General features: G+C 71.1%; 194 protein-coding genes and 2 pseudogenes (2 of these 196 only partly in view). 81 read left to right on the top strand and 115 right to left on the bottom strand.

Annotated features, from left to right (window positions below):
• Positions 1–628, top strand: partial view of a DUF2306 domain-containing protein gene (locus CLT74_RS05485; protein WP_486582019.1) — the 3' portion only. The gene continues 134 nt to the left of window position 1, outside the view; 628 of the gene's 762 nt are visible here — the last part of the coding sequence; its start codon lies off the left edge, out of view; it ends in the stop codon at positions 626–628.
• The gene (locus CLT74_RS05480; protein WP_099845567.1) at positions 625–1,401 is read left to right on the top strand and encodes an NAD(P)H-binding protein; all 777 of its coding nucleotides are present in this window, start codon (positions 625–627) and stop codon (positions 1,399–1,401) included. The genes CLT74_RS05485 and CLT74_RS05480 overlap by 4 nt, the downstream gene beginning before the upstream one ends.
• Before the next feature lie 17 nt (positions 1,402–1,418).
• On the opposite strand, the gene CLT74_RS05475 is transcribed toward CLT74_RS05480, so the two are convergent.
• The 7 genes from CLT74_RS05475 to CLT74_RS05445 all read right to left on the bottom strand — a co-directional run bounded on the left by CLT74_RS05475 (position 1,419) and on the right by CLT74_RS05445 (position 8,577).
• Complete coding sequence (locus CLT74_RS05475; RefSeq protein ID WP_486582018.1) at positions 1,419–2,495, bottom strand: pectate lyase family protein; 1,077 nt, start codon at positions 2,493–2,495, stop codon at positions 1,419–1,421.
• Positions 2,492–3,574, bottom strand: a complete 1,083-nt coding sequence (locus CLT74_RS05470; RefSeq protein ID WP_099845566.1) for a hypothetical protein — start codon at positions 3,572–3,574, stop codon at positions 2,492–2,494. The genes CLT74_RS05475 and CLT74_RS05470 overlap by 4 nt, the downstream gene beginning before the upstream one ends.
• The gene (locus tag CLT74_RS05465; protein ID WP_199172118.1) at positions 3,574–5,229 is read right to left on the bottom strand and encodes a hypothetical protein; all 1,656 of its coding nucleotides are present in this window, start codon (positions 5,227–5,229) and stop codon (positions 3,574–3,576) included. The genes CLT74_RS05470 and CLT74_RS05465 overlap by 1 nt, the downstream gene beginning before the upstream one ends.
• 186 nt (positions 5,230–5,415) lie before the next feature.
• On the bottom strand, positions 5,416–5,694 hold the full coding sequence (locus CLT74_RS05460) for a hypothetical protein (protein ID WP_143697078.1): 279 nt from the start codon (positions 5,692–5,694) through the stop codon (positions 5,416–5,418).
• A 20-nt stretch (positions 5,695–5,714) separates the two neighbouring features.
• Positions 5,715–6,821, bottom strand: coding sequence for a putative manganese transporter (locus CLT74_RS05455; RefSeq protein WP_099845563.1), 1,107 nt, complete (start codon positions 6,819–6,821; stop codon positions 5,715–5,717).
• Between the two features lie 69 nt (positions 6,822–6,890).
• Complete coding sequence (locus CLT74_RS05450) at positions 6,891–7,760, bottom strand: manganese catalase (protein ID WP_099845562.1); 870 nt, start codon at positions 7,758–7,760, stop codon at positions 6,891–6,893.
• An 85-nt stretch (positions 7,761–7,845) separates the two neighbouring features.
• Entirely contained in the window at positions 7,846–8,577 is a 732-nt protein-coding gene (locus tag CLT74_RS05445) for a sensor histidine kinase (RefSeq protein WP_099845561.1), read from the bottom strand.
• Between the two features lie 65 nt (positions 8,578–8,642).
• Here CLT74_RS05445 and CLT74_RS05440 point away from each other — a divergent pair, with 65 nt between their 5' ends.
• Both CLT74_RS05440 and CLT74_RS05435 read left to right on the top strand, forming a co-directional pair.
• Positions 8,643–9,284 (top strand): response regulator transcription factor, encoded by a 642-nt coding sequence (locus CLT74_RS05440; RefSeq protein WP_099845560.1) that lies wholly within the window; start codon positions 8,643–8,645, stop codon positions 9,282–9,284.
• 92 nt (positions 9,285–9,376) lie between these two features.
• Positions 9,377–10,612 (top strand): cytochrome P450, encoded by a 1,236-nt coding sequence (locus CLT74_RS05435; RefSeq protein WP_099845559.1) that lies wholly within the window; start codon positions 9,377–9,379, stop codon positions 10,610–10,612.
• Positions 10,613–10,707: 95 nt separating this feature from the next.
• Here CLT74_RS05435 and CLT74_RS05430 read toward each other — a convergent pair whose 3' ends face one another.
• From CLT74_RS05430 to CLT74_RS05395, 7 genes are all read right to left on the bottom strand, one after another.
• A complete protein-coding gene (locus tag CLT74_RS05430; protein WP_099845558.1) occupies positions 10,708–11,154 on the bottom strand; it encodes a MerR family transcriptional regulator in 447 nt (148 codons plus the stop codon).
• A complete protein-coding gene (locus tag CLT74_RS05425) occupies positions 11,154–12,653 on the bottom strand; it encodes a SulP family inorganic anion transporter (protein ID WP_099845557.1) in 1,500 nt (499 codons plus the stop codon). The genes CLT74_RS05430 and CLT74_RS05425 overlap by 1 nt, the downstream gene beginning before the upstream one ends.
• A gap of 268 nt (positions 12,654–12,921) precedes the next feature.
• Entirely contained in the window at positions 12,922–15,294 is a 2,373-nt protein-coding gene (locus tag CLT74_RS05420) for an excinuclease ABC subunit UvrA (RefSeq protein WP_199172321.1), read from the bottom strand.
• 2 nt (positions 15,295–15,296) lie between these two features.
• Entirely contained in the window at positions 15,297–15,707 is a 411-nt protein-coding gene (locus CLT74_RS05415; RefSeq protein ID WP_099851365.1) for a VOC family protein, read from the bottom strand.
• 5 nt (positions 15,708–15,712) lie between these two features.
• Entirely contained in the window at positions 15,713–16,192 is a 480-nt protein-coding gene (locus CLT74_RS05410) for a helix-turn-helix transcriptional regulator (protein ID WP_099845555.1), read from the bottom strand.
• A 260-nt stretch (positions 16,193–16,452) separates the two neighbouring features.
• Entirely contained in the window at positions 16,453–17,115 is a 663-nt protein-coding gene (locus CLT74_RS05400; protein WP_099845553.1) for a response regulator transcription factor, read from the bottom strand.
• Complete coding sequence (locus CLT74_RS05395; protein WP_099845552.1) at positions 17,112–18,248, bottom strand: histidine kinase; 1,137 nt, start codon at positions 18,246–18,248, stop codon at positions 17,112–17,114. Before CLT74_RS05395 ends, CLT74_RS05400 begins: the two co-directional genes overlap by 4 nt.
• A gap of 227 nt (positions 18,249–18,475) precedes the next feature.
• Here CLT74_RS05395 and CLT74_RS05390 point away from each other — a divergent pair, with 227 nt between their 5' ends.
• Positions 18,476–18,892, top strand: coding sequence for a DUF6223 family protein (locus CLT74_RS05390; RefSeq protein ID WP_486582015.1), 417 nt, complete (start codon positions 18,476–18,478; stop codon positions 18,890–18,892).
• Here the strand turns inward: CLT74_RS05390 and CLT74_RS05385 are convergent.
• The 6 genes from CLT74_RS05385 to CLT74_RS05360 all read right to left on the bottom strand — a co-directional run bounded on the left by CLT74_RS05385 (position 18,814) and on the right by CLT74_RS05360 (position 25,336).
• On the bottom strand, positions 18,814–19,851 hold the full coding sequence (locus CLT74_RS05385) for a cation diffusion facilitator family transporter (protein ID WP_099845551.1): 1,038 nt from the start codon (positions 19,849–19,851) through the stop codon (positions 18,814–18,816). The two genes, CLT74_RS05390 and CLT74_RS05385, sit on opposite strands and share 79 nt — an antisense overlap.
• The gene (locus CLT74_RS05380; protein ID WP_158240214.1) at positions 19,848–20,564 is read right to left on the bottom strand and encodes a transporter substrate-binding domain-containing protein; all 717 of its coding nucleotides are present in this window, start codon (positions 20,562–20,564) and stop codon (positions 19,848–19,850) included. Before CLT74_RS05380 ends, CLT74_RS05385 begins: the two co-directional genes overlap by 4 nt.
• A 131-nt stretch (positions 20,565–20,695) precedes the next feature.
• Positions 20,696–21,334 (bottom strand): DUF305 domain-containing protein, encoded by a 639-nt coding sequence (locus tag CLT74_RS05375; RefSeq protein WP_099845549.1) that lies wholly within the window; start codon positions 21,332–21,334, stop codon positions 20,696–20,698.
• Positions 21,335–21,405: 71 nt separating this feature from the next.
• Positions 21,406–22,299, bottom strand: coding sequence for a DUF1996 domain-containing protein (locus CLT74_RS05370; protein ID WP_099845548.1), 894 nt, complete (start codon positions 22,297–22,299; stop codon positions 21,406–21,408).
• 274 nt (positions 22,300–22,573) lie between these two features.
• The gene (locus tag CLT74_RS05365; RefSeq protein ID WP_099845547.1) at positions 22,574–23,608 is read right to left on the bottom strand and encodes a glycoside hydrolase family 11 protein; all 1,035 of its coding nucleotides are present in this window, start codon (positions 23,606–23,608) and stop codon (positions 22,574–22,576) included.
• 546 nt (positions 23,609–24,154) lie between these two features.
• The gene (locus CLT74_RS05360) at positions 24,155–25,336 is read right to left on the bottom strand and encodes a helix-turn-helix domain-containing protein (RefSeq protein ID WP_486582013.1); all 1,182 of its coding nucleotides are present in this window, start codon (positions 25,334–25,336) and stop codon (positions 24,155–24,157) included.
• Between the two features lie 149 nt (positions 25,337–25,485).
• On the opposite strand from CLT74_RS05360, the gene CLT74_RS05355 reads away from it, so the two are divergent.
• The 3 genes from CLT74_RS05355 to CLT74_RS05345 all read left to right on the top strand — a co-directional run bounded on the left by CLT74_RS05355 (position 25,486) and on the right by CLT74_RS05345 (position 31,354).
• Complete coding sequence (locus tag CLT74_RS05355; protein ID WP_099851359.1) at positions 25,486–27,792, top strand: aminotransferase class III-fold pyridoxal phosphate-dependent enzyme; 2,307 nt, start codon at positions 25,486–25,488, stop codon at positions 27,790–27,792.
• A gap of 4 nt (positions 27,793–27,796) precedes the next feature.
• Complete coding sequence (locus tag CLT74_RS05350) at positions 27,797–29,389, top strand: xylulokinase (RefSeq protein ID WP_099845546.1); 1,593 nt, start codon at positions 27,797–27,799, stop codon at positions 29,387–29,389.
• Between the two features lie 276 nt (positions 29,390–29,665).
• Positions 29,666–31,354 carry a hypothetical protein gene (locus tag CLT74_RS05345; protein WP_486582011.1) on the top strand — a complete coding sequence of 563 codons (1,689 nt, stop codon included), beginning with the start codon at positions 29,666–29,668 and terminating at the stop codon, positions 31,352–31,354.
• Between the two features lie 33 nt (positions 31,355–31,387).
• On the opposite strand, the gene CLT74_RS05340 is transcribed toward CLT74_RS05345, so the two are convergent.
• The 6 genes and pseudogenes from CLT74_RS05340 to argS form a co-directional block, all read right to left on the bottom strand.
• Entirely contained in the window at positions 31,388–32,866 is a 1,479-nt protein-coding gene (locus tag CLT74_RS05340; protein ID WP_099845544.1) for a cation:proton antiporter domain-containing protein, read from the bottom strand.
• 49 nt (positions 32,867–32,915) lie between these two features.
• Positions 32,916–33,143 carry a cation:proton antiporter regulatory subunit gene (locus CLT74_RS05335; protein WP_099845543.1) on the bottom strand — a complete coding sequence of 76 codons (228 nt, stop codon included), beginning with the start codon at positions 33,141–33,143 and terminating at the stop codon, positions 32,916–32,918.
• Positions 33,144–33,259: 116 nt separating this feature from the next.
• On the bottom strand, positions 33,260–34,393 hold the full coding sequence (locus CLT74_RS05330; protein ID WP_486582010.1) for a cupin domain-containing protein: 1,134 nt from the start codon (positions 34,391–34,393) through the stop codon (positions 33,260–33,262).
• 353 nt (positions 34,394–34,746) lie between these two features.
• Complete coding sequence (locus tag CLT74_RS05325; protein WP_099845542.1) at positions 34,747–36,201, bottom strand: glycoside hydrolase family 43 protein; 1,455 nt, start codon at positions 36,199–36,201, stop codon at positions 34,747–34,749.
• 207 nt (positions 36,202–36,408) lie between these two features.
• The gene (locus CLT74_RS05320; protein ID WP_143697076.1) at positions 36,409–37,056 is read right to left on the bottom strand and encodes a DUF6624 domain-containing protein; all 648 of its coding nucleotides are present in this window, start codon (positions 37,054–37,056) and stop codon (positions 36,409–36,411) included.
• 197 nt (positions 37,057–37,253) lie between these two features.
• A pseudogene (gene argS / locus CLT74_RS05315) lies at positions 37,254–38,932 on the bottom strand (arginine--tRNA ligase).
• Between the two features lie 461 nt (positions 38,933–39,393).
• Here argS and CLT74_RS05310 point away from each other — a divergent pair.
• The gene (locus tag CLT74_RS05310; protein WP_099845540.1) at positions 39,394–40,860 is read left to right on the top strand and encodes a hypothetical protein; all 1,467 of its coding nucleotides are present in this window, start codon (positions 39,394–39,396) and stop codon (positions 40,858–40,860) included.
• A gap of 40 nt (positions 40,861–40,900) precedes the next feature.
• On the opposite strand, the gene CLT74_RS05305 is transcribed toward CLT74_RS05310, so the two are convergent.
• Positions 40,901–41,398, bottom strand: a complete 498-nt coding sequence (locus CLT74_RS05305; RefSeq protein ID WP_486582009.1) for a VOC family protein — start codon at positions 41,396–41,398, stop codon at positions 40,901–40,903.
• A gap of 43 nt (positions 41,399–41,441) precedes the next feature.
• Positions 41,442–41,891 (bottom strand): MarR family winged helix-turn-helix transcriptional regulator, encoded by a 450-nt coding sequence (locus tag CLT74_RS05300; protein WP_099845539.1) that lies wholly within the window; start codon positions 41,889–41,891, stop codon positions 41,442–41,444.
• A 57-nt stretch (positions 41,892–41,948) separates the two neighbouring features.
• Here CLT74_RS05300 and CLT74_RS05295 point away from each other — a divergent pair, with 57 nt between their 5' ends.
• Both CLT74_RS05295 and CLT74_RS05290 read left to right on the top strand, forming a co-directional pair.
• Complete coding sequence (locus tag CLT74_RS05295; RefSeq protein ID WP_099845538.1) at positions 41,949–43,067, top strand: bifunctional NAD(P)H-dependent oxidoreductase/GNAT family N-acetyltransferase; 1,119 nt, start codon at positions 41,949–41,951, stop codon at positions 43,065–43,067.
• A 9-nt stretch (positions 43,068–43,076) separates the two neighbouring features.
• Positions 43,077–44,021, top strand: coding sequence for an FAD-dependent oxidoreductase (locus tag CLT74_RS05290; RefSeq protein ID WP_099845537.1), 945 nt, complete (start codon positions 43,077–43,079; stop codon positions 44,019–44,021).
• A gap of 57 nt (positions 44,022–44,078) precedes the next feature.
• Here CLT74_RS05290 and CLT74_RS05285 read toward each other — a convergent pair whose 3' ends face one another.
• The gene (locus CLT74_RS05285) at positions 44,079–45,248 is read right to left on the bottom strand and encodes a sensor histidine kinase (protein WP_099845536.1); all 1,170 of its coding nucleotides are present in this window, start codon (positions 45,246–45,248) and stop codon (positions 44,079–44,081) included.
• Positions 45,245–45,901: a response regulator transcription factor gene (locus CLT74_RS05280; RefSeq protein ID WP_199172117.1), complete on the bottom strand. Its 657-nt coding sequence runs from the start codon at positions 45,899–45,901 to the stop codon at positions 45,245–45,247. Before CLT74_RS05280 ends, CLT74_RS05285 begins: the two co-directional genes overlap by 4 nt.
• Before the next feature lie 128 nt (positions 45,902–46,029).
• On the opposite strand from CLT74_RS05280, the gene CLT74_RS05275 reads away from it, so the two are divergent.
• Genes CLT74_RS05275 through CLT74_RS05260 form a run of 4 tightly spaced genes read left to right on the top strand, consistent with a single transcriptional unit; the run spans position 46,030 to position 49,565 of the window.
• On the top strand, positions 46,030–46,572 hold the full coding sequence (locus CLT74_RS05275; RefSeq protein ID WP_199172116.1) for a hypothetical protein: 543 nt from the start codon (positions 46,030–46,032) through the stop codon (positions 46,570–46,572).
• Positions 46,569–47,645, top strand: a complete 1,077-nt coding sequence (locus tag CLT74_RS05270; protein ID WP_099845534.1) for a peptidoglycan-binding domain-containing protein — start codon at positions 46,569–46,571, stop codon at positions 47,643–47,645. Before CLT74_RS05275 ends, CLT74_RS05270 begins: the two co-directional genes overlap by 4 nt.
• Positions 47,642–48,337, top strand: a complete 696-nt coding sequence (locus CLT74_RS05265) for an ABC transporter ATP-binding protein (RefSeq protein WP_099845533.1) — start codon at positions 47,642–47,644, stop codon at positions 48,335–48,337. Before CLT74_RS05270 ends, CLT74_RS05265 begins: the two co-directional genes overlap by 4 nt.
• A gap of 52 nt (positions 48,338–48,389) precedes the next feature.
• Positions 48,390–49,565, top strand: a complete 1,176-nt coding sequence (locus CLT74_RS05260) for an ABC transporter permease (RefSeq protein ID WP_099851351.1) — start codon at positions 48,390–48,392, stop codon at positions 49,563–49,565.
• A gap of 112 nt (positions 49,566–49,677) precedes the next feature.
• Here CLT74_RS05260 and CLT74_RS05255 read toward each other — a convergent pair whose 3' ends face one another.
• From CLT74_RS05255 to CLT74_RS05245, 3 genes are all read right to left on the bottom strand, one after another.
• Positions 49,678–52,491, bottom strand: a complete 2,814-nt coding sequence (locus tag CLT74_RS05255) for a helix-turn-helix transcriptional regulator (protein WP_099845532.1) — start codon at positions 52,489–52,491, stop codon at positions 49,678–49,680.
• Between the two features lie 103 nt (positions 52,492–52,594).
• Positions 52,595–53,017: an OsmC family protein gene (locus CLT74_RS05250; protein WP_099845531.1), complete on the bottom strand. Its 423-nt coding sequence runs from the start codon at positions 53,015–53,017 to the stop codon at positions 52,595–52,597.
• Positions 53,018–53,221: 204 nt separating this feature from the next.
• The gene (locus CLT74_RS05245; RefSeq protein ID WP_099845530.1) at positions 53,222–53,860 is read right to left on the bottom strand and encodes a nitroreductase family protein; all 639 of its coding nucleotides are present in this window, start codon (positions 53,858–53,860) and stop codon (positions 53,222–53,224) included.
• 99 nt (positions 53,861–53,959) lie between these two features.
• Here CLT74_RS05245 and CLT74_RS05240 point away from each other — a divergent pair, with 99 nt between their 5' ends.
• From CLT74_RS05240 to CLT74_RS05225, 4 genes are all read left to right on the top strand, one after another.
• Entirely contained in the window at positions 53,960–54,295 is a 336-nt protein-coding gene (locus CLT74_RS05240; protein WP_239093047.1) for a PadR family transcriptional regulator, read from the top strand.
• Between the two features lie 71 nt (positions 54,296–54,366).
• Positions 54,367–54,939, top strand: a complete 573-nt coding sequence (locus CLT74_RS05235) for a hypothetical protein (protein WP_099845529.1) — start codon at positions 54,367–54,369, stop codon at positions 54,937–54,939.
• An 86-nt stretch (positions 54,940–55,025) separates the two neighbouring features.
• Entirely contained in the window at positions 55,026–55,148 is a 123-nt protein-coding gene (locus CLT74_RS31145; RefSeq protein WP_486582006.1) for a hypothetical protein, read from the top strand.
• Between the two features lie 58 nt (positions 55,149–55,206).
• A complete protein-coding gene (locus CLT74_RS05225) occupies positions 55,207–56,337 on the top strand; it encodes a sensor histidine kinase (RefSeq protein WP_099851345.1) in 1,131 nt (376 codons plus the stop codon).
• Between the two features lie 56 nt (positions 56,338–56,393).
• Here CLT74_RS05225 and CLT74_RS05220 read toward each other — a convergent pair whose 3' ends face one another.
• Positions 56,394–57,473: a PaaX family transcriptional regulator C-terminal domain-containing protein gene (locus CLT74_RS05220; protein ID WP_099845527.1), complete on the bottom strand. Its 1,080-nt coding sequence runs from the start codon at positions 57,471–57,473 to the stop codon at positions 56,394–56,396.
• A gap of 284 nt (positions 57,474–57,757) precedes the next feature.
• On the opposite strand from CLT74_RS05220, the gene CLT74_RS05215 reads away from it, so the two are divergent.
• Positions 57,758–59,116: an extracellular catalytic domain type 1 short-chain-length polyhydroxyalkanoate depolymerase gene (locus tag CLT74_RS05215; RefSeq protein WP_099845526.1), complete on the top strand. Its 1,359-nt coding sequence runs from the start codon at positions 57,758–57,760 to the stop codon at positions 59,114–59,116.
• A gap of 110 nt (positions 59,117–59,226) precedes the next feature.
• Here the strand turns inward: CLT74_RS05215 and CLT74_RS05210 are convergent, their stop codons facing one another.
• Entirely contained in the window at positions 59,227–59,913 is a 687-nt protein-coding gene (locus tag CLT74_RS05210) for a TetR family transcriptional regulator (protein ID WP_099845525.1), read from the bottom strand.
• 210 nt (positions 59,914–60,123) lie between these two features.
• Between CLT74_RS05210 and CLT74_RS05205 the strand changes: the two genes are divergently transcribed.
• Positions 60,124–61,527, top strand: a complete 1,404-nt coding sequence (locus CLT74_RS05205) for an MFS transporter (RefSeq protein ID WP_199172115.1) — start codon at positions 60,124–60,126, stop codon at positions 61,525–61,527.
• Between the two features lie 339 nt (positions 61,528–61,866).
• Positions 61,867–62,706, top strand: a complete 840-nt coding sequence (locus tag CLT74_RS05200; protein ID WP_099851341.1) for a helix-turn-helix domain-containing protein — start codon at positions 61,867–61,869, stop codon at positions 62,704–62,706.
• A gap of 78 nt (positions 62,707–62,784) precedes the next feature.
• Here the strand turns inward: CLT74_RS05200 and asnB are convergent, their stop codons facing one another.
• From asnB to CLT74_RS05145, 11 genes are all read right to left on the bottom strand, one after another.
• Positions 62,785–64,626: an asparagine synthase (glutamine-hydrolyzing) gene (gene asnB, locus CLT74_RS05195; RefSeq protein ID WP_099845524.1), complete on the bottom strand. Its 1,842-nt coding sequence runs from the start codon at positions 64,624–64,626 to the stop codon at positions 62,785–62,787.
• A gap of 47 nt (positions 64,627–64,673) precedes the next feature.
• Positions 64,674–65,462 carry an alpha/beta fold hydrolase gene (locus CLT74_RS05190; protein WP_199172113.1) on the bottom strand — a complete coding sequence of 263 codons (789 nt, stop codon included), beginning with the start codon at positions 65,460–65,462 and terminating at the stop codon, positions 64,674–64,676.
• Positions 65,463–65,471: 9 nt separating this feature from the next.
• On the bottom strand, positions 65,472–67,187 hold the full coding sequence (locus CLT74_RS05185) for an ABC transporter ATP-binding protein (RefSeq protein ID WP_099845522.1): 1,716 nt from the start codon (positions 67,185–67,187) through the stop codon (positions 65,472–65,474).
• Complete coding sequence (locus tag CLT74_RS05180) at positions 67,184–68,899, bottom strand: ABC transporter ATP-binding protein (protein ID WP_486582005.1); 1,716 nt, start codon at positions 68,897–68,899, stop codon at positions 67,184–67,186. Before CLT74_RS05180 ends, CLT74_RS05185 begins: the two co-directional genes overlap by 4 nt.
• A gap of 193 nt (positions 68,900–69,092) precedes the next feature.
• Positions 69,093–70,196: a Gfo/Idh/MocA family oxidoreductase gene (locus CLT74_RS05175; RefSeq protein ID WP_199172111.1), complete on the bottom strand. Its 1,104-nt coding sequence runs from the start codon at positions 70,194–70,196 to the stop codon at positions 69,093–69,095.
• Between the two features lie 20 nt (positions 70,197–70,216).
• Positions 70,217–74,548, bottom strand: coding sequence for a non-ribosomal peptide synthetase (locus CLT74_RS05170; protein WP_099845520.1), 4,332 nt, complete (start codon positions 74,546–74,548; stop codon positions 70,217–70,219).
• On the bottom strand, positions 74,545–79,113 hold the full coding sequence (locus CLT74_RS05165) for a non-ribosomal peptide synthetase (protein ID WP_099845519.1): 4,569 nt from the start codon (positions 79,111–79,113) through the stop codon (positions 74,545–74,547). The genes CLT74_RS05170 and CLT74_RS05165 overlap by 4 nt, the downstream gene beginning before the upstream one ends.
• 224 nt (positions 79,114–79,337) lie before the next feature.
• Positions 79,338–80,201 (bottom strand): alpha/beta hydrolase, encoded by an 864-nt coding sequence (locus CLT74_RS05160; protein ID WP_099845518.1) that lies wholly within the window; start codon positions 80,199–80,201, stop codon positions 79,338–79,340.
• 90 nt (positions 80,202–80,291) lie between these two features.
• Complete coding sequence (locus CLT74_RS05155) at positions 80,292–81,899, bottom strand: tryptophan halogenase family protein (RefSeq protein WP_099845517.1); 1,608 nt, start codon at positions 81,897–81,899, stop codon at positions 80,292–80,294.
• Between the two features lie 56 nt (positions 81,900–81,955).
• A complete protein-coding gene (locus tag CLT74_RS05150) occupies positions 81,956–82,684 on the bottom strand; it encodes a tryptophan 2,3-dioxygenase family protein (protein WP_099845516.1) in 729 nt (242 codons plus the stop codon).
• A 41-nt stretch (positions 82,685–82,725) separates the two neighbouring features.
• Positions 82,726–84,351 carry an AMP-binding protein gene (locus tag CLT74_RS05145; RefSeq protein WP_099845515.1) on the bottom strand — a complete coding sequence of 542 codons (1,626 nt, stop codon included), beginning with the start codon at positions 84,349–84,351 and terminating at the stop codon, positions 82,726–82,728.
• A gap of 122 nt (positions 84,352–84,473) precedes the next feature.
• Between CLT74_RS05145 and CLT74_RS05140 the strand changes: the two genes are divergently transcribed.
• The 5 genes from CLT74_RS05140 (at position 84,474) to CLT74_RS05120 (ending at position 88,504) form a co-directional block, all read left to right on the top strand.
• The gene (locus CLT74_RS05140; RefSeq protein ID WP_158240213.1) at positions 84,474–85,241 is read left to right on the top strand and encodes an alpha/beta fold hydrolase; all 768 of its coding nucleotides are present in this window, start codon (positions 84,474–84,476) and stop codon (positions 85,239–85,241) included.
• Complete coding sequence (locus tag CLT74_RS05135; protein WP_099845513.1) at positions 85,238–85,984, top strand: SDR family oxidoreductase; 747 nt, start codon at positions 85,238–85,240, stop codon at positions 85,982–85,984. Before CLT74_RS05140 ends, CLT74_RS05135 begins: the two co-directional genes overlap by 4 nt.
• Before the next feature lie 49 nt (positions 85,985–86,033).
• Positions 86,034–87,290 (top strand): pyridoxal phosphate-dependent aminotransferase, encoded by a 1,257-nt coding sequence (locus tag CLT74_RS05130; protein ID WP_099845512.1) that lies wholly within the window; start codon positions 86,034–86,036, stop codon positions 87,288–87,290.
• A gap of 90 nt (positions 87,291–87,380) precedes the next feature.
• Positions 87,381–87,950 carry a flavin reductase family protein gene (locus CLT74_RS05125; RefSeq protein ID WP_099845511.1) on the top strand — a complete coding sequence of 190 codons (570 nt, stop codon included), beginning with the start codon at positions 87,381–87,383 and terminating at the stop codon, positions 87,948–87,950.
• Between the two features lie 20 nt (positions 87,951–87,970).
• Complete coding sequence (locus tag CLT74_RS05120) at positions 87,971–88,504, top strand: winged helix-turn-helix transcriptional regulator (protein WP_099845510.1); 534 nt, start codon at positions 87,971–87,973, stop codon at positions 88,502–88,504.
• A gap of 8 nt (positions 88,505–88,512) precedes the next feature.
• Here CLT74_RS05120 and CLT74_RS05115 read toward each other — a convergent pair whose 3' ends face one another.
• Positions 88,513–90,477 carry a multicopper oxidase family protein gene (locus CLT74_RS05115; RefSeq protein WP_099845509.1) on the bottom strand — a complete coding sequence of 655 codons (1,965 nt, stop codon included), beginning with the start codon at positions 90,475–90,477 and terminating at the stop codon, positions 88,513–88,515.
• On the bottom strand, positions 90,474–90,893 hold the full coding sequence (locus CLT74_RS05110) for a DUF6220 domain-containing protein (protein ID WP_099845508.1): 420 nt from the start codon (positions 90,891–90,893) through the stop codon (positions 90,474–90,476). Before CLT74_RS05110 ends, CLT74_RS05115 begins: the two co-directional genes overlap by 4 nt.
• Positions 90,894–91,045: 152 nt before the next feature.
• Here CLT74_RS05110 and CLT74_RS05105 point away from each other — a divergent pair, with 152 nt between their 5' ends.
• From CLT74_RS05105 to CLT74_RS05090, 4 genes are all read left to right on the top strand, one after another.
• The gene (locus CLT74_RS05105; RefSeq protein ID WP_486582002.1) at positions 91,046–92,278 is read left to right on the top strand and encodes a sensor histidine kinase; all 1,233 of its coding nucleotides are present in this window, start codon (positions 91,046–91,048) and stop codon (positions 92,276–92,278) included.
• A 5-nt stretch (positions 92,279–92,283) separates the two neighbouring features.
• Positions 92,284–92,955: a response regulator transcription factor gene (locus CLT74_RS05100; protein ID WP_099845507.1), complete on the top strand. Its 672-nt coding sequence runs from the start codon at positions 92,284–92,286 to the stop codon at positions 92,953–92,955.
• A 77-nt stretch (positions 92,956–93,032) separates the two neighbouring features.
• Complete coding sequence (locus CLT74_RS05095) at positions 93,033–94,247, top strand: cytochrome P450 (protein ID WP_099845506.1); 1,215 nt, start codon at positions 93,033–93,035, stop codon at positions 94,245–94,247.
• Entirely contained in the window at positions 94,166–95,821 is a 1,656-nt protein-coding gene (locus CLT74_RS05090) for a flavin-containing monooxygenase (RefSeq protein ID WP_486582001.1), read from the top strand. The genes CLT74_RS05095 and CLT74_RS05090 overlap by 82 nt, the downstream gene beginning before the upstream one ends.
• Positions 95,822–95,871: 50 nt before the next feature.
• Here CLT74_RS05090 and CLT74_RS05085 read toward each other — a convergent pair whose 3' ends face one another.
• From CLT74_RS05085 to CLT74_RS05005, 17 genes are all read right to left on the bottom strand, one after another.
• Positions 95,872–97,686 carry a non-ribosomal peptide synthetase gene (locus tag CLT74_RS05085; RefSeq protein WP_099845504.1) on the bottom strand — a complete coding sequence of 605 codons (1,815 nt, stop codon included), beginning with the start codon at positions 97,684–97,686 and terminating at the stop codon, positions 95,872–95,874.
• Positions 97,687–97,866: 180 nt separating this feature from the next.
• Positions 97,867–98,436, bottom strand: coding sequence for a helix-turn-helix domain-containing protein (locus tag CLT74_RS05080; RefSeq protein WP_158240212.1), 570 nt, complete (start codon positions 98,434–98,436; stop codon positions 97,867–97,869).
• Between the two features lie 66 nt (positions 98,437–98,502).
• Entirely contained in the window at positions 98,503–99,615 is a 1,113-nt protein-coding gene (locus tag CLT74_RS05075) for a cation:proton antiporter domain-containing protein (RefSeq protein WP_099845502.1), read from the bottom strand.
• The gene (locus tag CLT74_RS05070; protein ID WP_099845501.1) at positions 99,615–99,911 is read right to left on the bottom strand and encodes a hypothetical protein; all 297 of its coding nucleotides are present in this window, start codon (positions 99,909–99,911) and stop codon (positions 99,615–99,617) included. The genes CLT74_RS05075 and CLT74_RS05070 overlap by 1 nt, the downstream gene beginning before the upstream one ends.
• Complete coding sequence (locus tag CLT74_RS05065) at positions 99,908–100,171, bottom strand: MbtH family NRPS accessory protein (protein ID WP_099845500.1); 264 nt, start codon at positions 100,169–100,171, stop codon at positions 99,908–99,910. The genes CLT74_RS05070 and CLT74_RS05065 overlap by 4 nt, the downstream gene beginning before the upstream one ends.
• Before the next feature lie 117 nt (positions 100,172–100,288).
• Entirely contained in the window at positions 100,289–101,986 is a 1,698-nt protein-coding gene (locus CLT74_RS05060; protein ID WP_099845499.1) for a fatty acyl-AMP ligase, read from the bottom strand.
• A gap of 208 nt (positions 101,987–102,194) precedes the next feature.
• Positions 102,195–102,761 (bottom strand): 4'-phosphopantetheinyl transferase superfamily protein, encoded by a 567-nt coding sequence (locus CLT74_RS05055; protein ID WP_099845498.1) that lies wholly within the window; start codon positions 102,759–102,761, stop codon positions 102,195–102,197.
• Between the two features lie 9 nt (positions 102,762–102,770).
• Complete coding sequence (locus CLT74_RS05050; protein WP_099845497.1) at positions 102,771–103,025, bottom strand: phosphopantetheine-binding protein; 255 nt, start codon at positions 103,023–103,025, stop codon at positions 102,771–102,773.
• Positions 103,026–103,613: 588 nt separating this feature from the next.
• On the bottom strand, positions 103,614–104,213 hold the full coding sequence (locus tag CLT74_RS05045) for a GNAT family N-acetyltransferase (protein WP_099845496.1): 600 nt from the start codon (positions 104,211–104,213) through the stop codon (positions 103,614–103,616).
• A 30-nt stretch (positions 104,214–104,243) separates the two neighbouring features.
• Positions 104,244–106,925: an aminotransferase class III-fold pyridoxal phosphate-dependent enzyme gene (locus tag CLT74_RS05040; protein ID WP_099845495.1), complete on the bottom strand. Its 2,682-nt coding sequence runs from the start codon at positions 106,923–106,925 to the stop codon at positions 104,244–104,246.
• Positions 106,922–107,182 (bottom strand): acyl carrier protein, encoded by a 261-nt coding sequence (locus CLT74_RS05035; protein WP_099845494.1) that lies wholly within the window; start codon positions 107,180–107,182, stop codon positions 106,922–106,924. The genes CLT74_RS05040 and CLT74_RS05035 overlap by 4 nt, the downstream gene beginning before the upstream one ends.
• 14 nt (positions 107,183–107,196) lie before the next feature.
• Positions 107,197–108,150, bottom strand: a complete 954-nt coding sequence (locus CLT74_RS05030) for an alpha/beta fold hydrolase (protein WP_158240211.1) — start codon at positions 108,148–108,150, stop codon at positions 107,197–107,199.
• 10 nt (positions 108,151–108,160) lie between these two features.
• On the bottom strand, positions 108,161–109,141 hold the full coding sequence (locus CLT74_RS05025) for a nitronate monooxygenase (protein ID WP_099845492.1): 981 nt from the start codon (positions 109,139–109,141) through the stop codon (positions 108,161–108,163).
• Entirely contained in the window at positions 109,141–109,968 is an 828-nt protein-coding gene (locus tag CLT74_RS05020; protein WP_099845491.1) for a hypothetical protein, read from the bottom strand. The genes CLT74_RS05025 and CLT74_RS05020 overlap by 1 nt, the downstream gene beginning before the upstream one ends.
• On the bottom strand, positions 109,965–110,213 hold the full coding sequence (locus tag CLT74_RS05015) for a phosphopantetheine-binding protein (RefSeq protein ID WP_199172110.1): 249 nt from the start codon (positions 110,211–110,213) through the stop codon (positions 109,965–109,967). Before CLT74_RS05015 ends, CLT74_RS05020 begins: the two co-directional genes overlap by 4 nt.
• On the bottom strand, positions 110,210–111,088 hold the full coding sequence (locus CLT74_RS05010) for a diiron oxygenase (RefSeq protein ID WP_099845490.1): 879 nt from the start codon (positions 111,086–111,088) through the stop codon (positions 110,210–110,212). Before CLT74_RS05010 ends, CLT74_RS05015 begins: the two co-directional genes overlap by 4 nt.
• A 41-nt stretch (positions 111,089–111,129) precedes the next feature.
• On the bottom strand, positions 111,130–112,101 hold the full coding sequence (locus CLT74_RS05005; protein ID WP_143697073.1) for a hypothetical protein: 972 nt from the start codon (positions 112,099–112,101) through the stop codon (positions 111,130–111,132).
• 775 nt (positions 112,102–112,876) lie between these two features.
• Here CLT74_RS05005 and CLT74_RS05000 point away from each other — a divergent pair.
• Complete coding sequence (locus tag CLT74_RS05000) at positions 112,877–113,827, top strand: alpha/beta hydrolase (protein ID WP_158240210.1); 951 nt, start codon at positions 112,877–112,879, stop codon at positions 113,825–113,827.
• 40 nt (positions 113,828–113,867) lie between these two features.
• On the opposite strand, the gene CLT74_RS04995 is transcribed toward CLT74_RS05000, so the two are convergent.
• From CLT74_RS04995 to CLT74_RS04970, 5 genes are all read right to left on the bottom strand, one after another.
• Positions 113,868–115,580 (bottom strand): fatty acyl-AMP ligase, encoded by a 1,713-nt coding sequence (locus CLT74_RS04995; RefSeq protein ID WP_486581999.1) that lies wholly within the window; start codon positions 115,578–115,580, stop codon positions 113,868–113,870.
• 289 nt (positions 115,581–115,869) lie between these two features.
• On the bottom strand, positions 115,870–116,475 hold the full coding sequence (locus CLT74_RS04990) for a response regulator transcription factor (protein ID WP_099845486.1): 606 nt from the start codon (positions 116,473–116,475) through the stop codon (positions 115,870–115,872).
• A gap of 384 nt (positions 116,476–116,859) precedes the next feature.
• The gene (locus tag CLT74_RS04985; protein WP_099845485.1) at positions 116,860–117,252 is read right to left on the bottom strand and encodes an MmcQ/YjbR family DNA-binding protein; all 393 of its coding nucleotides are present in this window, start codon (positions 117,250–117,252) and stop codon (positions 116,860–116,862) included.
• 251 nt (positions 117,253–117,503) lie between these two features.
• Positions 117,504–117,827 (bottom strand): plasmid stabilization protein, encoded by a 324-nt coding sequence (locus tag CLT74_RS04975; RefSeq protein WP_099845483.1) that lies wholly within the window; start codon positions 117,825–117,827, stop codon positions 117,504–117,506.
• Positions 117,828–117,975: 148 nt separating this feature from the next.
• Complete coding sequence (locus tag CLT74_RS04970; RefSeq protein ID WP_099845482.1) at positions 117,976–118,896, bottom strand: hypothetical protein; 921 nt, start codon at positions 118,894–118,896, stop codon at positions 117,976–117,978.
• A 190-nt stretch (positions 118,897–119,086) separates the two neighbouring features.
• Here CLT74_RS04970 and CLT74_RS04965 point away from each other — a divergent pair, with 190 nt between their 5' ends.
• Positions 119,087–119,320 carry a hypothetical protein gene (locus tag CLT74_RS04965; protein ID WP_099845481.1) on the top strand — a complete coding sequence of 78 codons (234 nt, stop codon included), beginning with the start codon at positions 119,087–119,089 and terminating at the stop codon, positions 119,318–119,320.
• 189 nt (positions 119,321–119,509) lie between these two features.
• Positions 119,510–120,949: a cellulase family glycosylhydrolase gene (locus tag CLT74_RS04960; RefSeq protein ID WP_099845480.1), complete on the top strand. Its 1,440-nt coding sequence runs from the start codon at positions 119,510–119,512 to the stop codon at positions 120,947–120,949.
• Between the two features lie 73 nt (positions 120,950–121,022).
• On the opposite strand, the gene CLT74_RS04955 is transcribed toward CLT74_RS04960, so the two are convergent.
• Positions 121,023–122,471: a glucose-6-phosphate dehydrogenase gene (locus CLT74_RS04955; RefSeq protein ID WP_099845479.1), complete on the bottom strand. Its 1,449-nt coding sequence runs from the start codon at positions 122,469–122,471 to the stop codon at positions 121,023–121,025.
• A 208-nt stretch (positions 122,472–122,679) separates the two neighbouring features.
• Here CLT74_RS04955 and pgi point away from each other — a divergent pair, with 208 nt between their 5' ends.
• The 9 genes from pgi (at position 122,680) to CLT74_RS04910 (ending at position 131,518) form a co-directional block, all read left to right on the top strand.
• Positions 122,680–124,314: a glucose-6-phosphate isomerase gene (pgi, locus tag CLT74_RS04950; RefSeq protein WP_099851333.1), complete on the top strand. Its 1,635-nt coding sequence runs from the start codon at positions 122,680–122,682 to the stop codon at positions 124,312–124,314.
• 153 nt (positions 124,315–124,467) lie between these two features.
• Positions 124,468–125,070, top strand: a complete 603-nt coding sequence (locus CLT74_RS04945; RefSeq protein WP_099845478.1) for an MOSC domain-containing protein — start codon at positions 124,468–124,470, stop codon at positions 125,068–125,070.
• Between the two features lie 168 nt (positions 125,071–125,238).
• Positions 125,239–126,291, top strand: coding sequence for an AAA family ATPase (locus CLT74_RS04940; protein ID WP_099845477.1), 1,053 nt, complete (start codon positions 125,239–125,241; stop codon positions 126,289–126,291).
• The gene (locus tag CLT74_RS04935) at positions 126,288–127,271 is read left to right on the top strand and encodes a DUF58 domain-containing protein (RefSeq protein WP_099845476.1); all 984 of its coding nucleotides are present in this window, start codon (positions 126,288–126,290) and stop codon (positions 127,269–127,271) included. Before CLT74_RS04940 ends, CLT74_RS04935 begins: the two co-directional genes overlap by 4 nt.
• Entirely contained in the window at positions 127,268–128,218 is a 951-nt protein-coding gene (locus tag CLT74_RS04930) for a VWA domain-containing protein (RefSeq protein WP_099845475.1), read from the top strand. The genes CLT74_RS04935 and CLT74_RS04930 overlap by 4 nt, the downstream gene beginning before the upstream one ends.
• 37 nt (positions 128,219–128,255) lie before the next feature.
• Positions 128,256–129,173, top strand: a complete 918-nt coding sequence (locus CLT74_RS04925; RefSeq protein WP_099845474.1) for a trypsin-like peptidase domain-containing protein — start codon at positions 128,256–128,258, stop codon at positions 129,171–129,173.
• 7 nt (positions 129,174–129,180) lie between these two features.
• Positions 129,181–129,876, top strand: a complete 696-nt coding sequence (locus CLT74_RS04920; protein ID WP_099845473.1) for a response regulator transcription factor — start codon at positions 129,181–129,183, stop codon at positions 129,874–129,876.
• Entirely contained in the window at positions 129,873–131,078 is a 1,206-nt protein-coding gene (locus tag CLT74_RS04915; RefSeq protein ID WP_099845472.1) for a sensor histidine kinase, read from the top strand. The genes CLT74_RS04920 and CLT74_RS04915 overlap by 4 nt, the downstream gene beginning before the upstream one ends.
• Before the next feature lie 140 nt (positions 131,079–131,218).
• Positions 131,219–131,518, top strand: a complete 300-nt coding sequence (locus tag CLT74_RS04910) for a BON domain-containing protein (RefSeq protein WP_099851331.1) — start codon at positions 131,219–131,221, stop codon at positions 131,516–131,518.
• Positions 131,519–131,664: 146 nt separating this feature from the next.
• Here the strand turns inward: CLT74_RS04910 and CLT74_RS04905 are convergent, their stop codons facing one another.
• Positions 131,665–132,240 carry an STAS domain-containing protein gene (locus CLT74_RS04905; protein WP_099845471.1) on the bottom strand — a complete coding sequence of 192 codons (576 nt, stop codon included), beginning with the start codon at positions 132,238–132,240 and terminating at the stop codon, positions 131,665–131,667.
• A gap of 213 nt (positions 132,241–132,453) precedes the next feature.
• On the opposite strand from CLT74_RS04905, the gene CLT74_RS04900 reads away from it, so the two are divergent.
• Positions 132,454–133,560, top strand: coding sequence for an L-dopachrome tautomerase-related protein (locus CLT74_RS04900; RefSeq protein ID WP_099845470.1), 1,107 nt, complete (start codon positions 132,454–132,456; stop codon positions 133,558–133,560).
• Between the two features lie 104 nt (positions 133,561–133,664).
• A complete protein-coding gene (locus CLT74_RS30695; RefSeq protein ID WP_199172109.1) occupies positions 133,665–133,835 on the top strand; it encodes a hypothetical protein in 171 nt (56 codons plus the stop codon).
• Between the two features lie 5 nt (positions 133,836–133,840).
• On the opposite strand, the gene CLT74_RS04890 is transcribed toward CLT74_RS30695, so the two are convergent.
• Positions 133,841–135,478, bottom strand: coding sequence for a glycosyltransferase 87 family protein (locus tag CLT74_RS04890; RefSeq protein WP_158240209.1), 1,638 nt, complete (start codon positions 135,476–135,478; stop codon positions 133,841–133,843).
• A gap of 195 nt (positions 135,479–135,673) precedes the next feature.
• On the opposite strand from CLT74_RS04890, the gene CLT74_RS04885 reads away from it, so the two are divergent.
• The 3 genes from CLT74_RS04885 to manD all read left to right on the top strand — a co-directional run bounded on the left by CLT74_RS04885 (position 135,674) and on the right by manD (position 140,179).
• Complete coding sequence (locus CLT74_RS04885) at positions 135,674–137,020, top strand: extracellular catalytic domain type 1 short-chain-length polyhydroxyalkanoate depolymerase (protein WP_099845467.1); 1,347 nt, start codon at positions 135,674–135,676, stop codon at positions 137,018–137,020.
• Between the two features lie 205 nt (positions 137,021–137,225).
• On the top strand, positions 137,226–138,833 hold the full coding sequence (locus CLT74_RS04880) for an RICIN domain-containing protein (protein WP_099845466.1): 1,608 nt from the start codon (positions 137,226–137,228) through the stop codon (positions 138,831–138,833).
• Positions 138,834–138,970: 137 nt separating this feature from the next.
• Entirely contained in the window at positions 138,971–140,179 is a 1,209-nt protein-coding gene (gene manD, locus CLT74_RS04875; RefSeq protein WP_099845465.1) for a D-mannonate dehydratase ManD, read from the top strand.
• Between the two features lie 55 nt (positions 140,180–140,234).
• On the opposite strand, the gene CLT74_RS04870 is transcribed toward manD, so the two are convergent.
• The 3 genes from CLT74_RS04870 to CLT74_RS04860 all read right to left on the bottom strand — a co-directional run bounded on the left by CLT74_RS04870 (position 140,235) and on the right by CLT74_RS04860 (position 144,039).
• The gene (locus CLT74_RS04870; RefSeq protein ID WP_099845464.1) at positions 140,235–141,677 is read right to left on the bottom strand and encodes a glycoside hydrolase family 10 protein; all 1,443 of its coding nucleotides are present in this window, start codon (positions 141,675–141,677) and stop codon (positions 140,235–140,237) included.
• Positions 141,678–141,940: 263 nt separating this feature from the next.
• Entirely contained in the window at positions 141,941–142,987 is a 1,047-nt protein-coding gene (locus CLT74_RS04865) for an acetylxylan esterase (protein WP_099845463.1), read from the bottom strand.
• 20 nt (positions 142,988–143,007) lie between these two features.
• Positions 143,008–144,039, bottom strand: a complete 1,032-nt coding sequence (locus tag CLT74_RS04860) for a LacI family DNA-binding transcriptional regulator (protein WP_099845462.1) — start codon at positions 144,037–144,039, stop codon at positions 143,008–143,010.
• A gap of 296 nt (positions 144,040–144,335) precedes the next feature.
• On the opposite strand from CLT74_RS04860, the gene CLT74_RS04855 reads away from it, so the two are divergent.
• The 5 genes from CLT74_RS04855 (at position 144,336) to CLT74_RS04835 (ending at position 151,132) form a co-directional block, all read left to right on the top strand.
• Positions 144,336–146,735 (top strand): beta-xylosidase/alpha-l-arabinosidase, encoded by a 2,400-nt coding sequence (locus CLT74_RS04855; protein ID WP_099845461.1) that lies wholly within the window; start codon positions 144,336–144,338, stop codon positions 146,733–146,735.
• A complete protein-coding gene (locus CLT74_RS04850; protein ID WP_486581995.1) occupies positions 146,732–147,712 on the top strand; it encodes an ABC transporter permease in 981 nt (326 codons plus the stop codon). The genes CLT74_RS04855 and CLT74_RS04850 overlap by 4 nt, the downstream gene beginning before the upstream one ends.
• Positions 147,709–148,641 carry a carbohydrate ABC transporter permease gene (locus CLT74_RS04845; RefSeq protein ID WP_486581994.1) on the top strand — a complete coding sequence of 311 codons (933 nt, stop codon included), beginning with the start codon at positions 147,709–147,711 and terminating at the stop codon, positions 148,639–148,641. Before CLT74_RS04850 ends, CLT74_RS04845 begins: the two co-directional genes overlap by 4 nt.
• Positions 148,642–148,686: 45 nt before the next feature.
• Entirely contained in the window at positions 148,687–150,324 is a 1,638-nt protein-coding gene (locus CLT74_RS04840) for an ABC transporter substrate-binding protein (protein ID WP_099845459.1), read from the top strand.
• A 124-nt stretch (positions 150,325–150,448) separates the two neighbouring features.
• Positions 150,449–151,132 (top strand): DUF624 domain-containing protein, encoded by a 684-nt coding sequence (locus CLT74_RS04835; protein WP_099851326.1) that lies wholly within the window; start codon positions 150,449–150,451, stop codon positions 151,130–151,132.
• Between the two features lie 29 nt (positions 151,133–151,161).
• Here the strand turns inward: CLT74_RS04835 and CLT74_RS04830 are convergent, their stop codons facing one another.
• Positions 151,162–151,704: an AAC(3) family N-acetyltransferase gene (locus tag CLT74_RS04830; protein WP_486581993.1), complete on the bottom strand. Its 543-nt coding sequence runs from the start codon at positions 151,702–151,704 to the stop codon at positions 151,162–151,164.
• Between the two features lie 155 nt (positions 151,705–151,859).
• The gene (locus CLT74_RS04825) at positions 151,860–152,309 is read right to left on the bottom strand and encodes a MarR family transcriptional regulator (RefSeq protein ID WP_099845457.1); all 450 of its coding nucleotides are present in this window, start codon (positions 152,307–152,309) and stop codon (positions 151,860–151,862) included.
• Positions 152,310–152,399: 90 nt separating this feature from the next.
• On the opposite strand from CLT74_RS04825, the gene CLT74_RS04820 reads away from it, so the two are divergent.
• Positions 152,400–153,149 (top strand): SDR family NAD(P)-dependent oxidoreductase, encoded by a 750-nt coding sequence (locus CLT74_RS04820; RefSeq protein ID WP_486581992.1) that lies wholly within the window; start codon positions 152,400–152,402, stop codon positions 153,147–153,149.
• 99 nt (positions 153,150–153,248) lie between these two features.
• Positions 153,249–153,707, top strand: a complete 459-nt coding sequence (locus CLT74_RS04815) for a twin-arginine translocation pathway signal protein (RefSeq protein ID WP_099845456.1) — start codon at positions 153,249–153,251, stop codon at positions 153,705–153,707.
• A gap of 28 nt (positions 153,708–153,735) precedes the next feature.
• Here CLT74_RS04815 and CLT74_RS04810 read toward each other — a convergent pair whose 3' ends face one another.
• Both CLT74_RS04810 and CLT74_RS04805 read right to left on the bottom strand, forming a co-directional pair.
• Positions 153,736–154,326: a TIGR03086 family metal-binding protein gene (locus tag CLT74_RS04810; protein ID WP_099845455.1), complete on the bottom strand. Its 591-nt coding sequence runs from the start codon at positions 154,324–154,326 to the stop codon at positions 153,736–153,738.
• A 73-nt stretch (positions 154,327–154,399) separates the two neighbouring features.
• Positions 154,400–155,284: an AraC family transcriptional regulator gene (locus CLT74_RS04805; RefSeq protein WP_099851320.1), complete on the bottom strand. Its 885-nt coding sequence runs from the start codon at positions 155,282–155,284 to the stop codon at positions 154,400–154,402.
• A gap of 140 nt (positions 155,285–155,424) precedes the next feature.
• Here CLT74_RS04805 and CLT74_RS04800 point away from each other — a divergent pair, with 140 nt between their 5' ends.
• Positions 155,425–156,075: a class I SAM-dependent methyltransferase gene (locus CLT74_RS04800; RefSeq protein WP_099845454.1), complete on the top strand. Its 651-nt coding sequence runs from the start codon at positions 155,425–155,427 to the stop codon at positions 156,073–156,075.
• 39 nt (positions 156,076–156,114) lie between these two features.
• Here the strand turns inward: CLT74_RS04800 and CLT74_RS04795 are convergent, their stop codons facing one another.
• Together CLT74_RS04795 and CLT74_RS04790 are read right to left on the bottom strand one after the other, a co-directional pair.
• Positions 156,115–158,172 (bottom strand): alpha-glucuronidase, encoded by a 2,058-nt coding sequence (locus CLT74_RS04795; RefSeq protein WP_099845453.1) that lies wholly within the window; start codon positions 158,170–158,172, stop codon positions 156,115–156,117.
• 125 nt (positions 158,173–158,297) lie between these two features.
• A complete protein-coding gene (locus CLT74_RS04790; RefSeq protein ID WP_099845452.1) occupies positions 158,298–159,167 on the bottom strand; it encodes an AraC family transcriptional regulator in 870 nt (289 codons plus the stop codon).
• Positions 159,168–159,331: 164 nt separating this feature from the next.
• Between CLT74_RS04790 and CLT74_RS04785 the strand changes: the two genes are divergently transcribed.
• Entirely contained in the window at positions 159,332–159,736 is a 405-nt protein-coding gene (locus tag CLT74_RS04785) for a DUF2267 domain-containing protein (protein WP_099845451.1), read from the top strand.
• 15 nt (positions 159,737–159,751) lie between these two features.
• Here CLT74_RS04785 and CLT74_RS04780 read toward each other — a convergent pair whose 3' ends face one another.
• The 3 genes from CLT74_RS04780 to CLT74_RS04770 are packed head-to-tail and all read right to left on the bottom strand — an operon-like array spanning position 159,752 to position 164,035.
• Positions 159,752–160,174, bottom strand: a complete 423-nt coding sequence (locus CLT74_RS04780; RefSeq protein WP_099845450.1) for a roadblock/LC7 domain-containing protein — start codon at positions 160,172–160,174, stop codon at positions 159,752–159,754.
• A gap of 49 nt (positions 160,175–160,223) precedes the next feature.
• Positions 160,224–162,740 (bottom strand): helix-turn-helix domain-containing protein, encoded by a 2,517-nt coding sequence (locus CLT74_RS04775; RefSeq protein WP_199172108.1) that lies wholly within the window; start codon positions 162,738–162,740, stop codon positions 160,224–160,226.
• 5 nt (positions 162,741–162,745) lie between these two features.
• On the bottom strand, positions 162,746–164,035 hold the full coding sequence (locus CLT74_RS04770) for an Hsp70 family protein (protein ID WP_158240208.1): 1,290 nt from the start codon (positions 164,033–164,035) through the stop codon (positions 162,746–162,748).
• A gap of 295 nt (positions 164,036–164,330) precedes the next feature.
• On the opposite strand from CLT74_RS04770, the gene CLT74_RS04765 reads away from it, so the two are divergent.
• The 3 genes from CLT74_RS04765 to CLT74_RS04755 all read left to right on the top strand — a co-directional run bounded on the left by CLT74_RS04765 (position 164,331) and on the right by CLT74_RS04755 (position 168,619).
• Positions 164,331–165,224: an IniB N-terminal domain-containing protein gene (locus CLT74_RS04765; RefSeq protein WP_143697072.1), complete on the top strand. Its 894-nt coding sequence runs from the start codon at positions 164,331–164,333 to the stop codon at positions 165,222–165,224.
• A 96-nt stretch (positions 165,225–165,320) separates the two neighbouring features.
• Positions 165,321–167,165: a dynamin family protein gene (locus CLT74_RS04760; RefSeq protein ID WP_099845447.1), complete on the top strand. Its 1,845-nt coding sequence runs from the start codon at positions 165,321–165,323 to the stop codon at positions 167,163–167,165.
• On the top strand, positions 167,162–168,619 hold the full coding sequence (locus CLT74_RS04755) for a hypothetical protein (protein ID WP_099845446.1): 1,458 nt from the start codon (positions 167,162–167,164) through the stop codon (positions 168,617–168,619). Before CLT74_RS04760 ends, CLT74_RS04755 begins: the two co-directional genes overlap by 4 nt.
• A 12-nt stretch (positions 168,620–168,631) precedes the next feature.
• Here CLT74_RS04755 and CLT74_RS04750 read toward each other — a convergent pair whose 3' ends face one another.
• On the bottom strand, positions 168,632–169,873 hold the full coding sequence (locus tag CLT74_RS04750) for a YncE family protein (protein WP_486581990.1): 1,242 nt from the start codon (positions 169,871–169,873) through the stop codon (positions 168,632–168,634).
• A gap of 80 nt (positions 169,874–169,953) precedes the next feature.
• Between CLT74_RS04750 and CLT74_RS04745 the strand changes: the two genes are divergently transcribed.
• The 5 genes from CLT74_RS04745 (at position 169,954) to CLT74_RS04720 (ending at position 175,144) form a co-directional block, all read left to right on the top strand.
• Positions 169,954–170,529 (top strand): RNA polymerase sigma factor, encoded by a 576-nt coding sequence (locus tag CLT74_RS04745; RefSeq protein ID WP_486581989.1) that lies wholly within the window; start codon positions 169,954–169,956, stop codon positions 170,527–170,529.
• Positions 170,522–171,253 (top strand): hypothetical protein, encoded by a 732-nt coding sequence (locus tag CLT74_RS30395; protein WP_158240207.1) that lies wholly within the window; start codon positions 170,522–170,524, stop codon positions 171,251–171,253. Before CLT74_RS04745 ends, CLT74_RS30395 begins: the two co-directional genes overlap by 8 nt.
• A 681-nt stretch (positions 171,254–171,934) precedes the next feature.
• On the top strand, positions 171,935–173,233 hold the full coding sequence (locus CLT74_RS04730) for an extracellular solute-binding protein (RefSeq protein WP_099845442.1): 1,299 nt from the start codon (positions 171,935–171,937) through the stop codon (positions 173,231–173,233).
• Between the two features lie 10 nt (positions 173,234–173,243).
• The gene (locus CLT74_RS04725; RefSeq protein WP_099845441.1) at positions 173,244–174,266 is read left to right on the top strand and encodes a carbohydrate ABC transporter permease; all 1,023 of its coding nucleotides are present in this window, start codon (positions 173,244–173,246) and stop codon (positions 174,264–174,266) included.
• 62 nt (positions 174,267–174,328) lie between these two features.
• The gene (locus tag CLT74_RS04720) at positions 174,329–175,144 is read left to right on the top strand and encodes a carbohydrate ABC transporter permease (RefSeq protein ID WP_486581987.1); all 816 of its coding nucleotides are present in this window, start codon (positions 174,329–174,331) and stop codon (positions 175,142–175,144) included.
• Between the two features lie 123 nt (positions 175,145–175,267).
• Here CLT74_RS04720 and CLT74_RS04715 read toward each other — a convergent pair whose 3' ends face one another.
• Both CLT74_RS04715 and CLT74_RS04710 read right to left on the bottom strand, forming a co-directional pair.
• On the bottom strand, positions 175,268–175,780 hold the full coding sequence (locus CLT74_RS04715; RefSeq protein WP_099845439.1) for a hypothetical protein: 513 nt from the start codon (positions 175,778–175,780) through the stop codon (positions 175,268–175,270).
• A gap of 153 nt (positions 175,781–175,933) precedes the next feature.
• Positions 175,934–176,599 (bottom strand): TOPRIM nucleotidyl transferase/hydrolase domain-containing protein, encoded by a 666-nt coding sequence (locus tag CLT74_RS04710; RefSeq protein WP_486581985.1) that lies wholly within the window; start codon positions 176,597–176,599, stop codon positions 175,934–175,936.
• 168 nt (positions 176,600–176,767) lie between these two features.
• On the opposite strand from CLT74_RS04710, the gene rph reads away from it, so the two are divergent.
• Both rph and CLT74_RS04700 read left to right on the top strand, forming a co-directional pair.
• Positions 176,768–179,431 (top strand): phosphoenolpyruvate synthase, encoded by a 2,664-nt coding sequence (gene rph / locus CLT74_RS04705; protein WP_486581984.1) that lies wholly within the window; start codon positions 176,768–176,770, stop codon positions 179,429–179,431.
• 50 nt (positions 179,432–179,481) lie between these two features.
• Entirely contained in the window at positions 179,482–179,961 is a 480-nt protein-coding gene (locus CLT74_RS04700; RefSeq protein ID WP_199172107.1) for a DinB family protein, read from the top strand.
• A 19-nt stretch (positions 179,962–179,980) separates the two neighbouring features.
• Here the strand turns inward: CLT74_RS04700 and CLT74_RS04695 are convergent, their stop codons facing one another.
• Complete coding sequence (locus CLT74_RS04695) at positions 179,981–180,187, bottom strand: hypothetical protein (protein WP_099845437.1); 207 nt, start codon at positions 180,185–180,187, stop codon at positions 179,981–179,983.
• A 225-nt stretch (positions 180,188–180,412) separates the two neighbouring features.
• Between CLT74_RS04695 and CLT74_RS04690 the strand changes: the two genes are divergently transcribed.
• Positions 180,413–182,506, top strand: a complete 2,094-nt coding sequence (locus CLT74_RS04690) for a glycoside hydrolase (RefSeq protein ID WP_099845436.1) — start codon at positions 180,413–180,415, stop codon at positions 182,504–182,506.
• Between the two features lie 286 nt (positions 182,507–182,792).
• Here CLT74_RS04690 and CLT74_RS04685 read toward each other — a convergent pair whose 3' ends face one another.
• Positions 182,793–183,689, bottom strand: a complete 897-nt coding sequence (locus CLT74_RS04685; protein ID WP_099845435.1) for an alpha/beta hydrolase — start codon at positions 183,687–183,689, stop codon at positions 182,793–182,795.
• A 143-nt stretch (positions 183,690–183,832) separates the two neighbouring features.
• On the opposite strand from CLT74_RS04685, the gene CLT74_RS04680 reads away from it, so the two are divergent.
• Positions 183,833–187,171 (top strand): BTAD domain-containing putative transcriptional regulator, encoded by a 3,339-nt coding sequence (locus tag CLT74_RS04680; protein WP_099845434.1) that lies wholly within the window; start codon positions 183,833–183,835, stop codon positions 187,169–187,171.
• Positions 187,172–187,177: 6 nt separating this feature from the next.
• Here CLT74_RS04680 and CLT74_RS04675 read toward each other — a convergent pair whose 3' ends face one another.
• Positions 187,178–187,669, bottom strand: coding sequence for a molybdenum cofactor biosysynthesis protein (locus tag CLT74_RS04675; protein WP_099845433.1), 492 nt, complete (start codon positions 187,667–187,669; stop codon positions 187,178–187,180).
• 238 nt (positions 187,670–187,907) lie between these two features.
• Between CLT74_RS04675 and CLT74_RS04670 the strand changes: the two genes are divergently transcribed.
• Positions 187,908–188,771, top strand: a complete 864-nt coding sequence (locus tag CLT74_RS04670; protein ID WP_239093374.1) for an alpha/beta fold hydrolase — start codon at positions 187,908–187,910, stop codon at positions 188,769–188,771.
• A gap of 13 nt (positions 188,772–188,784) precedes the next feature.
• On the opposite strand, the gene fxsT is transcribed toward CLT74_RS04670, so the two are convergent.
• The 14 genes from fxsT to CLT74_RS31140 all read right to left on the bottom strand — a co-directional run bounded on the left by fxsT (position 188,785) and on the right by CLT74_RS31140 (position 206,100).
• Positions 188,785–192,711, bottom strand: a complete 3,927-nt coding sequence (fxsT, locus tag CLT74_RS04665; protein WP_099845431.1) for an FxSxx-COOH system tetratricopeptide repeat protein — start codon at positions 192,709–192,711, stop codon at positions 188,785–188,787.
• 6 nt (positions 192,712–192,717) lie between these two features.
• Positions 192,718–193,848: a hypothetical protein gene (locus CLT74_RS04660; RefSeq protein ID WP_143697070.1), complete on the bottom strand. Its 1,131-nt coding sequence runs from the start codon at positions 193,846–193,848 to the stop codon at positions 192,718–192,720.
• Positions 193,849–193,950: 102 nt separating this feature from the next.
• The gene (locus CLT74_RS04655) at positions 193,951–194,757 is read right to left on the bottom strand and encodes an AAC(3) family N-acetyltransferase (RefSeq protein WP_486581983.1); all 807 of its coding nucleotides are present in this window, start codon (positions 194,755–194,757) and stop codon (positions 193,951–193,953) included.
• Positions 194,754–197,105 (bottom strand): FxsB family cyclophane-forming radical SAM/SPASM peptide maturase, encoded by a 2,352-nt coding sequence (locus CLT74_RS04650; protein WP_486581982.1) that lies wholly within the window; start codon positions 197,103–197,105, stop codon positions 194,754–194,756. The genes CLT74_RS04655 and CLT74_RS04650 overlap by 4 nt, the downstream gene beginning before the upstream one ends.
• Positions 197,106–197,117: 12 nt before the next feature.
• Complete coding sequence (locus tag CLT74_RS30390; protein WP_158240206.1) at positions 197,118–197,294, bottom strand: hypothetical protein; 177 nt, start codon at positions 197,292–197,294, stop codon at positions 197,118–197,120.
• A 213-nt stretch (positions 197,295–197,507) separates the two neighbouring features.
• Positions 197,508–200,951, bottom strand: coding sequence for a tetratricopeptide repeat protein (locus CLT74_RS04645; RefSeq protein ID WP_099845429.1), 3,444 nt, complete (start codon positions 200,949–200,951; stop codon positions 197,508–197,510).
• Positions 200,948–201,268, bottom strand: a complete 321-nt coding sequence (locus CLT74_RS04640) for a CU044_2847 family protein (RefSeq protein ID WP_143697069.1) — start codon at positions 201,266–201,268, stop codon at positions 200,948–200,950. The genes CLT74_RS04645 and CLT74_RS04640 overlap by 4 nt, the downstream gene beginning before the upstream one ends.
• Before the next feature lie 83 nt (positions 201,269–201,351).
• Positions 201,352–202,089, bottom strand: coding sequence for an ABC transporter permease (locus tag CLT74_RS04635; protein ID WP_099845427.1), 738 nt, complete (start codon positions 202,087–202,089; stop codon positions 201,352–201,354).
• A 10-nt stretch (positions 202,090–202,099) separates the two neighbouring features.
• Entirely contained in the window at positions 202,100–202,999 is a 900-nt protein-coding gene (locus tag CLT74_RS04630) for an ABC transporter ATP-binding protein (protein ID WP_099845426.1), read from the bottom strand.
• Positions 202,996–203,307 carry a transcriptional regulator gene (locus CLT74_RS04625; protein ID WP_099845425.1) on the bottom strand — a complete coding sequence of 104 codons (312 nt, stop codon included), beginning with the start codon at positions 203,305–203,307 and terminating at the stop codon, positions 202,996–202,998. Before CLT74_RS04625 ends, CLT74_RS04630 begins: the two co-directional genes overlap by 4 nt.
• The gene (locus CLT74_RS04620) at positions 203,304–203,942 is read right to left on the bottom strand and encodes a transporter (RefSeq protein ID WP_099845424.1); all 639 of its coding nucleotides are present in this window, start codon (positions 203,940–203,942) and stop codon (positions 203,304–203,306) included. Before CLT74_RS04620 ends, CLT74_RS04625 begins: the two co-directional genes overlap by 4 nt.
• 96 nt (positions 203,943–204,038) lie before the next feature.
• Entirely contained in the window at positions 204,039–204,812 is a 774-nt protein-coding gene (locus CLT74_RS04615; RefSeq protein ID WP_099851299.1) for a cellulose binding domain-containing protein, read from the bottom strand.
• Between the two features lie 285 nt (positions 204,813–205,097).
• Entirely contained in the window at positions 205,098–205,616 is a 519-nt protein-coding gene (locus CLT74_RS04610) for a DinB family protein (protein ID WP_486581981.1), read from the bottom strand.
• A 76-nt stretch (positions 205,617–205,692) separates the two neighbouring features.
• Complete coding sequence (locus tag CLT74_RS31140) at positions 205,693–206,100, bottom strand: hypothetical protein (RefSeq protein WP_486581980.1); 408 nt, start codon at positions 206,098–206,100, stop codon at positions 205,693–205,695.
• Positions 206,101–206,298: 198 nt separating this feature from the next.
• Between CLT74_RS31140 and CLT74_RS04600 the strand changes: the two genes are divergently transcribed.
• Positions 206,299–207,642, top strand: a complete 1,344-nt coding sequence (locus CLT74_RS04600) for a glycoside hydrolase family 18 protein (RefSeq protein WP_099845422.1) — start codon at positions 206,299–206,301, stop codon at positions 207,640–207,642.
• Positions 207,643–207,694: 52 nt separating this feature from the next.
• On the opposite strand, the gene CLT74_RS04595 is transcribed toward CLT74_RS04600, so the two are convergent.
• Positions 207,695–208,339 (bottom strand): response regulator transcription factor, encoded by a 645-nt coding sequence (locus CLT74_RS04595; protein WP_099845421.1) that lies wholly within the window; start codon positions 208,337–208,339, stop codon positions 207,695–207,697.
• Positions 208,336–209,439 (bottom strand): histidine kinase, encoded by a 1,104-nt coding sequence (locus CLT74_RS04590; RefSeq protein ID WP_099851293.1) that lies wholly within the window; start codon positions 209,437–209,439, stop codon positions 208,336–208,338. Before CLT74_RS04590 ends, CLT74_RS04595 begins: the two co-directional genes overlap by 4 nt.
• Positions 209,440–209,550: 111 nt before the next feature.
• Here CLT74_RS04590 and CLT74_RS04585 point away from each other — a divergent pair, with 111 nt between their 5' ends.
• Together CLT74_RS04585 and CLT74_RS04580 are read left to right on the top strand one after the other, a co-directional pair.
• Positions 209,551–210,291, top strand: coding sequence for an ABC transporter ATP-binding protein (locus CLT74_RS04585; RefSeq protein ID WP_099845420.1), 741 nt, complete (start codon positions 209,551–209,553; stop codon positions 210,289–210,291).
• On the top strand, positions 210,288–211,055 hold the full coding sequence (locus CLT74_RS04580) for an ABC transporter permease (RefSeq protein ID WP_099845419.1): 768 nt from the start codon (positions 210,288–210,290) through the stop codon (positions 211,053–211,055). Before CLT74_RS04585 ends, CLT74_RS04580 begins: the two co-directional genes overlap by 4 nt.
• 64 nt (positions 211,056–211,119) lie before the next feature.
• Here the strand turns inward: CLT74_RS04580 and CLT74_RS04575 are convergent, their stop codons facing one another.
• The gene (locus CLT74_RS04575) at positions 211,120–212,196 is read right to left on the bottom strand and encodes a PIN domain-containing protein (RefSeq protein ID WP_099845418.1); all 1,077 of its coding nucleotides are present in this window, start codon (positions 212,194–212,196) and stop codon (positions 211,120–211,122) included.
• A gap of 95 nt (positions 212,197–212,291) precedes the next feature.
• On the opposite strand from CLT74_RS04575, the gene CLT74_RS04570 reads away from it, so the two are divergent.
• Positions 212,292–212,876 carry a nucleosidase gene (locus CLT74_RS04570; protein ID WP_099845417.1) on the top strand — a complete coding sequence of 195 codons (585 nt, stop codon included), beginning with the start codon at positions 212,292–212,294 and terminating at the stop codon, positions 212,874–212,876.
• A gap of 5 nt (positions 212,877–212,881) precedes the next feature.
• On the opposite strand, the gene CLT74_RS04565 is transcribed toward CLT74_RS04570, so the two are convergent.
• The 4 genes and pseudogenes from CLT74_RS04565 to CLT74_RS31135 all read right to left on the bottom strand — a co-directional run.
• Positions 212,882–214,537, bottom strand: a complete 1,656-nt coding sequence (locus tag CLT74_RS04565; RefSeq protein ID WP_099845416.1) for an ABC transporter permease — start codon at positions 214,535–214,537, stop codon at positions 212,882–212,884.
• Positions 214,537–215,451 (bottom strand): ABC transporter ATP-binding protein, encoded by a 915-nt coding sequence (locus CLT74_RS04560; protein WP_099845415.1) that lies wholly within the window; start codon positions 215,449–215,451, stop codon positions 214,537–214,539. The genes CLT74_RS04565 and CLT74_RS04560 overlap by 1 nt, the downstream gene beginning before the upstream one ends.
• Positions 215,452–215,594: 143 nt before the next feature.
• Positions 215,595–216,077 (bottom strand): hypothetical protein, encoded by a 483-nt coding sequence (locus CLT74_RS04555; RefSeq protein WP_486582696.1) that lies wholly within the window; start codon positions 216,075–216,077, stop codon positions 215,595–215,597.
• A gap of 33 nt (positions 216,078–216,110) precedes the next feature.
• Positions 216,111–216,296, bottom strand: a pseudogene (locus tag CLT74_RS31135) (TetR/AcrR family transcriptional regulator); the annotation flags it as partial.
• Between the two features lie 79 nt (positions 216,297–216,375).
• On the opposite strand from CLT74_RS31135, the gene CLT74_RS04550 reads away from it, so the two are divergent.
• Positions 216,376–216,906, top strand: a complete 531-nt coding sequence (locus tag CLT74_RS04550; RefSeq protein WP_099845413.1) for a GNAT family N-acetyltransferase — start codon at positions 216,376–216,378, stop codon at positions 216,904–216,906.
• A gap of 7 nt (positions 216,907–216,913) precedes the next feature.
• Here CLT74_RS04550 and abc-f read toward each other — a convergent pair whose 3' ends face one another.
• Together abc-f and CLT74_RS04540 are read right to left on the bottom strand one after the other, a co-directional pair.
• Entirely contained in the window at positions 216,914–218,551 is a 1,638-nt protein-coding gene (abc-f, locus tag CLT74_RS04545; RefSeq protein ID WP_099845412.1) for a ribosomal protection-like ABC-F family protein, read from the bottom strand.
• Between the two features lie 277 nt (positions 218,552–218,828).
• Entirely contained in the window at positions 218,829–220,100 is a 1,272-nt protein-coding gene (locus tag CLT74_RS04540) for an amino acid permease (protein WP_099845411.1), read from the bottom strand.
• Between the two features lie 70 nt (positions 220,101–220,170).
• On the opposite strand from CLT74_RS04540, the gene CLT74_RS04535 reads away from it, so the two are divergent.
• The 5 genes from CLT74_RS04535 to CLT74_RS04515 all read left to right on the top strand — a co-directional run bounded on the left by CLT74_RS04535 (position 220,171) and on the right by CLT74_RS04515 (position 228,265).
• The gene (locus CLT74_RS04535) at positions 220,171–221,184 is read left to right on the top strand and encodes a helix-turn-helix domain-containing protein (protein WP_099845410.1); all 1,014 of its coding nucleotides are present in this window, start codon (positions 220,171–220,173) and stop codon (positions 221,182–221,184) included.
• Between the two features lie 179 nt (positions 221,185–221,363).
• Positions 221,364–224,732, top strand: coding sequence for an endo-1,4-beta-xylanase (locus CLT74_RS04530; RefSeq protein ID WP_099845409.1), 3,369 nt, complete (start codon positions 221,364–221,366; stop codon positions 224,730–224,732).
• 266 nt (positions 224,733–224,998) lie between these two features.
• Entirely contained in the window at positions 224,999–225,706 is a 708-nt protein-coding gene (locus CLT74_RS04525) for a YcnI family protein (RefSeq protein WP_199172106.1), read from the top strand.
• A gap of 19 nt (positions 225,707–225,725) precedes the next feature.
• On the top strand, positions 225,726–227,645 hold the full coding sequence (locus tag CLT74_RS04520; RefSeq protein WP_099845408.1) for a copper resistance protein CopC: 1,920 nt from the start codon (positions 225,726–225,728) through the stop codon (positions 227,643–227,645).
• Positions 227,642–228,265 (top strand): DUF1775 domain-containing protein, encoded by a 624-nt coding sequence (locus tag CLT74_RS04515; protein WP_158240204.1) that lies wholly within the window; start codon positions 227,642–227,644, stop codon positions 228,263–228,265. The genes CLT74_RS04520 and CLT74_RS04515 overlap by 4 nt, the downstream gene beginning before the upstream one ends.
• Before the next feature lie 52 nt (positions 228,266–228,317).
• Here the strand turns inward: CLT74_RS04515 and CLT74_RS04510 are convergent, their stop codons facing one another.
• A complete protein-coding gene (locus tag CLT74_RS04510) occupies positions 228,318–229,337 on the bottom strand; it encodes a hypothetical protein (RefSeq protein WP_199172105.1) in 1,020 nt (339 codons plus the stop codon).
• 371 nt (positions 229,338–229,708) lie between these two features.
• Here CLT74_RS04510 and CLT74_RS04505 point away from each other — a divergent pair, with 371 nt between their 5' ends.
• A protein-coding gene (locus CLT74_RS04505) for a LacI family DNA-binding transcriptional regulator (RefSeq protein ID WP_486581979.1) crosses the window boundary here: on the top strand, positions 229,709–230,686 show its 5' portion. The gene runs 33 nt beyond the window's last position; only the first 978 of its 1,011 coding nucleotides appear in the window; the start codon lies at positions 229,709–229,711; the stop codon falls past the right edge of the window.

The raw sequence follows: 230,686 nt of genomic DNA, 5'->3' as shown, positions 1-230,686 counted from the left end.
GATCGCCTCACCCCCGCTACCGCTGGTGGCCCACATCGTCGCGGTGACCGTGTTCAGCGTCCTCGGCGCCTTCCAGTTCACGCCCCGGTCGCGTCGGCCGCACCGTGGTTGGCACCGGATCGCCGGTCGGGTGCTGATTCCCTTCGGGCTGCTCACCGCGGTGAGTGGCCTGTGGCTGACCGTCGTCCCGGCCCGGGGGCCGCTCGACAGTGACACGTTGGTCGCCGTCCGCGTGGTGGTAAGCGTCGCGATGGCCGGCTCGCTCGTCCTCGGCTTCGCGGCGGTCCGCCGACGCGACTTCACCCGCCACCGGGCCTGGATGATCCGTGGCTACGCCATCGGGATGGGCGCGGGCACCCAGTTCTTCACCCAGATGGCCTGGCTCGCCGCCGTCGGCCCGCTCACGACAGCGGGCCGGACCGGCACCATGACCGCGGCCTGGCTGATCAACGTGGTACTCGCGGAATGGATCATCAGGCGACGCGGCGGGACCGCCGGCACCCGTCCGGCGGGGCGGGGCCACCGCGCGCGAGTCGACGCGGCTCCGGCTCGGGCCCGTCGGACGGTGTCACGATCGGCGGCCGGGCGGGGTCGAAGACCCGTACCCATCCGAACGGAGACGCCATGAACGACGCACCGACGAACGCTCCTGTCCTGGTCACCGGCGGCACCGGCACGCTCGGCCGGCACGTCCTGCCCCGCCTGCGCACGGCGGGCCGACAGCTGCGAGTGCTCAGCCGGACGATCCACCGGAGTGCCGACGGTGTCGAGTACGTCCTGGGTGACCTGCTCCGGGACGAGGGCCTCGCGCCGGCCCTCGACGGTGTCCACACGGTGCTGCACCTGGCGGGCGGCCCGAAAGGCGACGATCGGGCGGCCGTCAACCTGGTGCGGGCCGCCGCCCGGGCCGGGGTGCGGCACCTCGTTTACATCTCGGTCGTCGGTGCCGGCCGGGTCCCGATCGGCTACTTCGAGGCCAAGCACGGCGCGGAGCGGGCGGTAAGCGAATCCGGCGTGCCATGGACGACACTGCGGGCCGCGCAGTTCCACGACCTGGTCTTCACCGTCGTGCAGAAGCTGGGTGCGCTGCCGATCGTGCCCGACCCGAAGGTGATCCGCTTCCAGCCGGTCGACTCCCGCGACGTCGCCGACAGACTTGTCGACCTGGTCCAGGGCGTCCCGTCCGGCCTCGTGCCGGAGATCGCGGGTCCACGGCTCTACACCATGGCCGACCTGGTTCGTAGCTACCTCGCCGCCCGGGGTCGCAGGCGGCCTTTCCTGCCGGTGCCGGTGCCCGGGGCGGCCGGCCGGGCGTACCGCGACGGTGCCAATCTCAGCGTCGACGGCGCCACCGTCGCCACCCGGAGTTGGGAGGAGTTTCTCGCCGAGAAGCTCCGCTGATCGGGCGCCGGGAGGGGCTACCGGTATCCAGCCGGTTGGCGGGCAGCGACCTCCGCCTGGTCATGGTGCTGCGCGCCGGCCGCCGTCGGGTCCGCCCGCAGATCGACGCGGATCGCCTCCAGGATCACCCCGGACGCCTGCTCGACCACGATCGGCGACCGCGAGCGCTGCGGGTCACCGGTGCCGGCCGTGGCGAGCGGCAGCGGCACGAAGGTGCAGTCACGCACCACCACGTCCCGGTATTCGAGCACCCGGACCGAGTGGTCGATCTCGCTGCGCCCCCAGCCGGCTATCCGGACCGCGTACAACGGACCGTTCCAGCCCACGTGGGCACCGGAGACGCGGATACGCGCGCCGACCGGATTGTCGCCGCCGGAGTGGAACCGGTCGGTGTTGTCGCCCGGCAGCAGGCGGAACCCGATCTCGACATCGGACAGGTGGACCCGGTCCACCACCACGTCGTGCACGGAGCTGAGGTAGAAGCCCTCGAAGGCGTCGGACACGCGCAGATCGCGGATGCTGAGGTGGTGCGGATGGTAGGAGGGTCCGACGATCGAGTCGACCCCGTCGCCGACCGCGCCCCAGTGCACGGCGATGCCTGTGCAACCGCCGACTATCGACACGTCGCTGATGGTGATGTCGCGTACCGCGCCCATGACGGCGACGCAGTTGGCGGCGCGCTCGTCGCGGCGCTCGACCTCGACGCGCCGGATCTGGACCTCCTCGATCCACTCCGTCTCGGCCGGGTAGAGGTAGTTGCCGATGGTGATGGCGGTGCCCCGGTCGCCGCCGTGCTCGCCCGGCGCGCACGGCGGTGGGCGGAAGCCGATGTCCTGGATCGTCACCCGGGAACCCAGCACATGGACGATGGGTTCGCCGTGCGGTGAGGACGAGGTGAGCCACGTCGTCACCGGACCGTCCCCGGGCGGCGCGCCGCGCAGCGTCCAGCCCGGGCCGAGCACCACTCCCCGGTCCAGCGTGAAGGTGCCGGCCGGCAGCCGCACCGTGCCGCCCGTCGCGGTCGTCAGCAGCTGTTCCAGCGCCTGCCGGTTGGCGGTCGGATCGTCGGTGAGCGTCAGGTCGTGGTCGGTCACCGTTGGCACTCCAGCTCGATCACCTGACAGACGGTCTCGGCGACCCGCCGCCGTACCGGCGTGTCGCGCTCGCCGAGGCCGACCAGCACCGGGCCGGGGCCCGTACGCTCGACCACCACGTCGAGGGTTTCCTCGGTCCGGGTGCTGGCGCTCACCCGGCAGGCGGTGCCGTCGACCAGGTGCACGGCCTGGACGGCCAGCCGGTCCGGATGCGGCGGCCGGGTGAACGGCGACGCCTCGAACAGCGCGTATCCCGCCCCACGCTGGGCCACCCGGAACGCCTTGAGCACGGTCTGTCCCCGCTGGCGGCGCAGCCACTTCTGGCTCGGCTGGCGTACCGCGGCCGGTGGGGCCGTCGCGGCGGAGATCCGCAGTCGGCACCGCACGGTGCTGTCGGTGGCGTTGACCACGATGAACCTCGACCGAGCGTGGCCCTGGCCGCGACCGCGCGCTCCGACCAGCCCGCCGGCACTGACCAGGCCGGCCAGTTGTGCGGCGGCACCGGCGAGCCGAGTGGCACCGTCGCGCTGTCCGACCTCCCCGATCGCGACGACTTCGACCTGGTTGACCCGCACACCTGTCGCCGCCAACGGGCTGAGCGCCGTCGACGCCCAGGGCGGCAGCGTGCCGTCCACCACCTCGATGATCAGGAGGCCGTCGTCGCCCACCTCGTCGGCCCGCAGGTCGAACTCCACCCAGGCGTGGGCCTCCACCATCCGCAGCCGCCCTCGCTGGCGGCTGAGCAGTGCGGCGGCCCGGTCCGAGCCCTGGGCCCGGACCATCACCAGGCGCGGCAGTTCACGCATCCCCCGGGCCGGTGCCGCCGCCCGCGACCAGGCGGTCTGGGAGGCGCCGTCGACGTGCAGGTCGACCCGGACGCGGACCGGTCGGCCGTCGGTGCGTACCTTGAGCACGACCGCCCCGGACGCGCCCTGGACCCGACCCAGGATCGCGACGCCACGGGCCATCTGGTCGGCGAGCAACACCTCCGGGTCGCCACCGGAGGCGAACATCGCGGGCAGTTCCCGGGCCGGTACCGGCTCGTCGAACTCGGTGGCGAACCACGTGCCGATCGCCACTACCGGACACCTCCCGGCACCTGGAGGTCGGTGCGGGTCAGCACCGGCTCCCGGCGGGTCCACATGCGCTCGACGGCCTCGAAGACCGGGTCGGCGTCGCTCTCGATGTGCCGGAACGAGGTCCGCACCGCGCGCAGCAGGTAGTCGGCGGGCCAGACCTCCCAGTGCGGCACCTGGGGGGTGAACAGGTCCGTGGCGCTGCGGTAGAACCACAACCACAGTCGGGCGCGCTCGACCTGCTCGGCCGAGATGATCTCCTCGCCGTTGAGCATGGCGCTGATCGCGGCGTCGAGGGCCTTCCAGTAGGTCTCCGGGTCGTTGACCACCGTGGACAGGCCGCACTCGCTCCACTCGGACCAGCCGGCCTGGATCACCGGGATGCCGTACGCCGGCAGTTCGTTGCTGACGCTGCCGCGAACGGTCACGCCGAGGTCGACGAGGCTCCACAGCCCGTTCTTGCTCAGATCCTTGCTGGGCTGGAACACCATGTGCCGGTGTCGGGCGTACCGCCGGGCGACCGAGTCGAAGAAGTCGGTGCTGTCGTAGCGGAACTGGCTCGGATGGTCCTGGAACAGCCACTGCACCTCGGTGGCGGTGCTGGCGAACTGGGCGGTCTCCGCGAACCAGTCGGCGAGGGTGGGAAAGGACTGGTGGTTCGTGCCCGGCGCGTCGGACACGGCGTGGTTGAACACCGCCACCACCGGGCGAGCCGGGTCGAACCCCAGGCGGGCCGCGAAGTGCGTACGCAGCCGGGCTCGCTCCCCGCTGTTGGTGATGTCGACGGAGGCGCTGGCACCACCCCGCCACCAGCTGGGCCGACCCAGGTTGACCTTCGACCGCCAGGCGACGAGTTCGGCGTTGCGTCGCACCTCGTTGCGCCGCGACCACACCCGCTTGTCGAAGAAGGCACCGATCTGGTGGGTGAGTTCGCCACGGAAGGTGTGTTCACCTGTGTCGTTCTCGGGGAACAGCGCGTACGCCTTGAGACACCCGGTCTGCTGGGTGTGCACGACGGGCACCCCGGCCCGCCGGGCGGAGTCCACCGCGAGCCCCCAGTGGTCGTAGTCGACGTGACTGGTGACCAGCGCAACCACCGAGCCACTGCCGAGCAGGGCGTCGTAGGCCGAGGAGATGGCCCGGGCCAGCGCCTGCCGTCGCCGGTAACGCGGATCGGTGGTGGGGTTCTCCGGCGGCCGGGGCCGCTTGGTCACCCGACAGTAGGTGGCGCTGACGAACTCGGCGAGGGTCTCCTCGCTTATCGACGCGCCGGGGGCCAGCGGCCGTCCGAACAGCTCCACCGGCACGGCATCCGGCGTGCCGGAGTTGGCCGGGCCCTCGACGAGCCGGTACAGGTCGATGACCTGGCTCGCGCCGTAGGCCGCCGCCATCCGCTCGACAAGCTTCACGTCGAACTCGGTCCACAGCGCGTCGTGCCACATCTGCTCCACGCCGGTCACCACGACCAACTGAGCGGGGACGATCCGGCGGATCGCGTTGGCTACCGCAAGATTGCGCATCGCCACCCTGATGTCCTGGTGGAACACCTCGACGACGAGGTAGTTCTGGGACGGCGTGGGCCCCAGGTTCTTGCGCCAGTACACATCAGCGGAATCGAGGAAGGCCTCGAACTCCTTCTTGTCAGCTCCGAGCCACACCCGAAGAACCGCCTTCCCCCGCATACACGTCTGAGCGCTGTGTCCGAATTCGTGGGCGCACCGTGGAACCTGCCGGCAGACCCGGGCACGACTCACGGAGACCGCAAGGTACCGGCGCCGGAAGGAATCCAGGTTGACGTCGCATGGACAACAGATGGCCGGGACGGCAGCAGGAATGAACCTTCCTCAGGCTGACGCGCGGGGTCTCCGGGTGCCGCTGCCCGTCGACCGTGCGCGCCAGCGCCCGGCGTCCGCACCCGGCCCTGGGCGCAGCAGCTCACGCAGCAGGCTGCCGCCACCGGTCAGCCCCACGGCGACGGGGATCGCCACACTGATCAGCAGCAGGGCCGCGACCGACCAGCCGGGCAGCCCGACGGCCAACGCGACCAGACTCAGGCCGCTGAACACGACCACCTTCCGCCGGGCCCGCGACAGCAGCACCCGGTCCGAGGGAAAGATCGACATGTGCTGCTCCTTTGGCCGGTTCACAGGAACACCAGCAGCACCCCGCCGACGACCGCCGCGGGGATGGTGGTGATGAGGGTCGCCACGACCGCCGACTGTCGGCGCAGTGCGGCGAGTGGGATCAGGGCGTCTCCGTCCTGGCTTATCGCGTTGGCGACCAGGGTCGGCAGCGGTAGCCCGCCACTGACGTAGAGGCCGGTGAAGACGATCTGCAGGGCACAGCCGGGGACCAGGCCGATCGCGGCGCCGACGAGCACGCCGACCAGGCCGGTCAGGACGAGCTGCGAACCGTCGAAGCCGGTGGTGGTGCTCAGTACCTGCCAGCCGAGATAGGCCACCGCCACCCAGACCGTGACGAACGACGCCTCGTGGGCGCTGTGCCGCATGGTCGCAGCCATCGTGCTGGCATGTGCGGTCTCCAGGCTGTCGTCGGCCAGCCGCCCGCGCCCGGCGGCGAAGATGAGTGCCGCGACCACGGTGCCGAGGACGCCGAGCGCCAGGTACGGGTCAACCCCACCGATCACGGTCAACGCCGCCGGGTCGACGAGCTGGAACACCACGGGTACGGACACGGCGAAGGCCGGCGTGGTCAGTCCCCAGAACGCGGTCGACGCGGGCATCCGGGGCAGCAGTCCGCCGAACAGCCGACGGGACGGGGCGAGATCAGGTCCGGCGTCGGCGGCGAGGCTCACCGGCCTGGTGACGGGCACCGGCCGCCGTCGGGCGGCGGACCGGGCCGGGTCGATGCCGAGGGCGTCCACGGCGTACCCGGTGGCGAGGCCGACGACGAACAGCAGCGCGTGCAGTTGGAGCGCGAAGAGCGGGTTCCAGGCCAGCACCACCCACGACGAATCGCCCATGGTCGCGACGAGCGCCCCCACCACGGTGCCGAAGGAGACCTTGCCGCGCGCGTACAGGGGCATGAGGATGATCGCGCCGCCGCAGCCCGGAGTGACCCCCAGCAACGCGCCGACCAGGGGACCCACCCGGCGGCGGCGGGTCAACCCGTCGGTGACCCGGTCCCCGTATCGCCAGCGCAGCCAGCCGAACAGCGCCACCATCACGGCGACGTACACACCCACCTGCATGAACGCGTCCGCGAGCGGGCGGAGCACGAGTTCGGTCACGGCACACCTCCTCAGGGCGGGCTGACGCCCGCCGGACCACCGGTGGGTGGGCGGCCCGGCGGAGCGACGTCAGCTGATCTTGCTCTTGACCGTGTTGACCACGCCCTGCGCCATGCCGGGGTTCGTCCCGTACAGGCGCGGGTCCCCCGGCGGCAGGACGGGTTCGGGCGCGTGGGCGCGTGGGCTGTGGTCGTAGCGGAACTCGCCCTTGCCGTCCGGTGTCGGCCCGGAGGCCCAGCGTCCCTGCGCGGCGTCCTGACCGGGCGAGAAGTCGAGGTAGGTGTAGCTGAACTGCTCGGTGAAGTCCGGCGAGTCGGGGAAGGCGTCCGGCACCGGCATCTCCTCCAGGCCGTCCTCCTTGAGCTGCTCGATGGCGGCCATCCACATGTTCTGGTGCATGGTGTCGCGGGCCAGCAGGAAGCGGAGCATCTGCTTCACGCCGGGATCGTCGGTCATGTTGAACAGGCGCGACACCTGGAGCCGGCCCTGAGCCTCAGCGGTGACGTTGAGCTGGAAGTCGGCCATCAGGTTGCCGCTCGCGGTGACGAAGTTGCCGTTCCAGGGCACCCCGACGCTGTCCACCGGCATCGCCCCGCCACCGCCGTGGATGAAGTGTGCCGGGTTGGAGCCGCCGTAGATCGCCCCGACCATCGGGTTGTCCTCGGCCGCCTCCTGCAACGACAACGGCGCATTGTCCAACAGCCGGGTGATCATGGTGGCGATCATCTCGACGTGGCCCATCTCCTCGGTGCCGACGTCGAGCAGCAGATCCTTGTACTTGCCGGGCAGCCGGCAGTTCCAGCCCTGGAAGAGGTACTGGTTGGCGACCGTCATCTCGCCCCACTTGCCGCCCAGGATCTCCTGGAGCCGGCGGGCGAAGGCGGCGTCGGGGCCGTCCGGCTTGGCTTCGAACTGCAGGTCCTTGATATGGGTGAACACGGGCCCCTCCTCGATGCGACGAGCTGTCACCGAGGTCACTTCCCGCATTGCCGGCCCGTCCGGGCCAACCGGTGGCCCGGACGGGTCAACCTGTGTGGCGTGCCGGGAGCAGCAGCTCCACCGCCACCCCGTCGGGCCGCAGCCGGTGCAGGCGCATCCGGCCGCCGTCGGCGGCGACGAGTTCCCTGACGATCCACAGCCCCAGGCCGGACATGCCGGTGGCCGGGGCGGGCCGGCGCAGCGCCTCGACCAGGCCGTCCGCCACGCGTCCCTCGTCCAGGACGCTGATGCTCAACGCGGCCCCACGGCGCACCGCGCGGATGCCCACCCGCCCGGCGGCCGGTCCGTGTCGCAGCGCATTCTCGACCAGGTTGCCCAACATCTGCCGGGTACGACCGGGCGGCACCGCACACCGCGCGGCCTCCCGGGTGACCCGCACGCGCCGCCGCTCGACCGGTACGAGCATCGCGACGGCGGGCAGTATCTCCGCCAGCGGCACCGCCCGCTCGGCGGGCCCGGAGACCAGGGTCAGGGCACCCACCCTCGTCGCCGCCTCGGTGAGCAGAGCCTGCAGGTGCGCCGCCTGGTCGCGGGCGAGCACTGAGATCGCCCGACGATCCTCGCCGGTCAACGGTCTCGCGTCGTCGGCGAGGGCCCGGGTCAGGGAGGTCAACGTCGTGACCGGGGTACGGAGTTCGTGACAGAGCACCCGCAGCAGCAGGTCGGCGGAGCCGGCCGCCGCCGGGGCACCGGCAGCGGAAGCCTCGGTGCGACGTAGCGCCCGCAGCAGTCGTCCGATCCGGTACGGTCCGCGCATTCGTCCCCACTCCCCCGACGTGGCACCGGCCGCATGATCGGTACCCGCTCGGGAAGGGAACAGGCATGTCCGAGTCGCCGGCTATCCGGGTGGCCGTCGTCGACGACCATCCGCTGTTCGCCCGTGGACTCGAACTGCTGCTGCCGGCGGCCACCGCAGGGCGGGTACGGGTGGTGGGTTCCACCGCTGACGCGGCTGCGGCTGCCTCCCTGATGTGCCGGTGTCTGCCGGACGTGGCCCTTGTCGACCTGCACATGCCCGCTCCCGGCGGCACCCGCGCCGTGGCGGCCATCCGCCGCACCACCCCCCGGGTACGGGTGGTGGCGATGTCCGGTGACGGCGATCCGACGCCGGCGTTGGAGGCGCTGCGGGCCGGTGCCGAGGCGTTCCTGCCCAAGAGCGCCGAGCCGGATGCGCTGCTGCCGCCACTGCTTGCGGTTCTCGACGGGTGGGCGGTGTTGCCGGCGCAGCTGCTGCGCGACCTGCTGCACTCCGGTCCGGCCGTCCGGGTCGATCTCGACCCCGACGAACGCGCCCTGCTCCGGTCGATCGCCACCGGCCGCAGCACCCTGGCCATCGCCGACCAGCTGCACGTCTCGGAACGCACCGTGAAACGGATGACCGCCGCGCTGCTGCGCAAACTGCGGGTCACCACCCGCGCCGAGGCCGCGGCGCTCGCCGGGCACGCGGGCCTGCTGGGCGACTGACCTGTCGCACCGCCCGGTGGACGGGCGTCCGGCGCCACCGCCGCTGCCGCTCGCCGGTGGTTTGGTGGGTCACCTGATGGGCACCACTCAGCATGCCCAATCTGATCAGCCGCCTGGACAACACTCTCCCGCTGGCCGTCCGCGGTTACGCCTGGCTGCCCAACCGGCTGCGGCGTAATGAGTCGGACGTGCTGCGTACCCGGCTGCTCGGGCAACGGGCGATCGCCCTGCGCGGGCCGGAGGCCGCTGAGTGGTTCTACGACGAGCGGCACGTACGGCGGCACGGTGCGATCCCGGAGCCGATCCGCGGCACCCTGTTCGGGCGCGGTGCCGTGCACACCCTCGACGGCGAGGCGCACCGGGTACGCAAGGCGATGTTCATGGCGCTGTTGAACGGCGGTGGAGTCGACGACCTGGTGTCGCGGGCCGAAGGAGCCTGGGACGAGGCGGTCTCCTCGTGGGCGGGGCGACGGGTGGTCCTCTTCGACGAGGCCGCCCGGGTGCTGACCCGCGCGGTCTGCGACTGGACGGGCATCCCGGTCCGACGCGACGAGGTGCCGGCGCTCGCCGCCGACCTGGTGGCCGCGGTGGACGGGTTCGCGACGGCCGGACCACGACACTGGCGAGCGCGTCGGGCCCGGGGACGTCGCGAGCGGTGGATCGCCGACCTGGTGCAGCGGGTGCGCGTCGGTAGCGCCGAGGTTCCGTCCGGCTCGGCGGTGACCGCGGTCGCCGAACACCGGGACGCCGACGGTCGACCGCTCGACGCGCGGACCGCCGCCGTCGAACTACTCAACATCATCCGGCCGACGGTGGCGGTGGCCTGGTTCCTGACGTTCGCCGGCCACGCTCTGCACCGCTGGCCGACCCAGCGGGACCGGTTGCGCGCCGACGACCCGGCCTTCGCCCGGGCGTTCGCCCACGAGATCCGCCGGTTCTACCCGTTCGCACCCTTCGTCGGTGGCCTCGCCGTGGCCGACCTCGCCTGGGGCGGCGTACCGATCCCGAAGGGGGCGATGGTGCTGCTCGACCTGTACGGCCAGAACCACGACGCCCGGCTCTGGCCCGAGCCGTACCGCTTCGACCCGGACCGGTTCGTCGGCCGTGAGGTCGGACCCTTCGACCTGATCCCGCAGGGCGGCGGCGATCCTCGCACCGGGCACCGCTGCCCCGGCGAAGCCATCACCGTGGCCCTGCTCCAGTCGCTCGCCGTCCGACTCGCGCGGCTGGACTATGCGGTGCCGGAACAGGACCTCACCATCCCGCTGCACCGCATTCCGACCCGCCTGCGCAGCGGCCTGGTCATCGAGACGTCTCACGCCTCGTGAAGGGTGCCGCCGATGCGGCCGGAACGGCGCACGGCACCGGTTCCGCGCCACTCCGGCCCGTGCGGGGCGGTGCGCTTCCCGGCGGATCGGGCCGGTCAGTCCCGGGGCCTGTGCTTGTCCATCCGCTGCCGGAGGGTGTCGGCGAAGCCTTCGGCGGTGGCCAGTTGCTCGCGGAGCGCGTCGACCCGCGTGGTGGCGAGGGTGTGGAACATGGCGAGCCGGTCGAGCAAAGCGGCACGTTCGTCACTGTGGGCGGCGGGCAACGCGTCGAGGATGCCAAGCAGATCGCGCATCTCGCCGAGGGTGAACCCGAGAGGTTTCATCCGTTTGACCACCCCGAGGCGGTCCAGATCGGGTTCGGTGTAGAGGCGGAAGCCGCCGTCGGTGCGGGCCGACGGGACGATGAGCCCGACCTGTTCGTAGTGACGGATGGTGCGGATGCTCAGGCCGACCCGCTCGGCGGCCTCACCGATCTGCATGAGTCGGCCCGGTGCCGGGCCGCTGGCGTGTCGCGGCTCGGCGGCGCGTCCGGTGAGGGGCATCAGTGGCCTGCGCTGAGGGTGCCGGCGAGGCTGCCGTGGATGGCGGCGCTGGGCTTGTTCAGCTCGATGATCTCGACGGTCTTGCCCCGCGCCGCGTACTTGGTGGTGACGGCGTCCAGGGCAGCGACGGAGGAGGCGTCCCAGACATGCGCGCGACTCATGTCGATGATCACCCTGTCGGGGTCGCCGGTGTAGTCGAACTGGTAGACGAGGTCGTTGCTGGAGGCGAAGAACAACTCGCCGTGTACGGAGTAGATGCGGGTACCGCCGTCGGGGTCGAGCACGCTCGTGACCTCGACGAGGTGGGCGACCCGGCGGGCGAAGATGACCATGGCGGTGAGTACGCCGGCGACGACGCCGATGGCGAGGTTGTGGGTGGCCAGGGTGGTGGCGACGGTGGTGACCATGACGAGGGTCTCGCCCAGTGGCATCCGCCTGAGGGTGGCGGGGGCCACGGAGTGCCAGTCGAAGGTGGAAACCGCAACGATCATCATGACGGCGACGAGGGCGGCCATCGGGATCACCGCGACGACGTCGCCGAGCGCCACGACGAGGATGAGCAGGAACACACCGGCCAGGAACGTCGACAGTCGGGTCCGGGCGCCGGACGCCTTCACGTTGATCATCGTTTGGCCGATCATGGCGCAGCCGCCCATGCCGCCGAAGAAGCCGGTGACGATGTTGGCTACCCCCTGACCCCAGGACTCGCGGGTCTTGTTGGAGTGGGTGTCGGTGATGTCGTCGACCAGTTTGGCAGTCATCAACGATTCCATCAGCCCGACCAGCGCGATACCGACGGCGTAGGGGGCGATCAGCGCCAGGGTGTCCATCGTCCAGGGGATCTGCGGCAGGCCGAGGGTGGGCAGGCTGTTGGGCAGTTCACCCTGGTCACCGACGGTCGGCACGGCTACCGCGGCGACCACCGTGATCACGGTGAGCACGACGATCGCGACCAGCGGCGCCGGGACGGCCCGGGTGAGTCGAGGCAGCCCGACCATGATCACCAGGGCGAGGGCGACGAGCGGGTAGACCAGCCACGGCACCCCGAGCAGGTACGGCACCTGCGCCGCGAAGATCAGAATCGCCAGGGCGTTGACGAACCCGACCATCACGCTGCGCGGGATGAACCGCATCAACTTCGCCACCCCGAGGGCGGCCAGCAGCACCTGGATAGCCCCGCCCAGGATCACCGCCGCGATCAGATAGTCCAGGCCGTGCTCCTTGGCCAGCGGCGCGACGACCAGGGCGATCGCGCCGGTCGCCGCGCTGATCATCGCCGGCCGGCCACCGCAGATCGAGATGACCACGGCCATGGTGAACGAGGCGAACAATCCGACCCGCGGATCGACCCCGGCCAGGATCGAGAAGCTGATCGCCTCCGGGATCAACGCCAGGGCCACGACCAGCCCGGCGAGGACCTCGGTCCGGAACACCTTCGGCGACAACCAGGACGGGCGGGACAGACGCGGCCGGACGACCGCGGACAGCATCGAAGACATACAGCCGTTCCGCTCAGGTGCACGCGCCCGGCGCACACACGATGCCGCTCCCGCAGGGGGACCGGCGTGACCTGCACATATCAGTATCGATCGGATGCTTCCAGGCATCGTCGCCCGGAAGAGGACCACTCGAGAGGAGAACCGCGAGGGGCCGTAGCCACACCTCGACGACCAGCACGAAACCTACCCTCCGGCGAGGGTAGGTTTCACCCCACGGTGATGATGATCACCGTGGGGTGACGGCAACGCGGTCGGTGGGCGAGTGGGCTCAGCCGCCGACGTACGCGGCGAGGTGCTCGCCGGTGAGGGTGGACCGGGCGGCGACCAGATCGGCGGGGGTGCCCTCGAAGACGATCCGGCCGCCGTCGTGGCCGGCGCCCGGCCCCAGGTCGATGATCCAGTCGGCGTGCGCCATGACCGCCTGGTGGTGTTCGATCACGATCACCGACTTGCCGGAGTCGACGAGCCTGTCGAGCAGGCCGAGCAGGTGCTCGACGTCGGCGAGGTGCAACCCGGTGGTCGGCTCGTCGAGCACGTAGACGCCGGTCTGCTCGGCCATGTGGGTGGCCAGTTTGAGCCGCTGCCGTTCGCCGCCGGAGAGCGTGGTGAGCGGCTGGCCGAGGCTGAGGTAGCCGAGCCCGACGTCGGCGAGCCGGGTGAGGATGCGGTGCGCGGCCGGGGTACGCGCCTCGCCGGCACCGAAGAACTCCGCCGCCTCGCTGACCGGCATCGCGAGCACCTCGGCGATGTTCCGACCGCCGAGGTGGTATTCCAGGACGGATGCCTGGAACCGTTTGCCCTCGCACTCCTCGCACACGGTGGCGACGCCGGCCATCATCGCCAGGTCCGTGTAGATGACGCCGGCGCCATTGCAGTTGGGGCACGCGCCCTCCGAGTTGGCGCTGAACAGCGCCGGCTTCACCCCGTTGGTCTTCGCGAATGCCTTGCGGATCGGGTCGAGCAGGCCGGTGTACGTCGCCGGGTTGCTCCGCCGGGAGCCGCGGATCGCGCCCTGGTCGATCGAGACGACGCCGGCGCCGGGCGGGATCGACCCGTGCACCAGCGAACTCTTACCTGAACCGGCGACGCCGGTCACCACGACCAGCACGCCGAGCGGGATGTCGACGTCGACGTCGCGCAGGTTGTGCGTCGCAGCCTTACGGATCGGCAACTGTCCGGTGGGGGTACGCACCGACTTCTTGAGCGCGGCCCGGTCGTCGAGGTGCCGGCCGGTGAGCGTACCGCTGGCCCGCAGCCCCTCGACGGTGCCCTCGAAACAGACGGTGCCGCCGGCCGTGCCGGCCCCGGGGCCGAGGTCGACGACATGGTCGGCGATGGCTATCGTCTCCGGCTTGTGCTCCACGACCAGCACGGTGTTGCCCTTGTCCCGCAGCCGCAGCAGCAGGCGGTTCATCTGCTGGATGTCGTGGGGGTGCAGCCCGATCGTGGGTTCGTCGAAGACGTACGTGACGTCGGTGAGCGACGAGCCGAGGTGGCGGATCATCTTGGTGCGTTGCGCCTCGCCGCCGGAGAGCGTCCCGGACGGCCGGTCCAGGCTGAGGTAGCCGAGCCCGATCTCGACGAAGGAGTCGAGGGTGTGCTGCAACGAGGCCAGCAGCGGCGCCACGGAGGGTTCGCGTAGCCCGCGCACCCATTCGGCGAGGTCGCTGATCTGCATCGCGCAGGCGTCGGCGATGTTGACACCCTTGATCTTCGACGAGCGGGCCGCCTCGCTCAGCCGGGTGCCGCCGCAGTCGGGGCAGACGGTGAAGGTGACCGCCCGCTCCACGAAGGCACGGATGTGCGGCTGCATCGCCTCGACGTCCTTGGACAGGAACGACTTCTGGATCTGCGGGATGAGCCCCGCGTACGTCAGGTTGATCCCGTCGACCTTGATCTTGGTCGGCTCCTTGTGGAGCAGGTCGTGCAGCTCCTTCTTGGTGTACCTGCGGATCGGCTTGTCCGGGTCGAAGAAGCCGCTGCCCCGGTAGATCCGGCCGTACCACCCGTCCATGCTGTAACCGGGGACCGTGATCGCGCCCTCGTTGAGCGACTTGCTGTCGTCGTACAACGCGGTCAGGTCGATGTCGGTCACCCGCCCGGTGCCCTCGCAGCGTGGGCACATGCCACCGGTGATGCTGAAGCTGCGCCGCTCCTTCGTGGTGGTGCCGCCACGTTCGATTGTCACCGCGCCGGCACCGCTGATCGAGGCCACGTTGAAGGAGAACGCCTGGGGTGAGCCGATGTGCGGCTGACCGAGCCGGCTGAACAGGATCCGCAGCATGGCGTTGGCGTCGGTGGCGGTGCCGACGGTGGAGCGCGGGTTCGCGGCCATCCGCTCCTGGTCGACGATGATCGCGGTGGTGAGCCCGTCGAGGACGTCGACCTCCGGCCGGGCCAGGGTGGGCATGAAGCCCTGGATGAACGCGCTGTACGTCTCGTTGATCAGCCGCTGCGACTCCGCCGCGATGGTGCTGAACACCAGCGAGCTCTTACCCGAACCGGAGACGCCGGTGAAGACCGTCAGCCGGCGCTTCGGTAGCTCGACTGTGACGTCCTTGAGGTTGTTCTCGCGGGCACCCTGCACCCGGATCAGATCGTGGCTGTCGGCGGCGGTCGCCGCGGCCGACCTGTCGTCCATGCTCATCGCACTTCCTGGATACGGATCATGTTGCCGGCGGCGTCCCGGACGGCACAGTCGCGGATCCCGTACGGCTGGTCGGTCGGCTCCTGCACGATCTCGGTGTCACTGGCCTGCAACCGCTCGAAAACGCTGTCGAGGTCGGGCGTGGCCAGCAGGATCGAGGCGTAGGTGCCCTTGGCCATCATCTCGGTGATGGTACGGCGCTCCTCCTCGGTCACGCCGGGGTCGGCGGCCGGCGGATGCAGCACGATCGAGGTGCCGGGCTGACCGGGCGGGCCGACGGTGATCCAGCGCATGCCCTGGAAGCCGACGTCGTTGCGGACCTCGAAACCGAGCAGATCGCGGTAGAAGGCCAGGGCGGCGTCCGGGTCGTTGTGCGGCAGGAAGCTGGCGTGAATGGTGATGTTCATGCCGGTCACGCTAACTGCGACGCGAGGGCCGCTGCTTCTCGATTCCTGACCGGTCTGGTCACCTGTTTCACCACGCAGGAGGGCATCCCCTTCGTCGCGCGGGCCGCGTCGCGCCGGTAGACGCTCGGCGGTACGCCGACGAGTTCGGCGAAGCGGGTGCTGAAGGTGCCGAGTGACGAGCAACCGACCGCGAAACAGACATCCGTGACGCTGAGGTCGCCACGGCGCAGCAGCGCCATGGCGCGTTCGATGCGCCGGGTCATCAGATAGCCGTACGGGGACTCGCCGTAGGCCAGCCGGAACTGACGGCTCAGGTGCCCGGCTGACATGTTGACCCCACGGGCGAGGGCCTCGACGTCGAGCGGCTTGGCGTACTCCCGGTCGATACGGTCGCGCACCCGGCGCAGCCGGGCGAGGTCGCCGAGGCGCTGTTCGGTGGTCGATCTGCTGGTCACCTGAGCGATCGTGCCACGCCGGTCCGACATCCGGCGAGCCCACCGCCTACGCGGCGCGCCGGTGGTGACGGTCCCGGTCGACGCCGCTGGGCCGTCGACCGACCTGGTACGCGACGGGCCTCGCCGGCCGGGCGTCAGCGGGGCCACCGCGTTCATCGGCTTCTCTACAACCTGGAGCGGAACCGTCGTCCGTGCGTGATGTGTCCGGGAGGCCAGCCTTGACGATGAGCTGCTCCAGCCCTGACCGACCGGTGCCGGCTGGTGTCCGCGCGACCCGTACCGCGTCGAGGTCAGCGCTCCCGGGGGGCCACCAGGCCGGACTCGTAGGCGATGACCACGAGTTGGGCCCGGTCGCGGACATGCAGTTTGGTCATCGCCCGGTTGATGTGGGTCTTGGCGGTCAGTGGGCTGATCACCATGCGTTCGGCGATCTGGTCGTTGGACAGGCCCCGAGCGAGGAGGACGACAGTCTCCCGTTCGCGGTTGGTCAGCTCCGCCAGTCGCGTACCGGTCCGCGTCCGCGGCGGCTCGGTGACGTACCTGTCGATCAGCTTGCGGGTGATCGACGGCGCGAGCAGGGCGTCCCCGCGCGCGGCCACCCGGACGGCGTGCACGAGATCCACCGGCTCGATGTCCTTGACCAGGAACCCGGCCGCGCCGGCGCGCAGCGCGTGGAACACGTGTTCGTCGAGACCGTAGTTGGTCAGGATGACCACGTGCACGCCGGTCAGGGTCGGATCCGCGGCGATCTGCCGGGTCGCCTCGATGCCGTCCAGCACCGGCATCTGGATGTCCACGAGCGCGATGTCGGGCAGGTGTTCCCTGGCCAGGATCAGCGCCTGCTGGCCGTCGGCGGCCTCGGCCACCACCTCGATGTCGTCCTCGATGTCGAGCAACGCGCGGAACCCGCTGCGCAGCAGCGGTTGGTCGTCGACCAGCAGGACGCGGATCATGCGGTCACGCCCACCGGCAGCTCGGCGTGGACGCTGAACCCGCCCTCGTCGCGTGCCTCCGCCCGCAGCAGCCCACCGAGGGCGACGACGCGTTCGCGCATCCCGAGCAGTCCGACGCCGGGTGCCGCAGCGCCGCCCGGCACGGCACCGCCGTCGTCGTCGACCCGGATCGCGAGGGTGTCCGGCAGGTAGTCGATCCGGACCGAGGCCGTGGTGGCGGAGGCGTGGCGGGCAATGTTGGTGAGCGACTCCTGCACGATGCGGTAGGCGGTCCGGTCCACGGCGACCGGGACGTCGGGCCGTTCTCCGTCGATCGTCAACGTCGCGTCCAAGCCGGCCATCCGGGCCCGCCGTACCAGGTCCGGGAGCTGGTCGAGCCCGGGCGAGGTGGCGGTGCCGTCGGCACGCAGCGTCTCCAGGGTCGCGCGCAGTTCCCGGGTCGCCTCGCGGCTGGCCTCCCGGATGGCCAGGAGCGCCTCCGGCACGCGCTCACCGCGACGGCTGGCCAGGTGTACGGCGACCTCGGCCTGCACCTTGATGATCGAGATCTGGTGGGTGAGGCTGTCGTGCAGTTCCCGCGCGATGTGCAGCCGCTCCTCGTCGGCGCGGCGCAGTGCCGTCTCCTCCCGGGTGCGCTCGGCCTCCTCCGCACGCCGCTCGGCCTGCCGGAGCGCCTCACCCGCGGCACCAGCGGCAACCAGCCAGGCCACTTCGAGGGCGTCACGGCCCCGGGCGAGCGCCTCGCCGACGGGTAGTCCCGGTGGTAGAACCAGGGCCGCGAGCGGAAGGGAGACAAGCATCGCGACGGCCGCCACGACCGTGACCACGCGGTGTCCCGCGCGTACGGCCGCGTAGACCGCAAACAGGAACGCGACGGCGGGCACCTCTATGCCGGCCGCCTGGTGGCCCACCGCGCACACCCCGGTGACGATCAGCACCGCGACCGGAGTTCGTCGACGCGCCGCCAACACCAGGCCGCCGGTCACCAGCCAGGCGTGACCGAACAGGTCCTCCCCGGTGGCGGGGCGTGTTGCGGACAGTCCGGCGATCAGTAGCGACACTGTCACGCCAACCGCGATCGCCCAGTCCCTGACCGCAGCGCGTCTGAGGATCCGCCCGCACCGCTCACTCATGCGCGCACCTTAACCAGCCGGCACGGCCGCGCGACTCCTGCTCACGGACGACTGGCCGGCTACCACGCACGCGGTAGTGGGGCGGCGGCTACGGCACCAGGTGGCAGCCGGTCACGCCGGCTGCGGCAGCCGCAAGTGCCTACGCCGGCCGGATGACCGTCGGTACGCCCGCCGACATGATCGGTGACGTCGGATCCACGACCAGACACACCACAGAGGAGACAGACATGACGTCCGTCAAGCTCGTGCTCGACGCCCTCGTGGCCGTCCCGTCCGGGACGGTCGGAATCACCGCACCGGTGACCACGTACATCGCCGCCGACCCGGCCGCCGCCCAAGGTGTGGGCATGAGCGCCGGCCGGATCGGATCGACAGTGGCCGCCCTGCTGGCACTCGCGGGGGTGGTCGTCGGCGTACGTGCGCTCGTCTCGGGTCGCTTTCGCACCGGCCGGGCCCGGGCAGGCTTGACCGCCCTGGCTGCGGGGGCGGGCGGGATGGCCCTCGGCGGTCTGGTCGTGCTCACCTCGGACAGCGGCATCGGCACCGGCAACGGACGGGGCGGCGGCTACGTGGCGCTGGCGGTCGGGCTGATCGCGGTGGTCGTCGGCGGGTTCGTGCTGGCCCGCTCCCGGTCTGCTGGCTGAGTGGCCGCCGCTGGTTCGATACGGCTGACGGGTGCGACGACGAGATCGTGCATACGCCAGTCGAATTCCCGGGCGAAGGCGCCGAGGTCTTCCAGACGCTCGACCAGACGGTCGGTGTCGGCGACGGGTACGACCAGCAGTTCTCCGACGAACACGTGGCCCTCCTCGCGTAACCGCAGCCAGGCGTCGGCGACCCAGTCGTGGTCGCGTACGGCGGCGAGCAGGCGGGCGTGCAGTGGGTGCGGTCGCCGACCGTCCACCACCTGGGGCCGGTCGTCCATCAGATTGGTGACCGCACTGCGCGACGTTCGGATGCCGTCGCGGACGATGTCGCCGCCGATGACCAGGGCGGCGACCGCGTCGGCCCACCAGAGACCGGCGCCGATGCCGAGGATGCCGAGGATCGCCGCTCCGGCGGTCAGCCAGTCGGCCCGGTTCATCTCCGCATCTGCGAAGAGGACCTTGTCGTGCAGTTGCCGGGCGATGCGTAGCTTGGCCCGGCCGAGCAGGATCGCCGGCACCATGGTGGCCACCAGCACGGCAATCATCAGCCAGCCCAACCACACCCGCTCACCGAACACCTCGATCATCCCGATCGGCGGGCGTTCCCGGGCGAGCAGCCTGGCCAGGGAGTCGTAGACGACGAATCCACCGAGGCCGAGCAGCGCCACCGCCCCGGCCAGGAAGGCCACGCTCACCGAGCGGTGGTATCCGTACGGGAAGCGTTCGTTGGGTGCGCGGTTGCGAAAGCGGGCGGCGATGAGAAACGCAGCCGGTGGCACCAGGCCGAGCATGTCCTCGATCCAGGCCGCCTTCATCGCCTGCGACTGGCCGAGGACGAGCGCCAGCGCGGTGATCGCCACGACGAAGAACCCGATCGTCCACCACTCCAGATGGACCGCCCGCCGATGCAGCTCGGCCTTGTCCGGTGGCAGCTCGAAGCGGTCGTACACCCTCATGGCGTCACCTGCTCGCGCTCGGCGTCGGCGAGCAGCGCTTCGACCTCGGCGTGGGACAGAGCCAGCAGGAACCGCTCCACCTCGACCTGCCAACCGTTTTCTCCGGGCGGCACCGCCCACACGTGATCGTGCTTGGCGAGTGCGTGGCCGGTCTCCCGCAGCCCCAGCTCAGCCAGGCGCCACTGGCCGACCACCACGGGCAGATCTTCCCGCCCGGTCACCCGCGGCACCGGCACCGGTACCGCGTCTGCACCCCGCAGCGTCGCGACCTCCACGGTGCCGGCGGGTACCGCCACCCTGGTTCCCGCCAGTTCCTTCGGCGCGGGTACGCCGGGCGGCACGGCCACGACAGTACGCATGGTCACGTACGGGCTGGTCAGCGAAGCCTGCTCGGTCCAGGGCGCCGCCGCGTCCAGTCCGCCGATCACCACGTCGAGCACCCGGTCCTTCAGCGCCGCCATCAGCGTTGACTCCGAGCCCGGGTACCACTCCACCCGGGCATCCAGCCGTGCCGCCAGGTGCTGGATCAGGCGCGCCTCTGCGCCGGTGACCGCCCCGTTGTCGGCGACCCGGGTCCACGGTGGTGCCTCGGTCACCCCGACGCGTAAGACCCCGCCGTGGACGTCCTGCGCCGTGGTGCCGGCGTCCCGGGGCCAGCGACAGCCCGTCAGCAGCAGGAGTACGACACCGACCAGCGCCACGGCTCGTCGCATCGGGCCTCCTTCCCTGATTTCCGGGCACCTCATACCCACCCAGGTGCCGGTACCCAACCTGGGTGTCCGGATCTGGTCACGACAGTTCCGACCGGGTCGCGGCTCACCGCGAGAGATCGCCGATCCGGCGGTTACGCAGGGCCCGGAGAAGCGTCTATGGCCCGGTCCAGGTGGTCGAGCCGGGCGAGGTCGGCGGCGCCGGCCCGGACCACGGCCGCGGCCAGCGCGGTGGTTGCCGGGTCGAACCCGCCCCTCTGCTCGGCGGTGGCGATCCGCACCGACTGCGTCAGATGCGCCCGCAGGTGCCCGGCGACCAGGTGGTGAAACGCCCGCCCGGTGGCCGAGCGCAGCGCTGTCAGTTCCTCGTCGGTGACCATCCCGGGCATGTCGTGGCCCTCGTGCGGGTTGACCACGGGCGCGCCGGAGTCGGCCAACAGCCGCCGGGACCGGGTCAGGTGGGTACGTTCACTTGTCTCGATCCGGGTGGCGAGCCGCCGCCAGGCCGGGTCGGTGGTCCGGCTCGGCACCAGGTCGAGCATCGGCAGCAGCCGTTCGGCCATGGCCACCGACAGTTGGAGCCAGGCGATGTCGGTGGCGCTGAACTGTCCGGTCGTACCGGGAAGAACTGCGGCGGGCGACGCGCCGGCCGGTGATGCGAGGGTTGGCGGCGGCCCGGTGCGCAGCGGCGCTGGTCGCGCGGCGGGTGGTGTTCCGGTGGCGCACCCGGCGAGCAGCAGTGCGGCGAGCAGCGCGGCGAGTCGAGGTCGCACGCGGCCTCCTTCGCGTCCGCCCGGCGGCGGGCCGGCACGACCGGGCCCGCCGCCGGGCGACACCTGTCGACTCAGAGCGGCCTGCCGTCGTGCCCGCACTTGATGACCGGACGGATGCAGTCGCGGACCCGGCGCGCCAGATCCTCCACCGGCCAGGCGTTGAAGAAGTCGCCGTGCATCGTGTAGCCGGGCCCGGAGGCGAGCCGGAACCGCGACGGGTCACCGTTGACCGGGTACCGCAGCACCTGCCGCAGCTTCGGCACCGGCACCGGGTGGCTGGCCGGGCAGGCCTGGTTCACCGGGTACGCCAGGTGACTCTTGTGGTCCGGCGAGTCGAGATCCCGGCCGTTCCAGCACTGCGGGAAGTCCAGGTAGGACTCCAGCATCGTGCCGGCCGGACAGTTGACGAAGTCCTTCGACGGCGGCACGTGCCCGGCATGCAGGCAGGACCAGCGGGCGATGCTGTCGCCCGGTCCGGCGGCCCGGGCGTTGCCGGCGACGAGCCGCAGCCCCAGCGGGAACGGCTGGGTCTGCGCGACGACGTCTGCGCGTACTCCTTCGCCCAGGTAGTAGAAGGTCGCGATGGAGGGCTCCACCGGGACGTTGTCGCGGTAGAGGGTCGGCACCCAGTAGGACGAGACGTCCACCCGTGGGTTGCAGGTGGTGGAGGATCGGACCAGGTCGGGCAGCGTGGTGTGGGCGTTTGTCACAGTGCTGCCGAAGAAGCTGTGCATGTGCGAGGCGCCGGGCAGGCCGGGGAAGATGATCGGGTCGTCGGGGAGCCGGTGACTGTACGTGCAGTCGGCGGGGAACTCCGCCACCCGAATGGCGTTGGTCCCCGGGGCGGCGTCGGCCCGTGCGGTGGTGGACACCACGTAGCTGCCGAGCAGCATGAGCAGGGCGCCGATCGCCGTGGCGAGGCGCAGTCGGGTACGGCTGGTGGGCAGGGATGCGGCCCTGTGCATCTCGGGACTCCTGTCGGGACGGGTCAGGGACACGTCCGGTGCCGCGCCGAAGACATCGGAGCTTCCCTGGCCAGACTGGTGGTGGCCGATCGAGCGATTGCGAGAGAGCGCTCTCACACACCAGCGTCACCTCGACGTCGATGCTTGTCAATACATGCCGCAGTTGGCGGAAAATGACGACCCGTGTCACCGGCCCGACGGGCGGTGCCGACACCTGGGAAAACAGCGGTGGGGTGCCGGCGAGTCGCCGGCACCCCACCCTTGTTCACCCCGGTCAGCCGGTGGAGCAGGTCGCGGTGGGTGTGGTGTTGTTGCCGTTCTTCCAGAGCGTGATGCCGAAGTTGTTGCCGTTGCCGTTCGGACGTGCGGTAAGCGTTCCACTGCTGCCGCTGACCGAGGCGTTCCAGCTGTTCTGCAGGCTCTGGCCGCCGTTGGTGCGGATGGTGACGGTCCAGTTGTTGCTGCCACTGACCGAGAAGGTCGTGTTGAACCTGTCGTTCCAGTCCTCGGCGCGCTGCACGCTGACCGAGCAGCCGTTGTTACCGGGCGGCGGGGTGGTCGGGTTGCCCGGGTTGCCCGGGTCGGAGCTGCCGCCCTCCCGGAGGGTGATGTCCGAGCTTCCCTGGCTCTGGTAACCCTCGGTCGCCATGATCTGGTAGTAGTGGTTGCCGAGGTTCAGACCAACACGGGCCCACGCGTCGAAGTGGTTGGCGGTGGTGATGGTGCCGCTGCTGCGCTTCTGCTGCCGGACGCTCCAGTACTGGTAGAACGTCTGGGTGCCGTCGATCGAGGGCTGGTTGACCCGCTGGCTGCGCAGGATGTCGTAGGTGCCACCGTCGGTGGTCACGCTGCCCAGCCGGGTGGCGCCGCTGCTCGGGTTGTAGCTGCCGAAGTTCTCGACGATGTAGTACTCCACGAGCGGGTTGCGGGTCCAGCCGTACAGCGCGAGGTAGCTGTTGTTGTTGCCCGGGTTGTAGCTGCCCGAGTAGCTGATCGTGCGGCGGGTGCCAGGGTTCCAGCCCTTACCGCCGACCCAGTTGTTGGTGCTCCTGCTCCACGAACTGGTGTAGCGACCGTTCTCGCGCAACACCATGCAGGCGTCGCCGCTGTCCTTCCAGAACGAGAAGAAGAACCCGTTGTGGGTGCCTTCCGTGTTCGAACAGACCTGCCGGTCGGCCTCGGCGTGGGCGGGGCTCGCCGAGATCGCGACGGTGCCGGTGCTGATCAGCGCCACGGCGCAGGCCGCACCGATGAGCGACCTGAGGCGTCCACGCCTGCGACTTCGTGGTGGGACGGGGACGTTGTTCATGCTTCCTCCTCATGACGGCTGGCCGGTGGCCAGCAGTGCGCTACGAACCGGCGGTCTCGGTGGCCGGGCGGCCACCATCGACTGTCGACGTCGTACCGGGTGGTGGTCTGCCGGTCGTCCTGCACGTGACCGGCGGAGTAGGTAGCGACAATCGACGATCATCTAATTCGTCGATGGCCAACAGTATTGGCTCGACGTCGCCGACCAGTCAACAACTTCCGGAAATATTCCCGAAACCTTCCCTCGGCCACCCGTCAGCGGGAAGTCACCCGTTGACCCTGGTCAGTAACGGCACGCTAGCCGGATGGTGCCGCGTAGCAGGTCGGCGGCCTACGCCAACACCGGACAGCTGTCAACCGGAAGTTCCAGCGACCTTCCGGATGCTCACCGGCCGAGGACCCCGTCCATGCTGGTGACCAGGGCTGCGGCGGCCGGCATCCGGGCACGGATTCGTCGCCTCGTGGCACACCGCAGGCGTGGACCCGCTCCGCGCACCGACCGGACGAGGATTCCCCACCTGCGCCGTGGCGACGCCTGTGACATCCGTCAGCCGTTGCCGGGATCGACGGCGAGCTGGCCGGTCAGCACCACCAGCAGCTCGAAGCGGGCGGCCGGGTCGTCCAGGTCGTCGCCGTACAGCTCACGCAGCCGCTTGAGGCGGTAGCTGACCGTCTGTGGATGCACGAACAGCTCGGTGGAGACCTCGGCGCGCGATCCCCAGTGCCGAAGCCAGGCGTGCAGCGTCGTCAGCAGGTTCTCCCGCTGGGCCGGGCGTAGCTGCGCCAGCGGCGCGAGACGACGGGCGGTGAGCACCGCCAACGCCCGCTGCTCGCCGCGCAGGGTCAGCGCGACCAGGTGGTCGTCGACGAAGACCGGGTCGGGAGCGGGGCCGACCAGAGCGGCGGCCAGCTCGGCGAGCCGGACGGCGGCGGGCACCTGGGGCCAGCCGAGTTCCGGGCCGACCACCGCCCGACGTCCGGCCAGCGCCGCGGCCAGCGGGGCGCGGGCCGCCCGGGGACCGGACCGCAGCAGCAGCACGGCGTCCCGACCACGCTCGATCACCAGCCCGTCCGGACCGTACCGGAACCGCACGTCGCGGGCCTGGTCCAGCGGCAGCAGTACGGGCACCACCGCGTCCAGGTCGGTCCAACCGATCCGGGCCGCCGCCGACTCGACCGCGCTGGGCAGACCGTCGCCGCGAAGCAGCAGCTCGGCGAGGTGTCGACGGCGGTCGCCCTCCCCGGCCTGCTCGCGCAGTTGCAGGGCGTACCCGTCGGTGCTCGCGGCGGCGAGTTCCGCGACGTACGCGCTCACCGCGTCGGAGAGGTCGATCAGCTCCTCCGGGTCGACCGGGCGCAGCCGGGCCAGTGACTGCGACGCCGTCCGCAGCAGCAGCCGGGCCGCCGTCCGCAGCGCGGCCAGCAGTGCCTCCGGCCCCCGGTCCTCCCGCGCCTCGGCGGCACCCAACCCGACGAAGACCTCCCGGGACCGGGGTGGCAGCGCCGGTTCTCCGGTGCCGATGAGGTCGAGGAAGCGGTCGAGCGCCACCTGCACGGCGGTGCGTACGTCCCGGGTGAACTTGTCGTCGGCGATGCCGGCGAAGGCGGGGGTGGCCTCGGTGACGGCGACCGCGACGGCGGCCACGGTGGCCGGCAGGTGCGGGCGCATCGCGGCGGCCAGATCGGCGGGCAGGTGTCGCCAGGGCGTCGCGGAGACGGGCGCGCTCACCCGGCGATTTTGTCATGGCGGGATAAGAAAGGGAGAGATTCTCACTGCCGAGGGGACGGTGATTCGGTCGGAGCACCCGCGCGACGATGGAGCCCACCGGCGACCGGGCCGTACGGGCGCGGCGGCCGACGAACCACCGGAGGAACGCCGTGCAGCACCGACTGTCCCGTCAGCACGTCGTCGACATGTGCCGCACCATGCTCGCCCGTGGCTACCTCAAGGCCACCGAGGGCAACGTGTCGGTCCGGGTGCCCGGCCACCGGCTGTACGCGGTCACCCCGAGCAACTACGACTACGACCGGATGCGGGTCGAGGACATCTGCATCGTGGACTTCGACGGCAAGCACGTGCCCGACGGCTCCGGAACCGACCTCAAGCCGTCCATCGAGTGCGGGATGCACGCCAACATCTACCGCGAGCGGCCGGACGTCAACGCGATCGTGCACACCCACCAGCCGTACGCCTCGGCGCTGGCCTTCCTGCGCAAACCGATCCCGGCCCTCACCGACGAGCAGGTGCGCTTCCTGGGCCGGGAGGTGGCGATCATCGACTACGCCCCGTCGGGCACCGGGTTCCTGGCCCGCAACGTGCAGAAGAAGGTGGCCAGCGGGGACAACGCCTTCATCATCGCCAACCACGGGGTGGTCGCCGTCGGCACCGACCCCGATCGGGCGGTGTTCAACATGGCGCTGTTGGAGAAGGTGTCCATCGCCTACCTGCTGGCGCTGACAAGCGAGGCGGGCAAGGTCCACACCATTCCCACAGCGATCCGGGAGATCGCCTTCAGCAAGCTGCGGGCCGACGAGAAGCGGATCGCCGCGCAGCTCACCGAGGCGGTCGAGCCGCTGCGGGTACCCGCCGACGAGGCGCTGCCGAGCGCCGACGCGGCAGCCGCCGAGGTCGCCGCCGCCCGGACCACCAGCACCACGTCGGGAGCGGCGGCGAGCGCGGCGGGCAGCGGGACCGTCGACGACGAGGCGGGCAGCGCTGTCGGCGTCGAGTCGGCGCGGCTCGGTTACGCGATAAGCGAGTACCCGGACGTCGACGATGTGATGCGGCGGCTGAAGGCACTTACCGCCCAGCCGCTACGCGGGCTGCGCCACGACGCGATGCTCGACGTGCTGAACTACTTCGACACCAGGTGCCGGGCCAGTAAGGAGATCACCGAACGGGCCAAGCGGCGCATCCCGGGCGGGGTGCAGCACAACCTCGCGTTCAACTATCCGTTCCCGCTCGCGGTCGACAAGGCCGACGGCGCGTACCTGGTGGACCGGGACGGCAACACGTACATCGACTTCCTCCAGGCCGGCGGGCCGACGATCCTGGGCAGCAACTACGGCCCGGTCAACGAGCGGGTCGCCGAGGTGGTCCGGGACTCCGGCCCGGTGACCGGCCTGTTCCACGAGTACGAACTGAAGCTCGCCGAGATCATCCACCGGTTCATGCCGCACGTGGAGATGTACCGGTCGCTGGGGTCGGGCACCGAGGCGGTGATGGCCGCCGTGCGCGGCGCCCGCGCCTTCACCGGCAGGAAGATGGTGATCAAGGTCGGTGGCGCCTACCACGGCTGGTCCGACACGATGGTGTACGGACTGCGGGTGCCCGGCACCTACCGGATGAACGCCAAGGGCATCCCCTTCGGGGCCACGGCCCGCACCCGGGAGGCGTTCCCGCACGACCTCGGGCAGCTCAAGCGCAAGCTGATCGAGAACCGGCTGCGCGGTGGCACGGCGGCGGTGGTGGTCGAGCCGGTCGGCCCGGAGTCCGGCACCCGGCCGGCGCCGCGCGACTTCAACGCCCGGGTCCGTGAGTTGTGCGACGAGTTCGGCGCGCTGCTGATCTTCGACGAGGTGGTCACCGGTTTCCGACTCGGGCTGGGCGGCGCCGCCGGTTACTTCGGTGTCACCCCCGACCTGACCGTGCTGGGCAAGGCGGTCTCCGGCGGCTACCCGATGGCCGGCGGTGTCGGCGGGCGGGCCGACGTGATGGCGGTCTTCGGTTCCGGGCTCGACGGCAGGAGCGGCGCGCACATCCAGGTCGGCGGCACCCTGTCGGCCAACCCGCTGTCCTGCGCGGCCGGCTACTTCGCCATCGAGGAGATGGCCCGCACCAACGCCCCGGTGATCGCCGGCCGGGCCGGCGACCGGCTGACCCGGGGGCTGCAACGGCTCATCGACTCCTACGGCCTGCCGTACGTCGCGTACAACCAGGGGTCCATCGTGCACCTGGAGTGCAGTGGCGTGATGCTGTTGGACATGCGCAACCCGGTGAAGCTGCTCAAGGAGAACAAGGCCCGCAAGCGGCTGATGGAGCAGATGGGCGCGGCCTACACCGCGCACGGCATCGTCACCCTGGCCGGCTCGCGGATGTACACGTCGATGGCCGACACCGACGAGGTCATCGACGACGCGCTCGCCCGGTTCGACCGGGTCTTCGCGCTCGTCGAAGGGGTCTGAGCCGGTGGCCGCCGGTCCGCCGCAGGTCTTCGCGATCGACCTGGGCACGTCGGGCCTGAAGGCCGCGCTGGTGGCCGCCGACGGCACCATCACCGGCTGGGCCGAGCGGCCGGTCCCGCTGCGGGTGCTGCCCGGCGGCGGCGCCGAGCAGGACCCGCTCGCCTGGTGGACGGCGCTCGGGCAGGTCGCCGCCGACCTGGGGCGGGACCATCCGGAGCAGATGCGGGCCGTCCAGGCGGTGTGCGCCTCCACCCAGGGCGAGGGGACCATCGCGGTGGACACCCACGGTGAACCGCTCACGCCGTGCATCAGCTGGCTCGACATGCGTGGCGCGCCGCACCTGCGACGACAGTTCGGCGGGTTTCCCGCGTACCAGGGGATGTCGGTGCGCCGGATCGCCCGCTGGCTGCGGCTGACCGGCGGCATGCCCTCCCCGACCGGCAAGGATCCCGCCGCCCACATGCTGTTCGTCCGCGACACCATGCCGCAGGTGTACGCGCGCACCGCGACGTTCCTCAACGTGCTCGACTGGATCAACCTGAGGCTGACCGGACGTACGGTGGCCACCGTCGACTCGATTCTGACCTCGTGGGTGACCGACAACCGGCGTCCCGGCGGCATCCGCTACTCCCCCGCCCTGGTCGCCGACTGCGGCGTCGAGGCGGACAAGCTGCCGCCGATCGTCGCCTGCACCGAGGTGATCGGCACGCTGACGCCGGCCGCCGCCGCGCACCTGGGGCTGCCGACGACGGTACGGGTGGTCGCCGGGGCGATCGACAACACCGCAGCGGCGATCGGGGCCGGCACCACCGGCGACAACGAGCCGCACCTGTACGTCGGAACCTCGTCCTGGATCGCCGCCCACGTGCCCCGGAAGAAGACAGACGTCGCCGCCGGCATCGCCTCGGTGCCCTGTGCGATCGGCGACCGCTATCTGATGACCGCCCTCCAGGCCACTGCCGGCGCCAACCTCACCTGGCTGCGGGACAAGATCGTGGAGTACGACGACCCGCTGCTCGGCGCCGGACAGCTCAGCCGCGACGAGGGTACGATCTTCGACGCCTTCGACACGATCATCCCGACGGTGCCGCCGGGTGCCAACGGTGTGCTCTACACCCCCTGGCTGTACGGCGAACGCGCCCCGGTGGACGACGCGAACCTGCGCGCCGGGTTCTTCAACATCTCCCTCGACACCAACCGCTCGGATCTGCTGCGGGCGGTTTTCGAGGGCGTCGCGTTCAACACCCGGTGGCTGCTCGGCGCGGTGAACCGGTTCCTCGGCGCGCCGGTCACCTCGATGGCCATCACCGGCGGCGGCGCGCTGTCGGACTCGTGGTGTCAGATCTTCGCCGACGTGCTCGGCGTCGAGATCCGCCGCGACGCCCACCCGCTCGCGGTCAACGCCAGGGGTGCGGGCTGGATCGGCGGGGTCGGCACCGGGCAGCTCACCTTCGCCGACATCCCGGGGCTGATGCGTACCGACCGGGTCTTCGTGCCGACGCCCGCCCACCGGGCCACCTACGACGAGATCTTCGACGTCTACCGGGAACTGCACCAGCGGCTCGCCCCGGTCTACCGCCGTCTCAACCGCAGCTGATCTGCCGAATCGACCACCAACCGTTTCCCATCAATCGGGAGCCGGGGCTGAGACGCCCGCCTGAAAGTTTCGGTAGCCATCGATCATGGCTTTTATCCTCCGATCGATGCGACGCTATGACGTCGGCTTCGGCCATCGACAGGAGGATACGTGCAGGCAATACGTCGGAGGCTCCTCGGAGCCCCGTCCGCTGACCGCGAGCAGGCTGATCCGGACCAGTCCGAATCGCCGCCCCAGTCCCGATCTGGACAAGAGCGGTCGGCGGGGGCCTTTCGAGTGGCGTCGCGCCTGCTGCGGCACGAATGGACGTTTGCGGCAATCGCCGGCCTGGCGTTTGCCGTTCTGCTCACCTGGCCGACGCTCAAGCAGCCGTGGACGACCATCCCCGGCGACATCGGCGATCCCCCGTTGCAGGCGTGGCAGGTCGCCTGGGCCGGGCATGCCCTCGCCACCGACCCACTCAACCTCTGGCACTCGAACACGTTCTTCCCGAATCTGTACACGTACGCCTACACCGACGTGGTGCTCGGCTATGCGCCGGCCGGTCTGCTCGGCCACGGTGTGGCGGCGGCCATCTTCCGCTACAACCTCCTCTACGTCCTGGCCCACGCACTCGCCTTCGTCGGGGCGTACGCCCTGGTGCGCCAGCTCGGGGGTATCCGGACGGCGGCGGCCGTGGCGGGCGTCGCCTGGGCCTTCGCGCCGTGGCGGCTCGCGCACAGCGGCCATCTGAACATCCTCTCCATCGGCGGCGTCGCACTGTGCCTGGCCATGCTGGCTCGCGGGCACGGCTGGTCGCTGCGGGACGGTCACCGACCGGCGCTGCACCGCCCCGGATGGGTCGTGGCCGGGTGGTTGGTCGCCGCCTGGCAGGTGACCCTCGGCCTGGCGATCGGCCTGCCGCTTGCGTACTTCCTGGCCGGCACCGTGCTTGTGGTCCTCGTGGCGGTGGGCTGGACCCGCTGGCGGACCGGCACCTGGGCGTTGAGTCGCCGGGTGGTGCTGGCCAACCTTCTCGGCGGGGCCGTCTTCAGTGGCGTGTGCATCTGGTTGGGGACCGCCTTCCTGCGGGTGGTGGAGCTGCACCCGGAGGCGCGCCGCGACCTGTCCTGGACGGAGATGTTCTCCCCACCCCTGCGGGGATACTTCGTCGCGCCCGCGGACTCGTGGCTGTGGGGCGAGCACTTCGCGGCCGCCCGCGCCCAGTTGTCCTGGCCGCCGGAGATGGCGCTGCTGCCCGGTGTCACGTTGATCGTGCTGGCCGTGGCCGGGCTGAGCTACTCGACGTTCCGGGTTCGTCACCGCGTCCTGCTCGGGCTCGGCGTGCTGGTCTCCGGCGCGCTCGGGCTGGGCAGCAACCTCGTCGGTCAGGGCGATCCGGGATACCTGACCCTGTCGCGGCTGCTGCCCGGATGGGACGCGCTACGAACCCCGGGGCGGCTGATGGTGTGGACGAGCCTGCTGCTCGCCATTCTGGCAGCAGGAGCGATAAGTGAGTTCGGCCGGAATCGCCCCAAGCTCGGGTGGCCGAAGTCGGTGAGCGCGGTCGCGCTCCTGCTGCCCCTGCTGCTGGTCACGGTCGAGGGCGTCAACCGGACACCGCACCCCACCGTGCCGACCGCCCCGCCGGCGCTGCGGGCGGCGACCGAGCCGATGCTGGTCCTGCCCAGCAACGGGGTGGCCGAATCCGACATCATGCTCTGGTCCACCGACGGATTCCCCCGCGTCGCCAACGGTTCCGTCACCTTCCTGCCGGCCGCTCAACAACAGATCCGCGCGGTCACCACGACCTTCCCCGATCCGGGCAGCATCGCATTTCTCCGGCAGGTCGGCATCCGGTCGGTGGTCGTCCTGCCGGATCGGCTCGCCGGTACGCCCTGGGACGGCCTGCCCACCCGACCTGTCGACGGCCTCGGCATCACCCGGGAGGAGATAGCCGGCGCGTTGGTGTACCGCCTCGGCTGAGACGACACGGGCGTCGTCCACGGACGACGCCCGTCACTCCCCGGGGGCACCCATCGGCTCGCGCACCAGGGCACCGTCGATGTAGCAGTAACGCCAGTCCTCGCCCTCCTCCAGCGACCGGATCAGCGGATGGCCGGTCTGCCGGTAGTGCTCCTCCGCGTGGTTGTTCACCGAGTCGCTGCAACAGCCCACCGCGCCGCAGGTCAGACACATCCGCAGCTGCACCCAGTCGTCGCCGCTCTCCAGGCACTGCGGGCACGCCTCGGCGTCGGACTCGGTGATGTTGATCCGGTCGAGGTGGGTGCAGGCGGTGCTGATGGTCTCCTCGCGCACGTACCGCCAACTGGAGTGCAGCAACCGGTCCGGGATGATCCGGGCCAGGTAGCGCGAGTTCGCCGCGAACAGCGGGCTCGCCACGGCCAGGATCAGCACGTACAGGGCGATGAACGGGCCGAGTCGCCCGTCCAGGCCGGCGGCGATGGCGAGGGTGCCCAGGATCAGCGAGAACTCGCCCCGGCCCAGCACGGTCAGGCCGACGTTCGCGGCGCCGCGTTGGTTGAGCCCGAACAGCCGGCCGACGATCAGGCCGGCCGACACGTTCATCACGACCGTCATCAGGACGGCCAGCAGCACCGGCAGCGCCACCGAGCCGAAGTCGCCCACGTCGATGCTCAGCCCGAACACCAGGAAGAAGACCGCCGCGAAGACGTCACGCAGTGGCAGCACCAGACGCTCGACCCGCTCCCGAATGGGGGTACGGGCCACCACCAGACCGATCATCAGTGCGCCGATCGCGTCGGAGACCCCGATCTCGGCCGACACACCGGCGACCAGCACGACCAGCCCGACCATCAGGACTGCCAGCAGTTCGTCCTCGTTGCTGTCGATCACCTTGCCGACCAGACGGGCACCGAAGCGGGCGACGGCGAAGAGCACCACCAGGTAGGCGAAGCTCAGGCCGATGCGCAGCACCAGTTCCCCGGCGGATCCGGCACCCGACAGCAGCGGTGACAGCAGCGCCAGGTACAGCGCGAGGAAGAGGTCCTCGATCACGATGATGCCGAGGATGACGGGCGTCTCCGCGTTCGCCAGTCGACGCAGCTCGATCAGCAGCTTGGTCACGATCGCCGACGAGGAGATGCCGAGCGCTCCGGCGATCACGAACGCCTCGTAGCCGCCCCAGCCCAGGGCGAGGCCGAAGAGCAGGCCGGCGCCGACGTTGAGGCCGATGTACGCGCCGGCGGCGACGAAGAGCCGTTTGCCGCCGCCGACCACCTGGTCGACCGGGAACTCGACGCCCAGGTGGAACAGGAGCAGCACCAGGCCGAGCGAGGCGAGCAGGCTCAGGTCCTCGGGATGGGCGATCAGCACCGGACCGGGGGTGCCGGGCCCGAGCAGGATGCCCGCGAGCATGAAGAACGGCACGGTGGGCAGGTTGATGCGACGACCCGCACGGGCCAGCAGACCCGCGATCAGGACGAGGGCCCCGAAGCCCACGAGGTCAGCGTGCACGGTGAGGACTCCTGGAGCGGACTGAACGACGACGCACGGGTCGGGACGACTACTCGGAGAAGTACGTGCCGGCCAGCAGGGCGCCCACCTTACGCGCCTGTTCCTCCGACATCTCGATCACGGCCACCGGGTCGTCCTGTCCGGAGGCGAAGACGTACAGGTCGCGGTTGCCGTCCCGGCGTACCACCACGGAGATCCGCTGGGTGTTGCTGCCCAGGTCTACGTCGTACCGCTTGCCGATTCCCGGCAGTTCCTGCACATATATCCCTTTGCCCATGGCCCCTCCCGCTACCCGGTCCGCGATCTCTGCGCAATGGTACGAGCCGGCCGGCGTCGTGCGGCTCGTGCCGTGTCCAGGAACGTTGGCGGCCGTGAACGTTTCTGGACACCGCACTAGATCACCACCTGCTTGTGCTGCGGCAGGGCGTCGATCAGGGACCGGGACACGTTTATGGTGTCCGAGACGACCTCGTGCGGGGTGTTGGCCATCCACTGCATGACCGAGATGTCCTCGAACCGGGGGTGGCGGAACATCTCCAGGAAGACAAGCGGCTCGTCGCCGGTGTTCTCGATGTAGTGCCCGTACGCGAATGGCACGTAGCCGACGTCGCCGGCCTGGAAGTCGAAGGTACGCGCGGCCGCCGAGGCGGCGAAGACGCCCATCCGTCCCCGCCCGGAGATGTAGTACTGCCACTCGTCGGTGGTCGGGTGCCAGTGCAACTCCCGCATCCCGCCCGGTTCGACCTCGACAAGGGCGGCTGCGGTGGTGGTCGAGGCGGCGAAGTTTGTCGAGTCGGCGATGCGTACGGTGCCGCCACGGAAGTGCTGCGGGGTCTGGGCGAGCAGCCGGTGCTTGAAGCTGCGCGGCACGTCCCCGGTCGGGCTGACCACGCGGTCCGTCGACAGCGGCGGCGGTACCGCCCCGGCGAAGATGTACTTCTCCCGTTGGGCCAGGTCGTCCAGCTGTTCCATGGACCAGCCGAAGTTCTTCGCCAGCACCGGTTTCGGCACGTGCGCGAAGAAATCGCTGAGCAGGAAGGTGTTGTTCTCCGAGAAGGTGCCGTCGTTGAAGACCAGCAGGAACTGCGCACCGTCCTGCAACGCCTGGATGTGGTGCGGGATGCCCTGCGGGAAGAACCACAGGTCGCCAGCCTGGACATCCTCGATGAAGTTGCGCCCCTCGTGATCGACGGCGCTGATCCGGGCGCTGCCGCTGAGCATGTACGCCCACTCCGACTCCTGGTGCCAGTGGATCTCCCGGTACGCGCCGGGTTCCAGGCCGAACTGCACGCCGGCCAGCTGGGTGGCCACCGGCAGGTCCCGCATGGTGACCTCGCGGGTCCAGCCGCCCTTCTCCACCCGGGTGTGTGCCTGTGAGAAGGAGAACTTGAGGTTCGGCACCAGCCGACTGTCCGTGGTGGGCGGCACCAGCAGGTCAGGATTCTGCCGCTCCAGCTCCACGTCGCGTCCGGCGAGCGGGGCTGCCCCCTGGTCACCGCGTCGTGGTTCGGGGTCCCTGTTCGCCACCTGCCAACTCCTCACCTGCTCCAGACGGTCTCCGCACGGCACCGCGCGCCGGGACGTTCGGCGCGCTGCCGAAGCTCGCCGCCGCGCCATCCGTCGCCGGGTCCGCCGCCGTGACGGGTGCGTCCGTGATCGCGCCGGCCGGGCGGCGGCAGCCCGGAATGCCCGGGACGTTGCCTCGCAAACGGCGACGGCGTCCACGATCCGGCCGCCAACGCGCCACGTCGTCGCGGCGGACGGGTCCAGACGGCCGATCAGCAGCCCCGGCACCCCTGGAGGATCGGTTTGTCCGATTCAGCCGAACGCGGGTCGCGCCTGCACACCGCAAGGCGCGACCCGGTGCGGTGCGGTCCTGGCTACGAGGTCAGTCGGAAGGTGGCGTCGTTGCGTGCCTGCGCGTCGTTTACCGGATCGAGCCGCAGCTGGTAGTTGTAGTGCCGGATGTACCTGTCGGGATAGTTGTACGACCGGAACGACGACCAGGACGAGTTGCCGAGCCCGGCGACCTGCCGGAAGGTGGCGTCGGCGGCGAAGACCGAGCTGCCGTCGTTGGCCGCCAGCACGAAGTCGAAGCCGTAGTGCCGCAGGTAGTGGCCGGGGTAGTTGACCGATTCGATCGACACACCGGCCGCGTCGGCCAGCCCGGGCACCACCCGGAACTGGGCGTCCTGGGCCGGGCTGACATTCGAATCGATACGGACGTCGTAGTTGGCGTGCCGCACGTACCGGTCCTGATGGGTGTACGCCTGGATCCGGTTGACCGGGGTGGTGGCACCCCAGCGTCCCAGTACCGCGCTCTCCTCGGCGGCGGTCAGGTTCAGGATCGAGCCGTGCCGTTTGCGGCTGGCACCCAGCTGGTAGTCCGTCCTGGTCCGGAAGTTCGCGACACTGCCCAGATTGTTGGAGGTGACAGGCAGGTAGCCCCGCCCGGTGGCGTACTGGTCGAGCCAGAGTGCCCACTCGTTACGTCCGTTGAACTGCATCCACATCGGACCTTCGACGACGTTGCCGCCGCCGGTGCCGTTGGAGATGCCGAGGTGCGAGAGGTTGCCCAGCGTCGTCCACGAGCCGAGGATCGAGTTGCTGGCCTCGATGGTGATGTGCCCGTCGGCCGATGCCCGGTAGTAGCGGTATCCGCCGACGGAGCCGGGCACCTCGACGATCTGGGTGTCGATGATGCCCTGGCCGCCGCCGGGCCGTTCGATGTAGAGCTGCGGCGCGGTGAAGCTGCGGAAGTCGCTGGTCCGGACGTACCAGATGCGGTGCTTGGTCACGCCGTCGCGCAGGGAGTTCGTCGCCCAGTAGACGACGTAGTCACCTGTCGCCTGGTTGTAGATGGCCTCCGGCGCCCAGGCGTTGCCGGCGCCGGGGATACCGGCCGCGACGTTGAGCAGCCAGGGAGCGGACCAGTTCACCAGGTCACGGGACTCCCACACGACAAGCGACGTGCTGCCCCGGTTCGCCGCGTCATTCCACGAGGTGCCACTGGCGATCCGCAGATCGGTGGCGACGATCCAGTACCGGTCTCCCGTGGGCGACCGGAGGAGGGACGGATCGCGTACCCCACGGGTGCCGATCGTGGACAGCAGCACCGGCGCGCCGTTGTTCAGATCCCGCCAGCTCAACCCGTCCCGGCTGTGGGCGAGGTAGACCTGCTCGCCGGTGGCCGACTCACCGGTGAAGTGCGCCATCAGGTAGCCGGTGAACGGGTCGAGCGCGGCGGCGGCGGCACGCGGTGCCTGGGCCGCCGGCAGCAACAGCAGACACAGGGCGGCGAGCAGGGCGCTCGCCCTGGTCAGGACTCTGGACATGCGACTCTCCGTCCGTCCGGCCCGGCCGACGTTAGCGCTAACATTCCCGCGCCGGGGCGGCCCTGGTCACTGTTTCGGGGGTGTTACGCAGTCTCCGCTTCGAATCGACAACCGTCAAGACGGTGATCGGCACCGGCGCCCGCCCACAGGCGACCATCACCCGGGATCACCGAACCTCGGCGCCCCTCCACCCCATCGCCGGGTCTGTCAGTCGAGCGGCTGGTCGTCCGCCTCGTCGCAGATCGCCGCCATCTCGCTCAGGTAGGCGGCCAGCGGTGCCAGACCCGCCGACGCTCGTCGCGTGTCGACACCTGCCTCGTCCCGGATCGGGGTGGCGGGCACCGGCCCGTCCGTACCGCATCGCATCTGCGTCCCGTACGCCTGCGGCTCGCCCTTGGCGACGGCTACCCGATCCTCGAGATACGCGAGGTTGCCGGGTGACGCCTGACCGCCCGCGACGGCCGCGCGCAGCAGGTCGAGCGCCTCCTGCTGAAAGGCGGGATCGAGGTCAGCGTGCTGGGCGATCACCCAGGCCGCGTTCTCGCCGTCCTTGCCGACAAGGTCGAAGGTCGGCCACCCGTACTCTCGGATGATCTCCTTCAATCGGGCGGTGCGCTGCTCGGCGGTGTCGGCCTGGGGGCGACCGTTCAGCTCGGCCTGGTCACGTTCGAGCATCCCGACCAGTTCGTCGTGCAGCCCCCTGTCGAAGCTGACGGCCGGCTGGGAGGTCGTGGGCAGCGACTGGCTCGGCGGCACCGGCGCCCCGGACGGCTCGGTGGAGCGAGGCGAGGAGGAGCAGCTCATCAGTGCGGTAAGGACGATAAGCGGCAACAACACTCGTCGTAGGACTCTCATGAGCACCCCCGTCGCCGACGTGTGGTTCCGACGCCGGCACCCTACCCAAGCCGACGTGCGCGCTGTTGCCCCCGCAGCCCGCGCTGGACCAGCCCCACACCCCAGCGTTGATCAAGAAGTTTTCGCTCGGCGGGCGCGTGCCGGCGACGAAAACTTCTTGATCAACGGGGCGGGCGGGTCGGCGAGCACTCCGGCGGTTACAGGTGGTTGGGGGCGGCGATGCCGAGGAGGTGCAGGCCGGTGCGGAGGGTGTCGCCGGTGAGGCGGCACAGGGCTAGGCGATTGGCGCGCTGCGCTCCGGTGGCGCGCAGCACCGGGCAGTGCTCGTAGAACGCGGTGAAGGTCTGCGCCAGCCGGTACAGGTAACCGCAGAGGCGGTGCGGCTCGTAGGCGGCGACCACCTCGGCGAGGGCGTCGGCGAACGCGTCAAGGTCGAGGATCAGCGCCCGCTCCGCCGGTTCCAGGGTGCCGGTCGGATCGACTGTCACGTCGGCGCCGTCGGCGCGGGCCAGGATGGAGCGGACGCGGGCGTGCGCGTACTGGAGGTAGACGCCTGTGTTGCCGGCCAGCGCCAGCATCCGCCGTGGCTCGTAGGTGTAGTCGCGGGTCCGGTTGGTGGACAGGTCGGCGTACTTCACCGCGCCGATGCCGACCTGCCGCGCCCGCTCGTCCAGGGCGGCCCCGGTCAGCCCGGGATTCCTCGCCGCGACCACGTCGCGGGCGTGATCGACCGCCTCGGTGAGCAGGTCGACAAGGCGGACGGTGTCTCCGGCCCGGGTCTTGAACGGCCGCCCGTCCGGGCCGAGGACGGTACCGAAGGCGACGTGGACGGCGGGCACGGCCGACGGCAGCCACCCGGCCCGCCGCGCGGTGTCGAAGACCATCCGGAAGTGCAGGGCCTGCCGGGCGTCGACCACGTACAGCAGCCGGTCGGCGTGCAGCTCCACGACGCGCTGCCGCAGCGCGGCCAGGTCGGTCGCGGCGTAGCCGAAACCGCCGTCACGCTTGCGTACGATGAGTGGCGTCGGCTCGCCGTCGGGGCCGCGCAGGTCGTCGAAGAAGACGCAGAGCGCGCCGTCGCTCGTCACCGCGACCTCACGCCGCTCAAGCTCGTCGGCGACCTCGGGCAGCGCGGCGTTGTAGGCGCTCTCCCCCACCGCGTCGGCGGCTGTCAACCGCACGTCGAGCCGGTCGTAGACGTCGGTGAAGTAGCGGGTCGACTCGGCGACGATGTCCCGCCAGGCGGCCACCGTGCCGGGGTCGCCGGCCTGCAACGCCACCACCCGCCGCCGGGCCCGGTCGGCGAACGCGGGGTCGGCGTCGAACTCCGCCCGTGCCCGCCGGTAGAGCGAGGCCAGCCGTCCCATGGTGCCGCCGTCGCCGGGCAGCGACGGATCGGGGTGCTCGACCTGGTGCTGGATGAGCATGCCGAACTGGGTTCCCCAGTCACCGATGTGGTTGCGCCGCACCACTGTGCCGCCGAGGTGTTCCAGGATCCGGACCAGCGCGTCGCCGATGATCGTGGAGCGCAGGTGCCCGACGTGCATCTCCTTGGCGATGTTCGGCTGCGAGTAGTCGATCACGGTGATGACGCCAGCCTCGGGGTACCGACACCGAGCCGGTCGTCGCCCATCCGGTCGGCGAGCTGATCCAGCAGCGCCCGGTCGGTCAGGTCGATGTTGACGAAGCCCGGGCCGGCCACATCCGCACTGGCCACCTGACCGTCGTCGGGTAGGCCGGCGACCAGCTCCGCCGCGACCTCCCGTGGGTTGCGGCGCAGCGTCCGCGCGGCCGCCAGCGCGCCGTCGGCCTGGAAGTCGGCGTGTTCTGAGCGCCGGATCTGCGGTGCCAGGTCCGCCATTCCCAGGCGGGCCATCGCGGCGGTGACGGAGTCGGACAACGACGAGGCCAGCGAGGGCACGGTCACGGGAACTCCCTGGGATGGGATGAACGGGATCGTCACGAGGCGTGCCGGCCGCACGGCAGGTGCGGGTACGGCGGAAGGAACGCGCGGGAGAGCCGGACGACTATCGTCGTCGCAGGCGCGAGCGGCGGACGGTGCCCAGCACCCGGTCCATCTCCACCGCCTCGAACGCCGGGCCGCGATCCGAGCGCGGCCAGATTCCGGAAGTGTACGCGCCGTCCGGCATGGACGCGGACCGGGTCCACGGATCCGTGGCGGCGAGAGGGCTCGTCGCCGTCGCGCGGTGGGGAAAACCCTGATTCCCTCGCGGCCGGTGCTGCCTAGGGTCGATCGCATGGGCCGTCCCTGACGCGCGCTGGTCCGATCGGCCGGCGCGGAGGGTGGTGCCCGATCCGATCCGACGAGGAGTCCCGGTGCGCAAGGTTGTCTCGGCTGTCCTCACCGTGGTTCTCGCGCTTACCGCTACGGGTTGCGTCGGCGGGTCGCCTGGCGATCCGGGCGTCGACGAGGACCCGTACAGCGAGTCCGCGCTGCGCTACGGCATGGCACCGGTGCCCCACCCCGACCTGACGTACCAGCCCGACGTGGTCCTCGTCGGCGGCGGCGGGCGCTCGGTCCGGTCGGTCACCGCCGACGGCTTGACCTGGCGGCTCGACGGCGACGCGCCGCGCGCCGACGACCTGGCACCCGGGAAGGTCATGTTCGTCACCGGCCGTGGCGTCGGCCGGGTGCTCGACGTGCAGCGCGACGGCGGCGACCTGCTCGTCACGATCGGCCCGGTCACCGTCACCGACGTGATCCGCGACGGCACCCTCGAACAACGCGGCATCGCCATCGAGAACCCGGTGGTCTACCAGGCCGGTGAACCGATCTGGGCGATGCCCGAAGAGGAGGCCGACGCCCTGGGCGCCACGCCGACCGGCCGCGCCGGCCGAACCGGGCCGCTCCGGCTCGCCCCGCCGCCGCCGCGACCGAACCAGCCGCCACCGAGCCGTGGCGGTGGCGAGGTCAGGACTGTCGTGGCCAACTTCTCCACGGGCGTCAGCCTCAACGATGGCGCGGAGGTCAGCTTCCACTACCACCGCAACGGTACGAAGTTGTCCGGGCGGGCCGCGCTGACCTTCGCCAGGCCGGAGGCGGACTTCCACCTGAAGATCAACGGCGGGTCGGTGACCCGGGCGGAGCTCTCGATAAGCGGCGGCTTCGGCATCCGCTACTCGTTCGAGGCCGGTCTCCGGGACGGGCAGAACATCCGGGCGGTGCTGCCCATCCCGGTGGACTTCAGCATCCCGATGGGCACCGTGCTCGGCGTGCCGCTGGCGCTGACGCTCAGCCAGACGGTGAAGGTCACCACCGCCTTCGGCGCGAAGGTGGGCACCATCAAGGGCAAGGGTGAGTTCTCCCTCGCCGGCTCGCTCGGCTACGGCTACGCCAACGGCACGTTCGGGCCGCAGGTCAGCAAGAACTTCAAGCGCAAGGAGAGCCTGATCAACTCCTTGCGTGGCGTCCCGGTCGGGGTGATGGGCCTGCTCATCGAGCATCAGGTCCGCTTCGACGTCGGGTTCAGCGCGTTCGTGCTCAAGGCCGGCCTGTTCTTCGAGGTGTCCACCGCCTACGGGACGACGATCGGGTCGGCGCTGGGCGCGCCGCTGGCGGTCTGTCGGGGCGTGGGTATCGGCGTCCGGGCCTCGTACGGTGTGGGTTACACGATCCTGGCCCCGGTGGTGAACGTGATCAACAAGTTCCTCAGCCTGATCAATGTCAAGCCGATCGACCCGTCCGGCAAGCTGGGGCCGCCACCGTACGTCATCCACAGCGACGAGGAGATCATCCCGCCCGGCACCAAACTCTGCGGCACTCCGAAGCCGTCCGCAGGCTGACCTCGGCACACCGGGGGGTCGCCGGCCCCGACGTCCGCGATCACCGGTCCGCGTCGTCGCCCGAGGGTGCGGATCCGGTCGCCTCGGTGCCGAATCCGTCGAGGGTGGCACGCTCGTCGAGGGTACGCAGTTCCTGGAAGACGGTGATGTGCAGACCGGCCGGGGCGTCGAGGCGGGCGTTCACCGACTGCCACGGCGTGGTGGTGGGTGGGGCCACCTGCTCGGCGCCCGCGGCCACCAGCCGGTCGGTGGTCGTCGCGGTGTCGTCCACCTCGAAGGCGACCCGGATGCGCGGGGCGACCTGACGCCCCACCTCGACCTCGTCGATCATGCGCTTCTGCGCCGGATTGGCAATCTCCAGCGTGGCCCGCCCGGCGTCCAGGATCACCACCTGGGCGTCGTCCGCGCCGGAGAACGCGGCCTGCTCCGGCAGCCCGAGCACGTCGCGATAGAACCGCACCGCCGCGTCATAGTCGTCGGCCTGCACCACGAGCCGCAACTGGCGGACCGTCGACGTGGACTCCTCGGATGAACTCACAACTGCCACTCCCCTACGTCTGTTCAGTGGGTGCGCGCCGCGCTCAGTCGGGCAGGTCGGCGATCCGGGTCGAGAGCTCGCGCAGCATGGTGAGCTCGTCGGCACTGACGTGCTCCAGGAAGCGGGAGCGCACCGAGACGACGTGGTGCGGGGCTGCCTGTTCGAGGACGCCGAAGCCGTCGTCGGTCAGCCGCAGGAGACAGCCACGGGCGTCCTGCGGATCCGGGTCCTTGTCGATGAGCCCGCGTACCTGCATCCGTGCGGCGTGGTGGGACAGGCGACTGCGCGACCACTCCATCTTCGCGGCCAGCTCGCGGAGCGGCCACCGTCGGTCGGGTTTCTCCGACAGGGCGCTCAGCACCTCGTAGTCCGCGGCGGACAGTCCGGAGTCGCGCGCCAGGTCGCGGCCGATCCGGGCGGGTAGTGCGATGAGCAGCCGCCGGAAGGCACGCCACGCCTGCTCCTCGTCCGCACTCAGCCAGGCGGTGTCCATGACCGCCACCCTACCCTTTGTTGACACGTCATTGAAAATCCCCGTAGGGTCGATGACATGTCATCAAATAGCCCGGGCGACCTCCGGGTCCTCGTCATCATCGCCAGCACCCGACCCGGCCGGCTCGGACCCGCCATCGCCGACTGGTTCGTACGGACGGTCCGGCCGGACGCCGGGTCCGACGCGATCACTGTCGACGTCGCCGATCTGGCCGACATCGCGCTGCCGTTGCTCGACGAACCCGAGCATCCCGCGAGTGGCAGCTACCGGCACGAGCACACCCGCAGGTGGAGCCGCACCGTGGCCGCCGCCGACGCCTTCGTGGTGGTGACACCCGAGTACAACTTCGGCATGCCGGCGGTTCTGAAGAACGCCCTCGACTTCCTCTATCACGAGTGGGCGTGGAAGCCGGTTGCCTTTGTCAGCTACGGCAACACCTCGGCCGGCACCCGGTCGGTGCAGATGGCGAAGCAGGTCGTCACGACACTGCGGATGATGCCCATCGGCGCCACTGTCGCCCTGCGCATCGCGGACAACATCCACGAGGATCGGGTGACCGGGTCCGCCGCGCTCGACGGTGCCGCCCGGGCAGTGCTGGGCGAGCTGAGCCGGGTGGCCCGCGCGCTGCGTCCGTTGCGCGCCGGAACGGACCCGACGGCCGTCGACGGGCCGATTCCCGGCCTCACCCTCCGCGAAGCCCGGTCCGGCGACCTGGCGGAGCTGCTCGTCCTGCAACGGTGCTGCTGGGTCCAGGAGGCAATCGTCAACGACACCCTCGACCTGGCGCCGCTGCGGGAGACCCTCGGCGACCTGACGGCGTCGCTGACGACCTGGCGGTGGTGGTGCGTACGCCGCGACGGCCGCCTCGTCGCCGCGGTACGCGCCCGGGCACACGAGCGGGCCTGGCTGATCGGTCGCCTGATGGTGGCGCCCGACCAGGCGGGCAACGGCGTCGGCTCGTGGCTGCTGGCGTACGCCGAGGGACAGGCACCCGCGGAGGCCACGCACTGCGCGCTCTTCACCGGCCACCGCAGCATCCGCAACATCGGCCTGTACGAGCGCGCCGGCTACACCCTGGTCACGACCGCCGACACCCCGCCCGACAGCGTCCGCCTCGCCAAGCCCCGCCCCGCCCAGGCGACAAGCGCTGTCCACCACGGTGCCGGTGTGGTGTGATCTCCAGGCATGAGGGTCAGGGTGGTCGGTGCCGGCGTCGTCGGTCTGACCAGCGCGCTGCGCCTGACCCGCGACGGCCATCAGGTCGACGTGGTCGCCGCCCGGTTGGGCGACGACACGACGTCGGCGATCGCCGCGGCGCTCTGGTACCCGTACCGGGCCTTTCCGACGACTGACGTGACCCGCTGGTCGGCGTTCACCTACACGACCCTGCGTGGGCTGGCCGCCGATCCCCGTACCGGCGTCCGGATGCGCCTGGGGCGGGAGCTGTTCCGTGGGCCCGCCGCCGACCCGTGGTGGCGGGACGCGGTTCCTGAACTCACCCGGGTCACCGCCGAACGGCTGCCGACCGGCTACGTCGACGGGTTCGAGCTGACCGTCCCGGTGGCCGACATGGCGGTGCATCTGCCCTGGCTGCTCGGTGAGTTGGCCGCCGCCGGGGTGGCGCTTGGCAGCCAGCGGCTCGACGACCTGGCCGACGCCTTCGTGGGTGTGGACGTGGTGGTCAACTGCACCGGGCTCGGCTCCCGGGAACTGGTCGGGGACGCCCGCCTCACCCCGGTGCGGGGACAGGTGGTCGTCGTGGCCCAGTTCGGTCTGCGGGAGTGGCTGCTCGACCAGTCCGATCCACGGCAGCTGCGCTACGTCGTGCCCAGGGGTGACACGGTGCTGCTCGGCGGCACCGCCGACGACGGCGACGAGGATCTGACCGTTCGGTCGGACACGGCCAGCGGCATCCTCACCCGCTGCGCCGACCTCGTACCCGCGCTGCGCGGCGCGCGCGTCCTCGGCCACCGGGTCGGCCTGCGACCCGGTCGCCCGACCGTGCGGCTGGAGACCGAGATCACCGATCGTGGTCCGGTGGTGCACTGCTACGGCCACGGCGGTGCCGGGGTGACGCTCGCCTACGGCTGCGCCGAGGACGTCGCCGGCCTGGTGTCCGAGCTGCCCTGAGCGACCACCCCCGCCAGCCGACCCGGCCGCCGCACCGCAACGGCGCGACCGGCGGTGTCACCGGGACGGCGTGGACGGCGGCAGCGTCACCGTGACGGTCAGGCCCCCGGCGGAGCGTGGTTCGGCATCGGCGGTGCCGCCGTGCGCCCGGGCCACCGCCCGCACGATCGACAGCCCGAGCCCGAAGCCCCTGGTGCCGGCTACCCGCTCCCGGCTGAGCCGCCGGAACGGCTGGAACATCGTCTCCACGTCGTAGCTCGGGACCACCGGACCGGTGTTGACCACGACAAGCGTGGCACGTCCGGCCACCTCGGCGGTCCGCACCCGTACCCAGCCGTCCACCGTCACATTGTGCCGCAACGCGTTCTCCACCAGGTTGAAGGTGAGCCGCTCCAGCAGCACCGGGTCGCCCACGGTGCGGGCCGGCGCGAACGACCGGTGCACCTGAACCCCTGGATACACCGGTGCCACCTGGTCGACCACGTGGGCGGCGATCTCGGCGAGGTCTACCGCCGCCCGCTCGGTCACCTCGCTCTCCGAGTCGGCGAGGGTGAGCAGGCCGTCGATCAGCCGCTCATGCCGTTCGTTCACCGACAGCAACGCCTCGCCGAGCCGACGTACCTCGGCCGGGGCGTCCGGCCGGCTGACCGCCAGCTCGACAAGCGCCCGGTTCAGCGCCAGCGGCGTACGCAGCTCGTGGGAGGCGTTCGCCACGAACCGTCGTTGCCCGTCGAAGGACCGGTCGAGCCGCTCCAGCATCTGGTCGAACGTGTCGGCCAGCTCCCGTACCTCGTCGCGGGGGCCGGTCAACGCGATCCGTTCGTGCAGACCACGTCCGGCGGAGTCGGCCCCGGCGATCCGGCGGGCCGTCCCGGTGATCTGGTGCAGCGGTTGCAGCGTCCGGCCGGCGATGAGCCAACCGATCGCGACCGCCGCCGCCGAGACCACCACCAACGCGATGCCCCCCTGGGTGAGCAGCGACTCCAGGGCGTTGCGCCGGGCCTCGGTCTGCACGTCCTGGATCAGCATGCGGATCTTGTCGAGGTCCTCCATCGACGTCGGAATCCGGGCGACAACTGTGGCACGCTCCGGCAGCTCGGCGCGCATCGGTTGCGCCAGCCGCTGATCCACGAGCACGTACGTGACGCCGAGCAGGACGATGCCGGCGAGCATCAGCAGACCCCCGTAGACAAGGGTGAGGCGGGCCCGCAGAGTCAGTCGCTTCACCGGATCGCGTACCCCGCGCCCGGCACGGTCTCGATCACCGGAGGGTCGCCCAGCTTGCGCCGCAGCTTCATCACGGTCACCCGGACCACGTTCGTGAACGGGTCGATGTGCTCGTCCCACGCCCGTTCCAGCAACTCCTCCGCGGAGACCACCGCCCCGTCGGCCCGCAGCAGCTCGGCCAGCACCGCGAACTCCTTGCGCGACAGCGGCACGTACCGACCGTCGCGGTACACCTCACGGCGGCCCGGGTCCACCGCGATGCCCGCCCGGCGCAGCGTGGGCGGCGCGGCGGGCCGGGCTCGGCGGGTCAGCGCGTGCACCCGGGCGGCCAGCTCCACGAACGCGAACGGTTTCACCAGATAATCGTCGGCGCCGAGGGCGAGACCGGCCACCCGGTCACGCACCGCGGCGGCCGCGGTGAGCATCAGCACCCGGGTGTCGCCCCCGGAGTCGACGATCGCCCGGCACACCTCGTCGCCGTGCACCACCGGCAGGTCCCGGTCGAGCACCACCACCGCGTACTCGTTGACCCCGAGCCGTTCCAGGGCGGCGTCACCGTCGTACGCGACGTCGACCGCGAACGCCTCCCGCCGCAACCACTCCGCGATGGCATCGGCCAACACGTCCTCATCCTCGACCACCAGCACTCGCACCGGTCCATGGTGCCGCGACCGGGGATAACGCCGCCGTAAACGTGATCGGTTATGCCCGCGATACGCCCAGTCGCGTGCACTGTCCGGTGTCCGGCGACCGCCGCCGGACACCGGAAAGGACACCGACGATGCGACGGAGCACAGGCACGCTTCCCGTGCTGCTGATCCTGATCCTGGTCCTGGCCGGCTGCGCCGGCCAGGCCGACGACCGGGCCGGGGTGGCCACGGCCGGCGGTGCCGGCGCGACCGCCTCCGCCTCCGCCTCGGCGACCGGCGCCGACGGCAGCGACGCAGAGCGACGGCTGGAGTTCGCCAGATGCATGCGGGACAACGGGGTGGAGATGCCCGACCCGGAGGCCGGCAACGGGCCGATGTTCCGGTTCGACGGCGACGTCGACCCGAAGCAGGTCGAGGCCGGCATGGAGAAGTGCCGCCACCTGTTGCCCAACGGCGGGCAGGCGGCGCAGCTCGATGCCGAGCAGCTCGAACAGATGCGGGTGATGGCCCGGTGCATGCGCGAGAACGGGGTGCCGGACTTCCCGGACCCGGCAGCGGACGGCCGGATTCAGATCCAGCGCGACGCCCTGGCGATCGATCCGAACGATCCGGCTTTCCGCTCCGCCTTCGAGGCGTGCCGTCAGCACGCCCCGCAGTTCGGGGGCGGCCGGTGACCCGCCGTACCCGCCTGCCCGCCGCCGGTGGGGCGGCGCTGGTCCTCGTCGCCGGGGTCGGCGTGGCCGCGGCGGTCGGTTTCGGTGGCGGCACCGGAGACGACGCCGCCGAGGCCCGCCCGGGAGCGCCCGGCAACGCCACGGTCACCCGGCAGACCCTCGCCGACGGCGAGACCGTCGACGGCGAACTGGGGTACGGGCCCAGCCGGACCGCGACCAGCCGGCTGCCCGGCACGCTCACCGCACTGCCGGACACCGGGGCGCGGGTGACCCGGGGGAAGTCCCTGTACGCCCTCGACAACGATCCGGTGGTCCTGCTGTACGGGCGGCTGCCCGCGTACCGGACGCTGCAACCCGGCGTCGAGGGTGCCGACGTCAGACAGCTGGAACGGAACCTGGCGGCGCTGGGCTACTCCGGCTTCACCGTCGACGACGCGTACACCTGGGCCACCGCCGACGCGGTCCGGGCCTGGCAGGACGACCTCGGCCTGTCGGAGACCGGCCACGTCGAACTGGGCCGCGTCGTGTTCGCCGACGGTGCCGTCCGGGTGGAAGGTCACCAACTGGACGTGGGCGCGGCCGTCCAGGCGGGGCAGGCGGTGCTGACCTACACCGGCACCCGCCGGCTGGTCACCACCGAACTCGACGTCGACGACAAGCGTCTCGCCGACCGTGGCACGGCGGTGCAGGTGACCCTGCCCGACGGCCGGCGGGTGGCCGGGAAGGTCGACACGGTCGAGACGGTGATCCGCAACGGTTCGGCGGACGCCGGTGGCGACACCAGCGCCGAGACGAAGATCGAGGTGACGGTCGCTGTCGACGACCAGAAGGCGCTTGCCGAGTTCGACAGGGCGTCCGCCGAGATCACCTTCACCGTCAGCGAGCGTGCGGACGTGCTGACCGTGCCGGTGGCGGCGCTGCTGGCGCTTGCCGAGGGGGGCTACGGCCTGGAGGTTCTCGACGACGGGAGCAGCCGGATCGTCGCGGTGACCACCGGGCTGTTCGCCGACGGTCGGGTCGAGGTGAGCGGCGACGGAATCGCCGAGGGCACCACCGTCGGGATGCCCCGGTGAGCGGGGACGTGGTCGTGCTCGATCAGGTCGGCAAGCGGTACGCCGGTGACGTGGTCGCGCTCGCCGACGTCTCGCTGCGCATCGGGTACGGCGAACTGGTGGCCATCGTCGGCCCGTCCGGCTCGGGCAAGTCGACGATGCTCAACGTCATCGGCACGCTGGACCAGCCGACCTCGGGCACTGTGGTGATCGACGGTCACGACGTGGCGCGGCTGTCCGACCGACGGCTCTCCGCGCTGCGGGCCACCCGGATCGGCTTCGTGTTCCAGCAGTTCCACCTGGCCCCCGGCGTACCTGTGGTGGACAACGTGGCGGACGGGCTGCTCTATGCCGGCGTACCCCGGCGGGAGCGGCGGCGGCGTGCGGAGGCCGCGCTGGACCGCGTGGGTCTCGGGCATCGGCTCGGTCACCGGCCACACCAGCTCTCCGGCGGCGAACGGCAGCGGGTCGCGGTGGCCCGGGCGGTCGTCGGCGAGCCCGCCGTGCTGCTCGCCGACGAGCCGACCGGCAACCTCGACACCGGCTCCGGGGCGGCCGTCCTCGACCTGCTGTACGAACTGCACCGGGCCGGGACGACGGTTGTCGTGATCACCCACGACCGGGAGATCGCCGAGGCGCTGCCCCGGCAGGTGCGGATGCGCGACGGGCGGATCCGTCCGGACTCGCGGCTCGCGTCGAGCGGGGTGAGCTGACGTGGCCGTGACGTTCGACGACCGGCCGACAAACCAGCTCGCCCCGGCCCGGATGCCCGCCGCCGACGTGCTGCGGGTGGGCGGGGTCGGGCTCCGGACCCGCCCGCTGCGGGCGTTCCTCTCCGCGCTGGGCATCGCCATCGGCATCGCCGCCATGATCGCCGTGGTCGGCATCTCGTCGTCCTCGCGTGCCGAGCTGGATCGCACCCTGGCCGCGCTCGGCACCAACCTGCTCACCGTGTCACCGGGCCGGACCCTGTTCGGCACCGACGCCCAACTGCCCGACGAGTCGGTGACGATGATCAGCCGGATCGGTCCGGTGACCCAGGTGGCGGCCACCGGTCAGGTCGACGACGCGCGGGTCTACCGCACCGACCGCATCCCCGAGGCGGAGACCGGCGGCGTCGCGGTGCGGGCGACGCAGCTCGGGCTCCTGGACACCGTCGGCGCCCAGGTGACAAGCGGCACCTGGCTCAACGAGGCCACCGCCCGGTACCCGGCGGTGGTCCTCGGCGCGACCACCGCCGAACGGCTCGGGCTCGGTGCCGCCGGCCCGGACGTGCGGGTGTGGCTCGGCGGTCGCTGGTTCACCGTGGTGGGCATCCTCGCTCCGGCACCGCTGGCGCCGGAGCTGGACAGCTCGGCCCTGGTCGGCTGGGCGGTCGCCGCGAGCCAGCTGGGCTTCGACGGTCACCCGACGACCGTCTACACCCGGGCCGAGGCCGATCAGGTCGAGGCGGTCCGCGCGGTGCTCGGGTCGACCGCCAACCCGCAGGCACCCAACGAGGTGGACGTCTCCCGTCCCTCGGACGCGCTGGCCGCCGCCCAGGCGACCGACGAGACGTTCACCGCGTTGCTGCTCGGGCTGGGCGCGGTGGCCCTGCTCGTCGGTGGCGTCGGGGTGGCCAACACCATGGTCATCTCGGTACTGGAACGGCGGGCGGAGATCGGACTACGCCGCTCGCTCGGTGCCACCCGGGGTCAGGTCCGCACCCAGTTTCTCGCCGAGTCGCTGCTGCTGTCGGCCCTCGGCGGAGCTGGCGGAGTGCTGCTGGGCATCCTGGTCACCGCCGGATACGCGCTCTCTCAGGGCTGGCCCACAGTCGTACCGGCGTGGGCGACGAGCGGCGGTGTGCTCGCGACGCTGCTCATCGGCGGTCTGGCCGGGTTGTACCCGGCCGTCCGGGCGTCCCGTCTCTCGCCCACCGAGGCCCTGGCGACGACCTGAGCCGGTCGAGCACGGAGCGCCGCCACACCCCAGTCGACGCCGCGCGGCATCCGGGTCGGTTCCCGGGTGCCCCGCGGCGTCACCGCCCCGGGCCCGACGTAGGCCCGAGGGCTCAGGCGGGTGGCCCGTTGCCGCGGACGCCCCCGGTGAGCCGGGCGGCCATCGCGGTACGGGAGCGGACCTGGAGCTTGGCGAAGACCCGGTTCAGGTGGGACTCGACGGTCCGTGGGCTGAGATACAGGCGCGCGGCGATCTCCTTGTTGCTCAGGCCGGTTGTCGCCAGGCCGGCGATCTCCTGCTCCCGCGCGGTGAGAACGGTGTCGCCGGCCGGTCGTTCGACACGTGTCGGCCCGGCGGCACGGTGCCCGGCGAGCACGGCTGCGGCCCACTCGGCACCGCAGGCCCGGTAGCCGATCTCGGCGTGGTCGAGCGCCGTGGTTGCGGAACCATGCCGTCCCGCGCCGAGGTGGGCGGCACCGGCGAGGTGGCGGGACAGCGCCTCCTCCAGCGGCGTTCCGGCCGCCGCGAAGCTGGCCGCCGCGCTCTCCGCCAGCGCCGTCGCGCGGTCCGGCCCCACCATCCGGTACGCGGTGAACGCCCTGGCGAGCCGGGCCAGGCCGATCTCGTACACCAGACCGGCGGCCGTTGCCTGCCGTTCCGCCCGCTCACCGACCTCGGTGGCCCTGGCGAGGTCACCGGTGCCCACGGCGGCGACGACCGCGACCACGTCCCGCGCCACCAGCACCGGTGGATGCCTCGACGGTGGGGTCGCCGGATCGGTGAGCAGGTCGGCACAGCCGGTCCAGTCGGCCGCGAGCGCCCTGGCCAGGGCCAGCTCCACCCGGTTGATCCGCCACCAGGCCCGGGACCGTGGTGCCCCGGCCACCGGGTCGGACCCGCCGCTGCCCGGGCCGACGGCGGGTCCGGCCGTGGCCAGGGCCGCCGCCGGGCCGGCCGTCCAGAGCACCGGACGCAGGCGCACCGCCGCCGCCATCGCACCCATCTCGGTACTGCCGACCCGCTCGGCGGCTGCTCGCGCCTGTTCCGCGGCCTGCACGGCACGGCTCAACCGGCCAGCGCGGGTGTGCGCCAGGGACTCCATGACGAGCAGGTACGGCGAGGCGCTGCTCGGTCCGAGGCCGTCCAGGATCCGTCTGGCCCGGGTGAGATGTCGGTGGGCGTCGGCGACGTTGCCCAACTGGATCTCCACGAGCGCCAGCGGCGAGATGATCTCGACGTACGGCCGCAGGTCCGCGTCGTTCGTGGCGTCCACCGCGACCACTGCGGCGGCGAGCTGGTCGCGCGCTGACCTGGCGCTGCCGAGGTACAGGGTGGTGAGCGCCCGCAACGTCCGCGCCGCCGCCACGAGCACCGACCGGCGGTCGTCCAGCAGCTCAAGTGCCCGCTGCGCATGGTGCACCGCCGAGGTCGGCTCCTCCCGGAAGGCATCCACAGCCGCCAGCTCCACGTGCAGTTTCGCCTCCTCGACCGGGTCGAGCCCGCCCCGGCCGAGCTGCGCGCCGAGCGTCGCGGCCGCCTCGGCGAAGTCGCCGAGCTGCCGGGCCACCGCCACACTGAACGTCTCGGCCCGCGTCTGAACCGGTCCCCCGGCCCGGCGCAGCCGCTGGAGCACCTCGCGGCTGCGGGCCAGCTCGCCACTGCGGCCGAGGGCCCGGGCGTACCACATCGCCACCTCGGCGCGCCGCTGGTCGCGCGGACCGGCGTCGGGCATGATCCGCAGCGCGGTGCCGAGCCAGCGGGCCGCCTCGGCGGGGGCCTCGTGCGCGAACGCGATGCCCGCGTCGACAAGCGTCGCCACGGCTGTCTCGTCGCCGTGTCGGGCGGACCGCTCGGTGTGGTGGGCCACCAGCCGTCGGGAGGCCCGCCGGCCACGCAGGTAGCCGGCGGTGCGGGTGTGCGCCTCGAAGCGCCAGGCGGCACCGGTCAACGCGTACGCCGAGGCCCGCATCAGCGGATGCCGGTACCGCAGTCGACCACCGTCGGCGTTGAGCAGCCCCAACCGTCCGAGCTGGTCGACCGCCGCGGTGACCACGGGCATCGGCAGGCCGGCGACGTGCCCGACGAGGTCCATCGTGGTGTGGTCGCCGACCACCGCGGCGATGTGGGCCACCCGCTGCACCGGCGGCGGCTGGGCGGTGATCTCGGCGGCCAGTCCGGCCAGCACGGACCGTCGCGATCCGGCGAGACAGTCGGCGTCGACCGGGTCGCGCCGCCGGGCCAGTGTCGCCAGCGCGTCCAGTTCGTCGTCGGGCAGCCGGGACAGCGCCTGGATGTACAACGGATTGCCGAGACTGGCCCGCAGGATCAGCTCCCGACGGCGGCGTGGCACGTCGGCCAGCAGCACGTCGAGACTGGCCTCGTCCAATGGTGAGAGGTCGATGAGGGTGGCCGCCGCGCCGAGCCGGGTGATGGCGTTCACCAACCTCGCCGGCGGGCAGGCGCTGCGGAACGCCACCGCGAGCAGCATCGGCACCGGCGGTGGTTTGCCGATCAGATGCTCGGTCAGCTCCAGCGACGCCGAGTCCGCCCAGTGCACGTCGTCGAGCAGCAGCGCGACGCCGGCTTCCGGCGCCTCGGCGAGCATCCGCCGCACCACCGCCGGCATCGACGGCTGCCCCGGGCCGCTGCCGACCGGCTCCACCATCTCGGCGTAGAGCCCGAACGGCACCCCCTGCTCGTACTGGGTGGACCGACCGACGCGGACCAGCAGGCCCGCGTCGGCGGCCCGTCGGGCCAGCTCGCGGAGGATCCGCGTCTTGCCGAGGCCCGCCTCGCCGCACACCTCCACCGCCACGGACCGTCCGCTGAGCACTGTCGTCACCGCTCTGTCCAGCGACTCCAGCTCGGCTTCCCGGCCCACCAGCACCGGATCGTGCCCGAATCCCACCTCTCGGCTGGCCGTCATCTCGCCTCCCCACGGGGAGTGTCACAGCGACAGCCATCGGTGACCATCAACTATCGGCCCGATCGTGCTCGGCGGCGTCGGTGTCCCGCCGGCCGTCGCCGGTTCACTCGATGTCGACCTCGATCTGCGGCGTGCTGAGCAGCGTGTTGTGCACCGTGCAGTGACTGGCCACGGCCCGCAACGCGGGCCACCTGTCCGCTGGCAGGTCCGTCGGCGGCCGTACGGTGATCCGGATGGCGGCGACCCGGGCCGGTCGGTCGGTGGCCATCTCGAACGACGCGGTCACCGTCAGCCCGGCGCGGTCGTGCCCGTGCCGGCTGAGGTAACGCCCGGCGTAGTACGCGACGCAGGAGGCGAGCGAGGCGGCGAACAACTCCGTGGGGCTGGGCGCGGTGTCGGCACCGCCCGCGTCGACCGGCTGGTCGGCGAGCAGCAGGTGATCGCGGACCCTGATCTCGTACGCTTCGCCGGCACGGAACCGCACGTCGATCGGGTCCAGGCCGATTCCGGCGTTCCTGGATGTCATGGCCCCTCCTCGCGCTACGTCGTCTCCCCTCCATCCCAGTCCCGGGCGGGCACGGGTGGCAGGGCCGTTGGACCTGCTGGCCGCCTCCCTTCCGACCCGGCCTGCTCCGAGCCCGGCCCGCCGACGGCGCGTACGGTCCTCAGCCGTGCCGTTCTCACCGCGTGACCCGGTGCCGGGATGCCGGTACGTCAGCGTGCCGGTGCGTCACGTGGTGCCGAACTGGCCACGGTGGATGACCGAGCTGGCGTCGCGGCGACGCGCGGCGACGGCGGGGTTCTGCGGTGGCAGGTCGTCGGCCCGGTAACCGACACAGATACCGCCGATCGGTGCGTACTCGTCGGGGATGCCGAACTCGGCTTTGAATGCGGCCGTGTGCGCCGGAACGTCGACCTCCGGCCGGGAGTCCTCACCGGTTACCGGCATGATGCCGAAGAAGCAGGCGTCCAGGCCTTCGTCGACGGCCGTGAGCAGCATCATCAGCGCCGCCATACCGGTGTCGACGTACCAGTAGGGTGCCGGCCAGCGGGCCTCGGACCGATCGGCCCAGCCCTTGTCGGCCTCGGCGTACCGGGCGAGGTAGGCCGCCTTGTGCGCGAGCGGTACGACCACGAGCGGCGCGTTCTGCATCGTGGGGGTCTGCGCGACACGGGTCGGCACGAACGGCCAGAATCTGGCGCGGTCATCCGGCTCGGTGAGGGCGAGGAAGGCCCAGCCCTGCGAGAAGCCGGCCGACGGCGCCCGGAGCGCGCTGGCCAGAATCGTCTCGATGACCTCGGGGCTGAGTGGCCGGTCGGCGTAGTGCCGAACCATTCGACGGCGACGGATAACCTCTGCGAACTGCATGCGGGTGATCCTGCCACCGGGGCCGACCCGCCACCACGTCCCGCCGCTGCCGCAGCCATACCCATGGATTTACTCTACCTAGCTTGGTAGATTACGAGCATGCCCCACGAGGTACGGATGACCCTGCCGACCCAGCTCGTGCTACGTACCCTCCTGGACCGCCCCCACCAGGAGTTCTACGGGTTGGAGCTGTGCGCCGCGGCGGGTCTGGCGAGCGGCACCCTGCATCCGATCCTGGCCCGCCTCGAACGTCTCGGCTGGTTGCGGTCACGGTGGGAGGACCTCGATCCGCACGAGGCGGGCCGGCCCCGGCGTCGCTACTACTCACTGACTCCCGACGGCGCCGAGAAGGCCCGCGTCGCACTCGCCCGGGTCTCCTCCTCGGTGGAACGCCTGCGGACCCTGCGTCCGGGGCTGTCCGGAGGGACGGCGTGAACGGGGCACGCCCGGACCGGCCGCGCCCCGCACCGACGGCATGGACGTCGGGCCCGGGAGGGCACCCCGCCATGTCGGAGGCGAGCGACGACGTACTGCGCCGGGTGCTGGTCGGGCTCCGCGATACCGGTCCGGAGGGGATCCTCCTCCCCCGGCACGCATCGGTCACCGCGCCGCTGCCGCGACGGATCCCGGGCGACAATCCGATGCGACTGCCCGCATGGGCCGGGCAGTGGGCGCCGATGCCCGTCACCCGCGACGCGGCCTCGGTCGCCGCGAACGCCCACTACTACTTCCGGGGCTACCGGGCCGGCGCGGCGGTGGCCGTCCAGCGGCTCGATCCGGGCGTCGCGGTGCTGCCCAGCCCGATCGCGGCGGCCACCGTCGGATCGACCAGACGGTCGTCGCGGGCACGTACGCGACGCGCCGCGATGCGGCTGGTCGACGTCGTCCTGCGCGTCATTCCCGAGGTGGAACGGCCGCGCTACGGCGAGGAATTCCGCGCCGAGCTGGCGGAACTTCGCGGGCTGCACCAGCTCGCCTACGCCGCCCGGCTGCTGATCGCCGCACCGGCGCTGCGGCGCAGCCTGAGCGGCGATCCGCTGCGGGAGAACGGGGGCCGTCGGTGGCCGTTCCGCGACTGAGCGCTCTTGCCGCCGGCGGCGGAGTGTTCTCCGTCCTCGCCCTGGCAGGTTGGCCCGCGGTCGTCGTGCTTCTGGCGGCGGCGGCCATGACCACGGCCCTCCTCGGCTGGGTGGTGAACGACCGGGAACGGCCGGAGCGGCTCGCGCTGATCATCCGGGCCATCCGTCAGCAGCCCGCCCGGACCGGCCGGTCCCGGTCGCTGCGCTGACCCGCCCGGCACCATCTGCCGCTGGTGGTCGGTGTCGCGCCGCCCGTACGATCGGGTGGTGCGTGAGCTGCTGCGATCGTGGTGGCACGAGCCACGCCCGGCCGGGCCGCCACGCGGCCGGCGGGACTGGACGCTTGTCGCCCTGTTCACGGCGACCGCCCTGCTGGAGGGGCTCGTACGGTCGGACCTGCCGGCACCGACGCTCGTGCCGGTCCTGATCGGAGTCGGCCTCGCACCGGTGCTGCTCTGGCGACGGACCAGGCCATTGCTGATGGCCGCGGTCGCCTTTCCGGTCTGTGCCGCCGGTGAGGTCGTGGTGGGCGGCGACCTCGGCCTGCACACGCTGGCCTTCCTGCTGATCCTGGTGTTCTCGTTGTCGCGGTGGGGCTCGGGGCGCGAGGCCGTGTTCGGAGCCGCGGTCGTCGCCGGGAAGATCACGCTGTCGGCGGTGGTCGGTCACCTCGAACCGGGCGACGCGCTGGCCGGGGCCGGGGTGGTGTCGGCCGCGCTGGCCCTCGGAGCCGCGCTGCGCTACCGGGCGCGCGCCCGCCAACGCGAGTTCGAGCAGGTGAAGCTCCTGGAGCGCGAACGACTCGCCCGCGATCTGCACGACACCGTCGCCCATCACGTCTCCGCGATGGCGATCCGGGCCCAGGCCGGGCTGGCGGTGCTCGACACGCAGCCAGGCGCAGCCGCCGACGCGCTACGGATCATCGAGGCCGAGGCGAGCCGGGCCCTCGTCGAGATGCGCGCGATGGTCCGGGTGTTGCGCCGCGACGAGCCGGCCGACCGGACACCGGCCCCGCGCATCGCCGACCTCGAACAACTGGCCAGCCGCTCCGCTCACGGCCCGCCGGTCGAGGTGGAACTCGTCGGCGACCTCGACGGGTTGCCGGCCCCGGTGGCCACCGCGATCTACCGCCTGGCACAGGAGTCGGTCACCAACGCGCGTCGGCACGCGCGGCACGCGACGCGGATCACGGTGCGGGTCGCCGGTGACGGCGAGTCGGTGCGGTTGCGGGTGAGCGACGACGGAGAGGGGCCGGGTGCACGCGGGTTCGGACCCACCGGCTTCGGGCTGATCGGCATGCGGGAGCGGGCCGAGCTGCTGGGCGGCTCGGTGGACGCCGGGCCGGACCTGGACCGCGGCTGGACCGTCACCGCGACCCTGCCGCGTACGGCGGCCTGAACCGCCTCACCGGACGGCGGCCGACCGTCACCTCCGGGCCGGCCGCGCCCCGCTGGTCACTGACTCCGGGTCAGGTCGGCCTCGGCCGCAGCGCGGGCAACCAGCTCGTCGCAGGGGGCGGCCGGTGCCGGGCTGCGCCACTCGGCGGCCGGCGCGGGCTCAGCCGGGATCGCGGAGGCGGCACCGCGTACCCCGGCGATCAGGTCGGCTGTGGTGTGGGCGCGGATGCCGAGCGGCGGACTGTCGGTGAACCGCCCGACGACCGCTCGGACGTGCTGCTCGGCGGGTTGCGCGAGCCCGTCGTACACGGCCGCGAACAGTTCCCGGGCCGGCTGCCGGAGCCAGCCGGCCGGCAGCAGCTCCAGCGGCAGTTGCGGATCGAGGGTGGGAAATCGACGGAAGGTGTCCATCACCTCGGTACGCGCTCGAACCGCCGCGGCGCCGTCGACCTGCCCGGATCTGACCAGGGGCAGCAGCGACGTCCAGCTCTCCAGGAACGCCTCGTAGTGCCCGGTGATGGCATCGATGTCCCAGGCCTCGATGGGGGCACGATCACTCGTCGAACCCAGCGCGCTCTGCCGGCCACGGAAGACGGTGACGGTGCCGAGGGTCAACTGTTCGAGCTGCGCCCGCGCCTGCGGCGTCAGTTCGTACGGTGAGATCCACAGACCGTCGTACAGCGGTGCGTACCCCAGCCAGCGGAGTTGGCTGCGCAGTGCCCGGCGTTGCGCGCTGCGATCCTGTGGCAGCGAGAAGGCCACGATCGTCCAGCACCCGTCCCACGGCGCCGCCGCGGTGGCGGAGGTGAGGATCCAGTTGCCGCCGGTGGAGAGGTTGGCGGCGGCGGCACGGCTGAGCCGGTACGAACTGCGACGGCCGTGCCGGCTGCCTTCCAGCACACCACGACGGGCCAGCCGGCTGATCGCGGTCCGGGCACCGGCGGTGGTCACCCCGGACTCGGTGAGCAGCGCGACGATCGCGGCGGAGGGCAGCGCGGCACGGGTCCGCAGGGTGTAGTCCGCCAGCAGCGTCATGGCGAAGCCCTGGGGCGAGTTGCCCACCTGTCGTCGGGGCATCCGGAGCGAGTTGCCCCCGTCGTCGGAATAGATCTCCTCGATGTGGAACGGGCTAGTCACGGGCGCTCCGGACTCGACTCGGGGACGGGATATCGACTGTAGATGGACGCCGATGAGCCGGTCCGCCGGCCAGGCCGGTACGGGGCGCACAGTTGATCGAGATACGTCGATTGACACTTCCTGGGCCCAGGAGAACAATATCTGCTACACGACGCCACACGGAGCCGGGCAGGGCAAGCCAGACGTGGTGGACGCGCCGTGGTCACTGCGGGGAGTTGGGCGTACCCGCGAGCACAACGCGCAGACCAAACCCAGCCTGAAACAGGCGTTCGAAGGAGTCGTCCGTGAGAATCAGAAGGAAACTACTGCTCGGCTTGGCCGTGTCGCTTGTCGCGGCCGGCCTGGTGGTCCCCACGTTCAGTCCCGCGTACGCGGCCTCGCTGACCGAGGTGACCAGCTTCGGTGACAACCCTGGCCGGATGCGCATGCACATCTACGTGCCGGACAACCGCCCGGCCCGGCCGGCGACGGTGGTGGCCATGCACGGCTGCGGCGGATCGGGCCCCGGCTTCTACTCCGGAAGCGAGTTCGCCAGCCAGGCCGACCGGTACGGCTTCATCGTGATCTACCCGTCGGCGACCCAGCAGGCCGGTTTCGGCAACTGCTTCGACGTCTGGTCGGACGCCGCCAAGCGCCGCGGCGGCGGCAGCGACCCGGTCTCGATCATGTCGATGATCCGGTACGCGCAGCAGCAGCACAACGCCGACCCGGAGCGGGTCTACGCCACGGGCAGTTCCTCCGGCGGCATGATGACCAACCACATGCTGGCCCTCTACCCGGACGTCTTCAAGGCCGGCGCCGCGTTCATGGGGGTGCCGTTCAACTGCTTCGCCAACGCGGCGGACTACCCGCCCGGCAGCAGCCAGTGCACCGGCGGCAACATGAACCGTACCCCGCAGCAGTGGGGTGACGCGGTCCGCCAGGCCTACCCCGGCTACTCCGGTCCGCGGCCACGGGTGCAGCTGTGGCACGGCACCAACGACACGCTCGTGCCGTTCTCACTGCTCCAGGAGACCGTCGAGCAGTGGACGAACGTGTTCGGGCTCAGCCAGACGCCCACCTCGACCGACACGCCGCAGGCCAACTGGAACCGTCGCAGGTTCGCCGACACCAGCGGCACCGTGCAGGTCGAGGCGTACAGCATCCAGGGCGCCGGGCACAGCCTGCCCTCCGGCGGCATGGCCGCGTCCGCCGTTCAGTTCTTCGGCCTGACCAACCCGAACCCGACCACCCCGCCGCCGAACCCCACCACCCCGCCGCCGAACCCGACCACGCCGCCGCCCAACCCCACCACCCCGCCGCCGACCACCCCGCCGCCGGGCTCCGGCGCCTGCCGGGTGGCCGTCGCGATAAACGCGTGGAACAACGGCCTCACCGAGAACCTCACCATCACCAACACCGGCAGCAGCGCGATCAACGGCTGGTCGCTGGTGTTCACCCTGCCCAGCGGCCAGACCATCACCGGCGGCTGGAATGCCACCTACTCCCCCACCTCGGGGCAGGTGACGGCCAGGAACGTCTCGTACAACGCGAGCATCCCGCCCAACGGATCACTGACGATCGGCTTCCAGGCGACCCACACCGGTAACACCGCCAGGCCCGGCTCGTTCGCCCTCAACGGGGCGGCCTGCACGGTCGCCTGACACCGTCGGTACTCCGGGGACGGCGCGTTCGCGCACCTCCCCGGAGTACCTGCCGGTGGTGTGCCGCGTCGCCGGCCCGGTTCCGCCCCCTCCGGCCCGGCCCGCCGCGCCTACGCCTTGGTGTTGACGCCCTGCGCGAGCAGGCCGTCGACGAGGGCGCGGAGGCCGTCGACGTAGGTGTCACGCGGGGCCAGCACCGCCCAGCGGTCACCGAGCGCGGCGAGGTGCGGCAGCTTCTCGGCGTCGATGTTGCCGAAGAACGCGCCGTGGTGGGCGACCGCGGCACCGTCGCCCCGGCGGGCGGTGTGCGAGCGGACGAGGATCTCCCCGACCGTGTAGTACCAGATGCTGCGGAAGACGTAGACCGCGTGGTCGGGGGTGCAGCCGTAGTCGATCGCGCCGGCCACGACAGCCTCGACCAGCCCCAGGGGCGAATCGCCGAGCCGGGCGATGAATCCGTCGGTGGTGAGGACCTCGGCGGCCCAGGGCCACGCCGCCAGCGCGTCGTGGATCGTGGCCGCCGCGGCGATGATGCGTTCCTGCGGCTCCTCCGGCAGCCCGGGATGGGACACCTGCTCCCCGTACTCGTTGATCAACAGGAACAGCAGGTCCTCCTTGTCCTGTACGTGGTGGTACAGGGTCGTCGCCCCTACGCCGATCTCAGCGGCCAGCTTGCGGATGGTGAGCCTCTCCCACCCGTTTCGGTCGATGAGGCCACGCGCGGCGGCCAGGATCTGGGCGCGCGATGTCGTCGGCGGTCTGCCTGCTTTGAGCCGGGGCGCATTGACTTGGGGCACAGCCCCATCATGCCCCCTCCGCCAACCGGCGTGCTTCGAGGTGACGCGCTAGACAGCGGCCCAGCGCCGATGTTAATTTCAGAACGCGTTCGAAAACTCGGGCGCTACCTCGCTACGACAGAGGACCGGTTTGCGGTGACCAACAAGGCATTACTCAACGGACAATCAGCAATCGATCGGGGTGCCCGGCCAGGGCTCACCCTTGCCGCAGTGGCCGTCGTGCAGTTCATGGTGTCGCTGGACCTGTCGGTCGTGAACCTCGGCCTCCCGGAGATCGCCCAGAGCCTCGGCTTCAGCGAACTGGGCCTGACCTGGGTGATCCACGCCTACGCCCTGGCCTTCGGCGGGCTGCTCCTGCTCGGCGGCAAGATCGCCGACCGGTACGGCCACAAGCGGATCCTGCTCATCGGGCTCGTCGTGTTCGGTATCGCCTCCCTCGCGGGTGGCTTCGCCGACGTACCCGGTCAGCTGGTGGCCGCCCGCGTCGCGCAGGGCGTCGGCGCCGCGCTGCTGGCCCCCGCCGCGCTGGCGCTGCTGACGGCGACGTTCCCCAGCGGCAAGGCCCGGGTCAAGGCGTTCGGCGTGTGGGCCGCGATGAACGCCGCGGGCGGCGCTCTCGGCGTGCTGATCGGCGGCGTGCTCACCGAGTACGCGGGCTGGGAGTGGGTGATGTGGGTCAGCGCCCCGATGGCCGCGGTCGCGGCGGTCCTGGCCTGGCGTGGCATCGCCCGGGATCTGCCGGTCGCGCCCGACGGCCGCCCGGACGTGCTGGGTGCGCTCCTGGCCACCGGCGGCATGACGCTGCTGGTGCTCGGCATCGTCCGCACGGACCGGTACGCGTGGAGTTCGATGGTCACCCTCAGCACCCTGGGGGCGGCGGTCCTGCTGCTCGCCGCGTTCGTCTACGTCGAGCGGACCACCACTCGCGACCCGCTGGTCCGGGTCGGCCTGCTGGCCAACCGCTCGGTCGCCGGCGCCAACACGTACAACCTCATCTTCGGCGCCACCATGGCGTCGGCCTTCTACTTCATCTCGCTCTACCTGCAGCGGGTGCTCGGCACCAGTCCGGCGGAGACCGGGTTGAAGTTCCTGCCGTTGGCGATCGGCGTGGTCGTCGGCTCCGTCATCGCGATCAAGCTGGGCTACAAGGTCCCCGCCCGGACTCTCATGATCACGGGCGCGCTGGTGAGCGCCGTCGGGTTCGCCGGATTCGGGCTGATCAGTGCCGACGGCTCGTTCGTCGCCGACGTCCTCGGCCCGTCGGTGATCGCCAGTGTCGGCTTCGGGCTCTGCCTCGGGCCGATGGTCTCCACCGCCACGCACGGCGTCGCGCAACACGAGACCGGCACGGCGTCCAGCCTGTTGAACAGCTCCCGCCAGCTCGGTGCCGCGCTCGGCCTCGCCGCGCTCAGCACCGCCGCCTTCGAATACTCCGGCAAGGAGGGCACGCCCAGCGCACTCAGCGACGGGTACGCCTTCGCCCTGACGCTCGGCGCCGGACTCTGGGTCGTCGCCGCCGTCATCGCGCTTGTCGTGCTGCCCCGGGTCAACCCGGCGATGCAGGCCGAACAGGACGATCGCGAGCTGGTCGACGTACCGGAGAAGGCGGTCTGACCGGCGCTCGGTAACCAGGTGGCAACCGCGCATCGCGATGTCGGTCGACACGCCGCGACGAGGGTCCCGTCACCGCCTTCGGCGGACCCTCGGTCAGTCAGCCACGCGGCACTGCGTCGACGGCCGGTACGTCATGAGCGGCTCACTCGGTGACGACCGGGGTCGGCTCGCGACGAAACATGTGTCGCGCGCCGACCCCGGTCGGACAACACACCGTCGCCGGACTCGCGTGCCCGCACACGGTCGTCCCACCGGCCCCGGAAGTCCGGCCCGGGCCCGGTCCCGCGACCCGGCGGCCGCCCCGCACTGTGGAGCGTGCCGCAGCTGAAGGATGGGAAGATGCCCACAGACGGACCCCGCAGGCGGGGCGCCGGCCGACCACCGCGCCTGTCCCTGGAAGCGATCATCGAAACGGCCACCCGGATCCTGCAGGACGAAGGACTCGAAAGACTGTCGATGCGACGCCTGGCGCACGAACTGGGCAGCGCCCCGATGGCGCTCTACCACCACGTACGCGACCGGGACGACCTGCTGGTGCGGGTGATGGAGTCGCAGGCGCGGACAATCGCCCGGCCCGATCTCCCCGCCGAGCCCCGCGAACGGCTCATCACCGCTTCGGTCCTGCTCTACGACCTGCTCGCCGAACGTCCCTGGACAGTCGAGGTGCTGGCCAGCGACAACCTGATCGGTCCCTCGGCACTCTGGATCGTCGAGGAGATGCTGGACGCGGCGGTCGACTACGGTCACTCCACCGACGACGCACACCTCGTCTACCGCACCATCTGGTACTACATCGTGGGGAACCTGCTGATCCGAGGGACCGACGCTCGCCGCCGCGCCCGGGACGGGACGGCGCACCGGGACGAGGTCGCCGCCGACCTGACGACAGTCACCCATCCACGGCTGGCGTCGATCGCCGACCGGTGGGCCGAACTCAACGCCCGGGAGACCCACGAACAGGCGCTGACGGCGATCGTCGACGGCCTGCTGCCCGCCCGCTTCGCCACGAAGTCCCAGCGCACCGCGGCGGGAACCGCCCCCGCGGTCACCAGGAAGAGACCCGACCAGCAGGGCAACGTCGATCCGAGCCGGCTGGACCTGTTCGTCTCGTTGTGCATCCCGCCCTACGGATCTGCTGCCGAGTTCAGCGTGAGCTGGTACCCCGCCCTGCGGACCTGACGGGGCTGGTGCGCCGCCGGTCACCACGTCGACGTACCCCGGCCAGACGGACGGCCGGGGTACGTCGACGACAGGGCGTCAGAGCCGAAGCTGGGGCGAGTGCAGGTCCAACCAGGTGTGCAGGTCGAGCACCCGCTCCAGGCCGCCACGCATCGCCACCGGCATCCGCGACGGATCCTGCGCCACGGCCTGCTGGGCCCAGTTCCGGTCGATCACCGCGAACACCTTCGCCTCCCGGTCCGCCACCAGCTCCTTCACCTGCTGCTGGAGGATGCCCGCGTACGCGGGGTTCTGCGTCGACGGGTAAGGGCTCTTGACCCGCTCCACCACGGATCGGGGCAGTACGGGGGCGGCGGCCTGACGCAGCAGGCTCTTCTCCCGGCCGTCGGACACCTTCATCGACCACGGCGTGTTGTAGACGTACTCGACGAGCCGGTGGTCGCAGAACGGCACCCGCACCTCGAGCCCGACCGCCATCGACAGCCGGTCCTTGCGGTCGAGCAGGGACCGGACGAACCGGGTCAGGTGCAGGTGGCAGGTGATCCGCATGCGCCGCTCCGCCGCGGACTCCCCGTCCAGGTGCTCCACCTCGGCGAGCGCCGACGCGTACTGGTCCGCCGTGTAGGTGCCGACGTCGAGCCGTTCGCGCAGTCCCGGCTCGATGTGGTCGGTACGTCCCGGCAGGGTCAGCGGCGGAATGACTGTCATCCAGGGGAAGGTGCCGGCGTTCAACGCCGCCTCGTGGTGGAACCACGGGTAGCCGGCGAACACCTCGTCCGCCGCCTCCCCGGACAGCGCCACAGTGGAGTGTTGCCGGATCGCCTTGAACAGCAGGTACAGCGACAGGTCGAGATCGCCGAAGCCGTTCGGGATGTCGCGGGCGGCCACCGCCGCGCGCCGCACCGCGGGATCGGACAGGTCGGCGGGGTCGAGCACCACGTCCCGGTGGGCCGACCCGACGTGGGCCACGACGTCGCGCACGAACGGTGCGTCCGGGGTGTCGCGCATCTCGTCGGGTACGAAGTTGTCCTCCTGGCCGACGAAGTCCACCGAGAAGCTGCGTACCTGCTCGCCCCGCATGCCGAGCCGCTGCGCGGCGATGGAGGTGATCGCGCTGGAGTCCAGGCCGCCGGAGAGCAGGACGCACTGCGGCACATCGGAGATCAGCTGGTGGTCGATCACGTCGGTGAGCAGGTCACGCACCCGGGCCACGGTGTCGTCGAGGCTGTCGGTGTGCTCGACGGCCCGCAGTCGCCAGTACACCCGCTGCCTGATCCCGGCGCGGTCCACGGTGACCAGGGCACCGGGCAGCACCTCGTGCATGCCCTTCCACAGCGCCCAACCGGGTGCCTTCGTCTGGGCGAACAGCTCACGTAGCCCGTCGGTGTCCACCACCTTGGGCGCCAACGGGTTCGCCAGGATCGCCTTGGGCTCGGAGCCGAACAGGACGCCGTCCGGCGTCGGGTAGTAGAAGAGCGGCTTGATGCCCATGCGGTCGCGTACCAGGACCAGCTTCTGGTCGCGCTCGTCCCAGACCGCGAAGGCGTACATGCCCTCCAGGTGGTCCACCACGCTCTCCGACCACTGCAGGTACCCGCGCAGCACGACCTCGGTGTCGCTCTCGGTCCGGAAGGTGTGTCCGAGCGCGGTGAGCCGTTCGCGCAGCTCCCGGAAGTTGTAGACCTCCCCGGAGTACACCAGGGCCACCTCGCCCGCCGGCGTACCCACGCTCATCGGCTGCACACCGCCCGGCAGGTCGATGACGGCGAGGCGCCGGTGCCCCAGCGCGGCGTGGGTACGCACGAACACCCCGCGGTCATCCGGCCCCCGACAGGCCATGGTCTCCGTCATCGCGTCGAGTGTCGGCCCCTGGCGCACCAAATCAGCGTCGAACGACACCCACCCGGCAATACCACACATCTCATCCCCATTTCACTCGTGTCGTGCGCGATGCTCGTCGGTGCGGGTCAAGGGGTCGACGGCCACGGCACCGCCGACGTGGCGGACATCGCGCGGGCGCGTGCCGTGAGGAGCTCGACCACCGCGTCGCGGTGCTCGTCCAGGTAGAAGTGCCCGCCGGCGAAGACGCGGCACTCGTACGCGCCGTCCGTGGCGTCGCGCCAGCCCGCTGCCTCGCCGGCGGTGACCTCCGGATCGCGGTCGCCGTGCAGCACGGTGACCGGTGCCCGTAGCCGCACTCCGGGCAGCGGCCGGTAGGTTTCGCTGAGCCGGTAGTCGGACCGGATGACCGGTAGAAACGCCTGGATGAGCACCGGGTTGTCGAGGATGTCCAGGTTGGTGGCCTCGGTGCGGCGCAACTCCTCGATCAGCTCGTCGTCGCTGCCGAGGTGCACCTGGCCCGGGCGGGCCAGGTGCGGCGCGGGATGCCCGGACACCACGAGCGCCACCGGCGGGTCGCCCGCCGCCGTCAGACGGCGGGCGATCTCGTACGCGACGACCGCGCCCATGCTGTGCCCGAACAGGACTGTGGGTGTCGGCGGCCCCTCCAGCGGCAGGTCCGCCGCCACCGCGTCGACCAGCTCCCGCATGTCCGTGGGGGCCGGCTCGGCGAACCGGTCCTCCCGACCCGGGTACTGCACGGCGAGGAACTCGATGTCCCAGGGCGCCGACGTGGTCCACGGCCGGTAGTAGCTCGCGCTGCCCCCGCCGTGCGGAAACAGCACCACTCGGGCTCGGGCGTAGGGCCGGGGAGCGAGCCTGCGGAACGCCCCCGGGGACAGCTCATCGGCCGGCATCGTGGCGACTCACTCGCTCACGCCGGACGCCGTGGACAGGCTCCAGAAGTCAGCGTAGCGACCGCCGCTACGGAGCAGCTCGTCATGGCTGCCCTCCTCGACGAACCGGCCGTCGTCGACGAAGACGACCCGGTCGGCGCGTTGGACGGTCCGCATCCGGTGCGCGACCATGACCACCGTCCGGCCCGCCATCAGGCGTTCGATGCCGTCGTGGACGGCCGCCTCGTTGACCGGGTCGAGCGCCGAGGTCACCTCGTCGAGCAGCACGATCGGCGCGTCCTTCAACAGTGCCCGGGCGATCGAGACCCGCTGCCGCTCACCGCCGGACAGGGACGCGCCCCCCTCGCCGACGTTCGCGGCCCAGCCACCGGGCAGCCGCTCGACGACCTCGTCCAGGCGCGCGGCAGTCGCCGCCGCCCGTACCTCGGCCTCGCTGGCGTCGGGGCGACCGAGCCGCACGTTCTCCTCGATCGTGCCGTCGAACAGGTAGACGTCCTGGAAGACGATGGCGATCTGGGACATCAGCACACCCGTGTCGATCTGACGCACATCGACACCGCCCACCCGCACCGCTCCGGCCTCCACGTCGTAGAACCGGGCGATCAACTGCAACAGGGTGCTCTTGCCCGCGCCGGACGGACCGACGACCGCCAGCCGCTGCCCCTGTGGCACCGACAGCGACACGCCGTCGAACACCGTCCGGTCGCCGTGCCGGAACGTGACCGCGTCGAACTCCAGGTCGAACCGCTGCGGTTGGACGGGTTGGGCCGCCTCGGGCAGCGGCTCGGTGCGCAGCACCCTGTCGAGTCGGTCCAGCTCGGCGCGGGCGGTGCGCAGCTTGCCTCCGATGTCGGACAGGGACAGCAGCGGATCCGCGCTTCGGGCGGCGAGCACCAGAATCGCCAGGATCTCCGCGGCCCCGATGTCGCCACCGAGCGCCAGGTAGGTCCCCAGGACCAGCACCGTGGTGAAGACGGCCTGCACGATGACCGTCAGACCGACCGCGCCGGGCAGCACCGACATCGTCTGCCGGCGGGAGGCCCGCTCGACCCCCTGGAGCGCGTCGTCGAGCAGGCTGAAACGCTCGCCGCTACGGCCACCGGCCCGCAGCACCGGCTGGGCCTGCAGGTACTCGATGACCCGAGCGCTCGCCTCGTTGTTGCGGGCGGCGTTGTCGGCGTCGTTGGCGGCCATCAACCGGGCGGTCCACAGCTGGGTAAGCACCACGAGCGGGGCCGCCACCAGCGCGGCCAGCCCCAGCTGCCAGTTGAACACAGTTATCACGGCCACGATCGTCAACGGCGTCACGCAGGCGGAGATGAACGGCCCGAGCAGGTGCGCCGACACCCCCATCGCCGCGAGCAGACCGCGACTGGCCATCACGGAGACCTCACCCACCCGGGCGGCGTTGTACCAGCCGATGGGCAGCCGGGCCAGGTGCTCGCCGAGGCCGTGGTACATGCCCCGCAGCATCGTGGTCCCGACCCGCATGCCGGACAGGTCACTGGCGTAGCGCAGGACCGCGTAGACCGCGACGCCGACCCCGAACGCGATGAGCCACGGCCAGGCGTCCGACGGTGTGCTCCCGAACAGTGCCCGCAGCACGGGCACCAGCAGCGCGTAGAGCAGACCTTCCAGCACTGCGGTCACCGTCATCAGGGCGACCGTGCGGCGCATCGGCTTGGCGTACTCGTCGCCGAGCACCCGCAACAACATTCTGATCATCGGGAAAGGTCTCCTTGCAGTACACCACCGCGGGCTTCACTGTCGTCGGCGACCGCCGACTGCTGGGTCCGCCAGAACGCGGCGAACTTTCCGTCCTGGGCGAGCAGGTCGGTCGGCCTGCCCTGCTCGACGACCATCCCGTCCTCGAGCATCACGACAAGGTCGGCGTCGGCGATGGTCTCCAGGCGGTGCGCGATGACCAGGACGGTCCGGTCGCGCAGTGTCGACAGGGTCTGCCGTACCGCCTGATCGGTCTGCGGATCGGCGAAGGCGGTCGCCTCGTCCAGCACCAGGACGGGCGTGTCGGCGGCCAGCGCACGGGCGATGGCGATGCGTTGCGCCTCACCACCGGAGAGCTTGACCTCCTCGCCGATCACCGTGTCGTAGCCGCGGGGCAGCGCGAGGACGCGGTCGTGGATGTGCGCCAGTCGGGCCGCGCGCGTCACCTCGTCGGGGTTCGCGTCTGGGACCGCAAGTGCGATGTTGTCCGCGACCGACGCGCGCAGCAGACGGACGTCCTGCAGGACGAAGGAGACTCGGCGGTAGAGCTCCCGGCTGTCGATGTCGCGCAGGTCGACGCCGCCGAGGCGCACCGACCCGGCCGTCGGGTCGAAGAACCGGGGCAGCAGTTGCACGAGCGTGGACTTTCCGCTGCCGGACGGCCCGACCACCGCGGTGAGCGTGCCCGGTTCCAGCACTAGGTCGATCCCCCGCAGCACCTCGGGGCCGTCGTCGTCGTAGCTGAACCGGACGTCGCGCAGCTCCACCCGGTTGTCCTGCGGGGCGGCCGGGCGCGCGGGCTGGGGCAGCGCACCCACCCCGAGGACCTCACGGATGCGGCCCACCGCACGGCCGGCGGCCTGCATGTCGTCGAAGCCGTGGCCGAGGGCCGCGACCGGAGCGGTGAGGCCCAACCCGAGCAGCAGGAAGGGCAGCAGGTCCACCGGGGGCATGTCGCCGGAGGTGATCCGCACCGTGCCGCCGATCAGCACCACCAGCAGCACGAAGGGCGGCGACAGCGCCAGTTGCATGCCAGCGGCGACCGCGGAGACACCCCGCACCCAGCGGGTGAAGATGTCGACGAAGTCGTCGGCGGCGGTGAGGAACTTGCGGTGGGCGCGTTCGGAGCCGCCGAACGCCTTGACCACCGCGATGCCCTGCACGAACTCCACGACTGAGGAGGCGATGCGGCCCATCGCCGCGTCGAAGTCCTCCTGCGCGCGGTTACGCGCCGGAGTCATCAGCAGCGGGACGTGCGCGATGGCCAGCACCACGGGGATCAGGGTGATCAGGGTGAGCCGCCAGTCGATGGTCAGCAGGTAGACAAGGGACACGAGCGGCACCACGAAGGCGGAAACCAGCTCGCCGGGAGCGTGGGCGATGAAGGGGTGCACGGCGGCGACGTCGTCACCGACCACCTTCGCCAGCTCACCGCTGCGACGCCGGGAGAGCCAGCCGATGGGCGCCTGGCCGAGGCTGCGGGCCAGTTCCCGACGCAGCGAAAGCTGCACCTTGCCGTCGAGCACGTGACCGAGACCCGACGACGCGCCGGTGAACACCAGACGCACGAACAGACCGATCGCGCCGAGGATCACGGCGGTCCATACGCGGTTAGAATCGACCGGGCCGGGCGACAGCAGCGCGCGCCCCAGCTCGATCACCGCGAACAGCGGCGCCAGCCCCGCGACGGCGCCGATGACCTGAAGGACCACGACGACCACGAAACTCGGGGCGTGAGGACGCAGCAACGGCCCCGTGCTCACCGGCTGCCGTGCCGTGGGAGTGCCTCCCGATGACGGCGTGGACTGCTCTCCTGCCTCAACGGAGTGGGTCGCACTCATCGCTCTCCCGTCCCTATTTTCAAACATGTTCGAGAATTACTGTACCCCGAACCCATCCGCCGAGCTACCGTGAACCGGCAGGCCGCGAATGAACAGCTTGTGGCGCTGGGAACAGGTCGGTGACCACCAGCGGATCTCCCGGATCCGGGGTGGCGACCTCGGGATAGCCGAGGGTCTCGGTCAGCTCCTTCCAGGCGGTGGCGACGGCCAGGTGGCGCTGGCCGCCGCGCAGCGGGTCGACTTTCGCGTCGATCCGTTCGCGCAGGTCGTCGAGGGCGGTCAGCACCCCGTCCCCCCACAGCTCACGCACCACGCCCGACCAGGAGGGTGTCAGCGGTGCGCCCACGTAGTCAGCGGTGGGTCCCAGGACGTCCGACCACCGCGTGTCGGCGGCCGCCGCACCCGCGAGGAAGACGCCCGCCGGATCCGCCGGCGTACGCAGCACCGGGCTCCAGAGCACCGGGCCGTGGGTGTTGGCCAACAACAGGTTGCCCGCGTCGGTGCCGACGGTGATCCGGTGCAACAGCAGACTCGTACTGTCGTCGCCCGCCTGCATCCGGTTCTCCACCCGCAGCGTCAGCGGTACGCCGGCAACCTGCCCGTCCACGCTGGTCAGCGGCCGGCCGGCCCGGTCGCCGACGGCCGACAACGACCATGGCCGCAGCCCGTCGAAGACCTCGGCGAGGATGTCGAGCAGGTCGAAGCAGACCTGCACGGCGCAGACCGCGTCGACGAAGACCGGCCGGCGTAACCGGACCAGCGTGCGGGCGGCCGAGATGAACTGCCGGACCGGCTCCACATGCGGATAGAAGGTGTTGACCACGTACTGGGTGCCGGCGCGGCGCGCGGCCCGCAGGCAGTCCGCCAGCTCCGCCGGGTGCACCGGATGCTCCTGCAACACGTGGATGCCCCGGCCGAGCAGCGCCGTGGCCAGCTCGACGCCCGGCCCGCCACCGACCGCTGTCGACACCACCACACAGGCCGCGTCGATGTCGTCGGGCAGCTCGGCCACGGTGGAGTACAGCGGAACCCCGTACTCCTTCGCCAGCGCCACCGACCGGGTGCTGCCCCGGGCCAGGATGCCGGCGAGCTCGAACCGTTCCGGGGCGCGGGCGATGGCCGACAGGTAGACCTGGCCGAACCGGGTACCGCAGACGACGACCCGCATCGGGCGTGACCGGCCACTGATCATCGGTCCGCCGCCGTCGCCGCCGCCGCGATCACCGTCGCCACGTTCGGCGGTCGGAGACAACTGAAGTGGTCACCTGGGATGTCGATGACCGTCAGCTCACCGAGACAGATCTCCGGCCAGAAGCGGGCCGCCTCGACGCCGGACCCGGGCAGCAGGTCCCGGGTCGCCATGGGACGAACAAGGGTGATGTCTCCGGCGTAGGGCTCGGGCTGGTGCCCGGCAACCGCCTGAAGGGTCCGCACGAACACGGCATGGGCCGCCGCGACCCGCGCTGGTCCGCCCCAGGCCGGGTCGCCGTCGGCGACCGCCTGATGCAGCCGCGGGTGTCGCTCGGTGGTGGCGCCCTCCCCGAGGGCACGGAACCGCTCGGCCACCACGGTCAGCCGCTCGTCACCTGTCAGTCGCCCGAGCGCACCCGCCGGCACCACCCCCGGCGAGTCCGCCAGCACCGTCGTGATCGCCCGGTCCACGGCCGCCTCGTCGGCGGGCCAGCCGAATGCCGCCGGGTCGACGCCGGTAGCGCGCGCGAAGGCGTGGTCCAGCACGAGCCCGTCCTCCACCCGGTACGGGACGCGGTGTCCGGACACGACGGTCAGCCGCACCGTCGCCCCGGCCTCGCTCAGCGCCCTGGCGACCTCCAGGGCGATCGAGGCACCGAGGCAGTAGCCGATCAGTTCGACGTCGTCGAACCCGGCGGCCCGTACCTCACCGGCGTAGCGTACGGCCAGGTCCTCGACGAGCGTGGCCTGGTCGACATCGGCGATCGCGCCGTCGTCGGCCAGGGCGAGCCCGAACACCGGCCCGCCCGAGCCGAGCCCGGTGGACAACGCCCGCAGCCCGGTCAGCGTGCCCGTGCCGTCGTGCACGAGCAGCCGTACCGGCCCCCGGGCGGCACCGCCGAGCGGGACAAGTGGTGAGAGTCGAGCCGGCTCGGCCACCACGGGTTCCGGCGCGGCGCCCGCTGCCAGCCGCCCGGCCAGACCCGCGACAGTCGGCTCGTCGAGCAGGGCACGCAGCAGTACGTCGAAGGGGAACCGGGCGGCCTCGGGCAGCTGTTCGCGCAGTTGCCCGACGAACCGCGCGGCCAGCAGTGAGTTGCCGCCCGCGTCGAAGAAGCCCAGTTCCCGACCTGGTGGCTGACCGCCGAGCACGTGGTGCCACAGCTGGGCGATGCGCTGCTCGACGCCCGCCCGTGGCGGCTCGGCACGCCCATCGGGCGCGGCGGTCGGGATGGGGGCGGACTCCAGCAGCCGCCTGCGGTCGACCTTCCCGTTCGCGGTCAGCGGCAGCGCCTCCACCACGCGTACCCGGGCCGGGACCATGTACGCGGGCAGCCGGTCGGCGACCCAGGCGACGACGTCGGCGGGATCGACGGTGCCGGACGGTCGCTGCGGCACCACGAACGCGACGAGGGCGCGTTCGAGCACGTCGTCGCCGGCCGCCAGGACCACGCAGGTACTGACCGCCGGGTGCTCGCCGAGCACCGCCTCGATCTCGCCGAGTTCTATCCGGTGGCCCCGGATCTTGACCTGCTGGTCGGCCCGGCCGAGGAACTCGATCTCACCGTTGGGCAGATACCGGCCCAGGTCCCCGGTGCGGTACAGCCGCTCCCCCGTCACCGGGTGGCGGATGAACCGCTCGGCGGTGCGCACCGGGTCGTTGAGGTAACCGTCGGCCAGCCCGACACCCGCGATGAACAACTCGCCGGCGACCAGGTCGGGCCGGTCGCGCAGCGCCGCGTCGAGCACGTGGAACCGTTGGTTGGCCAACGGCAGGCCGTACGGGATGCTGCGCCAGTGCGGTTCGACAGTGCGGATGCGGTGGTAGTTCGACCAGATCGCCGCCTCCGTCGCCCCACCGAGGCTGACCAGTTCGGCGTTGGGTAGCTGCCGGGCGGCATGGCCGGGCAGCGACAGCGGGATCCAGTCTCCGGACAGCAGGGCCAACCGCAGGCGCGACAGGTCGGCGGGTTCCACGTCCAGGTAGTGCAGCAGCATCTGCAACTGCGCGGGGACCGAGTTCCACAGCGTGACTCCGTGCGCGGCCACCATCGCCGCCCAGTGCGACGGGTCACCACGACGCGCCGGATCGGGCAGCACCAGCGCGGCACCTCGGGCGGGCGGGCCGAACAGGTCGTAGACGGACAGGTCGAAGCTCAACGCGGCGAGGCCGAGCACCCGGTCGGAGCCGGTGACACCGAAGCGTTCGTTGATGTCGTGCACCGTGTTGGCGGCGGCCCGGTGGCTGATCATCACGCCCTTGGGGGTTCCGGTCGAACCCGAGGTGTGCATGACGTAGGCGAGCCCGGTCTGCGCCGGCCGGGGGCCGTCGGGCGGTTCCCCCACCGGCGACGGCGGCGCGTCCGTCACGTCGACGCCGGTGACCCCGGCGGGGAGCGTACCGGACGGCAGGCCCGCGACGACCGCGAACCGGGCCCCGCTGTCGATGAGGATGCGGTCCCGGCGGACGGCGGGTTGACCGAGGTCCACAGGTACGTACACACCACCGGCCAGGAGCACGCCGAGCACGCCCACGACCTGTTCCCGCGACTTGTCGACGAGGACGCCGACGAGGTCACCCGGCCGGCATCCCGCGCCGCGCAGTCGATCGGCGACCCCGTGGGCGCGGGCCAGCCAGTCCCCGTAGGTCATCGACCCGACGGCGTCGATGACGGCCACCTGGTCCGGATGCTCGCGGGCGTAGGCGACGAGCGGTTCGTGCAGTAGGCAGTCCGGCACCGGCCCGTCTGTCGCGTTCGCGGCGGCGCGGCGGGCGCGCTGAGCGCTCGGCAGCGGCTGCGGGTCGACAGCCGCCCACGCCGCGTCATCGGCGGCCAACTCGTGCAGCAGGTGCCCGAACGCGGTGAACATGTCGTCCACGAGATGGTCGGGGAAGACCCCCTCCCGGACGTCCCAGTTCATGTCCAGCCCGCCGAACTGGTCGCCCACCTGGCAGTCGATCCACACCTGCGGGGTCTGGCTGATCCCGTACGCCGGCCTGGGTTTCCGGCCGGCCACCGACGGCTCGCCGCCGCCGACGCCGATGGCGCCGGTGAAGACCACCGGCAGCACCGCCGCCGCGTCCCGGCCGCGACGGCGGGCGAGCTCGCGCAGCACCTCCACGCCGCTGAACAGCCGGTGGTCGAGGTCGTCGAAGACCCGCTCACCGAGGGCGCGAGCCCGATCGGCGAAGCTCGTCCGCTCCGGACGTTCCACCGCCAGCACGCTCAGCGAGGTGAAGTCACCGAGCAGGTGGTCGACGTGGGGGTGCAACGGCATCCGGTTGAGTACCGGCAGCCCGACGCAGAACCGGTCGTTGCCGCTCCAGCGACCGATCGTCTCGGTGTAGGCGGCGAGCACGGCGTTGGCGGGGGTGACGCCGTGTTCGGCGGCGCGGGCTTTCAGCGACCGCCACACCTGGTCGTCGACGGTGGCCGTGAGGCGACGGAACCGAGCCGGCGTGGTGACCGGATCCTGGTCGTCGCGCAGCGGGAGCGCCGGGGCACCGGGCAACTGGTCGACGCGCTCCAGCCAGTACGCCCGGTCCCGGCCGTACCGCTCGGTGTCCCGCAGCCGGCGCTCGGCCAGCACGTAGTCGCGGAAGGTGGCCTCCACCGGGGGCAGGACGCAGTCCGGCTGCCGGTAACGGCTGTCGAGTTCGACAAGTACCCGTTGCAGACTGAGCCAGTCCAACGCCATGAAGTCGACGGAGACGTGCAGCACGCTACGGTCGGCGGTCAGGGTGAGGTGCAGCTCGTACATCGGCCGTTCGCCGGTGGGATGCACCCGGTGGGACAGGTCGTCGCGCACCCCGGCGATCGCCTCCCGCACCACGTCGGCGGACGCCCTGCGCAGGTCGGTCACCGTGATGCCGGTACGCGGTGGCGCGGGCAGCACGCGTTGGGAGCCGTCCTCCTGGATGACCGTCCGCAGGGCGTCGTGACGGCGGACCAGGCCGTCCCACGCCTGCCGCATCCGCTCCGGGTCGATTTCCGCCGGGTACTCGAACTCCTGGTAGAGGTGACAGGAGACGCCACCGTAGGCGAAGGCCGGGTTGCGTCCGAACAGGTAGGCCGACTGGATGTCGGTGAGCGGGAAGGGGGCGTCGCGCTCCTCCGGCTGGTCGACCCAGACCGGGTCGGACTCCTGGCTGGCACTGCCTGTGGTGTCGGACATGCTGGCCAGCAGCTCGGCCTTGCTGCCGCGCAGCCGGGCCAGGAGTTCGTCGGTCATGCTGCCACGGGGAGCGCGGAAGCGCAGCTGCTGGCCCTCCCGCCAGACCTGGATGCCGGCGCTGGCGAACTCGTCGAGCAGGTCGCTGGCGTTCACACGGCACCCTCTTCGAAGTCCTCGGCGGTGTCCCAACCGGCGGGCCTCGGCTCGCCCGTCGCGTCCCGCAGCTCGTCGATGAGCACGCTCAACCCGGCGACCGTGGCCAACCGCATGACGTCCCGCATCGGCAGGTCGACGCCCCACACGCCGCGTACCTCGGCGACGAAGCGGGTGGCGAGCAGGCTGTCGCCGCCGAGCCGGAAGAAGTTCTCGTCGCGGCCCACCGCGTCCAGGCCGAGCAGCTTGGCCCACCGCTCGGCGACGAACGCCTCGGTGCCGCCTCTGGGCGGGGCGCCCACATCGCGTGGTCGGTCGACCGCCTGTTCGAGAATCGTCTGGATGCGTCGCCGGTCCACCTTGCCGTTGGCGCTGAGCGGCAGCGCGGGGAGCACGGCGACATGGGCCGGCACCATGTGCTCGGGCAGCCGGTCCTCGGCCCACCGGCGCAGCCCGTCCGGGTCGACCCCGGCCGCCGTCGTGGGTCGGTCCGCGGTCAGCAGGATCTCGCCGGTGGCCTCGGTGCGCAGCACCCGTACCTCGCCCAGCCCCGCCGCGAGCAACGCCCGCGTCCAGCGGTCGGGACCGTGCAGCCAGCCGGCTCGCCCGGCGTCGTCGAGCCGGCCCGCGCGGGCCTCCAGCGGCAGGGCGCTCACCAGCGCCAGCGGCGTCGGGTGGGCGCGTTCGAGCAGGTACAGCCGGCCGCCGGCGGCGAGCAGCAGCCCCATCGTCGCCACTGCGGTCTCCGGGTCGGGCATTCGGTGCAGCACGTTGTTCGCCACCACGGCGTCGAAGGCGTGCACGTGCGGCGCGGCCAGCGCGTCCGTACCCTGCACCGCCACCCGGACGCGGTGGCCGTGTTCCCGCAGCAGCGTCTCGGCCTTGGCCAACGTCGGCCGCGCGGCCCCGAGCAGCGTGTACTCGACCGGGGCCCTGGACAGCGCCGCCAACAGCCGGGCCGCGCCGCGACCGCTGTCGCTCTGCCACTCGGCCACGGCCGGCGGTGCGGTGCCGCCACGCTCCCGCAGGTCGTCCGCGACGGCGGCGAGACACTCGGCGGTGGCCGGCATCAGGTCGTTGAGCGCCTCCGGGGCGAGCACCGGGTCGTCCAGCAGCGCGGTGGCGTCGGCGTCACCGGACAGGATGGCCGTGTAGAGCGGCGCGGCCCACTCCAGGGTGGCCGAGACGGCCGCCAGCCGGGTGCCGACGGTGCTCTGCCGGACCCGCTTGGCCCAGCTCGCGTCCGTGACCTCAGCCCACCTCGGTCCGGGCGCGTACCCGCCGGCCGGACCGGACAGCACGTCGCGGCGCGCCAGGTAGTCGAGCCAGACGTCCACGACCGGCCGTTGCGGGGCGCAGACGGTGAACGGTGTGCTCCCGGGCTCGACCAGCGGTGCGACGACCTCGGCCAGCAGCACCTCCACCAGCTGATGTTCGAGCAGCAGCGGGTCGTCCCCGGTCGCCGGGTCGGCCAACGGCGGCAGGAACTCGTCGCCCGGCCGGCCGGCGGCGGGCTCGACGACCGGAAGGTCGGCGTCCGACGTCGACGAGCGCTCCACCACCGCGGCGACCACCTCGCGGCGACCGTCGGTGACGACGACGGCGACGGCCTGAGCGACAGTGGGGTACGCCTGCAGGCAGGACTCGATCTCGCCCAGCTCGACCCGGAAACCGTTGATCTTGACCTGGTGGTCGAGACGACCGAGGAACTCCAGGTTGCCGTCGGGCCAGTAGCGCCCCAGGTCGCCGGTGCGGTACCAGCGTTCGCCGGCCACCAGCGGGAAGCGGGCCGCGCTCAGGTCGGCATCGCCCCGGTAGCCCAGCGCCACCCCCGCGCCGCCGATCCACAGCTCGCCGGGCACCCAGTCGGGGCAGTCCCGGCCGCGACTGTCCACCACGCGGAACTTCTGGTTCCGCAGCGGCGTGCCGTACGGGATCGACCGCCATCCGGCGGGCACCTCGACGACCTCGAACGAGTTCGACCAGATCGCCGCCTCGGTGGCGCCGCCGAGTGAGATGAACCGGCACCGTCCGTCGGTCGCCGCGGCCAGCCGGCCGGGCAGGTCCAGCCCGATCCAGTCGCCGGAGAGCAGAGCGAGGCGCATCGTGCCGGGAAGCTGGCCGTCGTCGGCGGCGGTGAGCAGCATGTCCAGCAGGGCGGGAACGGTGTTCCAGACCGTCACCGCGTGCCGGCGGCACAGCGAAAGCCACTCGGTGGCGTCGCGCCGACCCGACTCCGGCACCAGCACCGCGGCACCGCCCACCGCGAGCAGCCCGAAGATGTCCCACACCGAGAGGTCGAAATCCAACGCGGACACCGCCAGCACGCGGTCGGCCGGACCGATGTCGAACCGTTCGTTGACGTCCTCGACGGTGTTGACCGCCGCGCGATGGGTGAGCTCGACACCCTTGGGCAGGCCGGTCGAGCCCGACGTGAAGATCACGTACGCGGGGTCGGCGGGGTCGGCGGAGACCGGGGCGGCAAGCGGCTCGGCCTGCTCGGCGGCCTCGATGGTGAGGACCTCGGCGGCCACCCCGGTCGGGCTCAACAGGCCGCTGCCGTCGAGGACGACCCGGGCGCCGCTGAGTTCGAGGATCCGGGCGCGTCGCTCGGCGGGCTGGTCCACCCCGATCGGGACGTACGCCGCGCCGGCGGCGAGCACGCCGAGCACCGCCACGATCTGCGGTACGCCCTTCGGGGCCAGCACGGCCACGTACGAACCACGACCCACACCGCGTCCGGCCAGCGCCCCGGCGACACGCAGGGCGCGCGCGGCGAGTTCGTCGTGCGACAGCGACTCCTGCTCGCCCCAGAGCAACGCGGGTCGCCCGGCCCGCTCGCCCGCCTGGGCGAAGAACCGCGTGTGCAGGAGATTGTCGGTCATCGCGCGGGTGGACGAGTTGACCGCCGCGCGTGTGCGCCGCGTCGCCGTGGGCAGGTCGATCTCCCGCGCCGCGCTCGTCCACGCACCGGCCAGCAGGCCGCGGACCAGCGTCTCGTACGCGGCGAGCATCGCGTCCAGCATGCCGTCGGGAAAGAGCGCCTCGACGGCGTCCCACACCAGGCGTACGGTGCCGTCGCTGGTGCGGTAGATCTGGTGGTCGAGCCAGATCTGCGGGGTCTGGGAGATCATCCACGTCGGCTCACCGAAGCGGGCCGCGAACTCCTCGGGGATCAGCGGAGCCGACAGGTCCACGGAGAACACCACGGGCGCGGTACGGGGCGACTCCGGGTCGGCGCGGGTGAACTCCCGCAGCACGTCGACGCCGGTGTAGGCGGCGTACCCGATGTCCTCGTGCATCTGCTTCTGTACCGTGCGCGCGCGGTCGGCGAAGCTGTCGCCGGAGAGGTCGACCTCCAGCAGCACCAGACCGGAGAAGTCGCCCACCAGGCGGGGCATCTCGGGATGCACGTCCAGGTCGCGGTCGAACAGCGGGAGGCTGAGCAGGAAGTGCTCGTCCCCGCTCCAGCGACTCAGCACCGTGGCGTAGGCGGTGGCCAGCACCGCCGCGGGCGTCAGACCCGCCTCGCCGGCCCGGCGTTCCAGGGCCTGCCACTCGGGCACCGTGAGGTCGAAGAAGCGACGGGCGAAGCGCTGGACGGTGACCGCCTCCGGATCGACCGCCAGGGGCAGCTTCGGGCCGCCGGGCAGCGTCGGCAGCCGCCGCTGCCAGTACGGACGGGCCCGCTCCCGCTCGGCGGCCCGGGTACCGGCCTGCTCGGCGAGGTACCGGCCGAAGGTGTAACCGACCTCGCCGAGGGCCTCCGGATCGTCGTAGAGAACGACCAGGTCGGCGAGCATCACCCGGAAGCTGGCCAGGTCCACGGCCAGCAGGTCGATGTTGAAGTGCAGCCGGTCCACCCCACCGGGCAGCCGGGTGAGCAGCACGTCGACCACCTCGCCGCGACCGACCTCCAGGATGCGGTGGGAGAGCCGGTCGCGCAGCTCCAGCGCGGCGGTCGCCGCCTCGTCGGCGGGTCGGCCGCGGAAGTCGTGCACGGTCAGCCCGGGCCAGGGGGACTCCGACAGGATCTGCTGGGTGGCGTCGTCGTCGAACCGGGCCCGCAGCATCGGGTGACGCGCCAGCAGGGCCCGGACAGCCCGTTCGAGTCGCTGCGCGTCCACACCTGTCGAGTCGAACTCGAGGTAGTTGTGGCAGCCGACGCCGCCGAGCGCGTGGTCGCCCGAGCGACCGAACAGGTATGCCTGCTGCACCGGAGTCAGCGGGAAGGCCCGATCCGGATCGTGCCGGTCGACGTCAACGTCGACGTCGACGGCCGGCCGCGTGGGTGCCGTGGACCCGGTCGGAGTCACGCCGGTGCCGACCAGCCCGACCCACGCGGACAGTCGCGGGTCGGCGGCCAGCTCGGTGAACGTCACCTCGGCGCCCGCGCCGTTGAGCCGGCTGGTCAGTCGCATCAGGTGCAGGGACTGCAGGCCCAGTTCGAACAGGTTGCTGTCGTCGTCCGCTGTGGTCAGCTCCATGCCGAGCAGGTCGGACACCGCAGCGCGCAGGCCGTCCCGATCCGTCCCGGTGCCGCAGTCGGTGTTCTCCGATAACATTCTCAAGCTCCCTTGCGCGCTATCGACTCCGCTGCGGAATGTTCGGTTCCAAATACGTCGACGGGCGGGGCGCGAGATTGATGTCAGGCAAACTGGCGACATCAGCGCCGGTGCCTGTCCCCGACCCTAACAGCAGCCCGCAGCACCGAGCAATCTGTCGCCGCCCGATGGGTGGCTGTGAATATCGTGGACAATGCCGTGAAAATTACACATCGGTTGTCGGACTACTCGTCGAGCCCTATCAGTGCGGTAAGGGAATCACCCAGCAGCGTTCCGGGGACGCCGAGATCGAAAGCCAGATCGAAGTGGTTGCGCGACGGCACGACGAGGTCGACCACGCGGCTGCCGCAGGCTCGGACGGCCTCGACGAACTCCACCTGCTGCCGGCCGAACTCGTCGGTCTCGTTCTCGCCCCGCGCGACGACAAGCGGTGGCAGCACCGCCGGCAGCCGGCGCATCGGGCTGCAGTCGCGCGCGGTCTCCGGATCCAGCCCGAGCGCCTGGTTGACATATGTCCGGCGGACCGGCTCCAGGTCGTAAACGCCGCTGAGCAGGACCGCGCCCGCCACCGCCCGATCGGGACGGTCGCCTTCCCGCGGCCCGCCGGACGTGTCGAGCAGCGCCATGACGGCCAGGTGCGCGCCCGCGGAGCACCCGCTCAGGTAGATCGACCGGGGGCTCGCCGGCAACTGACAGGCGTTCCGGCAGATCCAGCGAACTCCCTCGGCGACCATGTCGACGATCTCCGGCAGCCCGTACGCGGGCGCCAGGCCGTAACCTAGCGCCGCGACGGAGATGCCGCGCGGCACCAGGTCCAGGGCCATGAAGGACGATTCGAGTCGGCTCAGCTCCTGCCAGTACCCACCGTGGATGAACACCACTAACGGGCCGTCCGGCCGGGCAGCGGGGAAATAGTCGAGCAATTGCTCGGGTCGTGGTCCGTAGCGTACGCCCGAATGCACGTCGAGCCGGTCCCGCGCCTGTGCGCTACGTTCGGCGTACTCGCGAAGGAAAACGTTTATGTCGGCGACGCGGGAACTCGGCGAGTACTGAATGTCCAGGGCTCGTTGGTCGTACGTCAGATACACGTCACTTCGCTTCCGGTGCCGAAACGGTCGCCGCGGGGTCCGTTCCGTCTCCCCGGCGGCCGGCCGCCGGGGAGACGGAACGGACGACTGTCACGCGTTGGCGCGCATCGCGGCGAAGTACTGGTTCTGGGTGGGCAGTTCCTGCACCAACTTCTCGGCCTTGAGCCGGATGCGCTCGAACTCCGCGAGCGCCGCCCGCTCGTCGGCCAGCTCGACGGCGGGCGAGTGCCGCACGTCGATTCCGCCCGTGCCCAGCAGGATGCAGTTGTACGAGTACGGCGGCAGACCGTGGTAGTGCGGGTAGATCGACTCCGAGTCCGGCACCTTGTGCTGCCATATCTCGATCCGCTCCGCGAGCGCGTCGGGGATCACCCGGGTCTTGGTGTCCTTCCAGTACTGGTTGTCGACCCGCTTCGCACCCCGGTAGTGCAGGCAGAGGAACTCGCGTACGCCGTCCATGACGTGGGTGACGGACCTGTTGTACTGCTCGCGCAGCAGGTCGTCGCCGCGCCCGGACGGGAAGTACTTGACCATCTGTTCGATGGCGTGGTGGATGAAGAAGATGCCCGTCGACTCCAGTGGCTCGACGAAGCCGCTGGACAGGCCGACCGCGACGCAGTTCTTCACCCATGACCGCCGGCTGCGGCCGATACGCATCCGGATGTGGTTCGCGGACACGTCGGCCGCCTCGGGGCCGACGAACTCGCGCAGCACCCGCTCGGCCTCCTCCGGGGTCGCGTAGTCGCTGGCGTAGACGTAGCCGGTGCCGATCCGACTGATCAGCGGGATCGTCCAGATCCACCCGGCGTCCTGCGCGGTCGCGGTCGTGCACGGCCGCAGCGGCTTGCTGTCCATGTCCAGCGGCACCTGGAGCGCGACAGCGCTGTCGTTGGGCAGGGTGTCCTGGTAGGACACGAACGGTTCGTCGAGGGCCTTGTTCAGCAGCAGCGCCCGGAAGCCGGTGCAGTCGACGAACAGATCACCGGCGATCTCGCCGTGCTCGGCGGTACGCACGTGCGAGATGAACCCCTGATCGTCGAGCGCCACGTCGACGACGTTGTCGACGACGTGCTTGACGCCGCGCTGGGTGGAGTACCCGGTCAGGAACTTCGCCAGCAGGTGCGCCTCGAAGTGGTACGCGTAGGGGATCTGCGCGCCCTGGTACTCCGCGATCGTCGACCGGGCGGACGTCTCGTCGTGGGTCTGCTCGACGAAGCCCTGGTCGACCAGGCTGCCGTCGAGATACCGGGGCGAACGCTCGGCATCGCACAGCGACGCCATGACGAAGCAGTCCTTGTCGAACCGCGACGTCGTCGGGTAGCGCAGCCACCAGTCGCTGAGCGGGAACCCGTCGACCGAGGCCATCTGCTCGAACGGGTGGTAGAAGTGGTGGCCCGGCTCGCGCCAGTTCTCGAACCGGACGGCGAGCTTGTACGTGGCGTTACAGGCGGGCATCCACTCGGACTCCTCCAACCGCAGGAACTCGAAGAAGTGCCGGATGTCGCTGAAGGTGGCCTCGCCGACCCCGATCGTGCCGACGGTGGCCGATTCGACGACCGTCACGTCGACCCGTTTACCGAAGGCGGCCGCCAGGTACGACGCTGTCATCCAGCCGGCCGTCCCGCCACCGACGATGACGACTCGCTGTGTCCTGCCGGGGTCGCGCGTGTTCTTGGCGGCGGCACCACTGACAGTCATTGCGGATCCTCCTTGTACCCGATAACCCGGGACTCGACGAATGTGTCTGCTTCGGCTCAGTTCTGGTGGACCCCGCCACCGACCACGGGCGCGAAGACGTCCGGGAACAACGTCCGCTCGGTCGACCGCCACAGGTAGGCGGCCCCGGCCGAGCCGGCCGTGCCGCGTCCCTCGCCGATGAACTGCTCGGCCAGCTGGGCGTGCCGGGCACGCCACGACCGCACCGCGTCGTCGAAGGCCGCCAGCGCGTCGCGGACCCGCTCGACCGGGGCCAGGTCACCGTCGGCCCGGGCACGGTCGCGGTACTCGACGAAGGCGGACGACAGCGACTGCTCCTCGCAGCGGGTGACGAGCCGGGCCCGCTCCCCCGCGGTGAACCCGGGGGTGTTGAGGAATCGCGGGTCCCGGGCTCCGCACAGGAACTCGATCTCCCGATACTGGGCGGACTGGAAGCCGCTCGACGAGCCGAGGGTCGCCCGGATCTCGTCGAACGACTCGGGTGCCAACGTGCTCAGGACGTCGAAGTGTCCGCTGAGCACCCGCATCGCCGCCGGCAGTCGCCCGATGTGGTCGGTGGCGACGTCCGCCTCATCGCGGTTCAGCGCGTCCCGGGCGGACTCGACGTGCCGGAGGATGACCGCGAACCACAACTCGCACGCCTGGTGGGCGGCGAAGAACAGGGTGCGGTCCGGCTCGTCGCGTACGCAGGCGATCTCGAGCAGCTCGTCCAGTCTGAGAATCTCCCCGTACGCGCGGTCGCGCCGGATGTCCGTCGGATTGGTCATCGGTGGGAAGGCCCTCCTCAGCAAGGTGCCCGGACGGTGGCTCAGCGGTGCTGGAGCTCACGCCGCCCCGCGCGCAGGGCACTCTTGTCGATCTTGCCCACGGGCGTACGCGGCAGGTCCGGCACGACGACCAGCTCGTCGGGCAGCTTGTACGGCGCCAACCCACGGTCGCGGATGTGCTCCCGGATCGCGCGCAGCGTCGGCGGCGTCCCCGCCCCCTCCGCTTCGGCGGTGAGCACCACGAACACGCAGATGCGTTCGTCGATGGCGTCATCCGGGATGCCGACGACAGCGGCGTCCCGGACCGACGGATACGTCAACACGTGGCCCTCCACCTCCTCGGCGGAGACCTTCTCGCCGAAGTGGTGGATGATGTCCTTGAGCCTGCCCTCGATGACGATGCGCCCGTCCTCGGTGAGCTTGGCCAGGTCGCCGGTGCGGTAGAACCCGTCGGCGGTGAACGCCCGCCGGTTGTGCTCCGGCGCGGCGAAGTAACCCCGGATCGTGTACGGGCCACGGGTGAGCAACTCGCCGGTCACCCCGGCCGGAAGCTCGCGGTCCTCAGGGTCGACGATCTTCACCTCGTCGTCCGGGCAGATCGGCGTGCCCTCGGTGGTGTAGACGACCTCCAGCGGATCATCGAGGCGCGTGTGGGTGATCAGCCCCTCGCCGATGCCGTAGACGTTCATGAGGCGGCACCGCAGGCCCGAGCTGACCCGTTGGGCCGCGGTCGGACCGAACTTCGAGCTGCCCACCTGGAGGGTCATGCCGCTCATGTCGACAGGCATGCTCTGCGCCGCCTCGGTCCACAGCAGCGCGAGTGCCGGCACCAGAGCGGTGTGGGTGACGCCCTCCCGACCGATCAACGGGAAGACGTGGTCCGGGCTCGGGTTGGCGGCCAGGACCGCCTTTCCGCCGACGAGCAACGCACCCAACACGCCGGGACAACCGAGCGCGGCGTTGTGCGGTACGGGGTTGGCGGCGAGGTAGACGCTCTCCGCGCCGAATCCGGTCACTTCTGCGCAGGCGAAGATGTTGTAGGCGTAGTCGTCATGGGTGCGGGGGATCAACTTCGGCACCCCCGTGGTACCGCCGGAGAGCAGCAGCAGTGCGATCTCCGCCGCGTCGACCGGCGGCAGTTGCCGCGGCTCGGACCTGGCCAGCTCGGCCAGCGAGGTGAACTCGCCGCTGTCGCCGGCGATCACGACGTGCCGCACGCTCGGCACGTCGGCGCGGAGCTGGCGGGCCAGCGCCCGGTGGTCGAACCCCTGGAAGCGGTCCGGTCCGAGGTAGGCCACCGCGTCCGAGGCGCGGGCCAGGTGGGTGATCTCGTCGCGGCGGTGGCCGGGCAGGGCCAGCACCGGAATCGCGCCGATGCTGAAAACCGCCAACAGGACTGACAGGAATTCGTTCACGTTGGGCAGGTGCAGGACCAGACGGTCGCGGCTGCCGATGCCGAGATCGAGCAGACCTGCGGCGATCCGGTCGGCCTCGCCCGCCAGTTCCGCGTAGGTGACGCGGCGGGTGGCGTCCACCGCGGCCACCTTGTCCGGATGACGCCGGACGCTGTCGTCGAAGAGCTGCCGAAGGGAGGAACCTCGCCAGTAACCGGCACGTCGGTAACGCTCGGCGACGTCGGGCGGCCAGGGCACGAACCCGTCCAGCATCTGGTGTCCTCCTTCGGTGCGGCGGTACCAGATTCCGGTAGCAGCCCAACGGCCGCGTCGCACCCGACAGAGCCTTGACAGATTGTCCGGATGATCGAGCGGACTCGGTGACGCTCGATGTCGTGAGCCGAACACGGAGATCCGACCGGAGGTGGGTCCGGACGCTCACCAGCGTCGACGATCCCACCGCAGGACTGGTCTGCTTCCCGCACTCCGGAGGCACGGCGGCGGTCTACCGCCCCTGGTCCGCTGCGCTGCCCGCCGATGTCGCGCTGTACGCCGTGCAGTACCCGGGCCACGCCGACCGGTTGGCCGAGGATCCCGCCGCCAGCATCGCCGAGATGGCGACCCAGGTGGCCGCGGAGCTGCTCGCACTGCCGCCCACCCGGTACGCGCTGTTCGGGCACAGCCTGGGCGCGCTCGTCGCCTACGAGACGGCGCGGGTGCTGCGGGACCACGGCGAACCCGTGCGGCACCTGTTCGTCTCCGGCGCGGCCGGGCCCTGGCTGGCCGGCGGCGGAACCACCCACCAACTCGACGACGAGGACCTGTGGTCGGCCGTGGCGAAGCTCGGCGGGATCGAGCCGGACATCGCCGACGAGCCCGAACTACGTGACCTGCTGCTGCCCGTGCTCCGATCGGACATCACCGTGCACGAGACCTACCGACCCGCGCCGGACGCCGCCCCGCTGGACTGCCCCGTGCGTGGCTACCACAACACCGACGACCCGCTCGTCGACGCCGACCAGGTGGCCGGGTGGGCCGGCGTCAGCAACGCCGCGTTCAGCATGCGTGCCTGGCCGGGCGGCCACCTCCAGTTGCTCGCCCACCCGGACGAGCTGGTCGCCGACATCGTGGCGACCCTGACGGCAGGCGGTGTGCGGCGGTGACCCTCGACGGCAGGTCGGTCGTGGTCACCGGCGCCGGCACCGGTATCGGCCTGGGAATCACCGAGTGCCTGGTGAAGTCGGGGGCCAAGGTGACGATCGTCGGCCGCCGCGAACATCAGTTACGGGCGCTGGCCGACCGGTACCCGTTCGCCGTGGCGGTGGTGGCCGCGGACGTCCGGGCACCGGACACCGCCGAGCGGGTCGTCACGGTCGCCGCCGAGACCTTCGGCGGTCTCGACGCGGTGGTCAACAACGCGGGCCTGGCCCGGTTCGGTCCGATCGAGACACTCGATCCGGCACACCTCGACGAGATGTTCGCGGTGAACGTCCGTGCGCCCGCCGACCTGATCCGGTGCGCGGCGCCGCTGCTGCGGGCAAGCAGGGGCAGCATCGTCAACGTCTCCTCGGTCGGCGGCGTCCTGTCGATGCCCGGACGGGCCTACTACGGCGCGACCAAGGCGGCGCTGAACAGCCTCACCCGGTCCCTGGCCCGCGAACTCGCACCGGACGTACGGGTGAACGCCATTCTGCCGGGGCCGGTGGACACACCGTTGTGGACCGGAACCGGGCTGGACGACACCGGCATCGAGCGGCTCCGGACCGACCTGGTCGCGTCGACCCCGATGGGGCGTTTCGGAGACCCCGCCGAGATCGGCCAGTGGGTCTGCACGCTACTCGACCCGGCGCTGTCGGGCTGGGTCACCGGCGCACTGATACCGGTCGACGGCGGTCGCACGGCATGAGAGCCGCCCAGTCAGGTACCAACCTTCACGAAACAGAGGTGGTCAGAGCGTGAGCCCCGAAATCTCGTCCGCTGCCAGCTTCATCCCCTCGTCGTGTCTGCACACCATCTTCCGTGCCGCGCAGGAAGCCGAGCGGCGCACCGGCGCCGAGGTGGTGAAGTTGCACGTCGGCGACCCGTACTTCCACCCGGCGCAGAACGTCGCCGACGCCTTCGTCGCCGCGGTCCGCCGTGGCGACACCAAGTACACGGGCCCGGACGGACTGCCCGAGCTGCGCGAGGCGGCGGTGGAGAAGCTGCGGACGGACAACGGGGTGGACACGGTCATTGACCGGGTCCTCGTCACCCCGGGCTCGTGTGAGGGACTCGCCGCCCTGCTGCAGACCCTCAGCGAGCCCGGCGCCGAGATCCTCCTGCCGGAGCTGCACTGGCCGGTCCACCTGCAACAGAGTCTGCTCGCCGGGTTGCGGCCGGTGTTCTACCCGCTCGGGCCCGGTTTCCGACCCGAGGTCGAGCGGATCGCGGCCGTCGCCGGCCCCCGGACCAGGGTGTTGCTGATCAATTCGCCCGCCAATCCCACAGGTGTGGTGCTGACCCCCGACGAGATCAGCGCCCTGCTCGACCTGGCCCGTACCCGGGGCTGGCACGTGGTCAGCGACGAGGCGTACGAGCACTTCTGCTACGAGCGCGAACACCTCTCCGTCGCTTCCCTGGAGCGCGACGTGCCGGTCGACGAGCGCATCGTGCACAGCGTCTTCAGCTTCTCCAAGAGCTTCGCGATGACCGGCTACCGGCTCGGATACGTCGTGTTGGCGAACGACCGGGCCGCCGACGTCATGCGGGTGGTCCAGGAGGCCAACATCATCGGTACCAACACCCCGGTGCAGCACGCCGGGGTCGCCGCGCTGGCCAGCCGGTCCGATGCCGCCGCCACCAACCGGAAGCTGGTGCAGCGTAACCGGGACGTGGCCCTGCCACCGCTGGTCAAGGCCGGGCTACTGCACGAACTGCCCGCCGGGGGCTGGTACGCGATGCTCGACGTGGCCAGCACCGGGCTGGACGCCGAGACGTTCGCGCTGCGGCTGCTGGAGCGCAAGGGTGTCGCCGTGGTCGCCGGCAACGGCTTCGCCATGCGGCCCCAGCTCGACGACCGGGGCCACATCCGTGCCCATGACTACGCGCCATGGGCACGGCATCTGGTCCGGGTCGCGTTCTGCGTGGATCCCGGCTGGTTGGAGACCGGGGTGCGCAGGATCCTGGAGTTCGTCGACGAGTGCGGCGGCGCGGGTCACCGGTCCGCGGGATGAGCTGGAGACCTGCCGTCGGGCCAGCGGCGCCTCGGCAGGTACGGCAGCCCGGGAGGTCCCTGTGCGTTCGAGCGAGGAGGAGGGCACACCATGCCGGAGCCCGTGACAGGCATCGTCGCGCCGCCACTTGTCGACCCGGCGCAGTTCCGTTCCCTCATGGCCGCCCACCCCGCCGGGGTCGCCATCGTCACGACCGCGGCGCGGGACGGCGTGCCATGGGGGATGACCTGTTCGTCGGTGTGCAGCGTCGCGCTCCAGCCGCCGACGCTGCTGGTGTGCCTACGCGCCGCGAGTCCGACACTGGCGGCCCTGCTCGACGTGTCCGCCTTCGCGGTGAACCTGCTGCGCGACCACGCCGAGCCGGTCGCGCAGCTGTTCGCCTCCGGCGCACCTGACCGCTTCGAGAAGGTCGGGTGGGTCCCGGATCCGGAGTCCGGGATGCCGCACCTGGTCGACGACGCCCACACGGCCGCGGACTGCCGCGTCAGCAAGGCCCTGCCCGTCGGGGACCACGTCGTGGTCTTCGGGACGGTGCTGCGGGTCCGCACCCACGCGGTCGCCCCGGTCAGCCCGCTGCTGTACGGCATGCGGCGGTACTGGTCGCTGGCCGTCACTCCGGCGTCCGGACCCGACGGGCCGGACCCGGACGGCCGAAGGTGAACGAGACACCTGGAGTGCAGATGAGCAGTGTCAACACCGGCGCCCAGCACGGCGCGCCTCGTCCGTCCGGCCCGAAGGCCCGGATCCCCGACTGCCCGTTGGGGCGCACCGTGGAGGTCGTGGGCGCCTGGTGGACGTTGGAGATCCTGCACGAGATCTTCAACGGCCACACCCGGTTCGGGGCCATCCAGCACAACCTCGGAACGCCCACCGAGCTGCTGCTGGAGCGCCTCGGTGACCTTGGCGGCAGAGGTCTGGTCGAGCTGGCGGTCGAGGCCCCGGGGCCCGACGGCCGGGAGTACCGGCTGACGCCCCTGGGTCGGTCGCTTCGCCCGCTGCTGCTGGTCATCGCGTCGTGGGGCAACCATCGGCTCGCCCCGCGGGACCGCAGCGTCATCCTGGTCGACACCGAGACCGGCGTGGAGGTCGACCCGGTCGTGGTGGACCGGCGGACGGGCCGGCGAATCGACACCGAGACCGTGGTGTTCGCCCGGGGTCCGAAGGCCAGCGAGATGGTCACCGCGCGGTACCCGAGGATCATGCTTACCCCCTGAGTATGTGGTCAGGACGGGTGGCGGTGCCCCGCCGCGTGTGCGCCGTGAAACGGCGTGCTGACGCCGTCGTACCGCAGGCGCAGCATCATGCCCTGATCGGCGTGTGGCAGGTTGTGGCAGTGGTTCATCCAGATGCCCGGGTTGTTGGCCTGGAAGACGACCTCCCACACCTCGCCCGGGCGCACGTCGAACGTGTCCATCCAGAGCGGACTGCCCGAGGAGGGCTGACCGTCGCGGGACAGGATCAGCACCGGATGTCCGTGCAGGTGCCAGGGATGGGTCTCCAGACTGCGGTTGACCACTGTGAACCGGACGACGTCGCCCTCGGCGACGAGCTGGTCCGGAATCGACGGGTGGCCGCGCCCGTTGACCGTCTGCGCGAACGCGGGGCGTCCGTCGACCATGGCCAGCCCTCGGTCGAGCACGAGGGTGAAGTGCCGGTCCGCGGACGCGGTGCGCAGCGGTACGGGGGTCGAGGTCCCGTAGGTGAGCAGGTCGAGTTCCGGCCATCCGGCGGTGTCCTGCGTGGCCGCCTCGCCGTCGGGTGCGTCCGGACGGGGTCGCAACCACACCGCGACCACACCGTCGACGAACAGCGCCACGGCGGTCTCCGGCATGACGAACACCAGGTCGCGCCGCCCACCCGCGGCGACCCGTACCGCCGTCCGGCTGGTCTCGCCGGGGCCCTGAAGGTCACGCCCGTCCACCGCGACCACCCGGTACGCGGCACCCGCCAGCGCGAAGCGACGCGGGTCGGAGTCGGTGTTGACCAGGCGCAACCGGACCGTTGAGCCCGCCGCCGCGACATGCTCGACACCCGCGACCGCCGCGCCGCCGCTGAAGGTGTGCACCGGGACGACCACGTCCAGATCCGCGGGGTCGGGATCCGTGCGGGGAGCCACGACGAGCACCCCGTAGAGACCGCGGCGCACGCCGACATGGGAGGCGTGGTGGGTGTGATACCAGTACGTCCCGACCTGGTCGGCGCGGAACCGGTAGAGGAACGCGTCGCCCGGTGCCACCGCCGGCTGGCTGAGGCCCGGCACCCCGTCCTCCCCGCACGGCACGTCGTAGCCGTGCCAGTGCATTGTCACGCCCCCGTCGATGTCCTTATTGACGAGTCGCACCTCGACGAGGTCACCCTGGGTGGCGGTGAGCTGGGGACCGGGCGCCGCACCGTCGAAGGTCCAGGCGTCGACGTCCTGCCCGGACGGCAGCCGCACGGCAGCCTTGCGGGCGGTCACCCCGTACGCGCGTCGCACGCCGCCCGGCGCGGGGGTGTCCGGCCCGCGCAGGTCGGCCACCGACACGGTGGGGCGGCGGCTGGGACCGGGACCGCCGCCCACGGTGTGGCCGGGGGCGGCGGAGAGCACCGACAGGCTCGCGCCGGTGCCGGTCGCACCGATCGCGACCACGCCACCGGCGACGCCGAGGAAGCCACGGCGGGACAGGCTCGGCCCCGCGGTCGGGGCCTCCTCCCCCACGACGTCCACCTGCGGCGCCGGGAGCGACCGCGCGGTCAGCAGCACGGCCGCCACCACCACGCCTACCGCGATCAACGCCGTCGGCAGGGTCAGCGGATAGCCGACGAGGTAGGTGACCACGAAGCCGGCCAACGCGGCGTACCCGGCGGCGAACAGCGCGACGGTGCCGGCCCGCTCCCGGCCGGGCCGCCGGGGTGCTCCGGTGGCCCGCGCGCGCAGCGGCGGCCCGGCGATCACCACGGCGACCAGCGCGGCCGTCGCGAGCAGCGGCATGCCGAGCAGCGCCTTCTCCTGGACGAACCACCAGCCCCGCCCGGCCAACATCGCCACTGACCCGGCCTTGGCGAGGGTGAGTACCAGCCCCGCGACGAGCAGCACCAGGCCAGCCCTCGCGCGGCCCAGCGCCGCGGTCACCCCGGCGGCGAGCCACGCGGCGGCGCCGAGCAACGCCGAGGCATGGTCCAGGACGGTCAGTGCCGCAGTGGTCATGACCGGGTCGCGTGGCTGAGCTCGGTGCGCTGCCAGGCGATCTGGCGAGCCTCCCGCACCACCCAGATGGTGATCCCGAAGATGATCAGCCCGTTGACAGCGTGCACGCCGAAGATGTAGTGACCCGTCTCGGAGCCCTCGCCGAAGGACCTGGCAACCTCCCGGATCAGCGACTGGATGAGCACCAGTCCGGCGACCAGGGCCGTCCTGCCGATGACCCGGCCGGGCATTCGGGCGAGCGCGGAGACGACCGCGAGCAACGCGGAGAAGAAGAGGATCAGATACCCGAGGACGCGGTGGGGGGAGAACGCTTCCTCGATCGGCGCGGAGTCGAACGCCCCACTGGCAGCGAGATAGAACTGTGCGACCTCGGCGAGTAGCAACAGTGACGCCAGGCCCGCGAAGAGCTTCTTCATGCACAGATCATGGTGTTCGGTCCACCTGTCGCGCATGGGGCGAGACGTGGCACCGGGTACGCGGATCCGCGTACCCGGAGACGGGCCGGATACGTCGCAGGGCGTAGTCGGGCACGCATCGGAGAGTGTGCCCGATGTCGTACGATCGCGGCATGAATCTGCTGGCGATGCCGGAACGACTGCGTGCCTGGCTCGCCCGGCGGCCGGCCTGGTTCGCCGACGTCCTGCTGGCGCTCTTCGTCACCGTCGTCCAGGTGCAGAGCGTCAGCGACTACGGTGCCGTCCTTCCCGAGCCGGTCGCCCGACCCGCCTCGGACTTCGGCTACGCCGGCTACCTCCTGGTGCTGCTGAGCGGCCTGGTCATCGTCTTCCGTCGCCGGTGGCCGGTCGCCGTGTTCGCGGTCACCGGCGTGGCAAGCCTCGTCTACTTCGGTCTCGGGTTCCCCGACCGGCTGGCCTGCCTCGGGCTGTTCGTCGCCCTGTACACCCTCGCCGCCTACGGCGACGGACGCCGGTTCCTGCTGATCGCGGGTACGGGCACCGCGGTGCTGTCCGTCGGATGGTTGATCGCCGGGGCTGACATCCAGCCGAGGGAAGCAGTGGCCTGGGTGCTCCTGCGGATCGGCGCCTCGGTCATCAGCATCACGCTCGGTGAGTCCGTACGATCCCGCAGGGTCATCGCCGCCGACGCGCAGCGGCGGGCCGAGATGGCCGAGCGGGCCCGCGAGGAGGAGACCCGGGCTCGGGTCGACGCCGAACGGCTGCGGATCGCCCGCGAGGTCCACGACACCGTCGCGCACGCCATCGCCATCATCAACGTGCAGGCCAGCGTCACCGCGCACGTACTCGACAAGCGGCCCGCTCAGGCCCGCGACGCGTTGCGGGCCATCGAGCAGACCAGCTCACGGGCGCTGCACGAGATGCGTGCGGTGCTCGGGGTGCTGCGCGAGGACGACGGTCGTGAACCCCACCCGGGTCTCGACCAGATCCCGGCGCTCGCCAGCAAGGCCCGTGAGGCCGGCCTCGACGTGAGAATCGAGAAGAGTTCGGACGTGACGCCGTTGCCGAGCGCGGTGGACAGCGCGGCCTACCGCATCATCCAGGAGTCGATCACCAACGTGATCCGCCACGTCGGACCGACCCGGGTGACCGTGTCGATCGAGGCCGCCTCCGACACGCTGGGCATCCGCGTGACGGACGAGGGCACCAGCGACCCGGTGCTCGTCGCGGTGGGTGCCGGTCCGCCGTCGAGCGGCCGGGGCATCATCGGCATGCGGGAACGCTGCCAACTGCTCGGTGGTGAACTGCACGCCACACCCCGCACCGGCGGTGGCTTCGAGGTCGTCGCCCGCCTGCCGCTCGCGCCGGTTGCGCCACGCCCGTGACCGACATGTCCATCAAGGTGCTGCTCGCCGACGACGAGCGGCTGGTCCGTTCCGGATTCCGGCTACTGCTCGACCTGGAGGACGACATCACAGTCGTCGGTGAGGCCACAAACGGGGCCGAGGCCGTCGAGCTGGCTCGCGCCACCCGGCCCGATGTCGTCCTCATGGACATCCGGATGCCGCGCCTCGATGGCATCCGCGCGGCGGAGCAGATCGTCGAGATGCCCGGCATGGAACGGGTCCGCATCCTCATCCTCACCACCTACGACACCGACGAGAACGTCTTCGAGGCTCTCCAGGCGGGTGCCAGTGGCTTCCTGCTCAAGGATGCCGGCCCCGCCGAGCTGCTGCACGCCATCCGGGTCATCGCCGCCGGCGACGCGCTGCTCGCCCCTCGGGTCACCCGTCGGCTGATCAGTCAGTTCACGGCCCGGCGTAGGGCCGCGCAGGCCGGCGAGGACCGACTCGCGGTGCTCACCGACCGCGAGCGTGAGGTGCTCGTGCTGGTGGCGCAGGGGCTGAGCAACGACGAGATCGGCGCCGCGCTGTTCCTCAGCCCGGCCACCGCGCGCACGCATGTCAGCCGGACGATGGGCAAACTCGGCGCGCGCGACCGGGCGCAGCTCGTGGCGATCGCCTACCAGACCGGGCTGGGCCAGTACACCGAACAGCACTGACCCGGTCTCCACACCGGTCCGGAAAGGAACAGGCAAGAGTCCATTCCGGACCATGGTCTGCCTGCCACCATCGGGCCATGAGTAGGCCCGCCCCCGGCGGCCGGTCCCTGGACCTGGTCGACCCAGCCACCTTCGTCGACAACGACGTGCATGCGTTCTGGCGGGACGTGCGGGCGGAATGCCCGGTCTACTGGCACCCCGCCACGGAGAGCAACCCGGGGTTCTGGGTGGTGTCCCGGTACGCCGACGTCCAGGCTCTCTACCACGACCCGGCGCTCAGTTCCGAACGCGGCAACGTGCTGGACGTGGTGCTGCGCGGCAACGATTCCGCGGGCGGCAGCATGCTCGCGGTCACCGACGGGCCATCGCACCGGAAACTGCGCAACCTGATGTTCAGCGCCTTCACCCCACGGGCGCTCGGCGAGGTGGTGACCAACGTCCAGCTCCGCTCCACCGAACTGGTGTCGGCGGTCGTCGGCGCGGGCTCGTTCGACTTCGCCGCCGAGGTCGCCGACCAGATCCCGATGAACACCATCTGCGACCTGCTGTCGGTGCCGCTCGGCGACCGCAGGGACCTGCTCCGGTGGAACAAGATGGCCCTGTCGTCGGACCGGGCCGACAGCAGCGACCTCGACGCGCTCAGCGCCCGTAACGAGATCCTGCTCTACTTCGTCGACCTGGCCGAGGATCGGCGGCGCACGCCGGGTGACGATGTGATCAGCATGCTCGCCAGCGCCGAGGTGGACGGGGTCTCGCTGACCGTCGAGGAGATCGCGGTCAACTGCTACAGCCTGATCCTCGGCGGCGACGAGACATCCCGGATCTCGGCGATCTGCGCCGTCCTGGCCCTGATCGAGCACCCCGACCAGTGGGACGCCCTGCGGAGCGGTGCGGTCGACCTCGACTCGGCCGTGGAGGAGGTCCTCCGCTGGGCGACCCCGGGGATGCACGTGGCGCGTACCGCACGCAGCGACTTCGCGGTGCACGGGCAGCAGGTGCGCGCCGACGACATCGTCACGCTCTGGAACATCTCGGCGAACAACGACGAGTCGGTGTTCGACAAGCCGCGTCGGTTCACCCTGTCAAGGTCGCCCAACAAGCACCTGTCGTTCGGCCACGGCCCGCACTACTGCCTCGGTGCGTTCCTCGGCCGCGCGGAGTTGCGGGCGCTGCTCACCGCCTTGACCAGTCAGGTGGGCCGGATGGAGCTGTGCGGCAAGCCCCGCCCCATCTACTCGAACTTCGTCTCCGGCTACGACACCCTGCCCGTCCGTTTCGAAATGTCGAGGTGACCGTGAAAAGAGCCGTCTGTGTCATCGGCGCGGGCCCGTCGGGTCTGATCGCGATGAAAGAACTCCTGGACGAGGGCCACGCCGTGACCTGCTTCGACCACAACGCCGACCTGGGCGGCGTGTTCCGTGCGGGGGCGGGTACCGACGAGCCGGGCGCCTACGATTCGACGTTGCTGACCATCTCCAACTACATGATGGCGTTCTCCTGCTTCCCGCCGCCGGAGAAGCAGGAACGGCGGTTCTGGACGGCGATCGAGTACCGGCAGTACCTCCACGACTTCGCCGACGCCTTCGGTCTGCGTCAGCTCATCCGCCCTCGGACCGACGTGCTCAGCGTTGCCAGGAGCGACAGCGGCGAGGGGTACATGGTCGAGACGGCACCCGTCGACGACCCCACCGCCCGGGTCAGCCACCAGTTCGACGCGGTGGTGGTCTCCAGCGGCACCCACCGGGTCCCGAACAAGGTCAACCTGCCGGGGCAGGAGGATTTCGCGGGGGTGGTCACCCATTCGGCGTTCTACCGCAACGCCGAACCGTTCCGCGGCAAGCGGGTCCTCTGCCTGGGCATCGGCGAGACCGCTGCCGACGTCGTCAACGAGATCGCGCAGGTGGCGGCGAGCTGCACGCTGTCGGTGCGCCGGTGGCAGTCCGTCGTCGCACGGTTCCCGGGTGAACGGCCGCATCCGAACGACGCCTACACCTCCGAGATGCTGAACGCGTTGCCGCTGGCGGCCGCCACCGCTGTCCACCGCGTCGGTACGTTGCTGGGCAAGCGGTTCGGCAAGACCGCCGCGAGTCGGGCGATCGCCGAGTGGAACTCCCACAACAAGAGCTTCTTCAACCACTTCCTGACCAAGAACGAGGCTTTCATCCACCGCATCGTCGACGGCACGCTGACGGTCAACGCCTCCGGCATCGAGCGACTCGGCGCGGACCACGTCGTGTTCAAGGACGGCCGGCGGGAGACGATTGACACGATCGTCCTGAACACCGGGTACACCGAGGACTTCACCCTGCTGAAGGACGTGCACATCACCGATGTACGCCAGATGTACAAGCACATGATCCATCCGGAGCTGGGCACGGGCGTGGTCTTCATCGGATGGGCGCGGCCCGCCGCGGGTGGTGTACCGGCCTGCTCGGAGATGCAGGCCCGCTACTTCGCGCTGCTGTGCAGCGGCAAGCGGACACTGCCACCGCCGGACCGGCTCGACCAGTTGATCAAGCGGCAGGCGGCGTACGAGGACGAGTTCTTCACCGGCAACCCTGAGCTGCGTACGCTGGTGCACTACAACCGCTACATGATCGACTTCGCCAGGGTGATCGGGTGTTCACCGTGGCGTCCGGAGGTGTTCCGCAACCCGCGACTGGCCTACCACCTGTGGTGCGGTTCGCAGGTGCCGCTCGTCTTCCGCCTCAACGGGCCGCACAGCGACCGGGAGAACGCCGAGCGCCGGATCCTGGACCTACCTGTCGCGTTCAACGCCGCGGAGATCGTCCTGGCCACCGCGCTCACCGGCGTCACCCGTGCGCTGGGAGCGGTGGGCCTGGTGAAGCGGGACGGCGTCTACTGACGGTCGGGTGCCGCCTGCGACCCACAGCACGGGCAGCACCCGACACCCGCCTACCGTGACCGGGCCATGATGACCGCCAGTTCAGCCAGGCTCTCGGCCTCGAAGACCGAACGCATCGGTACGGTCACGCCCAGCTCCTTGCGCATCCGGCTGGCGAGCTTGGCGGCGAGCACCGAATGGCCGCCCAGCTCGAAGAAGTTGTCCTGCGGGGTCACCTCGGTGATCTCCAGCGTCTCAGCGACCAGACCGCACAGCAGCTCCTCGAGCGACGGTGCGGGACCCGAACCGTCGCCAGCGCGGTCACCGACGGGCGTGCCGGACTCCGACGGCGGGGCGCGATCCGGGACGACGCGCTGCTCGGGCGGAGCCGTCGCCGCCCGCTCGGCGAGCGCCTTGCGGTCGATCTTGCCGTTCAGCAGGGTGGGCATCCGGTCCAGCACGACCACAGCCGAGGGGACCATGTGTTCGGGCAGCGCGGCCCGCGCGTGCTCGCGTACCTCCGCCGCCGTGATGGCCTGGGGCCCGGATCCGGTCACGTAGGCGACGATGTGCTGGGTGGAGGCGTCGGCGCCGGCCAGCACCGCTACGGCCAGCTCCACCGCCGGGTGGCTCTCCAACCGGGTCTCGACCTCGCCGAGTTCGACCCGGAAGCCGCGGACCTTCACCTGGTCGTCGACCCGGCCGGTGAAATAGAGCTCCCCGTCGGCCGCGCATCGGCCCCGGTCGCCGGAGCGGTACATCCGGCTCCCGGGCGGACCGTAGGGGTTGGCGACGAACCGGGACGCGGTCAGGCCCGGTCGGTGCAGGTACCCACGGGCCACGCCGCTGCCGGACAGGTAGAGCTCCCCCTCACCGCCGTCACGCAGCTGGCGCAGCCGCTCGTCGAGCACGTACACCGCGCTTCCGTCCCACGGCGAGCCGATACTCACCGCCTCCTGCACGCCCTCGACAGGTCCGCCGATCGACGTGCCGACTGTCACCTCGGTCGGGCCGTAGCCGTTGAACAGCCGCCGGCCCTTCGACCACTGCGCCGCCAGGGCCCTGGTGCAGACGTCGCCGGTGGAGGTGAGCGTGCCGGCGGGCAGCAGCCCCGCGCTGTCGGTGATGCTCAGCGCCACCGGCGGTAGCGTGGCGTGGTCCACCCCGTGCCTGAGCATGGTGTCGCGCAGCGACTCCCCCGGCATCAGGTCCTCCTGCGGGGCCATCACGAGCGTCGCGCCGTGCATCAGGGCCATCGTGAAGTCCCAGAACCAGGCGTCGAAGCTGAACGACGCCCATTGCAGCACCCGTTCGCCGCGACGGATGCCGTAGACCCGGGCCTGGGTGGAGACCAGGTCTGCCACCCCGGCGTGGGTGAGGGCGACTCCCTTGGGAACGCCTGTGGAGCCGGAGGTGTAGATGACGTACATCAGGTTGTCGGCGGTGAGGGGCGCCAGCCGTTCGTCGGCGGTGACGTTGCCGTCGCGTTCGCCTGCGCACGCCGCCACGAACGCGGGATCGTCGAGCACCAGCTCCGGCACGCCGAGGCGCACCGTCGCGACGCTTTCGGTACGCAACGACAGCACGGCGCCCGAGTCGGTGACCATGTGCGTCAGCCGCTCGGCCGGATAGGTCGGATCGAGCGGCAGATACGCTCCCCCGGCCTTCAGCACGGCGAGGACCGCCGTGATCAACGTGTCCGAGCGTGGCACCGCCACCGCGACCAACGAGTCCGGTCCCACGCCGGCCATGATGAGCCGGCGGGCCAGCCGATTGGCCCGGGCGTTCAATTCCGCGTATCCGACGACGGTTTCACCGAAGACGACCGACGGAGCATCACCGGACGTCAACGCGCTCGCCTCAAAGAACTCCGAAACAGTGTCCACTCCGCCTCCGACGCAGCTTTCCTGCCAATGTGGCAACGACCTTATCCGTGGTCGCACGGCGTTCTGCCGTACGCTTTCCCGGGTCTTTCACTCAGCTCGCGGTCCGCCGAGCCGCACGGTCGGGCGTCGGGCGCACGTCGCGCGGTCCCGACGGAAGAGGGTTGGCGGCAGCCCGCCCGCTCACCGTGGTCGAGTTCTCCTCGACGCCGCCGCGACTGTCCGCCGGGTGTCCACCTGGGGCGTCGACGCCCGTGATCCGGGCTCGACGAAGAAGCCGCGCCCCCACACCGTACGGATCGCGAGGCCGACGACCTCCAGGCGGCGGCGCAGCCGCATGACGTGCAGGTCGAGTGCGTTGCTGGACGAGCTGGCTCCGGAGGTCTCCAGGATCTCCCGCAGCTCGGTGCGGTAGACCAGCTGGCCGTATCTGGCCAGCAGCGGCGCCAGCATCTCGCACTGCATCAGCGAGAGCGTGACGGACGCGTTGTTGAAGTACAGCATCCCGGCCGGGTCCAGCACCGGCTTCTCGTTGAGTACCGCCCGGGCCGCCAACTGGCGGATCCGGACCTGGAGGTCCTCCCGACCGATGGGTGGGCGCACCCAGTCCTCGTAGAGACTCAGTTGGTCCGGCGGTGCCGCGCCGTGTTCCACGATCAGCAGACAGAGGTGCTGCTGCTCGTGGCATTCCGCGCGGATGTCGCTCTCCGCAGGCCAACGAACGAACTTAACGCGGTTTTTGACATCGACCATCGCCTGCATCCCCCATAGCCACCATGTCTCGATGGGAATCAAGAAATGCCACCCTTGAGACACTCCTCACAGGTCTGTCTTCTTTCCGTTCAGGAGCCTGGCCGGTGCGTCGGCCACCGGCGCGTGGTCGCGTCCGGCGGGCCCGGAACGCGATGACGACGGTCCGACCTGCCCGTCGTGCCGTAGTGACCAGCGCACCAGCGGCCCGGTCGCCGCAGTGGTGACCACGGCGACGAGCACGAGGACGCTGTATCCCAACTGGTTGAGGAAGCCGGCCTGGTAGCCGATGCTGAGCACGACCAGCTCGGTCACCCCTCGGCAGTTCATCAACATCCCGAACCGCAGTGCTTCGCCGTTCGACATACCGGCGAGCCGGGCCACGCCGCCCGCCCCGATGATCTTGGTCACCACCGCCGCCACGAGCACCCCGGCGAACACCAGCCAGGTGACCGGCGTGGTGCCCAACAGCCCGATCGAGGTCGTCATGCCGACGCCGGCGAAGAACAGCGGCAACAGGATGAGCAGCGTGAAGCCCTCCAACTGCTGGCAGATGCGTTCCACCACCAGGGAGTCGCGCGGAACAGCGACGCCGAAGAGAAAGGCGCCGACCACAGGATGCAACTGGATGGACTGGGTGAGCACCGAGTAGCCGATCGCTCCGGCCACCAGCACCACCGTCAACGACTGGCCGGAGCCCAGCCGCCGGACCAGCGCCACCAGCAGCGGGCGTACGCACAGCGCCGTCACGAGAACCAGGGCGGCGCCGAGCAGCAGGACCCGCACTCCCCCGCCGCCCGCGCTCTGCCCGGCCAGCAGGAAGGCGAGCACCAGCCAGAGCAGCCCGTCGCCGATGGCGGCCGCCGAGATCGACAGCGCGCCGACGCTCGTGTGCCGCAACTTCAGGTCGTCGAGGATGCGCGCCAGCACGGGTAACGCGGTCACCGCCATGGCCAGTCCGACGAACATCATCGTGCCCGCCGGTGAGCCCTGCGAGCCGACGAACAGACCACCGGTGGCGGCCACGATGCCCATGCCCGCCAGCCACGGTAGGCCCATGCCGGCGATCACCACCGCCCCGACCACGCCCTTGCGCTCGATCCGGTCGGTACGCAGCTCACAGCCGAGCAGGAAGACGAAGACGACCAGACCCAGTTGCGCGACCTTGTCCAGCCCTTCCATCACCGCCGGGGGAACAGGAACCCGGTCGCGGACGGCCAGACCGCGCCGAGCAGCGACGAGCCGAGCACCAGGCCGCCGACCATCTCACCGACGACCGAGGGCTGGCGGAACCGGCGGGCCAGCGCCGCGAACGCCTGGCAGGCCACCAGGACCACCGCGACCGCGAGCAGGAACCGGGTGAGCGAGTCTCCGTCGTGTGACCCGGGCATCCTCCACAGCGGCACCGTGCTGACCAGCACGACGAGCCCGAGGGCCGCACCGAGCAGGGTCCGGGTCCGCGGCGACAGGGTGATCACGCCCGCGATCCGGTCGACGGGGCCGGGTCCGGGCTGGCGCCGGCACGCCCGGGTGCCGGCCCGGTGTCGCGCAGGCTCTTCGGTCGCATGTCGGTCCAGACCCGTTCGATATGGTCGATCACCTCCCGCCGGGGCGCCGGACCGTGCACCACCCGCCAACCGTCGGGGACGGTGATGCCCACCGGCCACAGTGAGTACTGCTCCTCGCCGTTGCGGAGGGCCAGGAACTCCGTGCTGTCGTCGTCGAACGGATTGGACACGCGGACAACCCCTAAGGATCTCGAATGGTTTCCGGACGGTGACGGGTCAGGGGTGCGGCAGGCCTCAGTCCTCGTGGCTGATGTGGTGGTGGCCGACGAGGGGGTGAGGTCCGGTCGTCAGGCCGGTGCGGGTGCCGGATTCTCGATGAACAGCTGTCGTGCCTTCGCCCGTTGCAGCTTTCCGCTGGTGGTCTTGGGGATGCTGCGTCTCGGGACGAGGTGCACCTGGGCCACGGGCACGCCGGTCTGTGCGCTGACCGCGGCCCGGATCGCCACCCGCAGCGGCTCATGCTGGTCGGTGGGCACGTACGACTCGACGATGAGGTGCAGTTCCTCGGAGTCGCCGTCCTCGGGTCGGTGACCGACGGCGACGACCGTACCGAGGCGGACGCCCGGCACCGATTCGGCGGCCTGCTCGATGTCCGACGGGAAGTAGTTGGCGCCCCGGATGATGATCAGGTCCTTGGAGCGCCCGGTGATGCGGATCTCGCCGTCTCGCAGGTAGCCGACGTCGCCGGTCTTCCACCAGTCCGGCTCGGCGATGGCCGCGGCGGTCTCCTGCGGCAGGCCGAAGTAGCCGACCGTGCGGGCCGGGCTGCGGAACTGGATGTCACCGATCTGGTTGTCGCCCAGCGGGTTGCCGTCGCCGTCGACGATGCGGATCTCGGTACCCGCCACGGGCACGCCGCAGGCCACGACCTGCATCCCGCTCGCCTCACCCGGGTCGACATCGATCACCTGACCGTGGGTGACGGCTGCCGTGCGGTCGATGGTGTCGACCCGGACCGGGCCGTTGCCCGGCGACATGGTGATGGTCAGGGTGGCCTCGGCCATGCCGTAGCAGGGCATGAACACGTCCTGCCGCAGCCCCCACTGCTGGAACCGATCGACGAAACGCTGAACGGTGCCGGGATGGATGGGCTCCGCTCCGCAGAACGCCATCCGCCAGGACGACAGGTCGACACCGTCGAGGTCGCTGTCACGGACCCGGTCGGCGGTGTAGCCGTAGGCGAAGTTGGGGGCAGCCGCGAGGGTTCCCCCCATCGCGGTGATGTTGCGCAGCCACTCGACCGGCGAGCGCAGAAACTGCGTCGGCGGCATGAGCACGCTGCCGCTTCCGGTGTAGACCGGAACCATGAGCCCCGAGATGAGCCCCATGTCGTGGTAGAGCGGAAGCCAGCTCACCGACGTGTCCTCGGCCGACCATCCGGTCGCCGCGACGCTCTGCGTCAGGTTGGCGGCCAGGTTCGCGTGCGAGATCATGACGCCCTTGGGCCTGCCGGTCGAGCCGGACGTGCACTGGATGAACGCCAGATCGTCCTCGGCGGGAAGCCGGAACTGCGCCAGTGACGCCTCGGCGGACGCCGCACGCTCCAGCAACACGTCCCCGTCGATGAATACCGTGTCCGCCACGGCCTCCGACGCCTGAACCACCGCGGCCCTCGCCACCACCGCCGCCGGCCGCAGGTAGGCCACCAGTTCCTTCACCTGACCGTCGAACCCGGACGCACGACCGAAGCTCGTCGGCACCGCGATCGCCGTCGGGGCAGCACCCAGCAGCTGGCAGCCGAAGAACGCCGTCACGAACGTCCAACTCGTCGGCAGACAGAACAACACCCGATCGCCGCGGCGCACCCCGTACTCGGCGAGAACCGCCGCACAACGCAGCGCGTCGTCGAACACGGCGTCGTACCGGCGCGGCTCCGCCCGCCCCGGCTCGGGCACCACAGTCATCGTCGCACCGTCCGGCCCGCGCTCCGCCTGTGCCACAAGCGCGTGCACCACCGTCGGATAACCCGGAACAACAGCACTCATCAACCCCGCTCCTCACACCCTAGGACGGCCCCATTCACCACCCGTGGCGAGCCCGGAGGTCGGTGCTCAGGGAGCACCTGTCCGGCCTGCGACCCGCACGGTCAACCCGCGTCACCCGCGGGCGGACCATCGCGGTCCGCCGCGTTCCCCCTCGCCCGCGATCTGCCGTCGCGGCAGACCACCGACACCCGCCGCACACCGCAGTTCCTCACCGCCGTACCGCCAGGGCGAACGAGCAGCCGCCCTCGGAGTGCGCCCACACCGGCACCGACCAGCCGTCGAACGAGGCGACCAGCCCCGCGTCGGAGCGGGCCAACTCGATCCGCCAGAACAGCAGGCCGTCCCCGACAGCCGTCCCGTCCAGCGCCTTGAATGCCGCTTCCTTGGCCGAGAACAGCTCGACCGGGCTGTAGTTGCCGGCGGGCGCCAGCAAGGTGCGCCGCTCCGACTCGTACAGAACAAAATCGACAACGCGCCGGGTGAGGACCGCGTCCTCGATGTCGACGCCCACCCCGGCGGCACCGGGGACCACCACCGCGACCGCCAGGCGGTCGGTGTGGGCGATGGACCCGGGGTACCCGCGCGGAAACTCCGGCCGGCCGCCGGCGACCCGGGGCACGGTCCGGACAACCGATCCCGCCGCCGCCAGCGCCGCGGCAGCGGCCTGACGACCCGCCGCGAACTGCTCGCGCGGCCCGTACGGCGGCGGCACCGGACGCCATTCGAGGTACGTGCCGGGTGTGCCGGTGACGAGGGTCGCGGGTACGGCGGTCACTGAGTCACCTCACACGCGTAGCGCCACGACGTGGTCGGCCAACGAGCTGATCGAACGCAGCACCTCCGGTTGGATGTCGTCGTCCCACTCGAAGCCGAACGCGTCCTCCATCGCGACCAGCAGGCTGACCAGAGCGGCCGAGGACAACCCCTGCTGCCGTAGCGAAACGGTCTCCGACACGGTCCGGACGAAACTGTCCGGACCGTGCATCTCGATCAGCAGCTCCCGGATGCGCTGCCGGGTCTCCGTCACCTGGTCAGTCATTGGTCTCGACCTCGCCGGCGAACGTCGCCACCAACGCCGGGAAACCCGTCGCGCCGTCCAGGAACGGCAGCCGACCCGCCCCCGCAAAATTGTCGAGCGTCACGATGACCTCACCACATCCCCCTTATTCACCCCGGCGCCCTGAACGCGCATTCGGGTGACTGTAAAACGTCCGCCGACATCCGGTCCGAAGTAGGACCGAGCAGATCGACCGGCGAAGTGGCCAGCGGGAACCGTCTTTCATGACGCCGCCCACTAATCCGACCACGCCGATCCGATCTCGTGGCACCACGCGGACTTCCACCCTTATTTCCAAAGCGGCGGAACACTACCGTACGCTATCATCTGATCGACGTACTGCAATCCGTTAATTCTGCATGCCTGGTTGTGCGCTTCGCACGCATCACATATAGAGAGTTCGTCCGGAATTTCAGGAGCGTTCTCCGACGACGCCTTCGTCATCTGCTTGGGACATACCCATAAGACCCGTGGACCGCCGGGTATAAGTCCTATTCCCGACGGTCCACAGATAACACTTCCCCGCCGCCAGCTGGCACTCGGTGAGCCGCCGCCGCGACGCGTGTGCGCCTACCGCGCGTCGCGCCACATGAAACAGGTGTTGATACCGAGAATCGCCGCCTGGGAGACCACCTGGAAACCGAACCTCTCGTAGAGCACGACGTTGCGGTCCACGTCCGCCTGGAGGAACGCCGGCACCTTCTGCCGGTCGACGTCGGCGAGGAAGGCGGTGAGCATTGCCGATCCGATGCCGTACCCCTGATGTTCGGGGTGGACCGCGATCGGCCCGAGGTGCCAGTGAGGTCTGCGCGGCTCGTGCTTGGCTCGCCCGCCCACCACCTTCAGGGCCCGTGGCAGTCCCAGGCCAATCGTCCGGACCTGCGAAGGTATCGACTTGATCTTCTCGCCGACAGTCATCTGGCAGTGCGGCCACTGGGCGGCCTTGAGGACGCCGGCGAGTTCGCCCTTCCGCTCGGCGACCAGCACGTGGCTGGCACTGTTGCCGAGCTTGAGGGTGAGGGCCGCGTGTTCCATGATCCGGGCAGCCTTGTCCCGGTTGCCGCCGGCGATGGCCAGGTTGCTCGGATTGAGGGCGAACGCGAGCCCGACTATCCGGCTTGCCTCGGCCATCTCAGCCGGGGTGATTCGGCGTACCGTCACATCGCTCATATGTCAACCTCCGGGTAGGTGGGGTGAGTGTCAACCCGCCACCCACGGCATCGTCGAGACGTGGGCCGCGGTGATGCGGGTGGGGTGGAAGCCGTGTCGACCGGCCAGTTCGAGAGCGGACACCACGCCGGCGACCGACAGCCCGCCGTAGGACGGACTCGCCGTGCCCGGTTCGAGCCCCAGCAGGATGGTCTCGGCCAGGCACGAGTAGACGATGCCCGGCGGCAGCGTGATGCCCGGGAAGTGCGGTGTCTGCCCGCCAGGGAGCCGGACCCGGCCACCGGACACGAGGGTGACGTTCGGCAGGTCCGCCACCGCCGGGTGCGCGTCGCCCGGCACCGCGAGATCGCAGACGAGGACGTCGCGGTCGGCGGCCAGGTGGGTGGGCAGGATGACCGGGTCGGCCGCGTTCGTGGCGCTGACCACGATCGGGCAGTCACGCAGCGCGTCGAGGTCCTCGGCGACCGAGACGTCGACCAGGTGGGCCACCCGCTTGGCGACCGCGGCCAGCCTGCGGCCGGAGCCGGGCCGGCCGACGAGGACGAGCGACTCGCAGTGCGGGGCGACAAGATCGGCCATCACCGCTCCGATGTTGCCGATGCCGCCGACCAGACCGACCCGGCGGGCACCGGAACCGCTGCTGCTCAGGTGGCGCTGGAGCAGGTCGTAGGCGCAGGCGGCGGTGAGCGAGTTGCCGGAGGTGACGCGTACCTCGTGCTCGATGACGTCCCGCCCGGCGCCGGTGACGATCGAGGTGTAGCCACCCAGACCGACGACGTCGCCGCCGAGGGAGACGCCCAGCTCCACCGCGTCCAGCACCGTCCGGGCCAACCAGGGCCGGTGCCCCGCGCGCAACGCGTCGACCGCCTGGGCGGCGGTGAACGGCACCGCCACCACGCTGACGTCGACCATCCGTCCGGTCTCCGATGCCACGCGGTGCCGCACGACCTCGAAGGGGTTCAGTTCGCCACGCATCCGGTCCAGGGCCGCCGTGCACCGGGCGTCGGACCACTCCGCGAGTTCCGGGGCGAGGGACCGCACCGTGGACGCGTTGTCGAGGTTGGCGAGGAACACCACGTGCGGGACGTCCCTGTCGCGGTGGGCCCGCTGCTGGCGGGGTGGCGACGGCACATGCTGACGTGGCCGCCACGCTCCGGTGGGCGGCACGGCCAGATGCGCCAGCAATGTCGCGTAGTCGCCCTTGGCGAGCAGACCGGCCACGTCGTCGAACGCCACGACGGCCCGCTCGATGTCCTCGGGTTCGAGCAGGGCGGACGGCTGCACCCGTACGGTCGTGGGCGCGGACAGGGTGGGCATGACCCGGACCCGGTGCGCGTGCAGCAACCGACCCGCGATCAGGAACCCGAGCGACTCAGCGTCGAACACCGCACGCAGCAGGGCCGACTCCGGCTGCGGCAGGCGGAACTCCACACCGATCAGCAGCCCTCGGCCACGAACCTCCACGACCGCCTCCGGCCACCGCGCCGCCACCTTGGCGAGTTGGTCACGCAGCTCAGCACCGATCGTGCTGATCCGGTCGCGCTGACTCTGGTAGAGGTCCAGGGCGGCCACCGCGATCAACGCGGAGAAGTCGTCCTCGGCGAAGGTGGACGTGTGGTGACGGCCGAAGTCAGCGACGTACCGGTCGGCCGCGACCATCATCGCCGAGATCTTGGCCAACCCCCCACCCAGCGATTTCGACAACAGATAGTAGTCGGCGACCACGCCGGACGGCTCCGACGCCAGGAACGTACCGGTACGGCCCATGCCGCACTGGATCTCGTCGAAGACCAGCACCGCGTCGTGCCTGTCGGCCAGTTTCCGCAGGGCGGCCAGGGTCTCGGTCGGCACCTCGCGTACCCCGGCCTCGCCTTGGACGGGCTCGGCGAAGCAGGCCGCGACCGGGGACAGGTTACGGGCCGTCGAATGCGGCACCCCGTCCGCGTCCACATCGACGGTGCAGACCTCGACGAGCCGGTCGTCGAGCGCCGCCAGCACCGCCTCGGGCGTCCAGTCGGCCAACCGCACCCGCCTGGGGCCCGGCACGTGCAGGTCCTCGGGCACGTTGTTGCCGTGCGTCAGGGTGCCCGCAGCTGTCGTCTTCCCGTGGAAGGCGTCCCGCAACGAGACCAGGACCGGCTCGGCCCGCAGCACGTCGACGACCTTCGCGACGGCCTCGGTGACCACCTCGCCGCAGGGACGCCCGGCAGCGGGCCCGCTGCCGCACGGTATGTCGGCGAGGCCGTCGCGACGCAGCCGGCGCAGGGACCGGTCCAGTTCCTCGCGCAGCGCGCCGAGCCGCCTGCGCCGCTCGACCACGGCGTGCTTCACCGCGGCCTCCACCGCATCCGCACCGGTGGACCCCAGCGTCACCACGTAGTCCACGCCTGTGGTGGCCTTCACCAGCGCCGACAGCTTCGCGGCCAGCGCCGCCGCCCCCGGGCGGATGCTCGCCTGTGCGTTGAAGGGAAGTTGCTCGTCGAGGCACCGCCGGGCCGCCGCCACCAACGCCGGATGGTTGTGCCCGAACAGGGACGAGCCGGCACCGCCGACCAGGTCGAGCACCTGGTCGGCGGTGCCGGTGCCCGACGCCGGCTCCAGCGTGAGGTGGTCGCCGTGCCCACGGCGGTAGGTCACGTCCAGGTTGAGTGCCTGGAAGAGACGGCCCAGCTCGGGGCGGGCGAAGCGACCGAAATCGACCTCGGCGCTCACGGCTGGCCGATCCCGCTCCCGACCCGCACGGTCATCGACGCGGTCACCTGGTTCACGACGTCACGCAACGTCCGCATCGACGCCGCCTGGCTGTCGGACATCTGCACCTCGAAGAGGGACTCCATCTCCACGATCAGATCGATCGACCGCACCGAGTCCAGGCCGTAGTCCGCCAACGGCGTGTCCGGATCCAGCTCCGGCACCTGCAACCGGCGACGGAACAACTCGTCAACCACATCGAGAACTTCGCGATCCATTGCGCTCCCCCTCCTCACGCAACGCGCCGTCCCACCCGGCGCCTTGGCAGCCGACTCCTCGGTCGCACGCAACTCGACCGGGTTGTCCTGACCGACACCTGGTCAGGCACTCGCTTCGACCTCGTCGATGAACTTCGCCACCAACGCCTGGAAACCCGCCGCGTCGTCCAGGAACGGCAGGTGCCCCGCCCGGGCATGATCTCGTAGCGCCCGTTGGGGAACTTCTCCGCCAGTTCCCTGGCGCCCGACGGGCTCAGCAACACGTCGTCGTCCCCGATGACCACGAACGTCGGCGCCTGGATCCGAGCCAACAGCTCCGCGCTCGTCTCTCCGGTCAACGCCAGCTTCAGCCCGTTGACCAGATCCTCCTTCGTCGACAGAGCCAGGAAGCTCTCCCGCAGCCCGAGGAAACCAGGAGTGCCCAACTCCTCGATCATCTCCGCGCCGAACACCTCCGGGTACAGGTGTGCGTACAGCGCCGCCATCCCGTGGTTCTCCAGGGTCAGCAACCACGCCCGTTGCACCAGACGATGACGCCGCATGCCCCGGGGGCCGAGCGCCGGACCCGCCAGCACGATCCCCTTGACCCGGTCGGGGTGCTTCAACGCCACATCCCGCGCCAACACCGTGGAAATCGACGTGGACAACAGGTACGCCTGGTCGATCTCGAGCGAATCCAACAGCCCGACGACGTCCTCAACGTGCTCGTCCCACGTCGGATACTTCTCCGGGTGCGACGACCGGCCATGACCGCACAGGTCGTAGCTCACCACGCGGTGGCCCACCGACAGCTCGTCGGTGAACACCCGCCACGTCGGCGTCGTCATGAAGAAGTTGTTGAGCGTCAAGACCACCGGCCCCGCACCGGTCGACTCGTAGTACAGCTCAACACCCTCCCGCCCACGGGCCGGAACCGTATCCTCGCGGTACGCCACCTCAAGACGCTCGAGAACCTCACCAGCAGACATCACATCCCCCTCATCCCATATCGACGTGTTGACCAGCAGCAGGAAGCACGCCGGCGAACCCGGCGACGACATCGGCGGCCGATGTCTCCGCCGAGACGGAGTCGCAGGACAGGCCGCAGTACATCGCCATCTCCTCGATCCGGCCGGTGGTTGCCACAGTGGGCACCGCGGCACTGAACCGGGGCACCAGATACGACCGGTCCTCGACCGACGTCCGGCCGATGAACTTCTTCGGTTGCGCCGGGTCGTCGGTCACCGGTGTGGCCAGCACCCGATGGCGGCGACCAGGCCAACCGATCTCGTAGACGTCGGTGATCACCGTGTCGGCACCGTCAGCCGCGCACACCGCCGCCTTGAAGTGGGGGTGAGCCCAGGACTCGCGGGCCACCACGAACACGGTCCCCAGCAGGACGCCGTCGGCTCCGGCGGCCACCGCCTGCTCGGCGTCGGCGGGGGATCCGATGCCTCCCGCCGCGACGATGCAGGCGCTGGGCAGTCGGTCTCGTAGCCGAGCGACCAACTCGTCGCGGCGCGACACACCGAGCAGGTGCCCGCCCGCCTCGATGCCCTGCGCCACCACCACGGCGCCCCGCTCCGCCGCCAGCACGCCGTCCTCGACCGTGCCGACCTGGACCACGAGGGCCCGGCCGGACGCGGCGACTCGCTCGAACACCGCCGCCTCGGGCATGCCGAAGAGCGACACGTGGACGTGTGGCGGCGTCTCGGCGAGCACCTGCTCCACCTGTCGGGCGAGGTCGTCGGGACCGACCACCTCGGGGATGAAGTTCACCCCCACCGGCCGCGACGTGCCGGCGGCCAGCCGTCCCAGCACCGCCGACAGCGCCTCGCCCATCAGCTTGTAGCCGCCCACGCAGCCGGCGGCGCCGGCGTTGGAGACCGCGCACGCCAACTCCGTGCCCGCGACGCCGCCCATGCCCGACTGGAGCAGGGCCACGTCGGTGCCGAGTACCGTCGCCACGCTCGGACGCATCAGCCCAGGCTCTCCACTGCGGACAGCGCGGCCTCGACGCTGCCGAAGCGGGCTGTCAGCGTGTGCACCCACCGCTCGACGCCGAACGCCAGACAACTGGTGTGGGCGGTGTCCCCGCCGGCCTGGATGTCGCACCGCTCACCGAAGAAGTTCCGGTGGTAGTTCACCGAGCCGATGGCCAGGCCGTCGACGACGAACTCCTCCTTCACCGGGAAGAGGCGCTGCATCTTCGCCTTGCCGCTGTTCTTGTCGAAGAACGGGTCCGTGGCGACTTCGAGCTTGACCTCAAGGCCGAGCTCGGCCATCAGCGCCAGCACCGCCTCCTTGGCCCGGCCGAGGTGCTGCTTGGCCCCCTCCTCCTGGCCGATGAAGACGATCTCGCGCATCGAGAAGCCGAGCAGCCGCTGCAGGCCGTCGTAGTGGTCCTCGTTGCGGAAACAGGTGCCCAGGGTGGTCCGCAGGACTCCGTCTGTGGGCAGCACCGAACCGGCCAGGTCCAGGTAGATCGCGTAGCACGCGGCCGAGGGGAGGGCGAACTCGGCGGGCCGCATCACGTCCGCCGGCACCTGTGCCAGGGGCCGGGACTCCGCCGCCAGCAGAGGGCCCACCCGGTCCGGATCGAGCCGAGCAGCCGCCAACCCGAGATGCGGGAAGTTGTCGTAGTAGTCGAAGGTGTCCAGGTCCCGGGTGCGCAGCAGGAACGGGAACCGGAACTCCGCGGCGCCCCAGCCGTCGCCCAGGCGGCGGAACACCGCGTCGACCGCCCGTAGCAACCGCAACTGGCCACCGTCGAGAACCTTCAGGCCATTGTCGGTAACGGTAGTCATGACGCCGCCTTCTGCTTCAGGAACCGCGCCCCGATCGCGTTGAGGGTGCGGAAGTCGTCGAGGTCGAGTTCCTCGGGGTCGATCGACTCGCCGGTCAGTTCCTCCAGCAGGAAGATGAACTCGACGAAAGCCAGCGAGTTGATCGCCCGGCTGTCGATCAGGTCGAGGTCGTCGTCCAGCCTGTCGAGTTTGGGGTTGCGGTCCAGGATGAAGTCCCGCACCGCCTGCATCGGTTCGGCCCTCACTTGACCAGTTCCCTGCCCACGCCGGCCTTCGTCAGGAAGCTGCGGGTCCGCTTGAGGATCCGCTCGTGCGCGGCGTGCCGGGCCGGGTGCTCCAGCGCCCTACGGCGCAACGCCAACGCGTCCGGGATGCCGGCGTCGCGGTAGGCGGCCGGGTTGTAGAGCGTGCCGATGCTGTACCGCAGATAGTTCTCCAGGTACTCGGCGACCAGCGGCACCTCGTCCGGGTCACGCTTGGCCACCTGACCGAGCAGGTTGGTGAAGATCATGCGTCCGAACGCGACGTGCCTGCTCTCGTCCTGGTGGTGCACCCGGTTGATCTCCCGGGCGATGTGCGGCAGCGACTCGTCGGTGGCCATGTAGGCGTTGTAGTGGTCGACGATCTCCTCGAAGATGAGGATGCGGGCGAAGACCACCAGTTCGCGGGCCACCGGTGACAGGTGCTCCACCGAGTCGGCCTGCAACGTCGGCTGGGCCGGGTACAGCTTGCCGCCGTAGCGCAGGCAGAACTGCGCGAAGAACCACATGTGCTCGTTTTCCTCACCGATGAAGTGGTGCAGGAACTCCGAGACGTTCGCGTAGGTCCGCTCGTGGATGCGCATGACGACTTCGCTCATCAGCTCGCGGATGCCGTGGATGTTGAGGCTGAAGAAGTTGATCGCCTCGTACTTGGTGAGGGCGATCTGCTGCTCGCGGGTGAGCTCATCCCACATCGGCGTACCCGCGAGGGTGGTCAGGCTCTCGCTCATCCAGGGCATGTCGGGCTCGATGGCGTCAGGCCAGTCGAACAACGTGTACGGGTTGTAGTAGCCGGACTCGGCCATGTGCTCGAGCCGGTCCAGCTCCAGCTCGATCGGTTCGATCTCTCGTACCGCCATTGTCAGTCGTCCTCCCCGATAGGTGGTTCAAGAGGTCAGGTTCACCGCGCCGACCGGATGTCGGCACGCAACTGCGCCGGCTGCGGCGAACCACATTCGTGACGTCCGAAGGACGCGTTGCCGGAAGCGGTCGACGGGATGACCTTGTTGTAGAGCGACCCGAGGCACAGCTCCTGGAACTGCTCGGTGTCGGCCGACAGGCGCGCCGCGAGCTGCGCCTTGGCGATGTCGACAGTCTTGGTCACCCCGTCGTCGTCGGTCACCTCGACGCACGCGTGCGGCAGATCGAGCGCGCCGCCGAGCACCCCGGTGAACCAGCCCCGCTTCGCCTCGGCGCGGTAGCCCGCAGCGCGGAAACGCTCGGCCAGCAGCAGGCTCGCCGCGATGCAGCTCGTCACCCCGAGCTCGTGCACGAGCGCGTAGTCGGCCTGCATCGGCACCGGGATCATCTGCCAGCGGTAGCCGGCGTGCAGGTAGTCGCGGGTCAGCTTCCGCAGGGTCGTGGAGACCAGCGGGGTACGGGCGCCGGTGTTGGTGACTGTGGCGACGTACTCCGCCGACCCCTCGCTCGGCGTCAGCGGCGTGATCTCCTCGAGGTGACCGCCGAACCGGACCACGTCGGGCCCTTCCAGCAGCCACGGCGCCGCCCCCGCGCACTCGTGGCACTCCAGTCGGACCCGGAAGCTCCAGGTCTTCGGCCGCAGCAGGTCGTCGACCGGCCGCCCGGCGAACCGGAACAGCATCCGGAACGCCAGCTCCGGCTGCGTGTTCCGGCGGTGCGAGTACATGCCGAGGTTGTACAGGTCGTTCGGGTCGAAATACCGTACGCCGTCACGGTCCTCGACCGGCAGACCGGCGCCGACCAGTCGGTCCACGTCGGTGGAGTCACAGTGGAGCATCTCCCGCGCCACGGACTCCGGCTGGGTCTTGCGGGAAAACTGGTCGGGAACGAATTCGATCGCTTCGGCGACCTTTTCCCACGGCGGGCACGCAGTCACTTGTTGCTGTGGCACGGTCTCTCCCCCAGGCAGATTCAACCGGGTCTGCGACCCGTGTCAACACCGGTCGCGACCGCACAGGAATACGAAACGCCCGACAACGGGCCATCAGTATGGTTCGCTACATTCTGCCGGGTCCTGCCTGACCCCGCGGAACACCAACGGACGCTACCACCTGTCACGCGTCCCGCAATCCATTAATTTCGCATATCCCGCTGTGCGCTTCCCACGCACCGCACGATTAAGACGATTCATCCGCAACGCCGGAAGCACCGCCGAAGGTCCGCCGGAAAGCGCCCCGGTGGGCCTGCGGGACGGTACCTCCAAAGGGAAGTATGAGCAGCTCAGGATGCTGCCCTGCGATGTCGGACATCCGATCCGCGACCAGCCAGGTCCAGGTGGTGTGGCAAAGGTCACAGATGCGATAAGCATATGGCGGCGGAATGAAAGGCGAGCGACCGGGCGCCATACGCGTCGAGAACATCGCCGAACCCGCGTATCAACACAAGACCGGACCTACGACCAGTCGCATATTCAATTTGCAGGTTGCATCAGCGACCCGCGCCGAGAGCATTGTCCCGAACACGTCGGATAGCCGACTTCGGCACAAATGCAGGTCGTCGCAATGACTCCCGCGCCGCATCCCCATGCATTTCTCACGGTCGTATTCCGATCGAGCGCCGGTATCGTATGGTGCGGCGCGAGGGACGCCAGCTCATGGTCGAGGTGCCGTGGGGCCGGCGCGGCTCGGCGGCCACAGCCGCCCGACCAAGCCAGTGAAGGGGCCACCATGCCGTTGGATCGGATACTCCGGAGTCTCATCGCCTGGCAGCGCGCCGACGGTGCGCCTGCTTCGCTTCGCGCGCTCTCGGTCGAGCAGGCCCGCGAGCGTTACCGGGAGAGCGCCATCCGCCCCCGACGCCGGGACGACACCGACCCGTACCCGATGCTGGCCATCGTCGACGAGAAGATCGAAAGCTCGGACAGCACGCCTGTCGGGACCAGGGTGTACACGCCACGGTCCGACGCCGGTCGGGTGATCACCTATCTGCACGGCGGCGGCTGGGTGACCGGCGACCTCGACACGCACGATCTGGCCTGTCGGATACTCGCGGCGTCGCTGGGCGCGGTCGTCGTCTCCGTCGACTACCGCAGGGCACCGGAGTTTCCGTACCCCACGCCGCTGCAGGACGCCATCTCGGCCGCCCGGTGGACGGGCCGGATGTTCCCTGACCGCTACCACGTTCTCACCGGCGACAGTGCGGGCGCCCAACTCGCGCTCGGCGTCGCGCTCGACGTCAGGGACAACGACGGTCCGCCGATCGCCGCGCTGCTGCTGATGTATCCGCCCGTCGACCCGAGCCTTCGGATCGCCGCGGCAGGCGCGCACACTGATGGGTACCTACTCTCCGTCGACGACCTGACCTGGTGCTACGAGCAGTACCTTCCCGATCCACGACACCGCAGCGATCCCGCGGTCGACCTGCTGCACGCGGACCTGACCTGTCTACCGCCGACTGTGGTCGCCACGGCGGAGTTCGACCCGCTGCAGCGCGAGGGTGAGCTGCTTGTGGAGAAGCTGCGCGCCGACGGCGTGCCCGCCCGGCACGTGCCGGGACCGGGCCTGGTGCACGGCTCCTTCCTGATCCAGGACATCGTGCCCGCGGCGGCGGCCAATGCGCGGCAGGTCATCCAGGAGTTCGACGCCGTCCTCACGGGCACCCGCAAGAACACCGCGTAGTCCGTCCGCGCGCCGCGCCGGGGGTTCGCCCCCGGCGCGATCACGACGCCGCGACCATCGACGACTCGCAGTCGCTGTGGACAGCGTCCAGCTCACCGTCGAGGAACAGCCGGCGCATCGCCGGACGCTTGACCTTCCCGCTCGTGGCGCGCCGGACGCCACCACGGCGTAGCAGGACCGTCGTGCCGGGGCGTATCCCGAACTCGCGGGTGAGGGTACGGGTGATCTCGTCGGCCAGGTGGCGCAGGCGGTCCTCAGCCGGCCGCCCGTTGATCTCGGACACGACGACAAGTGCGTGCTCCGAGTCGGGCCCGGCGATCGGAACCGTGAAGACCGCGCTGATGATCCCCAGTCCGGGCACCTGTGCCCGCAGGGTCCGCTCGATCTCCTGCGGGTAGAGGCACCGTCCGTTCACGGCGAGCAGCTCGGCCGTACGACCGGTCACATACAACTCGCCCTCGTGCAGGGTGCCGAGATCTCCGGTGCGGACGTGAGCGTCGACGGTGGACGTCGTACCGGCCGGGGCATCGTCGCGCCAGTAGCCTCGGGAAACGCTGGGCCCGCGGACCCAGATCTCGCCAACCGACCCGGTGGGCAGCGCCTCGCCGGTGGTCGGGTCAGCGATCAGCACCTCGACGTCACGCGGAGTGCCGCAGCTGACCAGGGCGGCACCGGCCTCGGCTGGTACGAACCGCTGCTGTTCCAGCCCGTGTTCGTCCACTCGGGTCACGACCGGCCTGCGGAACGGGTCCGCGGACACGAACAGGGTTGCCTCGGACAGGCCGTAGCTGGGGCAGACCACGTCGTCGCGCAGCCCGGCCGATTTGAATCGCGCCACGAACGCCGCCAGGGTCTCGGCGTGGATCCGCTCCGCTCCGTTGACCGCGATGCGCCATCGCGACAGGTCCAGCCCGGACAGTTGACTGTCGGTCACCCTTGCCCGGCACATCTCGAAGGCGAAGTCCGGAGCGGCCGACGCGTAGAGGTCGTACCTGTCGATCATGCTCAGCCAGCGGTGCGGATGTCTGATGAAGGCGGCGGGATGCATCAGCACGCAGCCGCCCCCCACCACCAGGGCGGGCAGCAGGTGGCCGAAGAGACCCATGGCGTGGTGCAGTGGCACCCAACCACCGAGTCTGGTCTCCGCGGTCAGACCGAACACGCGGCGTTGGCTATCCACGTTGTGCAGGAGATTGCCGTGGCTGACCATCACTCCTTTGGGCTCGCCGGTCGCGCCCGAGGTGTACTGGAGGATGGCGAGCGTGTCGTGGCTCAGCTCACGCGGCGACCACGAGTCCGCGTCCGGCACGACGTCGCTGTCGGTGGCCAGCAGAGACGGACCGGTCAGCCCGACCGCCTGCGCCCACGCCAGGACGGTGTCGTGGTTCGTGGTGTCGGTAAGTAGCGCTGACACCGAGGCGTTCTCGGCGATGCGCAGGGCCCGGGACCGCTCGTGGGGATATCGGCCCGGCAGCGGCGCCGGCACTGCGACCATCCCGGCGTAGAGACAGCCCACGAGCGCTGCCGCGAAGTCGAATCCGGTGGGGTACAGCAGCAGCACCCGCTCGCCGACCGGGTAGCGCGCCTGAAGCCACGCCCCGACCCTCCTCGCTTCCGCGTCCAGTTGGGCGAACGACATGCGTCGGTCGCCGCCATCACCCCCGAGGTCGTCGACAATGATCAACGCGGTGCGTTCCGGTGTCGACCGCGCGTGTGCACGGATGGCTACGGCGGCATCGGCGGTGAGCGACATGTCCATCATTGCCCTGGTTTCCCTTCCCAGCCGTGTGCACGACTCATCAGCACCCACGAATGAGTCATCGAGGTGCTTCAGGAACTCAGCATGCGACGAAAGCGCCTTTTTGTTGTGGGTTATGAGAATCGCATACCCCCGTCATTAGAAACGCATCTGGTCGCGGCACGTCACCCCAGTCGTCCCCCACCAGGACGAAGCCAGCGGTTACCGTACGGAAAGGTTCGGTACGGGAATCCAACAAAGCGGAATGAATGGACTCAGGCTGTCATCGCACCAGGCGTAACGGTCAGATCCAGTGCGACTCCCTGGCTATCCGTAACGCGTCGATCCGGTTGCGGGCCTTGAGCTTCGCGACCACCGACGACAGGTAGTTGCGTACGGTGCCGTCGGACAGACGCAGTCGATCCGCGATCTCGCCTACCGTGTCCCCCTGGTACACGTGCGTGAGCACGGAGAGCTCGCGTGGCGTGAGTGGGCAGTCCCCATTGCCCAGCGCGGCCACTGTCAGTTCCGCGTCGAAGACCCGTTCGCCCAGATGGACGCGCCGGATGGCGTCGAAGAACTGGCGCGGCGGAACGTCGCGCGGGACCAGACCCGCGATCTCCCCGGCGAAGGCCCGCCGCACGACCGGCCGGGTGAACGACGTCGCGAGCAGCATGCTCCGACAGCCCGGGATGCTCGCCACCTTCTCGGCGAACGCGACGGCATCGCTCTCCTCACGTTGAAAGCTGATGATCACGACATCAGGCCGATGCAGCTCGGCGAACTCCAATGCGTCCGAATAGCCGCTCGTCGATCCGACGACGCAGAACTCCTCCTCCTGCGCCAGAAGGGCAGTGAGCGCAAAACGGGACAGATGCAGAACGTCGGACACCAGTACGTCGATTGCCACTTATACCCTCCAGACGGTTCCCCGACCGCGCCGTTGGGGGCCCAGCGCGCACCCTCGACGTCATAATGTCACACGCGTACGAAAATTTGAAGGTCGATATCTGACAGTGCTCGGCCTGCAAAATTGCTACCACTGTGGACATTCACTGGGTCAAGATTGCGGTGGTCGTGACTGTGTCATATTCGCGATAGCTGCCCACCATGGGCGGAGGAGAGCAGGGGGCGACAAGATCATGGCGTGCGCCGCACTGCCCTGCCGACGATCCGCGCTAACGCGAGGCGCGTTAACAATTGCCGACTCCGCATGTGTCAGGTGTGCCTCGCGATCACCCCGCCCCGCGGCCGCCGCCGACACCAGCAGCGCAGCCACCGCGGCCGACTGCCGTCACGAGCTGACGCTCCTGCCGGCCAGATCCTTGTCGAGGTCGGCGAGCAGGTGGTCCGGCGTACGCATCCGCCACGCGTCGGTTACCAGCTCGTCGAGCCGGTCGACGGTGACCGCCGACAACCGCACCATGACCAGGGGAAGCCCGTCGTAGGCGGAGGTGGTGAAGAACAGGTCCGGCTCGCCGAGGAGCAGCGCCTGCTTCTCGGCCTCGTCGCCGACGTACAACACGGCGATGTCGGTGCGGATGACCCGCGGCCGGCCCGGCCGGCGCTCGGGATAGGACCAGACGAAGCCCTTGTCCGCGACCCGGAAGTCGAAGCCCTCACTGTCGATCTCCACGCTGTGCGGCAGCGCGAGGGCCAGCCGGCGGACGTCGGTGGCGTCAGCCATCGCCCCTCCCCGAATTCACCGAACGCGGCATGCCGACAGGCTAGCCGCTGGCTCCGACACCGCCAGCACAGCGGGCGGCCCACACGTCGGTGAGGTCGGCCTGCCGGGGGTGGCCGACGCGGTCGCCAACGCCGTTCACCACGCCACCGACACCCGGATCCGGTCCCTGCCGAGCACCGACGACCCACCGCGTGCTCGTGTGCGGCGGGCCGTCGTGCCACACCGGGACGTCGCGCCAGCGTCAGGTCGTGCTAGCGGGACAGGGCCTTCTCCAGCTCGGCCTTCGACATCGTCGAGCGCCCCTTGACGCCACGCTTCTTCGCCTCGTTGTAGAGCTGTTCCTTGGTGCGCCCGCCGGCACCACTGTGCGAGCGCTTACCGCCCCGGTGACCGGACGAGACATCGCTCACCGAGGATCGACTCGCGGTCCGCGCCTCGCCGGAACGGGCCCGCTCCTTGTTGACCGTACGGGCCGCGATCTCCTCGGCCCGGCTGGTGGACACGCCACGCTTCTTGGCGCTCGCCTTGATGTGCTCGTACTGCCGTTCCCGCTTGGGGCTGGATCCCGCAGGCATGAGGGCCTCCCTTCACCGACAGTGTTCAGTGCCCAGGTGCCCGGCCCCTGGAGGATCGAAACGCGGGCGGTGAAGGCGCCAGCCACACCACTCGGGGGACGCCGGGGCGGATGTGTCCGCGCCCCACCGTCCCCCGAGTGCCGGTCGATCAGGAGGTGAACTTGTCCAGCGCCAGCTCGATCGCGCCACTGTCCGGCTGGGCGTACGCCTTCATGGTCTCCTTGTTGTAGGAGATGAAGCTCGGGCAGCGGACCGCCGGGGCGTTGACCCGCCCGCCCTCACCGATCTTCTCGGCGGTCCTGGCGGAGTAGAACGTGAGCGTGTAGCGCGACGAGACGTAGTCGACGGTGACCTGCTTGTCGTCGCGGTCCTTGTACTGGCACTTGCGTGGGGTGCCCTCGCTGCCCGGCTCGAAGTTGAGGCAGCCGACGACGGAGACCGACGCCCAGTCGGCGGTCTTGGCGTAGTACGGCTTGTCGAAGCCGACCGACTTGCTCAGCCACGACTCCGGACGCTCCGGGGAGTTGCCGAACGTGTAGACCTTCGTGCCCTTCGCGCCGGTGTAGGGCGCCGCGTTGAGAATCGGGCTGCCCTCACACACGGCGGACATGTCACTGGAGTTGCGGGCGGTCACCGCGTTGTTGTTGTCGGGCTGCTCCTCCGCGGGCGGCGGAGCAATCGACGGTTCGATGCTCGGCGCACCGGGCGGTGTGCTCTGCCGGCCCGCGACCGGCTCCGCGTCGTCGTCACCGCCGAGCACGAAGAAGCCGACCACGCCACCGCAGGCGACGAGAACCGCCATCACCGCGGCGCCGATGCCCAGGCCGAGCCAGAGGCCCTTGTTCGAGGATTTCGTCGGCTGAGCCCCGTACGGCGGGGGCGGGGGCGGGGGCGGCACCGGCGCGCCGTACGGCGACGGGTAGCCGGGCGGGGTGACCGGGGACCCGGGCGGAAGCGGCTGGCCGACCGGAGAGCCCGGCGGACCGATCGGGGAGCCGGGCGGGGTGCCCCACGGGGCGGCGTTCGGGTCGGGTTGCGGTCCACCGTACGGAGGGTGGCTGTCACTCATCTGATGCCCTTGTCAATGTCGAGATGTTCGCTGGCAGATGATCAGAGTCAGGGTAGTGAGCAGCGCAAGTCGGGATGCCGTGGACTCCCCACCGCGACCGGGTGACCCGACGACGAACGTCGCTTGACGGTTCGCGGTGTGCCGGCGTCGCGCGGCGGGTACCTGACGGGGCACCGGAGAGGAGGACGCGATGACGACCGACCCGAGGTACACCCCGATCGCGCTGACCGGGGCCGGCAAGCTTGTCGACGACGAGGACGACGCCGGCACCGGCGATCTGGTCGGCGCGGACGACGCGGCGGCCGATGCCGTTCGAGCCGGCGCCGACATCGATCTGACCTCGGCCCGACGGGACACCGATCCGACGCCCGTCGGAGCTGCCGACGCCGACGCCGACCGGCGCCGCGCCGCCGGGGAGGACTGAGGCACGCACCGCCGGTGGCCCCGGGCATGCTGCCCCGGGGCCACCGGCGATCTCATTCTTCGACGTATCGAAATATTGCGTTATCGTTTCGAAGCATCGTAGGCTGCCGTGGGAGCGCTCCCGGTCTCCTCGTCCGTTGTCGCCGGAGTGCCGTACCCCACCACCACGACCAGATTGCGATGGTCCACCATGAAGCAACCTCCACGCCTGCGGCGCCTGCTGGTCGCGGCAGGCGCCGTCGGTGCGTTGACCGTCGGCGCGTTGACGGCCCTGCCCACCACCAACGCGATGGCCGCGACCGGCTGCTCCGTGACCTACACGACGAACAGCTGGTCCGGCGGGTTCACCGCGAGCGTCACCGTCACCAATCTCGGCGACGCGCTCAGCAACTGGACCCTGGGGTTCACCTTCCCCGACGGTGGCCAACGACTCACCCAGGGCTGGTCTGCCACCTGGAGCCAGAGCGGCAGCGCCGTCACCGCGCAGAGCATGAGCTGGAACGGCTCGCTCGCCACCGGAGCCAGCACCAACATCGGCTTCAACGGCAGTTTCACCGGCGCCAACCCGTCACCGAGTTCGTTCACCCTCAACGGCACCGTGTGCACCGGCTCGACCACGCCGACCACTCCCCCGCCGCCCACCACGCCACCGCCGACCACGGCACCGCCGACCACGCCACCGCCCGGTGGCCAGACTCCGGTGGCCATCAACGGGCAGCTCCGGGTCTGCGGGGTCAATCTCTGCAACCAGTACGGTCGGCCGATCCAGCTGCGCGGCATGAGCAGCCACGGCATCCAGTGGTTCGGCAACTGCTACAACCCGGCCTCACTCGACGCGCTCGCCACCGACTGGCGCTCCGACCTGTTCCGCATCGCCATGTACGTGCAGGAGCAGGGCTACGAGACCAACCCGACCGGGTTCACCAACCAGGTCAACAACCTGGTCGAGGAGGCCACCCGGCGCGGGATGTACGCGATGATCGACTTCCACACGCTCACGCCGGGTGACCCGATGTACAACCTGGAGCGGGCCAAGACCTTCTTCGCCGCCGTCTCGGCCCGGCACGCCGCGAAGAACAACGTGATCTACGAGATCACCAACGAGCCCAACGGCGTCGGCTGGTCCACCATCAAGAACTACGCCGAGCAGGTCATCCCGGTGATCCGGGCCAACGACCCGGACGCGGTGATCATCGTCGGTACGCGAGCCTGGTCCTCGCTTGGCGTCTCCGAGGGGGCCAACCACACCGAGATCGTCAACAATCCGGTGAACGCCAGCAACATCATGTACGCGTTCCACTTCTACGCCGCGTCGCACAAGGACAACTACCGGGCCGAGGTGGAGCGGGCCGCCGCCAGGTTGCCGCTGTTCGTCACCGAGTTCGGCACCGTCGACTACACAGGTGATGGGGGTGTCGACCTGACCAGCAGCGCCCAGTGGCTCGACCTGCTCGACCGGCTGAAGATCGGTTACGCCAACTGGACCTTCTCCGACAAGGCCGAGGGCAGCGCCGCGCTGCGGCCGGGCACCTGCAACGGCAGCAGCTACACAGGCACCTCGATGCTGACCGCCTCCGGTGTCTTCATGCGCGACCGCATCCGCACCGCGGACAACTTCCCCACCAGCTGATCCGAGCGCACCACCACCACGCGGCCCCGGCGGTACACCGCCGGGGCCGCACTGGTGCGGGGGTCCGCTCCGATCACTGTGGGCTGTCGGGCACCGGGCCGATGAGCGAGTCGGCCGGCCCGGCGGAGCCCGCCCGGTACTCCCGGAGCGGCACCGCTCCGGTCTTCCAGGCCGCCAGCACCGGTTCCACCACCCGCCAGCACTCCTCGGCGACGTCGGCGCGTACCGACAGGGTCGGATCCCCCTCGAAGGCACCACGCAACACCTCGCCGTACGCGGGCAGGTCACCGGGGCCGAAGTCCGCCGTCAGGTTCACCTGTTCCAACTCGAAGGGGTTACCGGGACCGTTGATGTTGAGATCCAGGCCGAGCCGGTCCGGGCCGAAGCCGATCCGGAGCCGGTCGGGCCGCTCGTAGCCGGTCAGGCCGTCGGGCACCCGGGTCGGCTGCTTGAAGGTGATGATCGCCTCCTTGCGTACGGCGTCCACCGCCTTCCCGGAACGGAGTCGGAACGGCACTCCCGCCCAGCGCCAGTTGTCCACCGTGACCGACAGTTCCGCGAGCGTCTCGGTGTTCCGCCCGGGGTCGACGCCGGGCTCGTCGGTGTAGTTCGGCAACCGCCGCCCGTTGATCTCCCCAGCGGTGTAGCGGGCACGTCGGCTGGCCACCGTCGGATCGTCCCGCCACAGCCGGGTGGCCCGCAGCACCTGCGCCTTACGGCCCCGCAACTCCTCGGCCCGAAGGTTCGGCGGCGGATCCATGGCCAGCAGGGCCAGCACCTGGAGCAGGTGGGACTGCACCATGTCCACAAGCGCACCGGCACCGTCGTAGTAACCGGCCCGACCTTCCAGGCCGAGCGTCTCGTCGAAGACGATGTCCACGCAGGCGACGTGGGCGGAGTTGAGCACCGGCTCGAAGATCCGGTTGGCGAAGCGCAGGCCGAGCAGGTTGAGCACCGTCGACTTGCCGAGGAAGTGGTCGATCCGGTGGACCTGGTTCTCCGGTACCAGGATGGCCAGCAGTTCGTTGAGCGACCGGGCCGAGATCCGATCGACGCCGAAGGGCTTCTCCAGCATCAGCCGGGTGCCCGGCGGCACCCCGATGCGGGCCAGCGCGGCGGCCGAGCGGGCGGTCACCAGCGGCGGCAGCGCAAAGAAGATCACCAAGGGTCCGGTGCAGCAGCCCAGCAGCGAGCGCAGGTCCTCCTCGCGCGTCACGTCGGCGGGTACGTAGCGCGTCTCGCGGATCACCTCGGACTCCACCGCCCCCACCGCGCCGACGGCCCCGAAGGAGTCGGCCACCCGGCGCCGCCAGCGCTCGTCGTCCCAGCCGTCCATGCCGCTGCCGATCAGCCGCAACCCGGGTACGGCCCCGGTGGCCAGCAACCGGCCCAGGCCGGGCAGCAGCAGGCGCCCGGTCAGGTCGCCACTGGCGCCGAGCACCAGCAGTGTCTGCCGTACGCCGGTGGCGGTGGCGGGTTCTGCGGGGACAGCTGCGGGAGCGCTCGATGCCGGCGTCGTCATGCCACCACCATGCCCTGTCCCGGCGATCGGCAGGCACCGGACCCCACGGACTCGCCGGCCGGTCGCACGTCGTGCCCGGGCCGGTGCGGATCGTCACCCACCGGCGTGGTCGTGGTGTCGGGCTGGCGGGCGGATCTTCGTGTGGCAGTCTGGTCTCACCGTCGGCCGGGACGAGGCCGCCCGACCCTGCGAGGAGACGATCGATCCGATGGCTGCGGACGTCACCAGCACCGACGAGTGGCAGGCCCTGTGCAAGCACGCCGAGGAGATCCGCGGGACGCACCTGCGGGAGCTGTTCGCCACCGACCACGACCGGGGTCGACGGTTGACCGTCGAGGTTGCCGACCTCTACGTCGACTACAGCAAGAACCTGGTCACCGACGAGACGTTGCGCCTGCTGACCGCCCTGGCCGAGCGGGTCGGGCTCACCGACCGGATCGCCGCGATGTTCGCCGGAGCCCACATCAACGGCACCGAGGATCGCGCCGTGCTGCACACCGCGCTGCGGTTGCCGTCCGACGCCTCGCTCACCGTCGACGGGCAGGACGTGGCGGCCGACGTGCACGCCGTGCGGGAACGGATGGCCGAGTTCGCCGAGAAGGTGCGCTCCGGCCAGTGGCGCGGGCACACCGGCGAGCGCATCCGCACCGTGGTCAACATCGGCATCGGCGGCTCCGATCTCGGGCCGGTGATGGCGTACGAGGCGTTGAAGGCGTACCGCGACGCCGGCCTGAGCTGCCGTTTCGTGTCGAACATCGACCCCACCGACATTCACGACACGGTCGCCGACCTGGATCCGGCGACCACCCTGTTCGTGGTGGTGTCGAAGACCTTCTCCACGCAGGAGACGCTGGCCAACGCCGAGCAGGCCCGGCACTGGCTGCTCACCGGCCTCGACGCCGACGCCGACGCGGTGGCCCGACACTTCGTGGCGGTCAGCACCAACGCCCAGCGGGTGGCGGACTTCGGCATCGACCCGGCCAACATGTTCGGCTTCTGGGACTGGGTGGGTGGCCGGTACTCGCTGCCCTCCGCGGTGGGCCTGTCGGTGCTGCTGTCCATCGGGCCGGCGCGCTTCGACGAGATGCTTGCCGGCTACCACGCCGTGGACGAGCACTTCCGTACCGCTCCGCTGGCGGAGAACGCGCCGGCGCTGCTCGGCCTGCTCAACGTCTGGTACACCAACTTCCTGGGCGCGCAGACCCACGCGGTGCTGCCGTACTCGCAGTACCTGCACCGGTTCCCCGCCTACCTGCAACAGCTGACCATGGAGAGCAACGGCAAGTCGGTACGCACCGACGGCCGCCAGGTGTCCTACGACACCGGGGAGATCTTCTGGGGCGAGCCCGGCACCAACGGCCAGCACGCCTTCTATCAACTGCTGCACCAGGGCACCCGACTGGTACCTGCGGACTTCATCGGGTTCAGCGAGCCCAACCACGACATCGGCGACATGCACGATCTGTTCATGTCGAACTTCTTCGCCCAGACCGCGGCGCTGGCCTTCGGTCGGACCGCCGAGCAGGTCGCCGCCGAGGGCGCCGCGGCGGACCTCGTACCGCACCGGGTGATGGCGGGCAACCACCCCACCACCTCGATCGTGGCCGACCGGCTCACCCCGGCCACCCTCGGCCAACTGGTCGCCCTCTACGAGCACATCGTGCTCACCGAGGGTGCGATCTGGGACATCAACCCGTTCGACCAGTGGGGTGTCGAGCTGGGCAAGGTGATGGCCAACCAGCTCGCCCCACTGCTCACCGCCGACCGCGCCGACCTCACCGACCTGGACTCCTCAACCGCCGCCCTGATCTCCCGCTACCGCACCCAACGCAACCGCCCCTGACCGGCAGCAGACGCCCTTTCGCGGCGGCCACTGCCGCAAGATCCGTGCGGATCTTGACGGGCTTGCGTAGGGGTGGGGGCCGGCGGGGGAACCGGTTCTCGTGCTTCGAGAACTGTTTGGACGCCGCTGGCGGGCGTCGGGCACAGTCGGAGCGTGACGAACTCCAGCACCGTACGCCAGCGCTCCATGGACGAGATCATGGAAGGGCTGCACCTCGTGCGGCGCTCCCCCCGAGGTGTCGGCACCCTCGCGTTGGTCGTACGGCGGCCGGCGGTGGATGCCCGCGAGGTGTTGTCCCGGGCCGAGCTGGATCCGGCCGCCGGGCTGCTCGGCGACACCTGGGGTCAACGACCCAGCTCGCGAACCGCCGACAAGTCGCCGCACCCGGACATGCAGCTGAACGTCATCAACTCCCGGTTCGTCGAGTTGATCGCCGGTCCCGACCGGGACGCCTGGGCGCTCGCCGGTGATCAGCTCTACGTCGATCTCGACCTGAGCGTCGACGCCCTGCCAGCCGGTACCCGCCTGGCGATCGGCGACCGGGCCGTCATCGAGGTGACCGACCAGCCGCACACCGGTTGCGCCAAGTTCGCCGCCCGGTTCGGTCGCGACGCCCACAAGGTCGTCTGGACCGACGAGGGCAAGCACCTCCGGCTGCGCGGCCTCAACGCCCGGGTGCTCGTCGGCGCGACGATCGAGACCGGCGACACCATCCGGCAGCTCCCCGCCGACCCCGAACCCGACGCGTACCGCTGACCGCTGCCGCGCCGGCAGTGGCGCGCGTCACCGTCCACAGTCGCCGCCGCGACCTCGGTCGTTCGGTTGGCTTTCGGTCCGTTCTGGCCCAATGGGTCACCAGCGGGTACCCGGGCTCCCCCGTTGTCCGGGTACCCGCGTCCGAAAGAGGCGACCGAGGAGCAGCGCATGGGCAGCACCATCCAGGACCTCACCGCACCGGATCTGACCGCGACGCGCGCCGACGACACCCGGCTGCTGGAACAGACCCTGTTCGAGGTGAAGCGGGTCATCGTCGGCCAGGACCGGCTGGTGGAACGCCTGCTCACCGCGCTGCTCGCCCGGGGCCACTGCCTGCTGGAAGGAGTGCCCGGCGTGGCCAAGACCCTCGCCGTGGAGACCCTGGCCACGGCGGTGGGCGGCAGCTTCTCCCGGATCCAGTTCACCCCCGACCTGGTGCCGTCGGACATCCTCGGTACCCGGATCTACCGGGCCTCGACCGAGAACTTCGACGTCGAGCTGGGGCCGGTGATGGCCAACCTGGTCCTCGCCGACGAGATCAACCGCGCGCCGGCCAAGGTGCAGTCGGCGCTGCTCGAGGTGATGGCCGAGGGACACGTCTCGCTCGGCGGGCGGAGCTATCCGGTCCCCGCGCCGTTCCTGGTGCTGGCCACCCAGAACCCGATCGAGTCCGAAGGTGTCTACCAGCTGCCCGAGGCCCAACGGGACCGCTTCCTGATGAAGGTGGTGGTCGACTATCCGACCGACGACGAGGAACTGGGCATCCTCTACCGGATGGGCTCCGGCACCCCGGCCGCCCGGCCGGTGCTGGACCCGCACCGGCTGATGGCGTTGCAGGGCCGGGCCCGGGAGGTGTTCGTCCACCACGCTCTGGCCGAGTACGTCGTCCGGCTGGTGCTGGCCACCCGTGACCCGCGCCGGTTCGGGTTGCCGGAGGTGGCCGCGCAGCTGGCGTACGGTGCCAGCCCTCGCGCGACCCTCGGTCTGGTCGCGGCCGCCCGGGCCCTGGCGCTGCTGCGGGGCCGGGACTACGTGCTCCCCGCCGACGTGCGGGAGATCGCCACCGACGTGCTCGCTCACCGGCTGGTCCTCTCCTTCGACGCGGTCGCCGACGACGTCGACCCCGGCGGCCTGGTGCGGCAGGTCGTGGCGGCGGTGCCGCCACCACAGATCGCCCCCGCCCAGGAGGACCAGGGGCCGGGCCTGGGGGCGGCGGCATGAACGAGAACGCGACAAGCCTCGGGCACCTGGCACCGCAGCGTCGGCTGCGCCGGCTGGAGCTGACCATCACCCGCCGACTCGACGGGCTGCTGCACGGGCAGCACCTGGGCCTGCTACCGGGACCGGGCAGCGAACCGGCGGGCAGCCGGGAGTACCGCCCCGGCGAGGACGAGGTTCGGCGGATGGACTGGTCGGTGACCGCGCGGACGACAGTGCCACACGTGCGTACCGTCGACGCCGACCGGGAACTGACCACCTGGACGCTCGTGGACGCGACACCCAGCATGGACTTCGGCACCGCCGAGCTGGAGAAGCGGGAACTGGCGGTGGCGGCCGTCGCCGCCGTCGGTTTCCTGACCGCCGGCTCCGGCAACCGGCTCGGCGCGCACGTGCTCGGCGACGCCGGGGTGCGCAGGTTCCCCGCCCGCACCGGCCGATACCACCTGCTCAGCCTGCTGCGCACCCTGTTGGAGGTGCCGCGCGGTCGGCCGGCCAGCGACCCCGTGCCACTTGCCGAGGCCATCGACGGGTTGCGTCGCTCGGCTGGCCGTCGCGGGCTGGCGGTGGTCGTCTCCGACTTCCTGGACGGCCTGCCCGACGAGGGGGTGGCCGGCGCCGGGGGCGGTCCACCGGACTGGGAGCGGGCGCTGCGGCGGCTTGCCGCGCGGCACCAGGTGCTCGCGGTCGAGGTCCGTGATCCACGTGAGCTGGAGCTGCCCGACGTCGGCCTGATCACGCTTGTCGACCCGGAGAGCGGACGACGGCGGGAGGTCGCCACCGGCAGCCGCCGGCTCCGCGACCGCTACGCGGCGGCTGCCGCCGCACAACGGCTGGCCGTGGCGCGGGCACTGCGCCGGGCCGGTGCCGCCCATCTCCCGCTGAGCACCGACCGGGACTGGATCGCCGACATCGTCCGGCACGTCCACGCCCAGCGCCGGTTGGCCCGGGCGACCCGCCCGACGAACGGAGGAGCGGCGTGAGCTGGCAGTCCCCCGAACGGCTGTGGCTGTTGGCCGGGGTGGCCGCCCTGGTGGTCGCCTACCTGCTGCGTCAGCGTCGGCACAGCCGGTACGCCGTCCGGTTCACCAACCTGCGCCTGCTGGACAAGGTGGCGCCGGCCCGCCCGGCGTGGCGGCGGCACGTGCCGGCCGGGCTGTTCATCGCGATGCTGGCACTGCTGGTGGTCGGCTTCGCCCGACCGACCGACGAGGTACGGGTGCCCCGGGAACGGGCCACCGTCATCGTGGCCGTCGACGTGTCCCGCTCCATGCTCGCCGACGACGTACCGCCGGACCGGCTGATCGCCGCCCGGCAGGCGGCCCGCGAGTTCGTCGCCGACCTGCCGGCGGAGTTCAACGTCGGGCTGGTGGCTTTCGCCGGCAACGCGTCGGTGATGGTCGCCCCCGGCGGTGACCGGGAAACGGTCACCGCCGGCATCGACCAGCTCGACGAGGGCGTCACCGCCCGGCAGGGCACGGCGATCGGCGAGGCCATCCACGCCTCCCTGGAGTCGATCCGCACCCTGGACGCGCAGGCCGCCGAGGATCCGCCGCCGGCCCGGGTGGTGGTGCTCTCCGACGGGGCGAACACGTCGGGCCGCGACCCGGCGCTGGCCGCCGCCGACGCGGTGGCTGCGGGCGTACCTGTCGACACCATCTCCTTCGGCACGCTCGACGGCCGCATCGGTGGCGGCCAGTCGGTCCCGGTCGACGGGGAGACCCTGCGCGCCGTGGCCGAGCAGGCCGGCGGCGGTTACTACGAGGCGGGCAGCGGCGACGAGTTGCGGGCCGCGTACTCCGACATCGGTTCCTCGGTGGGTCATCGGCTGGAGCGGCAGGACGTGTCGGCGCGGTTCATCGGCGCCGGCCTGGTGCTCGCGCTGCTGGCCGCCGCCGCCTCGCTGTTCTGGTTCTCCCGACTGCCCTGACCGCCTCCCTACGGTCTTCCCTGAGGAGGGACATCGCATGCCGAGCACCATTCCGGGGCTGGGTGAGCCGCGCGGACCACGCTTCGTCTCACCCACCCTCGCACCCGACGAGCAGCCCACCGGCGTCCCGCCGGTCCCGGTCGCGCCGACGGGTGCCGACAGTCCGGGGTACGGGTCGGACGGCCCGGCGGACCGGAACGCGGAACCGTCGCGCTGGCCCCGGCTGCTGCTGGCCGGCCTGACCGTGGTGGCGGTATCGGCCGGTGCCGGTGGCGTCGCCGGTCACGTCGCCGGCGATGACGAACCGGCAGCCAGCCCGGAAGCCGCAGCGGCCGGCCCGGCCGGCAGTGCCGGAGGTGACCTGGTCGCCGCCGCCGACCGGGTGTTGGCCGGAGTGGTGTCGGTACGGGTGTCCACCGGCGGCCGGGGGTCCTCCGGATCCGGATTCCTGATCGACGATCGGGGGCACGTGGTCACCAACAACCATGTGGTGGCCGGCGGCGGCACGATCCAGGTGGTCGGTCGGGACGGCCGTCGGCTCACCGCGCGGCTGGTCGGCCTCGACCCGGGCACCGACATCGCCGTGCTGCGGATCGACCCGGGCAACGGTCTGCGCCCGCTGCCGCTGGCGTCGGCCGGCCAGACGCGGGTCGGTGAGCCGGTGCTCGCCGTCGGTTCACCGCTCGGACTCTCCGGCACGGTCACCGCCGGGATCGTCAGCGCCCTGGACCGGCCGGTCCGGCTCGGCGGTGGAGCCCGACAGCCGGCGGTGCAGACCGACGCGTCGATCAACCCGGGGAACTCCGGCGGACCGCTGGTCAACGGTCGGGGCGAGGTGGTGGGTGTGAACACCGCCATCGCCACGCTGGAGGGCAGCGGCAACATCGGGATCGGTTTCGCCATCCCGGTCGAGCGGGCAGCACAGGTGGCACAGGGGCTGATCGCGAGGGGATAACTGGACGATGCGGCTGCTCGTGGTGGAAGACGAAGAGGATCTGGCCGGCGCGTTGCGGGTCGGACTGGTCCGTGCCGGCTACGCCGTCGACCTCGCCGCCGACGCGGCGCAGGCGTACGACCTGCTGCTGGTCAACGCGTACGACCTGATGCTGCTCGACGTCAACCTGCCCGACGTGGACGGGTTCGCGGTGTGCCGGGCGATCCGCTCCGGAGAGGTCGAGGTGGCCGGTGGGCGCGACCTTCGGGTGCTGATGCTCACCGCCCGAGGCGCGCTGGGTGACCGGGTCCGTGGCCTGGACGAGGGCGCCGACGACTACCTGGTGAAGCCGTTCGCGCTTGTCGAGCTGCTGGCGCGGGTACGGGCGCTGCTGCGCCGCGACACCGGCGGTACCGGGGTGGTCCTCACCGTCGGCGCGTTGACCCTGGACGTGGCCCGGCAGCAGGCCCGGCGGGGCGACCGGCCGCTGCACCTGACCCGCAAGGAGTTCGGCGTCCTGGAGTACCTGATGACCCGCCCCGGGCGGGTGGTGCCGGCCGAGGAGCTGCTGGAGCACGTCTGGGACGCCAACGCCGACCCGTTCACCGAGACCGTCCGGGTCACCGTGGGTACGCTGCGACGCAAACTCACAGGTGCCGGCGACGACCCGGCGATCGAGACGGTCGTCGGGCGCGGCTACCGGCTGCGGGAGGTGCTGGCGTGAGTGTTTTCCGGTCGATCCGGTTCCGGTTGACGGTGCTCTACTCGACGCTGTTGTTCGCGCTGGCCGGTGCCGGCCTGCTGGTGGCGTACGTGGCGGTGGACCGGGCTGTCGATCCCAAGCCGATCACCAAGCGGTACGAGGCGCAACTGGTCAAGCTCAAGAGCGACGGACGTACGGTGCCGACCGGCACCACCCTCGAGGTCGCCGAGGTGCAGCAGATCGAGGACGAGGTGAACCTGCGGCTGTTGCAGACGGTCCGGGACTACTCCTTGATCGCGCTCGGCGGGCTCTTCGTGGCCAGCCTCGGCATCGGCTGGGTGCTGTCCGGCCGGGCCCTGCGCCCGGTGGGTGCCATCGCCCGTACCGCCCGGGAGATCCAGGCCACCGACCTGTCCCGCCGGATCCGGCTGACCGGTTCCCGCGACGAGCTGCGCGACCTCGGCGACACCATCGACTCGATGCTCGACCGGCTCGATCATGCCTTCCACGCTCAGCGGCAGCTCATCGATGACGCCTCGCACGAGTTGCGCAGCCCGTTGGCGATCATCCGAGCCAACCTCGACGCCTCTCTCACCGCGCCGGAGGCCGGTGAGCAGGAGCGTGCCGCCGCGGTGGCGACGATCGACAGGGCCACCACCCGGATGTCCCGGCTGGTGGAGGATCTGCTGGCCACGGCCCGTCGGGACGCTGACTCGATGTCCGACACGGATGTGGACCTCAGCGCCGTGGCCCGCGAGGCGGGTGAGGACTTCGCCGCCCTGGCCACCGGTCGTGGTCTGCGCCTGCGGTACGCGCTCGACCCGGCGCTCACCCTCATCGGCGACCCTGACACGCTGCGCCGGGCGGCCGGCAATCTGCTGTCCAACGCGGTACGCCTCTCCCCGCTCGGTGGAGCGGTGAAGGTGGCGACCGGCCGGGTGGGCGACTGGTTGTGGTTGGCCGTCGCCGACGAGGGGCCGGGCATCGCCGAGGCCGACCAGCCGCGGGTCTTCGACAGGTTCTGGCGCGGCGAGACCGCGCGGGGCGGCTCCGGTGACCGCCGGACCGGGTTGGGGTTGGCCATCGTCCGCCAGATCGTCGAGTCGCACGGCGGGCAGGTGGCGGTCTTCTCCCGACCGGGTACGGGCAGCACGTTCGTGCTGTGGCTGCCGGCCGCCGACCGGACCGGGGACACCCGGCCACCGGCCAGCGCCCCGCTGTGACGGGCGGGCGCCAGCCGCCGGACTGTCACGCAAATGTCATCCAACCGTGCGGTCGACTCCAAGGTCGTTGCGCAAGGTGGTGGCGATCGGGACGGCGCGTCGGGTCGCCGGCGTCGACGACGAAGGAGACCGTTGTGGTGATGCCGTGGCCCTGGCCGATGCCCGACGATCATTCCTTTCGGGCCCTGTGGGACGAGCCGCAGCACCACGACGAGGATGTCCGGCTCGCCGCCCTGGTAGCGCAGCGGCTGAGCGCCGACTGGTCGACCCGTCGGCAGCAGATCACGGTGATGGTGCAGAACCGGGTTGTGATCCTCACCGGCCTGGTGGCCAGCGCCGAGACCCGCCGCGCGGCCGGCGAGTTGGCCTGGGACGTCGAGGGCGTGACGGACGTCTGCAACGCGCTACGGCTGGCCGGTCACCGGCGCGGCCGCCGCTGAACTTCGGCCCGTCCACGGCGCCCGGCACCGGCGACGTGGACGGGCCGGACACCACAGACGACGGGACGGGCCGGACACCACAGGCGACCGGACGGCCCGCCACGCCAACCGCGACGGCCGCCCGAGCCGGAATCGTGGCACGCGGACTACGCGGACACCTGGGGGTCGGTGTCCGGGGCATGGCCCTGGAGGCGGGCGAGCGCGTCGGCGCGGGTGTCCGCGATGGGGAACACCTCGTCCAGCCGGGTGACCCGGAGCACCTGACGGATCAGCGGCGAGGTCGACGCCACGCAGAGCTGTGCGCCGCGGTCAGCGGCGGCGCGGTGCGCGCGGACGAGCAGCCCGAGCGCGGTGGAGTCGACGAGATCCGTCCCACCGAGATCCACCAGGACGTGCCCGCCCATGTCGGCCGCGTGCCCCAACGCCATGCCCAGCGTCTCGCCGGTGTCGACGTCGACGTCACCGGCGACGGTCACCACAGTCACCGCACCGAGGTGCTCGATGCCGAGGATGCCGCCGGGAACGCCGGCAGCGGCCGGGCCGAGTTGGGTGCAGTGCGCGCAGCGGTGCGGGCCGTCGGCCAACGGCGAACCGCTCCAGCCGTGCTCGGACACCAGCGGCCACACCACCTCCGCGTCGGAGGGCACCCGCGGCGCGGCGACCGTGTCACCGCAGTTGTCACAGGTCAGGGTGACCAGATGGTCATCCAGGACGACGGCCATGGCGCGCTCCTTCCCAGGTCAGAGGGGTCGGGGTCCCACCCTGCCGGGGTCAGGTGGCGGGCACCGCGCGGACACGTGACGGTTGGGTGACGAATCGGCTTCCCACTGCTGGCGGGGTCGGATGGGCGACGACACGCTCGCACACGCCGTCCGCTTTGGCACGATAGATGCAGAGAGATCAGTTGATCCCTGTGTGCGACGGGAGGTCGAAGAATGCGAAACGCACTACCCGCCGACGAACCGGTCGGCACGCTGGAAGTGGTGCACCGGTTCCGGGGCCCGATGCCCACCGGGGTGACCGTCTCGCACCGTGGTCGGATCTTCGTCAATTTCCCCCGATGGGGTGACCAGGTGCCCGCGACAGTTGTGGAACTGCGGCGCGGGCGGGAGGTTCCCTTCCCCGACCTGCGGTGGAACACGCCGTCCGGCGACGACGACCCGTCGGCGTTCGTGTCGGTGCAGAGCGTGGTGGTCGACCCGGCCGACCGGCTCTGGGTGCTCGACACGGGCAGCCCGATGTTCCAGCCGACCTCCCCCGGCGGACCGAAACTGGTCCGCGTCGACCTGCGGACCGACACCGTCGCCCAGGTGATCACCTTCCCGGCTGACGTGGTGCTGCCCACGTCGTACCTCAACGACGTGCGCTTCGACCTGCGTCGTGGTGAGGCCGGGCTGGCGTACCTCACCGACTCCGCCGACGGTGCCCCGAACGCCATCATCGTGGTCGACCTGGCCACCGGGACGTCGTGGCGGCGGCTCAACGACCACCCGTCCACCAAGGCCGCGCCGCTTGCGGACTTCCGTCCGGTGGTCGAGGGGCGCCCCTTCCTGGTCCGTCCCCCGGACGGGCCACCTCAGCCGGTGGGTGTCGGCGCCGACGGCATCGCGATCTCCGCCGACGGAGCGCGGCTGTACTACTGCGCCCTCGCCACCCGCCGCTGGTACAGCGTCGCCACCGACGCCCTGGCCGACCGGGCCCTGGGCGACGCGGAGGTCGCCGCGACGGTTGTCGACGAGGGCGACAAGGGCGGTGGCGCGGACGGCCTGGAGTCCGACGACGCCGGCCGGATCTACCTCACCAACTACGAGCACAACGCGGTGCTGCGGCGTCGCCCCGACGGTGAGTACGAGACAGTGGTGCACGACGCCCGCCTGCTCTGGCCGGACACCCTGAGCGTGGCCGTCAACCGGCACCTCTACGTCATCGCCAACCAGGTGCACCGGCAGCCGCCGTTCAACCGCGGCCAGGACCGGCGACGCAGGCCGTACGCCCTGTTCCGGACCCGGATCGACGCGGGCCCGGTGCTGCTGCGGCCGTGACCACCGACGCGCCCCGATCGGGTGGCAGTGGCATCCGATCGGGGCGACGCGTCGCCCCGGCCCGTAGCGTCGGAGCGGAGTGCCCACGAGGTGAGGAGCGGGTCGTGACCGAGCCGGAGGAAGAGCGCGAGAAGAGCGCGAAGACCGACCCGGTGCTGTTCTCCCCGGACGGCGACCCCCACCATAATCCGGCGCAGACCCCGCTGCCCGACGAGCACCCGCCGGTGACGTACTCCCACGACGGCGAGACCGACGTGATCGATGGCGAGCAGTAGCGAGACTACCGAGCGGCGCGTACCGCGGCGGTCAGTTCGTCGTCGTACGTGACCAGGGCACGGCCGTCGGCGGAGTAGGCGATCAGCCGGCCGTGCGCCATGGTGGCCGACCGGAACGAGAACGTCCGCACACCGGGATAGGCGGCCAGCAGCGGAATGGTGCGCGGTGGACCGCCCGGAGCGGAGTGGTAGTCCAACCGCGCCACCTGCTCGGAGACCACGCCGTTGACGCGCACCTTCGTCTTCTCCCGACGGGTGCCGAAGGTGACCGGGGCACCGGTGTCGTAGTGGGCGCACTCGACAGGTCCCCGGCACACGAAGAAGTACCGTGCGTTGACCACGTCGGGGAGGCGGTACGCCTTGAAGGTGGGGTCGGCTCCGGCGGGCAACGGCTGCACCGCGAAGAACGCCAGCGCACCGAGCGCCGCGACGCCCACCCGCGGCCATCCTCGCCCGGCGGCCCGGGTGCGGTGGGTACGGGCGGCGGTGAGCGCGACCGCGCCGAACCCGGTCACGCAGAGCGCGGCGGTGCCGATGGCCCGGGCGTTCTCGAAGAGGAACTGCACGCCGGGCCGCATCGACACCGGAGCCAGCACCGCGCCCAGCGACAGCACCATGCTGGCCAGCAGCAGCGCCCCGGCGACCCGCCGGGCGACGCCGACGGCACCCACCAGCAGCATCGCGGCGAGGACCGTCCACACCTGGTGGTGGGTCCAGGAGACCGGGGACGCGGCGACGGTGGCGCAGCCGACAAGCACCGCTGCGTGCCCCGGACGCCCCAGCCGGGACAGCGCCCGGGCCCGCAGCAGGGCCAGCGCGCAGATGACGGCCACCAGGACGGCCCAGACCAGCGGGAGGGACCGCTCGGCCAGGCCGACGCGAAGCAGCATCCCGTGCACAGACTGGTTACCCAGCGACGCCAGGTTGCCGATCCGGGAGGTCTGGGTGACCGTGCCCGCCCAGTAGGTCAGGCTCTCGGTGGGCAGCACCGCGAGGGCGAGCGCCCCGCAGGCGACGAAGGCGGCAAGTGCCCGGGCGGCGTCGCGGTACCGGCCGCAGGCCAGGAAGTAGAGCACGAACAGCAGCGGGGTCAGTTTGATCGCCGCCGCCACACCGATCAGCACGCCGCGCCTCCGCGACGGCGGCGCCATCGCGTCGAGCAGCGCCATCAGCACGATGAAGATGCTCACCTGTCCGAAGCGCAGGTTGCTCTGCACGGGCGCGGCGATCATCAGCACCGCCGCGACCGCCGCGATGCCGACAGGCGCCGACGTCCCCACACGGGCGCCGGTCACGCCCCGGCCCGGCGCGGCGGCGCGGCCCGTGGCGAGCACGCGACCGACGGGTACGGCGATGGCGACCACCGCCGCGCAGGTCGCCGCCAGCCAGAGCGCTTCGACCAGGCCGAGCGGAACCGTCGTGATCGGCCAGAGGACGAGCGCCGCGAACGGCGGGTAGGTGAACGGTCCACCGTTTGGCGCGACGTATCCGTACAGCGGACGCCCGGCGCGCAGGTCGGTGAGCGCTCCGTGGTAGATGTGCAGATCGGACAGGCGATCGGGGCGGCGCAGCACAAGCGCGACGGAGACCAGCGCCGCCACCGCGAAGCCCACCCACAGCAGCGTCGCCCGATGATCCCGCATGGACAGAGAATAGGGGTGCACGGACCGCTCGGCGCGGCCCCGCCACCGCTCAGCGCGGCTACCCCACCACACCTTGTGACGCATCCGTGCCGGCGAAGACAATCATCGATGTTCTGAGAGCCGGACGAGGTAGGGCACCGGGCAGCCCTCGATCGGAACACCACCATGTCCCCTTCCGTCCGGAGGACCCGTTCCATGAGAAAAGCGATCCGACTGTGGTGCGCCGCCCTGGCCACCATCGTCCTGACCGCGCTCGCCGCGCTGTCACTGCCGACATCGGCGTCGGCGGCGACGCTCACCGAGGTGACGAACTTCGGTGCTAATCCGAGCAACCTGCGCATGTACCTCTACGTACCGGACCGGGTCGCGCCCCGGCCGGGCCTGCTTGTCGTATCCCACTACTGCACCGGCAACGGGCCCGCGATGTACTCGGGCACCCAGTTCGCCCGTCTGGCCGACCAGTACGGCTTCATCGTGATCTACCCGTCGGTGACCCGCAGCAGCCAGTGCTTCGACGTCTACTCGCAGCAGGCGTTGCGTCGCGGCGGCGGCAGCGACCCGGTTGGCATCATGTCGATGGTCGATCACGTGCGGAGCCGCTACTCCGTGGACCCGACCCGGATCGCCGCGACCGGCACCTCGTCCGGAGCGATGATGACGAACGTCCTGCTCGGGCTCTACCCGGACGTGTTCCGCGCCGGCGCGGCCTTCGCCGGGGTACCCTTCGGCTGCTTCGCCACCACCGGCGGCTCGGAGTGGAACAGCGAGTGCGCCAACGGGCAGATCAGCCGCACGCCGCAACAGTGGGGAGACCTGGTCCGCAACGCCTACCCCGGCTACACCGGCCCACGGCCCCGGATGCAGATCTGGCACGGCACCAACGACGACATCCTGCGCTACCCGAACTTCGGCGAGCAGGTCAAGCAGTGGACCAACCTGCACGGGCTGAGCCAGACCCCTACCTTCACCGACAGCCCGCAGCCGGGCTACACCCGGACCCGCTACGGCGGCTCCGGCGGTGACGCACCTGTCGAGGCGATAAGCATGCAGGGCGTCTCGCACAACCTGCCGGTCGACGCCGCACAGGCGGTCCGCTTCTTCGGGCTCGACGTCGGGCCCCCCACCCCGGGGCCGACCAGCCCGACGCCTACCCCCACGCCCACGCCTACGCCTACGCCGACGATCACCCCCACCCCCACCCCGACGCCGACGGTGCCGCCGGGCACCGGCTGCCGGATCGGGTACGCGGTGAACGCCTGGAACACCGGGCTGACCGCGTCGGTGACCATCACCAACACCGGCGCCACAGCGGTGAACGGTTGGAGTCTGGCGTTCACCCTGCCCGCCGGGCAGACCATCACCAACGGCTGGAACGCGACATACTCGCCGACCTCCGGGGCGGTGACCGCTCGTAACGTCTCCTACAACGCCGCGATCGCGCCCAACGGCTCGGTCACCATCGGTTTCCAGGCCAACCACGGCGGCAACACCGCCCGCCCGGCCTCGTTCACCCTCAACGGCGCTCCCTGCACGGTCAGCTGACCGTCCAACCGCCCGCTCGGTTCGGTGTCCGTACGGGTGTCGCCCGTACGGACACCGGCGACGGCCGGACCGGCCCGACGCCATTGGCCTTGGTGACGATTGAGGGATATATTCCTGTCGATGCCAGGAAAGCGCTTGCTCTGCGTCGTTTCACCACTCCGGCACGCGCTCCACCGCCACCGCACCCGCATCCGGAGGAACCCGCATGCTGCTCAGCACCTGTAGACGAACCTCTCGACGCTGGCTGGTCGCCGTCACCACGCTGGCGCTGCTCGGCGCCGGCGTGGTGGTCGCCTCGCCCAGCGCCCAGGCCGCGACCGTCGATCCCAACGCCACGTACGTGTTCGTCAACCGACACAGTGGCAAGGCGATGGACGTGTGGAACTGGTCCACCGCCGACAACGCCCCGATCAACCAGTACACCCGCAACGACGCCGCCGTGCAGCAGTGGCGGTTCGTCGACGTCGGCAGCGGCTACTACCAGATCCGCTCCGTGCACAGCGGCAAGGTCCTCGAACTGCCGAACGCCACCGACGGCGTGCAACTCGTGCAGAACTCCGCCGCCAGCGGCAACACCCGTCAGCACTTCCGACTCGCCGACTCCGCCGGCGGATACGTCCGGTTCCTCAACCGGCACTCCAACAAGGCCCTCGACGTCTGGGGCTGGTCCACCGCCGACGGCGGCATGATCTCCCAGTACCAGGACGTCGACGGCACCAACCAGCAGTGGCAACTGGTGGCGCTGGGCGGCGGCAACGGCAACGGCTGTGGCAGCGGCTCGTTCCAGGCCGAGGCGGTCCTCAACGGCGGCACCTGGACGTCCCGCAACGGTGGCAGCACCGTCTACACCGGCAACAGCATGCAGGCCGCCGTGCAGGCGGCGGTGAACAGCCTCAGCGCCGGCCGGACCAGCAAGCAACGGGTCGTGGTACGCGGCTCCGGCTCGATAAGCGCCGGCTCCCGCATCTCCCTGCCCAGCTACACGACAATCGACGTCTGCGGCACGATAAACGTGACGGGGTCCGGCTCCGGTGACCAGGCACCGATCTACTCGCGCGGCACCACCCAGGTGGAGGTGCAGAACCTCAGCGTCACCGGCACGCCGCTCTACGGCATCTTCATGCGCAACGTGACGAACGTGGTCCTCGGCCAGATCGACATGCGGCTGTCCAGCGGGCTCGGGGTCCGGATCGACAACCGGGGCGACACCAGCCAGTGGACGCGCAACGTACGCATCGACAACGTCTACGTCTCCGGCAGCAGCACCCACGCGGTCGAGACGTACGGCGTGGACGGCCTGACCGTCGGCACCGTGACCGCCCGTAACGTCGGCGGCTCCGGCCTGCTGCTCAACGAGACGATCAACGCCACGGTGAACACCGTCGACGCGGAGAACGCCGGCACCGGCACCGGCTACGCGGCGTTCCGCACCGCCAACCGCGCCGGGCGGATCGGCTCCGGCTACCCGATCAACATCCGGGTCGGCACGGTACGGGCACGCGGCGGTGGTCGGGGTATCTTCTGCGTCTCCGAGTCCGGCGGCGTGGCGGTCAACCGGGTCGACATCGCCAACACCGGCAACAACGCGATCCTGCTCGAGAACTGCTACGGCGTGGACATCGCAGCCGGCGGCGGAACGATAAGCGGCGGCGGCGAGGTCCGACTGGCCGCGCGGACGGAGTTCCCCGGCAACCGGGACATCACCCTGCGCAACTTCACGCTGGTCAACAGTCGGATCCTGGAGAGCCCCTGCACGAGCAACCTGACCATCAGCAACATCGCTCTCAGTAACTCCAGCATCAGCCGCTGCTGACCGTCGGCGTGGTGTCGGCCCCCGTCGGGAGACCGGTGGGGGGCCGTCGTCCGTACCGGACGGGCCGGTTGACAGATCATGAGGGCGATCCCAGACTGGCTCGCGTCGATCCCGTCGGCCGCCCACGAGGAGCCTGGATGAAGATCGCCGATGCCCGGGTCATCGTCACCTGCCCCGGACGCAACTTCGTCACGCTGAAGATCGCGACGGACGACGGGGTGACCGGGGTCGGCGACGCCACCCTCACCGGACGGGAACTCGCTGTCGCGAGTTACCTGACCGAGCATGTCGTGCCGCTGCTGATCGGTCGGGAGGCCGACCGGATCGAGGACACCTGGCAGTACCTCTACCGGGGCGCGTACTGGCGGCGCGGGCCGGTGACCATGACCGCCATCGCGGCCGTGGACACCGCGCTGTGGGACATCAAGGGCAAGGTCGCCGGCCTGCCCGTGTACCAGTTGCTGGGCGGCCGCAGCCGCGACGGCGTCACCGTCTACGGCCACGCCCAGGCAGCCACAGTGGACGGGCTGCTCGCCGACGTGGCCCGCCACCTCGATCTCGGGTACCGCGCCGTGCGGGTGCAGTGCGGCGTGCCCGGCGTGGCCGACAGCTACGGCGTGGGACGGGACGGACTGCCCTACGAGCCGGCTGGCGCGGCGATTCCGGCCGAGACCGGGTGGAACAGCGAGCGGTACCTCACGCACATACCGTCGGTCTTCGCCCAGGTCCGCAGCGAGTTCGGGCCGGAGGTCAAGCTGCTGCACGACGTGCACCACCGGCTCACCCCGATCGAGGCGGCCCGGTTGGGCAAGTCCCTGGAGCCGTACGCGCTGACCTGGCTGGAGGACCCGGTGCCGGCGGAGTTGCAGGAAGGCTTCCGGCTGATCCGCCAACACACCACCACGCCGATCGCTGTCGGCGAGGTCTTCAACTCCGTCTGGGACTGCCAGCAGCTGATCACCGAGCAGCTCATCGACTACGTACGGGCCACCGTCGTACACGCGGGCGGCATCACCCACCTACGCCGCATCTTCGACCTGGCCCACCTGTACCACGTACGAAGCGGCTCACACGGCACCACGAACCTGTCCCCGGTGTGCCTGGCCGCAGCCCTGCACCTGGATGTCAGCATTCCCAACTTCGGCCTGCAGGAGTACCAGCCGTACCCCGAGGCGGCCGACGCGGTGTTCCCGCACTCGTACCGCTTCGCCGATGGTTTCCTGCACCCGTCGGAGCAGCCCGGGCTCGGCGTCGACATCGACGAGGAGTTGGCGGCGCGGTATCCGTACCGGCCGGCGGCGCTGCCGGTGAACAGGCTGGCGGACGGCACGCTGCACGACTGGTGACAACGCCGAGGCCCGGCGCGGGATACCCGCGCCGGGCCCGGTTGGTACGTGTGGATCAGCTGCCGGTGCAGGTGGGCGTACCGGATGGCCCGGTGCCCGTGCCCTGGAAGCCGAACTCGGTGGTGGCGCCCGCGTTCACGGAGCCGTTGTAGCTCACGTTGCGGAACGTCACGTTGCCGCTGGTGCCGCTGGCCGTGGCGTTCCATGTGTTGGTCACCGAGCTACCGCCCGGAATCCCGACGGTCACCGACCAGCCGTTCAATCTGGCGGAACCCGCGGTGACCCGGATCGTGGCGACGAAGCCACCGTTCCACTGGTTCAGCGAGACCGAGGCGGTACAGCCGGATCCGCCGGGCGGCGGCGTGGTCGGCGGCGGGCTGCTGGGCGGCGGCGTGGTCGGCGGGGGCGTGGTCGGCGGCGGGGTGGTGGGCGGCGGGGTGGTCCCGCCCGCGTTCAGGGCTTCGAGCGTCGCGTTGTACGCCTGCTTCTTGTTGCCGTTGTTGTCGAACAGCAGCGGGGTGCCGTACGAACGCCACGAGTCGCTGTCCCGGATGCCCCACACGGTGATGCCGTTGCACCGCGGGACCGCAAGGCAGTCCTGGACCACCCGACGGTACGTGTCCGCCTGCTGGGTGCCGGAGCCCTCGATGTCCAGCTCGGTGATCTGCACGTCCACCCCGAGAGCGGCGAAGCTGGACAGCGTGGTGCGGTAGTTGCTGTTGTACGCCGACTGGGCGTTGAAGTGCGACTGGAAGCCGACGCAGTCGATCGGCACGCCGCGCTGCTTGAAGTCCTGCACCATCCGGTAGACGGCCTGGGTCTTGGCCCAGGTCCAGTTGTCGGTGTTGTAGTCGTTGTAGCAGAGCTTGGCGCCCGGGTCGGCGGCGCGGGCGGCCCGGAACGCGGCCTCGATCCAGTCGTTACCGGTGCGCTGCAGGTTCGAGTCCCGCCGCGCGCCGCTGTTGCCGTCGTCGAAGGCCTCGTTCACCACGTCCCACGAGTCGATCTTGCCGCGGTAGTAGGTGGCGACCTGGGTGACGTGGTTGAGCATCGCGTTGCGCAACGCGGTGCCCGACATGTTCCGCATCCACTCCGGCTGCTGCGAGTGCCAGGCCAGGGTGTGACCCCGGACCTTCCAGCCCCGGGACAGCGCGTGGTTGACGATCCGGTCCGCGTTCGTGTAGGTGAACCGCCCCTGCTGCGGCTCGAGCGCGTCGATCTTCATCTCGTTCTCGGCCGTGACCGAGTTGAACTCGCGGTTCAGGATGCCGACGTAGGTGGAATCGGAGAGCTTGTTGGCCGCCACCGCAGCACCGAAGTAGCGGCCTGACTGCGCGGCGGCCGCCCCGAGGGTGGACTCGGCAGCCTGGGCACTTGAGGTCACCACGACCATGCTGGTGGCGACGAGGGCGAGACCGGCTGCGGCCGAGACCAGCGCGGTGCGCGGTCGCAGTCGGGTAGCCAGCCGCCCGCTGGCGCGGGCGAGGGCGTTGTTCATGGCATGAGCCTTTCGACGAAGCCGTGCTGATGAGAAGCCGGCCCCGACTACTGCCCAGCACGATGGTCCTCCGTCGCCGACGCGGTCGCCCGGATGCCGCGTCGGCCGGTGCATTCAGCCGACCATCGTGAGTAGATCGAGGCTGTTGTATCGAAAACCTTATCGAAACAGGTCCGAAAGCTCAACGCGTCCCGGCAGTCTTCGACCGTTCGTCCGAGCCACGGATCGCCGCCGGCACCAACGGCACGCCACGGCCAACACCGTCACGCCGGCGAGATCAGCGCCCCCGAAAGTTTCGGCCCGTGCGATCGGCCCACGGCCTCGTCGCCGAGCACATCAGCCAGCCACCGCAGCTGTCGTCGAACGTGAGTGGCGTCGCCGTGCTCGTGGCCGTTGAACGGGTAGACGTGCATCGTCCGCTCGGGCGGCGGTCCACCGACGGCGGCGCCGTAGTGGTTGTAGGCGGCGAATCCGGTGCTCGGGGGGCAGACCATGTCCCGCAACCCGATCCCGAAGTGGACCGGCGCGACCGCCCGACGGGCGAAGCTCACCCCGTCGACGTAGGACAGGGTGCGCCGTACGGCCGGCTCCGCGTCGCGGTTGACCGCGAGGTAGTTGACGATCTCGCCATAGACCCCGACCTCTGTGATCTCGATGCCCCGTTGCAGGTGACAGAGGAACGGCGCGGTGGTGAGCACGGCAGCCAGCTCGACGTCGAGCCCGGCGACAGCCAGGGCCAGCCCGCCGCCCTGACTGTTTCCCGCCGCCACGACACCGTGCGGATCGACCCCCGGCAGGGCCCGCGCCGCCTCGACCGCGCGCACCGCGTCGGTGATGAGCCGACGGTAGTAGTAGCCCTCCGGGCTCAGGATGCCCCGGGTCACCGGCGACGGCCCGCCCTGCGCCTGGCCGTGCGGATCCGGCGTGTCCCCCGCGCCGTACTGGCCCGACTGGCCCCTGGCGTCCATGAGCAGATGGGCGTAACCGGCGACCGGCCAGGTCAGGCGCTCGTGCGGCAGGCCCCGGCCACGGCCGTAGCCGACGTACTCCACGACCACCGGCAACGCGTCGGTCACCCCGGCCGGCCGGTTGTACCAGGCCCGGACCGGGTCACCGGCGAAGCCGGCGAAGGTGACGTCCCAGCTGTCCACCAGACGAAGGTCTGTCGGTTCGGGACGGACGTCGAGCAGCACCGGCGACTGCGCCGCCGAGTCCAGGGTCGATCGCCAGAACTCGTCGAAGTCAGCTGGCTCGGGGACGGTCGGCGCGTACTGCCGCAACTGCTCCAGCGGCAGATCGAACAGGGGCATGGCTCCTCGCAGCGGACTGGTCATGGGTGTGTGGGTGGTGCGGTGCTCTCCCGGATCACCAGCTCGGCGACGAGGTCTATCCGGCTGGTGGGCAGGGCGTTGCCGCGGGCGAGATCGAGCAGCATCTGGGTGGCGGTGCCGGCCATGTCGCGCAGCGGCTGGTTGACAGTGGTCAGGGCCGGGCCGACCCAGGCGGAGAGCGGGAGGTTGTCGTACCCGACCACCGACACGTCACCGGGAACGTCGAGGCCGAGTTGCCGGGCTGCCCGCAGCACCCCCAGGGCCTGCAGATCAGAACCGGCGAAGATCGCCGTCGGTCGGTCGGACCGGCTGAGCAGCTCGATGCCGTGCGTGTAGCCGGCGTCGAGGTGGAAGTTGCCATGGCGGATCAGCGTGGCGTCGATCGGGATGCCGAGTTCCTCGTGGGCGCACCGGAAGCCGGCCGTGCGGGCCCGGGCGCAGAGCACGTCCCGGGGACCGGAGATGACAGCGATCCGGCGATGCCCGAGGTCCAGCAGGTGCCGGGTGGCGATCAAGCCGCCGTTCCAGTTGTTCGACCCGACGGTGGGCACCGAGGCCACGCTGGCGCTGTCGGTGTCGATCACGACCACCGGAATCGACTGGCGCTGCAACTGTTGCCGCTGGGCGTCGGTGAGGTTGCACATGACCAGCAACACCCCGAGCGGACGTCGAGCGACCGCCCCGTCGACCCAGGACTGCGGCGGCCGACGGGCGGCGCTGAGCTGTGAGAGCACCACGTTCACCCCGGTGAGGGTGGCGACCGCCTCGACGCCCCGGATGATTTCCAGGGCCCAGTCGGAGCCGAACTCGTGGAACACCAGGTCGATCTGACCTTCGCCGGGCGCCCGGCGGGCACGCCGACGGTAGCGGTGTCGTTGCAGGCTGGCCTCGACCCGCGCCCGGGTCACCGCGGCGACGTCCGACCGTCCGTTGAGGACCTTGGAGACCGTCGCGGAGGAGACACCGACCTCCCGGGCGATGGTCGCGATGGTCGCGGAGCCCAGCGCTGCCGGCGAACGCTTGTCTGCCATCCGATCCTCTGCAACGAGTCCGAAAATTTCGGAGACTGTAGCACGCAGCGGGCGTGCAGAAGGTGACCCGTGTCGATGGTGCCCACTCGTGGCGGTGAATCCCGGCAATCGCTTACCAGCACGGCAAGTACGGTCTGAACAGTCTTTCCGCGCCTCTTGACATGCCCTGTTGACGCCCTTAGGTTCGCCGACACAGGTGCCGAACAGGTTTCCGAAAATTTCGATACTCGCCGTGTCCCACGGCGGTCGGCGTGGCCTGCCGGGAGAGCCTCCCGGACCCGGCCGGAGGGGTTCGCATGACAAGTCAGCTGCCCGTCGACGACCGATTGGCGTCCCCCCACGCCGATCGATGGCGCGACCCGAAGCTGCGACCGGACGAGCGGGCCGACGCGCTCATCCCGCTGATGTCGCTGGAGGAGAAGCTCGCTCAGCTGGTCGGTCTCTGGGTCGGCGCGGACGCTTCCGGTGAGGGCGTCGCTCCCCACCAGACCGACATGGTCGAGCACATCCCGCCCTGGTCGGAGGCGATCCGGTACGGCCTGGGGCAGTTGACCCGGCCGTTCGGGACCGCGCCCGTCGACCCGGTCCTCGGTGCGCGGTCCCTGGCGGCATCGCAGGCGCAGATCGTGGCGGCGAGCCGGTTCGGTATTCCGGCCCAGGTGCACGAGGAGTGCCTCACCGGTTTCGCCGCCTGGCGGGCGACCGTCTACCCGGCGCCGCTGAGTTGGGGCGCGGCCTTCGACCCGGAGCTGGTGGAGGAGATGGCCGGGCTGATCGGCCGGTCGATGCGGGCCGCCGGCGTCCACCAGGGACTCGCTCCGGTACTCGACGTCACCCGGGACTACCGCTGGGGGCGTACGGAGGAGACGATCGCCGAGGATCCCTACCTGGTCGGCACGATCGGTGCGGCATACGTACGCGGGCTGGAGCGGGCCGGGGTGGTGGCGACGCTCAAACACTTCGCCGGCTACTCGGCCTCCCGGGGCGGCCGGAACCTGGCGCCCACGGCGATGGGACGCCGGGAGCTGGCCGACGTGATCCTCCCGCCCTTCGAGATGGCGCTACGGCTCGGCGGGGCACGCTCGGTCATGAACTCGTACGCCGAGATCGACGGTGTGCCGGCGGCGGCCGACGAGGATCTGCTCACCCGGATGCTGCGTGAGCAGTGGGGCTTCGACGGGGTGCTCGTCGCCGACTACTTCGCCGTCCGGTTCCTGGAGACCCTGCACGGTGTCGCCGCCGACGCCGCGGCGGCGGCGCGGCTGGCCCTGCGGGCCGGCATCGACGTCGAGCTGCCCACTGTGGATGCCTACGGCGCGCCCCTGGCGGCGGCGGTGCGCTCCGGCGAGGTCAGCGAGGGCCTGGTCGACCGCGCCCTCCGGCGGGTGCTGATTCAGAAGATCGAACTGGGTCTGCTCGACGAGGGCTGGCGCGAACTGCCGGCCGAGGTCGAGGCGCTGCGCCTCGACGACGAGGCCAGCCGGTCCGTCGCCCTGCGGTTGGCCCGCCAGTCCGTCGTCCTGCTCCGCAACCGGGACGGACTGCTGCCCCTCGCCGCCGACCAGCGGGTCGCGCTGGTCGGGCCGGTCGCGGACGACGCGATGGCGATGCTCGGCTGCTACTCGTTCCCGCTGCACGTGGGCGTGCACCACCCCGAGCACGGCACCGGGGTCGAGATCCCGTCGCTGCGCGAGGCGCTCCAACCACGGCATCCGCAGCTCACCCACGTGCCGGGCACCGGCATCACCGGCGACGACACCTCCGGCATCGCCGCGGCGGTCCAGGCGGCCACCGACGCCGATGTCTGCGTCCTGGCCGTAGGCGACCGGGCCGGCATGTTCGGTCGAGGCACCTCCGGCGAGGGCTGCGACGCCGTCGACCTGCACCTGCCCGGGGTACAGGCCGAACTGGTGCGCGCGGTGCTGGCCACCGGCACCCCGGTGGTCCTGGTGGTGCTCTCCGGTCGTCCGTACGCGCTGGGTGACCTGGTGGACGGCGCCGCCGCCGTGGTGCAGGCGTTCTTCCCCGGTCAGCTCGGCGGTCAGGCGTTGGCCGAGATCCTCACCGGCGAGGTCGACCCGACCGGGAGGCTGCCGGTAAGCGTGCCCCGACACGCCGGTGGCCTGCCCGGCACCTACCTCACTCCGCCCCTCGGCCGACGCACCCAGGTGTCGTCGGTGGACCCGACCCCGGCGTTCCCGTTCGGCCACGGTCTCAGCTACACCACCTTCGAGTGGAGCGACGCCGAGGTGACCGACGCGCCCGGCGGCGTCACCGGCGCGCCGGTGAGCTGGCCGGTCGACGGGGAGGTGACGGTAGGCGTCACGGTCCGCAACACGGGTGCCCGGTCCGGCACCGAGGTCGTCCAGCTCTACCTGCACGATCCGGTGGCACAGACCACCCGACCGGTGGTACGTCTGATCGGCTACGCCCGGGTGCCGCTGGATCCGGGCGGGGCGGCGCGGGTCAGCTTCACGGTCCCCGCCGACGTCACCTCGTTCACCGGCGTGCACGGCCGACGTGTGGTCGAGCCCGGCGAGGTGCAACTGCGGCTCAGCCGCTCCAGCGGTGACGCGCCCGCCAGTCTGCCGCTGCGACTGACCGGCGACGAACGCGAGGTCGGTCACCACCGTGAGCTGCTGTCCCGGGCGCGTGTCGAGCCCGTCGCCGGGCCCACGTCGGGGAGTCGGCCATGAGCACCACGACCACGCTGACTCCGTCGACACCCTCCCCCGGCAGGACCACGCCGGATCCGCCGCCACGGGCCGCCCGCCACACCTGGCGTCGGGCGCTGCGCCGGGACTGGCAGCTCTACTCGCTGGCGATCCTGCCGCTGCTGTTCTTCCTGATCTTCCGGTACCTGCCGATGCTGGGCAACGTGATCGCCTTCCGGCGGTTCCAGCCGGGCGGCAACATCTTCGGCGAGTACTGGGTCGGGCTGCGCTACTTCAAGATGTTCCTGAACGACCCGACGTTCTGGAACGTCTTCACCAACACCCTGGTGCTGGGCGCGCTGACCCTGCTGTTCTGCTTCCCCCTGCCGATCGTGCTGGCGTTGCTGCTCAACGAGGTGCGGGCCCGCCGACTCAAGCGCTTCGTGCAGTCGGTGTCCTACCTGCCGCACTTCCTGTCCATCGTGATCGTCGCGGCCATCGTCATGCAGTTGCTGTCCATGGACGGCACGGTCAACCAGCTCGTCCGCGCCGGTGGTGGTGAGGCGGTCCCGTTCCTGCAACGGCCGGAGTGGTTCCGCACCATCTACGTCTCCTCGGAGGTATGGCAGACGGTGGGCTGGGGCACGATCCTCTACCTGGCCGCACTCACCACCATCGATGACGACCTCTACGAGGCGGCCCGGATCGACGGCGCCAACCGGTGGCGGCAGACCTGGCACGTCACGCTGCCGGGCATCAGACCGACGATGGTGACGCTGCTGATCCTCAACATCGGCACCTTCATGGCGGTCGGCTTCGAGAAGATCCTGCTGCTGTACAACCCGCTCACCTATCCGACCGCCGACGTGCTGTCCACCTACCTGTTCCGGATGGGCTTCGCGTCCAGCAACTTCAGTTACGCCGCGGCGATCGGGCTGTTCGAGGCGGTGATCGGGTTGATCCTGGTCGTCTCGGCGAACCTGATCGCCCGCCGCACGGTGGGGACGAGCCTGTGGTGACCGTCGACGCGACCGAGAGGCCCACCGAATCCGCGCCCCGCCCGCGTCGCCGGGGCATCCAGGAGACCCGGGGCTACCGGGTGTTCCAGGTGGTCAACGGGATCATCCTGACCCTCGTGGTGGTGGTGACGCTCTACCCGTTCGTCAACATCGTGGCCCGCTCGTTGAGCGACGAGGCGTACATCATCGCCGGTCAGGTGAACCTCGTGCCGCGCGGTTTCACCCTGGACACCTACCAGTTCCTGATGTCCGACCCGTTGTTCTGGACGAACTACCGCAACACCGTGTTCTACACGGTCACCGCCACCGTCATCTCGATCGTGATGACCACCTGCTACGCGTACGTGCTGTCCAAGAAGCAGCTCAAGGGGCGCGGCGCCCTGGTCGGCATCGCGGTCTTCACCATGTTCTTCACCGGCGGCCTGATCCCCAACTACGTCCTGGTCACCAGCCTCGGCCTGAAGAACAGCGTCTGGGCCATCGCGCTGCCCAACGCGATAAACGTGTTCAACCTGCTGGTGATGAAGGCGTTCTTCGAGAGTCTGCCCACCGAGTTGGAAGAGGCCGCCGCCGTGGACGGTCTCAACACGTACGGCATCCTGCTGCGGATCGTGCTGCCGCTGTCGAAGGCCATCGTCGCCACGATGGTGCTCTTCTACGCGGTGGCCTTCTGGAACTCCTGGTTCGCGGCGTTTCTCTACATGGACCGGCAGGAGCTGTGGCCGGTCACCGTGTACCTCCGCAACCTGATCGCCGGCGCCACCGGCGCGGAGAACGTCGGGTCGATCACGGAGGCCAACGAGGTACAGGCCGAGGCGACCCTCAAGGCCGTCACCATCGTGCTCACCACCCTGCCGATCCTCCTGGTCTATCCCTTCGTCCAGCGGTACTTCGTCCGGGGCATCATGCTCGGCGCGGTCAAGGGCTGACCAGAGGCAACACCCCTCCCACCACCGAGTTGAAAGGATCCCGCCATGTTCCGCAGATCGTGGCGTCACGCGGCGGCGGCTGCTGCCGTGCTGCTAGCCCTCGGCAGCGTCACCGCCTGTGGTGACGACTCGTCCGACAGCGAGGACCTGTCGGAGAACCGGGCCGGCGCGATGGAGAACTACGCCGTCGGTACCCAGTTCAAGGCCACCGAGCCGCTCTCCTTCTCCGTCCTCTACAACAACCACCCCAACTATCCGCTCAAGGAGGACTGGCTGTTCTGGACGGAGTTGCAGTCCCGGACGAACGTCAGCCTCGAAAAGGTCTCCGTGCCGCTGAGCGACTACAACCAGAAGCGCAGCCTGCTCATCGGCGCCGGCGACGCCCCGCTGCTGATCCCGAAGACGTATCCGCCGGACGTGCACGCGTACGTCTCCTCGGGGGCGATCCTGCCGGTCAGCGACTACCTCGATCTGATGCCGAACCTCAAGGACAAGATCGAGAAGTGGAACCTGAAGCCCGAGATCGACACCCTGCGCCAGCAGGACGGCAAGTTCTACCTGCTGCCCGGCCTGCACGAGAAGCCCTGGCACGAATACTCCCTGGCGGTCCGCACCGACATCCTCGAAGAGCTGAACCTGGAGGTCCCCAAGACCTGGGACGACGTCTACACCATGCTCAAGGCGATGAAGACGGCGTACCCGGACGTCTACCCGTTCTCCGACCGGTTCAGCCAGCCCAACCCGGCCGGTAACCTGCTGAACATGCTGGCCGTGTCGCACGGCCTGGCGGGTGCGGGCTGGAACTTCCAGCACGTCACCTGGAACGACCAGGCGCAGCAGTTCGAGTACACCGGCGCCACCGAGCACTACCGGCACATGCTCGAGTACCTCAACAAGCTGGTCGCGGAGAAGCTGCTCGACCCGGAGAGCTTCACCCAGACCGACGACCTGGCCCGGCAGAAGCTCGCCAACGGCAAGTCCTTCGTGATCAGCAGCAACGCGCAGACGCTTGTCAACGACTACCGTCCGGACCTGGCGGCGACCAACCCGAAGGCCAAGATCACCAAGATCCCGCTGCCGGTCGGACCGGCCGGTGAGATCAACCCGGCCAGCCGGCTGGAGAACGGCATGATGATCTCCTCGAAGGCCCGCGAGAGCAAGAACTTCGTGGCCATGATGCAGTTCGTCGACTGGCTCTGGTACTCCGACGAGGGCCAGGAGTTCGCCAAGTGGGGCGTCGAGGGCACCACCTTCGTCAGGGACGCCGCCGGCAAGCCCACTCTCGCCCCGGACGTCGACATGATCGGCCTCAACCCGGGCGCGCCCAAGCACCTGCAGAAGGACTTCGGCTTCGGCAACGGGGTGTTCTCCTACGGCGGCAAGCCCGAACTGGTGCAGGGCTTCTTCTCCCCCGAGGAGCAGGAGTTCCAGCAGGTGATGAACGCCCGGGCGCCGAAGTCGCCGCCGCCGCCGTACCCGCTCAGCGACGAGGAGCGGGAGCAGGTGTCGCTCTGGGAAACTCCGCTGAAGGACCACGTCTACCAGGCGACGCTCCAGTTCATCCTCGGGCAGCGTGACTTCGCCCAGTGGGACGCGTACGTGGCGGAGCTGAAGAGCAAGAGCATGGACGCCTACCTGGAGACGGTGAACGGCGCCTACAAGCGCTTCCAGGAGAACAACTAGCAGACGTGTCCGGTCCGGTCGTGTCGGCGCGACCGGACCGGACACCCTTCCCGAGCACGAGGACGACGATGCGCATCACCGTTGCGGAGCAACAGTCCGGCCGGTTACCCGGCGCGGAGTCGTGGTGAGCACCGCGACCCGTCGGGAGTTCGGTGCCGGCCCGCTGTCCCGGGGCGCGGCGTTGATCTACACCCTGCTCGTGGTCGAGTTGCTGCTGCTGGTCTGCGCGGGCCCCGGCCTGGTCGCGCTCTTCGCGCTGGAGCGGCACGTGAGCAACCTGCCGCTGGTGGCGGTCTGCGCGGTGCCACTCGGCCCGGCGTTGTCCGCCGCGCTGTACGCCCTGCACCGACAGCGCCTCGACCTGACCGAGCTGCACCCGTGGCGGCTGTACTGGCGTGGCTACCGGGCCAACCTGACCGGCTCGCTGCTGGTCTGGGTGCCGACGCTGTTGTGGCTGACAGTCATCGCGGTGAACCTGGTGAACCTGCCGGCCGCCGGGGTGCCCGGATGGTGGGCCGTGCCGCTGGTGCTGGTCGGCGTCGGGGTGGCCGTGGTCGGGGTCAACGCACTGGTGATCACGTCGCTGTTCACGTTCCGGCTGCGTGACGCGTTCCGGCTGGCCGGGTACTTCGTGCTGCGTACCCCGGTAGTCGCCGTCGGCACCGCGTTGCTGCTGGTGGCGGCGACCGCGCTGACGGTTGTCGCCTCGGAGGCGGCGCTCGCCGCGCTCGCCTCGGTGCTGGCGCTGGCGCTGGTCCGCGGCGGCGCACCGATGATCGACGTCATCCGGGAGGAATTCGTCGAGTGAGCTCGTCGGTGACGCCTGGTCGCACACCTTCACCGACTGCTACCGGCCCTGCCGGGTTCTCGTGCTCCGTGAATCCGGCAACGCCTCGGCCGGGCGCTGACACCGGTCGGCGTGCGCCGGTCATGGTGGTCGCCGGTCAGTGCCGGGACTCGCGCGGCGTCCGATGGGTCGCCAGCCAGCCGGTAGACGGCGCCCACCGGCGACCGCTCCCCCAGCATCTCGTCGAGCTGGTGCCCGGTCACCACCGCTCCGGCGGCCGGACCGACGGCGGCGAACGACACCTGCGGGTGGTCACCGCGTCGCGCGCCCGGCCGGGTACGGACGGTCTCCGCGAGCACGCCCATCCACCGGCTCGGCGTCACCGTCGGGTCGAACCCGGGCATGTGCGCGCGGATCACCGGCCACCACGACTCCGGTACCGGCGGGTGCCGCCAACCGACCGGGTCGGTGTTGTCGGGGGTGTGCGTCGGCACCACCAGGGTGCCGTCCGGACCGAGCGCGTCGAGCAGCGCCTCGACCACCGCGACCGGGCCGCCGCAGACCCAGCCGAGTGCTTTGAGGGACGAGTGCACCAGCAACACCGAGCCGCGCCGCACGCCGAGCGAGGTCAGGTCCTCGGCGAGTGCGGCACGCGTGTACGGCGGGCCGGTGTCGATCAGCTGGTGCTACCCGGAGGCCCACCGGCGGTTCACCCTCCGCAGTGGACACGGCATCGCTGACCGGCTGCTCACTCGGTTTCGGCGACGAGCGTGAGCAGGTTGCCGCGCACCCTTTCCAGCAGGTCCACCAGGGTGGCACGCTGGTCGTCCGCCATCCCGACGGTCGCGGTCTCGGCGAGCGTACGCCAGGCCGCTTCGATCTCCGGGATGACAGCCCTGCCCTTGCCGGTCAACTGGATCCGGGTGGCCCGCCGGTCGCCCGGCACGGCCTCCCTGAGGAACCAGCCGCCCTGGTGCAGGCGACTGAGGCTGCGGGTCACCGTGGGCTGCTCCACGCCGAGTCGAGCGGCGATCTCCGAGACCGTCATGCCGGCGGGCTCCTGGCCGAGCATCCACAGCAGGACGTCCTGTCCCGGGTGCAGGCCGAGCGCGCTCAGCACGTCGGCCTGCGCGCTCCGGTACAGCTTTGCCACCTTGACCAGGGCCTTGTTGGTGGCCAGCACATCCGTGAGCTCCACCTGGGCAGTGTACGAGTTGACGAGCAGGGGTCGGTTGGTACATAGTCGGCTAACCTATAGCCGGCTATGGAGCTGATGATGGAAACCGGTTTGTCGAACAGGGTCGCCCTCGTCACCGGGGCCTCCGGAGCGATCGGCCGAGCCACGGCCCTGCACCTGGCGGCCGAGGGTGCCGCCGTCGCCGTGTCCTGGCACACCAACCACGACGGTGCCCGGGACGTCGTCGACACCATCACACGCACCGGCGGTCGGGCCCACGCCGTCCGCCTGGACCACGGTGTCCGCACCGCCGTGCCACGCGTCATCGAGGAGATCACCGAACGGCTCGGGCCGATCTCCGCCCTGATCGCCAACGCCGTGCAGTGGCCGTCCTTCGACGCCGACGAGATCGACGGCCTCACCACTTCGCTGGCCGTCAACACCGTCGGTCCGGCGGCCCTGATCGAGGCGGTCCTGCCGGGCATGCGCGCGGCCGGCTGGGGGCGCATCGTCGTCGTGTCCACCGACATCGTCGGGCAACCGATGGCCGGGCCGATCGCCTACGCCACCGCGAAGGGAGCGCTGGAGACCGCCGCCCGGGTGCTCGCCGTCCGGGAGGCCCGGCACGGGATTCTGACGAACATCGTGCGCCCGGGCTTCACCCTCACCGACAAGGTGCTGAGCGCCCCGTTCCTCGGACCGGAAGCGGTAGCGGCCGAATCGGAGAAGACCCCCACCGGTCGCATCTGCACTCCCGACGACATCGCCACCGCCGTCACCTACCTGGCCTCGGCGGCGAACGGCCATGTCAACGGGCAGACCTTGTCACTGGCGGGTGGCCGCGAACTCGTCCGAGGGTGACCTCGGCACGGCCCGCAGCGGTGGGCAAAAACCACCCCACCGTCAGCCGGTGCGAAGTCGGGTGCGGAACAGGCGGCGGGAGCAGTAGCGTCCTGACCCATGGCTACGGACGCTTTCGTACCCGCCGATTTCACTCCGCCGACGTCGCTGGTCACCGACCGGTTCCGCCTCGAACCGCTGGGGCCACAGCACAACGTGGCGGATCACGCCGCGTGGATGTCCAGCATCGAGCACATCCGCGCCACGCCTGGATACCCGGACGGGAACTGGCCACCTCTGCGCGGCATGTCGCTGGAGGAGAACCTCTCCGATCTACGCCGTCACGCTGACGACTTCACCAACGGCACCGGGTTCACCTTCACCGTCCTCGACCCGCTCGACGGCGACGTCGTCGGCTGTGTCTACCTCTACCCACCGGCCTCCGAAGCGTACGACGTGACCGTGCAATCGTGGGTGCGGGCCGACCGGGCACACCTCGACGGGCCGCTCGCCACCGCCGTCGCCAACTGGATCGCCAGTGACTGGCCCTGGGCGCGCCTGGACCGGTGCGGCCGTTGACGACATGCCTCGTCGGGCTCGAGGGCGCCTACGGCGTCCACTCGCGGCTGCGGCCGGTGAGCCCGAGGACCCGGTCGAGCAGCGGGGCCTCGTCGGGCTGGGTGATGGACGGCCCGAACAGGCCGGGGGTGCCGTCGCTGCTGGCCTGTTGGGCCACCAGGCGGTGGACCACCTCGAGGGTCTGGTCGTCGACGTCGTAGGGCTGCCCGGTCGCGCGGGCGAGATCCCATCCGTGGATGACCAGTTCGTTGAGTGCGACGACGCCCATGATCTCGGCCGGCAGCGCGACCCCGCCGACCGCGGTCTCGCCCGTCCAGGCGGTCAGCTCACGCCATGCGGCAACCAACTCGTCGAGCTGCACCGGTAGTCGGCTGCGCCACGTCGGGTCGAGTCTGGCGACCGACGGGTCACCCGGACCGTTCGGCGCGGGATCCGGTCCCTTCTCGGCAGCCGTTCGGAACGCGGACGTGAGCCCCACGAGGTGGTCGAGCAGGTCGCCGACCGTCCAGCCCGCACATGGGGTGGGACCGGTGAGCTGGTCGTCGGCCACCCCGGGCAGCAGCGTCCTCAGCGCGCGGGCGGCGGGCGCGAAATCCGGGCTGCCGTTGCTGTCGGTCATCTCTGCTCCTTCGTCGCGAACACGTCCGCACGCTACGCGCCCGGTCCGACAGACTGGCCGTGACGACGGCCGGTCATGAGGTGCCGGGGGCGGCGTCGCGCCACCGGGTGGGGGTCACACCGTGTTCGGCGCGGAAGCGTTTGATGAAGTAGCTGACGTCGGGGTAGCCGACCCGGCGGCTGACCGTGGCCACGGTCAGGTTGGTGTCGGTGAGCAGCAGGCGTGCCTGCTGCATCCGGCGTTGGGCGATCCACTGGTGCACGGTCCGGCCGGTCTTGCGGCGTACCACAGTGGTGAGATGCCCGGCGGTGAGCGCCAGCTCGGCGGCGACGTCGGCCAGCGAGATGGGCTCCTGGTAGCGCCGCTCGATGACGTCGAAGACGGCCGCGAGCAGCGGTTCCTCCGCCGATCTCAGCTGGTCGGCGACGCCGGTCGGCAACCGGGCCGCGGCCACCAGCAACAGCGTGAGGTGGGCGAGGGCGGCCGCCTGGTGACCGTCGCGCCGGGCGCGCAACTCGGCGTCGAGTGACCCGAAGCGCCCGACCCAGCCTGCCCGGTCGGGCGGTGGGATGCGCAGGCGCTGCGCCCGGTGCGTGCCGTGGGCGAACGGGAGCAGCAACGGGTGCGACCGCCACGACGAGTAGGCCCCCGAGGTGCCGGGCCGCACCACGTCGGTCGGGAACCACACCGCCCATCCGTCGGTGACCGTCGCGTCGATCGGGTCGAGGAAGGAGACGACCTGCCCCGGTGCGATGACGAACAGGTCGCCGTCGGTCACCGTCCACCTGCGGTTGTCGATCACCAGCCGCCCGTCGGCCCGGTGCGCGTAGAAGAGCACCAGGAAGTCGTGGGTGTGCGTGCCGCCGGCGGCCGGGTCCGCGATGGGCGTGTGCGGTGGGACGCGGGCCACGCCGACCGGGGCGACGCCGGCCGTCCGGCCGAACCCGATGACCGGCACGCCCTGCCCGGTCACTCCGATCGGGCGGGGCGCTGGAACCGAACTTCGTCCTATCCCGTCCACAGTTAGGCCATTGTCCTCGCTGTCCTGCTCCATGACGCTGAGAGTACGACCGAACTTCGTCTGATATGGAGCAAGGAATGGCCGGACAGCACCACCCCGATCACGCCCAGCAGTACCTGCCCGGCATGGGCCGGCACTGGCTGCTTCCGCTCTACGACCCGTTCTCCCGCCTCGCGGGCATCGGGCGGATCCACGGGCAGCTGATGGACCGGGCCAACCTCCGGTCCGGCCAGCGGATCCTGGAGATCGGCTGCGGCACCGGCAACCTGCTGACCGCGCTCGGGCACCGACTGCCGGGCACCGACGCGTTGGGCATCGATCCGGATCCGGCCGCGCTGCGCCGCGCCCGCCGCAAGGCGGCCCGACGCGGGCTGTCGATCCGTTACGAGCAGGCGTACGCCGGTGCGCTGCCGCTGCCCGACGACAGCGTCGACCGGGTGCTCTCCGCGTTCATGCTGCACCACCTCGACGACGACGAACGCACCCGGGCGCTGCGCGAGGTCAGGCGGGTGCTGCGGCGCGGCGGTGAACTGCACGTGCTCGACGTCGACGGCACCGCGTCCGGAAGCGGAGGGGGCAGGGCTCACCGCAACACCCGGATCGCCGCCACCCTTCCCGAGCGGGTGCTGGCCGCGCTCGTCGAGGCCGGTCTGACCGGCGTCACGAGGAACGGCGGGGGCAAGGCATGGTTCGGCCGCTTCGCCTTCTACCGGGCCGAGGCGTCCTGAGGCGGACAGCGCCCGGCCGTCGAGGCACCGTGCTGTCGCTCAGTACAGAGGGCGGCCGTGCGCGTCGGGTACGCCGGACTTGCGGTGGAAGTAGGCGTTGATCTGGTCCCGCCACTCACGCGCGCACCGCACCTGCTCGTCGAGCCGCTCGGTCACCCGGGCGTGCACCGCCGCGTCCACCAGGTCGACAAGCGACTTCCAGCGCAGGCAGGCCGCCTCCACCTCGGCCACCCCGTCGAAGTGGGTGTCGTAGATGTGCTGGATGACTGTGCGACCGCTGTGCAGCACGTGCTCGTACGGCACGTGGTGGAAGAAGAGCAGCACCTCGTCGGGGCAGGTGACCGGGGACTCGTACACCCGGGACCACGGCCGTGGGTACTGGCCGGTGTAGCCGGTGCCGGTGGCGCGGGTACGGTCCACGCCCACCCCGTCGCGGTCGGCGAAATGGTACGTGCCCCACGGGGTGTACTCGTATCCGTCGACGTCCGGGCCGTAATGGTGCCCCGGGCGCACCATGAACCCCACGCCCAGCGGGGCGGTGTAGCGCTCGTAGGTGCGCCACGAATCGTCCATGATCTCGTGCAGCGTGCGGCGGAGCAGGTCCGGGTCGGCGCTGGTCTCCGGGTGGAAGGTCAGCTCGATCCACTCGTCGAGCAGCTCCGCCGGTCGCAGCCGCGGATCCCAGGCCAGCCGGCCGAAGGCGTACAGGTTGGCCTGGGCCAGCGGATGCCCGGTCCAGAACGGGTCGTCGCCCACGTTGGAGACGGCGACCAGGCCGCCGCCGTCGGCGGCCACGTCGGCGACGGTACGTCCGTCGTCGCCCCAGCCGAACCGCAGCACCTCGCTCCACCAGGGAGCCAGATAGCAGATGTGCCGCTGCTGGCCGGTGTACTCCTGCGTCACCTGGAACTCCACAGCCATCCGGGTGGCGGGCATCGCGGTGATCACCGGAGAGACGGGTTCCCGGGTCTGGAAGTCCAACGGACCATGCTTGACCTGCACGATGACGTTGTCCCGGAAACGACCGTCGAGTGGGGCGAAGTGGTCGAACGCGGCCCGGGCCCGGTCGGTGGAGCGGTCCCGCCAGTCCTGCCGGTGGTTGTAGACGAAGGCCCGCCAGTGCACCACGCCGCCGTGCGGCGCCAACGCCTCGGCGAGCAGGTTCGCGCCGTCGGCGTGGTCGCGGCCGTAGCTGAACGGGCCCGGCTGTCCCTCCGAGTCGGCCTTGACCACGTAGCCGCCGAAGTCGGGAATGCGGGCGTACACCGCCCGGGTGGTCTCGGCCCACCAGGCCCGCACCGCGTCGTCGAGCGGGTCCGCGGTGGGCAGCCCGGCGAGCACGACCGGCGCGGCGAAGGTGACCGACAAGTGCACCCGGATGCCGTACGGGCGACACTCGTCGGCGATCTCGGCGACGTCGTCGAGCCGCTCGGTGAGCAGCCGCGCCTCGGTGGCGTGGACGTTCACGTTGTTCACCGCCACCGCGTTGACCCCGCAGGCGGCGAGCAGCCGCGCGTACGCCCGCACCCGGGCGCGGTCACGCCTTGGCCGGCCGTCGTGCCAGAAGATCGACCCGCCGGCGTAGCCGCGTTCGACCTGCCCCATCACCGGGTGCACGTCGACGTTGTCCCAGTGGTCGAGCATCCGGCGGGCCATCGCGGGACGGTGCGGCTGCGCCGCGTGTGGTGCGCCGAACGCCGAGTCGCCGAGTCGGGCCAGGTGGAACAGCCCGTAGAGCAGCCCGGCCGGCTGATCGGCGAGCAGCACCGTGACCTCGCCGTGGCGGGCCAGCGCGTAGCCCTCCGGGCCGAGCGGCGCACCGTCGGCGGCGCGCAGGTCGGTCAGGGCGGCGTCGAGTTCCGTGGGGCCGCCGTCGCCGACCGCCGCGACCAGGGCGAGCACCAGGGCCGGTGGCGGTCCTTCGGTGTCCCGCCGGACGCTGCCGCCGTGCTCGGCGCAGGCCCGCTCGACCTCGGCGAAGACCGTGTCGACGAGCCGCCCCTCGCCGCGGACGAGGCAGTGCCGCGAGCCGATCGCGCGGAACACCTCGGGCGGCAACCAGGCGGGGTGGACGTCGGTCGGAGGGGGGCCGGTCATTGCGCAGATCGTAACGTTCTCACCAAACGCGTCAAGATACTTCCGGAAGTTCCGGTGGTCGGTGGGCACGCCTCGGGAAGCGCGCGCCCACCGACCGGCCGCCCCGGTCGGCGGACCGTACCGCCTCAGGCCGGTTCGACGGGCAGCCACAGCTCGCAGGTGGCGGTGCTGAAGTCGGCCGCGCGATCGAGGATCGCGACGATCGACGGCCCGGGCCGCAGCCGCCACGGGTTCGACGGGAACCACTCGGCGGCGGTGGCGGCCCACGTCTGTTGCAGGGCCTGCGGATACGGGCCGGCGGTGCGGAAGATCGCCCAGGTGCCGGCCGACGCCTCGATGCTGTCGAGGTCGTCGGGGACGGGGCTGTCCCCGGCGACGGCGACCCCGTGCAGGTAGGTCAGCTCGGTGCCCTCGACGGTGTCGGGGTCGACGTCGTCGGTGACCTGGAGCAGACCGCCCGGCTCGGTGTCGCTGAGTTCCTTGAGCCGCTGGTGCTCCTCGGCCGGCAACGCGGTGACGTGCCGTTGGATGTGCGGATTGACGCCCTGGTGGATGAGCGGAACCCGGGTGGCGTGTCCGATGAGCCGGAACGCGGGGCGGTCGACGATGCGGGTGTCCACGGGGGTGCTCCCTTCGACGGTCAGGCGGAACCTGAGTTGTGGTTGGGTACGAAGGGGGCCTCCGTCGCGGCGGACGTCTCCGGGGCCGGCGCCGTGGACGGCCCGGAACGCGCGGCCGAACGCCTCCGTGGAGCCGTACCCGTACCGCACCGCGATGCTGAGCAGGTCGTCCGCGCCACGCACGACGTCGGCGGCGGCGACTGTCATGCGCCGCCGACGCACGTACTCCGACAGCGGCATGCCGGCCAGCGACGAGAACATCCGCCGCAGGTGGTACTCGGTCGTGCCGAGCGCCCGGGCCGCCGCGGTGACGTCGAGTTCCTCGGTGAGGTGCTCCTCGACGAGATCGACGAGCCGGTTGAGTGCCGAGATCATGAGGCCTCCTTTCGACGTCAAGCCTGGCCCGCGTGGCCCTGGCCGCGCCCGATCGTGCTGGCCCGATCCGATCATGTGACGGCCCGACGGGGCACCCGACGCGCTCGTTTGGGGCGCTGGTGGGCGGGTAGACGCCGGATCCGCGGCGAGAGGGGTAGGGCCAGGTGGACGACGACCAGTTCATCGAGTCGGTGGCGAACCGCACCGGGACCTCGGCCGAGCAGGCGACCGCGATCACGCGGGCGACGCTCACCACCCTGGCGGAACGGATCGACGGCGGCGAGGCGCGTGATCTCGCCGCGCACCTGCCGGAGGGGCTGCGGGCGTACGCGTTCGGCCCGCGTGAGGACGCCGAGCGCTTCGGGCTCGACGTGTTCGTCCAGCGGGTCGCCGGCCGGGCCGACGTCGACCCCGACCTGGCCGCCGCCGGCATCCGCGCGGTCCTCGACACCCTCCGCGAGGCTGTCGAGGCCGGTCAGTACGACGACGTCATCGCGTTCCTGCCGGCGGAGTTCTGGCAGGTGGCGAATCCGGCCCCGCAGTACGACGCGCACCGCGACCGGGGCTGACCGCGCCGCCGCGGGTCACCGCAGCAGGACGCCCTCGGCGACCGGCTCCAGGTACACCGGCAGGTGGTCACCGGCCTGCGCGACGAACATGGCCACCTCGTACGCCATGTCACCGACCTCCGCGTCGCCGTCGATACCGACGGCCAGGACCGCGCCGTTGCCGGTGGTGGCGTGGAACAGGAACGCCCGGGACATCTGCACCACCACCTGGTGCAACTCGCCGTCGCCGCAGACCCGGGCAGCGGCCAGGCCCAGCGCCTGAAGCCCACAGACCATGCTGGACAGCTGGCTGGCGAGTTCGTCGTCGATGCCCCGGGAGGCGCCCAGTAGCAGCCCGTCCGGGGAGAGCACCACCGCGAACTGGGCACCCGGCACGCGGTCGACGATGTTGTCGAGCGCGCGGCCGAGGTTGTCGGCGGTGGCCACCGCAGAAGTCATGGCAGGTCCTCTCGTTGGGTGGAGCCGGTGGAAACCGGCCGGTCCGGGCTCAGTTCGCGGCCCGTCGGGGCCATGGCTGTCCGTTCGTGGTGTACGACGGGTCGGCCAAAATGGTTCGAAGCAGGGCCAACAGGTCGGTGCGGTTGGCACAGTCGAGCCGCGAACGCATCCGGGCGACGTGATGCTCCACAGTCTTGGCCGAGATGAACAACCGGTCCCCGATCTCCCGGTAGGTGAGACCGGCGACCACCAGTTCGGCCACTTCCCGCTCCCGGTCGCTGAGCCGGTGCGAGACGGCACCGGCAGCCGGCTTGCGGTCCTCGGCCGCGGATCGGCCCTGGAGGGCCCGCGCGCAGTCCAGCAGCGCCGTCATCGCCCGCCGGTCGGCGGTGCGGATGGCGGCCTGCCCGGCCAGCCGGGCGCCGTCCCAGCACAGGCCGGTGTCGTGCAGGCCCCGGGCGGCGGCTTCGACCCGGACCGCGTCCACGGTGCCGCGCAGCACCTCCAGCCAGCACTCGGCGGCGGCGGCCACCACCGCGGCGTACCGGCTGTGGCCGGCGGCGGCGACCAGGGCGCTGACGTGCTGGTCGGCGGCGGCCGGGTCGTCGGTGAGGATCGCCGCGTGCAGCCCGCTCCAGTGCAGCGGCGTACGCCACAGGGGCGGATCGGCGAGCCGGCCGAGCAACTCGTGCGCGGCCCGCAGATAGGGCTGGAGCCGATTCAGGTCACCCAGTCGGGCACCGGCGATGGCCAGTTCGCCGAGTGGCAGCAGCGTGAACAGGTCGACCGGGTGGCGGACCACCGCCTCCAGGGCCGGTACCCAACCGCGCTGCAACGCGCCGAGGTCACTGGCGCGCCGGGCGATCCCCATGGTCAGACCGGCGGCGAAGAGCAGGTCGCGGGACTCCAGCCCGACGCCGGCGGTGGCCTGGGCGAGTTGCTCACCGGCGGCGGCGATCCGCCCCCGGGCCATCAGGATCCAGGCCCGCAGCAGCCGGTGCCGGCCGGTGAGCAGCGGCCCGCCGATCCCGCTGGCCAGGGCCCGGTCGAGGACCCGCTCGGCGATGTCCAGCTCGCCACAGTGCACGGCGGTCAGCGCCGCCAGCGCGGCGGGACTGTCCGGCAGCAGCACCGCCCGTCCGTCGGGCTCCAGCAGGGCGGCCGCCTGCACGAGGGTGGACAGGGCCGCCGACGGTGTCCCGTGGACGCTTTCGCGTACTCCGGCGGCCATCAGCCGGGCGGCGCCGGCCGGCAGGGTCGGTGGGCTGTCCTGGGTGGGTTCGGGGTGGTCGGTCGGACGGCCGGTGGCGAGCGCGCCGACCACGGCGAAGGCGTGCGCGCTGGCCCCGCCGGACCACCGGTACAGCTCCACGCTGCGGTCGGTCTGGCCACGGTGGGCCAGGGCGGTGGCGGCGACCAGGGCGGCCTCGGCCCGACCGGCCGGCGTCGCGGTGGTGAGCAGCCGGTCGGCCAGCCGCAGCGCGAGGTCCAGATCACCGGCGAGGGCGGCGGCGACGGCCTGCCGTCCACCGGTGGGTCGGCCGGCGGCGCCGGCCGCCGCGAACAACTCGGCGGCCAACGCCGGTTCGCCGCCGAGGGCCTCCTCCGCCGCCGCCTCCAGGGTGGCCGCCGGGCAGTCACCGGCCACGCCGGCGGCCAGCAGCGAGCGCACCAGCGGCAGCACCGGTGCGCCCCGGCTCAGGGCAAGCTCGCTGAGCAGGTGCCAGACCGCGGTACGGTCGGCGGCCGGGCTCAACGCGGTCACCGCCCGCCCGACCAGCGGGGTGGGCCGACCGTCGGCGCTGAGCAGACCTGCCGCCCGGGCCTCGGCGACGAGGTCGTCGATCTCGGCCGGTTCACGGTTCAGCAGCGGGCGCAGCGCCTCGGTGGGCAGCGGCACCCCGGCGGCCAGCGCGATCAGCAGCCGTCGTACGTCGGCGGCCAGGTGCTCCAGGTCGGGCCCGAGGTGCAGCAGCACCTGGCGGGGCGGTTCCGTCGGCACCCCGGCCGTCTCGTGCTCGCGCAGCCCGTCGACGAGCCACCCCACGTGGCGGGGCACCCCACCGGTCTGGATGTGCACGAAGTCGACCAGGTCCGGGCGGCGGCCGAGGCGGGGCACGGCGGCGAGGTACGCGGCGGTGCGCGCCCGGGTGAACGGCGTGAGCAGGAGTTGGCGTCCCTCGCGGCGCAGCGTGTCGGTCAGCTCGACAAGGGCCGCGGGTCGGGGCCACGGCCGGTAGCTGACCGCGATCCGGTGCCGGCGGTCGGCCACCAGCCGCCGCAGGGTCCGCAGCCGGTCGTCGTCGAGCAGGTGGGCGTCGTCGATCAGCAGTACCGCGTCGGAGTCGTACGCGTCGTCGGTCGCCGGCACCTCGGTGCGCGTGGTGACACCGGCCCGGGCGTAACGACAGGCCAGTTCCTGGAGGTAGGTGGTGCGACCGTGACCGCCCGGTCCGGTCACCCCGAGGGCGAGCGGTGCGGCCGGTTCCGCGGTGATCGCGTCGAGCAGGTCGGTCGGTTCGGCGTCGAGGACCAGCGGGCTGTCCGCCACGGCGCTCGTCATCATGGCGGTCATCCTTCGTGCCCCCGGCTGCGTACCAGTTTCCGGCGGGATCGTTTCGGCAGGTCGAGGGGCGGGTAGCGGATCGGCGGGCGGGGCGGTGGCGGCTCCTCGTGGGGGGTCAGGTCGTCGGCCGTGGCCGGGCCGGCGGTACGCGCCATCGGCCAGTGGGACGCGGGGGCGACCGTCGCGGGGGTTCCGGCGGTCGTGGGTGGGGCGGCCGGCGCGGGCGGGCCGGCCGGCAGCGGGCGTGGGGACAGGATCCGGGTGCCGGCGGCGGCCGCGCCGGTGGCGGCGGTGTGCTGCGGGTCCGGTGCGGTCTCGATCGGGAATCCGGCCGTGGCGAGCAGCTCCGCGACCAGCGGGACCCGGCTGGCGCCCCCGGCGAGCAGCACGCCGTCGAGCTGAGCCGGGGCCAGGTCGGCGTCGCGGACGGCCTGCGCCAGCAGCTCCACTGTGGTCTGCACGGCGGGGCGGATCAGCTCCTCGAACTCCAGCCTGGTGACCGGCACCCGGACGGGCCCGGTGGGCATGGACAGCACCACGTCGGTCTGCGACGCGACGGTCAGCTCGCGCTTGGCCCGTTCGCACTCGGCGGGCAACCGGCGCAGGGCGGTGCGCGCGTCCGGGCCGGCGGCGGCCAGGTCCCGGGCCAGCGCGGTCCGCACGTGGCCGGCCAGCGCCTCGTCGAAGTCGTCGCCGCCGAGCCGGGCAAGGGTCCGGGGGACGCCGACGGTCTCGTAGCGGTCCCGGGAGTTGCGGCGGACCAGCGCGGTCTCGAAGGTGCCGCCGCCCAGCGCGTACACGGCGGCCACACCGCCGGCGAAGCCCCGGGCGGCGTGCCCCTCCGCCACGGTTACCGTGCGGGGCAGCAGCGTCACCTCCCCCAGGCCGTAGTCCCACAGCGCGCTGTGCAGCAGGTCGCGACGGTACCGGCCCCAGGAGGCCGGGTGGCTGAGCACGACCAGCTCGGCCGGCGCGCCCCGGGCACCGTGGACCTGGTCGACCACGTGCGCGGCGAGCAGCGCGACGAGTGTCTCCGGCCGGTACCGCTCGCCGGCCAGCAGCAGCGGCACGTGGTCGCCGACCCGCGCCAGCACGCTCCGGGCGGTGCGCTCCGACTCGCCGCTCCCACCGAGGGTGAAGGTGCCGTCGGAGGCGAGCAGCAGCGTCGACGGCAGTGGACCGGGCCCGGGGTGCAGCGCGACCGGCTCGGGATGCCCCCAGTGCCCGTCACGGTGCCGGGCGACCGCGGCGACGGTGCTGGTGTTGCCGATGTCGATCCCGAGCACGTAGGCCATCTGCTTTCTTCCTTGACCGCGTCGGCCGTGGGGTTGGGCCGGACAGGCCCGCCGACGCGGGCCGCCCCGGGGGACCCCGTGGGCTCCTACGTTCGTACCAGAGATCACTCCGACATCAGGAGCCCCAACTTCGGCGGGCACCGGTCCCCCATTCCCCCTAACGTACGAGAGTGGGGATGCCCCTAATCGAACGGGTCGGATTGCGGGATCGTCCCCGATGCCCGGTCCGGTGGGCCGCCCGTAGCGTCGTCGGCGATCACCGGTCGTTGACGTTTCGCCGAGGAGAACCCCCGACATGGACCAGACCCTGCACGACTTCGTGCTCAACCTGCTGACCGACGCGGACGCCCGGTCGGCGTTCGACCTCGACCCGGAGGGCGCGCTGCGGGCCGCCGGCCTCGGTGACATCACCGCCGCCGACGTCCAGGACGTGGTGCCGCTGGTGGTGGACTACGCGCCGGTGCAGGGCCTAGCGCCGGTCGCACCGGTCACCGGGCAGCTCGGCCTCGATCCGCTTGTCGGCGACGCCACCGACGCGATCAGCCAGTTGCAGAGCGTGGCGCAGCAGATCACCGTCAGCAGCTCCCACTCCGGAGTGGACGTCAAGGCCGGGGTGCTCGGCACGATCGCCGTCGACCCGTCGACGGTGACGGCCGGAGCGAGTGTCTTCCCGGGCGTCGGTCTCGGCGTGAACCCCAGCGGGGTGGGTGTGGACCTGTCCGGCGTGCACGACGTGGCCGACACCCTCGACGCGGATGTCGTGGCCCCGATCGACCGGACCACGGAGCCGGCGCTCGGTGACGTCACCGGTGCGGTGGGTGACCCCGTGTCCGCGGTGAACAGCACCAGTTCCGGGCTGCTCGACACCACCTCCGGTCTGCTTCCCGGCACCACCAGTCAGGTCGGCGATCTGGTCGGTTCGCTCGGCGTCGGCGACACCCTGGGCGGGCTCGGCCTCACCGGTGAGACCGGTGGGGTGGTGCCGCCGCTGGACCTGGATTCCACTGTGGGTGGTGTGACCGGGCAGGTGGACGGCTTGCTGGGCGGTGTCACCGGCACCGTGACCGGCGGCGCGACGGGGGTGCTGGGCGGCGGGGTCAGTGGTTCGGTGAGCGGGGACACGGCGACCCATGGCGAGGCCTCCACCTCGACCGGCGGGGTGCTGGGCCTCACCGACGGTCTGCTCTGACACCGCCGGCGGGCGGGGTCGGCACCGAACGGTGCCGACCCCGCCCGTCCCGTCACGCTTGATAATTGAGCCGAAATCAGCACACTTGGTGCGGTGATGGCGGGAATCTGGCTCGACGCGCTCGACGACATCGCCCGCACGTGCCAGGAACACGGCCGGGGTGACCTGCTTCAGGCGGTCCGCCTCAAGCGCGCCCATCTGCTCGATCCGGCGTTGACGGTACTTGTCGTCGGCGAGCCGAACCAGGGCAAGAGCCAGCTGGTCAACGCGATCGTCAACGCGCCGGTCTGCCCGGTCGGCGACGGGACCACGACCGTCCTGCCGACGGTCCTGCGGCACGCCGAGGTCGCCACGGCCACTGTGGTGCAGACACCGCTGCCGGTGCCGGGAACGGCGCCCACCGCTGACCCGCCGGCCGTGCGGCGAACGCCGGTGCCGACCGACCAGATCGCCGCCGGAGTCGCCGGCAGCACCGGTCGGCGGCCCGGCGGTGGCCCCGCGTACATCGAGATCGGTCTGCCCCGGGCGCTGCTCGGCGCCGGTGTGGTGCTCGTCGACATGCCGGGCGGTGACGTCGCCGCCGCCGGCGCCGGCACCCCGGTCGCCGCCCTGACCCGCGCGGACACGGTGCTGCTGGTCACCGACTCCACCCGGGACCTGTCGGTGACCGAGTTGAACATGTTGCTGCACCTCACCCGGTCACACTCCAACGTGGCGGTGGTGCAGACCAAGACGGACCTGGTGCCGGACTGGCGGGCGGTGGCCGAGCGCAACCGACGGCACCTGGCCGACGCCGGCGTGCCGGTGCCGCTGATCCCGGTCTCCGCCGCGCTGCGCCTGCACGCCGCCGCCACCGACGATCACACGCTCAACGCGGAATCCGGCTTCCCGGCCCTGATCGCCCTGCTCCGGCGGCAGCTGGCCGCCAAGCCCGACACCCTGGCCCGGGCCGCGGTGGTGCTGACCGCGCGCACAGTTGTCGAACAGCTCGCCGCGCCGCTGCGGGCGGAACTGTCCAACCAGCGCTCGGCGGAGCAGTCCGCTCCGATGGCCCGGCTGCACGCGGCGCAACGGGAGGTCGACGAGCTGCGCCGGTGCTCGACCCGGTGGCAGAACACGCTCGCCGACGAGATGGCCGACCTGATCTCCGACATCGAGCACGACCTGCGGGAGCGCACCCGGCACATTCTGCGGATGGTCGACGAGGCTTTCGAGACCGCGGACCCGCTTGTGGCCTGGGACGCCGTCGCGCAGTGGCTGGAGCGGAGCCTGATCGAGGCGGCGGAGGTGAACCGGCGGTGGCTGGTGCAGCGGTGCGACTGGATCGCCCGGCGGGTGGCGGCGTCGTTCGCCAGGTACGGCCACGGGTCGCTGCCACCGTGGCCGCTGACCGCGTCGGTCGAGTACGGTGCCCCGGTGCCGGAGCTGGAACGGCCGAACGTCGACAGGTTCTCGGTCGGCCAGAAGGTCTTCACAGGTATGAAGGGCTCCTACGGTGGACTGCTGATGTTCGGTCTGGCGCTGACCCTGGCCGGCATGCCGATGATCAACCCGATCTCCATAGGTGCCGGTGCCCTCTTCGGCGGCAAGAGCATCCGCGACGAGGGCAAACAACTGCTGCGCCGCCGCCAGGCCACCGTCAAGGCGGCGGTGCAGCGGCACGTCGACGACTTCTTCATCCAGGTCAGCAAGGACAGCCGGGACGCGGCCCGCCGGGCGCAGCGCGTGCTGCGGGACCACTTCGTCGCGCTGACCGACGAGTTGCAGACCGCCATCATCGAGTCACTGCGCAGCGCCAAGGAGGCGGCTGACACCGACGCGGCGGCACGTGAGCGACGTCAGCGCGAGATCCAGCAGCGGATGATCCGACTAGCCGAGCTCTACGAGCAGGCGCAGCAGGTCACCGCCGCCCGCCCGGCGCCACCGGCACCGCTGACATGACAGGCGCGCGGCTGGACGCCGAGGTCCGGGACCTGCTGCACCGGGCGCTGCACGGCTATCACGACAACCCACGGGCCACCGAGCTGCTGCGGCACCAGGTGGCCCGCTACGACCAGCCGCTGCGGGTCGCCGTGGTCGGCGGCTGGCGCAGCGGCAAGTCGACACTGCTCAACGCGCTGATGGGCGAGGAGGTCGCCCCGGTCGACGGGAGCGCCTTCACCTGGTACGAGGACGGCCCGCAACCGGACGCCACCGGCTACTCCACGAGTCATCCACCGCAGCGGCTGGCGGTGCTGCGCTCCGGCAGCGGAATGCGGGTCGACCTCACCGGTTGGCGGGCCGGGGAACTGCACGACATCGTGGTGCGCTGGCCGGCACGTTCGCTGCGACAGCTAACCCTGTTGGACACTCCGGCGGTCGGCGGCGCCGACGGGCAGGCGGCGGATCCGGTGCTGGCGCGGGTGCTGCGGGAGGCCGACGCGCTGCTGTACCTGACCCGCGACGCCCGGGGCCCCGACATGCGGGCCCTGGGCACGACCCGGGAGGGCGTCGTCGGGCAGGCCGCGCCGGTGCACACGATCATGGTGCTGTCCCGGGTGGACGAGTCCGGTGGTGGGCGCGTGGACGCGCTGCTCGGCGCGCGTCAGCTCGCCCGGCGGGCGCTGCGGAACCCGCAGGTGGACGCGCTGTGCGCGACAGTGGTGCCGTGCAGCGGGCTGCTCGGCCTGGCCGGCCGGGTGCTCAGCGAGACCGAGTTCGCCGCGCTGGCGGCGCTGGCCCGGGTGCCGCGCGCCGAGCTTGAGCCGTACCTCCTCTCCGCCGAGCGGTTCGCCCGCGGCGAGCCGCTCGCCGGGCTGCCCACGGCCACCCGCGGCGCGTTGCTGGAACGCCTCGGCGTGGTCGGGATCCGCCTGGCGACCACCCTGGTCCGCACCGGTTGCGACAACCGGGTGGCGCTGGCCGCCGAACTGGTCCGCCGTAGCGGTCTCGGTGAACTGCGCGAGTCCCTCAACCGGCTCTTCGTCGACCGCCGGTACGTGCTCAAGGCCCGGTCGGCGCTGACGGCTGTGGAGGCGGTGCTGCGGGAGGAGCCGGGACCGGCGACCGGCGACCTGCTCGCCGCGCTGGAGCGGCTGCTCGCCGGTGCGCACGAGTTCGCCGAATCGCGGCTGCTCGCGGCGCTGCGCGACGGCCGGCTCGGCTTCGACGTCGAACTGGCGGCCGAGGCCCGGCGGTTGCTCGGCGGTGACGGTGACGACCCGGCGGCCCGGCTCGGCATCGCGCCCGACGCCACCCTCGCCTGGCTGTGGGAGACCGCCGCCGAGGCACGCTGGCGGTGGCGGGAACGGGCCGAGGATCCCGGACTGTCCTTGCCGCAGCGACGCGGCGCGCAGGTGGTGGCCCGCAGCTGCGAGGGCCTGCTCGACGACCTGGCCGCCGTCCACGCCCGCTGAGTCGGCTCCTGGTCAGGCCGGCCGGGCCGGGCCGTGCAGGCCCACCAGGCCGGGGACGGTGACGCGGCCGAGTTCGCCGCCGGTGGTCGGATCCTGCCAGGACAGCGCTGCCCGATGGCCCAGGTACAGGCGGCTGCCGTCCGGGCTGAGCACGAGACCGGTGACCGGGTCGGCTGCCACCCGCTCGGCGGTGACGGCGAGACCGGCCAGGTCCACGGCCCGGACGGCGGTGCCGGTGCCGAGGAAGAGCCGGTCCGCGGAGGCCGCCGCGTACGCCGGGCCACCGCCGGTGGCGAGGGTGGCCGTGCGGCGCACGGTCAGTTCCTCGGTGGAGATCTCCGCGACGGCGCCGGAGCCGACGTCGGCTACGTAGAGGCGTCCACCGTCCGGGGTGATCGCCATGGCGTGGCCTTCGGCACCGCCCTCCCCGAACGGGTGCGGCAGGTCCACGCAGAACGCCCACCGCTGTTCGAGGTGCAGCGTGTGCACGAAGGCGTGCACGTCGCGACCGGGCCGGCCGCTGATCCGGTCCCGGGTGTGCTGGTGGTCGGGCTGATGGGTGTAGAGCGTGTAGAGCACCGTGCGGTTCGGTGCCAGCACCGCCTGTCGTCCGTCGCCGCGCATCTCCTCCTCCGCGCCCTCCGGCACCTGTGTCTTGGCGCGGGTGAGCAGTGGCCCGGCGACCCCGGTGGCGAGGTCCACCAGGCGGACCCGGTAGCGGTCCGGAGCGGCCGACGGTAGCCACTCCAGCACGAACAGCCCGGCGAGATCGTGGGTGAACGCCTCCGGCACGATGTTGCCGGGCAACCGTAGCCGTTGCCGCACCCCACCGGCGTCGGCGATCAACACGAGCGTCTCGTCGCGCCCGGCGGGACGCTCCCCGGTGGCACTGAGTCGTTCGGTGGTCAGCGCCAGCCGGGTGCCGTCGGTGGAGACGGTCTGCGGCACCCACCGGCCGGGCAGCCTCACCCGCTCGGAGGTGTCGCCCCGACCAGCGTCGACGCGCCACAGGACCGTGTCGGCACCGTCGGCGGTGGCGGCCCACACCAGCCGCCCGTCGGCGGTGGCCACCCCGTCACCTATCGGCTGCCGGTCGGTGCCACGCAACACGGTAAGGCCATCGTCCATCGCGACGAGCAGTGGGTCCGGCAGCGGGTCGGGGGCGGCCGGGTCGCAACCGGTCAGGGCGGCGGCGCCGGCCCCGGCCAGAACGGTCAGCAGGGTACGTCGCGAGATCGTCGGGTTCGCCATCATGACCGGGTGACACCGCCGGACCGTCGAGGGTTCCCACCCGGCGCGGTGGAACCTGCCCGGCGCGGGCGGTGTCAGTAGGGGTGATCCCACCGGAGGTTGCACTGGACGACGAGCAGTTCGTCACCCGCGCACAGACAGGTGACCTGGCGGCGTACGAGTCCCTGGTCGCCCGGCACACCGCGGCCGCGTACCGGACCGCGGTGCTGCTCGGCGCGGGCTCCGATGCCGAGGACGTCATCCAGGAGGCGTTCGTGAAGGGCTACCGCAAGCTCGACCGCTACCGCGGCGAGTCGTCGTTCCGCTCCTGGCTGCTGGCCATCGTGGCCAACGAGACCCGCAACCTGCACCGTACCCGGGAGCGCCGCAACGGCCTGGTGCTGCGCGCGGCGCGGGTGGAGCCGGGCGCCGAGATCGTCGAGGACGACGCGGTCGGCGCGGTCCTCGCCGGGGAGCGCCGGGCCGCGCTGGTGCGCGCCCTGCGGTCGCTGCCGTCCCGGGACCGTGAGGTGATCGTCTGCCGGTACCTGCTGGACCTCAGCGAGGACGAGACGGTCACCATGCTGGGCTGGCCCCGGGGCACCGTGAAGTCGCGCACCTCGCGGGCGCTCGTGAAGCTGCGTGGCCTGCTCGCGGTCGAGGAGGTCAGCCGTGGATGACCTGGAGCGGGAGCTTCGCGACCTGGCCGCGTGGTTGGCCACCCCCGAGCCACCGGACGTCACCGGCCAGGTCCGTGCCCGGCTGGTCGCCGCGCCCGGCACCCGCCGCGTCGCCCGCCGACGACGATGGCGGTACGCGCTGGTGGCGGCGCTGGTGGCGATCCTGGTGGTGGTGCTTCCGCCGGGACGGGCCGCGCTCGCCGACGCGATGGCGGGCCTGCTGCGCTTCGCCGGCATCACCATCAGCACCTCCCCCGCCCCGACGCCGACCGGCGTCCCGTCGCCGCCACCGGCACAGCGATCCGCCGCCGTCGACGAGGCGCGCCGGCTCGTCGATTTCCCGCTCCGGATCCCGGCCGCGCTGGGACCGCCGGAGCAGACTCTGTTGACCGACCCGGACGAGACCGGCAGGTACCGGGTGGCGACCCTGCTCTACCGGGCCGGCGCCCTGCGGGTGGACACCTTCGACGGCCGGCTCGAACCGGTCTTCTTCAAGCAGGCCGGCGGGTCCGACGCGCGGTGGACGCGGGTTGGTGCGGTCGACGCGATCTGGATCGCGGGCCCGCACCCGGTCTCCTACGTGGACCGTGCCGGGGTCGTGCGTCAGCAGGACGCCCGCCTCGCCGCCGCGACGCTGATCTGGGAGGACGCCGGGGTGACCTATCGGCTGGAGGGCGAGCTGACCATGGCCGAGGCGGTCACGATCGCCGCCACCCTGGAGTGACGGCACCACGGTCCACGCGCCCCCGGACCTTTAACGTATCCCTGAGCCGTCAATCAGCGTTTCGGCTTCGTGCCCCGCGACGGTGAAGCGTCGCTCGGCCAGCCCGTTGTCAGCGTGATCAATCTGTGACGTCCGAGGTCCACCGTACCCACCACGCCGCGTTACCCGAGGTCGCCGTCGTGTCCACGGACTGGGATCAGGCGTCCCGCGTGGGGTGGTGGCTGACGCGGCGGCCACTACCGGGAGTTTTCCGGGATCGGGGGGCGCTCGGTCGGCACGCCGGAACCGCGCTCGGTCGCCGTCGACCCACCTACCGGACTATTCGGGCGAGAAAGCGTCCGGATCATTGTTAGCGCAAACACCTTGTCACGTAGAGCCACCTGAGGCTGGCCCGTCGTCCGATACCGATAAGCCCCGTTTGCCGGCTGGGTCGTTGCCGCCGGTCCCGGGCCTTGGAAGTTTCGGAAACGTGTCTTGTTTTTTTCGGATAAGTCTGCGACCGTTTTGGCCGTCGGTGGCCTGGGTCACTCCGAGGTTGATCGCGAGTCACCGCGAGTCGAGCCCGGACCAGCGCCTGTCGACCGGAGACAACCCCTTCGGAGTCCCTCGATGCGCGTTCTGGTCGGCGGCTCCATCGGCGGGGGAGTTTCACGTGGGCAGACTTGGCAGAGAGGAAAATTGATGAGGGCGAGAAAACTGCTGGCTGTTTCGGTAGCCCTGGCAACGGGCGTCCTGGCGACGGCGGCCTGCGGCGGTGACAATTCAGAGGGTCGCAACAGCGACGGCTCGGTCACGATGAGCTTCTGGCACAACGCCAGCACCGGCCCGGGCAAGGCCTTCTGGGAGAAGACCGTCGCCGACTTCCAGGCTGCCAACCAGAACGTGAAGATCGAGATCCAGTCGATCCAGAACGAGGACCTGGACGGCAAGCTCCAGACCGCCCTCAACTCCGGTGACGCTCCCGACGTGTTCATGCAGCGCGGCGGCGGCAAGATGGCCGCGATGGTCAAGGCCGGCCAGCTGATGGACCTCACCGACTCGATCACCGAAGACACCAAGAAGGTGATCTCGCAGGGCTCGTTCACGGCGCAGACGATCGAGGGCAAGGTCTACGCCATGCCGGTGGCGGTCCTGCCCGGTGGCTTCTTCTACAGCAAGGACCTGTTCGCCAAGGCTGGCATCGCGCAGCCGCCGACCACCCTCGCCGAGCTTCAGGACGCCGTGACGAAGCTGAAGGCGGCAGGCGTGCAGCCGATCGCGCTCGGCGCGAAGGACGCCTGGCCGGCTGCCTTCTACTACTACTTCTTCGCGCTGCGGGAGTGCAGCTCGGAGACCATCACCCAGGCCGGTCAGACGATGAACTTCGACGACCCCTGCTGGCTCAAGGCCGGTCAGGACGTGCAGAACTTCGCCGCCTCCGAGCCGTTCAACAACGGCTTCCTGACCACCTCCGCGCAGCAGGGCGCCGGCAGCTCCGCCGGCCTGCTCGCCAACAAGAAGGCGGCGATGGAGCTGATGGGCGCCTGGAACCCCGGCGTCATCGCCTCCCTGACCCCGGACGAGAAGCCGCTGCCCGACCTGGACTGGTTCCCCTTCCCGAGCATCGAGGGCGGTGCCGGTCAGCCTGGCGCGATCCTCGGCGGCGTCGACGGCTACTCCTGCTCGGCCCAGGCCCCCAAGGCGGAGTGCACCGCGTTCCTGAACTACATCGCGAAGACCGACGTGCAGAAGGCCTACTACGAGGCCTTCAACGCGCCGCCGGTCAACAGCGAGGCGCAGGCCGCGGTCACCGAGTCGCACCTGCAGTCCATCCTCACCGCCTACAACCAGGCGCCGTTCGTCTCGCAGTGGCTCGACACGGTCTACGGGCAGAACGTCGGCAACGCCCTGAACACCGCGGTGGTGAACATGCTCGCCGGTAAGGGAGACCCGCAGGGCATCGTCGACGCGGTCAAGGCCGCCGCCAAGAGGGCGCAGTAGTCCAAACGCCATGTCTGAAACGCAACACGAGAGCGTACGGCTCGCGCCGGACCCGTCACCGGGTCTGACGAAGGTCGGGGGTGACACGCCTGTCGTGTCGCCCCCGGCCCGGCGCCGCCGACCCAAGGGCATCGGCTGGCCGGCCCGGCTGGAAATCGCGCTGATGACGGGGCCGACACTCATCGTCTTCCTGTCGTTCGTCATCCTGCCCGTGGCCATGGCCGCCTACTACGGCTTCTTCAGCTGGCAGGGTTACGGGCCCGCCGAGGACTTCGTCGGCTTCCGCAACTACCTGTTGATCTTCGAAGACGGCACCTTCATCGACGCCCTGCGCCACAACGGCATCATCGTGGTGCTGTCGCTGCTGCTCCAGGGGCCGGCCGCCATCCTGCTCGCCCTGCTGCTGAACCGGCAGATGCGGGGGCAGACGATCATCCGGGTGCTGGTCTTCATCCCGTACGTGATCGCCGAGGTGGTGGTCGGCACCGGCTGGAGCCTGATGCTGCACGGGGAGGGCGTGGTAAACGCCGTCCTCGAGAAGATCGGGCTCGGCTGGTTGCAGGCCGACTGGCTGTCCGATCCGAAGATCGCCATCTGGACGCTGATGGGCATCCTCACCTGGAAGTACATCGGCTTCGCCGTCATCCTCTTCCTCGCCGGGCTCCAGGGCATCCCGGAGGAGCTGACCGAAGCCGCGGCGATCGACGGCGCGTCGTACTGGCAGATCCAACGGCGCATCACGCTGCCGCTGCTCGGGCCGACGATCCGCATCTGGGCGTTCCTGTCGATGATCGGCGCCCTGCAACTGTTCGACCTGGTCTACATCATCTGGGGCCAGTACGTGGCGGCGACGGCGGGGACGTCGACGATGGCCACCTACATGGTGGCCAACGGGCGGAACGCGGGAGAGTACGGGTACGGCAACGCGGTCGCCGTGGTCCTGTTCTTCATTTCGCTCTTCGCGGCCCTGCTCTACCAGCGGTTCGTCCTACGCCGGGACACCGAGGGCGCGATCACCGGAGGGAGGCGCTGATGGCCGTGACCGCCGTAGCTGGGCGCCGGGCACCGCGCAGGTCGTCCCGGTCCAGGAAGCCGATGAGCTGGACCGACCCGTCGGTGTACTTCATCGCGCTGCTGCTCATCGCGACGATGCTGGCCCCGGTCGTCTACATCATCCTGGGTGGCTTCCGCACCAACGCGGAGATCACCACCGACCCCGCGGGACTGCCCAGCAGCTGGCAGACCCAGAACTACCTCGATGTGCTGACCGGCGGCACCTTCTGGCAGCAGGTCTTCAACTCCACGATTGTGGCGCTGGCCACCACGGCGGGAGTGGTCACTCTCGGTCTGATGACCAGCTTCATCATCGCGCGCTACCGGTTCTGGGGGCGGGGGGCGATGTACGCGCTGTTCGCCGCCGGTCTGATGTTCCCGCTGACCGTGGCGATCACCCCGCTGTACATCCTGGTCAAGAACCTCGGGCTGATGAACACGCTGCCGGGGGTGATCCTGCCCCAGATCGGGTTCGGCATCCCGCTGACCATCATCATCCTGGTGCCGTTCGTACGGGCGATCCCCGACGAGATCCAGGAGGCCGCGTCGATCGACGGTTGCAGCCGGCTGGGCTTCTTCTGGCGGATGGTGCTTCCGCTGGCCATGCCGGGCGTCATCACCGTGGCCATCCTGACCTTCATCCAGAGCTGGAACGGGTACCTGCTGCCGCTGTTCATCCTGAACCGGGAGGAGACCTTCACGCTGCCCCTCGGCGTGCAGGCATTCGCCTCGGAGTACTCGGTCGACACGGCAAAGGTCCTGGCGTTCACCTCCCTGTCGATGATCCCGGCACTCGTCTTCTTCAGCCTGTTCCAACGCCGGATCGTCGGCGGGCTGACCGGAGCCGTGAAGGGCTGATCCTCAGCGGAGGCGGTGGCGAGTCCTCGACGCGCCCGGCCACCTCGGTCCGACTCCGGTCGGGCCGAGGCAAGCCGGGCGCGTCGGTGCGTCGGGCGGCAGCGCCGGACAGCGCGGCGGGTGCTACACCCGGCCCTGCAGGATCCTGCCCATCCGCAATGCGACGTCCTTGCGTCGGTCCGACTCACCGATGTCGGCCTTGATGCCGCAGAAGTCACCGCCGCGGCACGGGAACCACAGCTCGCCGTGGATGTCGTCGTAGACGGCGCCGTCGGCGGATCCGGTCACCGGCTCACCGATCTCAGCCACCGCCTCGTACTCGTCCTTGGACAGCACTGACGCGTGGATCGCCTGCCCGCCGGAGTTCGCCGTCCACACGCAACCGCCGAGCTGATAGTCGTGCTGGCCACCGTCGTGCGCCCCGATCTCGTCCGCGACCTCGTCCGTGGTGAGCCGTTCACACTCGTCGCCCTTCGGCTCCGTCAGGGAGCCGGCCGCATCGTCCGCGGTCCCCGCCGCACCCGGCCTGTCCCCCGGCGTCGAAGAACCCGAACCGGCATCACTTCCGCACGCCACGAGCATGGCGAGCGCCCCACCGACGAGCGCGGCCCGGGCCAGCCTGCTGAGGATCTCCATAGGTCATCCCTCCGCCGCGGCACCGCTTGCCGCCGATGACCTCACTCCAACACGACCAGCCGAAACTTGAATCGGTAGATTCCCCCGGCTTTGCCGAGGTGATCCCAGGACTCCGTTGCGTGGCCGACCCGCAGGGGCTGTCGCCGGTCCGGATCACACACTGGCGAGCAGCGCGTCGAGGGGTCGGGGCACGGTGCCCCGGGCGACGGCGGCCTCGACGAGCAGGCGGGCGTAGCGCAGGTTGCGACGCGAACTGCTGCGCAGGAACCGCCACAGTTGCGCGTCGGGATTCCGGCCCCGCCAGGCGGGCTGGCTCTGGAACCCACGGAACTGGCGCAGGTCGCCCTGAGCCTCGAAGAGCGCCTCGACGCCCACGCTGCCGACGGCACGGATCAGCTCGTCCTCCAGGTCGTCGACGCAGACCTGGAACCCGAGCTGCGCCATCTCGGCGCGGGTGCCGGGCGTACCCACGCCCGCCTCCGTCAGCCCGCGCCGGAAGATCTCCTCTTCGCGCAGGTCGCAGAGGCCGGCGAGCCGCAGCCCGATGCCCGGCGGGCCCAGCCGGGCCAGGAAACGGCCGATCGCGTGGGCCCCGCCGATCGGGACGATGACGATCCGCTCGGCGGCGAGGTCGCGGCCACGGCCGGCCGCCAGCGTCTCCAGAGCGATCTGGTCGCTGATCCCCTCGACCAGCACCGCCGCCAGAGCGGACTCGGCCCGGGCCAGTGCGTGAGCGGTGGCCTGCATCGAGGCGGCGTTGCCGCCCAACGGCCGGTCCAGACCGATCCGGGCGGGCTCGGAACGCGAGGTGACATCCATGCTGGGCCTCCCCGTCCGGTCGGCGGAGCCCCGCGACGAGCGACAAAAACCAAAGGCAGGGAGATCCACCTCCCTGCCACTCCTAACGTATAGCGCACCGGGGGGCTTGTGGCAAGACCCGGGTTCTGCCGCAGAATCGTCGGCCGGACGAGGGAGTGGGGGCACACCGTGCGGGATCTGTCGACGGACGAGACGACCCGGCAGTACGTGTTGGACCTGTCCGACATCGATGAGACACAGGTCCCGGAGGTGGGCGGTAAGGGCGCGCACCTGGGGGCGCTGGCCCGGATCGGCGGCCTCCGGGTGCCGGCCGGCTTCTGCGTGACCACTGCCGCGTTCCGGCGGATGGTGGCCGAGGTGCCGTCGATCGACGATCGACTCGATCGCCTGGCGCGGCTGGACCCGGACGACCGGGACGCGCTGCGGCTGCTCAGCGCGGAGATCCGGCACGCCGTCGAAGGGCTTCCCGTGCCGGGTGACCTGGCGGCGGTGATCACCGACGCCGTCGACAGACTCGACGGACGGGCCGCGTACGCGGTCCGTTCCAGCGCGACCGCCGAGGACCTGCCGGCCGCCTCCTTCGCCGGTCAGCACGACACCTACCTCAACGTGATCGGTCCGACCGCCGTCGTCGCGCACGTCCGTCGGTGCTGGGCGTCGCTGTTCAGCGAGCGGGCGGTGACCTACCGCCAGCGCAACGGCGTCGACCACCGTGCGGTCGAGATGGCAGTTGTCGTGCAACGGATGGCATTTCCGGACGCGGCCGGCATCCTGTTCACGGCCGACCCGGTCACCGGCAACCGGAAGATCTCCTCCGTCGACGCCAGCTTCGGCCTCGGGGAGGCTCTGGTCTCCGGTCTGGTGAACCCGGACGTGTTCACGGTGTGCGACGGCGAGATCGTCGGACGGACGATCTCCACCAAGCAGCGGGCCGTCCACGCCCTGCCGGCCGGGGGCACCCGGGAGCAGGAGATCGACCCGCAGCGGCGGGAGCAGCCGGCGCTTACGGACGCCCAGGTCGTCCGACTCGTGCGGCTCGGCCGGCGGATCGAGGCACACTTCGGCTGCCCCCAGGACATCGAATGGTGCCTGGTCGACGACGCCTTCCAGATCGTGCAGAGCCGCCCCATCACGACGCTGTTCCCCGTCCCGACGGTCGACGACGAGGGCAACCACGTCTACGTCTCGGTCGGCCACCAGCAGATGATGACCGACGCCATGAAGCCACTCGGGCTGTCGATGTGGCAGTTGACAGCCCTCGCGCCGATGCAGGAGGCCGGCGGACGGCTCTTCGTCGACGTCACCCAGCGGCTGGCATCCCCCGCGACCCGCGCCGCCCTCCTGGAAATCATGGGTAAGGGCGATCCGCTGGTCCGGGACGCACTGGAGACAGTTCTCGACCGCGCCGACTTCGTCCCCACGCGTCCGGACGCACCCGTTCCGGCCCGTCCAGACGCGGGAGCCGGCCGGGCACCCGCTGGCGGGGCGGCGGCCGGCGGGGCGGTCACTCCGATCGGCACGGATCCGGGCATCGTCGTCGGCCTGGTCGAGCGCAGCCAGGCCTCCGTCGCCGCCCTGCGCCGCGACATCCGGACGAAGACCGGTGTGGCCCTGTTCGACTTCCTGACCAACGCCTTCGAGGAGCACAAACGAGTCCTCAGCGATCCGCTGAGCATGCAGGCGATCATGGCGGGGATGGATGCCACCTGGTGGCTCAACGACAGGTTGTGGGAGTGGCTGGGCGAGAAGAACGCGGCCGACACGCTGACCCTGTCCGCCCCCGGCAACGTGACGTCCGAGATGGGGTTGGCGCTGCTCGACGTCGCCGACGTGATCCGCCCTCATCCGGAGGTGGTGGCGTTCCTGCGCAGTGTCGAGGACGAGAGCTTCCTGGACGAGTTGCCGAAGCTTCCCGGCGGCGGCGAGGCGCGCCAGGCCATCGAGGCGTACCTCGACAGGTACGGCATGCGCTGCGTCGGCGAAATCGACATCACCCGGCCCCGGTGGCGCGAGCGTCCCACCACGCTGCTGCCGGTGCTCCTCGAACACGTCAGGAACGCCGAACCGGGTGCCGCCGAGCGGCGTTTCGAGCAGGGCCGGCAGGCGGCGGAGCAGAAGGCGCAGGAGGTGCTGTCCCGGCTGCGGGCCCTACCGGACGGCGAGCGCAAGGCCACCGAGACCAAGCGGATGATCGACCGGGTCCGGACCTTCACCGGCTACCGGGAGTACCCGAAGTACGACATCATCTGTCGCTACTTCGTCTACAAGCAGGCCCTGCTCGCCGAGGCCGACCGCCTCGTGGCGGCCCGGCTGATCCCGGACAGGGAGGACGTCTTCTTCCTCACCTTCGGCGAGTTCCAGGACGCCGTACGCACCAACCACGTCGACGATCAGCTCATCCGCCGACGCCGGGAGGCATTCCGGTCCTACCAGGCGCTCCGCCCACCCAGGGTGCTCACCTCGGACGGTGAGGCCGTCGCCGGGGCGTACCGACGCGACGACGTGCCGGCCGGTGCCCTGGTCGGTCTGCCGGTCTCCACCGGAACCGTGGAAGGACGCGCCCGGGTCATCCTGGATCTGGCCCGAGTCGATCTCGAGCCGGGCGACATCCTCGTCACCATCCACACCGACCCGAGCTGGACGCCGCTCTTCGTCGCGGTCGCCGGCCTGGTGACCGAGGTCGGCGGACAGATGACCCACGGGGCGGTGATCGCCAGGGAGTACGGCCTACCGGCCGTCGTCGGAGTGCCGGACGCGACCCGACTGATCGCCGACGGGCAGCGGATCCGCGTGCATGCCACCGCCGGCTACGTGGAGATCCTGGCCTCATAGACGCGCCACCGTCGAGCTGGCAGGCTCACCCGGTGGTCAAGTTCCCTGACGTGGCAGCGGACGAACGCAGCACCCTGGAACAGTTCCTTGACTTCCATCGCCAATGCGTCCTCGACGCCTTGGACGGACTCAGCCATGACGACGCGGCTGCCACACTGCTGCCGGCGACGCAGCTGACCATCGGGGGCATCGTCAAGCACCTGGCGCGGGTGGAAGACCTCTGGTTCCAGGAGAAGCTTCTCGGCGTCGCTGCGCCCGACCCCTGGGCGTCGGCTCCGCTGGACGTCGACCCGGACTGGGACTTCCACTCCGCCGGCGATGACTCCCCCGCCGACCTGCGTGCGCTTTATGTCGCGGCATGTCAGCGGAGTCGACGCGCCGCCGCCGGCTATCCGGATCTCAGCGACCGCGCCGCCAAACCGTCGTTCGGCGGTGGACCGGTGAGCCTCCGGTGGATATTCGTGCACATGATCGAGGAGACCGCCCAGCATCGCGGACACCTGGATCTTCTCCGAGACGCCCTCGACTGAGTGGCCGACGCAGCCCCGGTCACCGGGAGCTGCGTCGGTTGCCGGTCCGTGCTGAGCCGACAGTCGTCAGGTCACGCAGGGCGAAGCGGAGATGCTCCCACTCCTCGTCGAGGATCACGTGCAGGCAGTCGACGCCGCGCATCACCGCGCCGGCCAGCGTCGACCTGGTGAACCGCGCCCCCTGTAGGTCCCGGTCGACGAACTCAACGACCTGGTCCTGAACCATGTGGACCCCCCTCGACGAATCGCGGCGAGGGTAACGCGGAGGTGCGACACCTTCGTCCGGTCCCGGGCGGACAGGAGAGGCTGGCCTTGCCCGCCGAGGCGCAAGACCATAGCCTTGATTCGCGGGCGTCAATGGATTACCACCCACGGCGTCGCGCTGGTGTGGCTGCCCGCGTTTCCGCTGGCCCCGTACCGCCGGGTGGTTGCAGCGACGGGGGAATCCTTGATGCGACGACGGACGCGGTGGACGATCCGGCTGGGCACCGCCCTGGTCGCGGCCGGCAGCCTGGTGGCTTCGACGGCTGTGGGCGGCACCGCGCACCGGCCCGCCGCCCCGCCCACCGCCGTGGTCGACTGGAGCGCCGAGCGGCAGACGGTCGACGGGTTCGGCGGGTCCTTCGCGTTCCACAAGGCGGGGTCGATCCAACGGCTCGGCGAGCCACTCACCTCGCAGATGCTTGACATGATCTTCGACGATCGGGCGGGGATCGGCCTGGACATCGTGCGGGTGATGGTGGGCGACGGCGGCGTCTGGGGCGACCAGCTCTACGACGGGCCGACGCAGACGATCGAGCCGGAGCCGGGCACCTTCGTGTGGGACCGGCCGGACTGGGCGCAACGCAAGGCCGACTTCGACGCGTACCAGGTCTGGTTGATGCGACAGGCACAGGCGCGCGGCGTCGAGACGATCCTCGCCAGCGTGTGGAGCCCACCGGCGTGGATGAAACAGAACAACAGCGTGACCTCCGCCAGCCCCACCGGCGCGCCGAACAAGCTGCGACCCGACATGTACCAGGCGTTCGCGGACTACCTCGCGGAGTACGTGCTCGGCTACGAACGCGAGTTCGGGATCAGGATCACCCACCTCTCACCGACGAACGAGCCCGACATCTCCACCGGGTACTCCAGTTGCCAGTGGACCGCCGAGGAACTGCGCGTCCTGGTCCGCGACCACCTCGGTCCGACGTTCGAGCGACGGGGGGTGGCCGCGAAGATCGTGCTCGGCGAGGGCGTCGGCTTCCACGAGGGGTACGCGCTGCCGTCAATCATCGACCCGGCGGCGAACCGGTACGTCGACGTCGTCGCGGCGCACGGCTACGCCGGGCTGGTCGACGACGCCACCCGGGCCGCGCCCACCGCGTTCACCACGTCACACGCACTGGGCAAGACCATCTGGCAGACGGAGTACATGAACCAGGGCGCACCACGCGACAGGCTGTTCGTCAACAACACGATAAGCGACGGTCTGCGCTACGCGACCCTCATCGGCAACCTGTTCGACGAGACCCGGCTGGGCGCGTACTTCTGGTGGTGGCCGGTGGCGAACAATGGCGCGGACGGCTCGGACCTGATCCGTCTGGTCAACACCGGCACCCCGCAGAGCGGCAACCCGACCGAGAACGGCCAGTACCGCATCTTCAAGCGGTACTACACGTTCGGCCAGTACAGCCGCTTCCTCGACCCGGGTGACGTGATGATCGGCGCCACCAGCACGCCGTCGCCCGGGGTGCGGGTCACCGCGTACAAGGACGAGGCGACGCACGACTTCACAATCGTCGTGGTCAACAACAACGCGGACGACGTCCCGCTCACCGTCGACCTCACCGGCGGTTTCCCGCTGCCGCCGGAGACCAGGCAGGACTGCAAGAAGGGCGGGTGGGCCCGGTTCGTCAACCCGCCCTTCCGCAACCAGGGCGAGTGTGTCGCCCACGTCGCCGCCGGCAAGGGTCCACGACCGTCGGTGGTGCCCTACCGCACGTCAGGCAGCGAGAACATGACGAAGCTGGCCGACATCCGCACCCACGGCGGCTCCTTCAGGACGAACCTTCGTGGCCGCAGCGTGACGACGTTCGTGCCGAAGTGGTCCGAGCTGCCCGCGCTGCCCGACCGCAAGGACGTCTTCTCCACCTACCTGGCCGAGGAGAACGACGGGCAGTCCGCCGGGTTGCGGGTCATCACGACGCCCTCCCATGGCAGGGTCGTCACGGGCGTACGCGACGGCAGCCACCTCCGCTGGACGAACGTCAACTTCGCGGACGGCTCGGCGGCGGGCTTCGCCGACCAGAAGGGCCAACTGCGCCTGCACGCCACAGTGGCCCCGAAGGCGGGTGGCGTCATCGAGGCACGCATCGGCAGCCCGGACGGACCGCTCGTCGGCTCGATGAGCGTACCGCCGGGGTCCGGCACCGACTGGGTCACCGCGACGACAGCGATCGACACCAGTCCGTCGGCGGCGAACGGCTTCCACGATCTCTACCTGGTCTTCACCGGTGGTGACGGCACCCTGTTCACTGTGGACCGCGCCGAGTTCAGCGACTGAGCGCCAGCGGCGGCAATTCACCCGTCCCGACCGACCCCTGGGCGCTGCCGGAGCACCACGACGAGCCCGACTCCTGACCATCCGCTGTCGGGTGGCGTAGTCGACCGTGCACAGCGACAGGGAGGCCGGCGGGCGGCCACGCTGCGTGAGGATCACCGAGGGTTGCCGCCCGGGGGGATGCGGGCCACCGTCGGCGCGGACCCGGCCGGTGATCCGGTGGGCCCGCGCCGTCAGCCGGCCGGGCCGTCACGCCGGCCGCACCGTCACGCCGGCCGGGCAGTCGCGGTCACGCACGCCGGGCGGGCTCCCGGGCCAGCAGCGCGCGTAGCGCCCGGACCACGTCGGCCGGTGCCTCCTCGGCCATGAAGTGGCCGCAGGTGACCGTCTCGTGCACCAGGTCCGGCGCCCATCCGCGCCACAACCCGGCGGCGTCGTACCCGAGGGCGGCACCCCAGTCCTGCTGGAGCACGGTCACCGGCATCCGCAGTCGGTTACCGGCCGCCCGGTCAGCCCGGTCATGGACGACGTCGATGCCGGCGGTGGCCCGGTAGTCGGCGACGATCGAGTCCACCGACGCGCGGGACGCCGCGAGGTACGCCGCCCGCACGTCCGTGGGAATCGCGCCGGGGTCACGGGTCCAGCCGTCCAGGAAGTGGCCGAAGAAGGCGTCCGCGCTCGCCGCGATCATCTGTTCGGGCAGGCCGGGGGGCTGCGCCATGAGGTACAGGTGGAAGCCGACCGCCGCGTCGACGCCGTGCAGCACATCCCACATGTCGAGGGTGGGCAGCACGTCGAGGACGGCCAGGCGGGTGATGCGGTCAGGGTGGTCGAGCCCGGCGCGGATGGCGACGAGGGCTCCCCGGTCGTGACCGGCCAGGGCGAACCGGTCGTGACCGAGCGCCTCGGCCAGCGCGACCACGTCGGCGGCCATTGTCCGTTTGGCGTACGCGGTGCCGTCCGGGTCGGCGGGCTTGTCGCTGTCGCCGTAGCCGCGCAGGTCCGGCACGATCACCGTGTGGTCGGCGGCCAGGTCGGCGGCGACGTGCCGCCACATCAGGTGGGTCTGCGGGAAGCCGTGCAGCAGCACGATCGGGCTGCCGGAACCGCCGACGGCGGCGTGCAGCGCCACCCCGTCGGCGACGGGAACGCGCTGCTTGTCGAAGCCGCTGAGGTGCGGGGTCATGCCAGGTCCTCCGAATCGATCTGGTGAGCTGATCGGCGGTTGCCGGTCGCCGACACCGAGGTTCGCCGGGCCGGATCAGCAACGGATGAGTGCCCGACAAGTGCCACCGGACCGCCGCCATGAGCGGCACCTAGAGTGGTCGCATGACCAGGCAGGACATGGTCCCGACGGTGTCCTTCGGGGTGCTCGGTGCGGTCACCGCGTGGGCCGGGGGCGTACCGGTCGGCCTGAAGGGCCCCCGGCATCGTGCCGTGCTCGCCCGGTTGCTGGTCGCCCGAGGCCGGGTGGTCCCCGTCGACCAGCTCCTCGCCGACCTGTGGCACGCGCCGTCGGAAGGGTCGATCGCGGCGATCCGCACCTTCGTGTCCGATCTGCGCCGGGCTCTGGAGCCGGAGCGGCCGGCCCGCCGACCGGCCCGGCTGCTGATCACCACACCCCCCGGGTACGCGCTGCGCGCCTCCGACGACGCCGTCGACGCCTGGCGGTTCGAGACGGCGGTGGTGGACTCCAGGCGACTGCTCGACCAGGGCCGACCCGGTCCGGCGCTCACCGCTCTGGACGACGCGTTCGCCCTGTGGCGGGGGCCCGCCTACGCCGGGTACGACGGCGAGGGCTGGGCCCGTGGGGAGATCAACCGCCTCGACGACCTCCGGTTGCTCGCCAGCCAGCGGCGGGCCGAAGCGCTGATGGCGCTGGGACGCGACGTCGAGGCCGCCGCCGTCCTGCGGGGCGACGCCGAGGCACATCCGCTGCGCGAGGACATCTGGCGGCTGTGGATCATCGCGCTGTACCGCTCCGGCCGGCAGGGCGAAGCCCTCGCCGCGTTGCGCCGGATCCGCGACACCCTTGTCGACGAACTCGGCATCGACCCGGGGCCCCGACTGCGTCAGCTCGAAGCCGACATTCTCCGCCAGGCGCCACATCTCGCCACGACCACGTCCGCCGTGAGGCCGACACCGGTGCCCGCCGCCTCCGCCGAGGCTCCGGTCGCGGCCGGCGGCGCGACCCCGGGACGTGCCGACGCGGCGCCGGGGCGGCGGCGTCCGTTCGTCGGCCGCGAATCGGAACTGGACCAGCTCGTACGACTTGCCGCCGGCGCGGCCCGCGACGGCGTGCCGGCCGTCGCCCTGATCTCGGGCGACGCGGGTGCCGGCAAGACCGCTCTGCTCGACCTGCTCACCCGCCGCCTGTCGGCCGACGGCTGGGTGACCGCCTGGGGTCGCATTCCGGAGTACGACGGGGCGCCGGCCGCCTGGCCCTGGACGCAGATCAGCCAGGCGTTGACTGCGACGATCGGGCCGGCCCGGCAGGACGCGCCACCACCGCCGGCCGACACCGGGCCGCTGCCGAGCGACGGTGACGACCGGAGCCTCGAGACGCTACGGTTCCGGCTGCGGCGCGAGGCGGTCGCGCTTGTCGACGCGGCGGCCCGACACAACCCGGTGCTGCTGATCCTCGACGACCTGCACCGCGCCGACGAGGGGACCCTGGACCTGCTCACCGGCCTGGTCGCCGAGCCCGAACCGGCCACCGGCCCCATCATGATCGTCGCGGCGTACCGCACCTCGCAGGTCGACGCCGGGCTGACGGCGACGCTGGCCCGGCTGGCCCGCCGCGAACCGGTCCGGGTCTACCTCACCGGACTGCCCGAAGCGGCGACCGCCGAACTGACCTGGGCGATCGCCGGGTTCGACATCGACGCCGACGCCCTCAGGTCGATCCATCAGCGCAGCGGTGGCAACCCGTTCTTCGTCCGCGAGCTGGCCCGGTTGCTCGCCGCCGAGGGGCCGCAGGCACTTCAGCGGGTGCCCGCCGGGGTGCGGGACGTGATCCGGCACCGCCTCGCGCAGCTACCGGAGGCCACCCGTACGCTGCTGCGGCAGGCGGCGGTCGTCGGTCGCGACATCGATCCGGAGGTGCTCGCGGCGTTGGCCGGCGAACCTGAACCGGTCGTCCTCGACGCCCTCGACCAGGCCGAACAGGCCGGTTTTCTCAGCGCGCAGGGTACGGGCGGGCAACTGCGCTTCACCCACATCCTCGTCCGCGACACCCTCTACGACGACCTGCCGGCAGCCCGCCGCGCCCGGTGGCACGCCGCCACGGCCGAGACCATGGAACGGCTGCACCCGCACCAGTCCGCCGCCCTCGCCCACCATTTCAACGCCGCCGGTACCCGGGCCGCCGCAGGCCGTGCGGCCCGCTACGCGCGGTCGGCGGCGGAGCAGGCCGAGACGAGGGCCGCCCCGCACGACGCGGTCCGCCTGTGGGAGCAGGCGGTCACCGCGTACGACCGGGCCACCGACAGCGACGCGCCCGGCCGGTTGGCGGCGCAGATGGGCCTGGGACGGGCCCTCGCGGTCACCGGTCGGCTGGCGCAGGCCCGCCGGCACCGCGCCGAGGCGATCACCACCGTCCGGCGCCTCGGCGACCCCGACCTGCTGGCGGACGTGCTCACCGCCTTCGACGTACCGGCGATCTGGACCCGCAACGACGACGAGCCGCTGTCCCGGCAGGTCGCGGTGGCCGTCGACGCCGCACTGGCGGTCCTGCCCCCGGACGAACGGAGCCGCCGAGGTCACCTGCTGGCCACCCTGGCGCTGGAGCTACGAGGCACCATCGGCGACCGCGGCGCGCGGGCCGCCCGCGAGGCGGAGGAGATCGCCCGGCAGACCGGTGACGTGCCGCTGCTCGCGTTGGCGCTCAACGCCCGCTACCTGCACACCTTCCACCGTGCCGGCCTGGCGCCCGAGCGGGCCCGGATCGGCGTGGAACTGGCGGAGGTGGCCCGTTCCCGGAACCTGGTGACCTTCGAGGTGCTCGGCCACCTCATTGCCATGCAGGCGTACTGCGCGGTCGGCGACGTGGCCACGGCGAACGCCCGCGCCGAGGCCGCCGACCGCCTCGCCCGACGGTACGAGCTGCCCCTGGTCGGTCTCTTCACCCGGTGGTACGCGGCCCTGCGGCTGGCCATCGAAGGGCGTCCCACCGAGGCGGCGGACGCCTACCGGGAGGCCAACCTGGCGCTGCCCGCCGACGAACTGCCCGGTATGGCGCAGGGGCTGGCCCCGCTGGCGCTGTTCTGCCTGCGCCTGACGACCGGCGGTGACCTGTCGCCGGGCGAGGCGGTCCGCTGGCGGGGCGAGGAGTGGGGCCCGCACGAGCCCTGGGTGCGCCCGCTGCTGCTGCTCGCCGCCGGCGAACCCGGCGAGGCCGCCGGTGCTTTGCGCGCGGTGCCGGAATCGCCGCACGACCTGCTTCGTGAGGCCCGTGGCTGCCTCGTCGCCCGCGCCGCCGTCGTGCTCGGCGACCGGGCCCGCATCCGGTCCACGTACGCCGACCTGCTGCCGGCCGACGGCGAGCTGGCCGGTGCGGGCAGCGGCGTGCTCACCCTCGGCCCGGTCGCCCGTCACCTCGGCGACCTCGCCGCCGCGCTCGGCGACGACGCGCGGGCGCAGGTCCACTACGCGTCCATTCGCGGGTGAGTGTGCTCAACTCCGCCGCGCCGGGTCGTCCTCGATTGTCACGTCGACGGGACCGACCCGCAGGATGCCGTCGGTCAGTGGGGTGCAGCGCACGCCGCCCCGGCCCCGCAGCCCGCGCCACGCGCCGGGGCCGATCGTCACGTCCATCCACGCGCAGGGATGGGCCGCCCGGTTCATCCGTAGCCGTACCGGCCCGCGGCCCGAGTCGAGCACCAGCACCGAGCCGACCAGGTCGTCCACGCCGATTCCGCTGGTCAGGATGTTGCGCCGGACCTGCGCCAGACCGACGCCCGGCGGCAACGACTCGGCAGCGATGACGGTGACGCTCGCCTCACGGTGGGCGGGTCTGCCGAAGTATCTGTCGCCCACGATGCCCAGCTCGGCCCGGACCTCGATCTCACCGACCAGCTCACCGGCCGGCGCCGGCTCCGGCCCGTCCGACGGCCGGCCCACGAACCGGTGCACGGGCGAGGCCAGCAACTGGACGATCTCCGGCATGACCCGACTCTATGCCGGCCACCACGCCGCTCGTGCCGAGTCGAACCACGCCCGGCACCCGGCATTCCGCATCCGGCATCCCGCAAGACATCACAGTTGTCGATGTTCTGACCGACTGTTCGGCACTCCGGCGCTCGCCTCGGGCTACGCTGATTCGTGACGACATCGACGGCGACCTGGGCGCCGCCGGGTTCACGGTCCCCCGACGAGTGAAAGGGGAACACGCCTGGCAACCGAGGTGCGGTTCGCGAGCGGTGCCGGTGGCCGACGGTTGACTGTGGAGATCACCGGCAAACCCGACGGGGTACCCATCTTCCTGCTGCACGGCACCCCCGGCAGCCGCAGCGGCCCGAAGCCACGAAGCGGGGTCCTGTACCGGTACGGCATCCGACTGATCAGCTACGACCGTCCCGGTTACGGCGGCTCGACGCCCCATCCCGGACGTACCGTCGCCGACGCGGCCGAGGACATCGCCGCGATCGCGGCGGACCTGGACATCTACCGGTTCTCCGTGGTCGGACGCTCCGGCGGCGGGCCACACGCGCTGGCCTGCGCGGCGTTGCTGCCGCACGCGGTCACCCGCACGGCGGTACTCGTCGGCTTCGCCAGACCCGACGTGCCCGACCTCGAATGGTTCAGCGGCATGGCCGCCAGCAACGTACGCGACTTCGCCGCCGCCTCCGACGACCGGCTCCTGCTGATGGAGCGGCTCAGGGCACAGGCCGCCCGGACCCGACGCGACCCGGAGAGCCTGCTGACCCAGCTGGAGACCGACATGACCTGGCCGGACCGGCGGGTCGTACGCGATCTGGCCATCCGTCGCCTGATCGCCCAGGCGTACCGGGAGGCGCTGCGCAGCGGACCGCAGGGCTGGATCGACGACGTGCTGGCCCTGCGGCGGGACTGGGGTTTCAACCTGTCGGCGATCACCGCTCCGGTCCGGCTGTGGCACGGCGAACAGGACAACTTCGCACCGGTGAGCCACACCATGTGGCTCGCCCGGCAGATCCACACCGCAGAGGTCCACGTCCAGCCCGGTGCCGCCCACTTCGGCGCCGTCGAGATCCTGCCCGAGATGCTGGAGTGGCTGTCGAGCTGGTGAGCGGCAACGCCGGTCAGAACGGGTGCGGGTCGATGACGCGGCGTACCGGTCGTCCCCGCTTCAGTTCCGCCACCGACGGGTGGTTGCCGCCGATCCTGGCGACCACCGCCTCGATGGCCTCGTCGACCCGCGCCTGGTGGTCGACGCCGTGCAGCCGGCGCTCGACGAGGGCGTGGTTCGCCCGGCACCGCAGGGTGTGCGGATGCGCCGGACCGAGCAGGCTGGTCAGCAGGTCGGCGGCGGCACTCAGCAGGGCGAGCGCCTCGGCGGGCTCATGCCGGTCGGCCTCGATGACGGCCACGTTGATCTGCGCGGCCAGGGTGTAGGGGTGACGGTCGCTCAGCACCGCCGCGAGCCCCTCCCACGCCTGCCGGGCCAACGAGCGGGCCCCGTCGACGTCGCCGCGGGCCCGGACCGCGGCAGCGTGGTTGTTGAGGCACACCAGGCTGTGCGGATGCCGGTCACCGAGCTGCCGTGCGTACGCGGCGCGCACCGCGCTGGTCTCCGTCTCCGCCTGTTCCCAGTCGCCCAGCTCCAGCAGGGTCACCGAACGGCTCAGTCGGCAGGCCAGTGTCTCCGGGTGGTCCGGCCCGAGGATCTCCGCCAGCCGGTGGTAGGCCACCTCCAGCAGCTCCCCCGCCTCGCCCGTCCGGCCGGCGCTGCGCAGCGAGACGGCCAGGTTGGCATTGGCCTCGTACACGAAGCGGCTGTGCTCCCCCATCACCGTCGTGTAGACATCCCGCACCTGGGTCAGCAGCTCGACGGACCGGTCGTAGTGGCCGGCGTCGCGCAGATCCCGCCCGAGGGAGGTCGCGGACTGAAGCGTGCTGAGGTTGTCCTCGCCGAGCAGCTGCCGACGCCTGTCGTAGACCTCCTGATCCAGCCGCAGCGCCTCGGCCACGTCGCCCATCAGCCGTCGCGAGACCGCCAGGTTGCTCAGGGCGTTGAGGGTACGCACATGGTCGTCACCGAACTCCGTACGCCAGGCCCGGTAGGTTTCGATGTCGCGCTGGAGCGCCTCGGGGTAGCGGCCGAGCCCGCGCAGGTCCCCGCCGAGACTGCCGGCGGTCATCAGCGCGTCGGCGTGGTCGCTGCCGAGCAGGTCGACCTGCTGGGCGTGGACGTCCAGGTCCAGGTCGTAGGAGTCCTGGAACGCGCCCTTGTCGCGCAGCACGTTGGCCTTGTTGAACCGCAGTTGCAGGAGCTGCACGAGCACCTCCCGGCGAACCGGTTCCGCTAGCTGCCGACCCAGGGCGCGGGTCCAGGCGTCCTCGACCCGCTCGGCCACCTCCAGCCCGCCGTCGGGGTTGCCGCGTACGAAGAAGTAGCGGACCTGGTCGACGAGCAGTTGCCGGACCGGGGCGAAGTCGCAGGTCGTACCGTCGGAGACCTCGACGTGCGGCCACAGCATCCGGTACTTGCGCCACTCGTCCTGAAGATCGACCTCGCCGAGGGTACGGGCTGCCGCGGCGATCAGCAGGTGCACCTGGTGTTTGGCGTCCTCGATCTCGGACGCGGTCATCCGGGAACGCACCACCGAGTGCAGCAGCCGGTGGATCACGATGCGGGTGCTCTCCCGTTCCGTGCCCTGGCTGTCGTACTCGCTCTGCTGGTCCAGGCGCAGCAGAGCCAGCCGCTTGATCTGCTCCACCAACCTGTTGATCATCAGACGGCTGGTCACCGTCGGGTCGATCGCCCGCAGGTGCTCGGCCATCGCGGTGCTGTAGACGATGTCGAGCGAGATCTCGGGAGCCATCACCGAACAGAGCTGCAACAGGCGGTACGCGGCCGGCCGGCGGGTCGCCAACTGGTCCAGCGACAGCCGCCACGCCGCCTCGACCCGACCGATGTCGGTCTCCGAGCCGAGCGCGCCGAGGTCGCCCTGCTCGATCGCCGCGAGGTACTCCGACACCGGCGAGTGGGTCTCGACCAGCCACGCCGCGGCGGCGGCCACCGCGATCGGCAGATCACCAAGCGCCTCGGCGATCCGGTTGGCGTCGCGCTCCCCCAGGTCGGGCAGCAGGCGGCGCAGGTGGTTCACGCTCTCGGCCCGGTCGAACACATCCACCGGTACGACGTGCGTCTGCTCCAGCCAGCCCGGCCCCTGAGAGGTGATGACGACGTGTCCCGGCCCGTTGGGCAGCAACTGCCTGATCCGATCCAGCCGCTCGGCGTTGTCGAAGACCACCAGCCAGCGCAGCCCGCCCTCGCCTCGGGACAGTGCCTGCTTCACCGTCTGCGCGCCCTCACGCACGCTGCTGGGCAGGTTCATGCCGAGGCGTCGGCCGAGGTCGTAGAGGCCACCGTCGACGTCGGCGGCGACGTCCGCGTCGATCCACCAGACCACGTCGTACGCGGCCCGGAACCGGTGGGCGTACTCGGTGATGAGCTGCGTCTTGCCGAAGCCGCCCATGCCCTGCAGGACCACGGGTTCGGCGGCGTCGCTCTGCGCGCGCAGCAGCCCGCGCAGCGACCCCAGCAGCGCCTCGCGGCCGGTGAAGAGCAGGTTGCGCGGCGGCGCCTGGAAGACGGTAGGCGGTCGGCCGGGGTAGCGTGGCGCGCCCACCAGGAACTCGGCCTTCGGCGGCGGAAAGCCCACCAGGTGCAGCAGTTGCTCGGCGGCGGGCCGCTCGTCCAGCCGGCCCAGCCGGATGGAGTTGACCCCGCCCGAGGGGATCGAGGTGGACTGCGCGTTGCCGACGTGGACGATCAGCGGGCGGCGTGCCGGGCGCATCAGGGCCGCGTTGAGCCCCAGCTCGACCTCCTCCGAGGCAGTGTTGATCACCAGTGGACGCGCGGCGACGGCGACCCCCTCGAGGCGTCCCGCCGGGCCCGGATCGTGCACCTGGACGCCGGCCTCCCGCAGCACCCACGAGATCCATTCGGCCCAGCCCACGCCCGCCACGTCGTACCGCAGCGCCACCTCGGTCTCCCGGACCGCCGCCATCCGGACGAACTGGGCCTTGACCCGCACCCGGTCGGCCTCGTCCATGGTGGGCAGCCGGGTCACCCGCCCCTCGCTGATCACCTCGGTCAGCTTCTCGAAGGCACCGAGCAGGTTGCCGGGCGCACCCGAGCTGTCCTCGATCGTGGCAAGCGTCTCCTCGTACGCGTAGTAGGCGAGGTACGGCACCTGGACCTGGGCCCAGTAGCGGTCCCGCGCCACCTCGTCGAGGTGCGCCGGCAGGCCGTCGAAACGCTGCCGGGCCACCAACCGACCGGTGTCCGCCTTGAGCTTCTCGGCCGGGTCGATCCGCATCGCCACCGGCAGCACCCGGATCCGCCGGGGCGTCGTCTTACGGCTGATCGACTGGGCGACCTCGGCGGCCCCGTCGATGCCCTGCTCGCTGAGGGTGAAGCAGGCGACCAACGTGTCCGGCAGGTGCACAGTGCAGATGTCCGCCACGTCGCTGAGCCCGGTCCGGCTGTCGATAAGCGTGTAGTCGTAGGTGCGCTTCATGTCCGCCCGCAGCGCGTCGAAGAACGCGCCACCGGCCAGCACCTCGTAGAAGTGGTCCCAGTCGAGTCCGGAGATCGAACGGCTGTAGCTGTGGTTGTGGCGGCCCGCGCCGAGAAAGTCGAGCGTCCCCCCGGGTGGCCACCGCCAGTTGATCGAGAACGCGTGCCGGCGTACGTCGGCGAAGCTCGCGTGCCGCAGCTCGCCGGGCGCGGCCGGGTCACGACCCGCCGCCTCCTTCGCCGCCCCCTCGTAGCCCACCAACATGTCGATCACGCCACCGGCGCCCCGGAGCATGCCCTCGTGGATGAACGGCCGGTAGAAGCGGTGCAGTCCCGGCGATTCCAGATCCCAGTCGACGACCAGGACCCGGTGGCCGTTCGCGGCGAGAATCCACGCCGTGTTCGCCAGCGCCATGGTCCGGCCGGTGCCGCCCTTGTAGGAGTAGAAGGTGATGATCTGACCGTTCCGGGTGTCCGTCATGTCGGGCTACTCCTCCGGATGGCTGTTCGACCGTGGTCGGGGCGGGTACCGGCGCTCCACCAGATGTTCGTCGTCGAAGTGGCGGACGGCCCGGCCGATCGCGGCTGCGATGACGGTGAGCGGATCGTCGACGGCGGCCAGGATGCGGGGCCGGGCGGCGGGTCGGGCCGGGCGTGCGCGCCGACCGCGCTCCTCCGGGGCACGGAGCGGCTCGTCGCCGGCCGGCACGATCAACGGCTGCACCCAGGCGGGCAGCCCGTCCAACAGGTGCCGCAGGTACGCCCCGGTCTCCGCGTCGCCCCACGCCCGTTCCTCGACCAGCAACACCGCGGGCCGCCGCCCCAACTGGTCGTACCCGGCGCTGAGCTCGACCAGTTGCACGTCGAACCTGGCCCGGTTGACGCCCCCGGCCACCTGCGCCGCGACCGCACGCAGCCGATCGGGATGCCGCGACGACGCCGCAGCCTGGCCACTGTCGACCGGATCGGGCACCGCGGGCGCGGCGAGTGTGGCGACCACGAACGCCGGCCTCACCTCACGCGGGCGGGGCGGCGGCCAGTGGGTGTCCGGCGTGTCGCCCCGCCCCTCGGCCAGCTCGACGATCGAGTCACCCAGGTACGCCAGGACCCGCTCGTAGGCGTCCCGCTCACCCCGGCGGCGGCTCAGCGCGATCAACCCGGTCTCGGCGTACTGCGGAACGTCCGGGATCGGGGTGACCGCGGCCTGGCCGGCTGCCCCCGGCGTCACCTCCCACAACACCGGCAACAGGCGCTGCCCGGGGAGGCGGGAGTGCAGCGTCGCCGGCTGGCGGAGAAACACCGACCGTTCGGCGGCGGCGACCTCGTCGGTGTCGTAGCTCTCCGAACGCAACGCGACGAACACCGCGACCGTGGCCAGCGCCTGCTCGATGCGCGCCGCCGACCCGGTCGAGGGGTCGCCGCAGGGTCGAAACATGCCGGTACGCCACTGCGGTCGCTCCCTCGGCAGCTCACCGACCACCCGGGCCAGATCCTCGAACACCGTCCGCTCGTAGTAGTCGAGTTCGGCGGTGCGGTCGACAGTGGGCGGATGAGCATGGCTGAGAAAGAAATAGCAGGGCGGCTGCCCGGTGGGCGACGGCATCTCGTCTGGCGTCATCGAGGTCGCTCCCGAGCGGGAGCGGCTGAGCCGAGTCGCACCGCCACTCCCCCAACCGTCTGCACGTCAGGCGAACATCACGATACGTGAAAGGACCAACACTCACCAGCAGCGGCGGTGACGGACCATCCAGCCGACCGCGAAGTCGACGGCGTGGCGTACCGGCATGGTTCGCGCCACGGCGCCGCCGACCCGGCCGTGGACCACCACCGGCTCGGGTGCCTGCTCCAGCGCCTGACCGAGCCGGTCGAAGTCGCTGTCGTCGAGGTCGAGACCGGTGAAGTCCACCCGCACCCGACGGTCGCCGTCGCGGACGAAGCAGCAGTAGGGGCGGGTCCGCCGGTCCGGCAGCCGGTACTCGGCGAGGTGATAGGCGGTGCAGACCCGATGGTCCACGCCCAACAGCAGCACCGTCGCGTCCGCGTCGTACAACGCACCCAGCGGGGACCGATCCCCCAGATGGCAGTCGAGGTCGTGGACCCGCATCAGCTCGGCCGCGCCGTGACCGACGGCGGCGAAGGAGGTCTGCGGATGTCGGCTGCGGACAGCGGTCTGGCTCTGCCGGACCTGTTCGGCGAGCACCCCCATCCCCCGGGACGGGGTGGTGGCCGGGTCGAACGCCTCGATCCGGTCGATGTGCCGAGCCACCTCGGTCGGCGTGAGCCCCATGGTCGCCGCCCGGAACTCGGGACTGGAGGTCGAGTTGTACGCCGTCTGCGCCGGTACCACCACCGCGGCCCGCCCGACCACCCGACGCAGGGCGGTGAGCAGTGCCGCCGCGCCGCCGTCGACCGGACCGACCGACCGCATCGACGCGTGCACCAACACCGCTCGCCCCGGGGTGAGTCCCAGCGCCGCGAGCTGGTCGCACAGATCCCGGGCCGAGGCCACCGTCGCGGTACCGGTCACGGCGTCAGCGCCTCCGCGAGCCGGCGCACGAACCGGTCGCCCGCCGGGGTCAACGCGCCGCAGCCCAGCAGGGCGTCGGCGGCCTGCGCGGTCCACGCCCGGTACTGCCCGTAGCGCTTGTGCGCCGGGCCGCCCGAGGGCTCCTGCCCCGCTCGCTGCCGCCACATGTCGGTGATCGCGAGGTGCGCGTAGGTGCCCTGGAGCACCCCCTCGACCGGGCGCGGATCGGCCCGCCAGCCCACCGCCAACCGGAGGGTGGGGCTCACCGTGTAGAGGTCACAGAGGTCGAGCAGAGCACCGAGCACGCTGTGCTGGAACTCGTGCGCGATCATCACGGCCATGGCGGGGGCGTCGGCCAGCGCCACGCCTACCGACGCGAACGCCTGTCGCGCGGTGGAGCTGCGCAGCGTACCGGCCGGATCGTCGACAAGCGGCACCACCGCCCGCAGCCCGGTCAGCACGGCAGCGGCCTGATGCGGCAGGTCGGTCTCGATGCTCGACCAGGCGGCGGTCAGGACCTCACCCCAACGGGCCAGGGTCGGCGTGTCGGGCCGCTCCGCCGCCTTCCAGTCGTGGCAGTCCCGGTGGGGATCGAGATCCTCGAACAGGATCGTCGAGCCACCGAAGCCGAGCCGGCGGTTGGCCTGCCAGCGGCCCCCCGTCACCTGCGGCACGCTGGCGTCGAGGTCCCCGTCGAAGGACACCTGCGTCGTGCCGGCGGCGTGGCGGATGCGCCACCTTCCGGGCTCGACGGTCAGCACGGCCGTCGCGGTGACCGGTTCGGCGACCGTGACCGCGCCGAGCGACGGGAGGTGCAGCACCCCGGACCGGATCGGCACGTCGAGTTCGACGCTGACCCCGGCCCGCACCGCGGCCGCCGCGGCGACGCAGGACAGGTGGTCACCCGCCGTCTGGTCGGTGCCGAGCTGTCGCCGCGCGTCGACGGCCCAGACCCGCACGTACGGATGCCGCAGCGTCTCCTCGACGGCGTCGGGAGCGTCCCGGTCGAGCCGGACCAGCGCGTCCCACCCGGTCCGCCCGGTCGCCGGTGCCCTGTCGGCCACCTCGACGAGCATCGCTCGGGTGATGGCGAGCTGGGATTCGGCGAGGAAATGGAGAGCGTCCGCGTCGGTACGGCCGGCGGCGATCCGGTCCAACAGCCCGTCGGGCAGGTCCGAGCCGTCCTGATCGACAGGCTCGGTGGCGGCGACAGGTCCGCCTCGCTCTCGTGCGCTCAGAGACACGATCAGCTCCTTGAGGTCGGCGCAGTAGGCCGACGGGTTGTCGAAGCCGGTGCCCTCGCGGTACCGGTGGGCGAACAGCCCACCGCCGCACTGGGTCACCACCGGGCAGGCTCGGCACTGGGCCGCGAGCCCGGCCAGTCCGGTCTGCCGGAGCGCGATCTCGGGCAGTCTCGACACCTCGTCGACGGTGTGCGTGAACACGCTGAGACCGGTGGCCGCAGCTCCGTCGTACGCGGTCTTCAACGAGTCGACCTGCTCCCAGGTGCCGTCGGTCTCGACGACCACCAGGTCCGCCGGGTCGAGGCCGACCCACTCGCTGCCGCTGTGGCCCCCCGCCGCCGTGGAGTACAGCGAGTCGAACAACCGGATCGGCATGGGCCGGCCGTCGGCCGACCAGCGGTCGTGCACCGCCAGCAACCAGTCGGCGTACGGTGTGGCGCGCCCGGCCGGCCGGTACGGCGGATTCGCCCAGGTCGCGTGCGGCAGCAGCAGGTCGAGTCGGGGTGGCCGGACGGCCCGCAACGCCTCGTAGACGGCGACCGGGTCGTTGCGGAGATCCACAGTGCAGAGCACGCCGGCGAAGAGTCGCCGGTAGGCCGGCCGGTGCAGCAGTCCGATGGCCCGCAGCACCTGCGGGTGACTGCTGGCTCCGGTGGCGAAGCGCCGGTGCCTGTCGTTGGCGTCCCGGTCACCGTCGAGCGACACCCCGACCTGGACGTCGTACTCCGCGAACAGGTCACAGTACGGCTCGGACAGCCGGATCCCGTTGGACTGCATCCGCAGGTCGAGGCGGCTGACGGGCTCGATTCGTCGGCGCAGCGCGGCCAGCACCTGCCGCATGCGGTCCAGCCCCAGCAACAGCGGCTCACCGCCGTGCAGGACGACGCTGACCCGCCGCAGTCGGTGGGCCGCGGCGTGCTCGGCGATCCGGTCGGCAACCGCTGCCACCGTGCGGGCGTCCATCACCATCGGACGACCGCGCCAACTCTGGTCGGCGTGCTCGTAGACGTAGCAGTGGTCGCAGGCCAGATCACACCGGCTGTGGACCTTCAGCACGTACTGGCTGATCGGCCAGGCCGTCCCCGGTGACCCGCTGGTCGGCACGACGACCGTGGCCTAGGCGACAGATCCGAACCGGGCAACCTCCACGCCGCCCTCGGCGTCGTCGCGATGACGCATGACCGTACGGGTCACGTCCACCGCCCGGGCCACCGGGATCTCACCCAACGGCCGGCGTCGCAGCTCAGCAAGCCGCTCGGCCATGCTGACGTGCTGGTTCTCGATTATCTTCACGGTCTTGATCTTTCTGGGCGGAGCGCGGGCACCATGATTCAGGTTTGACGTTCTCTCGATTTTCCGGCAGGAGCGGCACCGACGGGTGATCACCCCGACGAACGGCGCAGGTCCTTCCCAGCACAGCATGATTCACCGACACCGGGGAAGAACATATCCATTCGGTGGAAATTGCCCAGCCTGACATGCCGAGATGTCAGCAGCAGGATGGAATCACCAGGAGGCCCCCGGCTCCAGCGGCCGAAGTCTATACAACAACTCTCGTCCGCTCCGGCTCAGTCTGCCCGAGTGTTCGAACGGTTCGAGCGCCTCCCGCGCCTCGGTCCGCACCGCCGCTCGCGCCGGCTCCGCGAGCACCCGGCTGACCAGCAGCAACGACTGCGCCAGCTCCTCGGCCAGCTCGACGTTCGCCGGTTCCCTGGCCCGCAGCTCGCGGCGTACGTGCGTCGCCGCACTGAGCAGCGTCTCCGCGCTGCCGGAACGAGGTCGGGTGGCACCGCTGAGCGCGAGTTCACCGAGCCGCTCGTAGAAGGACGCCAGGTGCCGGGCGAAGTGGATGCTTCCCGGCTCGGCGGCGAGCATCCGCTCGGCGCGGGTGCGGCCGAGCCGGTAGTACCGTTCCGCCCCTTCGCCGTCGCCGCGCCCGGCGGCGAGTGCCCCGAGTCCGGTGTAGAAGAACAACGCGTCGCGGACGAACGTGGCGTTGCGGGGCTCGACCGCGAGCAGGTGCTCGGCGACACCGAGCCCCAGCTGATAGTGCCGCTCGGCGTCGGCCGGCTGTCCCTCCTGGACGGCCAGATCACCGAGTCCGCCGTGGCACACCAGCAGATCGTGGGAGAACTCCGTGTTGAGGGGTTGCAGATCGCGCAGCCGACGCCGGATGTCCAGCGCCAGTTCGTAGCGCCGCCGAGCCTCCGCGAACCGCATCGCCTTCGCCGCGAGATCACCCAGGCGCTCGTAGGAGACCGACAGGTCTCGAGCGAACGTGACGTTGTCGGGGTCGTCGCCCGACAGCCGCTCCCGCAGGCCGTGGCCCCGCTCGTACAGCAGCCGCGCCTCCGTGGGATCGCCGCTCTCCAGCGCGAGATCACCGAGCACGTCGTAGGAGATGGACAGATCCCGGGCGAACGTCGGGTTCGTCGGCTCCAGCGCGTACAGACGCTCCCGCATGGCCAGCACCTGCCGGTACAACGCCTCCGCCCGCACCGGGTCGCCCGCCTCGCGGATCGCGTCGGCGAGCCGTTGCCGGGACACCGCCAGGTCACGGGCGTAGGTGCTGTCGCCGGGATGCGCCTTGTGCAGCCGCTCCCGGATGGCCAGGCCCTTCTCGTACAGTCCACGCGCGAGTTCCGGCTGCCCCAGCCAGGCCGCCAACCGCCCCAGCTTGTTGTAGGAGATCGACAGTTCACGGGCGAGGTGGTCGTCGTCGGGGCGCGCCCAGGAGAGCCGTTCGCGGATTCCCGACGCCCGGGTGTAGAGCGCCTCGGCGCGCTCGCTCTGCCCGGAATCCCGGGCCAGGTCACCGATCTTGTTGTACGAGGTGGACAGTTCGATCATGCCGGTGTCGCCGGTCGGTCCCGCTCGCGCCGCCGCCTCCACCTGCGCCTCCACCCCGCCGGCGAGCAGCCGTTGCAGACCGATCGCGAGGTCGAGGGTGCCCGGCCGGTCGCCACCGCCGTGCGCCCGGGCCTCCGCCCGGTCGGCGAGACGGGTGTGCCTGTCGAACAGCGCCGCGGCCACCGGCACGGCGGCGACCGGGTCGCTTGCCGCCAACCGGACGAGCAGGTCGAGGCTGCGGGCGACCTGCCCGTCGTCGGTCAGGTCGAACACCGCCGCCAGCAGCCCACGTCCACCGTCGCGCTGGTGGGCGAGGGTCTCGGCGACCAGCGCCTCGCCGAGCAGGTCCGGACGGACCGGATTGATCCGCAGCGGCCCGGCGTACAGGTCGGCGAGCCAGAGCAGGGTCTCGCCCCGCAGCGCGGTCCGGCGGTCACCGCGCAGCTCGGGCAGGATCTGGAGCAGGTCGTCGGCCTGGTCGTCGTCCTCGGCACCGGCGAGGCTGGCCAGGGCGACCGCCGCCCGGCGGGTCCGTTCGCCCAGGGCCGCCGGCGCCTGCCCGTTCCAGTGGCGCGCCTCATGGTCGAGCGCCCGGTCGACGGGCGGCCGGTCACGCGCCGCGTCCTGGTCGGACAGAGCCCTGTCGAACGCCTCCAGCAGCACTTCCAGCGGCACCTCGTACCGCTTACCGCCAAGCGGCGGCACCTGAGGTGTCGGCGGCGACTTCTCGCCGAACCAGGCACGCCGGAACGCCCTGAACGACGCCCCGTAGAGGTCCCGGCGCTCGGCAAGCGGTAGACCACGGATCGCGATGGGGTCGCCACTCCCGCTGAGGATCGTACGGAGTGCCGGCTCGGCCCCCTTGCCCAGTTCCCGGACGATGTCCGCGTTGCCCGCCTCGCCACGGGCCGTCGTCCTGGTCAACAGCACGACCCGCACCGGCGCGAGCTGACTGGCGTTGCGTCGCAGCTTGTCGAGCAGCGTCCGCAGCGTGTCGACAGCGATCGCCTCGACATAGTCGATCACGATCAGCCGGGGCAGCGGCAGCCCGGCGACCTCCTGCGCCGCGCTGTGCAGCGCGGTCAGCTCGGTCCACCGTACGACCAGCCAGCCCCGCCGATCCATGGCCCGGCACAGTTCGATGGCGTGCCGGGTCTTGCCGGCGCCCCCGACCCCGGCGAAGCGCCACACCTCCATCGGGGAGGGGCGCTCGCACCACCGCACGGCGTGCGCCAGATCCTCGTCGCGCAGCCGGTACGGCACCACCCGCGCGTCGGCGAGCAGCATCTCGGCCGGCAGCGAGCCGGGCATCCGGACGAACCCCTCCCAGTTCGGCCGCAGTTCCGCCGCCACCGGCACCGGTACCACCGCGTGCCACGTCCGGCGGTCGGCCAGGACCGCCTGCGCGCCGAGCCGCAGCAACTCGTGCCCGTGGGTCACCAGCGACTCGGGCACCCCGGGCAGCTCGCCGAGCAACGCCGAGATCGGTGCGGCCCAGCCACCCAGATCGCTGTCGCGGTCCCGGGTGCCGGTCACCACCCCGACCACAGCCCGCCGGGACGGACACAGCAACGGCGCCCCGGACAGGCCGGGAGCCGACTGGCCCGCCTTCAGCCGGAAGAACCCGTCACCGTCGACACCCTCGAACAGAAAGCGCGCCGGAGCGCCCGGGGGTGGGCCGGTCACCTCCCGCGCCGGAAATCCGTAGGCGTGGCAGTCGTCGCCCAACGGCTCCCCGTTCGCCGTCCACACGACCGGGTGTCGGTCCACCCACGGCAGCTCCGGCTTCAGGCGCAGCAGCGCGAGATCCGGAAACGGCCACAGGATCGTGCGTTCCGGCGGGTCGGAGTGGGCGACCACGGTGGCGCTCACCGCGCCGTCCCCGACGTCGGCGGCGGCGGGCGTCACCCGGACCGACGTCCGGAAGCGGTGCCGGTGGCCGTCGAACACGACGTGCGCGGCGGTGACCACCCAACCGGGCGCGATGAAGAATCCGCTGCCCAGCAGCGTCCCGTCAGGCCCGGTCACCCGCACCACATGCCGCCGGAGCTGACGGGAGGCGACCGCGCCACCGCCCGGCGGTTGGTCGGACCGGGTCACGAACCGCCTTTCCAGACCAGAGTGATCTTGAAGGTGGCCGCCCCGTCACCCGCCACGATCAGTCCGGTGAGTGGGCCCGCCTTGGCGGTAAGCGACAGGCCGAACTCGACAGTCGCCTCCGCCGGCTTGGCCTGCTGCCAGGCCCGCGACAGCTGATCGGCGATGACTTCGACAGTCTCGCGGACACCGTCGAAGGAGAGCAGCCTCGCCGGTGAGACGTTCTCCGGCCCGCCGCCGTCCAGTAGTTCCGCGAAGAACACGACCTCTCCGGACCGGATCGGCTCCACGTGCGTGCGCCGAGAATGATCAGGTTGCATGCCGCCACCCCTCGGAACAGAAGTCGACTCACCTTGCATGGTGACACGCGCGATCACCCCCGATGCCGCCGGCGGACGAGGGGTCAGGAGAAGCGGCGCCCCTCGTCGCGCCGGTACGCCCAACCGGCGAGCGCCGCCAGCGCGACGATCCACACCGCGAACATGGTCATTGACAGCGGTTCGGGCCGGAAGTCGCCGACCGCCGTCCACATCAGTTCCACGGCTCCCCGCGTGGGCAGGAACGGCGCGATCGCCTCGATGAAGGCTGGCGCCTGACCGGGCGCGGTGAGCAGACCACCACCCACGGCGAGGGGGAAGAACACCAGTTGGGCCACCACGATCGCCGCTTTGCTCGGCAGGGCGTACCCGATGCTCAACCCCATCAGCGTGAACGGAACCGAGACCAGCGCGACGGTGCCGGCGGCGAGCGCGAAGCCCGCCACCGTGGTTCGCGCCTCGGTGAGCAGTGCCGCGATGAGCACCACCGGCAGCAGCGACAGGTAGGTCAGGGCCAGACCGGCCAGCACCCGGCCGGCGAATCGGGGCGCCGGCCCCACCGGCAGCGTCCGCAGGTACGGATCCCACGGCTGGGCCCGGTCCTCGGCGACGCCGACGCCGTACTGGAAGACGTTCGCGCTGAGCACCGCGAAGGTGACCATGGCGGCGGTGGCGTAGGTGGCGCCGACGGCGTTGTCGCCGACGGCCGGCACGACGAAGAAGAGCATCGCGACGGCGGGGAAGAAGGCGCTGCCGAACACCGCGACCGGGGTTCGGGCGAGTTCCAGCAGTTGGTAGCGGGCGTGGGCCAGGGCGTACTGCACGGCGGTCTCCTCAGGCGGTGGTCGGTACGCCGGCGTCCGCCGGCCGGCTGTCGGCGGTGATGGTGAGGAACGCCTCCTCCAGCGAGGTGGGTCGGACCTCCAGGTCGCGGAAGGCCACACCGGCCGTGACCAGGTCGCGGACCAGTTGGTCGGCGTCGCCGGTCAGCAGGTGGACCCGCTCCCGGTCCCGTTCGACCCGGACCACGTTCGGCAGGGTGGGCAGATCGTCAGCGGTCAGGCTGACCCGGCGCAGGCCGACCACGCCGCGGATGGCGGCGACGCTGTCGTCGGCGAGCACCCGGCCCTGCCCGATGACCACCACCCGCTGGGCCAGTGCCTCGATCTCCTCCAGGTAGTGGCTGGTGAGCAGCACCGTGCCGCCGTCGGCGTGGAAGGCGCGGATGGCGTCCCACAGCGCGTGCCGGGCCTCGACGTCGAGGCCGGTGGTCGGCTCGTCGAGCAGGACCAGCCGGGGACGACCGACGAAGGCCAGGGCCACCGCCAGGCGTCGTCGCTGCCCTCCGGAGAGCCCGCCGGTCTGCCGCCGGGCCAGATCCGCCAGCCCGAACCGGTCGAGCAGCTCGGCCCGTGGGACCGGATCGGGAAAGTGCGCGCCGACGAAATCGACCACCTCACCGACGCGCAGCGAGCCGGGCAGCCCGGTCTCCTGCGGGGTGACACCGACCCAGCGGCGGTGCGCCGGGTCACGGGGATCGCCGCCGAACAGCAGCACCCGGCCGCCGGTGGGGCGGCGCAGGCCGACCAGCAGGTTGAGCAGGGTGCTCTTGCCGGCACCGTTCGGCCCGAGCAGGCCGACCAGTTCCCCGGCCCGCACCTCCAGGTCGACCCGGTCGAGGGCCAGGACGTCACCGTAGCGTCGGGTGGCCTGCTCGGCCCGGGCGAGAATCATGGCGTCTCCTTGACGTCGGCGGGTGCGAGCAGCGCCCGGATCGCCTCCGTGTACTCCTCGAAGGCCAGGCGGCCCCGGCGGGTGAGGGCGATCAGGGTGACCGGGGTACGACCCCGGTGGGTCTTGGTGACGGCGACGTACCCGGCTTCCTCCAACCGCCGCAGGTGCACCGAGAGGTTCCCTGCGGTCATCCCGAGGACCTCCTGCAACCGGGGGAAGGTCACCTGATCACAATCGGGCAGCGCGGAGAGGGAGGCGACCACCCGAAGCCGGGCCTGGGCGTGAATGACCGGGTCCAGCTCGGTCACTGTCCACCCCGACGGCGAAGCCAACCGAGCGTGCCGGCGAGGAGCATCCCGCCACCACCGGCAACCGCGACGACGAGGGCGTGCCAGCCGGGGCCGGCGACGGTGCCGAGCAGGTTGACCATGGTGATCCAGACACCGAGCAGGAACAGCCGGCGGTCCAACCAGATCGCGCCGCCGGCCATGTGCAGGATGCCGGTCAGGCCCACCGAGAGGGCCGACCACAGCAGGCCGACGAGATCCGACGGGAGACTGTCGGACAACCGACCGGCGAGCACGAAGAGGGTCAGGAAGCCCAACCCCCACGACCAGCCGTACCAGGTGCCGCGCCGGGCGGACTCTCCGGTCACCTGCCCGTACGCCCGCGCGCCGGCCAGCGCGGTGACGATTCCGGCGGCGGCCAGCAGGACGAACAACACCGTCAGCGGCAGCCACGAGGGCATCTCGACCAGGGGCCTGTCACCCGGCGAGAAGTAGAGGAAGTGCAGCCCGAAGCCGAGCAGCCAGGCCAGCCCCCAGGGCCAGTAGTAGGTACGTGGGTCCGGCTCGAACTGGCGGGCGGCGGTCGCCCGCTGTTCGTCGATAAGTCGTAGGGCGGCGGCCGCGTTCTCGGGAGGCAGGTCTTCGTCGGCGATCACGCAAACTACTTTAAGACGCAAAGTCAAGCTCGCCGCCGAGGCCCAGCGCGTCGGTCTGCGGACCGGCTGGCGTCCGCAGACCGACGCGAGCCCGGGTCAGCGCCCGCAGGTCAGGGCGATCCCCTGGGGCACCGTGCTGGCGGACGCGAGCAGCCCGAACGTGGTGGTTCCGCCCGGCCCGACGGTGCCGTTGTACGGCGCGTTGCGGACCGTGACGTCAGCACCCGCGCCGTCGGGTACGCCACCCCAGACCGACTGGAGCCGCTCGTCGCCGGACCACCGCCACCGGACGAGCCAGCCGTCCAGCGGTTCGCTGCCGGTGTTGCGGACGGTCACCGTGGCGACGAAGCCGCTGCCCCAACGGGCGTCGATGGTGGCCGTCGCGGCGCAGGGGGACAGCGGTTGCGTCCGTGCCGGACCACCGATCACATACGGATCACGCCGCTCCTCGACGTCGCTGAATCGGAACCAGTACTCGGTGTCCGGGGTCAGTCCGTCGAGCGTCACCTGCCCGTTGCGTTCCAGCCCGGTCACCGCCTCGGCCACCGGGTTGTGCCACTTCACCGCGTCGTCGCGGCTGCTGAAGAGCAGGACGGTCATCGGCAGGTCGTAACCGCACGGCGGGCCGCTGAACATCAGGGCGTAGGTGATGGTGACGCTGGTGGCGGTGGTCCCGGTGACCATGCCGGTGATCGGCAGTGCCGGCGGGCACGCCACCGTCGGGGTCGGGGTCGGGGTCGAACTCGGGCTCTGGGTCCACAGGGGGACCGGGTTCGGGCCGGTCGGGGTGTCGGCGGCACCGGCCGCCGCGACTCCGGCGACAGCGGCCAGGGTCACGGCGGTGAGCACCACGCCGAACGTGCGAAGCATCCGTTTACCTCCAGGGACGGCGGCCGGCCGGGTCGGCGGTGCACCGGCCCGGCGGCCGATCCGGTTGTCGACCACCACGTGCGGACGGCTGGCAGGTGTCGACAGCGGACGTCACAGTGGCGGCACGACGAGGGAAGGGCTGCCCGGACCGGGTGACACGCGCGGCGCGCCCTCGCCGTCGCGCGACCGCACCGGCTCCCGGGTGCGGTCGATGAGCCTGAGTCTCGCAGTTGACGTCAATCGATACAACGGCGCGGTGCGCCCTTCCGGGACCGCCGGCGACGGTCAGCCCATGGACTTCGCACCGTCGATGGCCTCCCGGATGATGTCCGCGTGCCCGGCGTGCTGGGATGTCTCCGCGACGATGTGCAGCAGCACCCGACGGGCCGACCAGCGGGCGCCCGGCTCGAACCAGGGCGCCTCCGGCAGCGGGTGATCAGCGTCGAGGTCGGGCAGGGTGGCGACGACCTCGTCGGTGCGGCGCGCCACCTCGTCGTACGCGGCGAGGATGCCGGGCAGGGTCTCCCCCGGCAGCATCTGGAACGACTGCGCGTGACGCTCGTAGGCACCCGGGTCGTCCGAGCTGCCCGTCGCACCCGGACCATTGAGGATGAAGTCGACCCAGTCGCGTTCGGTGTGCGCCACGTGCTTGATCACACCACCCACGCACAGCTCGCTCACCGTGCTGCGCTCGGCGGCCTGCTCATCGGTCAGGTCCCGCGCGGTGTTGCGCAGGAGGAAGCGGTGCTGGCGCAGCGCCTGAAGCAGATCGGCGCGCTCGGTTGACATGTCGATTTCGGTCACGTTCAGCCCTTCGTCGGCGGTCGGCCCGATGGTATTGGCCGCCTCCGACAATCCCTCTTCGTCGGCACCGATCCGCCTACGACGTCGCCAGCGCCTCGCGCATCCGGTTGATCTCCGGCCCCTGAACGGCCACGATCCGATCCGCGAGGATCTTCAGCTGCGGGTTCTCGCCCGTTCCGCCACCAACCGGGCCATCACGAGCGCCTGCTCGTGGTGCGGAATCATCATGGTGACGAAGCGGACGTCGGCGTTGTTGTGCGGTGGGCGCGGCATCGCCGACATCTCGTTCGCCGGCAGTGACGCCGCCGGCTCCCCGGGGACGTCCGGGCATCAGCACCGGGGCGGTGGCATCGGGCAGGCCGGGCAGTTCGATCGGCGCGGGGGTGCTCGACGTCGTCGCCGGCTCCGGGTCGCCGTCCGGCCACATCGGCGCCACCATCCGCGACAGCAAGGTCAACGGCTCGGTGCGGACGAGCTGATCCACGCGCACCGCTGGCACAGCACCAGAACTCCGGCCCGGCGGACCACCCGCCGGGCCGGCGTTCGTCACGGGTACGCACCGGACGCGACGACCTACCCGTACACCGAGCGGCTGCCCTTGACCGTGGCCGGTGATCGGCTTAGCTTCATCGATCAGGAAGGTCTCTTTACTGATTTCGCCTCACCCCTCCCGGGAGTGCCGATGCGATCATTCCGTCCCCGCCGCCTCACCGCCCTCCTCGCCCTGAGCACCCTGCTGGTCACCGCCGCGCCACCGACCGCCGCCAACGCGGGCGGCAAACCGGGCCGCAGCGACGGCTACCACCGGGTCGGCTACTTCACCCAGTGGGGCATCTACGGCCGGGCGTTCCCGGTGAAGAAGCTCGACACCTCCGGTGCGGCGAGCCGCCTCACCCACGTCAACTACGCCTTCGGCAACGTGAGCGAGGACGGTCGGTGCCATGTGGACGGCGGGCCGGGTGAGGGTGACGCCTGGGCCGACTACCAGCGCCCCGTGCCGGCTGAGGAGAGCGTCGACGGGGTCGCCGACGCCTGGGGCGAGCCGCTCAACGGCAACTTCGGCCAGTTGGCCAAGCTGAAGGCCAAGCACCCCGGCCTGAAGATGATGATCTCGCTGGGCGGGTGGAGTTGGTCGACGTACTTCTCCAACGCCGCCCGCACCGACGCCTCCCGGCGGGCCTTCGTCTCCTCCTGCATCGACCTGTACCTCAAGGGCAACCTGCCGATCCTGGACGGTGGCAGCGGTGGCCCCGGTGCCGCAGCCGGCGTGTTCGACGGCATCGACCTCGACTGGGAGTGGCCCAACTGGCCAGGTGAGCCCGGCAACGTCATCCGCCCCGAGGACCGGGAGAACTTCACCGAACTGCTCGCCGAGTTCCGCCGACAGCTCGACGCGTACGGCCGGCAGACGCGACGGCACCACCCGCTTACCGCCTTCCTCCCGGCCAACCCGGCCACCATGGACGCCGGCTACGAGGGGCGCAAGATCTTCAAATACCTCGACTTCGCCACCGTGCAGGGCTACGACTTCCACGGCACCTGGGAGACGGTGACCAACCAGCAGTCGGCGCTGCGGGTACCGAAGGGCGCGCCGGACAACCCGGACTTCTCCGTGGAGGTGGCGATCGACGGCTGGATCGCCCGAGGGGCGCCCCGACACAAGCTCGTCCTCGGCATCCCGTACTACGGCCAGGGCTGGACCGGCGTCACCGGTGGCGGAAACGGGCTGTTCCAGCCGGCCGCCGGGCCCGCTCCCGCCACCCACGCCGCCGGGTTCGAGGATTACAAGCAGCTCAAGAACCTGATCCGCGACGGCTTCACCGTCCACCGCGACCTGCGCGCCGGACACGCCTGGCTCTTCGACGGCACGACCTTCTGGACGTACGACGACCCGGCGGTGGTGCTGCAGAAGACGCTCTACATCCGGCGGGCCGGCCTGGGCGGGGCGATGATCTGGTCGCTCGACGGCGACGACGACCGGGCCACCCTGACCAGGACGATAAGCCTGGGGCTCACCACCGGATAGCCTGGCCGGCCGCGCCGCCGGCCGCCCCGCAACGGCGGCGGGCGGCGGACGGTCAGCCCAGGATTCCCTCGTGGAGCGCGCGGAGCACCGCGTTCGTACGGTCCCGGGCACCGAGTTTGGTGAGAATCGTGGAGACGTGGTTCTTGACGGTCCCCTCGGCCAGGAAGAGGAGCTGAGCGATCTCCCGGTTGCTGTAGCCCCGCGCCACGAGCCGCAGCACCTCCTGCTCGCGTTCGGTGAGACTCTGCACCGGCGGCGCCTCCGGTCCGGCCGGCGACGGCCCGGAGCGGATCGCCCGCAGCATCCGATCGGTGATCGACGGGGCGATCAACGTGCCCCCGTCGGCGAGCGTCCGGATCGCCCGGGTGAGCTGGTCCAGCGTGACGTCCTTCAGCAGGTAGCCGCGGGCACCCGCACGCAGGGCGGCGAGCACGAGTTCGTCGTCGTCGAACGTGGTCAACACCAGCACCGGGATGTCGACGTTGTCCGCCCGCAGTCGCTCCAGCGTCCAGATGCCGTCGAACTGGGGCATCCGCAGGTCGAGCAGGATCACATCGGGGGCGGTACGCGCGACGACCGCAAGCGCGGCGCGGCCGTCGTCGGCCTCGCCGACCACGTCGATTCCGGCGACCTCCAGCAACCCGCGGATGCCCTGCCGGATGAGGGTTTGGTCGTCGACCACCACCACGCGGGTCATCGGGCCGGCACCCGAGCGGTCACCCGGAACCCGTCGTCGCCGTCGACGGCCAGGTCGCCGCCGAGGGCTGCGAACCGCTCACCGAGGCCACGAAGCCCGTTGCCGAGCGTCGGGTCCGGTGCTCCCCGACCGTCGTCGCGGGCGACCAGGACCGTCTCCCGTTCGTCGCCGGTCACCGAGATCCGCAGGGAACTGGCGTCGGCGTGCCGGATGGTGTTGGTGACGATCTCCTGCGTCGCCCGGACGAACGCCGCGCTGTCGTCCTCATCGATCCGTACCCCCGGGGCCACGTCGATCGTCACGTCGAGACCGGGCAGATCCTGAGTCACCCGGCGCAACGCCTGCTCAAGATCAGGACTCGCGGCCCGCAGCCGCCCGACCGTGGCCCGCACGTCGCCGAGCAGATCGCGGGCGACCCGGTCGGCCCGCTCAAGGTGGGTACGGGCGGCCGGTCCCTCCAGGTGACGGGCGGTCTCCAGCTCCAGGGTCAGCACAGTCAGCTGGTGCCCGATCAGGTCGTGCAGTTCGCGGGAGATGCGCAACCGTTCCGCGGTGGCGGCCGACTCCGAGAGCAGGACGCTGGCGGCCTGCAACTCGACATGCGCCTCGGCCAGCTCGCGGCGCATCCGCTGCTCTCGCAGCAGGGTGACCGAGCTGAGCAGCGTCGCCACCTGGATGAGCAGGTAGAAGCCCAGGAGCATGGCCCGGTCGGGCATGGTACGCATGGTCGACGCGGCGGCGAAGGTGATCACCAGTGTGTTGCCGACCACGACCAGCAACCCCACAGGTATCGGCACCACGTACACGCTCACGGCCGCGGTGAGGACCAGCAGCACCGGCAGCAGTCCCAGGCTGGCGGCCGACAGCAGCAGGATCCAGGCGGCGACGACGGTCGCGGCGAAGGCCGCGTACCGCACCAGGCGGGACACGCGGGTGGCGACGGAGACGAGCAGGGCCGCCAGATAGCCGACGAAGAGCGCGATCCACCAGCCGCGCGGGACAGTGGTCCCGACCGCACCGAAGAGCCCGGGACCAGCGACGGCGACCGCCACCACGAGCATCGCGAGGCCGGACCATTCGTCTGTGCCGACCCGTCGCATGATCCCCACTCTAGGTCGGGCCCCGGTGGCGTCACCTGTGCCGAAAGTAATGCCCGCGGATGGTGACTTTCGGGACACGACACGGGCTCGCACCGTTCGTAGCGTCGAGACATGACCAGCACCGAACCGGCGATCCTCGCCGAGAACCTCGGCAAGAGCTACCGCGGTACCCCGGCGGTGGTCGACGTGAGTCTGCGGGTCGAGGTCGGCGAGACGGTAGGTGTGGTGGGCGCCAACGGCGCGGGCAAGACGACGACTGTCGAGATGATCGCCGGGCTGCGCGTACCCGATCGGGGGTGGGTACGCGTGCTCGGCCTCGATCCGCGCCGCGACCGGGCCCGACTGCGGCAGGTCCTCGGCGTGCAGTTGCAGCAGGCGTACCTGCATCACGCGTTACGGGTCACCGAACTTGTCGATCTCTACCGGAGCTTCTACCCCGATCCCCGGCCGACCGACGAACTGCTGGACATGGTCGAGCTGACCGAACAGCGCCGGACCAGCTTCGACAAGCTCTCCGGCGGCCAGCAGCAGCGACTCTCCATCGCCCTCGCCATCGCCGGTCGGCCCCGGGTGGTGATCCTCGACGAACTGACCACCGGGCTCGACCCGAAGGCACGGCGCCGGATGTGGCACACGGTCGAGCGACTCAGCTCCGACGGGGTCAGTGTGCTGCTGGTCAGTCACACCATGGAAGAGGTCGAGCGGCTCTGCGACCGCGTCGCGGTGCTCGACGCCGGACGGGTCATCGCGCTCGACACCCCGGCGGGTCTGGTCGCGCGGGCCGGCACCGCCACCCTCGACGACGCGTTCGTCGCACTCACCGGCAGGCAACTGGAGGAAGAACCCGCATGAGCACGCTCGTCGAGGCCCGTCGCCCGGGGCTGCGCGCCCTGGTCACCCTCATCGGATGCGAGGCGAAGATGGTCGTCCGGGACACCGCCGGGCTGGTGGTCCCGCTCTGCCTGCCGCTGCTGATCATGTTGACGAGTGCCTCCGCCGCGAGCGGGACGGTCGTCGCCAACGGACGTACCGCGCTGGACCTCTACGTGCTGCCGCTCGTGTTCACAATGGTCATCTCGATCATCGGCATCATCAACATGCCGAGTTTCCTCGCCTACTACCGGCGTTCCGGGATCCTCCGTCGACTCGGGGTCACCCCCGCGTCACCGGCCATGGTCCTCGCCGCTCAGGCCGTCGTCAGTGTGCTCCAGGCGCTCGTCGGCATCACGGCCGCGCTGATCGTCGCGTTCCTGGCCTTCGGCGCCAGCCCGCCCGCCGATCTCGGCGTCGCCATCGGCGTGGTCGGGTTGGCGATGGCGGCGATGTACAGCACCGGCATGATCGTCGCGGCGGTCGCGCCCACCCCCAACTCCGCCGTCGCCATCGGTCTTGTCGCCTTCTTCATCCTCGGCGCCCTCGGTGGCATGTTCGGCGGCCGCGACGCCCTGCCCGAGCCGCTCGCCGAGCTCGGCGGTTGGCTACCGTTCGGCGCGGCCGTCGAGGCGCTGTCGTCCGCCTGGGCGGGCGCGACGGTGTCGGCGGCGCACCTGGTCGGCCTCGGCGCGACGATCGTCGTCGGAGCCGTGGTCGCGGGCCTGCTGTTCCGCTGGGAATGACCGGCCCCCCCGACCCGACCCGGCCCCCGCCCGGCCCGGCACCGCCCGGCCCGGCACCGCCCGGTCAGGACGGCTCGGCGGTGAGCAGGTAGTCGTCCGCCTCGGTGCTCCATCGCAGGCCCACCGCCCCTTCCGTGGCGGCGGCCTTGCAGAACTGGAGGAAGCCGCGGTAGCCCAGCTTCTTCTCACTGAAGTCCGGGCGTACCCGCCGGAGCTGGTTCTTCAGACCGGACAGGGCCACCTCTCCGGTCTCGCCGCCGAGATCCCGTACCACCGAACCGAGCAGCGCGAACGTCGACTCCCGGTCGCCGTGTTCCGGCAGGGAGACCTCCGGGTCGCCCTTGGCCGGGCCTTCCGCCAGCTCGATCACCCGCAGGTCGGCGAGGTGGCGCAGCAGTTCGCCGAAGGTGCGGAACCCGTGGTCGGACTCGCTGAAGGTGGGATCCTTGCGCAGCAGGGTCCGCTTCAACCGCGACGCGGTCACCTCCCCACCGGAACTGCCCTGCAGACCCGCGACGGTCTGCGCGACCAGGACGGTGAGCGCGTCGGCGTCGCGGGCCGGCTCCTCGGTCGGCGTCACCTCGATCTCCACCGGCTCGACGGGCTGCGGCTCCGGTTCGGGCAGCCGGGCCGGACGGGTCCGGCGCCCCCGCGTCGGCAGGATGTCCACGCCCACCAACCGGTCGTAGAAGAGGAACTCGTCGCAGGCTGGCGGCAGCAGGGCCGAGGTGGACTTCTCCACCCCCACCCCGATCACCTGCTTGTTGAGTTCGCGGAGCTTGTGCACCAGCGGCGTGAAGTCGCTGTCGCCGGTACACAGGACGAATGTGGAGATGTACCCGCGTTCGAAGGCCAACTCGACCGCGTCGACGGCCATCTTGATGTCGGCGGCGTTCTTCCGGGTGGCACCCATCCGCTGCGGAATCTCGATCAGCTCGACGTGCGAGCGGGTCAGCATCCGCCGGTCCTCGTCGAAGTACGACCAGTCGGCGTACGCCCGTCGCACCACCACCCGCCCGCGCTCGGCGAGCGCGTCGGCGATCGGCCGGAAGTCGAACGTCGTCCCGCCGTGGTGGTCGCGCACCCCCAGCGCCAGGTTCTCGTAGTCCAGAAACAGGGCGATCCGGTCTTCATGCTCCACCCGGGCAGCGTACGTCGGGTGTGCCCGCCGCCGGGCGTGGTGCCGTGGCACCGCGCCGACGCGGGACCGTCACGGACAGCGGTTACCATCGCCCGATGGATCTTCGCGGCACGATCAGCCCGGACCGTCCGCTGCTCGTCCTGGCCATCGCCGAAGAGGCCGCGTACCTCGACGCGGAGCTGCCGGTGCTGCTCACCGGGATGGGAAAGGTCAACGCGGCAGCCGCCGTCGCGGCGACGCTGGGCCGCTTCCCGCCGCCGTCGGTCCTTGTCAACCTGGGCACCGCGGGCGCGCTGCACCCGGGCTGGACCGGCACCCACGAGGTCGGCGCTGTCCTCCAGCACGACCTGGACACCGACTTCATCCGTCGGCTCACCGGCCAGACCGTCGGCGCGCCGCTGGCCCTGGGAGACGGCCCGACCCTGGCCACCGGTGACCAGTTCATCGCCGACGACGAGGCCCGCGCGGCCCTGGGCCGCCGCGCCCACCTGGTGGACATGGAGGGGTACGCGGTGGCGTCGACGGCGCACGCGTTCGGCGTACCTGTCCGGGTGGTGAAGCAGGTGAGCGACGAGGCCGGAGCCGGCGCGGACCGCACCTGGAAGGAATCGGTGGACGGCTGCGCCCGCCTGCTCGCCGGCTGGGTGCGGGACAACCTCCCGGCTGCCCCGCACCACTGACGGTGTCAGGCGCCGCCGGCCAGGTCGCGCCGACGGAAGACGGACACGGCAGCCAGGGTGAGGGCACCGGCGAGGACGGTCAGCACCCCGACCGCGACCACGCTGACGTCCTCCAGCGGATACTCCCCCACGTGTTCGAAGGGAGACAGCCGCAACACACCCTCGGGAAGCTCCAGGATCGGGGCGAAGTAGCCGGCGATCAGCCCGTAGCCGAGCACGATCCAGATCACCGGTAGCAGCCTCGGTGCCGCCGCGTAGAGCAGGGCGGCGGCCGTGAGAACCAGCCAGACCGCCGGGGTGTGCGCGAGGTGGCCGACCAGCAGGTCACCGAGCAGACCCGCGTCGCCGGTGCTCGCCGCCGCGCCGATCCCCATGCCCGCACCGGCGACCAGCAGCAGCCACGGTACGCCGAGCGCCACGACGGCGATGTGGCTGCCGATCCAGGCGGTCCGGCTGACCGAGGTGGCCAGCACCGGCTCGGCCCGGCCCTCGGTCTCCTCGGCGCGCAGCGACTGCACCGCGAGTACCGCGTAGACGCCGACGACGAGCGCCATGGTCAGGCCCATCATGCCGAGGTAGCCGGCGAGCAGGTCACCCGAACCACCGCCCATGACCTCCACCAGGTCCTCGGGTGCGTTCTCGAAACCGTCGAGCAGGGGCTGGGTGAACGAGCCGTAGGCCACCCCGGCCACCAGCAGCGCCGCGCTCCAGCCGATCAGGCTCGCCCGGTGCAGCCGGAAGGCGAACGCGAACGGCCCGGCCAGCCAGCTCGCCGCCCGTGGCGAGCCCGGACGGGGCGGCACCAGGCCGGCACCGAAGTCGCGTCGCGCCGACAGGAGGTAGCCGGTGGCGGCGGTGGCCGCCGCGAAGGCCAGCGAGACGGCCAGCGGCCACCAGCGGTCGTGAACGTACGCGGCGGTCTGCTGGGACCAGCCGATCGGCGACAGCCAGGACAGCCAGGACGGACCGCTGCCCTGCACCGCCGCCATGTCACCGAGGCCGCGCAGCACGAACGCCGCACCGAGCGCGGCGCCGGCCATGCCGGAGGCGGCCCGTGGGTATTCCGACAGCTGGACGGTGACCGCGGCGATGCCGGCGAAGGCCAGGGCCACCGCGCCGACCGACGCGCCGAACACCATCGACCCGCCGGCGTCGAAGCCACGGCTGGTCATCATCGCGCCGATCAGCAGCGCGACAAGCACCGCCATCACTGTGGTGAGGGTCAGTGCGGCGGTCAGTTGGGCGTGCCGACCGACCACGTTGGCGCGGACCAGCTCGGCCCGACCGGTCCGCTCCTCGGTCCGGGTGTGCCGGACCACGGTGAGCAGGCCCATCAGGCCGGCGCCGAGCAGAATGTAGAGGCCGTACTGGCCGGCGAGGAAGCGTTCGATCGTCAGGTCGTCGAAGCCGAAGCCCGGTCCGCCGAACAGGGCTCCGGCGGGGCTGCTGGTGAAGGCGGTCAGCCCGGCCAGGTCCTCCGGGGTCTGCGCGATGGTGTCCAGGGCGGCGGCGAAGTACGTCATCAGCAGCGGCAGGCCGAGCGTCCAGGCGGGCAACCGGATCCGGTCGCGGCGCAGCATGAACCGCAGCAGGTTGCCGGTCCCGGTGACGGTGCTGCCGGTGCCGGCCGGTGCGGCGCGGTCGAGCGTCGTCGTGGCCATCACCCCACCTCCGCGGCGCCGTTGTGGACGAGCCGGTCACCGTAGTGGCGCAGCAGGAGCTGCTCCAGCGTGGGTGGTCGGACGGTCAACCCCTGCACACCGAGGTCACCGAGTTCGCGTACCACGACGGCGAGTTGGTCGCCGTCGACCTCGAAGCGGACCTGGTCACCGTCGGCGCGCAGCCCGTGCACCCCGGCCAGGTTGGCGAGGCCGTCGGCCGGTCGGTCGGTGACGGCCTCGACCGAGGTACGGGTGAGGTGGCGCAGTTCGGTGAGCGAACCGGTCTCGACGATCTTTCCCTGCCGGATGATCGAGATCTGGTCGGCGAGCACCTCGACCTGGGCGAGAATGTGGCTGGACAGCAGCACGGTACGGCCGGCGTCCTTGACCTCGCGGATGCACTCCTGGAACACCGCCTCCATCAACGGGTCCAGACCGGCGGTGGGCTCGTCGAGCAGGAGCAGTTCGACGTCGCTGGCCAGGGCCGCGATGAGCGCCACCTTCTGCCGGTTGCCCTTGGAGTAGGTACGGCCCTTCTTGCTCGGGTCCAGGTCGAAGCGCTGGCACAGCTCGTCGCGGCGGACCGGATCGGTGCCGCCGCGCAGCCGGGCGAACAGGTCGATCGCCTCGCCGCCGGTGAGGTTGGGCCACAGCTCCACGTCGCCGGGCACGTAGGCGAGCCGCCGGTGCAGGGCGACCGCGTCGGCCCAGGGGTCACCGCCGAGCAGCCGAGCCTGGCCGGCGTCGGCGCGCAGCAGCCCGAGCAGGATCCGGATGGTGGTGGACTTGCCGGCGCCGTTGGGGCCGAGGAAGCCGTGCACGGTGCCGGCGTCGACCCGCAGGTCGAGTCCGTCAAGTGCCCGGACCCGGCCGAAGGACTTGTGGAGGTGCTGGATGTCGATGGCAGCAGTCATGATGGTGACCTCGTTCGAGGTAGCCCCGGGCGATGCCGGGATGAGTTGTGGTCGATCACGCGGATCCGGGCAGCGCCTCGCGGAGATCCGGTGTGGTGCGCGATGGTTCGCGGATGAGTGGCCACGCCGTGGCGTGGTGGCGGTCAGTTCGCCGTACCGTCGGAGTCGGCGGCGTTGTCCGGGGACGGCGGATCCGGCACGTACATCAGGTATTCGTCGAGCATCGACCGGTCGACGAGCAGCCCTTCGGTGAACAGCTCCAGCGCCGGCAGGGCGAGTTCCGCCATGTAGCGGCGGAACAGGAGTGGGAACTTCTCCGGCTCCGCGTCGGCGCCGTGCAGGGTGAACCAGAGCAGCATGCTGCCGGTCGCCTGGTAGGCCAGGTAACGGGTGCGGGCGGCCCGGTCGCGGCTGGGTCGCACCACCCCTGCCGCCTCCCCGGCGGACAGGTACGCCTCGGCGTCGCTGATCATGTGCTCGATCAGCTGGGCCGCCAGCTCCCCGCCGGCCTGCATACTGCGCAGCAGGTACTGCACCATCGGCGCGAACTGCTCGACCTGGGCCATCTGCGCCAGCAGCATCGTCCCGGTGCCGTCGGTGAGCGCCTTCTCCTTCTCCCGGCGCATGAACTCCAGCACCTGCTCGTCGCAGGCACGGCGCAGCCCGTCCTTCGAGCCGAAGTGGTGAACGATCAGGCCGGCGGTCACCCCGGCGTCGGCGGCGATGGTACGCAACCCGGCCCGGAAGCCGTCGCGGGCGAACCGCGCGATGGCGGCGTCCCGGATGCGGCTCGCGGTGGCCGTCTCGCCATCGCGCTCCCCCGAACCACCGCCCAAGGACGTCACGACACCAGATTAAACACTTGTTCAATCACCCGGCAACCCCCCATCGTCGCAATCCTGCGAGACGCCTGAAAATGGCCTGATGACCTCGCTCACCATCCGCGATCGCCAGCCGGCCGACCTGCCCGGATGCGTCGACCTGCTGGCCGAGGTGCACCGCGTCGACGGCTATCCGCTCAACTGGCCCAGCGATCCGACCCGCTGGTTGTGCCCGCCGGAGCTGTGGCGGGCGTGGGTCACCGAGACCGGCGAGGGCGGCCTGGCGGGGCACCTCGCCGTCCACCGCACCCCGCCGGCCGGACACGGCGCTCCCGGCCGTCCCACGGCCGAGGTCGCCCGGCTGTTCGTCGCACCCACCTTCCGCCGCCGTCGGGTCGGTGCCGACCTGCTCCGGCAGGCGCGGCGATGGGCGGCGCAGCAGCACCTCGACCTGACCCTGGAGGTCGTCGACCAGGTCCGGTCACCAGCCGTCGCGCTGTACGAACGCGAGGGCTGGCGACACGTGGCCACCGAGATCGCCAGGTGGAATGCGCCAGACGGCTCGGGGGTCACCCTGCGCCGTTTCGTGCTGCCCGCCGGAGACGGCCCAGGTCAGGGGCGGCCCAGCCAGTAACTGAGACTCAGTCGGGCTCGGGAGCGGGGATCTCGCGCAGGCCACTCCCGTCGAGGCGCAGCCACCGACTCACGCCGATGTCGCGCAGGAACCTCTCGTCGTGGCTGACCACCACGAACGCGCCCCGGTAGGCGTGCAACGCATTCTCCAGCTGACCCACGCTCACCAGGTCGAGGTTGTTCGTGGGCTCGTCGAGCAGCAGCAGGTGCGGCGCCGGCTGGGCGTACAGGACGCAGGCCAGGGTGGCGCGCAGAAGCTCTCCGCCGGAGAGGACGCCGACCGGCAACTGGGCGCGGGCACCCCGGAACAGGAACCGGGCCAGCAGGTTCATCCGCTCCGACTGCTGGCGCTGCGGAGCGTACGCGGTGAGGTTCTCCAGCACGGTGCGGTCCGCGTCGAGCAGGTCCAACCGCTGCGACAGGTACGCCACCCGGCCGTCGGCCCGCCGCACCTGACCGCCCTGCGGGTCCAGGTCGCCGAGCAACAGCCGCAGCAGTGTGGACTTGCCGACGCCGTTGGGGCCGGTCAACGCGATCCGTTCCGGGCCCCGGATGGTCAGGTCGACGCCATCGCCGGCGAACAGCGTCCGGGTGCCGTACCGCACCTGCATCCGCTGCCCCTCGACCAGGGTCCGGCCGGCCGGGACGTCGGTCTCCGGCAGCTCCACCGCCAGCGCCTGATCCTCCCGCAGCGCCCGGCCAGCCTCGTCGAGCCGCGCCTGGGCGTCGCTGACCCGGCTGGCATGCGCCTGCCGGGCCCGACCCGCCGACTCCTGGGCGCTGCGCTTGAGTCCACCGGCGACGATACGGGCCAAGCCCGCGTCGCCCAGGTTGCGGGCGGCGTTACCGGCCCGCCGCTCGGCGCGTTCACGGGCCTGCTGCATCTCCCGCTTCTCCCGCTTGACCTCCAGCTCGGCGCTGCGGACCTGGCGCTCCGCCAGCTCCCGGGCGGCCCGTGACGCCTCCTCGTACGCGGTGAAGTTCCCGCCGTACAGGCGCAGCTGCCCGCCGTCGAGTTCGGCGATGCGGTCCATCCGGTCCAGCAGCATCCGGTCGTGGCTGACCAGCAACAGGCACCCGGACCAGCTCTCCAGCACCGCGTACAACCGGTGTCGGGCGTCGATGTCGAGGTTGTTGGTCGGCTCGTCGAGCAGCAGCACGTCGGGACGCCGGAGCAGTTGGGCGGCCAGGCCGAGGGAGACCGCCTGCCCGCCGCTGAGGGTGCCCAGGCGACGATCCAACGCCACCTCGCCCAGCCCCAACCTGTCGAGTTCGGCGTGGCTGCGCTCCTCGACGTCCCAGTCGTCACCGACGGCGGCGAAGTTCTCCTCGCTGGCGTCGCCGGCCTCGATCGCTCGCAACGCGGTAAGTGCCGGGGCGACCCCCAGCACCTCCGCCACGGTCAGGTCACCGGTCAGCGGCAGGTTCTGTGGCAGGTGGCCGAGCACCCCCTCGACCGTCACGCCGCCGCCGGTGGGTACGAGGTCACCGGCGATCAGGCGCAGCAGTGTCGACTTGCCGGCGCCGTTCGGCGCGACCAGGCCGGTGCGACCCGACGGCACGGTGAAGGACAGATCCCGGAACACCTGGGTGTCGTCGGGCCAGGAAAAGGACAGATTGGTGCAGACGACGCAGACGTCGGACATCGCAGGAGACCTCGGGAGGAAAGCCGGGAACGCCACCGGCGCCCCGGTCAGCAGACAGGGCCACGACACGACAGGCCACCAGCACGGCGGCGGGGCTGCTCACCCCGAGATGTCGTCGTCCCCCGAAAGCATGTCGCGCTCCTCGCTGCGTACCGCGCGGTTGATCCGCTGGGCCAAGCCTAACAAGCGCCGATCGCGCGCCGGCACCGAACCGCACCCACCCGCCGAGCCCCGAATCCCGGCGGGCGGTGCGCGTCTGTCAGGTACGCGTCGCCGATCAGGCGCGGCTCGGGCCGCGCACCCGGAGATAGAGCAGCGCCGCCCCGGTCACCGCCACCGGCCAGAGCAGGTAGACGCCGGTCATGGCCAGGAGGACCAGCACCACGCCGATGGTCGCGGCGGCGGCGTACCAGGCCGCGCTGCGGCGGGGCAGCAGCCGCAGCGCGGCCGCGACACCTATGACGTAGACGGTGATGAAGGAACCGGTGGCGAGCAGCACCAGCGAGCGGGTGCCGAGCCCGGTGACCAGTACCGCGCCGAGCGCCAGGAAGGCGAGAGCGGCGGTGACGGCGAGACTGCGGCGGGGCACCTCACCGGCGACGCTGCCCCGGGCGAGCCAGCCGGGCAGGGCCCCGTCGCGGCCGAGCGCCGCACCGAGCTTCGCCGCGCCGGCGTAGTAGGCGTTCATCGCGCCGAAGGTCAGCAGCAGCGCCGCCCCGGCGACCAACCAGCGGGCGTCCCCGCCGAGCGCGACCGCGAACAACTCGCCAAGCGGCGCCGGGGACCCGGCCGCCGCCGAGCCCAGCACGGCGACTGTCGCGAAGGCCACCGCCAGGTACAGCGCACCGACCACGACGACCGCCGCCGCGGTGGCCCGGGGAAGGTCCCGCTCCGGACGGCGGAACTCGCCGGTCAGGTGGGTGATCGCCTCCCAGCCGACGAAGCTCCACATCAGCAGCGCCGCCGCAGGGCCGACGGCCGTCAGGCCGTGCGGGGCGAAGGGCGCGAAGTTCGCGGCGTCCGCGTGCGGCAGCGACAGCAGCACCGCCAGCAGCAGGAACGCGACGAGCACCCCGGCGAGTGCGAGCTGGACCCGCCCGGCGAGTTGGACACCGGAGTGGTTGGTGACGGTGACCGCGACCATCAGCAGCACGGCGGTGACCGCGATGGTGAGCGTGCCGCCGCCGACCGCCGCCTCGACGTAGGCGGCGCCGAACAGCGCCGCCGCGGAGGCACCCGGTGGTATCGCGAAGTAGAAACACCAGCCCACCACCGCCGCCGCCCGCGGTCCGAAGGCCATTCGGGCGTACGTCGAGACGCCACCCGCGTCCGGGTGGCGGGCGCCGAGCGCGGCGAACGTGGCCGCCAGCGGAGCGGAGACGATAACGAGCAGCAGCCAGGCGAGCAGCGAGGCCGGTCCGGCGGCCTCGGCCGCCAACGCGGGCAGCGCGATCACTCCGGTACCCAGTACGGCGCCGACGTAGAGAGCGGTGCCCTGGGCGGCGGTGAGCCGTCCGCCGGTCACCGGCGTGGCATGGGTCTGAGTCATGTGATCACCGTCGTACCTGCCGGCGGGCCGGAACAGCCGGATTGACGCCGAGCTGCGTTAGATTTCTGCCATGCGTCCACACGTCGTCGCGGTGGCGGTGACCGACAACCTGCCGATCTTCGAGTTGGCGGTCCCGCAGGAGGTGTTCGGCACCGACCGGCGGGACATCGTCGACCCGTGGTACGAGCTGCGTCTCTGCGCGGCCGAGCCGGGTCCGTTACGGACCACTGGTGGTTCCTGGCTCGACCCCGCGCACGGCTTGGACGATCTGGTCGAGGCCGACACCGTGCTGGTGCCCGGTTGCGCCCGGCCGGCCCAGATCGATCCCCCGGCGGAGTTGGTCGCGGCGCTGCGCGCCGCGTACGCGCGGGGCAGCCGCATCGTCGGTCTCTGCACCGGGGCGTACCCGATCGCCGCGGCCGGTCTGCTCGACGGTCGCCGCGCCACCACGCACTGGATGAACGCGCAGGACTTCGCCGGCCGCTACCCGCTCGTCGACCTCGACCCCCGGGTGCTGTACGTGGCGGAGGGGAACATCTTCACCTCGGCGGGTACGGCCGCCGCCATCGATCTGTGCCTGTACCTGGTGCGACAGGACCACGGCGCCGCGGTGGCCAACGAGGTGGCCCGGCGGATGGTGGTGGCACCGCAGCGGGGCGCCGATCACACCCAGTATCCGGCACCGCCGGTGCGGGGAGTCTCCCCTGCCGACCTGAGTCCGGTGCTGGAGTGGGCTCGGCAACACCTGGACCGGCCGCTGTCGGTGACCGACCTGGCTCGCGCGGCAAACCTGAGTCCGCGCACCCTGGCCCGGCGGTTCCGCGACGCCCTCGGCACCACGCCGTTGCAGTGGCTGTTGGAGCAGCGGGTCCGGTTGGCGCAGGAACTGCTGGAGACCACCGAGGATCCGGTGGAGCGGATCGCCCACCGCACCGGCTTCGGCAGCGGCGCCAACCTGCGCCAGCACTTCGGCCGGATCAGCGGAATGACGCCGCAGACCTACCGGCACGTCTTCCGGTACCGGGCCGGCGCCTCGGCCCGTCCGATGGTGACGCAGCGGCCGGCCGGGCGACCACTGAGGTAGCGGAAGCATCAGGGCCGACGCCGCCCTGACCCGTGCCGCACGGCGTCGCGTCGTTACCGGAAACTTCCGGAAGTTCTGGTCACAGCGGTGGTCTCGACATAGCATGCACGCGCTTAAATCCGTCCGAAGGCCCACGTCAGACACACCCGCCAGCACCGATTCTACATAGAGGGACACCGATGCATCTCTGGAGCCTCTCCCATCGATCACGACGCCGGTCCCGAACCCTCGCCCTGCTCTGCTCGGCCGCCCTGGTGACGACGATCGCCGTGGCAGCCCCACCGGCCGCCGCCGCGGAGGTCATCCTCGCCAACGATTTCGAGTCCGGCTCGTTCACCCCGTGGGGACCGCGCGGTGACGTCACTCTCGCCATCACCGACGAGGGACACGAGAGCGACAGCAGCCTGTCGGTCACCGGCCGCACGGCGAACTGGCAGGGCCCGGCGACGAGCGCGACAGCGCTGTTCCGACCCGGTACGCAGTACTCGGTCACCGCCTGGGTGAAGCTGCCGGCCGGCACCGAGGGCACCGCCGGCGTGCACTTCACCGTCGAGGCGACCCCGGCCGACGGCGGCGACAACACCTACACCTGGATCGGCGGGGACGTGCCCACCACCGCCGACGGTTGGGCGCAGATCGGCGGCACCTACACGATGCCCGACGGGCTCAGCGCCGCCACCCTCTACGTCGAGGCGGCGGAGAGCACCCCGTTCCTCCTGGACGACGTGCTGATCACCGCCCCGGACAGCGGACCGGGCGGGCCTGAGCCAGGCACCGTCGTCATCGACACCGACTTCGAGGACGGTTTGGACGGCTGGGGACCGCGCGACAGCGGCCCCGGCGCCCCGACCGTCGAGATCAGCGACATCGCGCACGGCGGGTCCGCCGCGGCGCTGGTCACCGACCGGGTCAACCAGGGCGCCGGACTCGGGCGGGACGTGGCCGGCCTGTTCGAGGCGGGCGTCACCTACGAGTTCAGCGCCTGGCTGCGGTTCGCCGAAGGCCAGTCGACCGACCAGATCTGGCTCAGCCTGGCCAGCACCTCCGGCGGCAGCCAGTCGTTCAGCACCCTCGCCCAGTTCGAGTCCATCACCAACACCGGCTGGACCGAGGTGAGCGCCCGGTTCACCATGCCGGCCTCGGACGAGGCGCTGCTCTACTTCGAGACCCGCTGGCAGGGCGCGGACGTGGCCGGCAACACAAGCGACTTCCTGGTCGACGACATCGTCGTACGGGTGCCCGAGCCGCCGGTCATCGAGGACCTCACCGGCATCCACGAGACCACCGACTTCCCGGTCGGCGTGGCGATCGACGCCCGAGAGACGGTGGGCGGCGGCGCCGAGCTGCTGAACCGGCACTTCAACCAGGTCACCCACGAGAACCACATGAAGCCCGAGGCCTGGTACGACGACGAGCGCACCTTCCGACCGCACGAGCAGGCGCTCACGGTGATGGACTTCGCCCGCGACAACGACCTGCGGGTCTACGGTCACGTGCTGGTGTGGCACAGCCAGACCCCGGCCTGGTTCTTCCAGGACGCCGACGGCCAACCGCTGAGCACGTCCGCCGCACACCAGCAGGTGCTGCGTGACCGGCTGCGGACCCACATCTTCAATGTCGCCGAGTCACTGTCCGACCGCTACGGCCCGTTCGGCTCCCCCACTAACCCGTTGTACGCCTGGGACGTGGTCAACGAGGTCATCAGCGACAGCAGCGAGTACGCCGACGGTCTGCGCCGCAGCGAGTGGTACCGGATCCTCGGCGAGAGCTTCATCGACCTGTCGTTCGAGTACGCGCACGAGGCGTTCAACGATGTCCACGCCGTACCCGGCAGCGACCCGGTCACCCTGTTCATCAACGACTACAACACCGAGCAGAGTGGCAAGCAGGCCCGCTACCGGGCGCTGGTGCAGCGACTTGTCGACCGCGACGTGCCGATCGACGGGGTGGGTCACCAGTTCCACGTCTCGCTGGCCACGCCGGTCAGCAGCCTGGAGACCACGTTGGAGGCCTTCGCGGAGCTGCCGCTGACCCAGGCCGTCACCGAACTCGACGTCACCACCGGCACGCCGGTGACCCAGGCGCGACTGATCGAGCAGGGTTACTTCTACCGGGACGCCTTCCGGATCTTCCGGGAGCACACCGACGACCTGTTCGCCGTCACGGTCTGGGGTCTCACCGACGGCCGTTCGTGGCGGTCGGCCAACGCGCCGCTGCTGTTCGACGACAACCTGCGGGCCAAGCCCGCCTACTACGGCGCGGTGGACGGCGAACTGCCGGCGCGCCTGCGTACCGCCAACGTCTTCGCCGGTGACGTGGCGATCACGGCCGCCGCGCCGAAGGATCTGACCTGGCGCAAGCTGCCGCTGCACCCGATCGAGGACACGGCGCGGTTCCAGCTGCGCTGGGCGCCGGATCATCTGACCGCGTACGTCACCGTCGACGACGCCTCGGACTCCGACGAGGACCGGGTCACCTTCGCCCTGGGTGAGGAGACCTACCGCGTCTCCCGCGACGGCAGCGGCGACGTGCCGGCCGTGGCGGCCGAGCGGGACGGTGGCTACCACCTGGTCGCCCACCTGCCGCTCACCGATGCCGCCGAGGGCCAGACCCGCACCCTCGACGTGCGGGTGACCGACAACGGCACCACCTCCGGCTGGAACACTCCGGGTGCCGTCGGCACCCTGAGCCTGGTGGAGGAGCTGTCCTATCTGGAGGTCCGCGAGACGGCCGCCGCACCGGTGATCGACGGTGCCGTGGACGCCGTCTGGTCCCAGGCCGCCTCGGTCGCCACCACCAAGCAGGTCTCCGGCACCGACGGTGCGACCGCGAACGTGCGCACCCTCTGGCGGGGCCAGACGCTGTACGTGCTGGCCGAGGTCACCGACCCGGTGGTGGACGTCTCCGGCTCCGACCCGTGGACCCAGGACTCGGTCGAGATCTACGTCGACGCCGGCAACGTCAAGAACGGTCCGTTCCGCTACGACGACACCCAGATCCGGATCAACGCCGACAACGTCGTCTCGTTCGGTACCGGTGACGAGGCGTTCCAGGCCGGGCGGCTGGAGAGCGCGGCCGTGCGGACCGAGACCGGCTACACCGTCGAGGCGGCGATCAGCCTGCTCGAATACGGTGGTCTCGGCACGTTCCACGGCCTGGACTTCCAGGTCAACGACGCCTCCGACGGCACCCGCACGTCGATCCGCAACTGGGCCGAGCAGAACGGCGAGGGCTACCAGACCACCGCCCGCTGGGGTGTGGGCCGGCTGGTCGCCGGCTCCAACGTGGAGATCACGATGGAGCGGATCGCCCGCTGGAACTCCGACAGCGGCGGTGGCTACTGCGCGACCATCACCGCCACCAACAACGGCGACAAGGCCGTGGAGTGGACCGCCGTGGTCGATCTGGAGGGTGAGGTCTACAACGCCTGGAACTTCAAGCGGGAGCGGCTGGCCGACGGCAGCTACCGCATCCGGGGAGTCGACTGGAACCGGACCCTGGCTGCCGGTGCCAGCACTTTCAGCATCGGGTACTGCGCCAACCTGTGACACCCGGCGGGACCTGGTCGGCTGACCATGCCGACCGGGTCGAGCCGGTGAGGTAGGGCCGGTGGCGGCCATCGCTCGTTCAGGGCGGTGGCCGCCACCCGCATGTCCGGGTCCGGCGTACCGGAGGTGACCTGACACGGACAGCCGGGCGCCTCGCCCGCATCGTGGGATGGGGGCACGGGCGGGAACTTCGGGTGGTCGACACCCGACCACGTGAATGTGACGTGCCGCGCAGGTCGCGGGCCGCCCTCCGGAAAGGTTGTCCCATGATGGTTCTCAGACGTCGCAGGGTCGCGCAGGTCGGCGCCCTCGGGCTCTTCACCGCCGCGGCGGTGGCGCTCACCGGAGCGCCGGCCGCCGCGCACGTCACGGTCAGTCCGTCGGTCACCACCGCGGGTTCCTACACCGTCCTGACGTTCGGGGTGCCGCACGGCTGCGACAAGTCGGCCACCACAAAGGTGTCCATCAAGATTCCGGAGCAGATCATCTCGGTCACGCCGACGGTGAACTCGAACTGGACCGTGCAGAAGGTGATGGCGGAGCTGAACCCGCCGGTCAAGGACAGCCACGGCAACGAGATCACGCAGCGGGTCACTGAGGTGGTCTACACCGCGAAGACGCCGCTGCCGGCCGATCTGCGGGACACCTTCGAGCTGTCGTTGAAACTGCCGGACGCCGCCGGCGAGACGCTTGCCTTCCCGGCCGTGCAGACCTGCGAGCAGGGTGAGACGCCGTGGGTGGAGATGCCCGCCGCCGGTCAGGACCCCGACGAGCTGGAGCACCCGGCACCGACGTTCGTGCTGACCGCGACGGCCGACGCCGACGTCGAGGAGGCGGCCGTGCAGCCGGTGTCGCAGACCACCGACGAGCCCGCTGGCGGCACCGGCGTGGTCAGTTGGATCGCCCTGGTGCTCGGTGCGCTGGGCCTGGCGGCGGGCGGGCTGGCGCTGCTGCGTACCCGCAAGGCCGCCTGACGGGCGGGCGACCTTGCGGATGAGGTCGCGTGGCACGTGGACCGTGCCGGGTCGGCGAGCGCGGCGGGCGTGGGTCGCCGTGCTCGCCGCGCTGCTCGGCCTGCTGGCCGCTGTCGCGCCAGCGACACCGGCCGCCGCGCACGCGGTGCTGCTGGGCACCGACCCGGCCGACGGTGCCGTGCTGGCCACCGTCCCGGCCGAGGTGACACTGACTTTCAACGAGCCGGTGACGGTACGCCCCGGCGGAGTCCGACTACTCGATGCGGCGGGCGACGAACTGTCCACCGACAGTCGGTCGGTGGACACCACAGTGGTCCTGGCCATCCCACCGGATCTTGCCGACGGCACCTACATCGTGGCGTTCCGGGTGATCTCGGCGGACAGCCACCCCGTCTCCGGTGGGTTCAGCTTTGCCGTCGGCGCGCCGAGCAGCGCGGCCGTGGTGGTGCCGGAAAGCCGTCCGAGCGGCGCGCTGAACGTCCTGCGCCAGGCCGCCGAGGCGGTGGCCTATCTGGGCCTGCTGGTCAGCGCCGGCCTGCTGGTCTTCCTGCTCGTGCTGCTCCGCGCCGAGGCACCGGTCCTGCGACGTCGGCTGCTGCGGCTCGCCGGCTGGTCGGCGGGTCTGACCGTGCTGGCCCGGCTGGTGCTGGTGCCTGCCGTGCCCGCCTGGCAGGACGGTGGCGAGCTGACCGGACTCATCGACGGGGCCCCGTGGCTGACCGGTCTGCGGTCGGAGGAGGCGCTGAGTTCGATGCTGGTCGTCCTCGGGCTGGGCGTCGCGCTGTGGGCCACGGCGACCGCCGGGGCACCGGCGATCCGACATCCCGCCACCGCCGCCGTCGGGGTGCGGGCACGCCCGGAGCCCGCCACCGCTGCCGCCGTCGGGACCCCGGCAGCACAGCGGCCCGCATCCGCCGGGCCACCGCTCCGGGAGCCCGGTGTCGTCGAGACACCACCGCCGGTGGGCGCAGTAGGCGAGGCGACGACGGATGTGGAGTCGACGGTCGACGGTCGCCGGCCGGCTCGACACGCCGTGCTGGCCGCTCTGGCGTTTGCCGGTGTCGCCCTCGCCTGGGGGGCTGTTGCTCTGGTCGGACATACCCGCACCTACGGGCCGGCCTGGCTGGTCGTCCCGGCCGACGTCCTGCACGTCACCACCGCCGGGGTGTGGCTGGGCGGGTTGGTGGCACTGCCCTGGGCGCTGGTCCGCTCGGCCGACCTGGGAGCCGACGCGGCCGTTCGCACGGTGTCCGCGTTCTCCCGTACCGCCGCCGTCCTCGTCGGCCTGCTCGGCGCCGCCGGCCTGCTGCTCAGCTGGCGCATCCTGCGGTCCTGGGAAGCGCTCTGGGCCACCTCGTACGGGGTGGCGCTGCTGACTAAGGTCGGGCTGACCGTCGTGGTTCTCGTCGTCGCCGCCCACAACCGCTACCGCCTCGTGCCGCGCGTCGTCGCCGCCGACCGGGACGAGGGCTCCGCCGTGGCGTGGCGGCTGCTGCGTCGTAGCGTCCGGGCGGAGGCCGCGCTGCTCGTCGGTGTCGTCGTCGCAACCGGGTTCCTGGTCACGCAGAGCCCGGTCGTCGAGGCGGCGCCCCGGCCGGTGGCGGACGCCGGCAGCGGCCCGCTCGTGGTGGAGACACCGCTGGGTCCGGGTCGCGCGGTCGCCCGGTTCACCCCCGGACAGGTAGGAGTGAACTCGATGGAACTTGAACTCGTCGACGCCGCCGGTCAGCCGGTGGTCCCGGTGACGGACCCGAAGCTGACGGTGCTGCTGCCGGCGATGGACATCGGCCCACTGGAGCGGGCGGTGGCGCGTACCGGCCCGGGCCGGTACGAGGCCGTGGTCGACCTGCCCCTCGCCGGGTCATGGGTGGTGCAGGCCAGCGTGCGGACCTCCAAGTACGAGAATCCGATCGCCCGCTTCACCGTGGACGTCCGGTGACGCCACGGCGATGGATCAGGACGGTCGGCGTGGCGACGGCCGGCTTCGTCGGATATCTGCTGCTCGGTGCGGTACCGGCTGCCGCCCACGTCGAGGTCGCGCGGGCACAGCCGAACGGTGACGGTACGACCACGTTGACGTTCAGCTTCGACCACAGTTGCGACGACTCACCCACGACCGAACTGGTCGTCGCACTGCCGGACGGGGTGACCGCGTCCGACACCGTGCCACCGCAGGGCTGGACCGCCTCGGTCGCCGGTGACCGCGTCACGTTCACCGGACCCGGCCGGGACACCGCCGAGGTGGGGGTGACCGCCCGGATCGTGGCCCGGGCCGGCGACACACTGCATTTCCCGGTGCTGCAACGGTGCGCCGACGGCGGTTCGTACGACTGGATCGACATCACCGCCGACAGCGAGCATCCGGCACCGCGGTTGATCGCCACGAACGCCGTGCTCGCCGCCCCGCCGGAGGCGACCACCGCGCCGCCGGTCGCGGTGGTCGGCGGTGCGGGGCCGCCCCAGGGTGGTGGTGCCACCCTGGGGCAGGCGTCGGCCGTGGTGGTCGCCTTCGTCACCGCCGCAGCGGTCGCCGGGTTCGTCTCCGTGCGGCGGCAGTGACCGGGTGGCGGTGGCCGGTGTTGACCGGTGCGGGGCGGGCGCCCCGCACCGGTCAGACGGCCCGGGCGATGCAGATGCGGGCGTCGAGCCGGGGGCCGGCCTCGTAGATCATGTACGAAACGCCGCCGTCGGTGCCGAAGGCGGGCGCGGCGACCCGACCGTTGTCCGAGGCGATCGGGGCGTGGAAGACCCCGAGGTGCACCTCCCGGTCGAAGTTGTTGCCGACCTCGGTGAGCCGGATCCGTCCGTCGTTGCCGTGGTAGGCGACGTAGCTGGTGCCGTTGCGCTTGAGCAGGTGCGGGCTGGAGATGTCGGTGAGCCCGTCACCGGCGGGCGAGATCAGCGGGTTCGGGGCGAACTGCCACTGGTCCCAGCCGTTCGGCGACCAGCCCCAGAAGATCTTCCGGGTGCCGGGGCCGACCGTGTGCGCGCCCATGAAGAGCATGACGTACCTGTTGTCCTTCCCGGCGACGGCGTGCTCGAAGACCCGGGCGTACGAGGTCTCGGTGGTGTTCGGCACCAGGCGCGTGCTCAGGATCGGCGTCTCGTCGGTGAAGGTGATGCCGTCACGGGACCGGGCCACCCGGGTGGTGAAGTTCTCCCCGTGGAAGTAGAGAAAGAACTCCCTGGTGGGGGCGTTCCACACCACGTGCGGTGAGGAGACGTGGCTGACCGTGGTGGTGGGCAGCACCCGGTCGACTATCGGGTTGCCGGGATGCTCGGTGTAGGGGCCTTCGAGCCGGTCGGCGTAGGCCAGGCAGATGCCGCCGGGCGCGTCGTGCGGGGCGTAGTAGAGGTAGTACCGCCCCCGGGCCCCGGAGATCTTGTCGTAGACCCCACGTACGCAGGGGAAGATCGTCTCGCCGGTGGGGTTGTAGGCAAGCGGCCCGGCGAACGCGTCGCGGACGTACCGGTAGCTGGGGAAGCCGGCCGGGCCGGCGAGGGCGGGACCGGCGGCGAGGGCGCCGCCGAGCGCGGTGCCGGCGGCCGTGGCGGTGCCGAGCAGGGCCGCGCCGCGTAGCAGGCCACGGCGGCTCAGCGCGGCGGGTCCGGGTAGGGAGCTGTCGGTCATGCGGATCTCCGATCGTGAGTGGGACGCTCGTCGATGGCGGAGCTGGGGACGGTGGTGGGACCGCACTGCCGGCTGGGACTGGCAGGTCGGTGGTGGCCGGCGTGGACGGCGGTCGCCGCAACGATTGCCGGTGACCGTGCGTGAGATCGGGCTCCATGAAGGAGCAGCGCTTGTGATCGATGAGTCTGCGGTCGACGGTGACCTCGGTCAAGGCGCTAATACGAATTATCACGCCCACTTCCGCGAGAAGTTTTCCGCTGACGGGGGTTGACGGCGAGCCGCGACGGGTCGCAGGATTTCACACCAACGTAGCTAATGCGTATTAGCGCAGAAACGATTGGACACGGAACGTGACCGGATCGCGTAGGCGGGTGACCCAGCAGGACATCGCCCGGATGACAGGTGTCAGCCAGGCCACCGTCTCCCTGGTGCTCAACGGTCGCGACGACGGCAGCGTCCGGATCGCCCCGGAGACCCGGGAACGGGTGCTGCTCGCCATCCGGGACACCGGGTACGTCGCCGACCCGGTGGCCCGGCGGCTGGCCGCCCGGCACAACCGGATCCTCGGCGTCTTCACCTACGAGCCGGTGTTCCCGGCCGGCACCGGCGACTTCTACCACCCGTTCCTGGTCGGCATCGAGGAGTCCGCCGAACGCCTCGGCTGCGACCTGCTGCTGCTCACCAGCGCTCCGGTCACCGACGGCCGGCGGCGCATCTTCCACGACGACAACCGGCTGCGGTTGGCCGACGGTTGCGTCCTGCTCGGCCGGTCACTGGACCGCGACGAGCTGGGCCGGCTGGTCGCCGAGGGGCATCCGTTCGTGTCGGTCGGCCGGCGCGACGACGCGGGTGGGCCGGTGCCGTACGTCGGCGCGGACTACACCACCGCCACCGCCGACATGGTGCGACGGGCCCTCGACGCCGGGCACACCAGGTTGGCGTACCTCGGTCAGGGGTCCGGCCCGGAATCACACTCCGACCGGTTCGCCGGCTACCGGGCCGCCCTCGACGCGGCCGGGCTGCCGACCCGACACGAACCCACCGACCGCTCCCCCGCCGACCTGCTCGACGCGCTGCTCGCCGCCGGGGTCACCGCCGTGATGGTCGAGGAGTACGCCGACGGGGTCGCCCTGGCCGCCGTCGCCGCCGAGCGCGGCCTGACCGTACCCGCCGACCTGTCCATCCTGGCGCTCGGCGATCCGACCCGACCGACCACCCGCGACCTGGAGTTCACCGGCTTCCGGATCCCCCGCCGCGAGATGGGGTGGCAGGCCGTCGAGGTGCTCACCGGGCTGCTCGCCGCGATGCCCGGCACGGTGACCCAGCGGCTGCTGCCGTGCCAGCCGGTC

The sequence above is a fragment of the Verrucosispora sp. CNZ293 genome (genome assembly GCF_002754655.1).
This window is presented reverse-complemented; position numbering and strand designations above follow the sequence as displayed.

What these genes read in the sequence shown, in the direction of transcription:
- CLT74_RS05480 (WP_099845567.1), top strand. Translation starts at nt 625, where the DNA reads ATGAACGACGCACCGACGAACGCTCCTGTCCTGGTCACCGGCGGCACC.
- CLT74_RS05460 (WP_143697078.1), bottom strand. Translation starts at nt 5,694, where the DNA reads ATGTCGATCTTTCCCTCGGACCGGGTGCTGCTGTCGCGGGCCCGGCGG.
- CLT74_RS05445 (WP_099845561.1), bottom strand. Translation starts at nt 8,577, where the DNA reads ATGCGCGGACCGTACCGGATCGGACGACTGCTGCGGGCGCTACGTCGC.
- CLT74_RS05440 (WP_099845560.1), top strand. Translation starts at nt 8,643, where the DNA reads ATGTCCGAGTCGCCGGCTATCCGGGTGGCCGTCGTCGACGACCATCCG.
- CLT74_RS05435 (WP_099845559.1), top strand. Translation starts at nt 9,377, where the DNA reads ATGCCCAATCTGATCAGCCGCCTGGACAACACTCTCCCGCTGGCCGTC.
- CLT74_RS05430 (WP_099845558.1), bottom strand. Translation starts at nt 11,154, where the DNA reads ATGCCCCTCACCGGACGCGCCGCCGAGCCGCGACACGCCAGCGGCCCG.
- CLT74_RS05425 (WP_099845557.1), bottom strand. Translation starts at nt 12,653, where the DNA reads ATGTCTTCGATGCTGTCCGCGGTCGTCCGGCCGCGTCTGTCCCGCCCG.
- CLT74_RS05420 (WP_199172321.1), bottom strand. Translation starts at nt 15,294, where the DNA reads ATGGACGACAGGTCGGCCGCGGCGACCGCCGCCGACAGCCACGATCTG.
- CLT74_RS05415 (WP_099851365.1), bottom strand. Translation starts at nt 15,707, where the DNA reads ATGAACATCACCATTCACGCCAGCTTCCTGCCGCACAACGACCCGGAC.
- CLT74_RS05410 (WP_099845555.1), bottom strand. Translation starts at nt 16,192, where the DNA reads ATGTCGGACCGGCGTGGCACGATCGCTCAGGTGACCAGCAGATCGACC.
- CLT74_RS05400 (WP_099845553.1), bottom strand. Translation starts at nt 17,115, where the DNA reads ATGATCCGCGTCCTGCTGGTCGACGACCAACCGCTGCTGCGCAGCGGG.
- CLT74_RS05395 (WP_099845552.1), bottom strand. Translation starts at nt 18,248, where the DNA reads ATGAGTGAGCGGTGCGGGCGGATCCTCAGACGCGCTGCGGTCAGGGAC.
- CLT74_RS05390 (WP_486582015.1), top strand. Translation starts at nt 18,476, where the DNA reads ATGACGTCCGTCAAGCTCGTGCTCGACGCCCTCGTGGCCGTCCCGTCC.
- CLT74_RS05385 (WP_099845551.1), bottom strand. Translation starts at nt 19,851, where the DNA reads ATGAGGGTGTACGACCGCTTCGAGCTGCCACCGGACAAGGCCGAGCTG.
- CLT74_RS05380 (WP_158240214.1), bottom strand. Translation starts at nt 20,564, where the DNA reads ATGCGACGAGCCGTGGCGCTGGTCGGTGTCGTACTCCTGCTGCTGACG.
- CLT74_RS05370 (WP_099845548.1), bottom strand. Translation starts at nt 22,299, where the DNA reads ATGCACAGGGCCGCATCCCTGCCCACCAGCCGTACCCGACTGCGCCTC.
- CLT74_RS05365 (WP_099845547.1), bottom strand. Translation starts at nt 23,608, where the DNA reads ATGAACAACGTCCCCGTCCCACCACGAAGTCGCAGGCGTGGACGCCTC.
- CLT74_RS05335 (WP_099845543.1), bottom strand. Translation starts at nt 33,143, where the DNA reads ATGGGCAAAGGGATATATGTGCAGGAACTGCCGGGAATCGGCAAGCGG.
- CLT74_RS05325 (WP_099845542.1), bottom strand. Translation starts at nt 36,201, where the DNA reads ATGTCCAGAGTCCTGACCAGGGCGAGCGCCCTGCTCGCCGCCCTGTGT.
- CLT74_RS05320 (WP_143697076.1), bottom strand. Translation starts at nt 37,056, where the DNA reads ATGAGAGTCCTACGACGAGTGTTGTTGCCGCTTATCGTCCTTACCGCA.
- CLT74_RS05300 (WP_099845539.1), bottom strand. Translation starts at nt 41,891, where the DNA reads ATGGACACCGCCTGGCTGAGTGCGGACGAGGAGCAGGCGTGGCGTGCC.
- CLT74_RS05295 (WP_099845538.1), top strand. Translation starts at nt 41,949, where the DNA reads ATGTCATCAAATAGCCCGGGCGACCTCCGGGTCCTCGTCATCATCGCC.
- CLT74_RS05290 (WP_099845537.1), top strand. Translation starts at nt 43,077, where the DNA reads ATGAGGGTCAGGGTGGTCGGTGCCGGCGTCGTCGGTCTGACCAGCGCG.
- CLT74_RS05275 (WP_199172116.1), top strand. Translation starts at nt 46,030, where the DNA reads ATGCGACGGAGCACAGGCACGCTTCCCGTGCTGCTGATCCTGATCCTG.
- CLT74_RS05260 (WP_099851351.1), top strand. Translation starts at nt 48,390, where the DNA reads ATGCCCGCCGCCGACGTGCTGCGGGTGGGCGGGGTCGGGCTCCGGACC.
- CLT74_RS05255 (WP_099845532.1), bottom strand. Translation starts at nt 52,491, where the DNA reads ATGACGGCCAGCCGAGAGGTGGGATTCGGGCACGATCCGGTGCTGGTG.
- CLT74_RS05250 (WP_099845531.1), bottom strand. Translation starts at nt 53,017, where the DNA reads ATGACATCCAGGAACGCCGGAATCGGCCTGGACCCGATCGACGTGCGG.
- CLT74_RS05245 (WP_099845530.1), bottom strand. Translation starts at nt 53,860, where the DNA reads ATGCAGTTCGCAGAGGTTATCCGTCGCCGTCGAATGGTTCGGCACTAC.
- CLT74_RS05240 (WP_239093047.1), top strand. Translation starts at nt 53,960, where the DNA reads ATGCCCCACGAGGTACGGATGACCCTGCCGACCCAGCTCGTGCTACGT.
- CLT74_RS05235 (WP_099845529.1), top strand. Translation starts at nt 54,367, where the DNA reads ATGTCGGAGGCGAGCGACGACGTACTGCGCCGGGTGCTGGTCGGGCTC.
- CLT74_RS31145 (WP_486582006.1), top strand. Translation starts at nt 55,026, where the DNA reads ATGACCACGGCCCTCCTCGGCTGGGTGGTGAACGACCGGGAACGGCCG.
- CLT74_RS05200 (WP_099851341.1), top strand. Translation starts at nt 61,867, where the DNA reads ATGCCCACAGACGGACCCCGCAGGCGGGGCGCCGGCCGACCACCGCGC.
- asnB (WP_099845524.1), bottom strand. Translation starts at nt 64,626, where the DNA reads ATGTGTGGTATTGCCGGGTGGGTGTCGTTCGACGCTGATTTGGTGCGC.
- CLT74_RS05190 (WP_199172113.1), bottom strand. Translation starts at nt 65,462, where the DNA reads ATGCCGGCCGATGAGCTGTCCCCGGGGGCGTTCCGCAGGCTCGCTCCC.
- CLT74_RS05185 (WP_099845522.1), bottom strand. Translation starts at nt 67,187, where the DNA reads ATGATCAGAATGTTGTTGCGGGTGCTCGGCGACGAGTACGCCAAGCCG.
- CLT74_RS05175 (WP_199172111.1), bottom strand. Translation starts at nt 70,196, where the DNA reads ATGCGGGTCGTCGTCTGCGGTACCCGGTTCGGCCAGGTCTACCTGTCG.
- CLT74_RS05165 (WP_099845519.1), bottom strand. Translation starts at nt 79,113, where the DNA reads ATGTTATCGGAGAACACCGACTGCGGCACCGGGACGGATCGGGACGGC.
- CLT74_RS05155 (WP_099845517.1), bottom strand. Translation starts at nt 81,899, where the DNA reads ATGACTGTCAGTGGTGCCGCCGCCAAGAACACGCGCGACCCCGGCAGG.
- CLT74_RS05150 (WP_099845516.1), bottom strand. Translation starts at nt 82,684, where the DNA reads ATGACCAATCCGACGGACATCCGGCGCGACCGCGCGTACGGGGAGATT.
- CLT74_RS05145 (WP_099845515.1), bottom strand. Translation starts at nt 84,351, where the DNA reads ATGCTGGACGGGTTCGTGCCCTGGCCGCCCGACGTCGCCGAGCGTTAC.
- CLT74_RS05125 (WP_099845511.1), top strand. Translation starts at nt 87,381, where the DNA reads ATGCCGGAGCCCGTGACAGGCATCGTCGCGCCGCCACTTGTCGACCCG.
- CLT74_RS05120 (WP_099845510.1), top strand. Translation starts at nt 87,971, where the DNA reads ATGAGCAGTGTCAACACCGGCGCCCAGCACGGCGCGCCTCGTCCGTCC.
- CLT74_RS05115 (WP_099845509.1), bottom strand. Translation starts at nt 90,477, where the DNA reads ATGACCACTGCGGCACTGACCGTCCTGGACCATGCCTCGGCGTTGCTC.
- CLT74_RS05110 (WP_099845508.1), bottom strand. Translation starts at nt 90,893, where the DNA reads ATGAAGAAGCTCTTCGCGGGCCTGGCGTCACTGTTGCTACTCGCCGAG.
- CLT74_RS05105 (WP_486582002.1), top strand. Translation starts at nt 91,046, where the DNA reads ATGAATCTGCTGGCGATGCCGGAACGACTGCGTGCCTGGCTCGCCCGG.
- CLT74_RS05100 (WP_099845507.1), top strand. Translation starts at nt 92,284, where the DNA reads ATGTCCATCAAGGTGCTGCTCGCCGACGACGAGCGGCTGGTCCGTTCC.
- CLT74_RS05095 (WP_099845506.1), top strand. Translation starts at nt 93,033, where the DNA reads ATGAGTAGGCCCGCCCCCGGCGGCCGGTCCCTGGACCTGGTCGACCCA.
- CLT74_RS05080 (WP_158240212.1), bottom strand. Translation starts at nt 98,436, where the DNA reads ATGGTCGATGTCAAAAACCGCGTTAAGTTCGTTCGTTGGCCTGCGGAG.
- CLT74_RS05075 (WP_099845502.1), bottom strand. Translation starts at nt 99,615, where the DNA reads ATGGAAGGGCTGGACAAGGTCGCGCAACTGGGTCTGGTCGTCTTCGTC.
- CLT74_RS05060 (WP_099845499.1), bottom strand. Translation starts at nt 101,986, where the DNA reads ATGAGTGCTGTTGTTCCGGGTTATCCGACGGTGGTGCACGCGCTTGTG.
- CLT74_RS05050 (WP_099845497.1), bottom strand. Translation starts at nt 103,025, where the DNA reads ATGACTGACCAGGTGACGGAGACCCGGCAGCGCATCCGGGAGCTGCTG.
- CLT74_RS05045 (WP_099845496.1), bottom strand. Translation starts at nt 104,213, where the DNA reads ATGAGCGATGTGACGGTACGCCGAATCACCCCGGCTGAGATGGCCGAG.
- CLT74_RS05035 (WP_099845494.1), bottom strand. Translation starts at nt 107,182, where the DNA reads ATGGATCGCGAAGTTCTCGATGTGGTTGACGAGTTGTTCCGTCGCCGG.
- CLT74_RS05030 (WP_158240211.1), bottom strand. Translation starts at nt 108,150, where the DNA reads ATGTCTGCTGGTGAGGTTCTCGAGCGTCTTGAGGTGGCGTACCGCGAG.
- CLT74_RS05025 (WP_099845492.1), bottom strand. Translation starts at nt 109,141, where the DNA reads ATGCGTCCGAGCGTGGCGACGGTACTCGGCACCGACGTGGCCCTGCTC.
- CLT74_RS05020 (WP_099845491.1), bottom strand. Translation starts at nt 109,968, where the DNA reads ATGACTACCGTTACCGACAATGGCCTGAAGGTTCTCGACGGTGGCCAG.
- CLT74_RS05010 (WP_099845490.1), bottom strand. Translation starts at nt 111,088, where the DNA reads ATGGCGGTACGAGAGATCGAACCGATCGAGCTGGAGCTGGACCGGCTC.
- CLT74_RS05000 (WP_158240210.1), top strand. Translation starts at nt 112,877, where the DNA reads ATGCCGTTGGATCGGATACTCCGGAGTCTCATCGCCTGGCAGCGCGCC.
- CLT74_RS04995 (WP_486581999.1), bottom strand. Translation starts at nt 115,580, where the DNA reads ATGTCGCTCACCGCCGATGCCGCCGTAGCCATCCGTGCACACGCGCGG.
- CLT74_RS04985 (WP_099845485.1), bottom strand. Translation starts at nt 117,252, where the DNA reads ATGGCTGACGCCACCGACGTCCGCCGGCTGGCCCTCGCGCTGCCGCAC.
- CLT74_RS04975 (WP_099845483.1), bottom strand. Translation starts at nt 117,827, where the DNA reads ATGCCTGCGGGATCCAGCCCCAAGCGGGAACGGCAGTACGAGCACATC.
- CLT74_RS04970 (WP_099845482.1), bottom strand. Translation starts at nt 118,896, where the DNA reads ATGAGTGACAGCCACCCTCCGTACGGTGGACCGCAACCCGACCCGAAC.
- CLT74_RS04965 (WP_099845481.1), top strand. Translation starts at nt 119,087, where the DNA reads ATGACGACCGACCCGAGGTACACCCCGATCGCGCTGACCGGGGCCGGC.
- CLT74_RS04960 (WP_099845480.1), top strand. Translation starts at nt 119,510, where the DNA reads ATGAAGCAACCTCCACGCCTGCGGCGCCTGCTGGTCGCGGCAGGCGCC.
- CLT74_RS04955 (WP_099845479.1), bottom strand. Translation starts at nt 122,471, where the DNA reads ATGACGACGCCGGCATCGAGCGCTCCCGCAGCTGTCCCCGCAGAACCC.
- pgi (WP_099851333.1), top strand. Translation starts at nt 122,680, where the DNA reads ATGGCTGCGGACGTCACCAGCACCGACGAGTGGCAGGCCCTGTGCAAG.
- CLT74_RS04940 (WP_099845477.1), top strand. Translation starts at nt 125,239, where the DNA reads ATGGGCAGCACCATCCAGGACCTCACCGCACCGGATCTGACCGCGACG.
- CLT74_RS04935 (WP_099845476.1), top strand. Translation starts at nt 126,288, where the DNA reads ATGAACGAGAACGCGACAAGCCTCGGGCACCTGGCACCGCAGCGTCGG.
- CLT74_RS04925 (WP_099845474.1), top strand. Translation starts at nt 128,256, where the DNA reads ATGCCGAGCACCATTCCGGGGCTGGGTGAGCCGCGCGGACCACGCTTC.
- CLT74_RS04920 (WP_099845473.1), top strand. Translation starts at nt 129,181, where the DNA reads ATGCGGCTGCTCGTGGTGGAAGACGAAGAGGATCTGGCCGGCGCGTTG.
- CLT74_RS04910 (WP_099851331.1), top strand. Translation starts at nt 131,219, where the DNA reads ATGCCGTGGCCCTGGCCGATGCCCGACGATCATTCCTTTCGGGCCCTG.
- CLT74_RS04905 (WP_099845471.1), bottom strand. Translation starts at nt 132,240, where the DNA reads ATGGCCGTCGTCCTGGATGACCATCTGGTCACCCTGACCTGTGACAAC.
- CLT74_RS04900 (WP_099845470.1), top strand. Translation starts at nt 132,454, where the DNA reads ATGCGAAACGCACTACCCGCCGACGAACCGGTCGGCACGCTGGAAGTG.
- CLT74_RS04890 (WP_158240209.1), bottom strand. Translation starts at nt 135,478, where the DNA reads ATGCGGGATCATCGGGCGACGCTGCTGTGGGTGGGCTTCGCGGTGGCG.
- CLT74_RS04885 (WP_099845467.1), top strand. Translation starts at nt 135,674, where the DNA reads ATGAGAAAAGCGATCCGACTGTGGTGCGCCGCCCTGGCCACCATCGTC.
- CLT74_RS04880 (WP_099845466.1), top strand. Translation starts at nt 137,226, where the DNA reads ATGCTGCTCAGCACCTGTAGACGAACCTCTCGACGCTGGCTGGTCGCC.
- manD (WP_099845465.1), top strand. Translation starts at nt 138,971, where the DNA reads ATGAAGATCGCCGATGCCCGGGTCATCGTCACCTGCCCCGGACGCAAC.
- CLT74_RS04870 (WP_099845464.1), bottom strand. Translation starts at nt 141,677, where the DNA reads ATGAACAACGCCCTCGCCCGCGCCAGCGGGCGGCTGGCTACCCGACTG.
- CLT74_RS04865 (WP_099845463.1), bottom strand. Translation starts at nt 142,987, where the DNA reads ATGCCCCTGTTCGATCTGCCGCTGGAGCAGTTGCGGCAGTACGCGCCG.
- CLT74_RS04860 (WP_099845462.1), bottom strand. Translation starts at nt 144,039, where the DNA reads ATGGCAGACAAGCGTTCGCCGGCAGCGCTGGGCTCCGCGACCATCGCG.
- CLT74_RS04855 (WP_099845461.1), top strand. Translation starts at nt 144,336, where the DNA reads ATGACAAGTCAGCTGCCCGTCGACGACCGATTGGCGTCCCCCCACGCC.
- CLT74_RS04850 (WP_486581995.1), top strand. Translation starts at nt 146,732, where the DNA reads ATGAGCACCACGACCACGCTGACTCCGTCGACACCCTCCCCCGGCAGG.
- CLT74_RS04840 (WP_099845459.1), top strand. Translation starts at nt 148,687, where the DNA reads ATGTTCCGCAGATCGTGGCGTCACGCGGCGGCGGCTGCTGCCGTGCTG.
- CLT74_RS04815 (WP_099845456.1), top strand. Translation starts at nt 153,249, where the DNA reads ATGGCTACGGACGCTTTCGTACCCGCCGATTTCACTCCGCCGACGTCG.
- CLT74_RS04810 (WP_099845455.1), bottom strand. Translation starts at nt 154,326, where the DNA reads ATGACCGACAGCAACGGCAGCCCGGATTTCGCGCCCGCCGCCCGCGCG.
- CLT74_RS04800 (WP_099845454.1), top strand. Translation starts at nt 155,425, where the DNA reads ATGGCCGGACAGCACCACCCCGATCACGCCCAGCAGTACCTGCCCGGC.
- CLT74_RS04795 (WP_099845453.1), bottom strand. Translation starts at nt 158,172, where the DNA reads ATGACCGGCCCCCCTCCGACCGACGTCCACCCCGCCTGGTTGCCGCCC.
- CLT74_RS04790 (WP_099845452.1), bottom strand. Translation starts at nt 159,167, where the DNA reads ATGATCTCGGCACTCAACCGGCTCGTCGATCTCGTCGAGGAGCACCTC.
- CLT74_RS04780 (WP_099845450.1), bottom strand. Translation starts at nt 160,174, where the DNA reads ATGACTTCTGCGGTGGCCACCGCCGACAACCTCGGCCGCGCGCTCGAC.
- CLT74_RS04775 (WP_199172108.1), bottom strand. Translation starts at nt 162,740, where the DNA reads ATGATGACGAGCGCCGTGGCGGACAGCCCGCTGGTCCTCGACGCCGAA.
- CLT74_RS04770 (WP_158240208.1), bottom strand. Translation starts at nt 164,035, where the DNA reads ATGGCCTACGTGCTCGGGATCGACATCGGCAACACCAGCACCGTCGCC.
- CLT74_RS04765 (WP_143697072.1), top strand. Translation starts at nt 164,331, where the DNA reads ATGGACCAGACCCTGCACGACTTCGTGCTCAACCTGCTGACCGACGCG.
- CLT74_RS04760 (WP_099845447.1), top strand. Translation starts at nt 165,321, where the DNA reads ATGGCGGGAATCTGGCTCGACGCGCTCGACGACATCGCCCGCACGTGC.
- CLT74_RS04755 (WP_099845446.1), top strand. Translation starts at nt 167,162, where the DNA reads ATGACAGGCGCGCGGCTGGACGCCGAGGTCCGGGACCTGCTGCACCGG.
- CLT74_RS04750 (WP_486581990.1), bottom strand. Translation starts at nt 169,873, where the DNA reads ATGATGGCGAACCCGACGATCTCGCGACGTACCCTGCTGACCGTTCTG.
- CLT74_RS04730 (WP_099845442.1), top strand. Translation starts at nt 171,935, where the DNA reads ATGAGGGCGAGAAAACTGCTGGCTGTTTCGGTAGCCCTGGCAACGGGC.
- CLT74_RS04725 (WP_099845441.1), top strand. Translation starts at nt 173,244, where the DNA reads ATGTCTGAAACGCAACACGAGAGCGTACGGCTCGCGCCGGACCCGTCA.
- CLT74_RS04720 (WP_486581987.1), top strand. Translation starts at nt 174,329, where the DNA reads ATGAGCTGGACCGACCCGTCGGTGTACTTCATCGCGCTGCTGCTCATC.
- CLT74_RS04715 (WP_099845439.1), bottom strand. Translation starts at nt 175,780, where the DNA reads ATGGAGATCCTCAGCAGGCTGGCCCGGGCCGCGCTCGTCGGTGGGGCG.
- CLT74_RS04710 (WP_486581985.1), bottom strand. Translation starts at nt 176,599, where the DNA reads ATGGATGTCACCTCGCGTTCCGAGCCCGCCCGGATCGGTCTGGACCGG.
- CLT74_RS04695 (WP_099845437.1), bottom strand. Translation starts at nt 180,187, where the DNA reads ATGGTTCAGGACCAGGTCGTTGAGTTCGTCGACCGGGACCTACAGGGG.
- CLT74_RS04690 (WP_099845436.1), top strand. Translation starts at nt 180,413, where the DNA reads ATGCGACGACGGACGCGGTGGACGATCCGGCTGGGCACCGCCCTGGTC.
- CLT74_RS04685 (WP_099845435.1), bottom strand. Translation starts at nt 183,689, where the DNA reads ATGACCCCGCACCTCAGCGGCTTCGACAAGCAGCGCGTTCCCGTCGCC.
- CLT74_RS04680 (WP_099845434.1), top strand. Translation starts at nt 183,833, where the DNA reads ATGACCAGGCAGGACATGGTCCCGACGGTGTCCTTCGGGGTGCTCGGT.
- CLT74_RS04675 (WP_099845433.1), bottom strand. Translation starts at nt 187,669, where the DNA reads ATGCCGGAGATCGTCCAGTTGCTGGCCTCGCCCGTGCACCGGTTCGTG.
- fxsT (WP_099845431.1), bottom strand. Translation starts at nt 192,711, where the DNA reads ATGACGGACACCCGGAACGGTCAGATCATCACCTTCTACTCCTACAAG.
- CLT74_RS04660 (WP_143697070.1), bottom strand. Translation starts at nt 193,848, where the DNA reads ATGACGCCAGACGAGATGCCGTCGCCCACCGGGCAGCCGCCCTGCTAT.
- CLT74_RS04640 (WP_143697069.1), bottom strand. Translation starts at nt 201,268, where the DNA reads ATGCAACCTGATCATTCTCGGCGCACGCACGTGGAGCCGATCCGGTCC.
- CLT74_RS04630 (WP_099845426.1), bottom strand. Translation starts at nt 202,999, where the DNA reads ATGATTCTCGCCCGGGCCGAGCAGGCCACCCGACGCTACGGTGACGTC.
- CLT74_RS04615 (WP_099851299.1), bottom strand. Translation starts at nt 204,812, where the DNA reads ATGCTTCGCACGTTCGGCGTGGTGCTCACCGCCGTGACCCTGGCCGCT.
- CLT74_RS04600 (WP_099845422.1), top strand. Translation starts at nt 206,299, where the DNA reads ATGCGATCATTCCGTCCCCGCCGCCTCACCGCCCTCCTCGCCCTGAGC.
- CLT74_RS04595 (WP_099845421.1), bottom strand. Translation starts at nt 208,339, where the DNA reads ATGACCCGCGTGGTGGTGGTCGACGACCAAACCCTCATCCGGCAGGGC.
- CLT74_RS04590 (WP_099851293.1), bottom strand. Translation starts at nt 209,439, where the DNA reads ATGCGACGGGTCGGCACAGACGAATGGTCCGGCCTCGCGATGCTCGTG.
- CLT74_RS04585 (WP_099845420.1), top strand. Translation starts at nt 209,551, where the DNA reads ATGACCAGCACCGAACCGGCGATCCTCGCCGAGAACCTCGGCAAGAGC.
- CLT74_RS04580 (WP_099845419.1), top strand. Translation starts at nt 210,288, where the DNA reads ATGAGCACGCTCGTCGAGGCCCGTCGCCCGGGGCTGCGCGCCCTGGTC.
- CLT74_RS04570 (WP_099845417.1), top strand. Translation starts at nt 212,292, where the DNA reads ATGGATCTTCGCGGCACGATCAGCCCGGACCGTCCGCTGCTCGTCCTG.
- CLT74_RS04565 (WP_099845416.1), bottom strand. Translation starts at nt 214,537, where the DNA reads ATGGCCACGACGACGCTCGACCGCGCCGCACCGGCCGGCACCGGCAGC.
- CLT74_RS04560 (WP_099845415.1), bottom strand. Translation starts at nt 215,451, where the DNA reads ATGACTGCTGCCATCGACATCCAGCACCTCCACAAGTCCTTCGGCCGG.
- CLT74_RS04555 (WP_486582696.1), bottom strand. Translation starts at nt 216,077, where the DNA reads ATGCGCCGGGAGAAGGAGAAGGCGCTCACCGACGGCACCGGGACGATG.
- CLT74_RS04550 (WP_099845413.1), top strand. Translation starts at nt 216,376, where the DNA reads ATGACCTCGCTCACCATCCGCGATCGCCAGCCGGCCGACCTGCCCGGA.
- abc-f (WP_099845412.1), bottom strand. Translation starts at nt 218,551, where the DNA reads ATGTCCGACGTCTGCGTCGTCTGCACCAATCTGTCCTTTTCCTGGCCC.
- CLT74_RS04540 (WP_099845411.1), bottom strand. Translation starts at nt 220,100, where the DNA reads ATGACTCAGACCCATGCCACGCCGGTGACCGGCGGACGGCTCACCGCC.
- CLT74_RS04535 (WP_099845410.1), top strand. Translation starts at nt 220,171, where the DNA reads ATGCGTCCACACGTCGTCGCGGTGGCGGTGACCGACAACCTGCCGATC.
- CLT74_RS04530 (WP_099845409.1), top strand. Translation starts at nt 221,364, where the DNA reads ATGCATCTCTGGAGCCTCTCCCATCGATCACGACGCCGGTCCCGAACC.
- CLT74_RS04525 (WP_199172106.1), top strand. Translation starts at nt 224,999, where the DNA reads ATGATGGTTCTCAGACGTCGCAGGGTCGCGCAGGTCGGCGCCCTCGGG.
- CLT74_RS04520 (WP_099845408.1), top strand. Translation starts at nt 225,726, where the DNA reads ATGAGGTCGCGTGGCACGTGGACCGTGCCGGGTCGGCGAGCGCGGCGG.
- CLT74_RS04510 (WP_199172105.1), bottom strand. Translation starts at nt 229,337, where the DNA reads ATGACCGACAGCTCCCTACCCGGACCCGCCGCGCTGAGCCGCCGTGGC.